General features: G+C 75.0%; 205 protein-coding genes, 4 pseudogenes and 3 riboswitches (1 of these 212 cut by a window edge). Of the genes and pseudogenes, 101 read left to right on the forward strand and 108 right to left on the reverse strand.

Annotation, left to right across the window (positions count from 1 at the left end; translation table 11 throughout):
- Window positions 1-137 precede the first annotated feature (137 nt).
- The 8 genes from M1O15_RS09385 to M1O15_RS09420 form a co-directional block, all read right to left on the reverse strand.
- Complete coding sequence (locus M1O15_RS09385) at window positions 138-458, reverse strand: hypothetical protein (protein WP_248632836.1); 321 nt, start codon at window positions 456-458, stop codon at window positions 138-140.
- A 162-nt stretch (window positions 459-620) separates the two neighbouring features.
- Window positions 621-1,718, reverse strand: a complete 1,098-nt coding sequence (locus M1O15_RS09390; RefSeq protein WP_248632837.1) for an LLM class flavin-dependent oxidoreductase — start codon at window positions 1,716-1,718, stop codon at window positions 621-623.
- A gap of 18 nt (window positions 1,719-1,736) precedes the next feature.
- The gene (locus tag M1O15_RS09395; protein WP_248632838.1) at window positions 1,737-2,765 is read right to left on the reverse strand and encodes an LLM class F420-dependent oxidoreductase; all 1,029 of its coding nucleotides are present in this window, start codon (window positions 2,763-2,765) and stop codon (window positions 1,737-1,739) included.
- A 37-nt stretch (window positions 2,766-2,802) separates the two neighbouring features.
- A complete protein-coding gene (locus M1O15_RS09400) occupies window positions 2,803-4,407 on the reverse strand; it encodes an ABC transporter substrate-binding protein (RefSeq protein ID WP_248632839.1) in 1,605 nt (534 codons plus the stop codon).
- A 28-nt stretch (window positions 4,408-4,435) separates the two neighbouring features.
- A complete protein-coding gene (locus tag M1O15_RS09405; RefSeq protein ID WP_248632840.1) occupies window positions 4,436-5,515 on the reverse strand; it encodes an ABC transporter ATP-binding protein in 1,080 nt (359 codons plus the stop codon).
- Window positions 5,512-6,471, reverse strand: a complete 960-nt coding sequence (locus M1O15_RS09410; protein ID WP_248632841.1) for an ABC transporter ATP-binding protein — start codon at window positions 6,469-6,471, stop codon at window positions 5,512-5,514. The genes M1O15_RS09405 and M1O15_RS09410 overlap by 4 nt, the downstream gene beginning before the upstream one ends.
- Window positions 6,468-7,355, reverse strand: coding sequence for an ABC transporter permease (locus M1O15_RS09415; RefSeq protein WP_248632842.1), 888 nt, complete (start codon window positions 7,353-7,355; stop codon window positions 6,468-6,470). The genes M1O15_RS09410 and M1O15_RS09415 overlap by 4 nt, the downstream gene beginning before the upstream one ends.
- 1 nt (window position 7,356) lies before the next feature.
- Complete coding sequence (locus M1O15_RS09420; protein WP_248632843.1) at window positions 7,357-8,379, reverse strand: ABC transporter permease; 1,023 nt, start codon at window positions 8,377-8,379, stop codon at window positions 7,357-7,359.
- A gap of 674 nt (window positions 8,380-9,053) precedes the next feature.
- Between M1O15_RS09420 and M1O15_RS09425 the strand changes: the two genes are divergently transcribed.
- The 7 genes from M1O15_RS09425 (at window position 9,054) to M1O15_RS09455 (ending at window position 16,767) form a co-directional block, all read left to right on the forward strand.
- Window positions 9,054-9,962, forward strand: coding sequence for a response regulator transcription factor (locus M1O15_RS09425; RefSeq protein WP_248632844.1), 909 nt, complete (start codon window positions 9,054-9,056; stop codon window positions 9,960-9,962).
- 339 nt (window positions 9,963-10,301) lie between these two features.
- A complete protein-coding gene (locus tag M1O15_RS09430) occupies window positions 10,302-11,066 on the forward strand; it encodes a hypothetical protein (RefSeq protein WP_248632845.1) in 765 nt (254 codons plus the stop codon).
- A 1-nt stretch (window position 11,067) separates the two neighbouring features.
- Complete coding sequence (gene asnB / locus M1O15_RS09435; RefSeq protein WP_248632846.1) at window positions 11,068-12,924, forward strand: asparagine synthase (glutamine-hydrolyzing); 1,857 nt, start codon at window positions 11,068-11,070, stop codon at window positions 12,922-12,924.
- On the forward strand, window positions 12,921-13,496 hold the full coding sequence (locus M1O15_RS09440) for a flavin reductase family protein (RefSeq protein ID WP_248632847.1): 576 nt from the start codon (window positions 12,921-12,923) through the stop codon (window positions 13,494-13,496). The genes asnB and M1O15_RS09440 overlap by 4 nt, the downstream gene beginning before the upstream one ends.
- On the forward strand, window positions 13,493-14,941 hold the full coding sequence (locus M1O15_RS09445) for a 4-hydroxyphenylacetate 3-hydroxylase family protein (protein WP_248632848.1): 1,449 nt from the start codon (window positions 13,493-13,495) through the stop codon (window positions 14,939-14,941). Before M1O15_RS09440 ends, M1O15_RS09445 begins: the two co-directional genes overlap by 4 nt.
- Window positions 14,938-15,786 (forward strand): class I SAM-dependent methyltransferase, encoded by an 849-nt coding sequence (locus M1O15_RS09450; protein ID WP_248632849.1) that lies wholly within the window; start codon window positions 14,938-14,940, stop codon window positions 15,784-15,786. Before M1O15_RS09445 ends, M1O15_RS09450 begins: the two co-directional genes overlap by 4 nt.
- A gap of 126 nt (window positions 15,787-15,912) precedes the next feature.
- On the forward strand, window positions 15,913-16,767 hold the full coding sequence (locus M1O15_RS09455) for a helix-turn-helix domain-containing protein (protein ID WP_248632850.1): 855 nt from the start codon (window positions 15,913-15,915) through the stop codon (window positions 16,765-16,767).
- Window positions 16,768-16,779: 12 nt separating this feature from the next.
- Here M1O15_RS09455 and M1O15_RS09460 read toward each other — a convergent pair whose 3' ends face one another.
- Entirely contained in the window at window positions 16,780-18,081 is a 1,302-nt protein-coding gene (locus tag M1O15_RS09460) for an MFS transporter (protein ID WP_248632851.1), read from the reverse strand.
- A 593-nt stretch (window positions 18,082-18,674) separates the two neighbouring features.
- Between M1O15_RS09460 and M1O15_RS09465 the strand changes: the two genes are divergently transcribed.
- From M1O15_RS09465 to M1O15_RS09485, 5 genes are read left to right on the forward strand one after another with little or no spacing between them, the layout of a single operon-like run.
- Window positions 18,675-19,784: an LLM class flavin-dependent oxidoreductase gene (locus M1O15_RS09465; protein WP_248632852.1), complete on the forward strand. Its 1,110-nt coding sequence runs from the start codon at window positions 18,675-18,677 to the stop codon at window positions 19,782-19,784.
- Window positions 19,781-20,650, forward strand: coding sequence for an ABC transporter permease (locus tag M1O15_RS09470; RefSeq protein ID WP_372499416.1), 870 nt, complete (start codon window positions 19,781-19,783; stop codon window positions 20,648-20,650). Before M1O15_RS09465 ends, M1O15_RS09470 begins: the two co-directional genes overlap by 4 nt.
- A gap of 50 nt (window positions 20,651-20,700) precedes the next feature.
- Entirely contained in the window at window positions 20,701-21,735 is a 1,035-nt protein-coding gene (locus tag M1O15_RS09475; protein ID WP_248632853.1) for a taurine ABC transporter substrate-binding protein, read from the forward strand.
- Complete coding sequence (locus M1O15_RS09480) at window positions 21,722-22,498, forward strand: ABC transporter ATP-binding protein (protein WP_372499417.1); 777 nt, start codon at window positions 21,722-21,724, stop codon at window positions 22,496-22,498. The genes M1O15_RS09475 and M1O15_RS09480 overlap by 14 nt, the downstream gene beginning before the upstream one ends.
- A 21-nt stretch (window positions 22,499-22,519) precedes the next feature.
- Complete coding sequence (locus M1O15_RS09485; RefSeq protein ID WP_248632854.1) at window positions 22,520-24,730, forward strand: sulfatase family protein; 2,211 nt, start codon at window positions 22,520-22,522, stop codon at window positions 24,728-24,730.
- Here the strand turns inward: M1O15_RS09485 and M1O15_RS09490 are convergent.
- From M1O15_RS09490 to M1O15_RS09510, 5 genes are read right to left on the reverse strand one after another with little or no spacing between them, the layout of a single operon-like run.
- Window positions 24,717-25,556, reverse strand: coding sequence for an ECF transporter S component (locus tag M1O15_RS09490; RefSeq protein WP_248632855.1), 840 nt, complete (start codon window positions 25,554-25,556; stop codon window positions 24,717-24,719). The two genes, M1O15_RS09485 and M1O15_RS09490, sit on opposite strands and share 14 nt — an antisense overlap.
- Window positions 25,553-27,208, reverse strand: coding sequence for an ABC transporter ATP-binding protein (locus tag M1O15_RS09495; protein WP_248632856.1), 1,656 nt, complete (start codon window positions 27,206-27,208; stop codon window positions 25,553-25,555). The genes M1O15_RS09490 and M1O15_RS09495 overlap by 4 nt, the downstream gene beginning before the upstream one ends.
- Window positions 27,205-28,386, reverse strand: a complete 1,182-nt coding sequence (locus M1O15_RS09500; protein WP_248632857.1) for an energy-coupling factor transporter transmembrane component T — start codon at window positions 28,384-28,386, stop codon at window positions 27,205-27,207. Before M1O15_RS09500 ends, M1O15_RS09495 begins: the two co-directional genes overlap by 4 nt.
- 8 nt (window positions 28,387-28,394) lie before the next feature.
- Complete coding sequence (locus M1O15_RS09505) at window positions 28,395-29,339, reverse strand: hypothetical protein (protein WP_248632858.1); 945 nt, start codon at window positions 29,337-29,339, stop codon at window positions 28,395-28,397.
- The gene (locus M1O15_RS09510; RefSeq protein ID WP_248632859.1) at window positions 29,339-32,149 is read right to left on the reverse strand and encodes a prenyltransferase/squalene oxidase repeat-containing protein; all 2,811 of its coding nucleotides are present in this window, start codon (window positions 32,147-32,149) and stop codon (window positions 29,339-29,341) included. The genes M1O15_RS09505 and M1O15_RS09510 overlap by 1 nt, the downstream gene beginning before the upstream one ends.
- A gap of 406 nt (window positions 32,150-32,555) precedes the next feature.
- Window positions 32,556-32,632: riboswitch (cobalamin riboswitch) on the forward strand.
- A 117-nt stretch (window positions 32,633-32,749) separates the two neighbouring features.
- Here M1O15_RS09510 and M1O15_RS09515 point away from each other — a divergent pair.
- Entirely contained in the window at window positions 32,750-34,180 is a 1,431-nt protein-coding gene (locus M1O15_RS09515; protein WP_248632860.1) for a prenyltransferase/squalene oxidase repeat-containing protein, read from the forward strand.
- A gap of 64 nt (window positions 34,181-34,244) precedes the next feature.
- On the opposite strand, the gene M1O15_RS09520 is transcribed toward M1O15_RS09515, so the two are convergent.
- From M1O15_RS09520 to aceA, 3 genes are all read right to left on the reverse strand, one after another.
- Complete coding sequence (locus M1O15_RS09520) at window positions 34,245-34,733, reverse strand: DUF4430 domain-containing protein (RefSeq protein WP_248632861.1); 489 nt, start codon at window positions 34,731-34,733, stop codon at window positions 34,245-34,247.
- Between the two features lie 263 nt (window positions 34,734-34,996).
- Entirely contained in the window at window positions 34,997-36,553 is a 1,557-nt protein-coding gene (gene aceB / locus M1O15_RS09525) for a malate synthase A (protein ID WP_248632862.1), read from the reverse strand.
- A gap of 31 nt (window positions 36,554-36,584) precedes the next feature.
- Window positions 36,585-37,868, reverse strand: a complete 1,284-nt coding sequence (aceA, locus tag M1O15_RS09530; RefSeq protein ID WP_248632863.1) for an isocitrate lyase — start codon at window positions 37,866-37,868, stop codon at window positions 36,585-36,587.
- A 395-nt stretch (window positions 37,869-38,263) separates the two neighbouring features.
- Here aceA and M1O15_RS09535 point away from each other — a divergent pair, with 395 nt between their 5' ends.
- From M1O15_RS09535 to M1O15_RS09550, 5 genes and pseudogenes are all read left to right on the forward strand, one after another.
- Window positions 38,264-39,691, forward strand: a complete 1,428-nt coding sequence (locus M1O15_RS09535) for a short-chain fatty acyl-CoA regulator family protein (RefSeq protein ID WP_248632864.1) — start codon at window positions 38,264-38,266, stop codon at window positions 39,689-39,691.
- Window positions 39,692-39,746: 55 nt separating this feature from the next.
- On the forward strand, window positions 39,747-40,013 hold the full coding sequence (locus M1O15_RS09540) for a sigma-70 family RNA polymerase sigma factor (RefSeq protein ID WP_248632865.1): 267 nt from the start codon (window positions 39,747-39,749) through the stop codon (window positions 40,011-40,013).
- Between the two features lie 88 nt (window positions 40,014-40,101).
- A pseudogene (locus M1O15_RS31830) lies at window positions 40,102-40,311 on the forward strand (winged helix-turn-helix domain-containing protein); the annotation flags it as partial.
- A gap of 104 nt (window positions 40,312-40,415) precedes the next feature.
- Entirely contained in the window at window positions 40,416-40,847 is a 432-nt protein-coding gene (locus M1O15_RS09545) for an FCD domain-containing protein (RefSeq protein ID WP_248632866.1), read from the forward strand.
- 11 nt (window positions 40,848-40,858) lie between these two features.
- The gene (locus M1O15_RS09550) at window positions 40,859-41,521 is read left to right on the forward strand and encodes a sterol desaturase family protein (RefSeq protein ID WP_248632867.1); all 663 of its coding nucleotides are present in this window, start codon (window positions 40,859-40,861) and stop codon (window positions 41,519-41,521) included.
- Between the two features lie 24 nt (window positions 41,522-41,545).
- Here M1O15_RS09550 and M1O15_RS09555 read toward each other — a convergent pair whose 3' ends face one another.
- Both M1O15_RS09555 and M1O15_RS09560 read right to left on the reverse strand, forming a co-directional pair.
- Window positions 41,546-41,977 (reverse strand): response regulator, encoded by a 432-nt coding sequence (locus M1O15_RS09555; RefSeq protein WP_248632868.1) that lies wholly within the window; start codon window positions 41,975-41,977, stop codon window positions 41,546-41,548.
- Complete coding sequence (locus M1O15_RS09560) at window positions 41,949-42,338, reverse strand: hypothetical protein (protein ID WP_248632869.1); 390 nt, start codon at window positions 42,336-42,338, stop codon at window positions 41,949-41,951. Before M1O15_RS09560 ends, M1O15_RS09555 begins: the two co-directional genes overlap by 29 nt.
- Before the next feature lie 123 nt (window positions 42,339-42,461).
- Here M1O15_RS09560 and M1O15_RS09565 point away from each other — a divergent pair, with 123 nt between their 5' ends.
- On the forward strand, window positions 42,462-44,081 hold the full coding sequence (locus tag M1O15_RS09565) for a sensor histidine kinase (RefSeq protein WP_248632870.1): 1,620 nt from the start codon (window positions 42,462-42,464) through the stop codon (window positions 44,079-44,081).
- Window positions 44,078-45,283, forward strand: a complete 1,206-nt coding sequence (locus tag M1O15_RS09570; protein ID WP_248632871.1) for a PP2C family protein-serine/threonine phosphatase — start codon at window positions 44,078-44,080, stop codon at window positions 45,281-45,283. Before M1O15_RS09565 ends, M1O15_RS09570 begins: the two co-directional genes overlap by 4 nt.
- A gap of 98 nt (window positions 45,284-45,381) precedes the next feature.
- On the opposite strand, the gene rpmF is transcribed toward M1O15_RS09570, so the two are convergent.
- The 9 genes from rpmF to M1O15_RS09615 form a co-directional block, all read right to left on the reverse strand.
- Window positions 45,382-45,552, reverse strand: coding sequence for a 50S ribosomal protein L32 (gene rpmF, locus M1O15_RS09575; RefSeq protein ID WP_248632872.1), 171 nt, complete (start codon window positions 45,550-45,552; stop codon window positions 45,382-45,384).
- Between the two features lie 125 nt (window positions 45,553-45,677).
- Window positions 45,678-47,207 carry a cryptochrome/photolyase family protein gene (locus tag M1O15_RS09580; RefSeq protein WP_248632873.1) on the reverse strand — a complete coding sequence of 510 codons (1,530 nt, stop codon included), beginning with the start codon at window positions 47,205-47,207 and terminating at the stop codon, window positions 45,678-45,680.
- A 2-nt stretch (window positions 47,208-47,209) separates the two neighbouring features.
- Entirely contained in the window at window positions 47,210-48,586 is a 1,377-nt protein-coding gene (locus tag M1O15_RS09585; RefSeq protein ID WP_248632874.1) for a cryptochrome/photolyase family protein, read from the reverse strand.
- A 122-nt stretch (window positions 48,587-48,708) separates the two neighbouring features.
- Window positions 48,709-50,262, reverse strand: coding sequence for an SDR family oxidoreductase (locus tag M1O15_RS09590; protein WP_248633097.1), 1,554 nt, complete (start codon window positions 50,260-50,262; stop codon window positions 48,709-48,711).
- A gap of 193 nt (window positions 50,263-50,455) precedes the next feature.
- Window positions 50,456-51,343 (reverse strand): SDR family oxidoreductase, encoded by an 888-nt coding sequence (locus M1O15_RS09595; RefSeq protein WP_248632875.1) that lies wholly within the window; start codon window positions 51,341-51,343, stop codon window positions 50,456-50,458.
- Window positions 51,344-51,434: 91 nt separating this feature from the next.
- Complete coding sequence (locus M1O15_RS09600; protein WP_248632876.1) at window positions 51,435-52,013, reverse strand: Dps family protein; 579 nt, start codon at window positions 52,011-52,013, stop codon at window positions 51,435-51,437.
- 112 nt (window positions 52,014-52,125) lie between these two features.
- Window positions 52,126-52,686 (reverse strand): hypothetical protein, encoded by a 561-nt coding sequence (locus M1O15_RS09605; RefSeq protein ID WP_248632877.1) that lies wholly within the window; start codon window positions 52,684-52,686, stop codon window positions 52,126-52,128.
- A 155-nt stretch (window positions 52,687-52,841) separates the two neighbouring features.
- Entirely contained in the window at window positions 52,842-54,179 is a 1,338-nt protein-coding gene (locus M1O15_RS09610; RefSeq protein ID WP_248632878.1) for an ion channel protein, read from the reverse strand.
- Between the two features lie 161 nt (window positions 54,180-54,340).
- Entirely contained in the window at window positions 54,341-54,934 is a 594-nt protein-coding gene (locus M1O15_RS09615) for a TetR/AcrR family transcriptional regulator (RefSeq protein WP_248632879.1), read from the reverse strand.
- Between the two features lie 99 nt (window positions 54,935-55,033).
- On the opposite strand from M1O15_RS09615, the gene M1O15_RS09620 reads away from it, so the two are divergent.
- On the forward strand, window positions 55,034-55,822 hold the full coding sequence (locus tag M1O15_RS09620) for an SDR family NAD(P)-dependent oxidoreductase (RefSeq protein WP_248632880.1): 789 nt from the start codon (window positions 55,034-55,036) through the stop codon (window positions 55,820-55,822).
- Window positions 55,823-55,844: 22 nt separating this feature from the next.
- On the opposite strand, the gene M1O15_RS09625 is transcribed toward M1O15_RS09620, so the two are convergent.
- A complete protein-coding gene (locus M1O15_RS09625; protein WP_248632881.1) occupies window positions 55,845-56,669 on the reverse strand; it encodes an ATP-grasp domain-containing protein in 825 nt (274 codons plus the stop codon).
- A gap of 121 nt (window positions 56,670-56,790) precedes the next feature.
- On the opposite strand from M1O15_RS09625, the gene M1O15_RS09630 reads away from it, so the two are divergent.
- Both M1O15_RS09630 and M1O15_RS09635 read left to right on the forward strand, forming a co-directional pair.
- Window positions 56,791-57,288 carry an FBP domain-containing protein gene (locus tag M1O15_RS09630; RefSeq protein ID WP_248632882.1) on the forward strand — a complete coding sequence of 166 codons (498 nt, stop codon included), beginning with the start codon at window positions 56,791-56,793 and terminating at the stop codon, window positions 57,286-57,288.
- Between the two features lie 108 nt (window positions 57,289-57,396).
- Window positions 57,397-57,861 carry an SRPBCC family protein gene (locus tag M1O15_RS09635; RefSeq protein WP_248632883.1) on the forward strand — a complete coding sequence of 155 codons (465 nt, stop codon included), beginning with the start codon at window positions 57,397-57,399 and terminating at the stop codon, window positions 57,859-57,861.
- 93 nt (window positions 57,862-57,954) lie between these two features.
- Here M1O15_RS09635 and M1O15_RS09640 read toward each other — a convergent pair whose 3' ends face one another.
- Window positions 57,955-60,222 (reverse strand): MMPL family transporter, encoded by a 2,268-nt coding sequence (locus M1O15_RS09640; protein WP_248632884.1) that lies wholly within the window; start codon window positions 60,220-60,222, stop codon window positions 57,955-57,957.
- A 229-nt stretch (window positions 60,223-60,451) separates the two neighbouring features.
- The gene (locus M1O15_RS09645) at window positions 60,452-61,870 is read right to left on the reverse strand and encodes an aminotransferase-like domain-containing protein (protein ID WP_248632885.1); all 1,419 of its coding nucleotides are present in this window, start codon (window positions 61,868-61,870) and stop codon (window positions 60,452-60,454) included.
- Between M1O15_RS09645 and M1O15_RS09650 the strand changes: the two genes are divergently transcribed.
- Window positions 61,869-62,933: a DMT family transporter gene (locus M1O15_RS09650; RefSeq protein ID WP_248632886.1), complete on the forward strand. Its 1,065-nt coding sequence runs from the start codon at window positions 61,869-61,871 to the stop codon at window positions 62,931-62,933. The two genes, M1O15_RS09645 and M1O15_RS09650, sit on opposite strands and share 2 nt — an antisense overlap.
- On the opposite strand, the gene M1O15_RS09655 is transcribed toward M1O15_RS09650, so the two are convergent.
- The 8 genes from M1O15_RS09655 to M1O15_RS09685 form a co-directional block, all read right to left on the reverse strand.
- Entirely contained in the window at window positions 62,852-65,185 is a 2,334-nt protein-coding gene (locus tag M1O15_RS09655) for an arylsulfatase (protein ID WP_248632887.1), read from the reverse strand. The genes M1O15_RS09650 and M1O15_RS09655 overlap by 82 nt on opposite strands.
- Complete coding sequence (locus M1O15_RS09660) at window positions 65,182-66,012, reverse strand: formylglycine-generating enzyme family protein (protein WP_248633098.1); 831 nt, start codon at window positions 66,010-66,012, stop codon at window positions 65,182-65,184. Before M1O15_RS09660 ends, M1O15_RS09655 begins: the two co-directional genes overlap by 4 nt.
- A 119-nt stretch (window positions 66,013-66,131) precedes the next feature.
- Window positions 66,132-68,018 carry an ABC transporter ATP-binding protein gene (locus tag M1O15_RS09665; protein ID WP_248632888.1) on the reverse strand — a complete coding sequence of 629 codons (1,887 nt, stop codon included), beginning with the start codon at window positions 68,016-68,018 and terminating at the stop codon, window positions 66,132-66,134.
- The gene (locus tag M1O15_RS09670; protein WP_248632889.1) at window positions 68,015-68,866 is read right to left on the reverse strand and encodes an ABC transporter permease; all 852 of its coding nucleotides are present in this window, start codon (window positions 68,864-68,866) and stop codon (window positions 68,015-68,017) included. The genes M1O15_RS09665 and M1O15_RS09670 overlap by 4 nt, the downstream gene beginning before the upstream one ends.
- Window positions 68,867-68,872: 6 nt before the next feature.
- Window positions 68,873-69,817: an ABC transporter permease gene (locus M1O15_RS09675; protein ID WP_248632890.1), complete on the reverse strand. Its 945-nt coding sequence runs from the start codon at window positions 69,815-69,817 to the stop codon at window positions 68,873-68,875.
- Window positions 69,818-69,828: 11 nt separating this feature from the next.
- Window positions 69,829-71,418, reverse strand: a complete 1,590-nt coding sequence (locus tag M1O15_RS09680; RefSeq protein WP_248632891.1) for an ABC transporter substrate-binding protein — start codon at window positions 71,416-71,418, stop codon at window positions 69,829-69,831.
- Between the two features lie 321 nt (window positions 71,419-71,739).
- Complete coding sequence (locus M1O15_RS31835; RefSeq protein WP_361272012.1) at window positions 71,740-71,814, reverse strand: putative leader peptide; 75 nt, start codon at window positions 71,812-71,814, stop codon at window positions 71,740-71,742.
- A 58-nt stretch (window positions 71,815-71,872) separates the two neighbouring features.
- A complete protein-coding gene (locus tag M1O15_RS09685) occupies window positions 71,873-73,117 on the reverse strand; it encodes an ROK family transcriptional regulator (protein WP_248632892.1) in 1,245 nt (414 codons plus the stop codon).
- Window positions 73,118-73,644: 527 nt separating this feature from the next.
- On the opposite strand from M1O15_RS09685, the gene M1O15_RS09690 reads away from it, so the two are divergent.
- Both M1O15_RS09690 and M1O15_RS09695 read left to right on the forward strand, forming a co-directional pair.
- Window positions 73,645-74,616, forward strand: a complete 972-nt coding sequence (locus M1O15_RS09690) for a TauD/TfdA dioxygenase family protein (RefSeq protein ID WP_248632893.1) — start codon at window positions 73,645-73,647, stop codon at window positions 74,614-74,616.
- A 220-nt stretch (window positions 74,617-74,836) separates the two neighbouring features.
- Window positions 74,837-76,801 carry a hypothetical protein gene (locus M1O15_RS09695; protein WP_248632894.1) on the forward strand — a complete coding sequence of 655 codons (1,965 nt, stop codon included), beginning with the start codon at window positions 74,837-74,839 and terminating at the stop codon, window positions 76,799-76,801.
- Window positions 76,802-76,882: 81 nt separating this feature from the next.
- Here the strand turns inward: M1O15_RS09695 and M1O15_RS09700 are convergent, their stop codons facing one another.
- Both M1O15_RS09700 and M1O15_RS09705 read right to left on the reverse strand, forming a co-directional pair.
- Window positions 76,883-77,305 carry a PPOX class F420-dependent oxidoreductase gene (locus M1O15_RS09700; protein ID WP_248632895.1) on the reverse strand — a complete coding sequence of 141 codons (423 nt, stop codon included), beginning with the start codon at window positions 77,303-77,305 and terminating at the stop codon, window positions 76,883-76,885.
- A gap of 151 nt (window positions 77,306-77,456) precedes the next feature.
- A complete protein-coding gene (locus tag M1O15_RS09705) occupies window positions 77,457-78,134 on the reverse strand; it encodes a DUF4230 domain-containing protein (RefSeq protein WP_248632896.1) in 678 nt (225 codons plus the stop codon).
- Between the two features lie 144 nt (window positions 78,135-78,278).
- Between M1O15_RS09705 and M1O15_RS09710 the strand changes: the two genes are divergently transcribed.
- Both M1O15_RS09710 and M1O15_RS09715 read left to right on the forward strand, forming a co-directional pair.
- Window positions 78,279-79,670, forward strand: a complete 1,392-nt coding sequence (locus M1O15_RS09710) for a S1 family peptidase (protein WP_248632897.1) — start codon at window positions 78,279-78,281, stop codon at window positions 79,668-79,670.
- 133 nt (window positions 79,671-79,803) lie between these two features.
- Window positions 79,804-80,208 (forward strand): hypothetical protein, encoded by a 405-nt coding sequence (locus M1O15_RS09715; RefSeq protein ID WP_248632898.1) that lies wholly within the window; start codon window positions 79,804-79,806, stop codon window positions 80,206-80,208.
- Window positions 80,209-80,374: 166 nt separating this feature from the next.
- Here the strand turns inward: M1O15_RS09715 and M1O15_RS09720 are convergent, their stop codons facing one another.
- Window positions 80,375-80,746, reverse strand: a complete 372-nt coding sequence (locus M1O15_RS09720; protein ID WP_248632899.1) for a phage holin family protein — start codon at window positions 80,744-80,746, stop codon at window positions 80,375-80,377.
- Window positions 80,747-80,963: 217 nt separating this feature from the next.
- On the opposite strand from M1O15_RS09720, the gene M1O15_RS09725 reads away from it, so the two are divergent.
- The 6 genes from M1O15_RS09725 (at window position 80,964) to M1O15_RS09750 (ending at window position 90,296) form a co-directional block, all read left to right on the forward strand.
- Window positions 80,964-81,332, forward strand: a complete 369-nt coding sequence (locus M1O15_RS09725; RefSeq protein WP_248632900.1) for a hypothetical protein — start codon at window positions 80,964-80,966, stop codon at window positions 81,330-81,332.
- Between the two features lie 348 nt (window positions 81,333-81,680).
- Window positions 81,681-85,454, forward strand: a complete 3,774-nt coding sequence (locus tag M1O15_RS09730) for a WD40 repeat domain-containing protein (RefSeq protein ID WP_248632901.1) — start codon at window positions 81,681-81,683, stop codon at window positions 85,452-85,454.
- A 112-nt stretch (window positions 85,455-85,566) separates the two neighbouring features.
- Window positions 85,567-86,445 (forward strand): NlpC/P60 family protein, encoded by an 879-nt coding sequence (locus M1O15_RS09735; protein ID WP_248632902.1) that lies wholly within the window; start codon window positions 85,567-85,569, stop codon window positions 86,443-86,445.
- Between the two features lie 396 nt (window positions 86,446-86,841).
- On the forward strand, window positions 86,842-88,671 hold the full coding sequence (locus M1O15_RS09740) for a thiamine pyrophosphate-requiring protein (protein WP_248633099.1): 1,830 nt from the start codon (window positions 86,842-86,844) through the stop codon (window positions 88,669-88,671).
- Window positions 88,672-88,762: 91 nt separating this feature from the next.
- Window positions 88,763-89,353 carry a TetR/AcrR family transcriptional regulator gene (locus M1O15_RS09745; protein WP_248632903.1) on the forward strand — a complete coding sequence of 197 codons (591 nt, stop codon included), beginning with the start codon at window positions 88,763-88,765 and terminating at the stop codon, window positions 89,351-89,353.
- A 55-nt stretch (window positions 89,354-89,408) separates the two neighbouring features.
- Window positions 89,409-90,296 (forward strand): SDR family NAD(P)-dependent oxidoreductase, encoded by an 888-nt coding sequence (locus tag M1O15_RS09750; protein ID WP_248632904.1) that lies wholly within the window; start codon window positions 89,409-89,411, stop codon window positions 90,294-90,296.
- A gap of 260 nt (window positions 90,297-90,556) precedes the next feature.
- On the opposite strand, the gene M1O15_RS09755 is transcribed toward M1O15_RS09750, so the two are convergent.
- A complete protein-coding gene (locus tag M1O15_RS09755) occupies window positions 90,557-90,712 on the reverse strand; it encodes a DUF6131 family protein (protein WP_248632905.1) in 156 nt (51 codons plus the stop codon).
- Window positions 90,713-90,859: 147 nt separating this feature from the next.
- Between M1O15_RS09755 and M1O15_RS09760 the strand changes: the two genes are divergently transcribed.
- Window positions 90,860-92,080 (forward strand): FAD-dependent monooxygenase, encoded by a 1,221-nt coding sequence (locus M1O15_RS09760; RefSeq protein WP_248633100.1) that lies wholly within the window; start codon window positions 90,860-90,862, stop codon window positions 92,078-92,080.
- A 33-nt stretch (window positions 92,081-92,113) separates the two neighbouring features.
- Here the strand turns inward: M1O15_RS09760 and M1O15_RS09765 are convergent, their stop codons facing one another.
- The gene (locus M1O15_RS09765) at window positions 92,114-92,542 is read right to left on the reverse strand and encodes an ATP-binding protein (protein ID WP_248632906.1); all 429 of its coding nucleotides are present in this window, start codon (window positions 92,540-92,542) and stop codon (window positions 92,114-92,116) included.
- A gap of 184 nt (window positions 92,543-92,726) precedes the next feature.
- Here M1O15_RS09765 and M1O15_RS09770 point away from each other — a divergent pair, with 184 nt between their 5' ends.
- Together M1O15_RS09770 and M1O15_RS09775 are read left to right on the forward strand one after the other, a co-directional pair.
- A complete protein-coding gene (locus M1O15_RS09770) occupies window positions 92,727-93,278 on the forward strand; it encodes a hypothetical protein (protein ID WP_248632907.1) in 552 nt (183 codons plus the stop codon).
- Window positions 93,279-93,416: 138 nt separating this feature from the next.
- Window positions 93,417-93,614, forward strand: a complete 198-nt coding sequence (locus M1O15_RS09775; RefSeq protein WP_248632908.1) for a hypothetical protein — start codon at window positions 93,417-93,419, stop codon at window positions 93,612-93,614.
- Window positions 93,615-93,953: 339 nt separating this feature from the next.
- Here M1O15_RS09775 and pgm read toward each other — a convergent pair whose 3' ends face one another.
- Entirely contained in the window at window positions 93,954-95,594 is a 1,641-nt protein-coding gene (gene pgm / locus M1O15_RS09780) for a phosphoglucomutase (alpha-D-glucose-1,6-bisphosphate-dependent) (RefSeq protein ID WP_248632909.1), read from the reverse strand.
- A 271-nt stretch (window positions 95,595-95,865) separates the two neighbouring features.
- Between pgm and M1O15_RS09785 the strand changes: the two genes are divergently transcribed.
- Together M1O15_RS09785 and M1O15_RS09790 are read left to right on the forward strand one after the other, a co-directional pair.
- Window positions 95,866-96,846, forward strand: coding sequence for a DUF72 domain-containing protein (locus tag M1O15_RS09785; RefSeq protein WP_248632910.1), 981 nt, complete (start codon window positions 95,866-95,868; stop codon window positions 96,844-96,846).
- A 31-nt stretch (window positions 96,847-96,877) separates the two neighbouring features.
- Window positions 96,878-97,021, forward strand: coding sequence for a hypothetical protein (locus M1O15_RS09790; protein WP_181160457.1), 144 nt, complete (start codon window positions 96,878-96,880; stop codon window positions 97,019-97,021).
- Window positions 97,022-97,149: 128 nt separating this feature from the next.
- Here M1O15_RS09790 and M1O15_RS09795 read toward each other — a convergent pair whose 3' ends face one another.
- Entirely contained in the window at window positions 97,150-97,758 is a 609-nt protein-coding gene (locus M1O15_RS09795) for a Type-2Aa cytolytic delta-endotoxin (protein WP_248632911.1), read from the reverse strand.
- Between the two features lie 175 nt (window positions 97,759-97,933).
- Between M1O15_RS09795 and M1O15_RS09800 the strand changes: the two genes are divergently transcribed.
- Genes M1O15_RS09800 through M1O15_RS09810 form a run of 3 tightly spaced genes read left to right on the forward strand, consistent with a single transcriptional unit; the run spans window position 97,934 to window position 100,315 of the window.
- On the forward strand, window positions 97,934-98,611 hold the full coding sequence (locus M1O15_RS09800; protein ID WP_248632912.1) for an ABC transporter permease: 678 nt from the start codon (window positions 97,934-97,936) through the stop codon (window positions 98,609-98,611).
- A 25-nt stretch (window positions 98,612-98,636) separates the two neighbouring features.
- On the forward strand, window positions 98,637-99,314 hold the full coding sequence (locus tag M1O15_RS09805; protein ID WP_248632913.1) for an ABC transporter permease: 678 nt from the start codon (window positions 98,637-98,639) through the stop codon (window positions 99,312-99,314).
- Window positions 99,315-99,322: 8 nt separating this feature from the next.
- A complete protein-coding gene (locus M1O15_RS09810) occupies window positions 99,323-100,315 on the forward strand; it encodes an ABC transporter substrate-binding protein (protein ID WP_248632914.1) in 993 nt (330 codons plus the stop codon).
- Window positions 100,316-100,396: 81 nt separating this feature from the next.
- Here the strand turns inward: M1O15_RS09810 and M1O15_RS09815 are convergent, their stop codons facing one another.
- Entirely contained in the window at window positions 100,397-101,560 is a 1,164-nt protein-coding gene (locus M1O15_RS09815; protein ID WP_248632915.1) for an ATP-binding cassette domain-containing protein, read from the reverse strand.
- A 115-nt stretch (window positions 101,561-101,675) separates the two neighbouring features.
- On the opposite strand from M1O15_RS09815, the gene M1O15_RS09820 reads away from it, so the two are divergent.
- Window positions 101,676-102,428 (forward strand): PIG-L deacetylase family protein, encoded by a 753-nt coding sequence (locus tag M1O15_RS09820; RefSeq protein ID WP_248632916.1) that lies wholly within the window; start codon window positions 101,676-101,678, stop codon window positions 102,426-102,428.
- A gap of 34 nt (window positions 102,429-102,462) precedes the next feature.
- Here the strand turns inward: M1O15_RS09820 and M1O15_RS09825 are convergent, their stop codons facing one another.
- From M1O15_RS09825 to M1O15_RS09840, 4 genes are read right to left on the reverse strand one after another with little or no spacing between them, the layout of a single operon-like run.
- Entirely contained in the window at window positions 102,463-103,227 is a 765-nt protein-coding gene (locus M1O15_RS09825; protein ID WP_248632917.1) for a hypothetical protein, read from the reverse strand.
- Window positions 103,224-104,027 (reverse strand): ABC transporter ATP-binding protein, encoded by an 804-nt coding sequence (locus tag M1O15_RS09830; RefSeq protein WP_248632918.1) that lies wholly within the window; start codon window positions 104,025-104,027, stop codon window positions 103,224-103,226. The genes M1O15_RS09825 and M1O15_RS09830 overlap by 4 nt, the downstream gene beginning before the upstream one ends.
- The gene (locus tag M1O15_RS09835) at window positions 104,024-105,088 is read right to left on the reverse strand and encodes a FecCD family ABC transporter permease (RefSeq protein WP_372499421.1); all 1,065 of its coding nucleotides are present in this window, start codon (window positions 105,086-105,088) and stop codon (window positions 104,024-104,026) included. Before M1O15_RS09835 ends, M1O15_RS09830 begins: the two co-directional genes overlap by 4 nt.
- Window positions 105,085-106,071: an ABC transporter substrate-binding protein gene (locus M1O15_RS09840; RefSeq protein WP_248632919.1), complete on the reverse strand. Its 987-nt coding sequence runs from the start codon at window positions 106,069-106,071 to the stop codon at window positions 105,085-105,087. Before M1O15_RS09840 ends, M1O15_RS09835 begins: the two co-directional genes overlap by 4 nt.
- Window positions 106,072-106,115: 44 nt before the next feature.
- Window positions 106,116-106,236, reverse strand: a riboswitch (cobalamin riboswitch).
- A 132-nt stretch (window positions 106,237-106,368) separates the two neighbouring features.
- Here M1O15_RS09840 and M1O15_RS09845 point away from each other — a divergent pair.
- The 9 genes and pseudogenes from M1O15_RS09845 (at window position 106,369) to M1O15_RS09885 (ending at window position 115,396) form a co-directional block, all read left to right on the forward strand.
- On the forward strand, window positions 106,369-107,337 hold the full coding sequence (locus tag M1O15_RS09845) for an NADPH:quinone oxidoreductase family protein (protein ID WP_248632920.1): 969 nt from the start codon (window positions 106,369-106,371) through the stop codon (window positions 107,335-107,337).
- Window positions 107,334-108,528: pseudogene (locus tag M1O15_RS09850) on the forward strand (acyl-CoA dehydrogenase family protein). The gene M1O15_RS09845 and the pseudogene M1O15_RS09850 overlap by 4 nt, the downstream one beginning before the upstream one ends.
- Complete coding sequence (locus M1O15_RS09855) at window positions 108,525-109,661, forward strand: acyl-CoA dehydrogenase family protein (protein ID WP_248632921.1); 1,137 nt, start codon at window positions 108,525-108,527, stop codon at window positions 109,659-109,661. Before M1O15_RS09850 ends, M1O15_RS09855 begins: the two are co-directional and overlap by 4 nt.
- A gap of 202 nt (window positions 109,662-109,863) precedes the next feature.
- Window positions 109,864-111,477, forward strand: coding sequence for an ABC transporter substrate-binding protein (locus tag M1O15_RS09860; protein WP_248632922.1), 1,614 nt, complete (start codon window positions 109,864-109,866; stop codon window positions 111,475-111,477).
- 23 nt (window positions 111,478-111,500) lie between these two features.
- Complete coding sequence (locus M1O15_RS09865) at window positions 111,501-112,466, forward strand: ABC transporter permease (protein WP_248633103.1); 966 nt, start codon at window positions 111,501-111,503, stop codon at window positions 112,464-112,466.
- The gene (locus M1O15_RS09870) at window positions 112,459-113,349 is read left to right on the forward strand and encodes an ABC transporter permease (protein ID WP_248632923.1); all 891 of its coding nucleotides are present in this window, start codon (window positions 112,459-112,461) and stop codon (window positions 113,347-113,349) included. Before M1O15_RS09865 ends, M1O15_RS09870 begins: the two co-directional genes overlap by 8 nt.
- 101 nt (window positions 113,350-113,450) lie before the next feature.
- Complete coding sequence (locus M1O15_RS09875; RefSeq protein WP_248633105.1) at window positions 113,451-114,368, forward strand: ABC transporter ATP-binding protein; 918 nt, start codon at window positions 113,451-113,453, stop codon at window positions 114,366-114,368.
- The gene (locus M1O15_RS09880) at window positions 114,361-115,026 is read left to right on the forward strand and encodes an ABC transporter ATP-binding protein (RefSeq protein WP_248632924.1); all 666 of its coding nucleotides are present in this window, start codon (window positions 114,361-114,363) and stop codon (window positions 115,024-115,026) included. Before M1O15_RS09875 ends, M1O15_RS09880 begins: the two co-directional genes overlap by 8 nt.
- Window positions 115,027-115,201: 175 nt before the next feature.
- Entirely contained in the window at window positions 115,202-115,396 is a 195-nt protein-coding gene (locus M1O15_RS09885; RefSeq protein WP_248632925.1) for a hypothetical protein, read from the forward strand.
- Window positions 115,397-115,418: 22 nt separating this feature from the next.
- Here M1O15_RS09885 and M1O15_RS09890 read toward each other — a convergent pair whose 3' ends face one another.
- From M1O15_RS09890 to M1O15_RS09910, 5 genes are all read right to left on the reverse strand, one after another.
- The gene (locus M1O15_RS09890) at window positions 115,419-116,606 is read right to left on the reverse strand and encodes a phosphodiester glycosidase family protein (RefSeq protein ID WP_372499423.1); all 1,188 of its coding nucleotides are present in this window, start codon (window positions 116,604-116,606) and stop codon (window positions 115,419-115,421) included.
- Window positions 116,607-116,846: 240 nt separating this feature from the next.
- Entirely contained in the window at window positions 116,847-117,668 is an 822-nt protein-coding gene (locus M1O15_RS09895; protein ID WP_372499424.1) for an AAC(3) family N-acetyltransferase, read from the reverse strand.
- Between the two features lie 48 nt (window positions 117,669-117,716).
- The gene (locus M1O15_RS09900) at window positions 117,717-119,201 is read right to left on the reverse strand and encodes an alpha/beta hydrolase family protein (RefSeq protein WP_372499431.1); all 1,485 of its coding nucleotides are present in this window, start codon (window positions 119,199-119,201) and stop codon (window positions 117,717-117,719) included.
- Window positions 119,202-119,843: 642 nt separating this feature from the next.
- Window positions 119,844-121,166 (reverse strand): SWF or SNF family helicase, encoded by a 1,323-nt coding sequence (locus M1O15_RS09905; protein WP_248632927.1) that lies wholly within the window; start codon window positions 121,164-121,166, stop codon window positions 119,844-119,846.
- Window positions 121,163-124,042 (reverse strand): SCO1167/SCO6262 family helicase, encoded by a 2,880-nt coding sequence (locus tag M1O15_RS09910; protein WP_248632928.1) that lies wholly within the window; start codon window positions 124,040-124,042, stop codon window positions 121,163-121,165. Before M1O15_RS09910 ends, M1O15_RS09905 begins: the two co-directional genes overlap by 4 nt.
- A gap of 236 nt (window positions 124,043-124,278) precedes the next feature.
- Between M1O15_RS09910 and M1O15_RS09915 the strand changes: the two genes are divergently transcribed.
- Both M1O15_RS09915 and M1O15_RS09920 read left to right on the forward strand, forming a co-directional pair.
- The gene (locus M1O15_RS09915) at window positions 124,279-124,461 is read left to right on the forward strand and encodes a tail-anchor membrane protein (RefSeq protein ID WP_248632929.1); all 183 of its coding nucleotides are present in this window, start codon (window positions 124,279-124,281) and stop codon (window positions 124,459-124,461) included.
- Between the two features lie 167 nt (window positions 124,462-124,628).
- Window positions 124,629-124,871, forward strand: coding sequence for a hypothetical protein (locus tag M1O15_RS09920; RefSeq protein WP_248632930.1), 243 nt, complete (start codon window positions 124,629-124,631; stop codon window positions 124,869-124,871).
- Between the two features lie 86 nt (window positions 124,872-124,957).
- On the opposite strand, the gene M1O15_RS09925 is transcribed toward M1O15_RS09920, so the two are convergent.
- The 3 genes from M1O15_RS09925 to M1O15_RS09935 form a co-directional block, all read right to left on the reverse strand.
- Window positions 124,958-126,016: a hypothetical protein gene (locus tag M1O15_RS09925; protein ID WP_248632931.1), complete on the reverse strand. Its 1,059-nt coding sequence runs from the start codon at window positions 126,014-126,016 to the stop codon at window positions 124,958-124,960.
- Between the two features lie 128 nt (window positions 126,017-126,144).
- Window positions 126,145-126,444, reverse strand: coding sequence for a hypothetical protein (locus M1O15_RS09930; protein ID WP_248632932.1), 300 nt, complete (start codon window positions 126,442-126,444; stop codon window positions 126,145-126,147).
- 140 nt (window positions 126,445-126,584) lie between these two features.
- Window positions 126,585-127,241 (reverse strand): class I SAM-dependent methyltransferase, encoded by a 657-nt coding sequence (locus tag M1O15_RS09935; protein ID WP_248632933.1) that lies wholly within the window; start codon window positions 127,239-127,241, stop codon window positions 126,585-126,587.
- Between the two features lie 390 nt (window positions 127,242-127,631).
- Here M1O15_RS09935 and M1O15_RS09940 point away from each other — a divergent pair, with 390 nt between their 5' ends.
- On the forward strand, window positions 127,632-128,495 hold the full coding sequence (locus tag M1O15_RS09940; protein WP_248632934.1) for an RNA polymerase sigma factor SigF: 864 nt from the start codon (window positions 127,632-127,634) through the stop codon (window positions 128,493-128,495).
- A 160-nt stretch (window positions 128,496-128,655) separates the two neighbouring features.
- Here M1O15_RS09940 and M1O15_RS09945 read toward each other — a convergent pair whose 3' ends face one another.
- On the reverse strand, window positions 128,656-131,211 hold the full coding sequence (locus tag M1O15_RS09945) for a SpoIIE family protein phosphatase (protein WP_372499426.1): 2,556 nt from the start codon (window positions 131,209-131,211) through the stop codon (window positions 128,656-128,658).
- An 87-nt stretch (window positions 131,212-131,298) separates the two neighbouring features.
- Window positions 131,299-135,615, reverse strand: coding sequence for a HAMP domain-containing protein (locus M1O15_RS09950; RefSeq protein ID WP_248632935.1), 4,317 nt, complete (start codon window positions 135,613-135,615; stop codon window positions 131,299-131,301).
- Window positions 135,616-136,024: 409 nt separating this feature from the next.
- Between M1O15_RS09950 and M1O15_RS09955 the strand changes: the two genes are divergently transcribed.
- Complete coding sequence (locus tag M1O15_RS09955) at window positions 136,025-136,438, forward strand: roadblock/LC7 domain-containing protein (RefSeq protein ID WP_248632936.1); 414 nt, start codon at window positions 136,025-136,027, stop codon at window positions 136,436-136,438.
- 31 nt (window positions 136,439-136,469) lie between these two features.
- Here the strand turns inward: M1O15_RS09955 and M1O15_RS09960 are convergent, their stop codons facing one another.
- The gene (locus M1O15_RS09960; protein WP_248632937.1) at window positions 136,470-137,531 is read right to left on the reverse strand and encodes a phosphatidylinositol-specific phospholipase C domain-containing protein; all 1,062 of its coding nucleotides are present in this window, start codon (window positions 137,529-137,531) and stop codon (window positions 136,470-136,472) included.
- 537 nt (window positions 137,532-138,068) lie between these two features.
- On the opposite strand from M1O15_RS09960, the gene M1O15_RS09965 reads away from it, so the two are divergent.
- Window positions 138,069-139,751 (forward strand): ATP-dependent DNA ligase, encoded by a 1,683-nt coding sequence (locus M1O15_RS09965; protein WP_248632938.1) that lies wholly within the window; start codon window positions 138,069-138,071, stop codon window positions 139,749-139,751.
- A gap of 85 nt (window positions 139,752-139,836) precedes the next feature.
- Here the strand turns inward: M1O15_RS09965 and M1O15_RS09970 are convergent, their stop codons facing one another.
- Window positions 139,837-140,355 carry a DUF6328 family protein gene (locus tag M1O15_RS09970; RefSeq protein ID WP_248632939.1) on the reverse strand — a complete coding sequence of 173 codons (519 nt, stop codon included), beginning with the start codon at window positions 140,353-140,355 and terminating at the stop codon, window positions 139,837-139,839.
- Between the two features lie 293 nt (window positions 140,356-140,648).
- Here M1O15_RS09970 and M1O15_RS09975 point away from each other — a divergent pair, with 293 nt between their 5' ends.
- The gene (locus M1O15_RS09975; RefSeq protein WP_248632940.1) at window positions 140,649-141,305 is read left to right on the forward strand and encodes an HAD family hydrolase; all 657 of its coding nucleotides are present in this window, start codon (window positions 140,649-140,651) and stop codon (window positions 141,303-141,305) included.
- 49 nt (window positions 141,306-141,354) lie between these two features.
- Here the strand turns inward: M1O15_RS09975 and M1O15_RS09980 are convergent, their stop codons facing one another.
- The gene (locus M1O15_RS09980) at window positions 141,355-141,681 is read right to left on the reverse strand and encodes a plasmid stabilization protein (protein ID WP_248632941.1); all 327 of its coding nucleotides are present in this window, start codon (window positions 141,679-141,681) and stop codon (window positions 141,355-141,357) included.
- 229 nt (window positions 141,682-141,910) lie between these two features.
- Between M1O15_RS09980 and M1O15_RS09985 the strand changes: the two genes are divergently transcribed.
- Window positions 141,911-142,309 carry a hypothetical protein gene (locus M1O15_RS09985; RefSeq protein WP_248632942.1) on the forward strand — a complete coding sequence of 133 codons (399 nt, stop codon included), beginning with the start codon at window positions 141,911-141,913 and terminating at the stop codon, window positions 142,307-142,309.
- Between the two features lie 121 nt (window positions 142,310-142,430).
- Here the strand turns inward: M1O15_RS09985 and M1O15_RS09990 are convergent, their stop codons facing one another.
- Window positions 142,431-142,976 carry a cysteine hydrolase family protein gene (locus M1O15_RS09990; protein ID WP_282576558.1) on the reverse strand — a complete coding sequence of 182 codons (546 nt, stop codon included), beginning with the start codon at window positions 142,974-142,976 and terminating at the stop codon, window positions 142,431-142,433.
- A 170-nt stretch (window positions 142,977-143,146) separates the two neighbouring features.
- Complete coding sequence (locus tag M1O15_RS09995; protein ID WP_248632944.1) at window positions 143,147-144,118, reverse strand: LLM class F420-dependent oxidoreductase; 972 nt, start codon at window positions 144,116-144,118, stop codon at window positions 143,147-143,149.
- A gap of 165 nt (window positions 144,119-144,283) precedes the next feature.
- Between M1O15_RS09995 and M1O15_RS10000 the strand changes: the two genes are divergently transcribed.
- From M1O15_RS10000 to M1O15_RS10015, 4 genes are all read left to right on the forward strand, one after another.
- Complete coding sequence (locus M1O15_RS10000) at window positions 144,284-145,129, forward strand: polysaccharide deacetylase family protein (RefSeq protein WP_248632946.1); 846 nt, start codon at window positions 144,284-144,286, stop codon at window positions 145,127-145,129.
- Between the two features lie 291 nt (window positions 145,130-145,420).
- Window positions 145,421-145,810 (forward strand): nuclear transport factor 2 family protein, encoded by a 390-nt coding sequence (locus M1O15_RS10005; protein WP_248632947.1) that lies wholly within the window; start codon window positions 145,421-145,423, stop codon window positions 145,808-145,810.
- A gap of 387 nt (window positions 145,811-146,197) precedes the next feature.
- Window positions 146,198-146,638, forward strand: a complete 441-nt coding sequence (locus tag M1O15_RS10010; protein WP_248632949.1) for an SRPBCC family protein — start codon at window positions 146,198-146,200, stop codon at window positions 146,636-146,638.
- Window positions 146,635-148,302 carry a phytoene desaturase family protein gene (locus M1O15_RS10015; protein ID WP_248632951.1) on the forward strand — a complete coding sequence of 556 codons (1,668 nt, stop codon included), beginning with the start codon at window positions 146,635-146,637 and terminating at the stop codon, window positions 148,300-148,302. The genes M1O15_RS10010 and M1O15_RS10015 overlap by 4 nt, the downstream gene beginning before the upstream one ends.
- A gap of 349 nt (window positions 148,303-148,651) precedes the next feature.
- Here the strand turns inward: M1O15_RS10015 and M1O15_RS10020 are convergent, their stop codons facing one another.
- Entirely contained in the window at window positions 148,652-149,086 is a 435-nt protein-coding gene (locus M1O15_RS10020) for a subtilase-type protease inhibitor (protein ID WP_248632953.1), read from the reverse strand.
- 539 nt (window positions 149,087-149,625) lie between these two features.
- Between M1O15_RS10020 and M1O15_RS10025 the strand changes: the two genes are divergently transcribed.
- Window positions 149,626-150,210: a carbonic anhydrase gene (locus tag M1O15_RS10025; RefSeq protein ID WP_248632955.1), complete on the forward strand. Its 585-nt coding sequence runs from the start codon at window positions 149,626-149,628 to the stop codon at window positions 150,208-150,210.
- 80 nt (window positions 150,211-150,290) lie between these two features.
- Entirely contained in the window at window positions 150,291-151,841 is a 1,551-nt protein-coding gene (locus tag M1O15_RS10030; protein WP_248632957.1) for a SulP family inorganic anion transporter, read from the forward strand.
- Here the strand turns inward: M1O15_RS10030 and M1O15_RS10035 are convergent.
- Window positions 151,814-152,047: a hypothetical protein gene (locus M1O15_RS10035; protein WP_248632959.1), complete on the reverse strand. Its 234-nt coding sequence runs from the start codon at window positions 152,045-152,047 to the stop codon at window positions 151,814-151,816. The genes M1O15_RS10030 and M1O15_RS10035 overlap by 28 nt on opposite strands.
- 268 nt (window positions 152,048-152,315) lie before the next feature.
- Between M1O15_RS10035 and M1O15_RS10040 the strand changes: the two genes are divergently transcribed.
- The 3 genes from M1O15_RS10040 (at window position 152,316) to M1O15_RS10050 (ending at window position 156,112) form a co-directional block, all read left to right on the forward strand.
- Window positions 152,316-152,777 (forward strand): SPW repeat protein, encoded by a 462-nt coding sequence (locus M1O15_RS10040; protein ID WP_248632961.1) that lies wholly within the window; start codon window positions 152,316-152,318, stop codon window positions 152,775-152,777.
- A 150-nt stretch (window positions 152,778-152,927) separates the two neighbouring features.
- The gene (locus M1O15_RS10045) at window positions 152,928-154,736 is read left to right on the forward strand and encodes a serine/threonine-protein kinase (protein ID WP_248632962.1); all 1,809 of its coding nucleotides are present in this window, start codon (window positions 152,928-152,930) and stop codon (window positions 154,734-154,736) included.
- Between the two features lie 95 nt (window positions 154,737-154,831).
- Window positions 154,832-156,112, forward strand: a complete 1,281-nt coding sequence (locus M1O15_RS10050) for an MFS transporter (RefSeq protein WP_248632963.1) — start codon at window positions 154,832-154,834, stop codon at window positions 156,110-156,112.
- Between the two features lie 70 nt (window positions 156,113-156,182).
- Here M1O15_RS10050 and M1O15_RS10055 read toward each other — a convergent pair whose 3' ends face one another.
- Genes M1O15_RS10055 through M1O15_RS10065 form a run of 3 tightly spaced genes read right to left on the reverse strand, consistent with a single transcriptional unit; the run spans window position 156,183 to window position 159,128 of the window.
- On the reverse strand, window positions 156,183-156,749 hold the full coding sequence (locus M1O15_RS10055) for a cupin domain-containing protein (RefSeq protein WP_248632965.1): 567 nt from the start codon (window positions 156,747-156,749) through the stop codon (window positions 156,183-156,185).
- Window positions 156,749-157,963: a cytochrome P450 gene (locus M1O15_RS10060; protein ID WP_248633116.1), complete on the reverse strand. Its 1,215-nt coding sequence runs from the start codon at window positions 157,961-157,963 to the stop codon at window positions 156,749-156,751. The genes M1O15_RS10055 and M1O15_RS10060 overlap by 1 nt, the downstream gene beginning before the upstream one ends.
- Window positions 157,964-158,012: 49 nt before the next feature.
- Window positions 158,013-159,128 carry a type III polyketide synthase gene (locus M1O15_RS10065; RefSeq protein WP_248632967.1) on the reverse strand — a complete coding sequence of 372 codons (1,116 nt, stop codon included), beginning with the start codon at window positions 159,126-159,128 and terminating at the stop codon, window positions 158,013-158,015.
- Between the two features lie 390 nt (window positions 159,129-159,518).
- Between M1O15_RS10065 and M1O15_RS10070 the strand changes: the two genes are divergently transcribed.
- The 3 genes from M1O15_RS10070 to M1O15_RS10080 all read left to right on the forward strand — a co-directional run bounded on the left by M1O15_RS10070 (window position 159,519) and on the right by M1O15_RS10080 (window position 161,301).
- Window positions 159,519-159,746 (forward strand): acyl-CoA carboxylase epsilon subunit, encoded by a 228-nt coding sequence (locus M1O15_RS10070; protein WP_248632969.1) that lies wholly within the window; start codon window positions 159,519-159,521, stop codon window positions 159,744-159,746.
- A gap of 14 nt (window positions 159,747-159,760) precedes the next feature.
- Window positions 159,761-160,264: a metallophosphoesterase family protein gene (locus M1O15_RS10075; protein ID WP_248632971.1), complete on the forward strand. Its 504-nt coding sequence runs from the start codon at window positions 159,761-159,763 to the stop codon at window positions 160,262-160,264.
- A gap of 212 nt (window positions 160,265-160,476) precedes the next feature.
- The gene (locus M1O15_RS10080) at window positions 160,477-161,301 is read left to right on the forward strand and encodes an SAM-dependent methyltransferase (protein WP_248632973.1); all 825 of its coding nucleotides are present in this window, start codon (window positions 160,477-160,479) and stop codon (window positions 161,299-161,301) included.
- A gap of 80 nt (window positions 161,302-161,381) precedes the next feature.
- Here the strand turns inward: M1O15_RS10080 and M1O15_RS10085 are convergent, their stop codons facing one another.
- Both M1O15_RS10085 and M1O15_RS10090 read right to left on the reverse strand, forming a co-directional pair.
- Window positions 161,382-162,284, reverse strand: coding sequence for a helix-turn-helix domain-containing protein (locus M1O15_RS10085; RefSeq protein ID WP_248632975.1), 903 nt, complete (start codon window positions 162,282-162,284; stop codon window positions 161,382-161,384).
- Window positions 162,285-162,574: 290 nt separating this feature from the next.
- On the reverse strand, window positions 162,575-162,844 hold the full coding sequence (locus M1O15_RS10090) for a DUF397 domain-containing protein (protein WP_248632977.1): 270 nt from the start codon (window positions 162,842-162,844) through the stop codon (window positions 162,575-162,577).
- A gap of 171 nt (window positions 162,845-163,015) precedes the next feature.
- On the opposite strand from M1O15_RS10090, the gene M1O15_RS10095 reads away from it, so the two are divergent.
- Window positions 163,016-163,549 (forward strand): ATP-binding protein, encoded by a 534-nt coding sequence (locus M1O15_RS10095; protein WP_248632979.1) that lies wholly within the window; start codon window positions 163,016-163,018, stop codon window positions 163,547-163,549.
- 151 nt (window positions 163,550-163,700) lie between these two features.
- Here the strand turns inward: M1O15_RS10095 and M1O15_RS10100 are convergent, their stop codons facing one another.
- On the reverse strand, window positions 163,701-164,093 hold the full coding sequence (locus M1O15_RS10100; RefSeq protein ID WP_248632981.1) for a rodlin: 393 nt from the start codon (window positions 164,091-164,093) through the stop codon (window positions 163,701-163,703).
- Between the two features lie 192 nt (window positions 164,094-164,285).
- Here M1O15_RS10100 and M1O15_RS10105 point away from each other — a divergent pair, with 192 nt between their 5' ends.
- From M1O15_RS10105 to M1O15_RS10115, 3 genes are all read left to right on the forward strand, one after another.
- Window positions 164,286-164,606: a hypothetical protein gene (locus M1O15_RS10105; RefSeq protein WP_248632983.1), complete on the forward strand. Its 321-nt coding sequence runs from the start codon at window positions 164,286-164,288 to the stop codon at window positions 164,604-164,606.
- Between the two features lie 99 nt (window positions 164,607-164,705).
- Window positions 164,706-165,182: a hypothetical protein gene (locus tag M1O15_RS10110; protein ID WP_248632984.1), complete on the forward strand. Its 477-nt coding sequence runs from the start codon at window positions 164,706-164,708 to the stop codon at window positions 165,180-165,182.
- A gap of 112 nt (window positions 165,183-165,294) precedes the next feature.
- Complete coding sequence (locus M1O15_RS10115) at window positions 165,295-166,278, forward strand: DUF3048 domain-containing protein (protein ID WP_248632985.1); 984 nt, start codon at window positions 165,295-165,297, stop codon at window positions 166,276-166,278.
- Window positions 166,279-166,302: 24 nt separating this feature from the next.
- Here M1O15_RS10115 and M1O15_RS10120 read toward each other — a convergent pair whose 3' ends face one another.
- Window positions 166,303-167,163 carry an aldo/keto reductase gene (locus M1O15_RS10120; RefSeq protein WP_248633117.1) on the reverse strand — a complete coding sequence of 287 codons (861 nt, stop codon included), beginning with the start codon at window positions 167,161-167,163 and terminating at the stop codon, window positions 166,303-166,305.
- A 152-nt stretch (window positions 167,164-167,315) separates the two neighbouring features.
- Window positions 167,316-168,209, reverse strand: a complete 894-nt coding sequence (locus tag M1O15_RS10125) for a LysR family transcriptional regulator (RefSeq protein WP_308282271.1) — start codon at window positions 168,207-168,209, stop codon at window positions 167,316-167,318.
- A 320-nt stretch (window positions 168,210-168,529) separates the two neighbouring features.
- Here M1O15_RS10125 and M1O15_RS10135 point away from each other — a divergent pair, with 320 nt between their 5' ends.
- The 4 genes and pseudogenes from M1O15_RS10135 to M1O15_RS10150 all read left to right on the forward strand — a co-directional run.
- Window positions 168,530-168,907, forward strand: a complete 378-nt coding sequence (locus M1O15_RS10135; protein WP_248632987.1) for a hypothetical protein — start codon at window positions 168,530-168,532, stop codon at window positions 168,905-168,907.
- 1 nt (window position 168,908) lies between these two features.
- Window positions 168,909-169,268: a glyoxalase superfamily protein gene (locus tag M1O15_RS10140; protein ID WP_248632989.1), complete on the forward strand. Its 360-nt coding sequence runs from the start codon at window positions 168,909-168,911 to the stop codon at window positions 169,266-169,268.
- Between the two features lie 179 nt (window positions 169,269-169,447).
- Window positions 169,448-170,995: an MFS transporter gene (locus M1O15_RS10145; RefSeq protein ID WP_248632991.1), complete on the forward strand. Its 1,548-nt coding sequence runs from the start codon at window positions 169,448-169,450 to the stop codon at window positions 170,993-170,995.
- Window positions 170,996-171,154: 159 nt separating this feature from the next.
- Window positions 171,155-171,391 (forward strand): annotated as a pseudogene (locus M1O15_RS10150) (pyridoxal phosphate-dependent aminotransferase); the annotation flags it as partial.
- Between the two features lie 37 nt (window positions 171,392-171,428).
- Here M1O15_RS10150 and M1O15_RS10155 read toward each other — a convergent pair.
- Both M1O15_RS10155 and M1O15_RS10160 read right to left on the reverse strand, forming a co-directional pair.
- The gene (locus M1O15_RS10155) at window positions 171,429-171,707 is read right to left on the reverse strand and encodes a hypothetical protein (RefSeq protein WP_248632993.1); all 279 of its coding nucleotides are present in this window, start codon (window positions 171,705-171,707) and stop codon (window positions 171,429-171,431) included.
- Between the two features lie 139 nt (window positions 171,708-171,846).
- Window positions 171,847-172,140, reverse strand: a complete 294-nt coding sequence (locus M1O15_RS10160; RefSeq protein WP_248632995.1) for a hypothetical protein — start codon at window positions 172,138-172,140, stop codon at window positions 171,847-171,849.
- A gap of 199 nt (window positions 172,141-172,339) precedes the next feature.
- Here M1O15_RS10160 and M1O15_RS10165 point away from each other — a divergent pair, with 199 nt between their 5' ends.
- Complete coding sequence (locus M1O15_RS10165; RefSeq protein WP_248632997.1) at window positions 172,340-172,528, forward strand: hypothetical protein; 189 nt, start codon at window positions 172,340-172,342, stop codon at window positions 172,526-172,528.
- A 49-nt stretch (window positions 172,529-172,577) separates the two neighbouring features.
- Here the strand turns inward: M1O15_RS10165 and M1O15_RS10170 are convergent, their stop codons facing one another.
- The 4 genes from M1O15_RS10170 to M1O15_RS10185 form a co-directional block, all read right to left on the reverse strand.
- Complete coding sequence (locus M1O15_RS10170) at window positions 172,578-172,955, reverse strand: hypothetical protein (protein WP_248632998.1); 378 nt, start codon at window positions 172,953-172,955, stop codon at window positions 172,578-172,580.
- Window positions 172,956-173,133: 178 nt separating this feature from the next.
- On the reverse strand, window positions 173,134-174,897 hold the full coding sequence (locus tag M1O15_RS10175) for a ThuA domain-containing protein (RefSeq protein ID WP_248633000.1): 1,764 nt from the start codon (window positions 174,895-174,897) through the stop codon (window positions 173,134-173,136).
- A gap of 29 nt (window positions 174,898-174,926) precedes the next feature.
- Window positions 174,927-177,776, reverse strand: a complete 2,850-nt coding sequence (locus M1O15_RS10180; protein ID WP_372499429.1) for a PQQ-dependent sugar dehydrogenase — start codon at window positions 177,774-177,776, stop codon at window positions 174,927-174,929.
- Window positions 177,777-178,159: 383 nt separating this feature from the next.
- Window positions 178,160-179,077, reverse strand: a complete 918-nt coding sequence (locus M1O15_RS10185; protein ID WP_248633001.1) for a S1 family peptidase — start codon at window positions 179,075-179,077, stop codon at window positions 178,160-178,162.
- Between the two features lie 757 nt (window positions 179,078-179,834).
- Between M1O15_RS10185 and M1O15_RS10190 the strand changes: the two genes are divergently transcribed.
- The gene (locus M1O15_RS10190; RefSeq protein WP_248633002.1) at window positions 179,835-180,026 is read left to right on the forward strand and encodes a hypothetical protein; all 192 of its coding nucleotides are present in this window, start codon (window positions 179,835-179,837) and stop codon (window positions 180,024-180,026) included.
- A 39-nt stretch (window positions 180,027-180,065) separates the two neighbouring features.
- Here the strand turns inward: M1O15_RS10190 and M1O15_RS10195 are convergent, their stop codons facing one another.
- From M1O15_RS10195 to M1O15_RS10205, 3 genes are all read right to left on the reverse strand, one after another.
- Complete coding sequence (locus M1O15_RS10195) at window positions 180,066-180,935, reverse strand: class II glutamine amidotransferase (protein ID WP_248633003.1); 870 nt, start codon at window positions 180,933-180,935, stop codon at window positions 180,066-180,068.
- Between the two features lie 41 nt (window positions 180,936-180,976).
- Window positions 180,977-182,407 (reverse strand): glutamate decarboxylase, encoded by a 1,431-nt coding sequence (gad, locus tag M1O15_RS10200; protein ID WP_248633005.1) that lies wholly within the window; start codon window positions 182,405-182,407, stop codon window positions 180,977-180,979.
- 223 nt (window positions 182,408-182,630) lie between these two features.
- Entirely contained in the window at window positions 182,631-182,852 is a 222-nt protein-coding gene (locus tag M1O15_RS10205; RefSeq protein WP_248633007.1) for a hypothetical protein, read from the reverse strand.
- Between the two features lie 393 nt (window positions 182,853-183,245).
- Between M1O15_RS10205 and M1O15_RS10210 the strand changes: the two genes are divergently transcribed.
- The gene (locus tag M1O15_RS10210; protein ID WP_248633008.1) at window positions 183,246-185,342 is read left to right on the forward strand and encodes a SpoIIE family protein phosphatase; all 2,097 of its coding nucleotides are present in this window, start codon (window positions 183,246-183,248) and stop codon (window positions 185,340-185,342) included.
- Window positions 185,343-185,415: 73 nt separating this feature from the next.
- On the forward strand, window positions 185,416-185,802 hold the full coding sequence (locus M1O15_RS10215; protein ID WP_248633009.1) for a VOC family protein: 387 nt from the start codon (window positions 185,416-185,418) through the stop codon (window positions 185,800-185,802).
- On the opposite strand, the gene M1O15_RS31350 is transcribed toward M1O15_RS10215, so the two are convergent.
- Window positions 185,790-186,536, reverse strand: a complete 747-nt coding sequence (locus M1O15_RS31350; RefSeq protein WP_282576527.1) for a MerR family transcriptional regulator — start codon at window positions 186,534-186,536, stop codon at window positions 185,790-185,792. The two genes, M1O15_RS10215 and M1O15_RS31350, sit on opposite strands and share 13 nt — an antisense overlap.
- A gap of 219 nt (window positions 186,537-186,755) precedes the next feature.
- On the opposite strand from M1O15_RS31350, the gene M1O15_RS10230 reads away from it, so the two are divergent.
- From M1O15_RS10230 to M1O15_RS10255, 6 genes are all read left to right on the forward strand, one after another.
- Window positions 186,756-186,953, forward strand: coding sequence for a hypothetical protein (locus M1O15_RS10230; protein ID WP_248633010.1), 198 nt, complete (start codon window positions 186,756-186,758; stop codon window positions 186,951-186,953).
- A 355-nt stretch (window positions 186,954-187,308) separates the two neighbouring features.
- Window positions 187,309-188,964: a PP2C family protein-serine/threonine phosphatase gene (locus tag M1O15_RS10235; RefSeq protein ID WP_248633011.1), complete on the forward strand. Its 1,656-nt coding sequence runs from the start codon at window positions 187,309-187,311 to the stop codon at window positions 188,962-188,964.
- Window positions 188,961-190,115 (forward strand): cobalamin B12-binding domain-containing protein, encoded by a 1,155-nt coding sequence (locus M1O15_RS10240; protein WP_248633024.1) that lies wholly within the window; start codon window positions 188,961-188,963, stop codon window positions 190,113-190,115. Before M1O15_RS10235 ends, M1O15_RS10240 begins: the two co-directional genes overlap by 4 nt.
- A complete protein-coding gene (locus tag M1O15_RS10245; protein ID WP_248633026.1) occupies window positions 190,112-190,546 on the forward strand; it encodes an STAS domain-containing protein in 435 nt (144 codons plus the stop codon). The genes M1O15_RS10240 and M1O15_RS10245 overlap by 4 nt, the downstream gene beginning before the upstream one ends.
- Window positions 190,547-190,756: 210 nt before the next feature.
- A complete protein-coding gene (locus M1O15_RS10250; RefSeq protein ID WP_248633027.1) occupies window positions 190,757-191,134 on the forward strand; it encodes an STAS domain-containing protein in 378 nt (125 codons plus the stop codon).
- Window positions 191,135-191,216: 82 nt separating this feature from the next.
- Entirely contained in the window at window positions 191,217-191,630 is a 414-nt protein-coding gene (locus tag M1O15_RS10255) for an ATP-binding protein (protein ID WP_248633028.1), read from the forward strand.
- Window positions 191,631-191,656: 26 nt separating this feature from the next.
- Here M1O15_RS10255 and M1O15_RS10260 read toward each other — a convergent pair whose 3' ends face one another.
- The 3 genes from M1O15_RS10260 to M1O15_RS10270 form a co-directional block, all read right to left on the reverse strand.
- The gene (locus M1O15_RS10260) at window positions 191,657-192,289 is read right to left on the reverse strand and encodes a TetR/AcrR family transcriptional regulator (RefSeq protein ID WP_248633029.1); all 633 of its coding nucleotides are present in this window, start codon (window positions 192,287-192,289) and stop codon (window positions 191,657-191,659) included.
- Between the two features lie 70 nt (window positions 192,290-192,359).
- Window positions 192,360-193,433 (reverse strand): cation diffusion facilitator family transporter, encoded by a 1,074-nt coding sequence (locus M1O15_RS10265; protein WP_248633031.1) that lies wholly within the window; start codon window positions 193,431-193,433, stop codon window positions 192,360-192,362.
- A 138-nt stretch (window positions 193,434-193,571) separates the two neighbouring features.
- Window positions 193,572-194,249 (reverse strand): TetR/AcrR family transcriptional regulator, encoded by a 678-nt coding sequence (locus M1O15_RS10270; protein WP_248633033.1) that lies wholly within the window; start codon window positions 194,247-194,249, stop codon window positions 193,572-193,574.
- 84 nt (window positions 194,250-194,333) lie between these two features.
- Here M1O15_RS10270 and M1O15_RS10275 point away from each other — a divergent pair, with 84 nt between their 5' ends.
- Window positions 194,334-195,953, forward strand: coding sequence for an FAD-binding oxidoreductase (locus tag M1O15_RS10275; protein WP_248633035.1), 1,620 nt, complete (start codon window positions 194,334-194,336; stop codon window positions 195,951-195,953).
- Between the two features lie 40 nt (window positions 195,954-195,993).
- Window positions 195,994-197,250 (forward strand): MFS transporter, encoded by a 1,257-nt coding sequence (locus tag M1O15_RS10280; protein WP_248633037.1) that lies wholly within the window; start codon window positions 195,994-195,996, stop codon window positions 197,248-197,250.
- Window positions 197,251-197,267: 17 nt separating this feature from the next.
- Here the strand turns inward: M1O15_RS10280 and M1O15_RS10285 are convergent, their stop codons facing one another.
- The gene (locus M1O15_RS10285; RefSeq protein WP_248633124.1) at window positions 197,268-197,615 is read right to left on the reverse strand and encodes a DUF2238 domain-containing protein; all 348 of its coding nucleotides are present in this window, start codon (window positions 197,613-197,615) and stop codon (window positions 197,268-197,270) included.
- Window positions 197,616-197,882: 267 nt separating this feature from the next.
- Complete coding sequence (locus M1O15_RS10290) at window positions 197,883-198,506, reverse strand: LysE/ArgO family amino acid transporter (RefSeq protein WP_248633039.1); 624 nt, start codon at window positions 198,504-198,506, stop codon at window positions 197,883-197,885.
- Between the two features lie 70 nt (window positions 198,507-198,576).
- Here M1O15_RS10290 and M1O15_RS10295 point away from each other — a divergent pair, with 70 nt between their 5' ends.
- Entirely contained in the window at window positions 198,577-199,491 is a 915-nt protein-coding gene (locus M1O15_RS10295) for a LysR family transcriptional regulator ArgP (protein ID WP_248633040.1), read from the forward strand.
- A 36-nt stretch (window positions 199,492-199,527) separates the two neighbouring features.
- On the opposite strand, the gene M1O15_RS10300 is transcribed toward M1O15_RS10295, so the two are convergent.
- A complete protein-coding gene (locus tag M1O15_RS10300; RefSeq protein ID WP_248633047.1) occupies window positions 199,528-200,391 on the reverse strand; it encodes an isocitrate lyase/PEP mutase family protein in 864 nt (287 codons plus the stop codon).
- A 203-nt stretch (window positions 200,392-200,594) separates the two neighbouring features.
- On the opposite strand from M1O15_RS10300, the gene M1O15_RS10305 reads away from it, so the two are divergent.
- Window positions 200,595-200,957 (forward strand): MmcQ/YjbR family DNA-binding protein, encoded by a 363-nt coding sequence (locus M1O15_RS10305; protein WP_248633048.1) that lies wholly within the window; start codon window positions 200,595-200,597, stop codon window positions 200,955-200,957.
- Window positions 200,958-201,399: 442 nt separating this feature from the next.
- On the opposite strand, the gene M1O15_RS10310 is transcribed toward M1O15_RS10305, so the two are convergent.
- The 7 genes from M1O15_RS10310 to dhaK all read right to left on the reverse strand — a co-directional run bounded on the left by M1O15_RS10310 (window position 201,400) and on the right by dhaK (window position 206,493).
- Complete coding sequence (locus tag M1O15_RS10310) at window positions 201,400-202,257, reverse strand: energy-coupling factor ABC transporter ATP-binding protein (RefSeq protein WP_248633049.1); 858 nt, start codon at window positions 202,255-202,257, stop codon at window positions 201,400-201,402.
- Window positions 202,254-203,003: a cobalt ECF transporter T component CbiQ gene (gene cbiQ, locus M1O15_RS10315; protein WP_248633050.1), complete on the reverse strand. Its 750-nt coding sequence runs from the start codon at window positions 203,001-203,003 to the stop codon at window positions 202,254-202,256. The genes M1O15_RS10310 and cbiQ overlap by 4 nt, the downstream gene beginning before the upstream one ends.
- Window positions 203,004-203,007: 4 nt before the next feature.
- Window positions 203,008-203,397, reverse strand: a complete 390-nt coding sequence (locus M1O15_RS10320; protein WP_248633056.1) for an energy-coupling factor ABC transporter substrate-binding protein — start codon at window positions 203,395-203,397, stop codon at window positions 203,008-203,010.
- Window positions 203,394-204,125, reverse strand: coding sequence for an energy-coupling factor ABC transporter permease (locus M1O15_RS10325; protein WP_248633058.1), 732 nt, complete (start codon window positions 204,123-204,125; stop codon window positions 203,394-203,396). The genes M1O15_RS10320 and M1O15_RS10325 overlap by 4 nt, the downstream gene beginning before the upstream one ends.
- Before the next feature lie 29 nt (window positions 204,126-204,154).
- Window positions 204,155-204,375, reverse strand: a riboswitch (cobalamin riboswitch).
- A 65-nt stretch (window positions 204,376-204,440) separates the two neighbouring features.
- Window positions 204,441-204,851 carry a PTS-dependent dihydroxyacetone kinase phosphotransferase subunit DhaM gene (locus M1O15_RS10330; RefSeq protein ID WP_248633060.1) on the reverse strand — a complete coding sequence of 137 codons (411 nt, stop codon included), beginning with the start codon at window positions 204,849-204,851 and terminating at the stop codon, window positions 204,441-204,443.
- On the reverse strand, window positions 204,848-205,492 hold the full coding sequence (gene dhaL / locus M1O15_RS10335; RefSeq protein WP_248633126.1) for a dihydroxyacetone kinase subunit DhaL: 645 nt from the start codon (window positions 205,490-205,492) through the stop codon (window positions 204,848-204,850). The genes M1O15_RS10330 and dhaL overlap by 4 nt, the downstream gene beginning before the upstream one ends.
- Window positions 205,493-205,500: 8 nt before the next feature.
- Entirely contained in the window at window positions 205,501-206,493 is a 993-nt protein-coding gene (gene dhaK / locus M1O15_RS10340; RefSeq protein ID WP_248633062.1) for a dihydroxyacetone kinase subunit DhaK, read from the reverse strand.
- A gap of 246 nt (window positions 206,494-206,739) precedes the next feature.
- On the opposite strand from dhaK, the pseudogene M1O15_RS10345 reads away from it, so the two are divergent.
- The 3 genes and pseudogenes from M1O15_RS10345 to M1O15_RS10355 form a co-directional block, all read left to right on the forward strand.
- Window positions 206,740-207,529: pseudogene (locus tag M1O15_RS10345) on the forward strand (GNAT family N-acetyltransferase); the annotation flags it as partial.
- A 136-nt stretch (window positions 207,530-207,665) separates the two neighbouring features.
- Complete coding sequence (locus M1O15_RS10350) at window positions 207,666-208,715, forward strand: alpha/beta fold hydrolase (RefSeq protein WP_248633064.1); 1,050 nt, start codon at window positions 207,666-207,668, stop codon at window positions 208,713-208,715.
- Between the two features lie 94 nt (window positions 208,716-208,809).
- A complete protein-coding gene (locus M1O15_RS10355) occupies window positions 208,810-209,268 on the forward strand; it encodes an SRPBCC family protein (RefSeq protein ID WP_248633066.1) in 459 nt (152 codons plus the stop codon).
- 9 nt (window positions 209,269-209,277) lie between these two features.
- Here M1O15_RS10355 and M1O15_RS10360 read toward each other — a convergent pair whose 3' ends face one another.
- The 3 genes from M1O15_RS10360 to M1O15_RS10370 form a co-directional block, all read right to left on the reverse strand.
- Window positions 209,278-210,201 carry an RNA polymerase sigma-70 factor gene (locus tag M1O15_RS10360; RefSeq protein WP_248633069.1) on the reverse strand — a complete coding sequence of 308 codons (924 nt, stop codon included), beginning with the start codon at window positions 210,199-210,201 and terminating at the stop codon, window positions 209,278-209,280.
- A gap of 129 nt (window positions 210,202-210,330) precedes the next feature.
- The gene (locus M1O15_RS10365; RefSeq protein ID WP_248633071.1) at window positions 210,331-211,353 is read right to left on the reverse strand and encodes an NEW3 domain-containing protein; all 1,023 of its coding nucleotides are present in this window, start codon (window positions 211,351-211,353) and stop codon (window positions 210,331-210,333) included.
- A gap of 44 nt (window positions 211,354-211,397) precedes the next feature.
- The gene (locus M1O15_RS10370; RefSeq protein ID WP_248633128.1) at window positions 211,398-212,831 is read right to left on the reverse strand and encodes a Gfo/Idh/MocA family protein; all 1,434 of its coding nucleotides are present in this window, start codon (window positions 212,829-212,831) and stop codon (window positions 211,398-211,400) included.
- A gap of 289 nt (window positions 212,832-213,120) precedes the next feature.
- On the opposite strand from M1O15_RS10370, the gene M1O15_RS10375 reads away from it, so the two are divergent.
- The 3 genes from M1O15_RS10375 to M1O15_RS10385 all read left to right on the forward strand — a co-directional run bounded on the left by M1O15_RS10375 (window position 213,121) and on the right by M1O15_RS10385 (window position 215,923).
- Window positions 213,121-214,005, forward strand: a complete 885-nt coding sequence (locus tag M1O15_RS10375; RefSeq protein WP_248633073.1) for an SIS domain-containing protein — start codon at window positions 213,121-213,123, stop codon at window positions 214,003-214,005.
- Between the two features lie 42 nt (window positions 214,006-214,047).
- Complete coding sequence (locus M1O15_RS10380) at window positions 214,048-214,935, forward strand: class II fructose-bisphosphate aldolase (protein ID WP_248633075.1); 888 nt, start codon at window positions 214,048-214,050, stop codon at window positions 214,933-214,935.
- A 202-nt stretch (window positions 214,936-215,137) separates the two neighbouring features.
- Complete coding sequence (locus M1O15_RS10385; RefSeq protein ID WP_248633077.1) at window positions 215,138-215,923, forward strand: DeoR/GlpR family DNA-binding transcription regulator; 786 nt, start codon at window positions 215,138-215,140, stop codon at window positions 215,921-215,923.
- Here the strand turns inward: M1O15_RS10385 and M1O15_RS10390 are convergent.
- From M1O15_RS10390 to M1O15_RS10405, 4 genes are all read right to left on the reverse strand, one after another.
- Window positions 215,910-216,902: an N-acetylglucosamine kinase gene (locus M1O15_RS10390; RefSeq protein ID WP_248633130.1), complete on the reverse strand. Its 993-nt coding sequence runs from the start codon at window positions 216,900-216,902 to the stop codon at window positions 215,910-215,912. The genes M1O15_RS10385 and M1O15_RS10390 overlap by 14 nt on opposite strands.
- Window positions 216,903-217,105: 203 nt before the next feature.
- Window positions 217,106-218,368: a 6-phospho-beta-glucosidase gene (locus M1O15_RS10395; RefSeq protein ID WP_248633078.1), complete on the reverse strand. Its 1,263-nt coding sequence runs from the start codon at window positions 218,366-218,368 to the stop codon at window positions 217,106-217,108.
- 53 nt (window positions 218,369-218,421) lie between these two features.
- Window positions 218,422-219,639 carry an ROK family transcriptional regulator gene (locus M1O15_RS10400; RefSeq protein WP_248633079.1) on the reverse strand — a complete coding sequence of 406 codons (1,218 nt, stop codon included), beginning with the start codon at window positions 219,637-219,639 and terminating at the stop codon, window positions 218,422-218,424.
- A 149-nt stretch (window positions 219,640-219,788) separates the two neighbouring features.
- On the reverse strand, window positions 219,789-220,583 hold the full coding sequence (locus M1O15_RS10405; protein WP_248633080.1) for a carbonic anhydrase: 795 nt from the start codon (window positions 220,581-220,583) through the stop codon (window positions 219,789-219,791).
- A gap of 124 nt (window positions 220,584-220,707) precedes the next feature.
- Here M1O15_RS10405 and M1O15_RS10410 point away from each other — a divergent pair, with 124 nt between their 5' ends.
- The gene (locus M1O15_RS10410; protein WP_248633081.1) at window positions 220,708-220,857 is read left to right on the forward strand and encodes a hypothetical protein; all 150 of its coding nucleotides are present in this window, start codon (window positions 220,708-220,710) and stop codon (window positions 220,855-220,857) included.
- A gap of 12 nt (window positions 220,858-220,869) precedes the next feature.
- On the opposite strand, the gene M1O15_RS10415 is transcribed toward M1O15_RS10410, so the two are convergent.
- Window positions 220,870-222,252 carry a uracil-xanthine permease family protein gene (locus M1O15_RS10415; RefSeq protein WP_248633082.1) on the reverse strand — a complete coding sequence of 461 codons (1,383 nt, stop codon included), beginning with the start codon at window positions 222,250-222,252 and terminating at the stop codon, window positions 220,870-220,872.
- Window positions 222,249-223,370 carry an aryl-sulfate sulfotransferase gene (locus M1O15_RS10420; RefSeq protein ID WP_248633083.1) on the reverse strand — a complete coding sequence of 374 codons (1,122 nt, stop codon included), beginning with the start codon at window positions 223,368-223,370 and terminating at the stop codon, window positions 222,249-222,251. The genes M1O15_RS10415 and M1O15_RS10420 overlap by 4 nt, the downstream gene beginning before the upstream one ends.
- A gap of 261 nt (window positions 223,371-223,631) precedes the next feature.
- Here M1O15_RS10420 and M1O15_RS10425 point away from each other — a divergent pair, with 261 nt between their 5' ends.
- Window positions 223,632-224,124, forward strand: partial view of a helix-turn-helix domain-containing protein gene (locus M1O15_RS10425; RefSeq protein ID WP_248633085.1) — the 5' portion only. 89 nt of this gene lie beyond the right edge of the window; the window shows 493 of its 582 coding nt (coding positions 1-493); its start codon is at window positions 223,632-223,634; its stop codon lies off the right edge, out of view.

Below are 224,124 nucleotides of genomic sequence, written 5' to 3' on the forward strand. Positions count from 1 at the left end.
GGGCCGGTGCGGACGGCGGGCACCACAGGCTGGTCCGCCCGCCCTGCCCCGCGGCAGTCGCACACCCCCGCGCGCGGACGCACCCCCGGGGGCGCACCCGGCCGGCGCGGCGGGGGAGCCGGGATCGAGGCGGGCTCTTACGCGGCCAGGGAGCCCTCTCCGTCCGCGTACCGCTTTCCCGGGCGGCAGCGGCGCCGGTAGTAGGCGCAGGTCAGCGCGAGCACCAGCGGGCCCCACAGCATCCCGGGGAAGACGCAGAGGCGGGCCAGTATCTCCCAGCCGCCGCTGCTGAAGGCGGCGCTGCCACCCACGCCGAACCAGCTCAGCGGCACAGGGGCCCAGAACGCCGTCGCGCCCAGGCCGCCGAGGACGGCGGGGATGATCACCGCGAAGGGGGCGAGGCGCCTGCCGCCGACGAACGGCAGCCAATCGGGGGCGACTTCGCCCCACCCGCGCACCAGGCTGAGCCCCGGTCAGCCCCCGGGACGAGGCGGCGAGAGGGAGCAGCGGTCCGGACACCACCCGGGCCCTCGTTCGCATGGCACCGCCCCGGAGGCCGCCCTCGCTCGGGCGGCTGTCCCTCGGCGACCTCCACCCGCTCCCGCCGTCCCGAGCCGCCCTCACCAGGCGCCGCGCCGGCCCGCCCGGTACGGGTCGCGGAGGCGCCGTACCAGGTCGCGCCGGAGTTCGCGGTCCTGGGCGCGCTCCACCGCCATGTCCAGCTGGACCACGTCCACCCCGGCGGCCCGCAGCACCCCGATGCGGTCGGCGACCGTCGCGGGGGAGCCGACGAACGCGGCGGCCAGCGAGCGGCGGACATAGGCCTCGGTCTGGCGGCGGCCGTGTGCCGGGTCGGAGCGGCCCCGCTCCCGGTCCCGGTCCAGCTGCACCGCACCGGTGAACCGGTCACCGCCGCCGTCCGCGGCCCCGGTGAGCCGCAGCGCCTCCCGGCCCAGCACCCGGGCCCGCTCCTGCGCGGCCTCGTCGTCCTTGCCCAGCACCAGGGTCAGATGGCGCCAGATCCGCAGCGGGCGGCCGTGCCGGGCGGCGGCCGCCCGCACCTCGGCGATCCGCCGCCGGGTGGCCGGGACCGGCAGCGCCGGCACCGCGTACACCTCGGCGTACCGCGCGGCCAGCTCCAGACCCTCCGGCGAGGAGCCGCCGAAACTGATCAGCTCCCCGCGCGGCTCGGGCACCAGCCCGCAGTACGCGTCCCGGACCGTGTAGAACTCCCCGTCGTGGTCGAAGGGTTCACGGGCGGCCAGGGTCCGGGTGAAGAGCGAGAGGTACTCGTCCGCGCGCCGGTAGCGGTCGGCCTTGCCGAGCACATCGCCGTCCCGCAGTACATCGGCGTCGCTCGACCCGACGATGACATGGGCGGCCGCCCGGCCCCCGGAGAGCCGGTCCAGGGTGGCCAGCGCCCGGGCGGCGGCGGTCGGCGCGGTCGTCCCGGCCCGGTGGGCCACCGCGATCCGCAGCCGGCTGGTGGCCGCCAGCGCCCAGGCGGCCACCAGCCAGGGGTCCGGCCAGGAGCTGGACTGCGTCACCAGCGCGCTGTCCAGGCCGTCCTCCTCGTTCTCCCGGGCGGTGCGCGCCACATACCCGGGGTCGGCGGCGCGCTCCCTCGGGTCCGGGGCGAACCGCAGCGCGCTGCGCTCCTCCGGGGTGTCCCCGGCGACCGGCGCCGCCCGCACCCCGCCGCGTATGTCCAGCTCCACGGTGGCCACCACCGGGCCTCAGGCGCCCGCGGGCCCCAGCCGGGCCAGGGTGTCCAGCACCCGGGCCCGGCTGACGAACACCTCGGGCGGCAGCGAGACATACAGCTGGATGGTGGTCACCCCGGGCCGGTGGTAGCGCAGGATGCGCTCCCGGCACTCCTCCGGGGAACCGCTGACGAACAGCCCGTCGACCACCTCGTCCGGCAGCGCCTTCTGCGCCCCCTCCGGGTCGCCGTCCGCCCACCGCTCATGGCACTCGCGCAGCAACTCCCCGTGCCCCAGCCACTCGTGGAACTTCCGGTACGGCTCCCGATTGAGGATCCAGGCGAGGAACGGCCGGGTGGCCCGGTGGGCATACCCGGTGTCCTCGGTGGGGCAGACGAACACCTTCACCACCAGCTCCTTGCCGGGCGGCTGCGGACCGACCGCGTCCAGCACCTTCGGCACGTCCTCCGGGAAGAGCAGATTGCTGATCGCCCCGTCCCCCTCGGTGAACCCCAGCCGCAGCATCCCGGGCCGCAGCGCGCCGAGGATCACCTTGACCGGCTCGCTCGGCGGATGCGGCAGCCGGTAGCCGGAGATGGAGAAGGTGTCGAAGTCGCCCGCCACATGCTCCCCGCGCAGCGCCCGGGTGAGGAAGCGCAGCACGTCCCGGGTCCGCTTGAACGGCTCGTCGAACGGGATGCCGTTGATGTCGGTGACATGCGCCGGCACCGACGCCCCGATGCCCAGCAGCAGCCGCCCAGGGGCCAGTTGGGCGAGGGTGGCGGCGGTCTGGGCGAGCACCGCGGGCCCCCGGGTGTGCACCGGCACGATGCCGGTGGCGATCCGCAGCGTCGGCGACCAGGCCGCGGTGGTGGCCAGCGGGGTGAAGGCGTCGGTGCCGCCGCCCTCCGCGCTCCACACGTCGGTGTAGCCGAGGTCGGGCAGCCGGTCCACGATGAAGCGGTGCCGGTCGATGGTGAGTCCGGGCAGCGGCAGGGTGACCCCCCACTTGGGCGGGTCGGCCGGTCCGGGATGGGCGAGGTGGTGCGGGGGCGCGCTCATGGCGGCGTCCTTTCCAGGAGGGGCCAGGGGGCGGAGGTCAGGAGCCGACCGAGACGCCGGTGAGGTCCAGGAACCAGGACTGCGGCTGCACCAGCCCCTTGACCTGCGGGGCCAGCGCGCGCGGGTTGCGGTCGTTGACCACGAACAGCCAGGGCGCGTCCTCGGTCACCAGCGACAGCGCCTCGCGGTAGTCGGCCCGGCGCCGCTCCCGGTCGGGCGAGGCGGAGGCGGAGGCCAGCAGCGCGTCCACCTTCCTGTTGCTGTAGCCGCCGGTCCAGAACGGGCTGCCGGTGCCGATGAACAGCGGCAGCAGCGCCTCCGACTGGAAGAGCGTGGTGGACTGCGCGATGGCCTGCGAGCCGAGCGCCACCTTGCCCTTGGCCTCGGCGCTGATCAGCGTGGTCCAGTCGGTGGTCCGGATCTCGGCCCGGATGCCGACCGCGGCCAGGTCGCGCTGGACCGCCTCGGCGATGGGCACCGGCAGCAGATTGCCCGAGCCGCCGGTCGGCACGGTCACCGAGGTGCTGAACCCCTTGGCGTGCCCGGCCTCGGCGAGCAGCCTGCGGGCCTTGTCCGGGTCGTAGCCGTAGGTGTCGCCGGCCTTGTCGTAGGCGAAGGTCGCGCGGGGCGCGGCCTGGTGGGCCGGGTCGGCGGTGCCGTGCAGCAGGTTCTTCGCGATGGCGTCCCGGTTGATCGCGTAGTTGGCGGCCCGCCGGACCCGGGCGTCCTTCCAGGGGCCCTTGGTGGTGTCCAGGATCCAGTACCAGAGGTGGTCGTAGCTGTTGGTGGCGATGGTCGCCCCGTCCGCGCGCAGCGAGGCGATGTCGTCGGGGTTGGGGTACTCGATCCAGTTGACGTCGCCCGAGCGCAGCGCCGCGGTGCGGGCCGCGGCGTCCGGCAGCGCGGTCACCACCAGCCGCTGAAGCTTCGGCGCGCCGCGCCAGTAGGCCTTGTTGGCCTTCAGCTCGACGCGCTGGCCCTCCCGCTGGGAGACGAAGGAGAACGGCCCGGTGCCCACCGGCTTGCGGGCGAAGTCCTTGGTCCCGGTCTTCCTGATCGCGTCCGGGCTGGCGATGAGCACATGGGCCAGGTCCTCGGGGAAGTGGCCGTTCGGCTCGGCGGTGACCAGCTCGACCCGGTCGCCGCCGAGCGCCCGGTAGCTCTTGATGCCTCCCGCGTACTCGCCCGCGGCCGCCCCCAGCGCCTCGGTCCAGTAGGCGCTCTTCTCGTTCAGGTAGCGGTCCAGGTTGAACACCACCGCCGCCGCGTCGAACGGGGTCCCGTCCTGGAACTCCACCCCGTCCCGCAGCTCGAAGGTCCAGGTGCGGCGGTCCTCGGCGACCTTCCAGGAGGTGGCCAGCGCCCCGGTGATCTCCGGCGGCGCGTCGCCTCCGGAGAGGTCGTAGCGGGTCAGGCCCTCGTAAATCTGGAAGCTGACCAGGCGCTTGCCCTCGAACCCGGCACCGCCGATCACGGTGTCGGTGTTGGGGAGCTTCCCGGTGGCCCCGATGACCAGGGTGCCGCCCTTGGCCGCCCCGTCCGAGGCCGCCGTACCGGACGGGCCGCAGCCGGAGGCGGTCAGCAGAAGGGCGGCGGCGGCCGGCAGCGCGGCGAGCCGGGGGGATCGGCGGTGGTGCGTCATGGCGGTTCCTCGATCGGGGTCGTGGGTGTTACGGGGATGGGATGGTGTCGCCGGGAAGGGGCCGCCCGGAGGCGGCGGCCAGCAGGGCCCGGGTGTACGGGTGGGCGGGGGCGTCGAAGACCCGGGCCGACGGCCCCTCCTCGACCACCCGGCCGTGCCGCAGCACCACCACCCGGTCGGCGATCCTGGCCACCACGGCCAGGTCATGGGTGATGAACAGATAGCCGAGGCCGGTCCGTTCGCGCAGCTCCACCAGCAGGTCCAGCACCCGGTCCCGGGTGTCCGGGTCCAGTGCGGAGGTCGGCTCGTCGCAGACCACCAGCGCGGGGCCGGTGGCCAGGGCCCGGGCGATGGCCACCCGCTGGAGTTGCCCGCCGGACAGCCCGCTCGGCCGCCGCCGGGCCAGCCCCGGGGCGAGTCCGACCGAGTGCAGCAACTCGGCCACCCGGTCCCGTCGTTCGGCTCGCGGCACGCCGTGCGCCCGCAGGCTGAACGCGATCGCCTCGCCGGCCGGCAGCGCCGGATTGAGCGAGCCGCCGGGGTGCTGCGGCACGAACTGGAGCCGCGCCCGCACCGCCCGCCCGCCCCGGCCGCGCAGCCGGTACGGATCGGCGCTCGCGAACCGGACGGTGCCGGTGTCCGGGGCCAGCAGCCCCAGCGCCAGCCGGGCCAGCGTGGACTTGCCCGAACCGGACTCGCCGACCAGCCCCACCGTCTCCCCGGCCGCCACCCCGAGCGTCACCCCGTCCACGGCGGGCCCATGGGCGCCGAAGGACTTGGTGACCCGGTTGAGGTGGAGGAGCGCAGGGCTGTCGGACGGATGCGGTCCGGGCCCGGCGGAATGCTCCGGTACGGGGACGGGGACGGGGACGAGGGCGGGATGCGGTACGGGGGAGGAGGGCCGGTGCGGTACGCGCCCGGGGAGCCCGTCGTGTACGGGTACGGGGGCGCCGACCGGGTCGGACGCGGGGGCGCCGGGCGGGTCGGGCGCGGCGTTCCGATGCCGTACGGGCGCTGGGGCGCCGGGTACGGGGCCCCGACTCCGTACGGGCGCGGGTGCCCCGCCCTCGTACGGCAGCGGCTTGCCCCGGCTCGGGCTCGGGCTCATCGGGCCGCCTCCTTCGCGACGGGCGGGTCCTCGGCGTACGGGTCATGTGCTCCACGCCCGGCGGAGGAGGACGTGGCGGTGTACGGGCCCCCGGCGCCCGGGCCCTCGTGACGCGGGCCTCCGCCGCCCGGGCCCCCGCCTCCCGGCCCCCCGCCGCCCGGTCCCTCGACCCGTGGGCCCCCGCCGCCCTGGCCGCTCGTCGGCACATGCGGAAACTCCGGGGCCGCGCCCAGCACCTGGCTCGCCGGGCCGGTCGTGGTGAGGCGGCCGGCGGAGAGTACCGCCACCTCGCCGCCCGCCCGGCGGGCCACGTCCAGGTCGTGGGTGACCAGCAGCAGGGCGGTGCCCTGGGTGTCCCGTAGCCGGGCGAACAGCTCCAGCACCCGGGCCCGCAGCAGGACGTCCAGCGCGGTGGTCGGCTCGTCGGCGACCAGCAGCGCGGGACGGCAGGCCACCGCGAGGGCGATGGCCGCCCGTTGCCGCTGCCCGCCGGAGAGCTGGTGCGGAAGGCTCGCCGCCACCCGCTCCGGATCGGCCACCCCGGCCGCCTCCAGCAGCGCGGGCACCGCCGCCCGGGCCGCCCGCCGCCCGGCCGCCTCGCCATGGCGCCGCAGCACCTCGGCGATCTGGCGGCCCACCGTACGCAGCGGATCCAGCGAGGCGGTGGGGTCCTGGGCGACGTAGCCGATCCGGCGGCCCCGGATCCGGCCGAGCGCCCGCTCCCCGGCGCCCACCAGCTCGGCACCCTCGAAGAGGACCGAACCGGAGGTCCGGGTGGCGCGCCGGGCCAGCCCCAGCACCGCGCGGGCCACCGTGCTCTTGCCGCTGCCGGACTCCCCGAGCAGCACCAGCGTCCCGGCCGCCGGCAGCGCGAGCGAGACCCCGTCCACCGCCCGGACCGTGCCGCCGGGCCCCTGGTGCTCCACCGTCAGACCGCTGATCCTCAGCAGGCTCATCGCAGCTCCTCCCGTACCCCGACGCGCCGCCGCAGCGCCTCGCCGAGCGCGTTGAACACCACCGAGACCGCGAGGATCGCCAGCGCGGGCAGCACCGCCAGCTCCGGCCGGGTCAGCAGCGCGGGCCGCAACTCGTCGAGCATCGCGCCCCATTCGGGGGCCGGCGGGGCGACGCCCAGACCGAGGAACGACAGCCCCGCCGCGTACACCACGGCCAGCCCCACCAGCGAGGAGGCGTAGGCGAGCACCACCGGCGCCACCACCGGCAGCACCTGCCGCACCGCGACGGCGCCCCGCCCGGCGCCGCTCACCCGGGCCGCCTCCAGATACTCGGCGGCGCGGATCCGCCGCACCTCGGTGTGCGCCACCCGGGTGACCGCCGGGGTCAGCACCACCGACAGCGACAGCACGGTGGCGGTCAGCCCGGGCGTCAGCACGGTGGCCACCGCGATCGCCAGCAGGATGCCGGGGAACGCGTACAGCACGTCCAGCGAGCGCAACAGGGCCTGCTCGGTGGCCCGGCCGCCCAGCCCGGCGGCGATGCCCAGCGCCGTACCGAGGACGGTGGCCGCCAGCACCGGCAGCAGGCCGCCCACCAGCGACGGACGGGCGCCCAGCAGCAGCCGGCTGAGCAGGTCGCGCCCCTGGCCGTCGGTGCCCAGCGGGTGGCCGGGGGCGCCCGGGCCCAGCAGCCGCCCGGTCAGCGAGCCGTCCGCCGCCCCGTGGGGCGCGAGCAGCGGCGCCGCGGTGGCCACCACCAGCAGCAGCACCGCCAGCGCGGCCGGCACCGCGAGCGCCGCGCCGGGCCACCGGACCGGTCGGCGGCGGGGCGTCACGGCCGGAACGGGGCGGTCGAGCGGGGGATCGAGGACAGGGACGGCCATCTCAGCCCCGCACCCGGGGGTCGATCCAGGCGTGCGCGGTGTCCACCAGGATGTTGATGCCGACGAAGGCCACCGCCACCACCAGCACCCCGCCCTGCACCAGCGGCAGGTCCCGGGCGGCCAGCGCGTCGTACAGCAGCCGTCCCAGTCCCGGCCAGGCGAACAGGGTCTCCACGAACACGACTCCTTCGAGCAGATAGGCCAGTTGCAGCCCGGCGATGGTCAGCAGCGCGGGCGAGGCGTTGTGCGCGCAGTGCCGCCACACGGCGAGCCGGCCCAGGCCCCGGGCGCGCAGCGCGTCCGCCAGCTCCCCGGCGAGCACCGAGGCCAGCGCGGCCCGGAACACCCGGGCGGTCAGCCCCAGCGGCACCAGCGCGGCCGCCACCGCGGGCAGCACCAGATGGGAGAGCAGATCACCCGGACCGCCCGCGCCGAACGCGGAGTGGGTGCCGCCCGCCGGGAACCAGCGCAGCTTCACCGCGAACACCGCGATGAGCAGCAGCGCCACCGAATACTGCGGCGCCGAGATCGACAGCGTGGACAGCGCCCCGCACAGCCGGCCGAGCGGGCTCTCCGGCCGGGTCGCGCCCGCCGCGCCCAGCAGCACCCCGGCGACCAGCACCAGGACGAACGCGGCCCCGGTCAGCAGCAGGGTCTGCCCCAGCGCCGGGGCCAGCAGCTCGGTCACCGGCCGCTGCCCGGCCACCGACACCCCCAGGTCGCCGGTGGCCGCGTGCCCCAGCCAGGTCAGATAGCGCACCGGCAACGGCTCGTCCAGGCCCAGCCGTTCGGCCAGCGCCGCCCGTGCCTCGGCGGGCGCCCCCGGCCCCAGGAACACGCTCACCGGGTCGCCCGGCACCAGGGCCACCGTGGCGTACACCACCGCCGTGACGCCCAGCAGCGTCGGCACCGCGAGCCCGAGCCGGCGCAGCAGGAACCGGCCGATGCCGCCCTCGCCGAGGGCCCGGGCGCTGACCCGGGCGCCGGCGGGGCGGCGCACCGGCGGTGCGGTGGCGGCGGACATACACGGTCCTTCCGGAGAGGGCGAGGGGGCGAGGGGGCGTTGGGCGGCCGGGTGGCGGCGATACGCACAGGGGCCGGGACGGGCGCCCGGCGCGGCGGAGGCCGACGGCGCCTCCGGGACCGGGCGGGCGGCCACCGGGTGAGGCACCGGGCGGCGGCCGGACCGCGACGGGGCCGCGGCAGGGCACCCGCCCGGTGCGTACCGGCCACGGGCCGCCCGGCGACGAGTGCGGCGGGCCGTGGGACGAAGAGTGCGGTCCCGGGGCCCGGTCCAGCCAGTCAGGCGTTGATGCTGATACTCCGGGTCATAGGACCGGCGCCACCGGGCAGCGCCGGACCCCCTCCCCGTACGGGGAGGACCGTCTTGACCCCCTCAATGGCTCAAATTAGGCTGCTCATATGGCATATCGGCGGACCGACTTCACCCTGGTCGGGATCGGCGGCTCCTGGCACCGCAGGTGCTTCGACGAGCTGTGTCTCCGCGCGCCGGGCGCCGAGTGACCGTCCGTCACCCGATGAGGTGACCGGAACAGCCGTCACCGGGCAGCGCCCCCTCTCCTCCACCACCCTGGCCGCCCAGCCCGCCCGCGCGCGCGGCGGCGGCACGCATTCCTCCGAGGGGAAACGCACCATGCCGTACACCCGCCGTACCCTCCGCCCGGCCGGAGGCGCCCCATGGGAGCGCTGACCGGACTGCCGGGCCATGGCACCGACCGGGCGAGACCCCAGCCCGGCCCGCCCGTCATCCGCAGGACCGCGGCGCCCGCCACCGTGCGCGCCCTGCACACCGAGATCGACAACCCGCTCGACCTGGTCGCCGGCCACCATCTGCTGCGCGAGCCCTGGGGAGCCGCCGCGACCCCGGCTCCGACCGCGCCCGCCCCCTGCCCCTGCGACCACCCGGTGTGCCGGACCGCCGCCCCGCAGAGCGACCCGGTCCGGGTCTTCCTGGTGCTCCGCCAGCGGGTCGCCGGGGCCGGGCTGCGCTCCCTGCTCGCCGCCGTCCCCGACTTCGCCGTGGTGGGCAGCGCCACCGAGCCGGACGGCGCGCTCGGCGCGGTCCGCCGGGTCCGGCCGGACGTCATCCTGCTCGGCACCGGCCCCGACCTCGGCACCGATCTCTCGGCCGTGACCCGGCTGCGCGCCCCGGGGGCCGCCCCGGGCGCCCGGGTGCTGCTGCTGCGCCGCGCCGAGTCCACCGCCGAGGCGGCCCGGATGCTGCTGGCCGGCGCGGGCGGCTGCTTCCCGCTCGACCTGGACGAGGACCAGATCGCCGGAGCGGTGGCGCTCGCCGCGGCCGGCGGCACCGTCTTCCTCCCCGCGCCGCCGCCGGCCCGGCTGCCCGCCGCCGGACTCGACCGGGAGGCCACCGAGCCGCAGCCCCAGCAGGCCGGGCTCACCGACCGCGAACGGCAGGTGCTCACCCAGCTCGGCCGGGGTCTCAGCAACGCCGAGATCGGGCGCGAACTCGCCCTCGCCGAGGCCACCGTGAAGAAGCACCTCACCCAGGCCATGCGCAAGACCGGCCAGCCCGACCGCCTCCGCGCCGCCCTCTACGCCGTCCGCCACGGCCTGGCCGGCTGACCGCCGCACCCTCCGCGAATCCACAGATCCGCAGATCCTCCGCAATTCCGCAGTTCCACAGATCCGCAGTCCCGCAGGGCGGGCCCCAGCATCGGGGCCCGCCCCGTGCCGTCTCCGCGACCCGCCGCTGACCTGCGGGGGCGACCTTCGGAGCATCCGGGGGCGCTGTTCGTCGCCCCGGACGGCTCCGAACGGAGGTTCCGGGCCCGTACACCCGCTCCCTAGCGTGAACGCGAGAACCGGAAGCCGGAGCCGGAGCCGCCGCGGAGCGGCACCCCCGTACCGCGCCCCGGCCCCTCCCCACCACCACCCCGCGGAGCAGAGCCCCGAGGAGCTTCGATGAGCGATGGGCACGACCCCTCCCAGCGGCCCCTTGCCGGGCCCCCGCGCACGGCCCTGCTGATGGCCCCGCCGACCGGGTGCGGCCCGGCCGCCTCCGCCCCGCCCAGATCCCCGTACCGGGCCATGCCGCCCACCGAGCGGTCCGCCCTGTGGCGGCAGCGGCTGCACGAGGCCGAGGCGGGGCTCACCCGCTATCTGGTCTCCCGGGGCGACGAGGTCCGGCTGACCGAGTGGTTCGCCCTGCAGGCCGAGATCTTCGCCGACCTCCCCGAGGACGGCGCCGGACCGGAAGCGTGGCAGCGGATCTTCTTCCGCGGCCAGGCCCTGATGGAGCGCTTCCTGGTCCACCGCTACGGCGAGGCCGTCCTCGCCGACTGGGCCCGCTCCAACGCCGAGGTGCACCGCGAGGTGGAACCCGACCACGGCCGGGGCGCCGCCGACACCGTGCACCGGATCGCCCGCCAGGCCGAACTGTACGGATCGGAGTACGAGTTCGACGACGAGCAGCCGCCCGCCGCCGACCGGGCCGCGGTCACCATCACCCACTGCGCCATCTGGGACTACCGCGAGCAGGCCCGCCGTACCGGGGTCCGGCTCACCCTCGCCTCCCCGTGCACCTACTGCACCGAGGCGCTGTCGGCCAACATCCGCGCCAAGGGCTACACCCCGGCGCACCGGCTGATCGCCGGACCCACCGGGCACGGCTGCCGCTGGGAGGCCGCCGACCCCGGTACCGGTGCCGACACCCCCGAGGAGGCCTGAGATGTGCGGGATCACCGGCTGGATCGACTTCACCCGCGACCTGCGCCAGGAGCACGCGACGGTACGGGAGATGACCGCCACCCTGGCCTGCCGGGGCCCGGACTCCGACGGCGTCTGGCTCTCCCGGCGGGCCGCCCTCGGCCACCGGCGGCTCGCCGTGATCGACGTGGAGGGCGGCGCCCAGCCGCTCACCGGCGGGGACCCCGGCACCGACCGCGCCGCCGCCGACCGCGCCGCCGCCGTGCTCGCCTACAACGGCGAGCTCTACAACCACCAGGAGCTACGCGGCCGACTCACCGCCCTCGGGCACCGGTTCCGCACCCGCTCCGACACCGAGGTGGTGCTCCGCGCCCATCTGGAGTGGGGGAGCGAGGCGCCCCGGCGGTTCGACGGGATCTTCGCCTACGCCGTCTGGGACGAGCGTCAGGGCGAACTCACCCTGGTCCGCGACCATCTGGGCATCAAGCCGCTGTACTGGCACGCCTACCCGGGCGGTCTGCTGTTCGGCTCCGAGCCCAAGGCGCTGCTCGCCAACCCGCTGTTCCGGGCCGAGCTGGACGCCGAGGGGATCGCCGAGCTGTTCGCGCTGCCCGCCGCCCCCACCCCCGGGCACGGAGTGCTGTACGGGCTGCGCGAGGTGCGCCCCGGCCGGCTGCTGCGGGTCACGGCGGCCGGGCTCCGCGAGGAGCGCCACTGGACCCTGGAGTCCCGGCCGCACACCGACGACGAGGACACCACCCGCCGGACCGTGCGTACCCTGCTCGCCGAGGCGGTGGAACGCCAGCTGGTCAGCGACGTCCCGCTGTGCAGCCTGCTCTCCGGCGGCGTGGACTCCAGCGCCGTCACCGCGCTCGCCGCGCGGGCCCGCCAGCGCGCCGGGCAGGGCAAGGTGACCACGTACTCGGTGGACTTTCCCGGCAGTTCGGAGCGCGCGCCGGACGACTGGCGCACCGCCCATGACGCCCCGTTCGCCCGCGCCGCCGCCGACCACATCGGCACCCTGCACACCAGCGTCATCGTGCCCGACGACGATCTGCTGCCGGCCCGCGACGCCGTGCTGCGCGCCCGCGACCGGCCCGGCTGGGGCGAGATGGACGCCTCCCTGCACCTGCTCTTCCGCGAGGTGCGGCGCCGCTCCACGGTCGCCCTCTCCGGTGAGGCGGCCGACGAACTCTTCGGCGGCTACCCGTACTTCCACGACCCCGCCGCGCTCGCCGCGCCCGCCTTCCCCTGGCTGCACGGGCGCACCACCCCGGCCGCGCTGCTCCGCCCGGACGTCGCCGAGCGGGTCCGGCCCGAGGAGTACGCGGCCGACGCCTACACCACCGCGCTCGCCGAAACCCCCCGGCTGGACGGCGAGTCGGGGCACGACCGCCGCATCCGTGAGATCTTCCACCTGGCCCTGACCCGCTGGCTGCCGCCGCTGCTGGACCGGGTGGACCGGGTCAGCATGTCCGTGGGCCTGGAGGTCCGCGTACCGTTCTGCGACCCCCGGCTGGTCTCCTACCTGTGGAACGTGCCCTGGTCGCTGAAGGCGCCCGGCGGCCGGCCCAAGGGGCTGCTCCGGGACGCGGTACGCGATCTGCTGCCGCCCTCGGTGGCCGACCGGCCCAAGAGCGGCTACCCCTCCACCCCGGCGGTCCGCTACACCGAGGTGCTCACCGAGCGCGCCCACGCCCTGCTCGCCGACCCGGCCGCGCCCGTCTTCGACCTGGTCGACCGGACCGCGGTCCGCCGCGCCCTCGCCGAGGGCCGCCCGCTGCCCAGCCCGCGCACCGCCCCCAACCCGGTCGGCGGCCTGGACCACCTGGTCCAGCTCGACGAGTGGCTGCGCGCCTACCGCGTGGGCCTGCGATGAGCCCAGCCGCCGGCGCGCCCGGCCACCTCCCCGGCGCCCCCGGCCCGGACCTCTTCCGCCGCACCGCCCGGGCCTGGAGCACCGGGGTCGCGCTGCTCACCGCCGGGGAGGGCGAGGAGGTGTACGCCAAGACGGTGTCCTCGCTGGTCACGCTCTCCCTGGACCCGCCGCTGGTGAGCGTCGCCGTGGACCGGCGCAGCCCCCTGGCGGAGGCGGTGCGCCGCACCGGGCGGTACGCGGTGAGTGTGCTCGCCGCCCATCAGGAGCCGCTGGCCCGGCGGTTCGCCGCCCGGGGGGCCGGGCGGGCGCGGGGCTGCTTCCCCGGCGTACCGCTCACCCCACTGGCCACCGGCGCGCCGGTCCTCGCCGACTGCCCCGGCTGGTTCGACTGCCGGCTGGACGGCGTCCTCGGCGGCGGCGACCACCTGCTGCTGGTGGGCCGGGTCGCGGCGGCCGGCGGCGACGGGGGAGAGCCGCTGCTCTACCACGCCGGCCGCTACCGCACCCTGCGCCCGGCCGCCCCCACGCCCCTGTCCGTTCCGACCACCACCGCTACGGGAGCCCGCGCATGACCCTGCTCACCGGTGACCGCTACCGGGCCTCGCTGGACGACGGCCGAGAGCTCTACCTCGACGGCGACCGCGTCACCGACCCGGCCCGCCACCCCGCCTTCGCCCCGGCCGCCCGCGAACTGGCCCGCCAACTCGACCTCCAGCACGACCCCGAGCACCGGGAGCTGCTCACCTGGAAGGACCCGGCCACCGGCCACCGCCTCGCCCGCGCCCACCAGCCCACCCGCACCCCGGAGGAGCTGAGGGTCCAGCGGCGCAGCGCCGAGTTCTGGCACGCCCAGTCCTTCGGCCAGCACGGCCGCTCACCCGCCTTCATGGCCTCCATCGCCCTCGGCGTGTACGACTTCCGGCACCGACTGGCTGCCGGCCGCCCCGAGTTCGGGGCCAACGCCGAGGCCTGGTACCGCCATGTCGCCGAGAACGACCTGGTCCTCTCGCACGCCCTGGGCGACCCGCAGGTCGACCGCTCCGCCGACCCGGTGGACGACCCCGACCTCGCCCTGCGGGTGCTCTCCGAGGACGACCGGGGCATCGTGGTGCGCGGCGCCAAGCAGCTCACCACCCTCGCCCCGCTCGCCCACGAGGTGCTGGTCTACCTCTCGGCCTCCTTCACCCAGGGCCGCGGGGAGCAGTTCGTCGTCTGGTTCGCGCTGCCGCTCAACGCCCCCGGGCTGATCACCCTGTGCCGCGAACCGCTCGGCAGCGAACCCTGGGGCCACGGCCATCCGCTCGGCGCCCGCTTCGACGAGCAGGACGCCATGCTCTTCTTCGACGACGTCCTCGTCCCCTGGGACCGGGTCTTCCTGCTGCGCGACGCCGACCTGGCCCGCGAGGGACTGGGCCGGATCAACGCCTGGAGCGCGTACATCGGCCACATCCGCTTCCGCGAACGGCTGCGCACCCTGCTGGCCACCGCCACCCTGGTCGCCGAGTCCATCGGCGTGGACGGCTTCCGCAACGTCCAGGAGGACCTGGGCCGGCTAGCCGGCTACGCGGAGATGGCCGAGTACTTCCTGGACGCCGCCGAGGCCCGGGCCCGCCGCACCGACAGCGGGCTGCTCGCCCCCGGCGACACCGCCGCCAGCCGCGTCTGGTCCGCCGAGGTGGCCGGGGAAGCGGTGGGGATCGTCCGCCGCATCGGCGCCTCCGGACTGCTGATGCAGCCCACCGAGAAGGATCTCGCCCACCCCCGGCTCCGCCCGCACCTGGACCGCTACATGCGCGGCCGAGGGGTGGACGCCGACTACAAGTCCCGGCTGTTCCGGCTCGCCTGGGAGCTGACCGGCGACGGCTTCGGGCAGCGCCAGGACCTCTACGAGTACGTCCACCGGGGCGACCTGACCCGCAACCGCATCAACGTCTTCAAGCGCTACGACAACAGCGAGGCCCGCGCCAGGCTCACCGGCCTCCTCGGCGGCGCCCCGCACGAGGAGGCAGCACGATGACCGCCGCACCCGACGTCCAGACCCAGGCCCGGCGGCTGGCCGGATACGCCGACGCCAGCCGGCTGCGCCAGGAGCACGACCGCGACTGGGTGCTGGACCGGATACCCGGCGCACCGGCCACCCTGTTCGACCTCGGCAGCGGCATCGGCCAGCTGCTCGACACCGCCCTGGACCGCTTCCCCTCGCTCACCCGCGCCGTCGGCCTGGAACGCTCCCCGCACCGGATCGCCGAGGCCGAGGAACGGCTCGCCCGGCACGGCGCCCGGGTCGAACTGCGCCCCACCGACCTCACCCGGCCCGCCCCGCTGCCCTACCGCGCGGACGTGGTCACCATGACCTCCGTACTGCACTGGCTCTACCCGGTGGAGGAGCGGATCCTCAGCTGGGTCGCCGAACACCTCGCTCCCCGGGGCCGGTTCCTGCTGACCACCTACCACCCGGACCGCGACGAGCACGGCTTCGGCGGCGAGGACGACATCGTCCGCGCGGCGCTCGGCGAACTGGGGCTGCGCCCCGGCACCGTACCCGGTCTCTTCCGGGCCGGCGGGGTGGTCCCGATCGGCACCCGGACCCGCACCACCGACGACCTCGGGCACCTGCTGGCCCGCCACTTCACCGTCGCCGCCGTGGACGAGCGGGACGCCGTGGTCACCGCCGACTCCGCCGAGCGCTACACCCACTTCCACGCGGCGACCTTCGGCGACTACTACGGCCGGCTGGTCGAACCCGCCCGCCGCCCCGACTTCTACCGGGCCGTCGGCGAGGTGGCCGCCCGCCGCCAGGAGCAGCGCGGGCACATCAGCTCCATGCCGGTGCGGCTCTGGCAGCTGGCCCCCGCCGACTGAACCGGCCGCCTACGCTGAGGAGCCGAACGCCCGCGCCGGACCGGGGCACGGCGGCCGCATCCCACGGGGGCGGCCGCCGCCTCGCGGCCCGGGCCCCGCCCATTGCGCACCGAGGAGCCACCACCGATGCCACCTCCCACCGCCGGCGCCGAACTCGGCGCCTTTCTGCGCGCCCACCGCGAACTGCTCAAGCCCGCCGACGTGGGCCTGGTGCCCACCGCCCGCCGGCGGACCCCCGGGCTGCGCCGCGAGGAGGTGGCCTCGCTCTCCGGGGTGGGCCTCGCCTGGTACACCTGGCTGGAGCAGGGCCGGGTCACCGCCTCCCGGCAGGTCCTGGAGGCGGTCGCCCGGGCGCTGCGGCTGGACGCCGCCGGACTGCGGCACGCCCTGCGGCTGGCCGGCTACCACGAGAGCGCCGCCACCGCCGGTGACGGCCACCGCTCGGCGCTGGCCGCCGCGGTCCGCCCGGTGCTGGACTCCTGGCCGGCCAGCCCCGCCGTGCTGGTGGACCGCTACTTCGACCTGCTCGCCTGGAACGCCCCCTGGACCGCGCTGTGGGGCGACCCGGACACGGTCCCCGCCGAACGCCGCAACCTGATGTGGCTGATGGCCGCCGACCGCCGGCTGCGCCGGGTGCTGCACGACTGGGAGCCGCTGGCGATGAACGTCTTCCAGCACTTCCGCGCCCAGGCCGGGCCCGCCCTCGCCGACCCGCGCACCAGCGAGGTCTACCGCCACCTCGGCGAGGACGTGCCGGAGCTCAGCCACTGGTGGGGCTGCCACTCGGTGGCCGAGCTCACCGCCCGCGGCGTCACCGTGGAGCCGGACGAGGGCCGGCGCATCTCGCTGGCGCTCTCCTCCTTCCACCCGGTGGACGACCCCACCGCACTGGTGCTGCTGTTCACCCCCGGCACCGAGGAGGACCGCACGGCGATGGCCCGCCTCGCCCAGGGGGCGCCGCGGGCCGTGCCGGTGGGCTGACCCCGCCCCCGGTCAGCCGGCCGCCGGATCGACGCCGCTCACCGGCTCCGGGCCGGTCGGCTCCGGGCCGGCGGCCGGGGCCGACCCGCGCCGCAGCCCGGTGCTGAGCAGCAGCCCGCCCAGCGCGGCGACCACCGCCAGGGCCACCCCGATCACCAGCGTGCCGGTGGCCACCGCGGTGAACGCGCCGACCGCCCAGGCGCCGACGCCGGTCCCCGCGTACATGGTGGAGGTCAGCCAGGCGCTGGAGGTGGCCCGCAGCTCCGGTGCCGCGGTCCCGGCCAGCGTCTGCTGGTCCGTCACGAAGCCGCCGCTGGCGACGAACCAGACGACCACCCCGGCCAGTGCCAGGACCAGCCCCGGCCCGGTGGCGGCCAGCGCCACGCCCACCGCGAGCAGCACCCCCCACACCGCGAGCAGCGGCAGGTCGGTCCGGCCGGCCGCCCTGGCCCGGTCGCCGAGCCGGCCGCCCAGCAGCGAACCCGCCACACTTCCGGCGCCCACCAGCACACCGACCAGCCCCAGCGCCTCCACCGACAGCCCGAACCGGGCCACCAGCAGCGCGCCCAGGAAGGTGTACGCGCCGAGGTTGGCCGCGTGGAAGGCGGTGTTCACCAGCAGGGCGTTGCGCAGCGACGGCACGCCCCAGGCGGCCACCACCCCCTTGACGGCGCCCGCCCCGCCGAAGCCTCCGGGCGCGGCCGCGGTGGGCGCCACCTGGCGCAGCAGCAGCGGTACGGCGGCCAGGGTGCCCAGCGCCAGCGCCCAGAACGCCGAGCGCCACCCGGCCGCCCCGGCCAGCAGCGCGCCCAGCGGCACCCCGATCACCTGGCCCAGCGAGAACAGCGCCATGCCCAGGCCCAGGGCCCGGCCGCGCACCCGGTCCGGGGCGGTCTCCGCGATATGCGCCCAGATCGCCGGACCGGCCGCCGCGGCCGCCAGGCCCGCCACCGCGCGGGACACCACCAGCAGCGCCAGCCCGCCGGAGAGCGCGGCCGCCGCGTTGGACACCAGGAACAGCACGGTCCCGGCCAGCAGCGCCCGGCGCCGCCCGAACCGGTCGCTGAGCAGCCCGAGGAACGGCGCGGTCACCGCGTACGCCAGCACGTACGCGGTGACACTGGAGGCGGCGGCCGCCTCGCTCACCCCGATGTCATCGGAGATGGTCGGCAGCAGCGGGGAGACCAGGAAGGTCTCGGTACCGAAGAGGAACAGCAGCGTGAACACGCCCGCATAGCGCAGCCGGTCCCACCCCTGCCGGGCCTCGGCCGGGGGGCCGGTCTGGTCGGCGGGGGCGTCGGAGATGCCGCTCACGCGGATCACCACCTTGTCGAGCGTCGGGGAGCCGGAGACCGCCGTCCGCGCGGGAAGCCGCGGACCCGCCGGGCGGGAGCAGGTGGACGGCTCCGGCGGGAGGTCGGGGCCGCCCGGCCCGCCCAGCGTGGTCCCGGGCCGGGCGGGGCAGCCAGACAGGCGTTGATGCTGTGACCCCCGCTCATAGGGTCGGACCGGGCCCCGGTGCACGGCTCGACCACCCCGCACGGCAGGTCAGCCGGCGTACGGGGGAGCGCGGAGGACAGGCGCCGGGTCCCGTATGGCGAGACCGGGTGGTCCACCATGCGGATGACGGTTGTGGGGGAGGAGGCCTTCCGGCCAGGATGCGGCCATGGCCTCCGCCCTTGTCTCCCGTCGCCACGTGGATCTGCTGCGTGTGTCGACGATGCTGTGTCGGGCCGCCCGAGCGATCTGATCCGCTCCTGACGGGCGGGCCGCCCGCTGTCCGCGCCGCCCGGTCACCCGTCTTCTCTCCCTCCTTCCCTGATCACCGCCGTCCCCGGTCCCGCCCGGGCGCCGCCGCGCGCCCTTTGGCCGGCCCGGGGCCGGGCGCGCCGCCCTGACGAGGTGTCATGTCTGCATCCCCTCCGCTGCTCCACTGGTTCCTGCCCACCGGCGGAGACGGCCGCGACCCCGGCGGGGTCACCGCCGCCCAGGCCAGGACCTCCGCGGCCACCCGCCGCCCGGCCGGTCTGGACTACCTCGGCCAGGTGGCCCGCGCCGCCGAACTCGCCGGATTCCACTCCCTGCTGACCCCGGTGGGCCTCGGCTGCGTCGACCCCTGGGTGCTCACCTCCGCGCTGGCCGCCCGTACCGAGCGGATCGGCTTCCTGGTCGCCTTCCGCGCCGGGCTGGCCGGGGCCACCCTGCTCGCCCAGCAGGCCGACACCTTCCGCCGGCTGCACGGCGGGCGGATCGCCCTCAACGTGGTCACCGGCGGCGACCCGGTGGAGCAGCGCGCCTACGGCGACCGGCTCGACCACGACCAGCGCTACGCCCGCACCGACGAGGTGATGGCCGTACTGCGCGACCTCCTCGACGGCCGGCGGGTCGACCACCACGGCGCCCATCTCGACATCGAGGGCGCCGAACTGCACCGGCCGGCCGTGGAGTCACCCGTGCCGCTCTACTTCGGCGGCGCCTCCCCGGCCGCTGAGGAGGTGGCCGCCCGCCGGGCCGACGTCCAGCTCTTCTGGGGCGAGCCCCCGGCCGCGATCGCCGAGCGGATCGCCCGGCTGCGCTCCCGCGCCCCGCGACTGCGCTACGGCCTGCGGCTGCACATCATCAGCCGGGACACCGCCGAGGAGGCCTGGGCCGAGGCGGACCGGATCCTGGCCGGTCTCGACCCCGAGGCGGTCCGCGCCAGCCGGCGGCGGTTCGCCCGGATGGACTCCACCGGGCAGGCCAGGATGACCGCGCTGCACGGCGGCTCCACCGACGCCGCCGCGCTCACCGTCGCCCCCAACCTCTGGGCCGGGATCGGCCTGGTCCGCGAGGGCGCCGGCACCGCGCTGGTCGGCTCGCACGACGAGGTCGCCCAGCGCCTTGAGGAGTACCGGGCCCTGGGGGTCGGTGAGTTCGTGCTCTCCGGCTACCCCCATCTGGAGGAGGCCTGGCGGGTCGGCGAGGAGGTCGCGCCCCGGCTGCGCGCCCTGGCCACCCGGAAGGCGGCGGCCGCGTGAGCGCCACCGCCACCCGTACGCCCGTCAAGGAACCACCTGCCGCGTCCGCCACGTCCCCGGCGAGGAAGCGGAGCCGGTGGCCGGTCGTACTGCGCCAGGCGGCGCTCCGGGCGCTGGCCCTCGCGGTGCTGCTGCTCGCCTGGCAGTGCGCGGTCTGGGCCGAGCTGTGGCCCCGGGTGCTGGTGCCCTCGCCCGGCGAGGTCTGGGCGGCGCTGCTGCGCACCTCCACCGTGCACGACGGCGTCCGCGGCCAGAGCGGCCATCTGCTGATCGAGCACCTGGGCACCAGCCTGCGCCGGATCGGCATCGGCACCGGGTACGCGGCTCTGGCGGGCATCCCGCTGGGGCTGCTGATCGGCGTGGTCAAGCCGCTCGCCGTCGTCCTGGAACCGGCCGTCTCCTTTCTCCGCACGCTTCCTCCGCTGGCCTATCTCTCCCTGCTGGTCATCTGGTTCGGCATCGACGAGTCGCCCAAGATCTGGCTGCTGGTCATCGCCGCCTGCCCGCCGATCGCCGCGGCCACCGCCGCCGCCGTCCGCACCGTGCCCGGCCAACTCCTGGAAGCGGCCCGGGCGCTGGGCGCCTCACCGCTCAACCTGCTGCTCGCCGTACGCCTCCCGGCGGCCCTGCCGGAGATCTTCACCGGTGTCCGGATCGCCGTCGGTATCGCCTACACCTCCGTCGTCGCCGCCGAGACCGTCAACGGCGTCCCCGGCATCGGCGGCATGATCCGCGACGCCCAGCGCTACAACCAGACCGATGTCGTCATCGTCGGCATCCTCGCCATCGGGCTCTCCGGAGTGCTGCTCGACACCGCCCTGCGCGCTCTGGAGCACGCGGCCGTGCCCTGGCGCGGCCGCGCCTGAGCCCGCGCCCCCACCCTTCCCGTACCACCCCTGCTCACAGGAGTACCGCCATGTCCGCACGTCCCCGCACCCTCCGGCTCGCCGCCGCCCTGGCCGCCCTCGCCCTGGCCGCCACGGCCTGCGCCGGCGGGTCCGCCGACGGCGACGGCTCCGGCAAGACCCGGGTCCGGATCGCCTACCAGGCGATCCCCAACGCCGACCTGGTGGTCAAGAACCAGCGGCTGCTGGAGAAGGCCCTGCCGGACGCCGAGATCACCTGGACGAAGTTCGACTCCGGTGCCGACGTCAACACCGCCGTCATCGGCGGCGCCGTCGATCTGGGCCTGGCCGGCTCCAGCCCCGTCACCAAGGGGCTGTCCGCGCCGCTGGACATCCCCTACCAGGTGCTCTGGATCCACGATGTGATCGGCGACAACGAGGCCCTGGCCGCCCGCAAGGAGATCACCTCCCTCGCCCAGCTCAAGGGGCGCAAGGTCGCCGCCCCGTTCGGCTCCACCGCCCACTACTCACTGCTCGCCGCCCTGGACAAGGCCGGGGTCGACCCCTCCTCGCTCACCCTGCTCGACCTCCAGCCGCCGGACGCGCTGGCCGCCTGGCAGCGCGGCGACATCGACGCCGCCTATGTCTGGACGCCCTCGCTCACCGAACTCCTCAAGGACGGCCACCCGCTGACCACCAGCCGCCAGGTGGCCGCCGACGGCAAGCCCACCGCCGACCTCGGGGTGGTCACCGACGCCTTCGCCGCCAAGCACCCCGAGATCGTGGACGCCTGGGTGAAGGCGCAGGACACCGCCGTACGGCAGGCCAAGAGCGACCCGGAGAAGGCGGCGAAGTCCATCGGCGCCGAACTGAACCTCCCGCCCGCCGAGGCCCAGCGGCAGCTCGGCCAGCTGGTGCTGCTCACCGCCGAACAGCAGTCCGGCCCGGAGTACCTGGGCACCCCCGGCAAGCCCGGCGCCCTTGCCGGGAACCTGCGCGACGCCGCCGTCTTCCTCAAGACCCAGCAGGCCGTGGACGCCGTCCCCGAACTCTCCGCCTTCCAGCAGGCCCTGGCCGTCGAGGAGCTGGCCCGTGCCGCGAAGTGAGGACCAGCCGGCCGACATCGAACTGCATGGTGTACGAGTGGAGTACGGGCCGGTGGCCGCCGTGGACGGGGTCGATCTCACCGTCCCCGCCGGGGAGTTCACCGTGCTGACCGGCCCCTCCGGCTGCGGCAAGACCACCCTGCTGCGCACCGTCGCCGGCTTCGAGACCGCCACCGCCGGCACCGTTCGGGTGCGCCGCTCCACCGGAGTGGTCTTCCAGCAGCCCCGGCTCTTCCCCTGGCGCACCGCCCGTGGCAACGTCTCCTACGCACTGGCCCGCCACGGCGTCCCGCGCGCCGAACGGGCCGTCCGGGCCGACGCCCTGCTGGCCCGGGTGGGCCTGGCGGGGCTCGGCGACCGCCGCAGCTGGGAGCTGTCCGGCGGCCAGCAGCAGCGGGTGGCCATCGCCCGGGCACTGGCCACCGAACCGGAGATCCTGCTGATGGACGAGCCCTTCTCCGCGCTGGACGCCCTCACCCGGGAACGGCTCCAGGAGGAGGTACGCGAGCTGGCCGCCACCACCCGCACCACCGTCCTGTTCGTCACCCACTCCGCCGAGGAGGCCGTCCTGCTCGGCCACCGGGTCCTGGTGATGGCCCCGGCGCCGGGCCGGGTGGTGGCCGAGGTCACCGTGCCGTTCCGGGACCTCGCCACCGAACAGCTGCGCACCGCACCGGAGTTCACCGCGCTGCGGGCCCGGGTCACCGAGCTGGTCCGCGCGGCCGGAGACCCGGCGCCCGCCGCCCGTACCCGTACCGCGTAGCGCCCCACAGAGGAGCCCGCCATGCCCAGACGACGCACCGTCCTCGCCGGTTCGGCCGCCGCGCTCGGCCTCACCGCCCTGCCCGACCAGCCCCCGGCCACCGCCACCACCCCGGCCTCCGCCGTCCGCCCGCCCAATGTGGTCCTCGTCCTCGCCGACGACCTCGGCTACGGCGAACTCGGCGCCTACGGGCAGAAGCTGATCGCCACCCCGCGCCTGGACCGGCTGGCCGCCGAGGGGCTGCGCTTCACCGACGCCTACTCCACCGCCGCGGTCTGCGCCCCCTCCCGCTGCTCCCTGCTGACCGGGCTGCACACCGGGCACGCCACCGTCCGGGCCAACCCCTCCGGCGCCCAGGGCGCGCTGACCGCCGAGGACACCACCTTCGCCCAGGTGCTGAAGGCCCGCGGCTACCGCACCGCCGTCATCGGCAAATGGGGCTTCGGCCCCGAGGCCCCCGGCCAGGCCAGCCACCCCACCGACCGGGGGTTCGAGGAGTTCTACGGCTACCTCACCCACGGCCACGCCCACCAGTACTACCCCGAGTACCTCTGGCACAACGGCACCAGGGAGACCATCCCCGCCAACGCGGGCGGCAAGCAGGGCGCCTACGCCCCCGAGCTGTTCGCCCGCCGCGCCCTGGACTTCATCGACGCCCACCGCGCGGAGCCCTTCCTGCTGCTGCTCACCCCCAACACCCCGCACGCGCCCAGCGACAAGGTGCCCGGCTCCGAGGCCTACGCCGGACGGGGCTGGTCCGCCGCCAACCAGGGCCACGCCGCCCAGGTCACCTTCCTGGACACCCTCGTCGGCCGGGTCGTGGACCGGCTGCGCGCCCACGGCCTGGAGCGGGACACCGTGCTGCTGGTCACCAGCGACAACGGCCCGCACGAGGAGGGCGGCGCCGACCCGGAACTCTGCGACTCCAACGGCCCGTTGCGCGGCTACAAGCGCAACCTCTACGAGGGCGGCATCCGGGTCCCGCTGCTCGCCTGGGGCCCCGGCCGGGTCGCCGCGGGCACCACCGCCCGCCCCACCCCGCTCACCGATCTGCTGCCCACCCTCGCCGAACTCGGCGGCGCCCCCGCACCCGCCGACACCGACGGGCTCTCCGCCGCCCCGCTGCTGGCCGGCGGCGCGGACGCGGCCCGCCACGGCCACCTCTACTGGTTCCGCGACGAGAAGGGCGTGACCAGCCGGGCCGACAAGGAGGACCAGGGGCGGGCCACCTGGCTCGCCGAGGCGGTCCGCCGGGACAACTTCAAAGCCGTGCGCTTCGCCCCCGTACGCGACCACAACCTCCCCGACGAGCAGTGGCAGGTGGAGCTGTACGACCTCGCCACCGACCCCGGCGAGCGCAGCGACGTGGCGGGGCGGCACCCCTCCACCGCGGCCGCCCTGGTGGCGCTGATGCGCTCCTCCTGGCAGGACCAGTACCCCCGCGCCCCCTTCGGCACCCGGCTCACCGCCCCCGCCCTCGCCGTCCCCGGGCGGCCCGCCACCGTCACCGCCACCCTCGCCAACGGCTCCACCCGGCCCTGGACCGGCGCCCGGCTCACCCTCGCCGCCCCGGCCGGCTGGACCGTCACCGCCACCGGACCGACCACCGCCGACCGGCTCGCCCCCGGCGGACGGCTCACCGCGAGCTGGCAGGTCACCCCGCCGGCCGGCGCCGCCCCGGGCACCCGCTGGCCGCTCACCGCCACCGGCACCGCGACCGCCCCCGGCGGCCCCCTCACGTACACCGACCGCGCCACCGTCACCACCCCGCCGCCCGCCCCGACCCGGGACTCCTACCTCTCCGACCTTCTCTGGATCTCCGCCGCCAACGGCTGGGGCCCGGTCGAGAAGGACGCCTCCAACGGCAAGAACGCGGCCGGTGACGGCACCCCCATCGCCTTCGGCTCCACGGTGTACGCCAAGGGACTCGGCGTCCACGCGCCCAGCGACATCGCCTACCACCTGGGCGGCAAGGGCGGCCGGTTCACCGCCCTGGTCGGCATCGACGACTTCTCCGCCCGGCAGTCCGCCACCGGTGCCACCCGCGCCCTGGTATACGGCGACGACCGGCCGCTCCACACCAGCCCGGTGCTCACCGCCGCCGGCGGCCCGGCCACCGTGGACCTGGACGTCCGCGGGGTGCGGGTGCTGCGCCTGGTGGTCTTGGACGCCAACGGCAACTCCGGCTTCGACCACACCTCCTGGGCACTGGCCCGGGTCACCGTGGTCTGATCTCCCCGTTCTCCGGAAGCTCCGGTGCGGGCGGCGGGGAGGGGCTGAACCGCACCGGGGCCTGGAAGCGGGCCTTGCGGGCCGCCCGCCGGAACACCGCCAGTACGGCCGGGCCGGCCAGCAGTACGCAGACGAAGTTGGTCACCGCCCGCCCGGTGTCCCAGCCCAGCGAGGTCGCCACATCGAAGGCGAGGTACCGCTGCCACTGCTCGGTGAACGGCAGCCCCGGCAGATAGGCGAGCGAACTGCCGGGGTCCACCGAGAACGGCCAGAACGACAGATTGAGCAGAAAGCCGAAGAGGTACCCGGACAGCGAGCCGTACACCGCGAGCATCAGCACCTCGCCCCGCCCGGTCGCCCGGGGCAGCAGCCCGGCGAGCATCCCCACGAAGGCGCAGCCGAACATCTGGTACGGCATCCAGGGCCCGACCCCGCCGGTGATCAGCGCCGAGGCGAACAGCGAGGTGCAGCCCAGGGTGAAGCCGAACCCCGGCCCGTACACCCTCCCCGCCAGCACCAGCAGGAAGAACACCGTCTCGATGCCCGCGGTGCCCGCGCCCAGCGGCCGCAGCGCCGCGTTCACCGCCGACAGCACCCCCAGCATGGCCAGCGCCTTGGAGTCCACCCCGCCCTCGGCGATCTCCGACACCACCACGCAGAGCACCAGCACCAGCAGCACCCCGAAGATCAGCGGCGGCGCGTAGTTCGAGCCGAACGTGCCCGGGGCGACCACGAACGGCCAGAAGAAGGCGACCAGCCCGAGGAAGGAGGCCAGCACGATCACCACCCCCGCGCGCGGGCCGATCCGCACCGCCACGGTCCTCACGCCGACCCACCGCCGTCCAGCACGGCCGACACCTGGCCGGTGGTGAGATACGGCAGCGGGGCGAGCACCTTCGCCACCTGCGGGGCGAACACCGGCGAGGCGGTGATCACCTCGCTGGTCGGCCCGTCCGCCACGATGTCCCCCTCCGCCATCACCACCACCCGGTCCGCCGCCCGGGCCGCGAACTCCACATCATGGGTGGAGACCACCACCGCCCGGCCCTCCGCCGCCAGCGCGTCCACGATCCCGATGAGCTGGGCCTTGGCCGTGTAGTCCAGGCCCCGGGTGGGCTCGTCCAGCAGCAGCACCCCGGGCGCCGCCGAGAGCTGCACCGCCAGTACCAGCGCCAGCTTCTGCCCCTCGGAGAGGTCCCGTGGATGGATCGCGTCCGGGATGCCGGGCGCCAGCCGGTCCAGGATCTCCCGGGCCGACGGACCGCCCGACTCGGCGCCCGGGACCGCGGCGTCCGCGTCCGCCTGCTCCAGCTCCTCCTTGACCGACTCCCGATAGAGCAGGTCCGTCGGGGTCTGCGGCACCAGCCCGACCAGCCGGCGCGCCCCGGCCGCCGGCAGCTCGCGCGGATCGGCCGTACCGCCCTCGGCGCCGGCCACCACCCGGACCCGCCCGGCCCGGCGCGGCCCCGAGCCCTGGAGCGCCCAGAGCAGCGAGGACTTGCCCGAGCCGTTGCGCCCCATCAGCGCGGTCACCTCACCGCCGCGCAGCTCCAGCCCCACTTCCCGTACCGCGGGCACCCCCTGGTAGGCGACCGACACCCCGCGGGCGGTCAGCAGCACCGGACGCGGCCGCTCGGCGGGCGGCCGTACGGCGGGCACCTCCGCCCCCCGCAGCCTCTCCCGCAACGGGGCCGCCGAGCGGCGGGCGTCCCGGATGGACAGCGGCAGCGGCTCCCAGCCGGCCGCCCGGCCCAGCTCCACCACCGGCGGGGCGATGGCGGAGGTACGGAACACCTCGGCGGGCACCCCGGACTCGACCCGGCCGCCGCCGGGCAGATGGATCACCCGGTCCGCGTACTGCACCACCCGCTCCAGCCGGTGCTCGGCCAGCAGCACCGTCACCCCCAGGTCGTGCACCAGCCGGGTCACCGCCGACAGCACCTCCTCGGCCGCCGTCGGATCCAGCGCGGAGGTGGGCTCGTCCAGCACCAGTACCCGGGGGTGGGCGGTCAGCACCGAGCCGATCGCCACCCGCTGCTGCTGGCCGCCGGACAGCTCGTACAGGGCCCGATGGCGCAGATCGGCCAGCCCCAGCAGATCGAGGGTCTCCTCCACCCGCTTGCGCATCACCGCCGGGGCCACCGCCAACTGCTCCATGGCGTAGGCCAGTTCCTCCTCGACGGTGTCGGTGACGAAACCGTCCAGCGGGTCCTGCCCCACCACCCCCACCACATCGGCGAGTTCGCGCGGCGGATGTGCGGCGGTGTCCCGGCCGTCCACGGTCACCCGCCCGTACAGGGTGCCGCCGGTGAAGTGCGGCACCAGTCCGTTCACCGCGCCGAGGAGGGTGGACTTGCCGACGCCCGTGTGCCCGACGACCAGGGCGAGTTCGCCCTCCTCGACGGTAAGGTCCACACCCTGAAGCACCGGCTCGGTGGCCCCGTCGTAGACGACACTCACCTGCTCGAAGACGATCATCCGCGGTCCCTGGTGGTTCGGTGGTGGTCCGGTACGGGGGCGGGGCGGTGCGCCCGGGGCGGCGGCGCGGCCAGTCCGGCGGCCCCCGCCAGCAGGATCGCGGCCGCCGGGACCGGTGGCAGCGCCGGCCAACCCAGCGGGTAGATCGACGGATTGAGGTCGGCCGCGTCGAAGCCGGTGCCGGCGAACAGCACCACCGCCGACACCACCCCGCATCCGGCCACCGCCCACTCCGCCGCCCGCCAGGGGTCCGGCCGGTAGGAGGTACGGGTCACCCGGCGGCCGCCCAGCCGCAGCCCGGCCACACAGAGCAGCGCCCCCGCGCCCAGCGCCGGGAAACCCAGCGGCGCGGGCGCCGTGGCGTCCAGCAGCCCGTACGCCCCGGCGCACAGCCCGCACATTCCGGACAGCATCAGCACCCCGGTCACCCGCCGGGAGCGTGCGGTCACCGTACCGGCCCGCCCGTACCCCCGCGAGTCCATCGCCGCCGCCAGCCGCAGCGACCGCTCCAGCGCGTCCTCCAGCACCGGGACCACGATCCCGCGCAGAGCGCGAAGTCCCTTGCTGCGACCGGCCCGCAGCCGCCGGGCCCGGTGCACCCGCTGCACGCTCTGCACCAGCTGCGGGGCCACGCTCAGCGAGACGGTGACCGCCACCCCCAGCTCGTACAGCGCCCCGGGCAGCACCCGCAGCGCCCGCTTGGGATTGGCCAGGGTGTTGGCCGCGCCGATGCAGCAGAGCATGCAGGCCAGCCGCAGCCCGTCGGTGGCGGCCGACAGCAGTGCCTCCAGCGACACCGGCCCGCCGAGCCGGATCCCGGCGTACCAGTCGGGGGTGGGGATACGCGGCAGGGCGAAGAGGAAGTGGTCGGTGGGGGTGGTCCCGGTGGCGAACACCGCCCGGAACACCACCCGGACCGCCACCACCGCCAGCGCCAGCCACAGGTAGTAGCGGAACCCCCGGGCCCAGGGCGCCTCGGTGCGGCGGGCGGTGACCACGAAGCCGAGCACCGCCAGCACCAGGAAGAGCAGCAGCGGGTTGTTGGTGCGGCTGACCGCGGTGGCCAGCGCCAGCGCCCAGATCCACCAGGCCACCGGGTGCAGTTGGCGGGGCAGCCGGCGCCCCCGGGCGTCCGGGGCCGCAGTGGTACTTGGCGTGGCCGGGGTGGTACGGGACACCGGGCCGCCTACTCGGTACGGCGCCGGCGCCTGGCCGCGTACCCGGCACCGCCGCCGAGCACCAGCACCAGCGCGGCGGTCGCCACCACCGGCCACACCGACCCCGGATCGTGGGCCGCCTCGGCGGCCGGGGCCGCGTCCACCACCTTCGCTCCGTCGGTCGGGGTCTTCTTCGGCGCGGTGGCGACCGAGGCGGACGGCGAGGGCGAGGCGGATGCCGAAGGCGACGCAGACGGGGTGGCCGTCGGCGCCGGCGTCTTCTCCGGCTGCTTCGGCTTCTCCGGCTTCTTCGGAGGTGTGGCGGCGGGGGTACGGGTGGCCGGGGGCCGGGCGGCCTGGTCCTGGCCGCCGCCGTCGGCAGGCCGGGGCGCGGGCGGCCGGGGCTGACTCCCGCCGGTGGGGCGCGTGTTGCGGGCGCGCAGCTGGTCCGGGGTGACGCTGGGGCGGCCCTCGGTGCCCTCGATGTCCGTCCCACCGAAGATCCACAGGTCCACGCTGCCCGGCTTGGGCCGGTAGGCCATGGCGCCGAGCCGGCTGTACTCCCACCTGTTCTCGCCCGGGTCGGCGTGCCAGTACGACCAGTAGGCGGTGGCCGGGGGAGTGAGGACGCAGTCCTCGTCGGCGGAGGTCGGGTACTGCCGCCCGCCCTGGTGCCCGCTGTAGCCGATCCGGCAGATGAACGCCGGACCGTCGTGCCCGGTGCCGGTGGTGCGCCAGCCGCCCTGGTTGAGCAGCTCGAAGCCGGTGGTGGGGGTGGTGCCGCAGGAGCGGTAGACCGGGCCGCCCCAGTGGCTGAAGTCCACCGCCAGCACCACCCCGGCGGAGGTGGTGCACGTCCCGATGGGCTGCGGGGCCGCCGAGGCGGGGGCCGCCGTCGCGGTGAGCGCCCCGGCGGTGACCGCCAGCGCGGCCGCGCCCCGGGCCAGCGCCCGGACGGTACGGGGGGAGCCCATCACCGCTCCCCGTGCGCCGTGCGCTGCCGGCGGGCGTACGCCACGGTCCACCAGCCGGCCAGCGACAGCAGCGCGGCCAGGGCGGCGAGCGCCCCGACCCGGACGCCGGTGGCGGCCAGGGAGCCGCTGCCGCCCTGGGCGGTGGCCCCGGTGCCGCCGCCCGTGGCCGCCGTACCCCCGGTGTCACCCGGGGTGACGATCACCGGGGCCGAGGCGGCGGTGGAGGGCGCCGGGCCGGGTGGCTGCTCGACGGTGCCGGTCAGGTCCCCGGTCAGGGTGGCGAAGGAGATCCCCTCGGCGCCGCTGACCGCCTGGGCGGAGGCCCGGATGTCCGAACCGGGCTCCCCGGCGGCCACGGTGAACCCGCCGTCCTTGTTCTGCTGGCCGGCCAGGAACTTCCGCGCCTTGATGATCTGGTCCCGGTACTTCCCGGCGTCCAGGGCGAATCCCTGGATGGCGAGGGCGGTGGAGTTCACCGAGGAGCCGGTGTCCGAGGCGCCCAGGAAGCCGCCGTCCGACTGCTGCTTGCCCGCCAGGAAGGCGAGCGCCTTGTCCACCGCCCGCTCGGCCCGCTCGCCCCCGGCCAGGTCCACGGCCATCGCGGCCATCGCGGTGGAGTCCACGTCGGAGTTGCCGGTGCTGGGGATGATGCTGGGCCAGGCGCCGGTCTTCCGGTCCTGGATGCCGAGCAGATACGCCACCGGCGCCTCGGCTGCCTTCGTCTCACCCGCACGCAGCTGGGCCATGATCCCCAGCGACTGGCCGAAGACCGAGTCGACATAGGTGTAGGCGCCCGGGCCCGCGCACTTGCGGGGGTCGGACTCGATACGGGCCTCGCACACCAGCTTGCCGAGCCCGGCGATCAGGTCCTGCCCGCCGAAGTTCCGCGGGTCGCGGCCCACCACCTCGGCCAGCAGCGCCGTCTTTCCGGTCTTGCCGCTCATCGGGTACTCGGTGCCCAGACCGGTGTAGTTCCGGATGGTCTTCCCGTTGGGGTCCTTGCCGAGCCCGTCCAGGAAGTCCACGATGCGCCGCAGCGTCTGCGGGTCCTCGCCGGTGGCGGCGAGGGCGAAGGCGCCGTCGATGGTCAGGCCGTGGTCCGCCACGGTGCGCGAGATGTCGAAGTAGTAAACGCCCCGCTGGAGGTTGGCCGGCCTGGTCAGATAGGCCACGCCCCGGGCGAGGTCCGGCCCCTGCCCCGGGAGCGGGGCCGGCTTGGTGGGCTTGGGCCCGGGCGTGGTCGGCTTCGGGCCGGGCTTGGTGGGCTCGGGGCCCGGCTCGGTGGGCTTCGGTCCCGGGCCCGGCTTCCTCGCGGTCAGCTCGACCAGGCTGGTGCCGGCGTCCGCCAGCAGTACCGGAGCGGTGGCGTTGACCGTGGTGTCGGCCCCGTCCTCGAAGCCGAAGCCGCCCTCGGGGCGCTGCTGCCGGGAGAGCCAGGCCACCGCGGCCTCGGCCCTGGCCCTCTCACCGAGGGCGCGCAGCGCCTGCGCGGCCGCCGCGGTGACCGGCGAGCTGCCGCTCGGCGCCCCGGTCCAGCCCAGGTAGGAGCCGTCCGGCCGCTGCTCCTTCTTCAGATAGGCCAGTGCCTTGGCCACGGTGGCGTCCTGTCCGCCGGCCCGCTTCAGCACCAGGGCGGCCAGAGCGCTGGTGCCCGGGTCCGGGTCGCAGTTCTCGCCCTCCCGGATGAGGACATAGGAGAAGCCGCCGTTGGGGCACTGCTGGGCCACCAGCCGCCGGACCGCCGGGGCGGGCGGCCGGACACCGGCCCGCTCCAGGGCGAGCAGGGCGTGGGCCTGGCCCTCGGCGGAGGAGGCGTTGACGAAGTCACCGGGGGCGGTGCAGCCCGCCCCGGGTCCGGTGGCGCACACCTGGGCGGACAGGGTGGCGATCAGGTCCTTGCCGCCGAAGGCCCGGGGGTCGCCGCCGGAGGTCTGGGCCACCAGGGCGAGCCGGGCCAGCGCGGCCGCGTTCGGCGGCTGGTCGGCGCCGTCCGGCCAGCCGTAGCCGGTGGTGGTGGCGGGCGAGGAGAGGAAGGCAGTGACCTTGCTCAGCTCGGGCGACTGGCTCTTGGCGGACGCCAGGGCGAAGGCCGCCTCGGTGGTGGCGTGCAGATTGGGGTCCTCGGCGTCCGGGTCGACGACCCGCTCGCCGTCGGTCAGCCGGCCGAGCAGCCAGCGGGCCGCCTTGGGCACATCCACCCGGCCCGGCGGCACCTGCGGGTCGCCGCCGCCCGGGTCCGGCTCCTCGCCGCCCTTGGCCCGTACGTCGTCCGGGGTGAAGGTCGGCTTGCCGGTGGTGCCGGCGACATCGGTGCCGCCGAACACCCAGGCGTCCACCTCGCCCGGCTTCAACTCACGCGCCATGGCGCCCTTGTTGCTGTACGACCAGTGGTCCTGGCCGCGGGGCGCCACCCAGTAGGACCAGTAGGCGGTGGCCTGCGGGGTGAGGACGCACTTCTCCTTGTCCGGGGTCGGGTACCGCTTGCCGCCGTGGAAGCCCTGGTACCCGATCCGGCAGAGGAACCCGGGCCCGTCGTGCTGGGTGCCCTCGGTGCCGAACCCGGCCTCGCGCAGCAGCTCGTAGCCGGTGGTCGGGGTGGGGTCGCAGCCCCGCTCGACCTTGCCGCCGAAGGGCCCGAAGTCCACCGCGACGACCGCGCCCTTGACCGCGCTGCACTCCTCCACGGGTGCGGCGACCGCCTGCCCCGCCCCCGTCGCGTACGCCAGGCAGGCGCCGAAGGCGAGCAGCGCCGCCGACACCAGCGACAGCGGTCTCCGGGCGCGCCGCCCCGATCCGATTCCCGTCCCCACCCCGGCCCCTCAAGGTCGGCCGTGCGGTGTGGCGAACGTGGCAGGAGGCCCCGGGCGGCCGAAACGGGCACCGGGGCTGGTCGAACCACGCCGTAGTCCGCGACGGCGCTTCTCGCAACAGTGCTCTTCACGACACTGCTCCCAGCCCAGGCATTCCGGCTCGCCCGCGAAAGGACGCGGGCCTACGGTTGCGGGTCAGCGCCGGATTCCGACCGGCTTCCCCTGGTACTGGCTGTTACTGGCTTACTGTCTGACTCTGTGACAGTCAGTCCAACTCCTCTGGCTGTCAGCCGGATTACACACGGCGGCGCGACGGCCGTCAAGGTGGCATGGCTCTCACCGCTCGCCCACCGGTCCCCGTGGCCAGGGCCGCGCTCCGGCGGTACCGTCCCAGAGCTGCCACATGGGGGAACCCGGTGCGAATCCGGGGCTGACGCGCAGCGGTGTGGGGCGGCCGGAAGGCCGCACCGAGCCCGAATGCCCATGGGCGGTGCACCACCAGGAAGCCGTACCTCGCGCTCGGACGGCGGCCCACCCGTGCCCGGCCGCCCACGGCGGCGACGGCACGCCCGGCCGGCGTCCCCCACCAAGGAGCAGGCCATGTCCCGTCCGCACCCCGCGTCCCGTCCCCGCGCCGCCAGACGCCTGGCGTTCGCACTGCCCGCCGCCCTCGGCGCCTTCGCGCTGACCGTGCTGCCGGCCGCCGCGACCTCCACCCCGGCGCAGATCGCCACCTCCAAGGCCAACGGGGTCGCCTACCTCAAGACCCTCCAGGCCGCCGACGGCTCCTACGCCGGCTCCGGACTGTCCAACGAGTGGGCGTTCAGCGCCTTCGCCGCCGCGGGCACCGCCGCGGTGGACGTCACCCCGGGCGGTGACACCAGCAAGAACGCCCGCACCGTCTACCGCAACCTGCTCTCCACCGCCGGCTGGCCGTCCGGCTCCCCGGTGGTCACCGACTACGAGCGGGCCGCCCTCAACGCGTACGCGGCCGGGATCGACCCGGCCCGGGTCAGCGCCTCGCGCAATCTGATCGCCCATATCTACGGCTACTGGCAGACCGCCGAGGCCGGCTACTTCGGCCCGTCCGCCACCTACAACGGCACCGTCTTCGCCGCCCTGGCGCTGCGCGGCGCCAAGACCCAGTCCGGGACCGTCCGCGTCCCGCAGGCGCTCACCGACAAGATGGTCACCCGCATCCGGGCCAACCAGCACAACGACGGCGGCTGGAACCACAGCAAGGCCGAGGGCGACCCCACCGCCCTGAACCAGCCCGGCGACATCGACATGACCGGCGCCTCGATGGCCGCGCTCTGCGTCTCCGGGGTGCCGAACACCGACACCGACATCGTCCAGGCGAAGAACTTCCTCAAGTCCAAGCTGGTCAACAACACCGGTGCGTTCAACGCCATGTTCGGAGTCAACACCAGCTCCAACGCCTGGGCCGTCTCCGGGCTGAACGCCTGCGGCATCAACCCGCAGACCGGGGACTTCCTCACCCCGGCCGGCAAGACCCCGATCGACTTCCTGCGCGCCCAGCAGCTCACCCCCGGCGGCGGCTTCAAGTACCTGCCCACCGACACCTCGCCGTCCGCCTACTCGTCCATCGACGCGTTGCGCGCGGTGGCCGCCGGCGGCTTCACCGCGGCCCCGCCGGTGCCGGTCACCTCCGGCGCCCCGCAGTGGGCCGCCACCAGCGCCTTCACCGCCGGGACTGCCACCAAGCTGGGGCTCACCGTGGACGACGGCACCGGCAACCTCAGGGTCTGCTCGGTGTCGATCACCCCGACCGGGACCACCACCACCCTCGGGGACGTGCTGAACGCGGCCACCACCGCGGCCACCCCCGCCGGCTGCGTCACCAGCGTGATCCCGTCCTCCGGCACCGGCACCGTCACCGCCGTCAACGGGACCGCGAACAGCGGCTCCTCCACCTGGAAGGTCAGCGTGGACGGCTCCGCCTTCGCCGCCGCCGCCCGCAACAAGGTGATCAACGCCGGAGACACCATCGCCCTGCGCTACGGCTCCTGAACCGGCGGCCGTCCGGGGGCCGGGCACCCGCGCCCGGCCCCCCAAGCCCTACGGCTGGATACGGCTAGAAGGAGGTCCAGGTGAAGGCCACCTGGTCACCGGCCTTCAGCTGGAACTGGCAGCCGCCGACCGGGGTGGACACCCCGTTGACCGAGATGTTCCAGTACGCCGAGGCCCCGCCGCTCACGTTCTTGATGGTGTCCACCGAGAAGTCGTCAAAGGACGGATACCAGGTCCCGTCCCAGGTGAAGTGGCGCTTGCGGGCCGCGTCGTCCAGCGCCGCCGTGGGTGTGGGCACCGCCGACGGGTGGGCGCCGCCGTTGGTGCCGTCGCACTTGTGGGTGCCGCCGGTGGCGGTGGTGACCTCATGGCCCTTGGTTCTGATCCGGCCCGTGAACAGGGTGCCGTCCGGCCCCTGCACGGTGAGGCTCACCTTGATCGGGGCGTTGGTCCTCGGGGCGGGCTTGGCGTGCGCAGTGGCGGGCGCGCCGGTGAGGGCGAGACCGAGCACGGCGGACGGTATGACGGCGCGGCGGACGAGAGCGGTGCGCATGGCGGAACCTCCGGAAGCTGATGACGGTGGCCCCTCCGGCGGACCGGAGGGTTCGGGTCGGGCGCCCGAGCGGCTGCATCCTAAGCAGAACGCCCTTACGCACAAGCGAAGTTCGGGCAAGCGGGTACGGATACGGGGCGGGCCGCGGTCTCTCCGGCCGCGCACCGCCCCGTACCGTCCTCGTGTCCGGCGGCCCCTCAGCCACCGGGCAGCAGCGGCCGGTCCCTCGACCGGCGCCCACCGGGCCCCTCAGCCCGGTCGTCTCAGTCCACGTCAGGGTGGAGCACCAGGTGCTCGCGGTACGCCCCCGGTGTGAAGAACAGCGGCAACTCCTGCGCGAGAGCCGTCCGTGCGAACAGCTGTCGGGCCTCGGCCACCGGGGCCGACGGGTCCTCGGCGAGCAGTGCCGCCGCCTCCGCGTCCAGCAGCCGGACCACCTCGGCCCGCTCCACCACCCGGTGGCGCAGCCACTGCCAGACCTGGGTGCGGGCGATCTCCGCGGTCGCCGCGTCCTCCATCAGGCCGTCCAGCACCACCGCGCCCCGCCCGCCGATCCAGGCGGCGTAGTAGCGCAGCGCCACCGCGATGTCGGAGCGCACCCCCTCCGGGGTGGGCCGTCCACTGATCCGGCGCACCGACAGCAGGTCCCGGGCACTGACCTCCACATCCTCCCGGGTGCGGCCCAGCTGGTGCGGGTCGCCGCCGAGGACGGTGCCGAACGCCTCCCGGCAGACTGGTACCAGCTCCGGGGAGGCGACCCAGGAGCCGTCGAAGCCGTCCTCCGCCTCGCGCTCCTTGTCGCGCCGCACGGCGGCCGACGCGGCCTCCCGGGCGGCCGGATCGGAGCCCGGCACCTCGGCCGACATCGCCCCGATGGCGTGCGCCCCGCGCCGGTGGCAGGTGCGCACCAGCAGCTCGGTGTAGGCGCGCATGAACGGGGCGGTCATGGTGACCCGGTCCCGGTCCGGCAGCAGGAAGTCGGTGCGGTGCCCGAAGGTCTTGATCAGGCTGAACAGGTAGTCCCAGCGGCCCGCGTTGAGCCCGGCGGCGTGCTCGCGCAGCTCATACAGGATTTCCTCCATCTCGAAGGCGGCGGTGACGGTCTCGATCAGCACGGTGGCGCGCACGGTGCCGCGCGGGATGTCCAGCAGCCGCTGGGCCAGGAGGAAGACGTCGTTCCAGAGCCGGGCCTCGTAGCGGTTCTCCAGCTTGGGGAGGTAGAAGTACGGTCCCTGCCCGGCCCCGATCTGCCGCCGGGCGCAGTGGAAGAAGTACAGCCCGAAGTCGGCCAGCGCGGCCGGCACCGGACGGCCGTCGAACTCCAGGTGCTCCTCGTCCAGATGCCAGCCGCGCGGCCGGACCATCAGGGTGGGCCGGCCGCCCGGGGCCGCTGCCCGGCCGGTCACATCGCGCAGGCAGAGCTGCCCGGCGACGATGTTCTCCCAGGTCGGCGCGGTGGCGTCCTCGAAGTCCGCCATCCAGACATCGGCCCCGGAGGCCGCCGCCCGCTCGGCCGTGCCGGGCGTCGGCGGGCCGGTGATCTCCACCCGCCGGTCCACCAGTCCCGGCGCGGGCGGCGCCACCCGCCAGGAGGCGTCCGCGCGCACTGCCCGGGTGGCGAGCGGGAAGTCCAGCGGGGAGCCCGCCGCCAGCCGGATCGCCTGCCGCCGGCGCTCCTTGAGCAGTTCGCGGCGGCGCTCGGCGAAGGCGGCGGCCAGCCGGCCGACGAAGTCCAGGGCGGCCGGGGTGAGGATCTCGTCATGGCGGTCGCCCGGAGCCGCGAGGACGCGGACGCGGCTGTCCAGTGCGCTGAGGGTCATCGGTCTCTCCTACGGGGTGGGGGCGGCCGGCCTAGTGGAACTGCTCCTCCTCGGTGGAGCCGGTCAGCGCCGTGGTGGAGGAGTTCGGGTTGACGGCGGTGGAGACCAGGTCGAAGTACCCGGTGCCGACCTCCCGTTGGTGCCTCACGGCGGTGAAGCCGTCCTTCTGGGCGGCGAACTCCCGCTCCTGGAGCTCGACATAGGCGGTCATCCCGTGCTCGGCGTAGCCCTTGGCCAGGTCGAACATGCCGTGGTTGAGCGAGTGGAAGCCGGCCAGGGTGATGAACTGGAAGCGGTAGCCCATCGCGCCCAGCTCCCGCTGGAATGTGGCGATCTGGTCGTCGTCCAGCGCGGCCTTCCAGTTGAAGGACGGCGAGCAGTTGTAGGCCAGCATCTGGTCCGGGTACCGCGCGTGGATCGCCTCGGCGAACTCACGGGCCTGCGCCAGGTCCGGGGTGCCGGTCTCGACCCAGATGAGGTCCGCGTACGGGGCGTAGGCCAGGCCGCGGGCGATGACCGGGCCCATCCCGTTGCGCACCCGGTAGAAGCCCTCCGCGGTGCGTTCGCCGGTGACGAACTCGGCGTCCCGCTCGTCCACGTCGCTGGTCAGCAGGGTGGCGGCGAGCGCGTCGGTGCGGGCGATGACCACCGTGGGCACATCGGCGATGTCGGCCGCCAGCCGGGCCGCGTTGAGGGTGCGGATGTGCTGGGAGGTGGGCACCAGCACCTTGCCGCCGAGGTGGCCGCACTTCTTCTCGGAGGCCAGCTGGTCCTCGTAGTGGATCCCGGCCGCGCCCGCCGCGATCATGGCCTTGGTCAGCTCGAAGGCGTTGAGCGGGCCGCCGAACCCGGCCTCGGCGTCGGCGACGATCGGCGCCAGCCAGTCGGTGGTGTCGCCATCGCCCTCGGAGGTGGCGATCTGGTCGGCGCGCAGCAGCGCGTTGTTGATCCGGCGTACTACCTGCGGCACCGAGTTGGCCGGGTAGAGGCTCTGGTCGGGGTAGGTGTGCCCGGCCTGGTTGGCGTCGGCGGCCACCTGCCAGCCGGACAGGTAGATCGCCTGGAGCCCGGCCTTCACCTGCTGGACGGCCTGTCCGCCGGTGAGCGCGCCCAGCGCGTGGACGTAGTCGCGCTCGTGCAGCAGGCGCCAGAGCCGTTCCGCTCCGCGCCGGGCGAGGGTGTGCTCCTCGCGGACGCTGCCGGACAGCCGCAGCACCTCCTCCGGGCCGTAGGTGCGCTCGATGCCCTGCCACCGGGGGTCGGTGGCCCAGCGCCGCGCCAGTTCCCCGGCCGCCGTCGTCTTCGCCTCTGCCATGGCCTTCACCGTCTCCTCGGGTATCCCTGATGCCAACCTCGCGGCTGCTGTCCGCGAAGGTGGCACTCCGTGTCGCAATCTCCCTGCGCGGCCCGCCGCACCCCCACCGGATGAGCTGAGCAATGCTGCCCGGACCGGCACCTCGCAGGACCCCGGATCCCCGACGTCAGGGCATGAATCGCGCCCGGTGTCCCGCCCTTGCCGCCGGAGGTCCGGCGGGCCGTGAGACGACTGTGGCACTGGCACTGAGTGCCATCAACTATGGACACCTGCCAACTTCTGTGAATCTTTCCGTCCCGATCTGCCAACTTTGCCAAGGCTCCGACGCCCCTTACGGCCCGTACGCTGACAGCCGACGGCGAGGGACGGACGCACGGCCACGGAGGAGCGCGACAGTGGGCAGGACATACGCGGGGGCGCGGCTGCGCCGGCTGCGCGAGGAGCGCCGGATGAGCCAGGCCGAGCTGGCCCGCGCCCTGGCCATCTCGCCCAGCTACCTGAACCAGATGGAGCACGACTCCCGCCCGCTCACCGTGCCGGTGCTGCTCCGGCTCACCGAGACCTTCGGCGTGGACCCGGGCTTCTTCTCCGAGCGGGACACCACCCGGCTGGTCGCCGATCTGCGCGAGGCCCTGGCCGGGGAGCTCGCCGAGGCCCGGGTGGCCCCCTCCGACCTCGCCGAGCTCGCCTCGAAGATGCCCGCCGTGGCCCGGGTGCTGGTCGACCTCGGCCGCCGCAACCAGGCGCTGGCCGAGCGGGTGTCCGGCACCGCCGACGGCCGGGAGCGGGGGCCCGGCCGGAGCGCCGGGCCGCCCCGCTCCCCGCACGAGGAGATCCGCGACTTCTTCTACCGCCGCCAGAACTACCTGGACGCCACCGACCTGGCCGCCGAGGAGCTGGCCGCGACCATCGGCATCCGGCCCGGCGAGGTCGTCGGCGCGCTCAGCGCCCGGCTCGCCGACGCCCACGGCGTGCGGCTCTCCACGGACACCGGCGAGCACCTCCACCACTACGACGGTTCCACCCGCACCCTGCACCTCTCCAGCCGGCTCCGCCCCGGCCAGCGGGCCTTCCGGATGGCCACCCAGCTCGCCCTGCTGGAGTACGGCGACGGGCTCGACCAGGAGGCGGGCGGCGACTTCGCCCCCGGCACCGCCGCGCACGCCCTGGCTCGCATCGGCGTCGCCAACTACTTCGCCGCGGCGCTGATCCTCCCGTACCGGGCCTTCCACACCGCCGCCGAGGAGGTCCGCTACGACATCGAGCGGCTCACCGACCGCTACGGCGTCGGCTACGAGACGGTCTGCCACCGCCTCAGCACCCTCCAGCGCCCCCGGCTGCGCGGGGTGCCGTTCTCCTTCGTCCGGGTCGACCGGGCCGGCAACATGTCCAAGCGGCAGTCCGCCACCGGCTTCCACTTCTCCCGGGGCGGCGGCACCTGCCCGCTGTGGAACGTCTACGAGGCCTTCGCCTCACCCGGCCGGATCGACGTCCAGGTCGCCGAGATGCCGGACCGGCAGCGCTACCTCTGGATCGCCCGGACCATCACCCGCCACCGCGGCGGCTGGGGCGAGCCGGGCAAGACCTACGCCGTCGGCCTCGGCTGCGAGCTGCGCCACGCCGGACGGCTGGTCTACTCCGACGGCCTGGACCTGGGCAGCGGATCCGCCGCCACCCCGATCGGCATGGGCTGCCGGGTCTGCGAGCGGCTGGACTGCCCCCAGCGCGCCGCACCCGCCCTCGGCCACCGCCTCGACGTCGACGAGAACCGCAGCACCTTCGTCCCCTACCCGGTGGCGCCCGACCCGGCCGACCGCCCCTGACCACCCGCGGGCCCCGCCGGGGCATGGGACCGGCCCGGCGGGGCAGTCGGCCGCTGTGACGAACGAGGACAGCGCCCGCACCGCTCCGGGCCGACTGGACGAGCTGCTGGTACGGGTGGGCCGCGGCGACCGCACCGCCTTCGGCCACCTCTACGACCGCCTCACCCCGCTGCTGCTCAGCCGCCGCCGCGCCCGCGGCGCCACCCCCGAGGAGGCCGAGGCCCAGGTCACCGCCGGGCTGGTCCGGCTCTGGCGGGACGCCCCCGGCTACCGCCCCGGCTCCGGCGCGATGGCCTTCATCTGGCACCACAGCCACCCCTGAGCACCCCGCGCCCCGCAGCGTTCATCGGCCTGAGCGAATCTGGTCCAACCAGTTGACCAGTGGCACCCCGGGCCCCAGTCTGTCCGCCGTGACCGGACCACCCCTCCGTCGTGAGACGGTCTCCGACCAGCTGTACGCGCGGCTGCGCGACCGCATCCTCGGCGGGGTGCTGCCCGCGGGCTCCGCCCTGACCGCCGAACGCGAGAGGCCCGCCGCGTACGGCGTCAACCGGCACGCCGTCCGGGAGGCCGTCAAACGCCTCCAGCAGGCCCGGCTGGTGGAGGTCAGCCACGGCGGCCGCACCCTCGTCCTGGACTGGCGGCACACCGCGGGGCTGGATCTGGCGGTGGGCCTCGCCGAGTCCGGGCAGGGCTTCGGCCTGCCGCAACTGGCCCGGACGCCATGGAGATGCGCGCCTGCGTCGGCGCCGACGCGGCCCGGCTGTGCGCTGCCCGCGGCTCGGACGCCGCCGCCCGGGCCGTGCTGGCGGCCGCCGAGCGGTACGCCGCCGCCGGCCCCGACCTCACCGCCCTGGGCGCCGCCGACGTGGCCTGGTGGCGGCTGATCGTGGAGGGCTCCGGCAACCTCGCCTATCTGCTGGCCTTCAACACCCTGGTGGGCGGCACCCCCGCCACCGCCGAGGTGCCGATGAGCCTGCGCACCGCCGAACTCCTCGACGTACCGGCCCATCTGCGGCTGGCCGCGCACATCGCGGACCGCGAGCCGGAGGCGGCCGAGCGGCTGGCCCGCGAACTGCTCTCCCGCAGCATCCCCCCGTCCGCCGAGGGCACCCCGGCGGCCGAACGCCCCGAGAGGCCGGTGAACCGACCGTGATCCCCGCCGTGATGTACGCCATACCCGCGTTCGTGCTGCTCGTCGCCGTCGAGGCGCTGTCCTACCGCTTCGCCCCCGACGACGAGGAGCGGGGCTACGAACTGCGGGACACCGCCACCAGCATGACCATGGGCGCCGGCAGCCAGGTCGTCGGACTGCCCTGGAGGGCCATCGCCCTGCTCGCCTACGCCGGCCTGTACACCCTCGCCCCCGTGCGGCTGTCAGCGGCCTCGGTGGGGACCTGGGTGCTGCTGTTCCTCGCCGACGACCTGGCGTACTACGCCTTCCACCGCGCCCACCACCGGGTGCGGGTGCTCTGGGCGAGCCATGTGGTGCACCACTCCAGCGTCCGGTTCAACCTCTCCACCGCGCTGCGGCAGAGCTGGACCCCGATGACCACCCTGCCGTTCTGGCTGCCGCTGGCGCTGCTCGGCATCCCGCCCTGGATGATCCTGCTCCAGCAGTCGGTCAGCCTGGTCTACCAGTTCTTCCTGCACACCGAACGGGTCGGAACCCTGTGGAAGCCGGTCGAGTGGGTCTTCAACACCCCGTCCCACCACCGCGTCCACCACGGCTCCAACCAGGTCTACCTGGACCGCAACTACGGCTTCGGCCCGCCCGGATGGGCCCCCGCGGCGGACCGGGCAGGCCTGACCGCCCGGGCGGAGGCGTAGGGCGCCTCCCCGCCCGGCGGGCGGCTACTGCCGGGGCAGCTTGGTGGTGGTGTCCAGGTAGAACGCGTCGATGCTCTGCACCGCCCGCTCGAAGTCCTCCAGGTTCACCGGCTTGGTGACATAGGCGTTGGCGTGCTGCCGGTAGGCGCCGGTCACGTCGTCGGGAGCCGAGGAGGTGGTGAGCACCACCACCGGGATGGTGCGCAGCTTCTCGTCGGCCTTGAGCACCGCCAGCAGCTCCCGGCCGTTCATCCGGGGCATGTTGAGGTCCAGCACGATCAGGTCGGGCCGGGTGCTCTCCGGGTCGCGCAGGTACTCCAGGGCCGCGACCCCGTCGTCGACCTGGGTGAGGTTGCGGGTTCCGCGCTCGGTCAGGGCGTCCTGGATGAGCATGGCGTCCGCGACGTCGTCCTCGACCAGCAGGACGTCATAGGGCCGAGCGGGGGCGGTCATCATCACTGGCTCCGGTGGTGTGGTCGGCTTGGTTCGGTGAAGGGTTGCTGATCAGTCCCGGCCAGCGGTTCCGGGCACCCTGCCTGGTCATGCTGGAGGCCCGGCCGATCTGCGGGTAGCCGGCGCCCGCGTCCGCCGCGTCCTGGGCGGCCTGCTCCTCCAGGCGCTCGATCGCGCCCTTCAGATGGAAGAGCATATGCAGCGTGGCCAGTGCCTCGGTCTGGGCCTCGGCCCGTTCACCGTTCGACGGCAGGGGCTGGAAGGCGCGCAGCACGAGGCGGCGGACGAGGTCGTCGACCGCGCCGGTCGCCAGCGCGGCGATCTCCTCCTCACTCATACGCAGCGAGAAGTGAATGCCAGGCATGCGCACCACTGTAGGCAATCCCACTGCCGATCGACAACACGGCTTGTCGAAAGGCGGCTACAGTATCTTCGCCGCGCGCCCGGAGCGGGCGGCTGGGACGCACACCCGAGGAGCACACCACCCATGGCAACCGACCGTACGCCGACGCCGTCCAGGAGCCCGCTGGCGAACTGGACCACCCGGCGCTGGCTGCGCGTGGGGGTGACCGTGTCCCTGGCCGTGCTGGCCGTGCTCGGCGGTGTCGGCGTCTGGACCCTGAGCCGGGCCGCCACCATCACCGACGAGCTGGTGAACCGGCGCAGCCCCGCGCTCAACAGCGCCGTCCGCCTGGAGACCGCCCTGGTCAACCAGGAGACCGGGATCCGCGGCTACGGCCTCTCCGGCGAGGAGGTGTTCCTCCAGCCGTACCGGGAGGGGCTGACCCAGGAGAAGGCGGCCGTCGGCGAGCTGCGCCGGCTGCTTCCGGACACCGGCCGGGAGCGCGGCGACCTCGGCACCGTCCTCGCCAAGGCGGAGGCCTGGCAGGGCGACATCGCCAAGCCCGTCGCGGCCGCACCGCCCGGTGACGCCGTGCCGCAGGCCGCCCAGCGGGCCGCCGACGGCAAGGCCGCCTTCGACGCCCTGCGCGCGGCGATGGACGCCCAGCAGGACCACCTGCTTCAGGCCCGGGTCGCCGCGGTGGACGACCTGGACGGCGCCACCCGGCTGCGGGACGGGGTGCTCGCGACGATCGCCGTACTGATCGTGCTGCTCGCCGCGCTGGTCTTCGAAGGGCTGCGCCGGGGCATCACCGTCCCGCTGGCCCGGCTCGGCGCCGACGCCCGCCAGGTGGCCGGCGGCACCTTCACCCACGAGGTCGCCGCCACCGGCCCCGCCGACCTGCGCCGGCTCGGCGACGACGTGGACGCCATGCGCCGGCGGCTGCTGGACGAGCTCGCCTTCACCGAGCGGGCCCGCCGGCAGCTGGACGAGCAGGCGGCCGAGCTGCGCCGCTCCAACTCCGAGCTGGAGCAGTTCGCCTATGTCGCCTCGCACGACCTCCAGGAGCCGCTGCGCAAGGTCTCCAGCTTCACCCAGCTGCTCCAGCGCCGCTACGCCGGCCAGCTGGACGCCCGCGCCGACCAGTACATCGGCTTCGCGGTGGACGGCGCCAACCGGATGCAGGTCCTCATCAACGACCTGCTCAACTTCTCCCGGGTCGGCCGCGTCCACAACGAACACCGCGCCGTGGACCTCGGCACGGTGGTCGACCAGACCGTGGACGCGCTGAGCGTCGCCATCGAGGAGTCCGGGACGACCGTCGTCCACGACCCGCTGCCCACGATCGTCGGCGACACCACCCAGCTCGGCATCCTCTGGCAGAACCTCATCTCCAACGCGGTGAAGTTCCGCCACCCCGACCGGACGCCCGAGATCCGGATCGAGGCGGCCCGCGAGGGCGAGCGGTGGCGGTTCGCGGTCAGCGACAACGGCATCGGCATCGCCCCGGAGTTCGCCGAGAAGGTCTTCGTCATCTTCCAGCGCCTGCACACCAAGGAGGCCTACCCGGGCAGCGGTATCGGGCTGGCCATGTGCAAGAAGATCGTGGAGTTCCACGGCGGCACCATCACCATCGACCCGGACCACTCCCCGGGCACCCGCTTCGTCTTCACCCTCGCGGCCGGCAAGCCCGCCGAGCCGGAGGCGGAGGCGGTCGCGGAGACGAGCGCGGCCGGCGCCGGCCGGGCCGGGGCCAGATCATGACCACCGCCGCCGAACCGCAGTACCGGATCGTCCTGGTCGAGGACGACGACGGTGACGCGCTGCTCGTCGACGAGCTGCTGATCGACACCGGGCTGCGCTACGAGCTGACCCGCTGCACCACCCTGGCCGAGGCCCGCGCCGAGCTGACCGTCCACCCGGCCGACTGCGTCCTGCTGGACCTGCACCTGCCCGACGCCATGGGCATCGGAGCGGTGGACGCCATCCAGGAGGCGGCCCCGCACGCGGCGATCATCGTGCTCACCGGTCTCGCGGAGTCCCAGGCGGGGATCGACGCGGTGGCCGCGGGCGCCCAGGACTACCTGGTCAAGGGCCGGGTCGAGCCGGACCTGCTGCACCGCGCCGTGCGCTACGCCGCCCAGCGGAAGCAGGCCGAGCGGGTCAGCGCGGCCATCCAGGCTGGCCAGCTGCGCGCCGAGGAGAACGCCCGGCTGGAGCGCGGTCTGCTGCCGCAGCCGATGCTCGGCGCCTCCCGGATCTCGGCCGCCAGCCGCTACTTCCCGGGCCGGGAACGCGCCCTGCTCGGCGGCGACTTCCTCGATGTGGTGCACACCCCCGACGGGCTGCTGCACGCCATCGTCGGCGACGTCAGCGGCCACGGCCCGGACGCGGCGGCCCTCGGGGTCTGCCTGCGCATCGCCTGGCGCGCCCTCACCCTGGGCGGCCACCGCGGCCGAGAACTGCTCGGGCTGCTGGAGCGGATGCTGGTGGCCGAGCGCACCCACGCCGACCTGTTCGCCACCGTCACTTTGGTCTGCCTGGACCAGGCCGGGCGGCGGGCCACCGTCTACCTCGCCGGGCACCACGCCCCGCTGCTCACCGGCGGCGGCTCCGCCCGCGAGGTGCGGGCCTCGCACGGCATCGCGCTCGGTATCGCGCCCGGGCTGGCCAACTGGCACCCCAGCGAGGTCGAACTGCCCGCCAACGGGGCGCTGATGATCTACACGGACGGCCTGATCGAGGGCCACCAGGGCGACGAGGACGAACGGCTCGGGGTGGAGGGGCTGATCCAGCTGGTGGACCGCATCCCGGCCGCCGACGCCGACAGCCATCTGGACGAGCTGATCACCGAGGTGCGCAAGCTCAACGCCGACCGGCACACCGACGACCTGGCCATCCTCCGGCTGGAGTGGAGCGGACTGGGGGCGGAGCCGCACCCGGCCGGCCGCGTCGGCCACCGCTGACCCGCCCGCCCCGCCGCCCCGCCGCCACGGCGGTGCTCCGCCGGGCAGGCGGTGCGGCAGCGGCCTCGGCCCGTCGGCCCCCTTCCGTACGGCGGCGCTCAGTCCTCCGGGCGCAGCAGGCCCCGCTCGTACGCCCGCCGCAGGTGCTGCGGTACGAGGAGGGTCCGGCCGTCCACGGTGACCGGGACCAGCGCCGGGGTGCTCGCCTTCCACTGGGCGCGGCGGTGGCGGGTGTTGCTGCGGGACATCTTCCGCTTGGGGACGGCCATGACGGACTCCAGGGGTCGCGGGATCGGAACGCCCGCCACCCTACATGAAAACGATTCCCGTTAAGCGGGCCGTCCCCTTCCGGCCGCCGGCCGGCCCGTTCCGACGGGGAGCCGGTGGCGGTGCCTCAGGGCGGGCCGTCGTCCACCTCCTCGTACCGCCGGCGCACCTCGTCCAGGTCGCCCAGCCGGTCCAGGCCCCGCACCGGCCGCGCGGTGCGCTGGTTGCGCTCCAGCCGGGCCCGGTGCCGGTCCATGAAGACCCAGTAGCCGACCGTGTACGGGCAGGCCCGGTCGCCGGTGCGGTCGCCCGGGCGGTAGGCGCACGGCCTGCACAGGTCGCTCATCCGGTTCACATACGCCCCGCCGGAGGTGTACGGCTTGGTGGTCATCCGGCCGCCGTCCGCGTACTGCGACATGCCCACCACATTGGGCAGCATCACCCAGTCGTAGCCGTCCACGAAGCTGCGGTGGAACCAGTCGGTCAGCGCCGCCGGGTCCCAGCCGCGCTGGAGCGCGTACCCGCCCAGCACCATCAGCCGGGGGATGTGGTGGGTCCAGCCGGTGTCCCGCACCTGCGCCAGCACCGTGGACAGGCAGCGGGCGCGGACGTCGACGGCGTCCAGCTCGTCCCACCACTCCGGCACCGGGGCGGTGTGCCCGAGCGCGTTGGAGCCCCGGTACTCCTCGCCGAAGTACCAGTACAGCTGCCAGACGTACTCCCGCCAGCCGGCGATCTGCCGGACGAACCCCTCCACGCTGTTCAGCGGCGCGGCCCCGGCCCGCCAGGCGGCCTCGGCCCGCTCCACGCACTCCGCCGGGTCCAGCAGGCCCAGGTTGAGCGAGGAGGACAGCAGGCTGTGGCTCATCACCGGGTCCCCGGCGAGCATGGCGTCCTCGTACGGCCCGAAGGACGCCAGCCGGTGCTCGGTGAACCGCTTCAGCGCGGCCAGCGCCTCCTTGCGGGTGGCCGGGAAGAGCCGGGGGCCGTCCCGGCCCACGAAGGAGACGTCCCCGTCCTTCTCCCAGCGGTCCAGGTCCCGGCGGACCTCCTCGTCGACGGAGTCCTCGCGCGGCCGGTAGGGCCGGTCCACCTCCAGGGCGTCCGCCCCGCGCGGCGGCGGCTCCCGGTTGTCGTGGTCCAGGTTCCACTTCCCGCCGGCCGGCCGGTCGCCGTCCATCAGCAGCTCATGGGTGCGCCGCACCCAGCGGTAGAAGTCCTCCTGGCGCAGCCTCGCCCCGCCGCCGTGGCCGTCCGCCCAGGCGGTGAAGTCGGCCGGGTCTACCAGGAAGCCGCGCGGCGGGCCCACCTCCACCCGCTCCAGCGACGTGACCAGTCCCAGCGCCGCCCGCGAGGTCGGGTGGTGCACGGTGACCCGGTCCCGCTTGCCGACCGCCTTCGCCAGCCCCTCCCGGTAGGTGTCGGCCTTGATGTACCGCACCCGGTCGCCCAGTTCGGCGGCCCGGTGCCGCATGGCGGAGAGCACCAAGTGGGCCTTGGCCCGGTGGAAGCGCCGCCGGCGGAACACCGAGCGGGCCTCGATCATCACCAGCGGGGTGTCCCGGCCGGGCCCGCGTCCGCCGTCCGGGTCGAGGAAGTGCGGGCCGAGCTGGTCCCCGAACAGCCAGTGGTACGCGGTGCCCTGTCCGGTCGCCATGGTCACTCCCTGCCCCGGGCCTGCTTGAACCGCCGCAGCCCCTCGTCCAGATCCACGATCGGCTCCGGGTAGTCCAGCTCCGCGCGCCGCTCGGCCGGCAGCCGCCAGGGCTCGTGCACCTTCCGTCCGGCGACCTCCCGCAGCTCCGGGACGTACCGGCGGACGTACGCGCCCTCCGGGTCGAACCGCCGGGCCTGCACCAGCGGGTTGAGCACCCGGTGCGGACGGGTGTCGGTGCCGGTGCCGGCCACCCACTGCCAGTTCATCTGGTTGTTCACCAGGTCCCCGTCGACCAGCAGGTCCAGGAAGTGCCGGGCCCCCACCCGCCAGTCCACGTACAGCGTCTTGGCCAGGAAGCTCGCCACCAGCAGCCGGGCCCGGTTGTGCATCCAGCCCTCGGCGCGCAGCTGGCGCATCGCCGCGTCCACGATCGGATAGCCGGTGCGGCCCTCCTTCCAGGCGGCCACGTCCTCCTCCGCCTCCTTCGACCGCCGCCAGGAGTCGTGCCGGGTGCGGTAGTCCTTCTCCGCCGACTCCGGCCGGGCGGCCAGCACCTGGTGGTGGAAGTCCCGCCAGGCCAGCTGCCGGACGAAGGCCTCCGCCCCGGGGCCGCCCCGCTCGCGTGCCAGATGCACCAGCTCGCCGGAGGACAGCGCGCCGAAGTGGAGGTACGGCGAGAGCCGCGAGGTGGCGTCGCCCGCCAGATCGTCGTGCCGCTCCTCGTAGGCGTCCAGACCGTCCCGCCGCCAGCGCCCGAACAGCCGCCGCCCGGCCTCCTCGCCGCCCCGGGGGACATCGGAGGAGACGCCCTCCACCTCGGAGCGGGCCGGCAGTGGCTCGGACTCCACCGCCTCCGGCACCCGCACCTTCCGCGGCGGGCCGAGCGGTTCGCGCAGGCGCAGATCGGACCAGCGGCGGAAGTACGGGGTGAACACCGCGAAGTGGTGCCCGCCGCCGGACGGCGCCACCGCCCCGGGCGCCACCGCCGTCACCACCGCGTCATGCACCCGCAGCTCCACCCCATGGTGCTCCAGCTCCTCGCGCAGCCGCTCCTCGCGGTGGTGGGCGTACCGGCTCACCCCGGCCGAGAGGTGCACCTCGGACGCCCCGCACTGCCGGGCGACGGCCACCACCTCCCGTACCACCGGCCCGGAGCGCACCACCAGCCGCCCGCCCCGCTTGCGCAGCCCGGCGTCCAGCGAGGCCAGGCAGTCGAAGAGGAAGGCCGAGCGGTTGGGCGCGTCGAACCCGGCCGCGTGCACCCCGCTGTCCCGGACGAACAGCGGCACCACCTCGTCCGCCGCGTCCAGGGCCGCCCGCAGCGGTGGATGGTCGTGCAGACGCAGGTCCGCGGTGAACAGGACGACCGCTGCGGTCATGGTGGTGCTCCCGGGCTGTGCTGGTGGTGCTGGTGGTCGGTGCGGGGCGGGCCCCGGCAGGAGTTCGGCCCCGGTGGGCCGCCGGATGGGTGTCGTACGGGTGAGGCGGCCCGGTGGAAGGGTCAGCCGGGGGTGCTCCTCTCGTACCGAGGCTCCCGCGGCTCCCGCGGCCCGCCGGCTCCGGGCGCGGGCGGGTCGCCGGGCCGGGCGGCCATGCCCTTCGCGGCGGCCTGGGTGATGTTGCGGGCCATCCCGCCGAACACCACCGCGTGGAACGGCGAGACCGACCACCAGTAGGCGTGCCCGAACAGCCCGCGCGGATGGAACAGCGCCCGCTGCCGGTAGCGCACCGGCCCGCCGTCGTCCTGCTCGGCGTGCATCTCCAGCCAGGCCAGCCCCGGCAGCCGCATCTCGGCCCGCAGCCGCAGCAGCCGGCCCGGCTCGATCTCCTCCACCCGCCAGAAGTCCAGCGAGTCGCCCACCCGCAGCCGCTCGGCGTCCCGGCGGCCCCGGCGCAGCCCCACCCCGCCGACGAACCGGTCCAGCCAGCCCCGTACCGCCCAGGCCAGCGGGAAGGAGTACCAGCCGTTGTCGCCGCCGATGCCCTCGATCACCCGCCACAGCGCATCCCGGGTGGCCGGCACCTCCAGCTCCCGCTCGTCCTCGTAGAGGCTGCCGCCCGCCCAGTCCGGGTCGGTGGGCAGCGGATCGCTCGGCGCGCCGGGCAGCGCGGCCGAGGACCAGCGGGTGGCGACCTCCGCGTCCCGCACCTTGCGCAGGGCGAGCCGCACCGCCTCGGCGTAGGGCAGCGGCTGCCCGGGCCCGTCCGGGATGTAGCGGGTGATGTCGTGCTCCCGGCAGATCACCTCATGGCGCAGCGACTCGGTGAGCGGGCGGGCGATGGAGGCCGGGACGGGTGTCACCAGCCCCACCCAGTGGCTGGACAGCGTGGGCGTGAGCACCGGCACCGGCAGGATCAGCCGCTTGCGCAGCCCGGCCACCCGGGCGTAGCCCAGCATCATGTCCTGGTAGGTCAGCACATCGGGGCCGCCGACGTCGAAGGTCCGGTTCACGTCCTCGGGCATCGCGGCCGAGCCCACCAGGTAGCGCAGCACATCGCGGACCCCGATCGGCTGGATCCGGGTGTGCACCCAGCTCGGGGTCACCATCACCGGCAGCCGCTCGGTCAGATAGCGCAGCATCTCGAAGGAGGCCGAGCCCGAACCGATGATCACCGCCGCCCGGAGCACGGTGGCGGGCACCGGGCCGTTGACGAAGATCCGGCCCACCTCGGCGCGCGAGCGCAGATGCGGCGACAGCTCCCGCTCGGGCACCGCCGAGGGGGTGAGCCCGCCGAGGTAGACGATTCGTTTCACCCCGGCCGCGTGCGCCTGCTGGGCGAAGATCCGGGCCGCCCGGCGGTCCGTCTCCTCGAAGCCGCTGCCGGTGCCCAGGGCGTGCACCAGGTAGTACGCCACCTCCACGCCCCGCATCGCCTCGGCCACCGAGGCCTCGTCGGTGGCGTCGCCCCGGACCGTCTCGACGTCCCCCGCCCAGGGCTGGTCCCGGAGCTTGCTCGGGGTGCGGGCCAGGCAGCGCACCCGGTGGCCCGCCTTCAGCAGCTCGGGCACCAGCCGGCCGCCGATGTACCCGGTCGCCCCGGTCACCAGGCACAGCGGCCCCTCCCCGGCCCGTTCCCTCCGGTCGTCCGGCTTCCGCCCGTCCGCGTTCCGCTCGCTCACCAGGGCCTCCCATCGCTGCGGCGCGTACGCCGTCCGTCCATGCCGCGTCCCGACCGGGTTCCACCGTCCGGGGGCCGCAATCCGCCGGCCACCCGGACGGCCCGTGCCCCTCTCGCCCCGTGCCCGGTCACCGCGGGGCCGCGTCGCTCACCGCGGCGGCCCGGCCGCCCGCGCCCAGCAGCCCGGTCGCCCGGAACGGCTCCGCGGCGGCCAGCCGGGGCAGCTCCCGCCGGCACACCGCGGTCACCACCGGCGGCATCGCCGCCCGCACCAGCTGGGTCGCCCGCAGCCAGGACGGCAGATAGACCGCCGGCCGGCGCCGCTCCACCGCCCGGACCATCCGCTCCGCCACCACCCCGACCGGATAGACCTTCCGCGCCGGCCGCGGCATATGGCCGCGCAGCTCCCGCAGCACCGCGTACCGGTCGGCGTCCCGGATCATGTCGGTGTCCGTCCAGTTGATGTACGCGATGCCCACGCCGACGCCCTCGTGGGCGTACTCGGCCCGCAGCGCGTGCGCGAAGGACTCCACCCCGGCCTTGGAGGCGCAGTAGGCGCTCATCATCGGCGAGGCGCCGATCGCGGCCAGCGAGGCGATCTGGAGGAAGTAGCCGCGCCTGGCCAGCAGCGCGGGCAGGAAGGACCGCGCGGTGATCGCGCTGCCCACCAGGTTGACCTCGACCACCCGGCGCCACACCGCCGGGTCCGAGGTGCCGAACGGACCGCCCTCGGCGATCCCGGCGTTGGCCACCACCACCGACGGCGGTCCCATCGACTCACCCACCTCGGCCGCCACCCGCGCCATCCCGGCGTCGTCGGTGATGTCCACCTCCCAGCAGCGGGCCTCGCCGGGCAGGACGTCCCGCACCCGGGCGAGCGTCGCCTCCTCGCGGCCGAGCAGCGCGAGGCGGGCGCCGCGCTCGGAGAGCGTCCGGGCCATCGCCGCGCCCAGGCCGCGGGCGGCGCCGGTCACCACCGCGGTACGGCCGTACAGGGGACTGGGCTCGGTCGCCATGTCGGGCTCCTCTCGGGGAAGGCGTCAGCACCGGCGTGCGGTACGGGCACGGCCGGTGCTGACGCCCGGGGACAGCCGGGGGCGGGACGGCTCAGGGCTGCTTCCTGGCCTGGTCGGCGGCGGCGCTCGCGGCGGCCTTCTCCGAGGAGGCGCCGGCCGTGCTCAACCGCCCGCCGCTGGACTCCAGATGGGCCCGGACGAACCACTGGAACAGCTCCAGGCTGCGCAGCTGCTCGATCAGCATGTCCTGGGTGACCGGGTCCAGCTCCTCGGTGGCCTGCATCGCGGCCCGGTGGTCCTCGATCAGCGAGGTGTACACCAGGTCCAGCGCGCCGAGGTGCTCGATCGCCTCCGCCCGCCCGATGGAGTAGTCGTTCCAGGCGCGGTCGGCCACCAGCGACCCCGGGGTGCCCTTGGGCTCCCCGCCCAGGGTGGAGATCCGCTCGGCCAGGTCGTCGGTCATCGCCCGGACCTGGTCCACCTGCGGGTCGATCATCTCGTGCACCGCGATGAAGTGCGGCCCGACCACGTTCCAGTGGATGTGCTTCAGCGTCAGATGCAGGTCGTTGAGCGAGTGCAGACGCATCTGCAGCAGGCCGATGATCTCGGCGCCCGTCTCGGTGGACAGACCGGGGATGGTGTACGAGAGGGAGGGTTTCTGCGATGCCACGTGGTGCTCCTAGCGTGAGGCTGCGCGGGTTTCAGGTAATCACCGGGTCGGTCCGCCCGCCCCTCGGGCGACACCCGTACGGGCCGGGGGGCCCGGATCGCCCCGCGCGGGATCAGCGGGTGCCGTGGGCCATCCGGCGGCGCAGCAGCAGCACGCCCCCGGCGGCGCCGGCCGCGGCGAGTGAGCCGCCGGCCACCATCTCGACCGTGGTGGGGCCCTGGCTGCCGCCGAGGCCGCCGGTGGTGCCGCCGCTGGGCGTACGGGGATCGACGGTCACCGTGCCGCGGAAGCGGCTGCCGTTCCCGCAGTCGCCGTCCACGCTGTACGGGGTGCGCTGCCCGGTGCCGCTCCCGGTGACGAAGGTGGACCGCGGGGCGATCCGGGCGGTGCCGGTGTAGCGGGTGCCGCCGGGGGCGGCGCCCGAGGAGCTGGTGAGGGTGGTCCGCCCGCCCTCGAAGGCCCGCGAGGAGGCCGTGATGCCGCGGCTGCCGCCCGAGTTCCGGGTGAACGGGCAGGTCACATTGACGGTGACGGTGGCCCCGGGGGCGACGCTGGACGGGGAGACGGTCACCGTCGCGGTCTGCGTGGTGCTGCCGCCCGCCCACGCCAGGGGCGCGGCGGCCAGGCACAGCGCGCCGGCGAGGGCGCCGGCCGGCAGGGATATGGAACGCATGGGGTCCTTCTCTCGCGTCGGGGTGCGGCCGCCCGCTTCGGCGGCACCGGAGACCGGCGAGCACGGCTCGGCCCGTGGCACTCCGTCAGCGTGAAGCTATGCGCGCCCCGCGCCCCCCACCAGCCGGGACGGTCTGAACGGACCACCCGCGGCCCTCAGCCGGCTCCGGCCGGCGCCCTCCCGGGGACGACCTGCATCAGGGGCCGGCCGGTGACCAGCAGCCAGGCGGGCAGCGCCGCCACGCACAGCAGCGGCAGCAGGGCGATGTCGGAGCCGACCACGGCGGCCATGAACAGGCTCAGCCAGCCCTGCCGGGTGGTGGCCAGCAGCACCCCGAGCACCGCGGCGGGGACCGCCAGCGCCAACGGCACCGACCCCGCCACCGCGTGCGCCAGCATGCCCAGCGCCACCCCGATGAACACCGCCGGGAAGATCCGGCCGCCCTGGAACCCGCAGGACGCCGCCACCACCAGGGCCACCAGCTTCACCGCCACGATCAGCGCCAGCCCGGCGGCCGTGTACGCCGCCGGGTCGCCGGTCAGCTCCCGCATCTGCTCCGAGCCCTTGAACAGGGTGATCCGCCCGCCCAGCACCCCGAGCAGTCCCAGCACCAGCCCCCCGCAGGCCGGCACCGCCACCGGGTGCCGCAGCCGGTGGAAGAGCCGGTGGCTGTACGGGAGGAGGGCGACCGCCACCAGTCCCACCAGCGCGCACACCGAGGCGACGGCCATCGCGGTGAGCCCGTCCACCGGGCGGAGGTCCGGCCGCGGCCCCAGGTCCAGCGCGAAGGTGGGCGCGGCGGCCAGCACCGTGGTCAGGGCGCCCGCCCCGGCCGCCACCAGCGGGGCGAACAGCCGGTCCCACAGCGGGCGCGGATCGGGTGGGCCGGCGACCTCCGAGAGCAGCAGCGCGGCGGCGACCGGGGTGCCGAACATGGCCCCCACCGTCCCGGCCGCGGCGAGCGCGGCCCAGGCCGTGCCGGGCACCTTGGGCAGCGCCCGCATCCCCAGCGCCACCGCCAGGGCCACGTTCACGCTGGTGATCGGGTTCTCCGGGCCGAGGCTCACCCCGCTCGCGAGCCCGATCACCGCGGCGACGAGCACCCCGGGGAGCACGGAGGGCGGCAGCGGCGGGTCCACCAGGCCCCGGGTGGCCGGATCGGGGCCGGTGCCGCCCGGGAAGCGCCACACCGCCAGCCCCACCGCCAGCCCGGCGGCGGTGAGCACCGCCACCGTCCAGCCGCCGGAGGTGCCGGAGAGGCCGAGGGCGCGGGGGACGGTGGACCAGAGCACCCCCTCCAGCCGGTCGGCGACCCAGGTGACCGCCAGCAGCACCAGGCTGCCGGCGGCCCCGATGAGCAGCGCCGGCAGCACCAGCGGCAGCAGCAGCCGGGCCGGTCGCGGCAGCCATCCGTGCCAGGGGCCGGGCGGCGGCCCCCCGGGGCCCTCGGGCCTCGGGGGGACTCCGTCGTCGGGGGGAGGGGGCGGCGTCATGGCGGCTCCGGCGGTGGGGGAGGGGTGGCCGCCGGGGAGCCGGGGCCGTCCGGGTACGGCCGTCAAAGACCGCACGGCCCACCGATCATCCCTGACCGGAGGCCGCCGTTCCGGAACCCCGCGCGCCGGTGTCGCGGCCGTCGGCACACCCCCCGTCCGGCTCAGGACGCGGGGGCGATCCCGGCGAGCAGCACCTCCAGGGCCAGGTCCAGCGCCTCGTCCAGCGGGGTGTCGTCCAGCAGGCCGCCCAGGGAGAGGGTGGCCAGCCCGTGCAGGGTGGAGAAGGCCACCTGGGCGAGGCGGGCCGGGTCGCCGGGGCGGGCGGTGCCCGCCGCCTGGGCCTCGGCGATCAGCCCGGCGGCGACCCCCAGACCCGCGTGCCCCAGCTCGCGCAGCTCCGCGCTGGAGTCCTCGGCGTGCTTGGCCGTGAACATCAGCGCCAGCAGCGGGGGATGGGTCACCGCGAACTCCACATAGGCCCGGCCCAGCGCGGTCAGCCGGGCGGACGGCGGGCCGGGTGCCGCGGCCGCGCCGCGCAGAGCGGCGTTGAGCCGGGTGAAGCCGCTGACCGCCAGGGCGTCCAGCAGGGCCTGGCGGTCGCGGAAGTGGCGGGCCGGAGCGGCATGGCTGACCCCCAGGTCGCGGGCGAGGGCGCGCAGCGAGAGCCCGTCGGCCCCGGACTGGGCCAGCACGCTCTCCGCGCGCTCCAGCAGGGCGGTCCGGAGATGGCCGTGGTGGTATGGGCTGTCGGTCACGGTGTCCGTACTCCTAAGTGATGTTGGCATTGACTACAAAGGTGGCAGTGTCTACATTCGAGGGTGCCAGTCCGTGTACGGAGAGGAAAGCAGGCGGCCATGACGATGACCTACCGGGGCACCACGGCCCTGATCACCGGGGCCAGCTCCGGCCTCGGCACCGAGTTCGCCCGCCAGTGGGCCCAGCGCGGCGCCGACCTGGTGCTGGTGGCCCGGCGCAAGGACCGGCTGGAGGAGCTCGCGGAGAAGCTGGAGCAGCGGTACGGGGTCAGCGCCCGGGTGATCGCCAAGGACCTCGGCAAGCCCGGCGCGGCGGCGGCACTCCGCGCCGAACTGGACGGCCTGGGCACCACCGTGCAGACGCTGGTCAACAACGCCGGCTTCGGCAGCCACGGCCCGCTCGCCGAGGCGGACCCGGCGCGGGTCAGCGAGATGGTCCAGCTCAACGTCATGGCCGTCACCGAGCTCACCCGGGCGTTCCTGCCCGACCTGGTCGCCGACGGCCGGGGCGCCCTGGTCAACATCGCCAGCGCCGCCGCCTACCAGCCCACCCCCGCCATGGCGGTCTACGGCGCCACCAAGGCGTTCGTCCTCAACTTCACCGAGGCCGTCGGCTACGAGGTGCGCGGCTCGGCCCTCACGGTGCTGGCCGTCTCGCCGGGTCCGGTGCGCACCGAGTTCTTCGACGTCGTCGGCACCCGGGACGCGGCCGTCGGCTCCATGGCCACCGCCGAGCAGGTGGTCACCGCCGCCCGGCGCGCACTGGAGCGCCGCACCACCCCGCCCAGCATCGTCATCGGCCTGGGCAACCGGATCTCCTCCATTGCCTCCACCCTCTCCCCGCGCCGCGTCACCCTCGCCATCTCGGGCCGCGTCCTCAAGGCCTGACCCGCCGCCGGTACCCCGCCCGCTACCGGCCGAGGTACCGGTGCAGCGACCCTTTCAGCGCCGCGGTGAACCGCTCCCGCACCGCCGGGTCCACCCGGTCCAGCGAGAGATAGGGGTTGAGGTCCTCCAGCTCCACCAGCAGCAGCCGGCCGTCCCGGGTGCGGCAGGCGTCCACCCGCTGCACCCCGTGCTCCAGGGTGTTCCACGCGACGAACCGGCGGGCGAACTCCACATCGGCCGCCGACGCCCGGTACGGCTCCAGCTCCCAGCGGCGCTCCGGGTCCGGCGCGTACACCGCGTACTGGAAGGCGTCGTCCACGAACACGAACGACACCTCGTAGCGGAAGTCGATCCTCGGCTGGACCAGCACCCCGTCCCACGCCACCTCGCCGAGCCGCTCGGCGGGCCGGAACTCCAGACCGATCGAGTCCGCCCCGGCCACCGGCTTCACCGCGTACCACGCGCTGTCCGGCAGCGCACCGAGGTCCTCGGGCCCGGCCGCGGTGGGGATCACCGGCAGCCCGGCCGCGGTCAGCTCGGTCAGATACCCCTTGCCCGCCATGTCCCCGCGCCCGGTCAGCGGGTTGTACACCGGTACGCCCAGCTCCACCGCGCGGGACCGGTAGGCGTCGTACGCGTCGCGGTGGTGCAGCACCGGGCCGCTGTTGCGGACCACCACCGCGTCGAAACCGTCCAGCAGCGCGGCCGCGTCGCCCGGCGGGCAGAGCGCCACCGCGAACTCGTCGCGCAGGGCGGCGGTGAGCGCCATGTCCTCGTCGCCGTACCGCCGGCCGCGGGCCGGGTAGAGGAGATCGGAGACATACAGCAGACGGGGGCGGGCGGACACCGGGACTCCTCGCGGTCGGGGCGTCCAACCTACCCCCACCTGCGAAAACGACGGCAGTGGGGACCGATCCGCCCCGGAAAACCGGGCGACGCGGGACCGGGCCACCGGTTACCGTGCGGTCATGAACCCGCTCGACGAGAAGGCGATCCGCGCCTCCTTCGTGAACTGCTCCAAGGGCGAGGCCGGCCGCCTCCACCTCCCGCGCGACCTGGCCGAACGGCCCTGGCCGGACCTGGACTTCCTCGGCTGGCGCGACCCCGGCGCCCCCGACCGGGCCTATCTCGTCGCCGAGCGCGCCGGACGCCCCACCGGGGTGGTGCTGCGCGCCCCGCAGCACCGCAACCGCAGCTTCACCAAGACCACCCTGTGCAACCTCTGCCTGACCGGCCACCCCAGCTCCGGCGCGGCCCTGCTGGCCGCGCCCAAGGCGGGCCCGGCCGGCCGGCAGGGCAACACCGTCGGCGCCTATATGTGCGCCGATCTGGCCTGCTCGCTCTATGTGCGCGGCAAGCGCGACCCGGGCCGCTCCCGCTACGAGGAGAGCCTCACCGAGGAGCAGCGGATAGCCCGGCTGCTGGCCAACCTGGAGTCCTTCCTCACCCAGGTGACCGCGGGCTGACGCCCGGGGGCCGCCGTGCGGCGGGTGAGCGCGGCGCGTGCGGGGGTACCCGGGGCGCGGCCCGGCCCCCTCGGGGGCACCGACGCGCGAGCGACGAGGAGGCAGAGCGTGAGCACCGTCAAGGAGACGATCGAGGTGGACGTCCCTGTCCACACGGCCTACAACCAGTGGACGATGTTCGAGGAGTTCCCCCGGTTCATGGAGGGCGTCGACGAGATCCGCCAGATCGACGACCGCCACAACCACTGGAAGACCAGCATCGGCGGGGTGCACCGCGAGTTCGACACCGAGATCGTGGACCAGCTGCCCGACGAGCGGGTCGCCTGGCGCACCGTCGCCGGCGACACCCGGCAGAAGGGCGTGGTCACCTTCCGGAAGGTGGACGAGCGCCACACCCGGGTGGAGCTGGTGATGGACGTCGAGCCGAGCGGCATGGCCGAGAAGGCCGCCGACGCCGTCGGCATCCTCGACCGGCGGGTCAAGGGCGACATGCGGCGGTTCAAGGACTACATCGAGACCCAGAGCGGCGAGTCCGGCGGCTGGCGTGGCCGCATCCGCCCCGGCGCCAGCTGAGCCGCACGGCCGACCCGGCCCCCGGCCGGCTGGACCGCCCCGGCCTGGAGCTCTTCGAGTTCCAGGCCCGGGCTTCGTAACCGACCCACCGTCTCACTCCGCCCGAGAGGCTGGCGTCCGGCCGTGACCGCCCTCGGCGCCGCCGCCCTCCGCGTCCACGCGGGGCAGCAGCCGCTCCAGCCAGTGCGGCGTCCACCAGGCCGCCCTGCCCAGCAGGGTCATCGCGGCCGGCACCAGCAGCAGCCGCACCACCGTGGCGTCGATCAGCACGCTCGCCGCCAGCCCCAGGCCCAGCATCTTGACCACGATCTGGTCGCTCAGCACGAAGGCCGCGAAGACGCTGACCATGATGAGCGCCGCACAGGCGATCACCCGCGCGGTGATCTCCAGCGCGTGCGCCACGCTCGCCTTGGGGTCGCCGGTGCGCAGCCAGGCCTCGTGCACCCGCGACAGCAGGAAGATCTCGTAGTCCATGCTCAGCCCGAAGACGATGGCGAACATCATCATCGGCACATAGCTCTCGATCGGCACCTCGCCCGAGACACCGAGCGCCGGACCGCCCCAGCCCCACTGGAAGACCGCCACCACCACCCCGTACGAGGCGGCGATCGACAGCACGTTGAGCACCGCCGCTTTCACCGCCACCAGCACCCCGTGGAACACCACCAGGATCACCAGGAACGCCAGCCCCACCACCACCGCGATGATCAGCAGCAGCCGGCTGGAGACGATGTCCAGGAAGTCCACCTGGGCGGCGGTCGTCCCGGTCACATAGGTGCGTGCCCCGGTCCCGGCCACCGCCTCCGGCAGCACATCGTCCACCAACCGGTTCACCAGGTCGGTGGTCCCCTGGTCCTGCGGGGCGCTCGCGGAGTACGCGGTCGCCAGCAGCACCTCCCCGTCCTGGGTCGGCGTCAGCGGGGTGACCTTCACCGCCCCCGGGACCTTCGCCAGCGCCCCGTTCACCGAGGAGGCCAGCGCCGAGCGGTCCGCCTGCGGGACCGCCGACTGGTCCACCACCAGGGTCAGCGGCCCGTTGGAACCGGGGCCGAACGCCTCGGTCATCAGATCGTAGGCGCGCCGGTCGGTGAACGACTCCGGATCGGCCCCGTCCCCGATGTGCCCCAGCCGGATGAACAGCAGCGGGACCGCGAGCACCGCCAGCAGCACCACCCCGGGCACCAGGAACCACCACGGCCGCCGCTCCACCCGCAGCGCGTACCGGTGCCACATCCCGTGCGCCTCCGCGCCCGGCTCGGCGGCCGTCTCGGCCACCGGGCGGCGCACCCTCAGCCGGTCGATGTGCCGCCCGATCAGCCCCAGCAGCGCCGGCACCAGGGTCACCGCGCCCAGCACGGCCGTCACCACGGTGACCGCGGCCGCCAGACCCAGTTTGCCGATGAAGGAGATGCCCGAGGCCCACAGCCCGGACAGCGCGATGATCACCGTGCAGCCGGAGACCAGCACCGCCTTGCCGCTGGTCGCCGTCGCCCGCCCGGCCGCCACCGCCGGCTCCACCCCGTCCAACAGCAGCTGGCGGTGGCGGGTGACCAGGAAGAGCGCGTAGTCGATGCCCACCCCCAGGCCGATCATCGTGGCGAGGGTGGGGGAGACGGTGGCGAAGGTGGCGGCCGCCGCCAGCAGCCCCAGCAGCGCCAGCCCGCAGACCACCGCGATCAGCGCGGTGACCAGCGGCAGCACCGCCGCGACCACACTGCCGAAACCGATCAGCAGCACCACGATCGCCACCGCGAAGCCGATCGCCTCGCTGGTGCGGTCGCCGGTGTGGGGCCGGTCCAGCTCACCGAGCGGACCGCCGTACTCCACCTGCACCCCGGCCGCCCGCAGCGGCTCCACCGCCTGGTCCACCCCGTCCAGATAGGACTCACCGAGGGTGGAGGGCTGCACGTCGAACCGCACGGTGATGTAGCCGGTGCGGCCGTCGGAGGAGAGCGGGCCGGTGTTCGGCCCGGAGCCGGCCGGCGGCGGGGTCGTACCGGGCGGCGGCAGCGGACTCTGCGCGCTGAGCACATGCGGCAGCTTCCCCAGGTCGCTCACGGCGGTGTTCAGCTGCCCGCCGACTGAATTGAGCGGCGCCTTGCCGTCTCTGAGCACGATCTGTGCGCCATAACCCCCGGCCGCCGGATCGTGCGACCGCAGGACCGCGAGACCGTCGTCCGACTGCGAGCCGGGCAGCGTGAAGTCGTCCGAGTAGTCGCCCCCGTAGGCCCGATCCAGCACCTGCACCCCGACCAGCGCGGCCAGCCAGAGCACGATCACCAGGACGCTGTGCCGGGCGCACCACTCGCCGGTGCGTCGCAGCGCGGTCCGGCGGGGAGCGGGCGGCGGGGTCGCGGTCATGGAGCCTCCGGGCAACCACGGGCACGAGTGCCGTCGGCCCCGAGCCGCACCGAACCGGCCCCGGGCAGGACGGCACCGGACTTCCGCCATTGAAGGCCGGACCCGGATGTACGGCACCCCGGACGGCGAGAACGGGTGACCTGCCCGCCCGAGGCGACCACGTACCTCCGGCGGCGAGTGACCCCGCCCGAGCGTGCCCCCGGTCCCGGCCCCGGCAGCCCCGCCGCCGCTAGGCCGTCCGCTGCAGCGCCAGGGCCTGGCCGATGAGCCGGGCGCCCTCCGGGAAGGCGCCCGGGTCGGGACCGGCGTAGTTGAGGCGGAGGTGGACCCCGGCGGGCTCGGCCGGAAACCAGGCGTCTCCCGAGGCGACGGCCACCCCGGCGGCCTCGCAGTCCCGGACCAGCCGCTCCGGGTCGGTGCCGTCCGGCAGCCGGGCCCACAGGTTGAGCCCGCCCCGGGGCACCGCCTCCAGCCGCGCCTCCGGTACGTGCTCGGCGAGTGCCCCGGCCAGCAGGTTGCGGCGGGCGGCCAGTCGGCGGCCCAGGCCCCGCAGATGGGTGCGCCAGCCGGGCTGGGTGACCACGTCCAGCGCCACCGCCTGCAGCAGACCGCTGACGTACATCGACTCCGCCTGCGCACCGGCCAGGATCCTCGCGCGGGCCGGGCCGCGGGCCACCACCCCGGCGATCCGGACCGCCGGGGAGACGCTCTTGGTGAGCGACCGCAGATAGACGACATGGCCGCCCTCGTCCCGCGCGGCCAGCGGCACCGAGGCCGCCTCGATCCCGAAGTCATGCGCCCAGTCGTCCTCCACCAGGAACGCCCCGTGCGCGCGTACGGTGTCCAGCACCCGGTCGGCCCGCTCGGGCGCCCAGTGGGCGCCGGTGGGGTTGGCGAAGCTCGGCTGCGCGTAGAACACCCGCGCCCCGCTCTGCCGGAAGGCCCGCTCCAGCGCCTCCGGGTCCGGTCCGTCCGCGCCGCTGGGCACCGGCACCAGCCGCACCCCCGCCTGCGCGGCGGCCAGCAGCGCGCCCCAGTACGTGGGCGACTCCACCAGCACGGCCCGGCCCGCTCCCACCAGGGTGCGGAAGATCGTGCCCAGCGCGCTCTGACTGCCCGGCAGCACCAGCACATCGCTCGGGGCCGGAGGCTGCGCGCCCAGCGGGGTCACCGCGCCGAGCTCGGTCGCGAACCACGCCTGGAGCTCCGGCAGTCCCGCCACCGGCGGCCGGGCCACCGCGGCCTCCGCGCGGGCCGCCCGGGCGAAGGCGGCCCGCACCAGCCGCTCGGGCAGCAACTCCCGGTCCGGGTAGCCCGAGTGGAGGGCGATCACCTCGTTCGGCACGGTCCGCAGCGCCGCGGACACCGCCGGGCCCCGCTCCCGGGGCGAGCCGAGCGCCGCCGTCTGCCAGCCGTAGTCATGCGGCCGGGGCGCCGACCGGGCCGCGCGGACGAAGGTCCCCACCCCCGGGCGGCTCTCCACCAGGCCCTGCGCCGCCAGGGTCCGCAGCGCCTTCTGCACGGTGACCGGACTCGCCGCGTACTCGGCCACCAGCGCCCGGGTGGCCGGCAGCCGGGCCCCGGGCGCGGCCCGCGCGATCCACTCCCGCAACCCTCCGACGATCCGACCACTGCTATCGTTGTCCATGACGATACATAGTAGCGCTACTCACTCCGTCGCCCCGGTGCTACCGGAGGCGTCCGCCCCGGTGGCCGCCCGCTCCGGGATCGGCTGGGGACTGCTGGGGGTCACGGCCTTCTCCTTCACCGTCCCCTGCACCCGGATCGCCGTGGAGGGCGGCGCGATGTCGCCCCTCTTCGTCGGCGCCGGCCGCGCCGTGGTCGCCGCGCTGCTCGCCGCCGTCGCCCTGGCCGCCACCCGGCAGCGGCTGCCGCGCGGGACCCAGTGGGCCCGGCTCGCGGTGGTGGCCGCCGGGGTGGTCGCCGGTTTCCCGCTGCTGACCTCCTACGCGCTCACCACCGCCTCGGCCGGGCACGCCGCCGTGGTGATCGCCCTGCTGCCGGCCGTGACCGCGGTCCTGGCGGTGCTGCGCACCCGGGAGCGGCCACCGAGGGCCTTCTGGTTCACCGCGGCCGCCGGAGCCGTCGCCGCCGTCGGCTTCGCCTCGTTCCAGGGCGGCGGGGCGAGCGGCCCGGCCTGGTCGGACCTGCTGCTGCTCGGCGCGGTGCTGGCGGCCGGCGTCGGCTACGCCGAGGGCGGGCTGCTCGCCCGGGAACTGGGCGCCTGGCAGACCATCTCCTGGGCCCTGGTGCTCTCCGCGCCGCCGATGGCCGCGCTCACCGCCGTGGCGGCCGCCCGGCACACCCCGACCGGGACACCGGCCGAGTGGGCGGCCTTCGGCTACCTCGGCGTGGTCAGCATGTTCCTCGGCTTCTTCGCCTGGTACCGCGGACTGGCGATCGGCCCGATGGCGCGGGTCAGCCAGATCCAGCTGGTGCAGCCGGTGCTCGGCATCGGCTGGGCCGCCCTGCTGCTGCGTGAGCCGATCACCTGGGCCACCGTGCTCGGCGGCCTCGCCGTGGTCGGCTGCGCCGGCACCGCGGTGCGCAGCCGGTCCCGGACCGGTCCTAAGGCGGTAGCGGAGCCCCGCCCCGGGACGCGGCCGCGCTACTCGAAGGCCGCCGCAGCCTCCCGTAGCGCCGCCGCCACCACCTCCGGCGCGTCGGGACCCGGCTCACCCGGCCGGTAGGTGACCGAGGCCAGCTCCCCGGAGTAGCGGAAGACCCCGTGCCGCAGGTGCACCGGCCAGGACACCGGCGACTTGCGGTCCAGGCCCACGCTGATCCCCTGGAACGGGGCCATCCCGATCAGCTGGTGCACACTCCCCGGCAGCGCGGGCCGCTCCTCGCCGTCCACCCGTACCGCGAACCGCCAGCGCAGCCCCGGCTCGGCGGCCGCCGACAGCTCCACCGTCCGGGCCCCGGCCGGCAGCGGCCCGGCGTCCGCCTCGTGCAGGGCGCCGTACTCGTTGTAGGCCAGGCGCAGCCGGCCCTCCTCCACGTACAGGCTGTAGCCGCCGCCCTGGTCGCCGTGCGAGACCAGCACCCCCTGATCGCCGGCCCCGTGCCGGGCCAGCTCCACGGTGACGGTGAACGAGCGGAAGGCGGTCAGCCGCGAGGAGCGGTAGCGCTCCAGCTCCGGGGTGCCCGGCAGCAGGGTCACCGGCCGTTCCAGCCGGTCCTCGCCGGGGCCCCGGCGCACCATCGCGCCGCCCGGACCGGGCAGCGGGAAGACGCCGTTGCGCCAGGCCGCCTCCTCCCAGGCCGCCGCCAGCTCCTTGACCACCTCCGGCCGCGCCGCCGCCAGGTCGCGCACCTCGGTGGGGTCGGTGCGGATGTCGTACAGCGCCCACTCGGAGTCGTCGTACGGCGCACCGGGCCGGTGCACGGTGACGATCTTGTGCCCGTCTCGGTAGTAGCTGCGGTTCCCGGTCATCTCGCAGTACTGCTCGGGATGGGTGCTCGCCGCCGCCGGGTCGCGCAGCACCGATACGAAGGCGGTGCCGTCCTCCTCCTGCACGGCCCGCCCGTGGAGCTCGGCCGGCCGCGCCACCCCGGCCAGCTCAAGGAGGGTGGGCGCCAGGTCGGTCACGTACTGGTAGGCGTGCCGCAGTCCGCCGTCGCCCTCCGTCCGGGGCAGCCCGCGCGGCCAGGACAGCAGGAACGGCACCCGCACCCCGCCCGCGTAGGTGTGCCGCTTGTACAGCCGGAAGGGCGTGTTGGAGGCCATCGCCCAGCCGCGCGGATAGTGGACCATGCTGCGCGGCCCGCCGATCAGCTCCGGGTCGCGCTCCACATCCGGCCGCCAGTCCTCCGGCAGCCGCGGATGGTGGGCGAACCGGCTGAAGTAGCTGCGGGTGCCCTCCGCCCCGCCCTCGCCGCTGCCGCCGTTGTCCGAGGTGAACACCACGATGGTGTTGTCCAGTTCGCCGTACGCCTCGATCACCGCCAGCAGCCGGCCCAGGTTCTCGTCGATGTTGGCCACCATCGCCGCGTACACCTCCATATAGCGGGCGGCCAGCTCCCGCTGCTCCGGGGGCAGTTGCTCGAAGGCGTCCACCTCCTCCCCGGCCTCCCGGTTGCGCGGCGGCAGCGCGGTGCCCTCGGGGAACAGCCCGTCGGCCAGCTGCCGGGCGAACCGGCGCCGCCGCACCTCGTCCCAGCCGTCCGCGTACCGCCCGCGCTGCCGGTCGATGTCCGCCGGCTTCGCCTGGAGCGGGGCGTGCACCGCGTTGTGCGCCAGATAGAGGAAGAACGGCTTGTCCGCGTCGTGCGCCCGCAGCCCCTTGACCATGCCGATCGCCTGGTCGGTGATGTCGTCCGTGTAGTAGTAGCCCTCCGGGAAGGCGTCGATGTCCAGCGGGCTGTTGTCCCGCACCAGTTGGTGCGGGTGGAAGAGGTTGGTCAGCCCCTCCAGCACCCCGTAGTACTGGTCGAAGCCCTTCTGCAGCGGCCAGTTGCGGCGGTCGTCGGCCGCGTTGGACGAGGAGTCCCGGGCCAGGTGCCACTTGCCGACCGCGTAGGTGGCGTACCCGGCGCCGTGCAGGGTCTCGGCCAGGGTGGGGATGTCCTCGGCGATCTCCATCCCGTAGCCGGGGAAGCCGGGATCGGCGTTGGCGACCATGGCGTAACCCACCCGGTGCGGGTTGAGCCCGGTCAGCAGGGCGGCCCGGGCCGGTGAACAGAGCGGCATGGTGTGGTAGTTGGTCAGCCGCACCCCGCTCTCGGCGACCGAGTCCAGCACCGGGGTGGCGATCTCCGCGCCGAACGGCCCGATGTCGCTGTAGCCCATGTCGTCCACCAGCACGACGACGATGTTGGGCGCGCCGTCGGCGGCCCGCCGCTCGGCCGGCCAGGCCGGACGGGAGTCGGCGAAGGTCCGCCCGACGCTCCCCTGGAAGCCGTCGTAGGGGTCGCGGCGGGCGGCGGGTGTCTGGGTCATCCGGGTTCGCTTTCCTGGAAGGTGCGGGGCAGGTCGCGGGCGCAGCGGAAGCCGCCGTGACCGGTGGAGGAGTCGGGGGTGTTGTGCGACCGGGCGGCGACCCGGTAGCGGTTGCAGTACGAGGAGTGGCAGAGGTACGAGCCTCCGCGGATGACCCGCTCGCCCGACCCCGGCTGCCAGGGGTCGGCGCACCACTCCCAGACGTTGCCGCAGGTGTTGAGCAGCCCGAAGCCGTTCGGCCGGTACGCGGTGACCGGCACCGTCCCGGTCCGGCCGCCGGGCCGCTCCGAGCGCACCGGGAAGTCACCGGTGAAGGTGTTGCACATCTCCCGTCCGCCGGGCGCGAGTTCGTCACCCCAGGGGTAGCGCGCGCCCTCACGACCGCCCCGGGCCGCGTACTCCCACTCGGCCTCGGTGGGCAGCCGCAGCCCCGCCCAGGCGCAGTACGCCTCCGCGTCCCGGTGCGAGACATGGGTGACCGGGTGGTCCGCGCGGTCCCCGACGTCCGAGCCGGGCCCCTCGGGGCGGTGCCAGGCCGCCCCGGTGACCGCCAACCACCAGGGCGCCCCGGCCACCCGGCCGAGCACCCGGAACCGCGCCCCGGGGTGCAGCAGGAGCTGGAAGACATAGGAGCTGCCGAACCGCTCGGCGTCGGTGACATAGCCGGTGGCGGAGGCGAACGCGGCGAACTGCCCGTTGCTGACGGCGGTGGTGTCGATGGCGAACGGCGCCACCACCACCTCCCGCACCGGCCCCTCGCGGTCCTCGGGCACGCCCTCCCCGAAGGGGTCGCCCATTAGGAAGGCCCCGCCGGGCAGTTCGGCCATCCGGTGGCCCGGCGCCCCGGTGGGCCGGGCGACCGGGGAGGGGACGACGGCGGTACCCGTCCCCGTACGCCCCGGGGCGCAGCACGATCGCCCGGAGGCCCGCGGCAGTCCGTTCCCCGTCACACGCCCACCCCGCTCGCCAAGGTCTCCCGCGCCGGCGGCGCTCCCGTCGGCACCGGCGAGGGTACGGCGGCCAGCAGCGCCCGGGTATAGGCGTGTCGGGGCCGCTCGCACACCTCGTCGGCGGGGCCGCTCTCCACGATCCGCCCCTGGTGCATGACCGCGATCCGGTGGCTGACCTGGCGTACCACCGCCAGATCGTGCGCGATGAAGACCAGCGCCAGGCCCAGCTCCCGCTGGAGGTCGGTGAGCAGCGTGGTGATCTGGGCCTGCACCGACACATCCAGGGCGGACACCGGCTCGTCGCAGATCAGCACCGACGGCTCGGGCGCCAGCGCCCGGGCGATGCCGATCCGCTGCCGCTGGCCCCCGGAGAAGGAGCGGGGCAGCCGGCCGGCCGCCGCCGGGTCGAGCCCGACCTGCCGCAGCAGCCCGGCGACCCGCCGCTCCCGGGCCGTACGGTCGCCCAGACCGAAGGCGAGCAGCGGCTCGGCCACGATCTCGCCCACCGTCATCCGGGGGTTGAGCGAGGCGTAGGGATCCTGGAACACCATCTGCACCTGCCGCCGCACCCCGTTCAGGGCCGCGCGGGAGGGCCGGGTGACATCCTCGCCGCGCAGCCGCAGGGTGCCGGAGTCCGCCGGGTGGGCGTGCGCCAGCACCCGGGCCAGGGTGGACTTCCCCGAGCCCGACTCGCCCACCAGGCCCAGGGTCTCCCCGGCCGCCAGGGTCAGCGACACCCCGTCCAGCGCGGGCCGCGCCGGGCCGCGACGCCGGGACCGGTAGCCCTTCACCAGGTCCACCGCCTCCAGCACCACCGGCCCGGGCGTCGGCCGGTCCAGCGGAACGGGCGGCGCCGGATCGTACAGCGGCCCTTCCAGCGCGGTCGCCGGGGCGCAAGCCGTACGCACCCCGTGCCCGGCCGGCAGCAGCACCGGCACGCTCTCCCGGCAGACCTCCAGCGCCCGGGAGCAGCGGTCGGCGAAGGCGCAGCCGTCACCGAGCAGCGCCAGGTCCGGCGGGGCGCCGGGGATACCGGTCAGCCGGGTGCCGGACGGCGAGGACAGCCGCGGCACCGCGGCCAGCAGCCCGGCGGTGTAGGGATGGGAGGGCCGGGTGAGCACCCGGGCGGTCGGGCCGTCCTCCACCACCGATCCGCCGTACATCACCAGCACCCGCTCGCAGGAGCGGGCCACCACCCCCATGTTGTGGGTGATCACCACCACCGCGGTGCCGGTCTCCCGGCCGACGTCGGCGAGGAGGGTGAGGATCCGGTCCTGCACGGTGGCGTCCAGCGCGGTGGTCGGCTCGTCGGCGAGCAGCAGGTCCGGCCCGCCCGCCAGCGCCATCGCGATCAGCACCCGCTGGCGCTGCCCGCCGGAGAACTGGTGCGGATGGTCGGCCAGCCGGCGCCGCGGGTCCGGGACGCCGACCAGGTCGAGCAGTTTCGCGGCCCGCTCGGTACGGGCCCGCCGGCCGCCGGCGCCGTGCGCCCGCAGCACCTCGTCCAACTGGCGGCCCACCGTGAGCACCGGGTTGAGCGCGGTCATCGGGTCCTGGAACACCATCCCGATCCGGCCGCCGCGCACCGCGCGCAGCGCCGCCGGACCGGCGGTGACCAGGTCCTCGCCGTCCAGCAGCACCTGACCGGAGGCGATCCGCCCGGTGCCGGGCAGCATCCCCAGCACCGCCAGCGCGGTGGTGGACTTCCCCGAGCCGGACTCGCCGACCACGGCCAGTGTCTCGCCCCGGCGCAGGGTGAACGACACCTCCCGTACGGCCCGCAGCGCCCCGCCGCCGGGCGCGGCGAACTCCACGGACAGGTCGCGGACCTCCAGCAGCGGCGGCCCGGTGGGCTGCCCGTCGGTCGTCTGCGTCGTCGTCATCGGCGTATCTCCCGGTTGAGGGCGTCGGCGAGCAGGGACAGCCCGGCCACCAGCGCGGTGATGACCACCAGCGGTCCGGCCGCCACATGCGGGGACTGGGCCAGATACGGCATCGCCTGGGCCAGCACGTTGCCGAGGGTCGGCTCCGGGGGCCGCACGCCCACCCCGAGGAAGCTCATCGCCCCTTCCAGGAACACCGCGACCGTCAGCGACACCGCGAACTGCACGATCAGCGGCTCGGCGGCGTTGGGCAGGATGTGGCGGACCAGCAGCCGGGTGCGGGAGGTCCCGCCGACGCGGGCGGCGGTCACATACTCCCGGCCGCGCTGCACCAAAATCCCGGCCCGCAACTGCCGTCCGAACACCGGGATCTCGGCCAGCGCGATCACCAGCACCACCGGCAGCCACCCCGGCCCGGCCACCGCGATCACCAGCAGCGCCAGGATCAGCCCCGGGAAGGCGAGCACCAGGTCGAAGACCCGCTGCACCACCGTGTCGGCGGCCGGATGGGCGGCCGCGGCCAGCGCCGCGAGGCAGCCGAGCACCGCGCCGAGCGGCACCGCAAGACCGATCAGGCCCAGATCGGTGCGGATGCCGTACAGCAGCCGGCTGAGCAGGTCGCGTCCCAGCTCGTCGGTGCCCAGCGGATGGCCGGGCGCCCCGGGGCCCAGCAGCCCCTGCCCGCTCTGCGCGGTCGGATCATGGCCGGTCAGCAGCGGCGCCAGCAGCCCGGCGGCCGCCACCAGCCCGACCAGGGCCAGTCCGATCCGGCCGCGCCAGGTGGCGAGAAGGGCGAGATACGGCGGCCGGGGCCGGGCCGCCCGCTTCTCCGGGGTGTACGTGGTCATCTCGGGTCACTCCCACCGGATGCGCGGGTCGAGCCAGGCGTAGGCGAGGTCGGTGAGCAGCTGCACCACCACGAACACCGCCACCAGAAGCAGCAGCAGGTCCTGCACCACCGGGTAGTCGCGGCGGTTCAGCGCCTGCTCGGCGAGCTGCCCCAGGCCCGGCCAGGCGAAGATCGCCTCCACCAGCACCGCCCCGCCGAGCAGATGCCCGGTCTGGATGCCGACCAGGGTCACCACCGGGGGCAGCGCGTTGGGCAGGGCGTGCCGCCACAGCAGCCGGCGCGGCGCGATCCCGGCGGCGGTGGCGGTAAGGACGTAGTCCTCCGCGAGGGCCTGCCGCAGCCCCTCCTGGAGGTACCGCCCCAGCACCGCGGCGCTGGGCAGCGCCAGGCAGAGCGCCGGCAGCAGGAGGTACTGCACCCCCAGGTCCGGGGCGGTCAGCAGCGGCACCCGACCGCCGGGCGGCAGCACCCCGAGGGTCACCGAGAACAGCAGCACCAGCAGCACCCCGGTGACGAACGGCGGTACGGCGAGCGCCCCGGCCGTCACCGCGCGGACCGCCGCCCGGGTCCAGCCGCGCCGCGCGGTGGCGCCCAGGATCCCCAGCACACCGCCGAGCAGCAGCGCGAACAGCAGGGCGCCCAGGGTCAGTTCCACGGTGGCGCCGAGCCCGTCGCCGATCAGGTCGGCGACCTCGCCGCCGATCACATAGGACGGGCCGAGGTCACCGGTGACCAGGGCGCCGATCCAGGCGGCGTACTGCACGGGCAGCGGCTCGTCCAGACCGAGGCGGTCCCGGATGGCGGCGACGGTCGCCTCACTCGCGTCCGGCCCGGCCAGGGTGGTGGCCGGATCGCCGGGCACCAGCCGCAGCACGGCGAAGACGAGGAAGGAGGCGAGCAGCAGCACCAGCGCCGCCGACGGCAGCCTTCTCAGCAGATGGCTCCGCATCCGAGCCCCCGTCACACCAGATAGGCGTCGTCGAGGCGGGCCTGCGAGAACTTGTTGAGGCTCACCCCGCGCAGCCGCTCGGAGGCCACCTGCACCTGGCCGCGCACCACCAGGTCGATGATGAACGCCTCGTCCAGCAGGATCTCGGTGATCCGGGCGTAGCGGGCGCGCCCGGCCGGGCCGTCGTCGGGCGTGGTCCAGGCCTCCTTCACGATCCGGGTGTACGTCCCGGAGCGGAAGCGGCTGGTGTTCTTGGCCTCGTTGAACGGATACGCGCTGACCGCCAGGGTCGAGGGGTGCACCTGGGCGAAGCCGTGGCTCAGCGTCCACAGCGCCGGCATGGACTGCGAGATCAGCTTCTTCTGCGCGGTCGCCGGGTCGGTGGGCTCCAGGGTGACGTCGATGCCGACCTGCGCCAGGTCGTACTGCACGGCCTCGGCGATGGAGGTGTCCCCGGGGGTGGCCGAGTGCAGCAGCGGCAGCTTCAGCGAGCGGTGGCCCGCCGAGCGCAGCAGCTCCCGGGCCTTCGCCGGATCGTGGCGGTAGTGGGTGCGCCTGGCCTCGGTGAACGCCGGGGACGACCGCGGCCAGGGAGCGGCCGAGGCCAGCCCGTAGCCGCCGAGCGACTGGGCGAGCAGCCGGTCCCGGTCCACCGCCCAGGCGATGGCCTGCCGCACGGCCTTGTCGTCCAGCGGCTTCACCGTGGTGTTGACGCCCACGTAGTAGGCGCCCGCGCCGGTGGAGTAGTCGGTGATCTTCAGGCTGGGGGTGCTCTTGACCAGCGCCATGCTCTTGCCCGGCACATCGAAGGAGAGCTGGGACTGGCCGGTGCGCAGCGAGGAGACCAGCGCGTCCGCCTGCCCGGCCACCCGCAGCTCCACCGCGTCCAGATAGGGCCGCCCCGCGCGCCAGTAGCGGTCGTTGCGCACCAGGTCCAGGCCGGTGCCGGGGCTCCACTTGACGAACCGGAACGGCCCGGTGCCGTTGAGCTTCCGCCCGGCGACCGCGTCCGCCACGGTGTGCCGATCGGTGATGATCATGAACTCGAAGAGGTCGAAGAGGTTGGCCACCGGATGGGTGAGCCTGAGCGTCAGCTCATGGTCGCCGTGCTTCTCGAAGCCGGTGACCGCCGAGGCGGTCGCCCGCAACTGGGCGGCCCGCACCGGGTTCTGGAGGTTCTGCACGGCGAAGATCACATCGTCCGCGGTGAACGGCCGCCCGTCGTGGAAGGCCACACCCTCGCGCAGCTTCAGCGTGATGCTGCGCCCGTCCTTCGGATACGTCCAGGAGACGGCCAGCTCGGGCTGCGGGCGGAGCCGGTCGTCGTAGCGGGTCAGCGTGTTGAAGAGCAGGCCCTGCTGGAGGGACTGGGCGCTCTGGGCGAACAGCAGCGCCGGGGTGAAGTCGTTGCCGATCGCGATCCGCAGGGTGCCGCCGCGCCGGGGCTTGGCGTCACCGGCGGGGACCGGGTCGCCCTCCGAGGAGACCGCCGAACGGCAGCCGGCCAGGCCGAGTCCCAGCAGCGCGGTACCGGCGCCCGCCGCCCGCAGGGTGGCTCTGCGGGTGACGGCGGAGAAGGGGGACGGGTGGGACGCGGTCATCTGAGCCTGCCTGTGGGAAGGGGGCGCGCGGGCGCGCGGCGGGGGCGGAGGTACGGGACGGGCAGCCGTCGGCCGAGCGGAACGGCTTCCGATGGATTTATCTCGCTGCGGGAAAAAGAAGCCCGAGGGTGGGCGAGGGCGCACGCGGGAGTCTCCCGGGACACCGTCGCCCGGAAAGGCGTCGCCCGGGAAACGGGGGAGGGGCGTGGAAGATCAGGCGATGACCGCGCGCCGCCCCGCCGAGCAGGCGGCGGCGTACCGGGTCATCGGGATGTGATCACAGGGAACGGGGCCGCGGCCGAGGGCGCGCGGCCGGCGGCGTCAACAGCCGCGGACCGCACAGACCGCGCTGGCCTGCCGACAGAGGTCGACGTGCCTGCGAGAGGTGAGGCGCATGTCCGGATTCACGTCGAGCAGAATGTCAGCGCTCCGGCGGAACGGTCAACGCTCTGTCTCAGAACTGACGCACTGTCAGTGTCCGGCGGCCGGTCGGAAGCAGCCCTGCCAGACCGCTGAAAGGCGCGCTGAACAGGGGGTTCACCAGGACGGTACCGCCTGCCACCGGAAGCACCGCCGGTCCGGCATATGGACTGACGATGCGTTCCGGGTCCTGGCAGACATGGGACACGTCGACCGCGGCGCCCCGGATCTCCTCCAGATAGGACGGCTCCAGCAGACTCGACTGCTCGGTCACCAGCAGCACTTCGGGGTTGAGCACGTCCAGCAGCAGCGCCACCGCGCGGCCCACCGCCCTGGCCCGCTCCCGCAGCAGCCGGTCCGCCCGCCCGTCCCCGGCCGCCGCCGCGTCCACCAGCAGGCTGGTGGACGGCTCCGGAACGATGCCGCGCCGCACCGCCGTCCGCGCCAGCGCGGTGTCCGAGGCGGCCGCCTGGAGGCAGCCGAGCCGCCCGCACTCGCAGGGAACCGTGGAGTCCGGCACAGGCAGATGGGCCACATCCCCGGCGGCGGACCCCGGACCCTGGTGGACGACCCCGGCGATGCCCAGGGCCGCGTCCACCACGTTCCCCACGAAGAGATGGACCAGGCTGCGCCGGGCCGCCGGAGCGCCGAACAGGATCTCCGACTGGGCCACCGCCCGCGCGTGGTTGTCCAGCCGTACGGGCAGACCGGTGCGCCGGGACAACTCGGCGGCCAATGGCCGGCCGTGCCAGCCCAGCGCCTCGTGCCGCACCACCGTGCCGTCGTCCGGCCGCACCCATCCGCCGACCGCGCAGCCCACCCCCAGCAGCGGCCGGCCCCGGCCCGCCTCGGCGAGGAAACGGCCCAGCCCGTCGGCCACCCGGGCGGGCAGTTCGTCCGGGCCGACCCCGTCGTGCCGCAGCGACCGCCGATGGACCACCCGGCCCCGCAGGTCCATCAGGCCGAAGGTGGACAGGGGCACCCCGATGTGCACCCCGGCCGCCAGCGGCCCGCCCGACTCACCGGTGTTCAGGTCCAGCGGGGTCTGCGGCCGCCCCACCCCACCGGCGGCCGCCGTCGCCGGCAGCTCCCGCACCAGTCCCAGGGCGATCAGGTCGGCGCACTGCCGGGAGACGGCGGCCGGACTGAGCCCCGACGCCGCCGCCACGGCACCCCGGGACACCGGGCCCCGGTCCAGTACCGCCCGCAGCACCGCGGCGGCGTTGGCGTCCCGCCGCCCGTCGCCCGTCATCCGTGAACCGACCGGCTCCCACACCATCCCTCTGACCCCTCTTCCGGGCGCCCTCCAGGGGTGCCGACTCCGGACGGACGGCCGGCCCGTCCCCGTACGGCCGCGTTGCCCGCGGCAACCGCCGTGTTGCGGCGCCGTGAAATGCGCGAAGCGGCGGGCGCGCAGCCGTCACCCGGGCCGCCGGTCATCCCTGGATCTCCACCATCGCCGCGAAACCGCAGGTCAGCGCGGCGACAGAGGAGCTCCGGGGGAGGCCGGGGCCGGACGCGTCCGGCCCCGATTCAAGCAGGCCCTGCGGCCTCGCGGGTGCCCGGTACGGCCTTGACGCTCCCCGGCCGCACTGCCACGCTCCTGGCCATGGCCCGCGGCACCGGCCCTCCGCCGCCGCCCTTTCTTCCGCTCCGGAAGTAATGCGTTCCCACCCCTGGCGCCCGGCCGGACACCCGAAGCGGCCACCAGGCTCCTCGCAGCCACCCACCGGCACCCGGCACTCAACGCACCTACCGCACCTACCGCACTCACCGCACCCGTCACACTCACCGAAAGGCCCCACCATGGCTTCTCCGGTCACCACCGACGCCCCCGCCACCGCCCCGGCGCCCGCCGCGCCGCTGCCCGAGGTCCGCAAGCTCGGCGGGCGGATCGGGGCCGTCCTCACCGGCGTACGGCTCGGCGGCGACCTGGCCCCCGAGACCGTGGCCGCCGTCCGCGCCGCGATCCTGGAGCACAAGGTCGTCTTCTTCCGCGACCAGGGCCATCTGGACGAGGACAGCCACGAGGCCTTCGCCCAAGTGCTCGGCACCCCCGTCGCCCACCCGACCGTGCCCTCCGCCGACGGGCGCTACGCCCTGGGCATCGACTCCGACCACGGCGCCCGCGCCAACCAGTGGCACACCGACGTCACCTTCGTCCCCGCCTACCCGGCCTTCTCCATCCTGCGGGCCGTCACCATCCCGCCGTACGGCGGCAACACCCTGTGGGCCAACACCGCCACCGCGTACACCGGGCTGCCCGAGCCGCTGCGCGTGCTCGCCGACAGCCTGCGGGCGGTGCACTCCAACGACTACGACTACGCGGCCCTGCGCCCCGACGCCCTGCCCGAGGCGCTGGCCCAGTACCGCGAGGTGTTCACCGCGGTGAAGTTCCGCACCGAGCACCCGGTGGTCCGGGTGCACCCCGAGACCGGCGAACGCAACCTGCTGCTCGGCAACTTCGTCCAGAAGATCGCCGGACTCACCGGCCAGGACTCCCGGGTCCTGTTCGACCTGTTCCAGTCGCACATCGAGCGGCCCGAGAACACCGTGCGCTGGCAGTGGCAGGTGGGCGACGTCGCCATCTGGGACAACCGCGCCACCCAGCACTACGGCACCGACGACTCCGACGACCATGTCCGCACCCTGCGCCGGGTCACCGTCGACGGTGATGTGCCGGTCGGCCCCGACGGCCGCGCCTCGGTGCTGCTGGAGCCCTCGGAGGTGCCCGAGCCCGCCTTCGGCCCCGCCTCCGGAGCCGGTGGCGCCGCCTGACTCCCGGCGCCCTCGGTGTCGGGTCGACGGTGCCCCGCTGACCCGACACCGAGAGCCTGGGGTTTCCCCCGTGTCTCCCGGGTTTCCCCCCGTGTTTCCCTGCTTCCCACCCCGTTTCCCGGCGGTGGGACTCCCGTCGGAGCACCCGTCGATGTGACGGCGACGACGGACGCTCGTTGTGCACACCAGTCGAGTCGCACGTGCAACGAGCCGAGGTCCCATGCCCACACCGCGGGAACCGTCGCCGAAGGTCCCCACCGCCCCCGCCGGTCAGCGCCCGGGCATCGAGGAGGCGGAAGCCGTCCTCGTCGAGCACTACGGGCGGCTGGTCCGCCTCGCCCACCTGGTCCTGCCCCCGGCCCTCGGCCGCCACCGCCGGGTGGTGGCCGCGCACGCCGTCGTCCAGGACGCGCTGCCGCACACCCCGGGCCCGGCCCGTGCGCAGGGAGAGGGGGAGCGGAGCGACGGATACGTCTGGGTACGGGAACGGGTGCTGCGCGCCGCCCTCCGCCATGAGCGCCGCACCCGGCGCGCCCGCCCGTACCCCCCGCGGCTGCCGCTCGTCCTCGGACTGCGCCTCTCCCCGCACACCGGTGGCGCCGGAGAGCTCGCCCTCGGCCGGGCGCTGGCCCAGGTGCCCGCCGCCGCGCGGGCCGCGCTGGCCCTGCGGCTGCTGGAAGGGCTGGCCGAGCCGGAGACCGCCGCGGTGCTGTCGGCGGCCGGCGTGGCGGACCCGGACGCCGCGATCACCGCGGCCGGCCGGCTGCCCGGGCTGTCCGACGGCTCCGCCCGCGCCCTGCTGGACGCCGAGGAGTTCGACCCCAACCGGGTGCGGCTGCACCCCACCGATCTGCTGCGCCGCCGCTACCGCGCCCGTACCGCCGCCACCGCGTTCGTCGCGGCCCTGCTCGCCGTCTCCGCCCTCACCGCGGTCCTGGCCTCGGCCGACCGGGACGGCCTGCCGGACGACGCCAAGCCCGCGGCCCCGGCACGGACGGCCGCAGCCACCTTCCTCACCGATCCCGGCACCCTGCGCACCACCCCGGCCGGCCGCTGGGCCGACACCACCCGGCTCGACTTCACCGCCTGGCCCGCCCGCGGCGGCCGGCGCGGCGACCAGGCACTGCTCGGCCGCGCTCTGAGCACCTGGGCCGACGGCCGCCGGGCCCGCACCCTCACCACCACCCCCGGCACCGCGGCCGCCCCGCCCACCGGCCCGGCCCAACTGCTGTTCGCCGCCGACGTGGACGGCACCGCCGTGGTCCTGCTGCACGACGCCGCCACCGACCGGGTCGCCCGCTACACGGAGGCGGCCGGAGCGGCCCGGCCCACCCTGGACATCGCCCGTGCCGACGACGCCTCGGTGACCACCGCCGCCGCCCTCGTCCTCACCCGGACCCCGACCGCCGTCCGCTACCTCCTCGCCCCCTGGATCGCCCAGTCCGGCACCCGCGACCTGCTGCGCCCCGCCGAGGCGACCCGCCCGTTCACCGCCGCCGACGGTGTCACCCCGCCGCTGCCCGTGCCCGCCGCGCAAGGACCGTGCACCTCCTGGCCGGTGCTCAGCCTGCGCTCCTCCGCGCAGATCGTGGAGCGGCACGCCTTCCTGGTCACCGACCTCGGCGAGCCGTCCCCGGCCCATCTGACCCACACCCCGCCACCCGGCGGCGGTGCTCCCTCCCGCCAGCCGCGCGAGGCGGTCGGCCGCTCGGCCCTGGACAGCTGGGCGCGCAGCGCATGCCTCCTCGCCGACCTGCGCGGGGACGGGGTGCGCGCCGTCAACGACTGGGTGTACGCGCGCCAGACGCTGCCCGACCGGGCGGGCGCCGCCGCCTGGGTGTGCACCCGGGCCGACACCTGGAGCGGGCCGGGCAGTGTCCGGGTGCAGTTCCAGCCGCCCGCCGCCGGCCGCCCGCGCCCCGGCACCGTGGTGGCCGAGCGGCGGTCCACCGCCGCCTGCAGCCGGTTCGGCCAGCATGTGGTGGCCGGGACCCGCTGGCGTTCGCCGCGCGGCCCCTGGTACGCGCTGGCCGCGGGCAGCCGCCATATCGCCCGGATCCGCCTCTCCGGCGGTGTCTCCGCCGAGGCGCGCGGCCCGGTCGCGGCGGTCCGGGCGGCCCCGGGCGCACCGGTCCGGGTCACCGGCTACCAGTCGGACGGCACCCCCCTGGCCCCGCTCGGCTGACCTCGGTCGCGGACGGGCCCGGAAACGCGGACCGGGGCGGACGGGAGCCGTCTCCCGTCCGCCCCGACGTCCCGAGGGCTCTCAGCCCACCTGGTCGCTGTCCTTCATCGAGCCCCAGCCGTGCCAGCGCTCCACCTCGATCCACGCGCTGACCCGGCCGCGGTCCCGCCGCGGGTACTCCTTGCCGCTGTACTGCCGGGCCAGCCGGTCGATGTCCACCAGCCCCTCGTCCTCACGCAGCTCCACGACCCGGCCGATCAGGCTCACATGGGTGTACCAGGAGTCCTCGTTCAGCACGGTGAGCGTCACCCGCGGGTCCCTGCGGACATGGTCCAGCCGCTTGCGCCCCTCGTCCATGTTGACCAGCACCCGGCCGTCGTCCTCCCACAGGTACCAGGTGGCCGTGGAGACCGGCTGGCCGTCCGACCGCAGCGTGGAGAGCACGGCCGGGTTCGGCTTGCGCAGCAGGGCGACGGCCTCCTCGGGCAGCGGGGGCTTGGACATGCTGTTCCTCCTCGGTCGATCCGGTCCGGCCGTCCTGCCGGAACCGTTCGCAGCCTACGCCCGGAGCCCCGCCGGCCGGCGGCGGCCGCGCGCGTGCCACCGGGCCGTTTCCCTCGCCGTTTCCCGTGATTCCTGACAGGGTTTCCCGGGCTCAGGCGTACACCACCGTCACCTGCTCGAAGCCGAGCGAACCCAGCAGCCCCTTGAGCATCGTGGTGGTGTTCCGTTCGGCGCGTGCGGTCAGCCCGCTCTCCGCCGCCGCCTCCCCGATGTGCTTGGCCGCCAGCCGCTGCACCGCGCGCTCGTCGTTCGGGTTGTCGGAGAAGATGTCGCCGAGCCGGTCCAGCAGCCCGCGCTGCTTGGACACCGCGTAGGACCGCTCCGGGTCCAGGGCGGGCGAGCCCAGCACGGCGCGCGGCAACCGGATCGAGGCGGAGGTCCGCTCCTCGTTCACCGTCACGTCCTTGGGCCCGGTCTTGCCCAGGTCCACATAGGCGCCCACGGTGCCGGCCCCCACGTACAGGGTGCGGGTGCCCCGGACGGCGTCCGGGAGGAACTTCGCGTCCTTCTCCAGGTCCACCACGATCTGGTAGGAGCCGGCGGCCCCCTCGTAGCGGCTGAGGTCCTGGATCGACTGGAGCAGCGCGGGCCCGGACCGGTCCCGGGTCTCCTCGCCCAGCAGATCGTCCCAGCCGGGGATGAGATCGAACCGCGCGGCGACGGTGAACAGCACCACCAGCACCAGCAGGCCCGCGGGAACGGTGAACCACCACGGGGTTCTGCGGCGCGCGGGCTCGGCGCGCGGGAGCTTTTCGTCGGAGGTCTCCACGCGTACCTGATGCCCCCGCCGGACGGGAAAACTCCCGTGCCCCGCACGCCCGTTCACCACCGCACCACGGCTGAACCACTCCGCCCGCCCGTACGTATGGAGATGGGACCCGCCCTGGACCAACGGACCGCTTGGGAGCTCACCATGAGGCACGCACGGCGCACACTCCGACGGGCCATCCGGTCGGCGGCCGTCGGAGGGCTGCTCTGCGGGGCGCTGATGGTGTCGGACGCCATGGCCGGCGAACCCGGCGGATCGGACGCGGCGGTGCCCCGCGCGCCCGGTGAGGTGGTGGCCGACACGATGCGGCGGCTCGGCCCGGCCCGGACGGCGGGTGGCTGGACCGGGCGGGACGGCAGACCGGTGGTCGCGGTGACGGACCAGGAGGCCGCCGCCGAGGTCCGCCGCGCCGGAGCCAGGGCCGAGGTCAAGCGGCACAGCCTGCGGGAGCTGCGCGCCGCCGCCGAGGCGCTCGGACGGGCGCCTCGGATCACCGGCACCGCCTGGTCGCTGGACTACGCGGCCAACCAGGTGACCGTGTACGCCGATCGCACCGTCTCGGCCGCCGACTGGGACCGGATGTCGGACACCGCCCGGCGGGCCGGCGAGGCCGTGCGGATGCGGCGGACCGCGGGGGAGTTCACCCTCCGGCTGGACGGCGGAGCCCCGATGCTGGGCCGCACCGGGCGCTGCTCGGCCGGGTTCAACGTCACCGACGGACGGGACAACTTCGTGCTGACCGCGGGGCACTGCGGCGCGGTCGGCACCCCCTGGTTCCGCGCGGTCCGCGGCACCGGCCGCCCGCTGGGCACCACCGTCGCCGGAACCTTCCCCGGGGCGGACTTCGCCCTGGTCCGGTACGAGGACCCGGCCGCCTTCGACGGCACCAACGCCGTGGAGGTCGGTCAGGGCCGCACCGTCGCCGTGGTGGGCGCCGCCGATCCGGTCGTCGGGCAGCGGGTGTTCCGCAGCGGCAGCACCACCGGGCTGCGCAACGGCCGGGTGACCGCGCTCGGTGCCACGGTCAACTACCGGGAGGGCACGGTGACCGGTCTGATCCAGACCACCGTCTGCGCCGAGTCCGGGGACAGCGGCGGTCCGCTGCTCGCCCAGGGCGTCGCGCTCGGGATCACCTCGGGAGGCAACGGGGACTGCGCCCAGGGCGGTGTGACGTTCTTTCAGCCGGTGACCAGCGCCCTGTCCCGGCTGGGGGTGCGGATCATCGACGGCCGGCTGCCGCCCGGCACGCCCCCGTCCACCTCACCGGCTCCCACCTCGTCCCCGACCGCCGTCCCGTCCCGGGACCCCTCCGCGCCCGCCGGGGGCGGCACCGGTGGCGGTGCGGCGGCCGGCGCTCCGCCGGAGGCCGGCCCGGCCCGTCCGGCGGTCACCTCGATCGTGCAAACCCCCCTGCTGCTCACCGGCTTGGTGGTGATCGGGGTCAGTCTGATCGGGCTGGGAGCGGTCCGCTGGCTGCTCACCGAGCGCGCCGACCGCGACGAACTGCGCACCTCCTACGCCCAGAGCTGGGGCTGAGGGGCGAGGGGGAGACCGCACGGCTGGACGGGGTACACCGAAACAACCGCGCCGTGTCGCATAATCCGGTTATCGCCCCATGTGCTTACGTTTCCGGTGTAGCCCTTCCCCTTCCTCACCTGGGAGACAGCGCATGCGTCAGTTCGTACGTACCTGGGGTGCCGGAATCGCCGCCGCCGCCGTGGTGGCGGGCTCGGTCGGCACGGCGGTCGCCGTCGCCTCGCCGGCCCCCGCGCAGCACCGTCCGGCCGCCGCGGCCCCCGCCTACTCGGCCAAGTCCTCCGCGAAGAGCGTGCGGGCCTGGCAGCAGTTCCGGGTCCGCGGCATCGCCAAGAACGTGCGCCCCGGCAGCCGGGTCACCCTCCAGCAGAAGCTGGGCGAGCGCCGCTGGGTCACCCTGCCGGCGTCGATGAACACCAACTCCCGCTCGGCCTACAGCATGCGCGTGGTGCTCGGCATGAAGGGCCACAACAAGCTGCGCCTGGTCGACAGCCGCCGCCGGGTCGTCTCCCCGGTGATCGACGTCTGGGTGCGCTGACCCCGGACACCGGCCCGGCGCACACCCCGCCCGGCACACACGACGGACGCCTCCACCGGCTCGACCGGGGGAGGCGTCCGTCGTGTTCCCGTTCCTGTTTCCGTCTCCGCGGCCGTCTCCGGCCGGATCCGCCGTGCACCCGTGCGCCCGTGCACAGGGGCGCGGATCAGCTGTTGGCGATCTCCTCCACGGTCCGCGCCACCGTGTCCCGTGTCACCTCCAGGGTGTCGCGGGACGCCTCGCGGGCCCGGCGCAGCCGGACCTGGCCGTAACGGAACAGCGCGGTGGCGCCGGTGGCGTACGCCAGGGTCAGCGCCCCCGCCGCCAGCTCCGGCGACCACGCCTTGGCCAGCCGCTGCTGGACGGCCGAGTGCGCGGTCAGCGCCGCCAGCAGCCCGCAGGCGCCTCCGGCCGCGATGGCCGACAGCCCCCCGCGGGTCTCCTCGACGGCCTCCGCCACCGTCTCACCCAACTCCTCACGTGCGCTCATCGCTTCCTCGACCACCACGGCCACCACATCCTGGGCTGAATCCGGCATGCTGCCCGCCTACCCGCCGTACCGCCGCTCATACGGGGCCGCGCATGCGGGACCGCACACCCGCGCGGGGGTTGCCCATGGTCGGGGGAAACCGCAGCTCACAGGGTGTTTCCCAAGCCAGTCGCGGAAGGGCGACGGGCAACCCGTCGATCCTGCCCCGGGGTCTGGGCACGCTGAAGCCGTCAACTCCGGCACCACTGCCCACAAGGGGAGAACCATGCGTTCCCAGCTCCTGCGCGGCCTCGCCGCCTTCGCCACCGCCACCGCCGCCGTCCTCACCCTCAACGCACCCGCCGAGGCGCGGCCGGCCGCCGACTGGGCGGGCTGCCCCTCCGGCGCGGTGTGCGTCTACCCCGAGAACCAGAACCCCGCGGTCCGGCCGACCCACGTCTTCTACCGGTACGGCGCCCACAACCTCAGCAACCAGTTCGGCAACCACTGGGTGCTGAACAACCAGACCGGTGGGGCGACCGCCAACCTGTGCACCCAGCTCAACGGCGGTGGCTGCGGCAATCCGATCGCCGCCCAGGCCGGCGTCTACGCCAATCTGACGCCGATCAACTCCCTCCGGCTCAACCGTCCCTGATCTCCCGTCAAGCCACCGGGGTCGCCGATCGGCGACCCCGATGGCGTGTTCTCGCCACAGTGGGTGAGAGGTGGCCCCCATGTCCGTCACTCAGGGTAACGTCTGCCGTGTCGCTTCTGTTACCGAGCGCTCACGGAGCGCACGCGAAGCCCTGGGGGACGCCATGGGGGAGCACCAGCAGTACCGAGCACGGCGGGTCCCGGCCGCACCGGCCGGCGCCTCGCCGGGGGACTTTCCGGCCGAGCTGCGCCGGCTGCGGATGCGGCGCGGGCTGTCACTGTCCGACCTCGCCCGCCGCACGACTACAGCAAGGGCTATCTCAGCAAGATCGAGACCGGCGCCAAACCGGTGACCGACGAGGTGGCCCGGAGCTGCGACGACGCACTGCGCGCCCACGGCAGACTGCTGCGGCTCGTCCCGGCGGCACGCGTCCCGTCCGACGGGCCATCGCCGGCGCCCGGGTCCGGCGCCCCCGAGGACACCGGCTGCCCCTACCGCGGGCTGCGGCCCTTCACCGCGGGGGAGTCCGGCTGGTTCTTCGGCCGCGAGCAGGCCACCAGCGCACTGGTCGAGCGGGTCTTCGAGCGGATCGGCGGCGGACCGCTGCTGCTGGTCGCCCCGTCCGGCGCGGGCAAGTCCTCACTGCTCAGCGCCGGTCTGCTGCCGACCCTGCGGCGGCCCGGCGGCTTCCCCATGCCGGGCGCGGACCGCTGGCCGGTGGTGGTGTGCACCCCCACCGCCCGGCCCCTGGAAGAACTGCTGGAGCGCACGGCCCAGGCGCTGGGCACCGACATCGGGGTCACCGCCGCCCGGTTGAGGGACCACCCCGCCGCCCTGTCCCAGGCCCTCCGCCGGCTCACCGACTCGTATCTCACCGACTCCGGTCCCACCGATTCCGGTGTCCCCGGCGCACCGGACCGGGGCCAAGGCCCGCACCGGGCGACGACCTCCCGGGGGCGCCGCCGCCCACCCGTCCACCCGGTGCTGATCGTGGACCAGTTCGAGGAGCTCTTCACCCTCTGTCCCGACGAGGCCGAGCGGCGCACCTACGCCCGGGTGCTGAGCGCCTTGGCCACCACCGCCACAGAGGGATCGGTCGGGGCGGACGCGGCCGAGGAGAGCGCTGCCGAGGGCGGGCCCCGGCCCGCCATCGTGGTGCTCGGCGTCCGGGCGGACTTCATCGGCCGGTGCCTGGGTCTGCCGGAGCTCGCCCCGGCCCTCACCGACGGGTTGTTCGCGCTGGCCCCGATGACCGGCACCGAGCTGCGGGAGGCCATCACCCGCCCCGCCCGGCTGGCCGGCCTCCGGCTCGAAGCCGGCCTGGAGCAACTCCTGCTGCGCGACGCGGGGCTGGGCACCACCACCCCGCACCGGACCGCCGCCCCCGCCCCCGCCGGGGCGCTCCCCCTGCTGTCCCACGCCCTGATGGCCACCTGGCGGCAGCGGGAGGGGACCATGCTGACCGTCATCGGATACGAGCGGACCGGGGGCATCCAGGGCGCGGTCGCCCGCACCGCCGAGGAGGCCTTCGCCACCCTCTACCCCGACGAGCAGCGCACCGCCCGGCGCCTGCTGCCCCGGTTGGCGCATCTCACCGACGGCGAGGGCGCCAGCCGCCGGAGGGTGGAGCGCGCCGCGCTGGAGGACCGGCCCGCGGCGGCCGCCGTCCTCGACCGCTTCGCCCGCGCCCGTCTCGTCACCGTCGACCGGGACACCGTCGAGCTCACCCATGAGGCGCTGCTGCACGCATGGCCCCGGCTGCGCGGCTGGCTCGCCGCCGACCGCGCGGGACTCCTGATCCACCAGCAGCTGGCCCAGGCCGCCGCCGAATGGGAGCACGAGGACCGCGACCCCTCGCTGCTCTACCGCGGCAGCCGGCTGGAGACCGCCCGCACCTGGGCCGCCGACCCCGGCGCCACCGGCCGGCTGGGTCCGGTGGAGGCCGACTTCCTCACCGCCGGGCAGCTGGAAGAGGACCGCCGTCTGCGGCAGGCCCGGCGCCACACCTGGCTGCGGCGCGGGCTGCTGGCCACCTTGGTCGTCCTGCTGGCCGTCGCCCTGGCCGCCGGCACGGCCGCCCAGCGGCAGCGCTCCGACGCCCTGCACCAAGAGCGGACCGCCCGCTCCCGCGCCCTCGCCCTGGAGTCGGCCGCGCTGGCCGCCGGCCGCCCCGAGGCGTCCATGCTGCTCGCCGCGGCCGCCTATCGCGCCGCCGGCACCCCGGAGGCACTGGGCGCGCTGCTCAGCACCCAGTCGCAGCCCTTCTCCGCCCGCCTCGCCGGCCATCGCGGCCCGGTCAACGCGGTCGCCCTGAGCCCCGACGGCAGCCTGCTGGCCACCGCCTCCTCGGACGGCACGGTGCGGCTGTGGCGCACCACCGAACACCGGCCCGCCGCGGTGCTGCCGGTGCCGGGCCGGGTCCGGGCCGTCGCCTTCAGCGCCGACGGCCGCCTGCTCGCCACCACCTCCACCCGGGGACCGGTCCGGCTGTGGGATACGGCCCGCCGCCGCACGGCGGGCGTCCTGCCGGCCACCACCGCCACCCGCGCCCTCGCCTTCGACCCGCTCGGCCGCACCCTGGCCACCGCGGGCGCGGACGGCCGCATCCGGATCTGGCCCGCGCGCGGCGGTCCCCGCCCCCAGGCCGTGCTCACCGGCCACACCGGTGAGGTCAACGCCCTCGCCTACGGGCCCGACGGCCTCCACCTCGCCTCCGCCGGGGCCGATCACACCGTCCGCCTCTGGGACACGGCCCTGGGCCGCCCGCGCGCGGTGCTGCACGGCCACACCGACACCGTGCTGGGACTGGCCCTCGCCCCGGACGGCCGTGCCCTCGCCAGTGGCGGCGCCGACCGCACCGTCCGCCTCTGGGACACCACCGACGGGCGGACGACCGCGGTGCTGACCGGCCACAGCGACGACGTCAACGCCCTGGCGTACACCCCGGACGGCACCACCGTGGTCAGCGCCGGCGGCGACGGCACCACCCGGCTGTGGGACGTCCGCACCGGCCGGACCACCGCCAGTCTGGCCGGGCACACCGACTATGTGCTGGGGGTCGCGGTCGACCCGCGCGGCGGCTTCCTGGTGACGGCCGGCTTCGACCAGTCCGCCGTGGTCTGGGACCTCAGCGGCCCCACGCTCGCCTCCCGCCCCTTCACCGAGATCCGCCAGCTCGCCTACAGCCCGGACGGCACCCTGCTCGCCACCGCCGACACCGACCGCACGGTCCGCCTCTGGGACGTCGCCCGCCGCCGCGGCGCCGCCACCCTCACCGGCCACCGGGGCGCCGTGAACGCGGTCGCCTTCGCCCCGGACGGCCGGACCCTGGCCTCGGCCGGCACCGACGGCGCCGTCCATCTGTGGGACGTCCCCGCCCGCCGCCCCCTGGGCGCCCTCCCCGCCTCCCGCCAAGCCCTGTTCGCCGTGGCCTTCGCCCCCGACGGCCGCACCCTGGCCTCGGCGGGCGTCGACCGCGTGGTCCGCCTCTGGGACGTGCCGGGGCGCCGGCCGCTCGGAGAGCTGCCCGGGCACACCGACTTCGCCAACGCCGCGGCGTTCAGCCCGGACGGGCGGCTGCTCGCCACCGCCGGCGACGATCTGACGGTGCGGCTGTGGGACGTGCCGAGCCGCCGGGCGCTCGCCGTGCTGACCGGCCATCGGGGCGCCGTCCGCTCGGTGGCCTTCTCACCCGACGGGCGGACCCTGGCCAGCAGCGGCAACGACGGCGCCGTACGCCTGTGGGACCCGGCAGAGCGGCGCGCCCTCGCCGTGCTGGCCGGCCACACCGGTTCGGCTGGCGGGGTCGCCTTCTCCCCGGACGGACGGCTGCTGGTGAGCGGCGGCAGCGACCGCGCGGTGCGGCTCTGGGACCTCGCCGGGCGCACCCCGCGCGCCGCGCTCACCGGCCACACCGGCGCGGTCTGGGCGGTCGCCTTCGCCCCCGGCGGCCGCACGGCGGCCAGCAGCGGCAGCGACGGCAGCGTCCGGCTGTGGACCCTCGACCCGGCGACCCGGCTCACCGCGGTCTGCCGCTCCCTGGACGCCCTGCCACCCGCCGAACGCCGGGCGCTCACCACGCTCCTCACCGTGCCCGCCCCCGCCCCCTGCCCCACCCCCTGACCGACCCCACCCCGCCCGCCCGCACCACCCGACCCCCTCCACCGCCCCCGACCACCCACCTCCCCACCCCCGCCCCCGTCTCCGTCTCCGTCTCCGAAGGAGCGTCCCGACCGTGACCCCGCCCCGCCGCACCGGCCCGCTCGGCGTACTCGCCGCACTGCTGGCCTGCCTCCTCACCACCCTCTCCACCGCACCGGCCTCCGCCACCCCGCCCGGGACCGGCACCACCGCCGCCCGTGCGGAGTGCGGCCCCCTGGCCCCGGGCGGCTCCGCCCTCGCGGAGAGCGCCATCGCCGCCGCCTGCGAGCATGTCGCCGCAGGCACCTGGTACACCTGGGGCGGTGGCCATGGCACGCAGCCCGGCCCGACCTACGGCCAGGTCGATCCCAGCGACCCGGCCAGCGAACACGACCCCGAGCGGCTCGGCTTCGACTGCTCCGGCCTGGTCCGGCACGCCTACGCCCGGGCCGCCGGCGCCGACATCCTGAACGGCACCGCAGCCGTCCAGCACTACACCCATCGCACCGCCGCCCGGTTCACCGCCGCCGACGGGCTCGCCCCGCTGCTCCCCGGCGACCTCCTGGCCTGGGGGACCTCCCAGCACCCGCACCACATCGCGATCTACCTGGGCGAGGGACGGATGGTGGAGGCCCGCCAGTCCGGGACGAAGGTGATGGTCTCGGACGTCCGCCTGGACGGTGGCTACCTCGGCGCGGTGCGGGTCACCACCGACCCGGTGGACGGCCACCTCTTCCGCACCTGGGGCAGCGGGGTGTGGACCAAGGCCCGGCCCGCGCTCACCGCCGCGCGGGTCTACGCCTTCCCCGGCCCGACCACGGTGCGGGTGGGATGCCAGGCACACGCCGAACAGGTCACCGCCGAGGGGTACACCAACGACGCCTGGTCCTATCTGCCGGACTACCGGGCCTGGGTGACCAACATCTACCTCCAGGGCCCGGCCTGGCTCCCCGGAGTGCCCACCTGCCCGTGAGAACAGCCCCGGCGCGGCACACGCCCGCGTCCCGGCGCGGCGTTCCAGGCAGGACGCGGGTGGGTTGGTCCGGGGTGCCTTCCGCGTTCCAGCGTCCCGGATCGCCGGACCGCCGTAGCGGCTGCGCCGTAGCGGCTGGGACAGGCCGTCCCGCAGGCTCCCGCCGCCGGGGCGCCCGGGAAGCACGCGCCCCGCCTCCTGATACGCGACAACCGCCGGGGCGGCGGCTTCACGGCCGACGAGGTCATCTCCGCCCCAGGCCACGCCCTGCCGGCCGTCCGCGTTTTCGCCGCCGCCCACGGGTCACCCGGCAGTGCGTCCGCCTCCGCCGGTCCGGCGGGGGCCTGCCGGGGCCGGCCGGCCCCGACCAGCGGAAACGGAGTGGCGATGGCCAGCATGAAGGTGTCCGACTACATCCTCCACCGGCTGCGCGAGTGGGAGGTCGAGCAGGTCTTCGCCTACGCGGGCGACGGCATCAACGGCCTGCTCGCCGCCTGGGGGCGCGCCGGGAACCAGCCGAAGTTCGTCCAGGCACGCCATGAGGAGATGGCCGCCTTCCAGGCCGTCGGCTACGCCAAGTTCTCCGGGAGGGTCGGGGTGTGCGCCGCCACCTCCGGCCCGGGCGCCATCCATCTGCTCAACGGCCTGTACGACGCCAAGCTCGACCATGTGCCGGTGGTCGCCCTGGTCGGCCAGACCAACCGCAGCGCCATGGGCGGCTCCTACCAGCAGGAGGTCGACCTGCACAGCCTGTTCAAGGACGTGGCCTCGGACTTCTGCGAGACGGCGACCGTTCCCGAACAGCTGCCCAACCTCATCGACCGGGCCATCCGCACCGCTTACGCCCGGCACTCGGTGACCGCCGTCATCATCCCGGCGGATGTGCAGGAGCTGGACTACACCCCGCCGAAGCACGCCTTCAAGATGGTCCCCTCCAGCATCGGCACCGGCCGCTACGCGCCGGTCCCCGCAGACGCGGACGTCGAGCGGGCCGCCGAGGTGCTCAACGCCGGCGAGAGGGTCGCCGTCCTGGTGGGGCAGGGAGCCAGGGGAGCGCGGGCCGAGGTGGAGCGGCTCGCCGACGTCCTCGGCGCGGGCGTGGCCAAGGCGCTGCTCGGCAAGGACGTCCTCCCCGACGACCTGCCCTATGTGACCGGCGCCATCGGCCTGCTGGGCACCCGCCCCTCGTACGAGCTGATGCGGGAGTGCGACACCCTGCTGATGATCGGTTCCAGCTTCCCGTACACCCAGTTCATGCCCGAGCTGGACCAGGCCCGGGCCGTGCAGATCGACATCGACCCGCACATGATCGGGCTGCGCTATCCCTTCGAGGTCAACCTGGTGGGAGACGCCCGCGAGACGCTCCAGCGGCTGCTGCCGCGGCTGCACCGCAAGGAGAGCCGCACCTGGCGGGAGAAGGTGGAGAAGGACGTCGTCCGCTGGTGGGAGGTGATGCAGCGGCGGGCCGCCGTGGACGCCGACCCGGTCAACCCGGAGTACGTGGTGCACGCCCTGGACGGCAGGTTGCCCGAGGACGCGATCATCACCGCCGACTCGGGCTCCGCCGCCAACTGGTACGCCCGCCATCTGCGGCTGCGCGGACGGATGCGGGGCTCGCTGTCCGGCACGCTGGCGACGATGGGACCGGGCGTCCCGTACGCCATCGGCGCCAAGTTCGCCCACCCCGACCGCCCGGTGATCGCCCTGGTCGGGGACGGCGCGATGCAGATGAACGGGATGATGGAGCTGGTCACCGCCGCCAAGTACCAGCATGAGTGGTCCGACCGGCGGCTGGTGGTCGCCGTCCTCAACAACGGGGACCTCAACCAGGTCACCTGGGAGATGCGCGCCATGTCGGGCGCCCCGCAGTTCGAGGAGTCGCAGGCCCTTCCGGACCTGCCCTACGCCGATATCGCCCGGAGCATCGGGCTGGACGGAACGCGGGTGGAGAAGCCCAAGCAGGTGGAGCAGGCCTGGGACCGGGCGCTGGCCGCCGACGGCCCGTTCGTGATCGACTTCCGCACCGACCCGGCGGTGCCGCCGATCCCGCCGCACGCCGAGCTGGACCAGATCGAGGCCGCCGCGGCCGCCGTCCTCCAGGGGGACAGCGACACCGCCTCCGTACTGAAGCAGGGCATCAAGGCCAAGGTGCAGGAGTTCCTGCCCGGCACCCGCCACCGTCAGGGCCGCCCCGGAGCCGGCCCGGACGACAGCGCCGGGCGCTGACCCCGGAGGACGGCGGAAAGGAAAGGACAACGGCCGCCGGTCGGTACATCGATGGTTGACAAGTTTGTCGCTGAGTGTCAACTATGTATATATGACGGACGGACACAAGGCTGCCGCGGTCCCGCCCCCCGGAGTCGGGCGGGGCCGCCGGACGGCGATCCTGGACGCGGCCGCGGCGGTCCTGCTCAGGCACGGGTTCCGCAAAGCCTCGGTGGACGAGGTGGCGCGGCGGGCGGAGATCTCCCGCCAAGGGCTCTACCAGCACTTCCCCACCAAGGACGCGCTCTTCACCGCCACGATCGACCATCTGCTGGAGACGAGCACCGCCTCCACTCGCACCGCGCTGGCGGAGCCGGGCGTCGCGCTGGAGGACCGGATCCTGAAGGCGTTCGCCGCCATGGCCGGCGAGACCCTGGCCTCCCGGCTGGACGAGGTGCTGGAGACCGCGGAACGGCTCACCGGCCGTACCGCCGCGGATCTGGAGCGGCAGATCATCGCCGAGTTCGCCGGGGCGCTGGAGCGCACCGAGGCGTCCAGCCCCTGGCGGCGCAACGGCGACTCCGCCGAATCCGCCGCCACGGTGCTCTACGCGACCTCCGCCGGGCTCAAGCGGATCGCCTCCTCGGTGCCCGACTATCTCGACAGGATGCGCCAGGCCATCCGGTTCGTCTGCACCCCCTGACCCGGGACCCGGCGAGAGGCACGGGATCCGACAAGAGACAGAACGGCCACAGGTCATGGAGAAGACAGGCAGATCGATCCTCATCACGGGTGCCACCTCCGGCATCGGACGCGCCGCGGCAGCCGAGTTCGCCGCCCGGGGCTACCGGGTGTTCGCCACCCACCGGACCGGTGCCCAGCGGCGGGAGCTCGCCGCCGTCACCGGCGTCCATCCGGTCCGGATGGACGTCACCGACGCCGCCGACCTGCGACGGGCGTACGCGCGCATCGCGGCGGAAGTCGGCGAGAGCGGTCTCTACGCCGTCCTCAACAACGCCGGCATCACCTACTCCGCGCCCTTCGAGTACACCGAGGAGTCGAGGTTCAGAGAGGTCATGGAGGTCAATGTCATGGCCCCCTACCGCATCGCCCGGACCTTCATCCCGCTGCTTCTCGTGCACAACCGAGGCCATGAGGTGAAGGCCCGGGTCGTCAACGTGGCCTCATGGGCGGGGCTGGTGGCATCGCCGTACATTTCGGCGTACAACGCCTCGAAGTTCGCCCTCATCGGACTGACCGAGTCCATGTACTACGACCTGCGTCTCCTGGACATCCACGCGGTGCTCGCCATACCGGGCATCACCAGGACGCCGCTGCTCGGCAAGACCACCCGGGGCGGGACGGCGGCCCTGGAGGCGATGCCGGCGGACGGACGGGCGCGGTACGAGGGCCTGCTCGGCCACTACGCGACCATGAGCGCCGAGGCCGAGAGCGCGTCCGTCTTCGCCACCGCCGAGAAGACCGCCCACCGGCTGTACCGGATCGTCGACCGGCCCAGGCCTCGCTTCAGACACAGCCTCGGCCTCGACGCGGGCCTCGTCGGCCATGTCGTCACCCGCCTGCCCTGGGCGCTCCGGGCGGCGCTGAACACCCGGATGTACCGGCTGGACATGGCCCGCCCCTGACGCCGGCCCCGGCAGCCGGAGAGAACCGAGGACGGGACAACGCGCGGCGGGAACGGCGGCGGAGCGGGGGACGGAACCGAGAAAGCCCCGTGCCACCCCCGCGCCGTCGGAACGGCGGTCGGGATGCCACGGGGCTGTCGGCCCGATACGGATCGAACGGATCGATCGGATTAAGGGGTGTTCGGCACATGGCGTGTACCGGGCACCGGCGCCGGGGGCCACCGCCGGAGGCGGTGGGGTGTCCCCAGGGCGTCATCGGGTCAGAAGTAGTGCTTCCGACCACCCACCGCGTGACCCACGGCCCCCAGGATCCACAGGACCGCCCCGATCACCAGAAGGATGACACCGATGGTCCACAGAATGCTGATGCCAGTGATGGCACCGATGATGAGCAGGATGAGCCCGAGAATGATCATTTTTCCTCCGTTCGCGCACCGTGACTGACCTTCGAGTGTCCGCCGAACGGCGTCGCAAACCGGTGGAGTCGAGGATTGTTGATCTCGTCTTTATCCCCTGCTACGGTGCGTCACCCCTTGACCGCGCAACGCATCGGAGGTGTGTCCGTGCAGATCGCCTGTGTCGGCGGTGGACCCGCCGGCCTCTACCTCTCCATCCTGATGAAACGGCGCGACCCGGCCCATGAGGTCACCGTCTACGAACGCGCTCCGGCAGGCTCCACCTACGGCTGGGGCGTCACCTACTGGGGCGGGCTGCTCGACCGGCTCCAACAGGGCGACCCCGAGTCCGCCCGCGCCGTCCGCGAGCGCTCGGTGCGCTGGAACGAGGGCGTCGCCCACATCCACGGCCGCACCACCTCCCACCACGGCGACGAGGGCTTCGGCATCGGCCGCCACACCCTGCTGACCGTCCTCGCCGAGCGGGCCGCTGCCCTCGGCGTGCGCCTGGAGCACCGCCGCACCGTCACCGACCGGGCCGAGCTCGACGGCGCGGACCTCGTGGTCGCCTGCGACGGCGTGCACAGCGCCCTGCGCACCCCGCACGCCGAGCACTTCGGCACCGCCGTCACCGGCGGCCGCAACCGCTACGTCTGGCTCGGCACCAGCAAGGTCTTCGACGCCTTCACCTTCGCCTTCGTGCCCACCAAGCACGGCTGGATCTGGTGCTACGCCTACCGCTACGACACCGACCGCAGCACCTGCGTGGTCGAGTGCTCCCCGGACACCTGGACCGGACTCGGCCTGGACCGGGCCGCCCCCGCCGAGGGCCTGGCCCTGCTGGAACGGCTCTTCGCCCACGTCCTGGACGGCCACCCCCTCTCCTGCCGCGCCGACGGCGGCCGCGGCGGCGCCCGCTGGCTCACCTTCGGCACGGTCACCAACCGCCGCTGGCACCACGGCAACCTGGTCCTGGCGGGGGACGCCGCGCACACCACCCACTACTCGATCGGCGCGGGCACCACGCTGGCCCTGGAGGACGCCATCGCCCTCGCCGATGCCCTGGACGCACCCGGCCCCCTGGAGGCGGCTCTGAGCCGCTACGGGCGCCAGCGCCGCTCGGTCCTGCTGCCGGTGCAGAGCGCGGCCCGCTACAGCGCACGCTGGTACGAGGAACTGCCCCGCTACACCGCGCTGCCGCCGGAGGAGATGTTCGCCCTGCTCGGGCAGCGCCACTCGCCGCTGCTGCCGTATCTGCCGCCCCGGCTGTACCACCGGCTGGACCGGGCCGCCGAGCGGCTGGAGGCGCTGCGGAGGCTCAAGCGCCGGGTCGGGCCGCTGCTGGCCCGCTCGCTGCACCCCCGTACACCCCCGCCACCCAGCGCTTGACGGACCGCGGGCCCGGGCGGGGACGGTCGCGGACTACCAGGGCAGGAAGAGGTGGATCTCCTTGCCGTCGTCCCCCGGCACCACGCTCACCTCGTCGGCGAGTGCCTGGATCAGATGCCAGCCGATGCCGCCGCCCTTGGACGGGTGGTAGCGGCGCGGCTCCGGAGGGTTCGGGTTGGTGTCCGCGACCACCACATGGATGCCGTCGAAGGTCCTGCGCAGCGAGAGCACGAAGGGGCCTGGCGCGTATTGGATGGCGTTGGCGGCCAGCTCGCTCACCGCCAGCAGGATGTCGTCGCGGTGCTCTGCGGAGGCGGGCGGCTGACCGAGCGCGAGCGTGCCCAGGTAACCCGCCGCGGCCAGCCGTGCCGCGGTCACATCGCCCAACTCCCCGGGGAAGGGCACGGTGACGCTGTCGGCCGCCTCGGAGAGGGGGTCGCCCCACAGGGGGTCGCTGGACATGTCGCCTTCCTGTCCGTCGGCTCTCTTCTTGCGCTGTTCCTGCCGACTTCCCCCGGTTCGGTGAGCGATGCATCGCTTATGCGCGGACACGGAGGGTGACGGCAGATGCGGCGTCATGGCCGGGCGTCCAGCGGGCAACCGACGAGAAGTCAACCTAGCTTCTCACGAGGGGAGTTGCCCGCCGATGAGTGCTCTCAACCGGTGGCTGATCAGACACTTCTGGGTGCAGCTGGCACTGTCGGTGGCCGCCGCCACCGCCGTCCTGCTGCTCCTGCACGCCACCCATCCGGGCAGTGGCTGGGGGCTCTACGGCATCCCCGGGGCCATCGGGACCGGCGTCGTCCTCTACTCCCAGCGGCGCCGGCAGAAGGAACTGGTCGGCGGTACGACGGAGGGCCTGGTGCGGGTGGAGGAGGCGCTGGTCCGTGAGGAGGTGCCCGACGAGCCCCGGGAGCGGGCGGCGCTGTCCCGTGTGGTCGAGCAGCGTCTGGAGGCCACCCGCCGGCGCCCTGTGGCGCTCGTCCTGCTCTATGCGATGTTCGGCGTCATCTTCGCCGTGATCGCGCTGGACGGCGGCGGACCCTCGCTGATCGTCTACGGGCTCATCTTCGCCGGGGCGCTCTTCTGGATCACCTGGGCGGGGGGTCGGCAGCGCCGACGGCTGGAGCGGATGGGCAGCGCCCTCGGCCTGCGCGAGGGCGCTCGGGAAGACGCCCGGGAGGGCCGTACCGCCTGACCACCCCAGGCGGCCACCGGTCACCCCCACTCGGACGGTCCGGGCCCAGGGCGTGCGGGCCGGGGGCGGCCGTGTGACGCTGGCGCCGGTGCCGCCCCGGCGCCACGAGCAGCCACGCCGACCCGAAGGGGAGCAGCCGTGAACCAGCTGGGAGACAAGCCGGAAGAGATCCGCAAGCACCTCACTGAGGAGAAGCACCCCACCGACCAGAACAAGGCCCCGCACCCCGATCCGGGGGAGGAGGGCGACGTGGAGAGCCCCACCGACGGCCGCCCGGACCCCTCCGAGGACCCCGCCCCGGCCGACCGCCCCCCGGCCCCCGGCACCCACGACTGAGCCCCGCCCACCGTCCCTCAGCCCCCGCACCGACGCCCGAGCCCGCGACCGCCCCGGACCCCGGCGGGGTCGGCCGCCCCCGGGCCTCCGCACCCGCGACTGAGCCCGCGCCCCCCGCCCCCCGGCCGCGCAGACCGCCCCCGGCCCCAGCTCCCGGCACCCGCGACTGAGCCCGGCTGCCCGGGGTCGGCCGGTCGGCGGGCGCCGTACGCACCCGCTGCCCGCACCGGACTCCCCGGCCCCGGCATCATCGACCGAGGAGCACTGAGCACCCGGGGCGGCGACCGAAGACGGGGCGTCCACCGACCCCCCGGCACCCCCGGGCCCCCGCCCGGCCGCTCACCCCCGAAGGGCCGCCGCGACCACTGTCTGGGCCTCCTCCTGGACCTGGGCCAGGTGGTCCGGGCCGCGGAAGGACTCCGCGTACACCTTGTAGACGTCCTCGGTGCCGGAGGGGCGGGCCGCGAACCAGGCGTTCTCGGTGGTGACCTTGATGCCGCCGATCGGCGCACCGTTGCCCGGGGCCTCGCTCAGCACGGCGGTGACCGGCTCCCCGGCCAGCGTGCCGGCGGTCACCTGGGCGGGGGAGAGGCGGCCGAGCGCCGCCTTCTCCTCGCGGGTGGCCGGTGCGTCCACCCGGGCGTACGCCGGCTCCCCGAACCGCCCGGCCAGCTCCCCGTAGTGCTCGCTCGGCGTCCGCCCGGTGACCGCCAGGATCTCCGAGGCCAGCAGCGCCAGCAGGATCCCGTCCTTGTCGGTGGTCCACACTGAGCCGTCGCGCCGCAGGAACGACGCCCCGGCCGACTCCTCGCCGCCGAAGCCGATCGTCCCGTCCGCCAGCCCGTCCACGAACCACTTGAAGCCGACCGGCACCTCCACCAGCTCCCGGCCCAGGTCCGCCGCCACCCGGTCGATCATCCCCGAGGACACCAGCGTCTTGCCGACGCCCGCGCCCGCCGGCCACCGCTCGCGGTGCCGGAACAGATAGCCGATGGCGACCGCCAGATAGTGGTTGGGGTTCATCAGGCCCCCGTCCGGGGTGACGATGCCGTGCCGGTCGGCGTCGGCGTCGTTCCCCGTCGAGATCCGGAACCGGTCCCGGCCCTCGATCAGCGAGGCCATCGCATACGGCGAGGAGCAGTCCATCCGGATCTTCGCGTCCCAGTCCAGCGTCATGAACCGCCAGGTCGGGTCGGTGTACGGGTTGACCACCGTGAGGTCCAGCCGGTGCTGCTCGGCGATCCGGCCCCAGTACGCCACCGAGGCCCCGCCCAGCGGGTCCGCGCCGATGTGCAGCCCCGCCTCCCGCACCGCGTCCAGGTCCAGCACGGACGGCAGGTCGGCGACATACGCGCCGAGGAAGTCGTACCGCCCGGTGGTCTCCGCGGCCAGCGCCCGGGCCAGCGGGATCCGGCGCACCTCCGTCAGCCCGCCCGCGATGATCTCGTTGGCCCGCTCCTGGATCCAGCCGGTGGCGTCCGAGCCGGCCGGACCGCCGCTGGGCGGGTTGTACTTGAAGCCGCCGTCGGCCGGCGGGTTGTGGGAGGGGGTGACCACCACCCCGTCCGCCAGGCCGGTGGAACGGCCGCGGTTGTACGTCAGGATCGCGTGCGACACGGCCGGGGTGGGGACGTAGCCGTCGGCCTCGTCGACGAGCACCCGCACCCCGTTGCCCGCGAAGACCTCCACGGCGGTCGCCCGGGCCGGCTCGGACAGCGCATGGGTGTCCGCGCCGAGGAACAGCGGCCCGTCGGTGCCCTGCCGGGCCCGGTACTCGCAGATCGCCTGGCTGGTCGCGGCGATGTGGTCCTCGTTGAACGCCGCCGCCAGGGAGGAGCCGCGGTGCCCCGAGGTGCCGAAGGCGACCCGCTGCGCCGGGTCGGCCGGGTCGGGATGCACGGTGTAGTACGCGGTCACCAGCCGGGCCACGTCCACCAGGTCCTCGGGCCGGGTCGGCCCGCCCGCGCGCTCGTTGGGCATCTGTTCCACTCCTCGCTGTCGCTTCCTCGGGTCGCCCGATGGCTCGGTCGCCCGGTGCCGTCCGGACGGCCGCCGGCCGCCGGCCGTGCTCGGCCCCCCGGCCATGATCGCCCGTGACGGCCGTCCCGTCCCGCCGTGCGCTCGTACGGGACCATCCCGACCATGCCCCGCCCGGGCGCCCCCACCCCCGCCCGGACCTGGTTTTCCGTCACACCGCCGCCGCGCAAACGCCGGTGGCCTCAGCTCCTCGGTCGGGGGTAGACGCGGCCGCATGGCAGAAGCGGCAGCACCGACGGCGGCGCAGGCGGGGATCGCGGTCGGCACGTGTTCCTGGACGGACCCCGCACTGGTGCGTTCCGGCTGGTACCCGCCCGGGCGCCGGGACGCCGAGGGGCGGCTGCGCCACTACGCCGAGCAGTTCCCGGTGGTGGAGGTGGACTCCTCGTACTACGCGCTGCCGCAGCTCCGCAACAGCGAGCGGTGGACCGAACGCACCCCGCCCGGCTTCCGGTTCGATGTGAAGGCGTTCTCGCTGCTCACCGGGCACCCGACCCCGGCCGCCGCGCTCCCGGCCGATCTGCGCTCCGCCTACGCCCGGGCGCGCGGCCGGGGTGGGGGACGCGGTGGCGCTCCCATGGACCCCGCACTGCTGGACGAGGTGTGGCGCCGGTTCGCCGCCGCGCTGCGGCCCCTGCGCGAGACCGGCCGGATCGGCTCCGTGCTCCTGCAGTTCCCGCCCCGGTTCGCGCCGGGCGCGGCCGCCCGCACCGCCCTGGAGGACGCCCGCAAGCGGGCCGCGGAGTGGCCGGTCTCGGTGGAGTTCCGGCACCCCGACTGGTGGTCGGCCGACCACCACCGCGAGACCGAGGCGCTGCTGCGGGACCTGGACGCGGCGGCCGTCGCGGTGGACACCGCCCAGGGCCTGCCCACCTCGATGCCGCCCGCCGCCCCGGTCACCGCCCGCCACGCGGTGGTCCGCTTCCACGGCCGCAGCCCGAGCTGGGGGACCGGAGGGAAGGAGGACGCCTACCGCCACACCTACACCGACGCCGAACTCGCCGAGTGGCTGCCGCGGCTGCGCGCGATGGCCGACCGCGCCGAACGGGTGCATGTGCTCTTCAACAACTGCTGCGCCGACGCCGCCGTCCGGGCGGCCGAGGCCATGCGGCGCCTGCTGGATGAGGGAGAGGACGGGGGAGAAGGCGAGGGAGAAGACGGCGGGCGGGGGCATCCCGGGCGGGTCCCGGGGTAGACGGACCGCAGACGGAATCCAGGAGGTTGCCATGGCCGGCGTGATCAACAGGATCAAGCAGTTCGCCCGCAGTCCGCAGGGGCAGCGGGCCATCGCGTCCGCGCGCCGCGCCGCGGCGGACCCCCGCAAGCGGGCCCAGGCCCGCACCCTGCTGGGCCGGCTGCGCCGCCGCTGAGCGGCGTACCCGACCGCGAACCCCGATCCTCCGGAGAGGCCGGGCCCCCCTCCCGCCCGCCTCCCCGGACAGCCGGGGCCACCCGTCCGACGACGGGTGGCCCCGGCTTCTCTCGTTCCGGAGCGCCGTCAGGACAGGACTGCCGCCTGCTCCCGGCGTACCGTGAGGGCGTTCAGCCGGAGGGTGAACCGCGCGGTGTCACCGGTCGTCAGGGCCCGTACCCCGGCCGGGCCGAGCGCCACCGAGACATGGACGCAGAACGCGACGGCCAGCAGCGCGTCCGGACGCTCGGCGTCCGGCAGGGCGAAGAGCAGATCGTCGTAGTAGCTCGTCCGGTCGGGTTCCTCCTGGGAGAACGACGGCAGGGTGCCCCGCTGCCCGGCCGGACCGGTGAACACCTCCGTGAGCGCGGCCTCGGCCCGCTCCCAGAACACCGGGTCGCCCGCGCCCTCGGGCAGCGACTGCCGGAGGGCCTCCCGCAGTGACAGCACCATCACGCTCACCGGAGCGGTCTCCTGGAGCCCCCAGCCGCGCACGATCTTCACCGTGGTGGCGTCCGGGACGGCGGCCGCGGCCCGGCTGATCTCGCCGAAGTTGAAGTCCACCGTCGCCGGGGCGATCGCGTGCTGGAAACGCGCCTCGACCTCGCGCGCCGACTCCGCCGCCGCGCCCTCCACCGCGAAGACCGTCCGGAAGGTGGCCTTCCCGGTCGCTCCGGTCGCGCTCACATCGGCCATGACTGCTCCTCAATCGTGCGAGTGATCGCGCCCGCGGTCAGTATGCCGTCCCGCCGAAACGGTTCCGCAGGCACTCCCCGGCAACGGCCGCCACCCGGCGTCCCGGGCGACGGCCCATCCCACGGACGGCCGCCCATCCCGCGCGCCTCCCCGTCCGCCGCGCTCCAATGGAGCCGTGACCGCGCCCCCCGACGACTGCCTCGCGCGCAACGACTGGCTGTGCGGCGCCTATCTGTCCACCCGCCAGGAGATCCTGCTGGACGCCTCCCTCCAGCATCTGCGGCTGACCTTCGTCTCGGTGCTGATCGCCCTCGTCCTCGCCCTGCCGCTGGCGCTCGCCGCCCGCCGCCGGCACTGGGCCGGCGGCACCGTCCTCGGCGTCACCACCATCCTGTACACCATCCCCTCGCTGGCGATGTTCTCGCTGCTGCTGCCGCTGTACGGGCTGTCCGCCTCGCTGGTCGTCGCCGGACTGGTGCTCTACTCGCTCACCCTGCTGGTCCGCAACATCCTGGCCGGGCTGCGGGATGTGCCCGAGGACGCCCGGCAGGCCGCCCGGGGCCTGGGCTACGGGCCGCTGCGGACCCTGCTCACCGTCGAACTCCCACTCTCCCTGCCGGCCACCGTCGCCGGGGTGCGGATCGCCACCGTCTCCGCCGTCTCCCTGGTCACCATCGGCGCGATCGTGGGCTACGGCGGGCTGGGAAACCTCATCTACGCCGGGATGAACACCTACTTCAAGGCCCAGGTGCTCACCGCCTCGGCGCTGTGCGTGGTGATCGCCGTCGCGGCCGACCTGGTGCTGCTGCTGGTGCAGCGGCTGCTCACGCCCTGGACCAGGGCGGGCGGATGAGCACCCGACGGACGAGGGCGGGCGGATGAACACGCTCACCGCCTCCTGGGACTGGCTCACCGACGCGGCCCACTGGTCCGGCCCGGACGGGGTGGCCCACCGTCTCCTCGAACACCTCTACCTCACCGGCGTCTGCCTGGCCATCGCCTGCGCCCTCGCGCTGCCCGTCGCCCTGGTCCTCGGCCACGTGGGACGCGGCGGGGCGCTCGCGGTCAACCTCTCCAACGCCGGACGGGCCGTCCCCACCTTCGCCGTCCTGGTGCTCCTGCTGCTCAGCCCGATCGGCACCTGGGGCAGCTGGCCCACCGTCATCGCGCTGGTGCTGTTCGCCGTCCCTCCGGTGCTCACCAACGCCTACACCGCCATGCGCGGGGTGGACCGCGACGTGGTCCGGGCCGGCCGGGGCATGGGCATGACGGGATGGCAGCTGCTCAGCCGGGTGGAACTCCCGCTGGCCCTGCCGCTGATCCTCACCGGGGTACGGATCGCCGCCGTGCAACTGGTGGCCACCGCGACCGTCGCCGCGCTGGCCGGCGGCGGCGGGCTCGGCCGGATCATCACCGCCGGCTTCAATCTGGCCTCCACCCCGCAGGTGGTCGCCGGGGCGGTGCTGGTCGCGGTCCTCGCCCTGCTGGTGGAGGCGGTCTTCGTGCTGGCCCTGCGGCCGGCCCTCCGAGCAGTAGGCCCCGGGCGCGCCGGATGACCCGCCGTATGCCGAAGGCCCCCCGGCCCCGGGCGCGCCGGATGACCGGCCGCCGCGTGCGACGGGCGCTGCGTTCCGCCGCCGTCCTGCCCGTACTGCTGCTGACCGGCTGCGCCCTCGGACCGTCCCTGGAGAACCAGGGCGAGGTCACCGGGCCACCGGGGGACAGCCGGGAGCTCACCATCGGCTCGGCCGGTTTCACCGAGAGCGACCTGCTGGCCCGGATGTACGCGCTCCTGCTCGACCAGGCCGGCTACCGCACCAGGATCCTCTCCGTCACCAACCGGGAGATCTACGAACCGGCGCTGGAGTCCGGCCGGATCGACCTCGTCCCCGAGTACGCCGCCACCTTCGCCGACTGGCTCAACGCCAAGGCCAACGGCCCCGACGCCCCACCGGTCGGCTCACCCGACCTGGCCGCCACCATGAAGGAGCTGCGCGCCCTCGCCGCGCCCCGGGGCCTCACCGTCCTCGCGCCCGGCCTCGCCGTCGACCAGAACGCCTTCGCGGTCACCGCCGGATACGCCCGCGCGCACCGGCTGCGCACCCTCAGCGACCTGGGCCGTGCCAAGCTGCCGGTGCGGCTGGCGGCCGGCGACGAGTGCGTCTCCCGGCCCTACTGCGCCCCCGGGCTGCGCAAGGTGTACGGCATCGACATCACCGGCATCGACCCCAAGGGCGTCGGCACCACCCAGGCCAAACAGGCCGTGCAGCGCGGCCAGGACCAGCTGGTGCTGACCACCACCACCGACGCCACCCTGGACGACTTCGGGCTGGTCCTGCTCGCCGACGACAAGCGGCTGCAGAACGCCGACTACATCGTGCCGGTGGCCAACCGGGCCCGGGCCGGCTCCCCGCGCGTGGCCCGGGCACTGGCCCCGCTCGGCCCGGTGCTCACCACCGCCGACCTGGCGGACCTCAACGAGCGGGTGGACAGCTGGCGCCGGCTGCCCGAGGACGTGGCGGAGGACTTCCTCCGCTCCAAGGGGCTGCTGCGCTGACGCGCGGGCCCCTCGGACGCCCCCTCTGACGTCCGGCCACCTCGGACGCTCCCTCGGGCGTCCGCCCCCTCGGACGCTCCCTCAGGCGTCGGCCACCGAGTCGAAGGACACCTCCCCGCGTCCCACTCCCCGGGCGTCCGCGTCCACCGAACGGCGCAGCGCCTCATGGAGCTTCGAGGGGGTCAGCACCCCGAGGAAACGCGATCCGTCCAGCACCGCTACCCACCCCGCGTCATGCTGGAGCATCTCCCCGAACGCCTGCTTCAGCGGCGCCCCCACCGGCACCCACGCCTCCATCCGCCGCGCCAGGTCCCCGACCGCGCCCCCGTCACCGGCCCGGGCCAGGTCGTCGGCGGACACCCACCCGTGCAGGTCCCCGGCCTCGCCCAGCACCACCGCCCAGCGGGCGCCCTCCGCGCGCAGCCGCGCCGAGGCACCCGCCGCCGGCTCGCCCAGCCGGGCCACCGGCGGCTCCTCCAGGTCGTCCGGTTCGATCGCGGTCACCGACAGCCGCTTCAGCCCCCGGTCCGCCCCCACGAACCGAGCCACCGCGGGGGTGGCCGGGGCGCCCAGCACGGCGGCCGGGGTGTCGAACTGCTCGATCCGCCCCTGCCCGTACACCGCCATCCGGTCGCCCATCCGCACCGCCTCCTCGATGTCATGGGTGACCAGCAGCACCGTCTTGCGCACGGTCGCCTGGAGCCGCAGGAACTCGCTCTGCAACCGCTCCCGCACCACCGGGTCCACCGCGCCGAACGGCTCGTCCATCAGCAGCACCGGCGGGTCGGCCGCCAGCGCCCGGGCCACCCCCACCCGCTGCCGCTGGCCGCCGGAGAGCTGCGCCGGATACCGCGATCCGTAGACCGCCGGGTCCAGCCCCACCAGCTCCAGCAGCTCGGCCGCCCGCTTCCGGGCCCTGGCCTTCCGCCAGCCGAGCAGCACCGGCACGGTGGCGGTGTTCTCCAGCACGGTGCGGTGCGGGAACAGCCCGGTCTGCTGGATGACATAGCCGATCCGCCGCCGCAGCCTCACCGGGTCGGTGGCCGCCACATCCGAGCCGTCCACCAGGATCCGCCCCGAGGTGGGCTCGATCAGCCGGTTCACCATCATCATGGTGGTGGTCTTGCCGCACCCCGAGGGGCCGACCAGGGTCACCAGCTCACCCTCCGCCACCTCGAAGGAGAGGTCGTCCACGGCCGTGGTGCCGTCCGGATAGACCTTGCCGACCTGCTCGAACCGGATCATGGCACCACGCTAGGAGCCCCCGTCCCGCCCCGCACACGCTCCGCGACCGACCGGGGAGCCCCTACCGGAAACCGAGGCCGGGACGGGGCACCGGACCGGGTCGTATCCTGCGGCCATGGATGATCAGGAGAAGAGCGGGGCGGCGCCGCTGGAGCCGATGCCGGAGGACTGGACCAGGGCGCTGGCCGTGGTGGCCCACCCCGACGACCTGGAGTACGGCTGCGCCGCCGCGGTCGCCGGCTGGACCGACGGGGGCCGCGAGGTCACCTATGTCCTGGCCACCCGCGGCGAGGCCGGCATCGACGGCCTCGGACCGGACGAGTGCGGTCCGCTGCGCGAGCGCGAGCAGCGGGCCGGTGCCGCCGCCGTGGGCGTCTCGACCGTCGACTTCCTGGACCACCGGGACGGGGTGATCGAGTACGGGATCGGGCTGCGCCGGGACATCGCCGCCGCCATCCGCCGCCACCGCCCCGAGCTGGTCGTCACCCTCAACCACCGGGACACCTGGGGAGGCACCGTCTGGAACACCCCCGACCATGTCGCCGTCGGCCGGGCCACCCTGGACGCCGCCGGGGACGCGGGCAACCGCTGGATCTTCACCGAACTCGCCGCCCAGGGACTGGAGCCGTGGGACGGGGTCCGCTGGGTCGCGGTGGCCGGCTCGGACCGGCCCACCCACGCCGTGGACGCCGGACCGGGACTCGACCGGGCGGTGGCCTCCCTGCTCGCACACCGCGCCTATATCGAGGGCCTGACCGACCAGGACCCCGAGGAGTACGCCCGCTCCTTCCTCACCTCCGCCGCCCAGGCCCTCGCCCCCCGCTTCGGCGGCCGGCCCGCGGTCGCCTTCGAGCTCTTTCCCCGATGACCGCGGCGGCGGCGCGGCGGGGTCGGGCCCGGTCTCAGCGCGCCGCCGCGTAGGCCCGCAGCCGCTCCGCCCGATCGGTCAGACAGCAGCTGGCACAGCGCACCGCCTCGGTGCTGGTGTGGAACAGGCAGCAGGTCCGGCGCAGATACACCAGCCGCTCCCGCCCGTCCCGCACCCCGCGCACCCGGGCCGTCTCCCCGAGCGCCGCCAGTCCGCCCGGCGCGTCCCGCACCAGCAGCCGCCAGCGCTCCTCCAGCAGGTCCACCGGCCCGTCGACGGCGCAGAGCGCGGTGGCGCAGCCGTGCGCCACCCCGCCCCGCAGCTGACGCCGCCCGGCCCGGGTGCGCCGGTGCAGCGCCTCGGCGACCGGCAGCAGATGCCCCTCCAGCACCACCCGGTGCAGCAGCGCCACCGACGGCTCACCGCGCTCGGCCACCGCCAGCCGGGCCCGGCGCACCCGCACCCCGGCGATCCCGTGCGTCCCGGGCCGGACGAGCACATTGCCGGCCCGCAGGTCCGGGACCTCGTCGGTGAGCGCCCAGTGCAGCACCGCGGCGGCGGTGACCCAGCCCGCGTACACCGCCATCAGGGTCAGCGCGGCGGCGTGCTCGGTGCGGTGGCCGCTGCTGTCGCGCTCCGCCGCCAGCAGTACGCCCAGCCCGGGGCCGTCCGGGTCCGCGAGCCGGTCGGCGGCCAGCCACTGGTCCGCCTCGGCGGCCGGCGGGACCCCGACCGCCACCCGCCAGCGCGGCCCCCGCTCCACCGGCGTCCACTCCCCGGGCGTCAGGTCGCCCGTCACGGCAACGGCAGGTAGAGCACATGCGGGGCGCCGGTCACCGGATGCGGCTCCACCCGGGCCGGCACCCCGTACACCTCGGCCAGCAGCCCGGCCGTCACCACCTCCGCCGGGGTGCCGCTCGCCACCACCCGGCCGCCGTCCAGCACATGGAGCCGGTCGCAGTAGGCCGCGGCCAGATTGAGGTCGTGCAGCACCAGGACGTTGGTGGTGCCCAGCCGGCGTACCAGCGACAGGATCTCCAGCTGGTGGCGTACGTCCAGATGGTTGGTCGGCTCGTCCAGCGCCAGCAGCCCCGGGTCCTGCACCAGCGCGCGGGCGATCAGCACCCGCTGCCGCTCCCCGCCGGACAGCTCGGTGAACGCCCGGTCGGCCAGGTGCCCGGCGTCCACCTCGGTGAGCGCCCGCTCCACCCGGCGCAGGTCGTCCGGCCCGTCCTGCTCCCAGAAGCGCTTGTGCGGGCCGCGGCCCATCGCCGTCACCTCCCGCACCGTCAGCCCGGCCGCGACCCCCGCGTCCTGGGCGACCACCGCGATCCGGCGGGCCCGCTGCCGTACCGTCAGCCCGGCCGCGTCCACCCCGTCCAGCTCCACCCGGCCCGCGGACGGCCGGACCGTGCCGTACACACAGCGCAGAAAGGTGGTCTTGCCGCTGCCGTTGGGCCCGACCAGGCCGACCGTCTCGCCCGGCGCGGCGGACACGTCCACCCCGTCCAGGACGGTGCGCCCGCCGATCGCGTACCGCACCCCGGTGGCGGTCAGCGCGGCCGCCCCGGTCCGCTCCCCGGCGTCCACCGCCGTCATGCGATCTCCTCCGTCCGGCGGGACCGGCGCAGCAGCCAGAGGAAGAACGGCCCGCCGACCAGCGCGGTCACCACCCCCACCGGGATCTCCTCGGGTGCCGCGGCGGTCCGCGCCACCAGATCGGCCAGCAGCAGGAACACCGCCCCGCCCAGCGCCGCCACCGGCAGCAGCCGCCGGTGCGCCGCGCCGACCACCATCCGGGCCGCGTGCGGCACCATCAATCCCACGAAGCCGATCGCCCCGCTGTACGCCACCAGCACCCCGACCACCAGCGACACCAGCACGAACGCCCAGGCGCGGAAGCGCCCCGGGTCCAGCCCGAGGGTGTGCGCCCCCTCCTCACCGGCCAGCAGCAGGTCCAGCGGCCGGGCGAGCGCCAGCAGCACCGCCGTCCCGGCCACCAGCACCAGCGCAGGCACCGCCAGTTCGTCCCAGCGCGCCCCGCCCAGACCGCCCAGGGTCCAGAACATCACCTGGCGGACATGCTCGGCCTCGGCGGCCACCACCAGCACCAGACTGGTGAACGCCTGGAGGATGTACTGCACCGCCACCCCGGCCAGCACCAGCCGCCCGGTGGTCATCGACCCGCCGCGGCGGGCCAGCGCGTACACCGTGACCAGCGCCGCCATCGAACCGGCGAACGCGGCCGCGGGCAGCGCCACCGCGCCCAGCGCCCCCGTCCCGATGCCGAGCACGATGACCAGCACCGCACCGGAGGAGGCCCCCGAGGAGGCCCCCATCAGGAAGGGGTCGGCCAGCGGATTGCGCACCAGCGCCTGGAGCACCGTGCCGGTGAGCGCCAGCCCCGCGCCCACCAGCACCGCGAGCAGCACCCGGGGCATCCGCACGTCCCAGACGATCGAGGCGTACGCGCCCAGCCGCTCCCCGCGCACCACGATGTCCAGCACCTCGCCGGGCGGAATGCGCACCGGGCCCAGGGCCAGCCCGGCGACGGCCGCGGCGAGCAGGGCGAGTGTCAGCACCGCCAGGGTCAGCGGCAGCCGGGCGGCCGAACGGGCGGGCGCCCGGCGGGCCTCGGCCGCCGTCGCCGGGGCGGTCACCGGGCGTCGGGGTGGAGCTGGCCGGCGAGCGCGTCCGCCGCCTCGCCGACCCGCACACCGAGCACCGCGGAGGAGAGCGGCAGCACGGCGAACCGCTTGTTCCTCACCGCCGGTACGTCCTTGAGCGCCGGGTCCTTCAGCAGCCGCTGCTTCTTCTGCTCCACGGTGGTGCCGCCGTAGTCGTAGATGACGACCACCTCGGGCTTGCGCTCGACCACCTGCTCCCAGGACACATCGGCGAAGGACTTCTTCACATCGGCGAACACGTTCCGACCGCCCGCCAGCGAGATCAGCTCGTTGCCGATGCCCTGGCCGCCCGCGGTGAAGGCGCTGGCCTCGCCGGAGTCGTAGACGAACACCTTCAGCGGCTCGGTCTTCGCCAGCCGGGCGCGCACCGCCCCGACCTGCTTCTCCTCGTCCGCGATCAGCTGCGCGCCGCGTTCGGGGACGCCGAAGGTACGGGCCAGTTCGGTGATCTCGGTGCGCAACTGGGCCATCCCCACCGGGCGGTCGGCGCAGGACTCGGTGTTCAGCCGGGTCCTGATGCCGGACTTCTCCAGTCCGGCCCGGTCGCGGCCCTGGGCCTTGTCGAAGGCGCTGTCGTAGCCGCCGTAGACGAAGTCCGGGTTCGCGCCGAGCAGCACCTCCTTGGAGGGGTACTCCTCGGCCAGCACCTTCACCTGGTCGTAGTCCTTCTGGTACGCGGGCAGCACCGCGTCGTCCAGATAGGCCGAGCCGGCCATCTTCTCCTTCAGCCCGAGGGCGAGGAGCAGTTCGGTGGCGTGCTGGTTGAGGGCCACGGCCCGCTCGGGCGGCGCGTCGAAGGTGGTCTTCACCCCGCAGTTGGTGACGGTGTACGGGAAGCCGGCGGCCTTCTTCGCGGGGGCGGCGCCGTCGTCGGCGTCCTTCCCGCCGCAGGCGGCCAGCGGAAGCAGCAGGGCTGCGGCGGTGAGTGCGCGCAGCGCGGCGCGGGATCGGGCCATGGCCGTATGTCGCCTCTCCGGGGATGTCCTCGTCCCCTGAGTCGAAGCTGGGCAGGCGGCGCGGCAGTGTCTGACTCACGGCCCCCGGGAGCGGGGGCCGTTCACAGTGGCGGGACCGTACCGGGTTCGCACCGGTTTCCTGGCCCGCGCGGCCTGGATGATCGGCCACAGTGTCTCAAACCCGCCACGGCGTGCCGCCACGGGCCCCGGCACCCGGCGCCGAGGTCGCTTCCGCTTCACCAAGCGACCGCTTAGTATGCGACCGAGAACGGTTGACCCGTCCCACGGAGGCCCCGGATGCAGGCATGGCGAGTACACCGCAACGGCGAACCGGCCGAGGTGATGCGTCGGGAGGAGGTGGCGCGTCCCGAACCGGGGCCGGGCCAGGTGCTGCTGAAGGTGCGGGCCGCGAACGTCAACTTCCCCGACGCGCTGCTGTGCCGCGGGCAGTACCAGATCCGCCCGCCGCTGCCGTTCACCCCCGGCGTGGAGGTGTGCGCCGAGACCGCCGACGGCCGCCGGGTCATCGCCACCCCCGTCCTGCCGCACGGCGGACTCGCCGCGTACGTACTCGCCGAGGAGGCCGCCCTGCTGCCCGCGCCCGAGACGCTGGACGACGCCGAGGCGGCGGCCCTGCACATCGGCTACCAGACCGGCTGGTTCGCCCTGCACCGGCGGGCCGCCCTGAAGGAGGGCGAGACCCTGCTGGTGCACGCCGCCGCCGGGGGTGTCGGCAGCGCTGCCGTCCAGCTGGGCAAGGCAGCCGGGGCGAGGGTCATCGGCGTGGCCGGCGGCCCGGAGAAGGCCGAGGCCGCCCGCCGCAACGGCTGCGACCTGGTCGTCGACCGGCGCTCCGAGGACGTGGTCGCCGCGGTGAAGGAGGCCACCGGGGGACGCGGCGCCGATGTGGTGTACGACCCGGTGGGCGGCGCCGCCTACACCCAGTCCGCCAAGTGCGTGGCCTTCGAGGGCCGGATCGTGGTCGTCGGCTTCGCCAGCGGCGACATCCCCGCGCCCGCGCTCAACCACGCCCTGGTGAAGAACTACGCGATCCTCGGGCTGCACTGGGGCCTGTACAACCAGCACGACCCGGCCGCCGTCCGGCACTGCCACGACACCCTCACCGGGTACGCCGCCAAGGGGCTGATCAAGCCGCTGATCAGCGAACGCGTCCCGTTCGCCCAGGCCGCCGACGCCGTGCGCCGGGTCGCCGAGGGCACCACCACCGGCCGGCTGGTCGTCCTGCCCGAGGGGGCCGCCGCATGAGCCCCCGGCCTCTCGGCGCCGACGAACTGCGCACCCGTACGCGGGAGCTGCTGGCCGCCCACCCGCCGGCCACCACCCCCCCCGGCCGACTTCCTGCGGGCCCGCTTCGACGCCGGCCTCGCCTGGGTGCACTACCCGGCCGGGCTCGGCGGACTGGACGCGCCCCGCGCCCTCCAGCCCGCGGTGGACGCCGAACTGGCCGCCGCCGGCGCCCCCGACAACGACCCGCGCCGGATCGGCATCGGCCTCGGCATGGCCGCGCCCACCATCCTCGCCTACGGCACCGAGGAGCAGAAGCACCGCTTCCTGCGGCCGCTGTGGACCGGGGAGGAGGTGTGGTGCCAGCTGTTCAGCGAGCCCGGCGCCGGCTCCGACCTGGCCGCCCTCGCCACCCGGGCGGTAGCCGACGGAGACTCCTGGGCGGTCACCGGCCAGAAGGTGTGGACCTCCAGCGCCCATCTCGCCCGCTGGGCCATCCTGGTCGCCCGCACCGACCCCGACGCCCCCAAGCACCGGGGCCTCACCTACTTCCTGTGCGATATGACCGACCCGGGCGTGGAGGTCCGGCCGCTGCGCCAGATCACCGGCGAGGCCGAGTTCAACGAGGTCTTCCTGGACGGCGTCCGCATCCCCGACGCCCACCGGCTCGGCGCGGTCGGCGAGGGCTGGCGGGTCGCCCAGGCCACCCTGATGAACGAACGCGTCTCCATCGGCGGCGGCCGGCAGCCGCGCGAGGGCGGCATGATCGCCAAGGCGGCCGCCACCTGGCGGGAGCGCCCCGAGCTGCGCACCGCCGAACTCCACCAGCGGCTGCTGGACCTCTGGGTGGACGCCGAGGTGGCCCGGCTCACCGGCGAACGGCTCCGCCAGCAGCTCGCCGCCGGAGCGCCCGGCCCCGAGGGCAGCGGCGCCAAACTGGTCTTCGCCCGCCTCAACCAGCAGATCAGCGCCCTGGAGACGGAACTCCTCGGCGACGAGGGCCTGCTGTACGAGGACTGGACCCTGCGCCGCCCCGAGTACGTCGACTTCACCGGCCGCGACGCCGGCTACCGCTACCTGCGCGCCAAGGGCAACTCCATCGAGGGCGGCACCAGCGAGGTGCTGCTCAACATCGTCGCCGAACGCGTCCTCGGCCTGCCCGCCGAGCCCCGCACCGACAAGGACGTCCCGTGGAAGGACCTCGCGCGATGACCGACCCGAAGCCGGCAACCGACCCGAAGCCGGCAACCGACCCGAAGCCGGTGGCTGACCCCGACCTCCTCTACAGCCGTGACGAGGAGGACCTGCGCTCCGCCGTGCGGTCCCTGCTCGCCGACCGCGCCGACCCGGCCGCGCTGCCCGCCCGCGTCGAGCAGGCCGGCGGCCACGACCCGGAGCTGTGGCGCGCCCTGGCCGCCTCCATCGGCGCCGCCGGACTGCTCGTCCCCGAAAAGCTCGGCGGCCAGGGCGCGAGCCACCGGGAGGCCGCCGTGGTCTGCGAGGAGCTGGGCCGCGCCGTCGCCCCGCTGCCGTACCTCACCAGCTCCGTCATCGCCACCGAGACCCTGCTCGCCGCCGGACCCGCCGCCGAGGGACTGCTCGCCGAACTCGCGGCGGGGGAGCGGACCGCCGTACTCCTCACCCCGCTCTCCACCGCCCCCGGCGACCCGCCGCCCCCGCCCGGCCCGGTCACCGCGGTCGCCGACGCGGCCCTGGCCGACGTGCTGCTGGTGCTGCGCCCCGACGGGCTGTACGCGGCCGAGGCCGCCGACGCCGTCCGCACCCCGCTCACCGCCCTGGACCTCACCCGGCCGCCGGCCACCGTGGACCTGCCCGAGGGCACGGGCGCCAAGGTCGCCGACGCCGAGACCGGGCGCGCCGCCTGGGAGCGCGGACTGCTCGCCGGTGCCGCCCTGCTCGCCTCCGAGCAACTCGGCCTCGCCGAATGGTGCCTGGAGCAGACCGTCCGGCACACCGCCACCCGCCACCAGTTCAACCGGCCCATCGGCTCCTTCCAGGCCCTCAAGCACCGGATGGCCGAGCTCTGGCTGGAGATCGCCGGAGCCCGGGCCGCCGCCCGCGCCGCCGCCGACGCGCTCGCCACCGGCAGCCCGGACGCCCCGCTGCTCACCGCCGTCGCCCAGGTCCACTGCTCCCGGACGGCCGTGCACGCCGCCGAGGAGTGCGTCCAGCTGCACGGCGGTCTCGGCATGACCTGGGAGCACCCCGCGCACCTGTACCTCAAACGCGCCAAGGCCGACCAGACCGCCCTGGGCTCACCCGGCCGGCACAAGGACACGATCGCCCGCCTGGCCGACCTGCCCGCGCCGGTCAGCCCCGGGTGACCTGGCGGGCGCCGTCGTACGGAAGGCCGCGGACGGCGCCCGCGGCCCTTAGATACGACCTGCCCTCCACCCCAGCGGCCAGGTAAGGACCGCAAAGGGAATCCACTCCTCTACATGCTGTTTAATTGCCAAGCGTTCGCAACAGCGCATCGCCTGTGCCCACGACGACAGCCGAGTCCCGACAGTAGGGGTGTGGAGATCCATGACCGCCGCCCGATCCATACGCGGCACCGCCGCGGCCGCACTCGCCGGGGCCCTGGCCCTCACGGCGGCGGCCTGCTCCAACCCCGGCTCCGGGGCGGACGGCAAGGGCGGTGCCGCCGAGGACAGCGCGGTCGTCGGCATCGCCTACGAGCCCGACTCCCTCAGCCCGCTCCTCGGCTACGGTAAGGACGGCAACTCCAAGATCTTCGACGGGCTGCTCGCCTTCGACGGCGGGATGAAGCTCAAGCCCGCGCTCGCCGCCGAGCTGCCGAAGGTGAGCGCCGACGGCCTCACCTACACGTACACGCTCCGCAAGGGCGTCACCTTCAGCGACGGGAAGCCGTTCACCGCGAAGGACGTCGTCTACACCTACCGCACCATCCTGGACCCGAAGACCAACAGCGCCTCCAAGGGCGACCTGGACGCCCTCAAGGACGTCCAGGCCACCGGCGACGACACCGTGGTCTTCACCCTGAAGTACCCCTACGCGGCCTTCGCCGAGCGCACCGTCCTCGGTATCGCCCCCGAGCACATCGCCGCGAAGCAGGACGTCAACACCGGCCCGTTCACCACCAGGCCCGTCGGCACCGGCCCCTACGTCCTCACCCAGTGGTCCAAGGGCGAGAAGCTGAGCTTCGCCGCCAACGAGAAGTACTGGGGCGGCGCGCCCGAGGTCAAGAAGTTCACCATGGCGATCATCAAGGACGACGACGTGCGCGCCACCCGGCTGCGCTCCGGCGACCTCGACGGCGCCATCCTGCCGCCCAACCTCGCCAAGGGCTTCCAGGGTGACAAGGGCCGCAAGACCTACCAGGCCACCAGCTACGACTACCGCTTGGTCACTCTGCCCACCCACAACAAGGTCACCGGGGACACCGGCATCCGCCGCGCCCTGGACACCGCCGTGGACCGGCAGACCATGGTCGACAAGATCCTCGAAGGCGCCGGCAAGCCCGCCTACGGCCCTGTCCCCACCGACAGCGAGTGGTTCACCAAGGGCACCGAGCGCCGCCACGACCTGGCCGCCGCCCAGAAGACCCTGGACCAGGCCGGCTGGAAGCCCGGCCCCGACGGCATCCGCGTCAGGAACGGCGTCCGCGCCTCCTTCCCGCTGTGGTACCTCTCCGGCGACAAGCTCCGCCAGGACCACGCCCTCGCCTACGCCTCCGACGCCAAGAAGGCCGGCATCGACGTCAAGACCCAGGCCGGCACCTGGGAGGTCATCCAGCCCCGGATGAAGACCGACGCCGTCCTGGCCGGCGGCGGCTCGCCCGGCGACCCCGACTTCGACCAGTACCTGCTGCTGAAGTCCAGCCTCGGCGGCGACGGCTTCAACAACATGGCCTGGTACGACAACCCGGCCGTCGACAAGGCCCTGGAGCAGGGCCGCACCACCGACGACAAGGCCGAGCGCAAGGCCGCCTACGACACTGTCCAGCGCGAACTGGTGAAGAACCCCGGCTACACCTTCCTCACCCACATCGACCACGTGTACGTGGTGGACGACCGCTGGAAGGGCCTGTCCACCCAGGTGGAGCCGCACGACCACGGCCTCGCCTCCGGCCCCTGGTGGAACGTGGAGGACTGGGCCCCCAAGGACGCCGGGAAGTGAGCCGCCGCGTCCCGCTCGGGGCGATGGCCAGGATGGCGGGACGGCGGGCCCTGTTCGCCGTCCCCGTCCTGCTGCTCGTCACCTTCGGCGTCTTCGCCGTCGCCGCCGCCTCCCCGTTCGACCCCGTCAAGGCCTACGCCGGCACCGCCGGACTCACCGCCACCCAGGAGAACCTGGACCAGCTGCGCGCCAACCTCGGCGTCGACCAGCCGCTCGTCCCCCGCTGGTGGCACTGGGTCACCTCCGCGGCCACCGGCGACCTCGGCGACTCCAGCGTGATGCGCCAGCCCGTCGCCGACGTCATCGCCGAACGCCTCGGCTGGTCCACCCTGCTCGCCGCGACCGCCTTCACCGTCGCCGTGCTGCTCGGCACCGCCCTCGGCGTCCTCGCCGCCCGCCGCCCCGGCGGCTGGCTGGACCGGATCACCAGCTCCGCCGCGTACACCCTGGAAGCAGCCCCCGCCTTCTGGCTCGGGCTGCTCGCCATCTGGTTCTTCGCCCTCAAGCTCGGCGCCCTGCCGGCCGGCGGCCTCACCGACACCGGAAGCGACACCGTTTCCCCCGACCAGGTCGCCAGGCACCTGGTGTTGCCCGCCCTGGTCCTGGGCGTTTCCCAGTTGCCCTGGTTCTTCCTCTACGTACGCCAGGGGGTCGCCGACGCGCTGGAGGAGGACGCCGTACGCGGCGCCCGCGCCCGCGGCCTGGCCGAACCCACCGTGCTGCTCGGCCACGCCCTGCGCTCCGGCATGCTGCCGATGCTCACCCTGATCGGCTCCCGCGTCCCCGAACTGATCACCGGAGCCCTGCTGGTGGAGACCGTCTTCAGTTGGCCCGGCATCGCCGCCGCCACCGTGCAGGCCGCCGTCTCCGTCGACTTCCCGCTGCTCGCCGCGCTCACCGTGCTCGCCACCGCCGCGGTGCTGCTCGGCAACCTCCTCTCCGACCTGCTGTACGGACTCGCCGACCCGAGGGTGGGCTTCGATGGCTGACCTCACCACGAAGACCGATATCTCCCGGCAGTGGCGCTCGCACGGCCGCACCCGGCGCTCCACCCGCACCGTACGGGTCACCGCCTCCGCCCTCATCACGGCCGCCACCGTGCTCGCGGTGCTCGTCGTGCCGCCGATCGTCCAGCTCGACGAGCAGGCCATCGACCTCGCCCTCAAACTCCGGCCGCCGTCCCCCGCCCACCCCTTCGGCACCGACGACGTCGGCCGCGACCTGCTGCTGCGCTGCGTCTACGGGCTGCGCGTCTCCCTCCTCGTCGGCCTGGTCGCCGCCCTGGTCGCCACCGTCATCGGCACGGCCGTGGGCGCCGCCGCCGCGGCCTTCGGCGGCTGGACCGACCGGATCGTGATGCGGCTGGTCGACACCTTCTCGTCGGTGCCGCACCTGCTCCTCGGCATCTTCATCGTGGCGATGTTCCGCCCCGGGGTCTGGCCCGTGATCGTCTCCGTGGCCCTCACCCACTGGCTCTCCACCGCCCGGATCGTCCGCTCCGAGGTGCTCTCGCTGCGCTCCCGGCCCTTCGTGGACGCGGCCATCTCCGGCGGGGCCTCACGGTGGCGGGTCACCGCCCGCCATCTGCTGCCCGCCGTACTGCCGCAGGCCGGGCTCGCCGCCGTGCTGATGGTGCCGCACGCCATGTGGCACGAGTCCGCGCTCTCCTTCCTCGGCCTCGGCCTGCCCACCCACCAGGCCAGCCTGGGCACCCTGGTGCAGACCGCCCGCGGTTCGCTGCTGGCCGGCGACTGGTGGCCCACCCTCTTCCCCGGCCTCTTCCTGATCGTCCCCACCCTCGCCATCGCGGGACTGGCCGGCGCCTGGCGGGAGCGGATCAACCCGCGCCGCCGATCGGAGCTGATGCTGTGAAACCGGACACCGTGAAGCCGGACGCTGCCACGTCCGACGCCGTGCGGCCCGGTGCCGTGGCCCCCGTCCTCAGCGTGCGCGAACTGTCCGTCCGCTTCCGGATGCGCGGCGGCCGGCACATCGCCGCCGTCACCGGAGCGAGCTTCGACCTGGCGGCGGGGGAGTGCCTGGCCCTGGTCGGCGAGAGCGGCTGCGGCAAGTCCGTCCTCGCCTCCGCCCTGCTCGGGCTGCTCCCCGGCAACGCCCAGACCGCCGGCAGCGCCGTCATCGAGGGCACGGGCGGTACGGACGCCGTCGACCTGCTCACCGCCTCCGAGCGCACCCTCGCCCGCACCGTACGCGGCCGGCGCATCGGCCTCATCCCGCAGTCCCCGGCCGCCCACCTCACCCCCGTCCGCACCATCCGCGCCCAGCTCGCCGAGACCCTGCGGGCACTGGACCGCACCCCCAGGAGCGCCCTGCCCGCCGCCGTGACCGCCGCCGCCGACCGCGCCGCCTTCCCCACCGGGCTGCTCGACCGCTACCCGCACGAACTCTCCGGCGGCCTAGCCCAGCGCGCCGCCACCGCCCTCGCCCTGGTCGGCGACGCCCCGCTGCTGCTCGCCGACGAACCCACCACCGGACTCGACCGGGACCTGGTCCACCGCACCGCCGACGAGCTGCGCCGCCACACCGACGACGGCCGCGCCCTGCTGACGATCACCCACGACCTGGCCGCGGCCGAGCGGATCGCCGACCGGGTGGCCGTGATGTACGCCGGCCGGATCGTCGAACTCACCGACGCCGCCGCCTTCTTCGGCGCACCCGGCCCCCGCCACCCCTACGCCCGGGGGCTGCTCGCCGCCCTGCCCGAACGGGATTTCCGCCCCATCCCCGGGCTGCCCCCGGAGCTCGGCGACCTCCCGACCGGCTGCGCCTTCGCCCCCCGCTGCCCCCGTGCCACCGACCGCTGCGCCACCGCACCCGACTTCGCCGACGGCGTCGCCTGCCACCACGCCGAGGAGCCGGCCCGTGCTTGAACTCGACGCCGTCACCGCCGGCTACGACCGCCGCGCCCCCGTCTTCCGGGCCGCCTCCCTCACCCTCGCCCCCGGCGAGTCCGTCGGCCTGCTCGGCCCCAGCGGCTGCGGCAAGTCCACCCTCGCCCGGGTCGCCGCCCTGCTGCACCGCCCCGACGCCGGCCGGGTCACCGTGGACGGCGAGCCGGTACGCGGCTGGCGCCACCGCGCCCCGCGCCGGCTGCGCACCGCCATCGGCGTGGTCTTCCAGCAGCCCCGGCTCTCCGCCGACCCCCGCCTCACCCTGCACGACCTGATCGCCGAACCACTGCGCGCCACCGGCCGCCGCACCGAGGCACCCGAGCGGGTCGCCGCACTCGCCGCCGCCACCGGCCTCACCGGCGACCTGCTCACCCGCCGCCCGCACGAGGTCAGCGACGGCCAGCTGCAACGCGCCTGCCTGGCCCGCGCCCTGGTGCTGCGGCCCCGCTGGCTGGTCTGCGACGAGATGACCGCCATGCTCGACGCCTCCACCACCGCCGCCCTGGTCGCCGCCGTCGAGGAGTACCGCGCCGAGCACGGCGCCGGGCTGCTCGCCGTCGGCCACGACCGGGTCCTGCTGGAGCGCTGGTGCGACCGCACCGTGGAGTGGGCCGGCTGCGCCGAGCCGGGCACCTGATCCGGCGCCTGACCCGCGTACCGCCCACCGGGTGCCCGCCCGGGCGTAACGGTCCGCGGCCCGGTAATACCCGTTCGGCCGACATGCCGTACCCCCGGGCGGCGAACGGCCTCCGCCAGACTGGCCGCCGAATGCCGCAACGCACACTCCGTGCGGCGGGCCGAGGAGGCGACACATGGCCGTATCCATTTCCGTGGTGGTGCTGCTGCTGATCCTGGCGGTGGTCTATCTGCGCAGCGGCGGGCTGAAGCTCTCCCACGCGCTGGTCTGCGGACTGCTCGGGTTCTTCCTGGCGAGCACCAGCCTCGCCCCCACCATCTACAACGGCGTGGCCGCCACCGCCGACGTGGTCAGCGGCTTCAAGCCCTGAGCGTCGCTTGCGCCGCCCGGGCTCATCCGGCAGCGAAGACACCGACCCCGTTCGGCACCGGACGCTGGGTTCCGCCGCTCGGGTGGTTCAGCACCCGCACCCCCGCCGCGCCGGACTGACGGGCCACCAGCGTCGAGGAACCCCCGCCGTCCAGGTTCACCGCCTCGGCGGCGCCCAGCTCCGCCGTCACCCGGGCCAGCTCCGCGAGCGTCAGCCCCTGGCGGAACTCCGGGGAGCCGTCCAGCGCCAGCAGCCACACCCGGCGCCCCGACTCCCCGATCCCCGCCGCGGTGCGCACCGCCGCCACCGCCCCGTCCAGCCCGGCCACCGGCACCCCGCTGCGCAGCACCGGGAAGCCGCCCACCGCGAACCGGAACGGCGCCCCGCCGTCGGCGGCCACCAGCCCGTACCGCAGCCTCACCCGGTCCCCGACCGCCAGCCGCCGCAGCCGGGCCGCCCCCGCCTCCCGCCCGACCAGCACCGAGGTGCCCTCGGCGATCGGCCCGCTCCCCGGAGCCCCGGCCACCGACACCACCCGCCCGGCGCGCACCGTCACCTCGTACGCCTCCTCCACACAGGGCGCGTCCCGCCGGGTGTCGGAGCCGCAGACCGCCCGCGCCCGGGACGCCGCCCCCCAGTCGGCGGTGAACAGCCCCACCGAACCCTGCGGCAGCGCGTACTGGTTCAGCCCGCCGAGCGGCCACTCGCCCGCCGCCGAGGACACCGCGCCGTCCAGCACCAGTTCCCCGAGCCGCGCCGTACCGTCCGCGCCCACCCCCCACACCTGGCGGGCGTCGGCCCCGCGCGGCAGCGCCGGACCGTACCGCTGCGCCGTGGGCACCGCCGCCTTCAGCGCCCGCCCCTCGGCCACCGCCGGCCCGACCGGCGCTCCGGTCGCCGGCACGCCGGGGTGCTGGCTCTCCGTCAGATGGAAGAAGTCACCGTTCACCCCGCCCACCGCCGCCGCCCCGTCGGCCAGCGAGGACAGCGCCGAGCGGGCCGCCACCTTTCCCGGGTACAGCAGCCCCAGCGACACCCCGGCCCGGTCCAGCTCCACCGACAGCAGATGCGCCCGCGCGGTCCCGCGCGGCGACGCCAGATCCAGCCACCGGTACTCCACCCCCTCCGCGACCCTCGCCCAGGCGGCCGCCGGCCGCGCGGGCGGCGCCCCGGCCACCCCGGCGAGCAGCAGCGACAGCACGACCAGCACAAGGTTCAGGGGACGGACGGGAGTCGCGCGGTGCCACGGCCGTCGGCCGGGAAGCGCGGTCGCTGAGGGTACGGTCATGGGGACCCCCGAGGTCGGGCGGCGGGCCCGGTCCGGCGGCAGGCCGCCCGGGCGGGTTCGGGCAAGAGCTGCCCGGCCCGGACCCCCGGGAACCGAAGACCGGCGAACCAGCGGACGAACTTCAGCCGTCCGGCGGCCCCTCATCCCCCTTCTGACAGCCCCTCAGCGATGGCGGACCAGCCACTCCCGGGCGAAGTCCACCGCCGTGGTGAGCTCCACCAACCGGGCCGGCGCCGACCCCACCCGCCCGCTCCGCACACCCGCCGCCGCCCCGGCCGACCGCTCCAGATCGGCCCCCAGCGCGCCGAAGTCCCCGTCCCGCAGGGCCACATCCTCGTACTCCCACCAGCGCCGCCGCCCCCGCTCGTCCCGCACCACGCAGCGGTAGCTCCGACGGGGCGGCTCCGGCACCCGGTACTCGGCCAGATGGAAGGCGCTGCACGCCTCCCAGTCGGTGCCCAGCATCAGCACCCGGGCGCCCAGTTCGTACAGCCGCGCGAGGGGTGAGTCCTCACCGAGGTGGTTGTCCCGATGGTGGCCGGAGACCACCTTCTCGGCGTACGGGCCGAGCGCGGCGAACGAGGTCTGCGGATGCGCGCTGCGCAGCGCCCCCGGGGCGCCCCTCACCAGCTCCGGGAAGACCCCGACCCCGTCCGAGGGCATCCGCTCCGCGTCGTACGGCGGCATCGCCTCCCGCACCTGATCCACCTGCTCCGGCGTCAGACCGCCCACCCGGTCCCGGTAGGCGGGCGAGGTGTCCGAGTTCCGCGCGGTGAACGTGGGCACCACCAGGGTCCCGGACGGGCCGAGGGCCCCGAGCACCGCGCGCAGCACCGCCGCACCGCCACCCGCCACCGGTCCGACGGCCCGCAGCGAGGAGTGCACCAGCAGCACGTCCCCCCGCTCCACCCCCAGTGCGCGCAGCCGCGCCCGGAGCAGGCGTTCGGTATGGATCGGGGCCCCTGTGACCGTCACCCGCGCCATGGTAGGGGCCCACCGCCCGCCACCGAGCCGCCCGAACCGGCCGGTTGCCTATTCCGGGCGGTGGACCGTGAGATCGCCGTGCGCCGACAGAGCCCCGGCCAGGTCACCGGCCTTCTGCCGCAGGGTGGAGTCCAGGAAGGCGAGCGTGGTCGCGGCGACCATCCGCGGGCTCTCGGTGCGGCCGACGGAGCCGACGATCGAGGGCACCGGCGGCAGATACAGCGGGCCGTCCATGAAGGTGAGGTGCGCGGCGCCGGGGACGGTGAGCCGGTAACTCGGCGCGGTGCTGCGCTCCAAGGCCTCGGTGAGACGCGGCGGATACTGCGGGTCGGTCGCGGGGGTGAGGGCCTGGGTGAGCGCCAGCACGGGCTGGTGGAGGGAGGGCGAGGCGGGGCCGTGGGGGAAGCCGTCCAGGTCGATGACCGCGTCGAACCGGCGGTCCTGCCGGGCCGCCTGCAAGGCGGCGGCGCCTCCCATGGAGTGGCCGGTGACCGCGACCCGGCCGGTGTCCAGCCGCCCGGTCAGCGGACCGGTCGTCTCCCGCCCGGGACGCTCCAGCCGGGTCAGGACGAAGCGGAGGTCGGCGGCGCGTACGGCGGTCCAGCCGACCGCCAGCTTCGCGTCCTTCTCCCGGCTGCCGCTGGAGGTGGTCCTGGCCCGAATGGTCCGCCCGTCGGCGAGGACCACGGCGGCGGAGTCGTACGGGTGGTCCAGGGCGACCACCACATAGCCGTGGCTGGCCAGTTCCTCCGCCCAGGCGGTGTTCTGGGTCCGCACCCCGTTCGATCCGGGCGAGAACAGCACCACCGGGAACCGTCCACCCCCCTCGGCCACCGGGGCGTCGACCACGGCATGGGTACGGGCCTCCGTGACGCCGTCCACCAGGAAGCCCGGCAGCCCGACCCCGCCGGCGAGGGCGTCGGACACGGTGCGCGCCTCCTGCTCCGTCCGCCCGAGGTACGGGGCCCGCCCGGTGCCCGCCGGGCTCTGCCGCGCGGGGTACCAGAGCTGCACCACCACGGTGCGCCGGTCGTCCGGATCGGCCGTAAAGCTCTCGGCGCGGCCCGGGTCGGTCCACTGCACCACCCGCGTACCCACCGCGAAACGGCCCGAGGGCTCCGGGAACTCGGGCACCGGAAACGCCCAGGCGGCCACCGGGCCCGACGCGATCAGCCCGACGCAGAGCACCGACCCCGGCAGGGCCAGCCACCACCGGGCCCGCCACGCCGGCCGCCCGGTACGGTGCCGCCGCAGCAGGGGAGCGAGGGCGAACGGCGACGCGAGGGCGGCGCCCACCAGGACCGGCAGCAGCTGCCACCTGATCCCCACCGCCACCATCAGCGCGATCACGGACACCACGAGAACCGCCCCCGCCGCGAGCGCGACCCGCGGGCGGACGGCGGGCGGAAGCCAGCGCGCCACCACCAGCGCGACGGCACCCAGTACGGCTACGACTTCCAGAGGGGACATGTACAGCCCCGCGATGATCTCGGTCACCCGGTCATCCTCACGGCGGCGCACACCCGGCCACATCGCCCCCGGGTCGCCCTCGCATCCGACCACAGTCGCATCCCGGCACCCCGCCCGTGCGACCGAAGTCGCAGGTGGGCAGGGTCTCCAACTGTGCGCCCGCGGGGTGGGCTTGAGTCCGCAGCGCGCGGCCGGACTCCCAGGGGCCGCCCCGTCAGGCCTCGGCCACCTGCCCCGCACCTGCCCAGCCCGGGGCCGGGCCCGGTGTCAGGTCCCACCCCCGCGTCGCGACCGGTGCCACTCCCGCGAGCCGGCCCGGCCCGAGCCTTGTCGGGCCGCCGACGCCTGCCTCACACCAGCCCGGGCCCCGGGCCTGCGGCCAAGCCGTCCGGGCGCCACGCCGCCTGGCCGTGGCAGCACCGGTTCGGTGGTACGGAAGGCCGAGTTCCCGAGGCCGGGTCGTCGAGCCCTGCGCACGCCGGGCGCGGCCTTCGGCCGCTCCGGGCCGGGAGCGGCCCAGGGCCGAGTCCGGTCCCCGTCCGGGTCTCGGGGCCGCACGCGGCGCCCGGACCCCCTTCGGCACCGCGCCCGGCTCCGCTTCCGCGAGCCGGGCCCGGCCCGAGCCTCGTCGGGCCGCCGACGCCTGGCCAGTACCCGCCCGGGCCCGGGCCCCGCCCCGGTCCACCCCGGCCCAGCCCGGGCCCCTCAGCCGTCGGTCTCCGCCAGGAGGGCCGACGCCGCGGCCGGGTCGGGGTCCGGGGGGCCGGCCGGGATCCAGTGGCCGTCCACCTCCCGTAGCGCCCACCAGCGGCCGGCCCGGTCCACCCGCAGCCGCCCGCCGGGCACCGACCACCGGCCGGGCCCGGCAGGCCGCGGTAGGGGGCGGTCGGCGTCCTGCATGGCCGAGGCCAGCCGCTCCTGTGCCGCGGCCGACTCGACCGGAGTCGGGGCCCACTCCTCCTCCAGCAGCCGCAGCGCGTCCACCCCGCCGCCGGAGCGCCAGGCCGCCACGGCCGCCGCCAGCTCCTCCCGCCGACGGCCGGAACCCGCCGCCAGCCGGGCCGCCATCTCCTCGGGCAGCGGCTGCCGCGCCTCGGCCACCAGCCGTACCGCGTCCTGAGCGGGCGTCAGCACCTCGGCCGGCGGGCGCTCCCCATGGCCCGGGGCCAGCGCCTCCGCCAGCATCCGGTACGCCCGACCGGCCGCGTCCGCCGCCAGGGCCTCCAGCGCCGCCGGGTCGACGCCGTCCCCCGGCGAGGACTCCACCGCCAGCGACAGGGCCCCGCCGGGGGCTTCGGGGAGCACCGGCTCCGGCGGCAGCGCGGGCAGGATGTCCCGGGCGGCGAAGGCCTCGTCGGCCCGTACTCCCGGGACGCCCTCCCGGTCCTCCGGCGCCTCGGGGCCGACCGGGACCCGCGCCTGCACCTCCGCCAGCAACCGGCGCTCACCACGGCCGCGCAGCAGAAGCAGCACGAAGGGGTCCTCGTCCAGCAGCCGGGCCAGGGCCTGGCAGAGCGCCACGGTGTGCGGGCAGTGGTCCCACGCACCGCAGGCGCACTCCGCCTCCAGGTCCCCGATCCCGGGCAGCAGCTCCACCCCGACCGTGGCCGCGTCCTCCACCAGGTGCGGCGGCATCTCCCGCTCCAGCAGCGCGGCCACATGCCCGGCCCGCTCGGCGGCCACCGCGAGGAACCGGTCCCACTCCTCCCCGTCCAGCTCCCTCAGCAGCACATCGCTGCGCAGCGCCGTACCGTCCCGGTCCCGGACCACCGCCGTGATCCGGCCGGGCCGTACCGACACCGCGCCCACCGCCCCGGCCCGCGCCAGCCGGCGGCCCCGCTTCACCTGCTGCAGGTCGAGCGCCGAGTCCTCCAGTGCCTTGAGCCACGCCTGCCCCCACCAGCTGCGGGCGAAGGCCCCGCCGGGCGCCGGTGGCAGCGGAGCGAAGGTCCGCTCCTCCGAGGCCCCGGCCCCGCCCGTGCCGTACTCCTCGGTCATGGAGGGGTCCGCCTCGTATCCGTCGCTCATCGCGCGCCTCCTCGCAGGGACACCAGCTCCGCCAGCTCCGCGTCGGTCAGTTCGGTCACCGCGTCCTCGGCCGGCCCCAGCACCGCGTCGGCCAGCCGCTGCTTGCGCGCCAGCATCGCCGCGATCCGGTCCTCCACCGTGCCCTCGGCGACCAGCCGGTGCACCTGCACCGGACGGGTCTGCCCGATCCGGTAGGCCCGGTCGGTGGCCTGGGCCTCCACGGCCGGGTTCCACCAGCGGTCGAAGTGCACCACATGCTCGGCCCGGGTCAGGTTCAGCCCGGTGCCCGCCGCCTTCAGCGACAGCAGGAAGACCGGCACCGCGCCCTGCTGGAAGCGGTCCACCATCGCCTCGCGCTCCGGCACCGGAGTGCCGCCGTGCAGGAACTGCGTGTCCACCCCCCGCCCGGCCAGATGGCGCCGCAGCAGCCGGGCCATCGCCGTGTACTGGGTGAACACCAGCACGCTCGCACCCTCCGCGAGGACCGTGTCCAGCAGTTCGTCCAGCAGCTCCAGCTTTCCCGAGCGCCCGGCCAGCACCGGGTCGTCCTCCTTCAGATACTGGGCCGGGTGGTTGCAGATCTGCTTCAGCCCGGTGAGCAGCTTCACCACCAGACCGCGCCGGGCGATGCCGTCCGCCGCCGCGATCCCGGCCAGTGCCTCGCGGACCACCCCCTCGTACAGCCCGGTCTGCTCGGCGGTGAGCGGCACCGGGTGGTCGGTCTCCGTCTTCGGCGGGAGCTCGGGCGCGATCCCCGGATCGGACTTGCGCCGCCGCAGCAGGAACGGCCGCACCAGCGCCGCCAGCCGCTCCGCCGCCACCGGGTCGCCGCCCTCGACCGCCCGGGCGTACCGGCGGCGGAACGTACCGAGGCGGCCCAGCAGTCCCGGGGTGGCCCAGTCCAGCACCGCCCACAGCTCGGAGAGGTTGTTCTCCACCGGGGTGCCGGTGAGCGCCACCCGGGCCCTGGCGCCGATGCTCCGCAGCTGACGGGCCGTCGCCGAGGAGGCGTTCTTGACGTGCTGCGCCTCGTCGGCCACCACCAGCCCCCAGGGGACCCCGGCCAGCCGCGCCGCGTCCCGCCGCATGGTCCCGTATGTGGTGAGCACGAAGCCCCCGGCCCCGCCCTCGCCATCGGCGAATCCGGCCGGCCCCCGCCCGGCGCCGTGGAAGCGGTGCACCGGCGTGCCGGGGGCGAAACGCTCCACCTCCCGCTGCCAGTTGCCCATCAGCGACGCCGGGCAGACCACCAGCGTCGGCCCGGCCGTCGCCGGATCGCCCTGACGGTGCAGATGGAGCGCGATCAGGGTGATGGTCTTGCCCAGGCCCATGTCGTCGGCGAGGCAGGCGCCCAGACCGAGCGAGGTCATCCGGTCCAGCCAGCCCAGACCGCGCAACTGGTAGTCGCGCAGGGTGGCGGCGAGCGCGGCGGGTTGCGCGAGCTCCGCATGCCCGCCCTCCGGCTCGGCCAGCCGGTCCCGCAGGGTACGCAGCCAGCCCGACGGCTCCACCGCCACCTGCCGGCCGTCCACCTCGGTGCTCCCGGTCAGCGCGGCGCCCAGCGCGTCCAGCGGGGTGACCTTGCGCGGCTGCCGCTCCCGGGCCCGCCGCACCTCCTCCGGGTCGACCAGCACCCACCGGTCACGCAGCCGCACCACCGGGCGGGCGGACTCGGCCAGCCGGTCCAGCTCCGCCCGGGTCAGCTCCATCCCGTCCACGGTGAACCGCCAGTCGAAGCCGAGCAGGGCGTGCGCCGACAGCAGCGGAGGCGGTGCCGAACCCCCGCCGCCTCCGGACGCCGCCTCCTCGACGGGCGCCCCGCCCGTCTCCGCCGGAGGCCCGATCACCACGCGTGCGGTCAGCGACCGCGCCAGATCGCGCGGCCAGTGCACCGCGACCCCCGCTCCGGCCAGCGCCCGGCCCGCCTCGCCCAGCAGCTCCAGCAGCTCCTCGTCGGCCGGCTCCACCGCGTCCGGCACGGCCGCCGACAGCAGCGGGGACAGCGCGGGCCAGGCCCGGGCGGCGCGGTGGAGCGCCGGCAGCGCGTCCAGCCGGGCCCGCAGTCCGAAGCCCTCCGCACGCCCCGCCCACACCTCGGCGGCGTCGGCCACCCGGGTGGGGTCCCCGGCCGGGTGCAGCTGGAGCACGGCACGGAACGCCGGTGCGGTCACGGCCTCCGCTCCGGCGGCGGGCCCCTCCGAGCCGACGGCCTCGATCCGCAGCGAGAGCCGCACCCCGGCGTCATGGCCGGCCGCCACATCCGCCGCCCACGCGCGCAGCCCGGGCGCCTGCCGGGGCTCCGGCGCGGTGAGGACCGGGCCCCCGGCGGCCAGTGCGGCGGCGGGGGCCCGGGGCAGGGTGTCGGCGACCGCGTCCAGGAAGCCGCGCAGCAGCCGCTCCGGCTCCGGCAGCAGCGCCCCGCCGTCCGGTGCGGTGCCGGTGGGGAACGCGTGGGCCTCCGGCGGCATCGACGCGGCGAGCCGGCGCAGGCCCTCCACGTCCTCGGCGGTCAGCGGACCCGCCCGCCAGGCGTCATGGCCGGCCGGGGAGAGGCCGGGGAGCAGCAGTCCGCGGGCCGTCAGCCCGAGTGCGGTCAGTGCCGCCGCGCCCCAGAAGGCGACCGAGGGCGAGGCGTCCGGATGCCGGCGGCCCCGGGTCAGCAGGGGCAGCGCGGCGCCGACGTCCAGCACCGCGGCGGCTACGCGGTGCGGGCAGGCGTCCGGACCGACGAGCGTCAACTGCTCGGCGCGGACGTCCCCACCGGGCGGGACGGCGGGGACCGGTTCGCCGTCCATGGGCGGGTGGAAGGCGAACCGTCCGGTACGGGCGGGGTCACCGGGCAGGAACACGGCGGAGCAGCGGGCGAGGTTCGGCAAGGGCTGGCGCACTCCTCAAACTTGACTAGATGGATGGGAGTCGCCGACAGTACCGCATGGAGTCGCGCGGAAGCTCCCGATCCGGTGTGAGCTGGGACACGTCGATCGCGGCACGGAGGGAGCGGAGGGGAACCGGAGGCACGGGCTGCGCGTTCTCGGAGCAGACAACCGCCGGGCCGCCGGGCCCGGCGGCGCGGGCCAGGCCCTGCCGGCCCGGCCGTGAAGGAGGTTCCGCCATGTCGGTCAGAACGAAGGTCGTCATCGGGGGAGTGGCCGTCGGCCTGCTCCTCTGGCCGCTCATCGGCTTCTGGTTCGCGCTGCTGGTCGTCCTCGGCGTGCCCGTCATCGCCTATCTGGCGCTCGACCCCGGCCAGCGGCGCCGGCTGCGCCGGGTGAACCGGAGGGAGCTGGGCCGCTGACGGCGCCGGGCCGCTGACCGCGCCGGGCCGTTTCGGCGGTACCGACCGTGCGCCGGCCGACCGGGCGCGCCGACGGCCGGCCCGTACGTCTGAGTCCGACCACCCCGGGGTACCCGCCGCTGCGAAACGATCAGCGGGCGACCGCCACCGGACTGAAGGGGACGGACATGGACGACAAGCGGCTCGAAGGAGCCGGCGAGACCAGTGAGGACCCGATCCCGAGGGACATGCCCGACGAGCAGGCGGGCTCCGGGTCGGACCACTGGGACGCCGACCTGGTGGAAGCTTCCGAGGGCTCGGAGGCCTCCGACAGCGACGGCGGCTCCGGCGAGACCGCCAAGCCCTCGGCCGAGGACGCGCCCGCCGGAGACGACGCCACGGAGGGCGCCGCCGACGAGCCGAGCGGCTGACCCCACCCCGGTACGCCCTGCCCCGCCGTCCGCGGCCGGGCGGGGCGTACCGCCGTGTCAGGCGTCAAGTGTCAGGCGTCGGGCCGTCAGGCGGGGCGGACCGCCATCTGGTCCAGGGCGGCCAGCAGCCCGGGCAGGTTCGGTCCCCGGCCCACCGGGAGCACCTCCCCGGGCATGTCGTCCAGCAGGACGAAGGCGATGTCGTCCGTCCGGGCCACCAGCGACCAGCCCGGGCCGTCCGCCCGGAGCGTACGGGCCCCGCCGGGGGCGAACGCCGAGCGCACCCGCCCGGGCGGCGGCGGCTCCACCAGATACCCCCGCAGGTCGTCCAGGACCCGCCGCAACCGTGCGTGCCCGTCCGGGGCTTCGCTGCCCGAGGGCGGTACGGGGGGATGGGCGCTGGTTGCCCCGGCCGTTTCCCGGGCGGGCGCCGCTGTTTCCCGTGCGGCGGGCACCTCCTGCGCGGGGGTCGTTTCCCGTACGGGAGCACCTGCCCTCTCCCGGGAGGGCGCCGTCGTTTCCCGTACGGGCACTCCGGCCGTTTCCCGGGCGGCGGCCGTTTCCTCCGCGACGGCTGTCCCCGGTACGGGGGTGCCGGCCGTTTCCCGGGCGGTTTCCCTCGGCGTCTCCCCGTCGCCCCCGGCGTCGTCCGCGTCGAACTGCTCACGCCAGACGGCCCACTGGAGGGCCACCGCGTCGGCGCCCAGCCGGCGCTGCGCCGGGCCCCAGGCACCGGTGTCCGGCGGGGCGAGCGGAGCGGGGTCGTCCGGCCCGGCCGGCGGATCATGGGGCTCCGGCACTCCGGGCGCGGTCACCGTCAGCTCCAGCGGCCAGCCCGGCAGCGCGGCCACCACCGTGTGCTCGTCGGGGGAGAGGTCGTATTCCATCCCACAGTCCCAGGTGGCGATGGCGACGGCCACCAGGGACACGTCGTCCACCACCACGGTCCACCGCGCCCCGTCCCCGTCCTGGCCGAACACCAGCCCGTAGCCGACCGGATGCGGGCCCAGACCCAGGGCCGCGCAGGCCTCCGGGTAGTCGTCACCCAGCACCGCCGGGAACTGCGCCGGCGTCAGCAGCGCGGCGGTGAGGATGAACAGGGTGTCATCCGCCTCGGCCGCCTCCACCTGCTCCATCTCGGCCATGGCGCCCTCCGCGTTCCGCTCGGCCCGTGGTTCGTCGGCGCACCTTAACCAGCGGGTAACCTCCGCGTCGAGAGCCGGGCGGCCTCCGATCGGCTCCGATGGGCGGCGGGGCCCGACCCTGGACGCCGTCAGGCCGAGGGCAGGCCGAGCAGTTCCCGGGCCACCGACCGCGGGGACCGGCCGCGCTCACGCGCCAGCGCGAGCACCGCGCGGCAGGCCAGCTCGCGGACCCCGAAGGCCAGCGCCTCGGGGGAGACCCACTCCTCGGCCTCGGCCGCCGCCACCGGATCGTTCTCCGCTCCGGCCGCCACACTGGCGGCGGCCGCCTCGAAGAGGTTGTACGGCCGCGGGGCCGCCGGGCGGGACGGGCGTCCGCCGCCACGGCTGGGCGTCCGGGGCCCGAGGAAACCGCGGAGCTGGTGCCACATGGGGCCTCCTCTCGGCCGGGCGCCGCCGAACGGGCCTGGCCGCGTCGGGTCTGCCGCTCCCTCCACCGTAGGCCGCGCGCCGACCGGGCAGAAGGGCGCCGGTGCGCTCCCGGCCACCAGGGGGCGCCGACCGGTCTCCGTCACCCCGGCGGCGGGGGAGGGCCCTCCGACCGTACGGCGACGGCGAGGAAACGGGCGTCCTCGTCCGCGTACGAGCGCAGCCGCCAGCCGGAAGCCGCCAGCAGCGGGCGCAGGTGGGGCTCGGCCCGCAGGTCGTCGCCGGTGAGCGGGCGGCCCTGCCGGGCGGCCAGCGCGGCCCGGCCGACCGGATGGAACAGCGCGAGCAGGCCCCCGGGCCGTACCACCCGGGCCAACTCCCGCAGGTCCTCCACCGGACGTGCCAGATGCGAGATCAGCCCGGCACCGAAGACGGCGTCCAGCACCCCGTCCCGCAGCGGCAGCCGGGCCACGTCGGCGAGCAGCAGCCGCGCCTCGGTGTCCCGCCCGGCGCGGACGGCCGCCGCCAGCATGTCCGGCGTCAGATCCGCACCGAGCACGGTGCCCGCCGGGCTGACCGCCGCCCGCAGCGGGGCCAGCGCCCGCCCGGTGCCGCAGCCCGCGTCGAGCACCGCGTCCCCCGCCCGCAGGCCCAGTTCCGCGACGGCCGCCGCGAACGCGGGCCCGTCGTCGGGGAAGCGGCTGTCCCAGCGCGCGGCCCGGGCCGCGAAGAACTCCCGCACCCGGTCCCGCTCGCGCCCCCGTGGGCCGTCGCCCGGCGGGCGGTGGTCGTCACTCATACCGCCATGCTGCCGCACCGTTCCGGCCCTCCACCCCCCCGGACCGGCCGACGCCCTGTCACCCGCCCGGACCAGCATGGCCCGACGGCCGCCGGGCAGACGGACCCCCGCCGGGCGGTGATCCTCCAGGCACCGCCCGGTGGGAGAGGGAAAGGGAACGCACGGCCGCGGTAGGGCCCCGAGTCGACCGCGGCCGTCGTGCCCGGCCCCGCACCACCCGCGAATCCTCCCCGGCCAGCCCGGCGGACGGGCCGGTCACCGGGCCGGTTGCCCCGCGCGGGGCAACCGGCCGGAAATCGCCGTGCATGAAGCGGCGATGCCGGGGTAACCGCGCCTCATCGGCTTCCACGGGGGACAGTGGAGCCGTACCGGCAAGGGAGGGATGAAGCAATGACGACGGCGGCGACGGCCTTGCGGCACACGACGGCGATCACCGACAGCGGCATCGCCGACCTGCCTCAGGTGGCCGATCCCAAGCGGATCGCCCCGAGGGACGCCCGCGCCCTGTCGAAGCTGTTCTTCGAACAGCTGGCGGTGCTCGAAGAGGGCACCCACGCATACCAGTACGCGCGCAACACCCTGATCGAGATGAACATGTCCCTCGTCCGCTACGCGGCCGGCCGCTTCCGCAGCCGCGGCGACGAGATGGAGGACATCGTCCAGGTCGGCATGATCGGCCTGATCAAGGCGATCGACCGGTTCGAGCTCACCCGCGAGGTGGAGTTCACCAGCTTCGCCGTCCCCTACATCGTGGGCGAGATCAAGCGCTTCTTCCGCGACACCTCCTGGGCCGTGCACGTCCCCCGCCGCCTCCAGGAGGCCCGGGTCGAACTCGCCCGCGCCACCGAGGAGCTGCGCACCCGGCTCGGCCGCACCCCCACCGTCGCCGAGCTCTCCGCGCTGATGAGCCTGTCCGAGGACGAGGTCATCGAGGCCCGGCTCGCCTCCAACGGCTACAACTCCACCTCCCTCGACGCGGCCGTCGGCAACGACTCCGACGAGGGCGAGGCCGCCCTCGCCGACTTCATCGGCGCCGAGGACCCGGCGATGGAACTGGTCGAGGACTTCCACGCCCTCGCCCCGCTCATCGCCGAACTGGGCGAGCGCGACCGGCGCATCGTGCACATGCGGTTCGTCGAGGAGCTGACCCAGGCGCAGATCGGCGAGCGCCTCGGCTGCTCCCAGATGCACGTCTCCCGGCTGCTGTCCCGCACCCTGAAGCGGCTCCGCGAGGGCATGCTCACCACCGGGTGACAACGCCTGGTGACCGGCACCGGGTGACCGGCGCTCCACCACCGGCGGCCTGAGAGCCGCCCCGACCGGCACTCATCCCCCCCACCGGGTCCGGCCCCCGCCCGCACGAGCGAGGGCCGGACCCGGCCGCCGTCTCCCGGGGCTCGGGCGCCCGGCCCCGCTACTCGACCTGGATGCCGACCACACAGGTGTCGTCGTCGGTGTCCGCCGCACTGTGCGTCAGCAGCCGGTCCAGCCGCTGCTCCAGCGACGGCGCCGACTGCCGGGCGGTGCCCATCAGCAGCTCCAGCGACTCCTGGAGCGAGGCGTCCTTCCGCTCCACCAGCCCGTCGGTGTACATCAGCAGCGTGTCCCCCGGATCCAGCCGGACCACGCCCTCCTCGTACTCCGTGTGCGCCACCGCGCCCAGCAGCATCCCCTGGATCACCGGCAGCGTGGTGGTCTCCTCACCGGTCACCAGCACCGGCGGCAGATGGCCGGCCCGGGCCCAGCGCAGCACCCGGGTGCCCGGATCGAACAGCCCGCACACCGCGGTCGCCGTCACCTGGTCCGTCAGATGGTGCGCCACGATGTTCAACCAGGTCAGCAGCTGCGCCGGTCCCGCACCGGTGACCGCGAGCCCGCGCAGCGCGTTCCGCAGCACGATCATGCTGGTGGCCGCCTTGATGCCGTGTCCGGCCACATCGCCGACGCACACCAGCACCTGCTTCGACGGCAGCACGAACGCGTCGTACCAGTCGCCGCCCACCAGATGCTCGGTCTCGGCCGGCCGGTAGCGCACCCCCACCCGCAGCCCCGGCGCGTCCAGCGGCCCGCGCGCCGGCGGCATGATGGCGTGCTGGAGCTGGAGCGCCAGCCGGTTGCGCTCCGCCGACTCCTGCTCGGTGTGTGCCAACTGGTCCCGGGTCGCCGCCAGCGCCACCTCCGTCCAGTGCTGCGCCGAGATGTCCTGGTAGGCGCCGCGGATCATCAGCAGCCGGGCGTCCGCGTCCAGCACCGGCTCGGCGATCACCCGCACATGCCGGGTCACCCCGTCCGGCCGCTGCAGGCGGAACGCCGTCGACGCCGGACGCCGATGGCGCAGCAGCGCCCGCAGGAACCGGCCGATGGCCACCGCGTCATCCGGATGCGCGTACGCCGGCAGCTGCTCCAACGGGATCGGCGGCGCCGTCAGCGGCAGCCCGTGCAGATGGTGCATCTGCTGGTTCCAGGTGATGTCCCCGGTCAGCACGTTCTCCTCGAACCCGCCGATCCGGCCCAGCCGCTGGGCGTGCTGCAGCAGGCTCGCCAGCCGCGCCGCCTCGTCCTCGGTACGCCAGATGAACAGCAGCGCCCCGCCGTACCGGCTCACACTGAGATCGGCCACCGCCTCCAGCGGCACCTGGTCCACCAGCGCCGTCAGCGTCATCCGCTCGGCACGGAACGGCTCACCGGTCGCGTACACCCGGGCGATGGTGTCGAACAGCTCGCTGCGGCCCGCCGACACCGGGTACGCCTCCAGGAACAGCGCCCCGCTCACCGCGGAGCGCGGCCGCCCCGCCGGATCCAGGAACCGCCGGTTGGCGTGGTGGATGCGGAAGTCCGCCAGCCGCCCCTCCGCGTCCAGATGCGGAAGCAGCAGCAGCGCCGGGTCGTACAGGCTGTCCACCACATCGACCAGCTCGGCCACGTCCTGATCCAGCGCGCTCGACGTGCCCGAGGGCCCCGCCGTGTACCGCGGCCGGTTCTCCAGGGTGTGCGCGCACAGCTCCGCCAGCGCCTCCACCTGCCGCTGGATCGCCGGCGGCTGCGGATCGAGCCGGTGCGGCCAGCAGATCTCCAGCACCCCCACGATCCGGCCGCCGGTCCCGGCCGGCACCGCCGCCCGCCCGCCGCGCGAGCTCTCGTCCCGGCCGCCGATCGACGGCAGCGAACCGGCGCTCAGCGTCTCGAACCACACCGTGCGCCGCTCGGTCATCGCCGCCTGCGCCACCGTCGCCACCCCCGGCGGGACATACCGCCACCGGCGGGCCTCCTCCACCGGGAAACCGGCGTGCCCGGCCAGCGTGAACGAGGCGTCGTGCCCGGCCGCCCAGATGGCCACCCCGGTCGCGCCCAGCGGCGCCAGCGCGTGCTCCAGCAGCGACTCGGCCGCCGCCTGGGTGTCGTCCGCCGCCAGCGTGCCGCTCTCCGCGGTCCGCAGCCGCACCCCGACCGACACCTCGCCGCGCGCCGGCTCCGGCCGGTCCTCCGCGGCGGCCAGCGACAGGAACGAACCCGCCGCCTCCGACAGCCGGTCCGCCGCCGTCCGGTTGAGGATGTCCGCGGCCAGCTCCAGCGCCGGCACCCCCGCCTGCTCGGCCAGCGCCGTCAGCTGCCGGGCCGCCTCACCCGGGCCGCACTGCAACCGCTCCACCAGGATGCCCTTGGCCAGCTCGATCAGCGCCCGGCCGTCGGCGGCGGCGTGCGCGCTCGCCACCTCCCGCCGCAGCCGCTCCACGGTGGCCGCCAGTCGGCCCACCGAGGACACCGTCCCGGCCGCCTCCCCACCGGCCACCGGCAGCGCCGGCTCCGCCCCGGGCACGAGGGCGGCCGCCTCCCCGCCCACCGGCTCGGCGGCCTCCCGCGGCTCGGGCACCTCGACCGGCCGGGCGGCGCTCTCCCCGGCCGCGGACCGCACCGGGTCCGGCGGCCCGTCGTCCGGGACGGAAGCCCCAAAGGGCTGGGGGCTGTTCACCGTGACTGCTCCTCGACGGTCGTGCGCGGGCGAGCTCGAAGGGGCGGGCGGCGGGCGGCCGTCGGGAGGTACGGCCGCCCGGCGCACCTAGGGGGCCGCCACCCAGCGGCGGACACAGGCGATCAGATCGTCCGCGTCCAACGGCTTGGTGACATAGTCGCTGGCCCCCGCCGCCAGGCACTTCTCCCGGTCACCCGGCATCGCCTTGGCGGTCACCGCGATGATCGGCAGAGCGCTGTGCTCCGGCATCCGGCGGATCTCCGCCGTCGCCGTGTAGCCGTCCATCTCCGGCATCATCACGTCCATCAGGATCAGATCCACATCCGGGTGCTCGTCCAGCGCCTCGATGCCCTGCCGGCCGTTCTCCGCGTGCAGCACCCGGATCCCGTGCAGCTCCAGGATGCCGCTCAGCGCGTACAGGTTGCGCGCGTCATCGTCCACCACCAGGACCGTACGGCCCGCCAGTGCCGCGTCCGCGTCCTGCGGCGGCCCGGCCGGCGCCTCCTCCGAGCGGATCAGCGGCAGCACGTCACCCGGCTCCTCCGCCGACAGGTGCAGCGTGATCCGCTCCCGCAGCTCGTCCAGGCTGGACAGCAGCTCCAACGGCCGCATCCGGGACCGCATCTGCAGCTCCCGCTCGTAGCCGATGCCCATCCGGCGGCTGTTGTGCGCCAGCACCGGCACGTTCTGCGCCCCCGCGTCCCCGTCCATCGCGTCCAGGAAACGCAGCGTCTCCGCCTCCGACATGTCCAGGTCCAGCACCACGCAGTGGCAGGCCTCCGCCGCCAGCGCGGTCGCCGCCTCCTGCGCCCCCAGCGCCCCGATCACATCCACCACCACGGCGCCGTCCGCGAACAGCCCGCCGGGACTGTCCGCCACCTCCGCCACCGCCTTCTCCGCCACCAGCGACATCAGACCCCGCGGCCGGTCCTCGATCACCAGCAGCCGCCGCCGGTGCGGCACCGTCGGCTCCGGCACCAACGGCACCGCCGCCGACACCGGCCGCGCCGCGATCTCCCGGCGCACCCCGCCGCCACCGACCGACACCAGCGGAGCCGAGGCCGCCACCGACTCGAAATCGGTCCGCCGCACCGGCAGGAACAGCGTGAACGTACTGCCCAGACCCGGAGTGGACTCCGCGATCACCTCACCGCCCAGCAGATACGCGATCTCCCGGCTGATCGACAGCCCCAGACCCGTCCCCCCGTACCGGCGGCTCGTCGTGCCGTCCGCCTGCTGGAACGCGCCGAAGATCACCTCAAGCTGCTGCTCCGGGATACCGATGCCGGAATCCTTCACCCGGAACGCCACCGACGGGCCCACCCCGCGCATCGACGCCGGCAGCTCCGCGTCGGCGGCCGGCTCGATCCGCAGCTCCACACTGCCCCGCTCGGTGAACTTCACCGCGTTCGACAGCAGATTGCGCAGCACCTGCTGCAACCGGGCGTCGTCGGTCAGCAGATCCGTCGGCGCGCCCGGCGCCGTGGTGATCGAGAAGTCCAGGCTCTTCTGCGTGGTCAACGGCCGGAACGTGGCCTCCACGTACTCCAGCAGACCCCGGACCGACACCCGCTCCGGATTGATGTCCATCTTGCCCGCCTCGACCTTCGACAGATCGAGGATGTCGTTGATCAACTGGAGCAGGTCCGAACCCGCCGAGTGGATGATCCCCGCGTACTCCACCTGCTTCGGCGTGAGGTTGCGGGTCGGGTTCTGCGCCAGCAACTGCGCCAGGATCAGCAGGCTGTTCAGCGGAGTACGCAGCTCATGGCTCATGTTCGCCAGGAACTCCGACTTGTACTTCGACGCCAGCGACAGCTGCTGCGCCCGCGCCTCCAGCTCGCCCCGGGCCTGCTCGATCTCCAGGTTCTTCGCCTCGATGTCGCTGTTCTGCGCCGCCAGCAGCGCCGCCTTCTCCTCCAGCTCCGCGTTGGACTTCTGCAGCTCCTCCTGCTGTACGTACAGCTCCTCCGAGCGCGCCTGGAGCTCCGCGGTCAGCCGCTGCGACTCCACCAGCAGCTCGTCGGTACGGGAGTTGGCCATGATGGTGGAGACATTGACGCCGACCGAGTCCATCAGCCGCTCCAGGAAGTCCCGGTGCACCGGCGGGAACGGCCGGAACGAGGCCAGCTCGATCACCCCGAGGACCTGCTCCTCCACCAGGATCGGCAGCACCAGCAGACTGGACGGCGCGGCCTGCCCCAGACCGGACGACAGGGTGACGTACCCGTCCGGCACACCGTCCACCGCGATCATCCGCCGGCTGCGGGCCGCCTGCCCCACCATCGACTCGCCCAGCCGGAACCGCACCTCCGCCGGGGAGCCGGCCGGCCGCCCGTAGGAGCCGACCAGCCGCAGCTCCACCATCCCGTCGCCGTCCCCGGCCAGGTAGAACGCCCCGTACTGGGCGTTCACCAGCGGGGTCAGCTCGTCCATGATGGTCTCCGCCACCACCGCCAGGTCCCGGTGGCCCTGCATCAGCGCCGAGATCCGGGCCAGGTTGGTCTTCAGCCAATCCTGCTCCTGGTTGGCCCGGGTCGTCTCGCGCAGCGACCCCACCATCGCGTTGATGTTGTCCTTCAGCTCGGACACCTCACCGGAGGCGTCCACCGTGATCGAGCGGGTCAGATCGCCCTCGGCGACCGCGCTGGTCACCTCGGCGATGGCCCGCACCTGCCGGGTCAGGTTCCCGGCCAGCTCGTTGACGTTCTCGGTGAGCCGCTTCCACATGCCCGAGACGCCCTCGACCTCGGCCTGCCCGCCCAGCCGGCCCTCACTGCCCACCTCGCGGGCCACCCGGGTGACCTCGGCGGCGAACGCGGAGAGCTGGTCGACCATCGTGTTGATGGTGGTCTTCAGCTCCAGGATCTCCCCGCGGGCGTCCACGTCGATCTTCTTCGACAGGTCGCCGTTGGCCACCGCGGTCGTCACCAGCGCGATGTTGCGCACCTGGTTGGTCAGGTTGTTCGCCATCGAGTTGACGTTGTCGGTGAGGTCCTTCCAGGTGCCCGCCACGTTCGGCACATGCGCCTGACCGCCCAGCCGCCCCTCGGTACCCACCTCGCGGGCCACCCGCGTCACCTCGTCGGCGAACGCGGAGAGGGTGTCCACCATGGTGTTGATCACCTCGGCCAGCGCGGCCACCTCACCGCGCGCCTCGATGGTGATCTTCTGCGACAGGTCACCGCGCGCCACCGCGGTCGCCACCTGGGCGATGGAGCGCACCTGACCCGTCAGGTTGGACGCCATCACATTGACGTTGTCCGTCAGGTCCTTCCAGGTACCGGAGACCCCGCGCACCACGGCCTGACCGCCCAGGTTGCCCTCGGTGCCCACCTCGCGGGCGACGCGCGTCACCTCGTCCGCGAAGGCCGACAGCTGGTCGACCATCGTGTTGATGGTGTTCTTCAACTCCAGGATCTCGCCCCGGGCCTGCACGGTGATCTTCTGCGACAGATCGCCCCCGGCCACCGCGGTGGCCACCTGGGCGATGGAGCGCACCTGGTTGGTGAGGTTGCCCGCCATCGAGTTCACCGAGTCGGTCAGATCCCGCCAGGTGCCCGAGACCCCGCGCACGTCCGCCTGCCCGCCGAGCACCCCCTCCGTACCCACCTCGCGGGCCATCCGGGTCACCTCGTCCGCGAACGCCGAGAGCTGGTCGACCATCGTGTTGACGGTGTTCTTCAGCTCCAGGATCTCCCCGCGCGCGTCCACGGTGATCTTCTGCGACAGGTCGCCCTTGGCCACCGCCGTAGTCACCTGGGCGATGTTGCGGACCTGGTTGGTGAGGTTGCCCGCCATGAAGTTCACCGAGTCGGTCAGCTCACGCCACACCCCGCCGACCCCCGGCACCTCCGCCTGCCCGCCGAGCCGCCCCTCACTGCCCACCTCGCGGGCCATTCGGGTCACCTCGTCGGCGAACGCCGAGAGCTGGTCGACCATCGTGTTGACGGTGTTCTTCAGCTCCAGGATCTCGCCCCGGGCGTCCACGTCGATCTTCTGCGACAGGTCGCCCTTGGCCACCGCCGTCGCCACCTGGGCGATGTCACGCACCTGGGTGGTCAGATTGCCGGCCATGGCGTTCACCGAGTCGGTCAGGTCCGCCCAGGTGCCCGACACCCCCGGCACCTCCGCCTGCCCGCCGAGCGTCCCCTCCGTACCCACCTCGCGGGCCACCCGGGTCACCTCGGAGGTGAACAGCGACAACTGGTCCACCATGCCGTTGAAGACGGTGGCGATCTCACCCATCAGCCCGTCGCCCTCGCCGGGCAGCCGGGTACCGAAATCGCCGTCACGCACCGCGGTCAGACCGGCCAGCAGCTGACGCAGCTCCGGCTCGCTCACCCGGCCGCCCGTGCGTACCGCCGTGCCGGCCACCGGGCGCGAGTCGGTGGTGTCAGTCATCGTCAACCTCACTGGAGTCCGGGGAACCACAAGGCCGGCGCGGGCGGCCGGGCGAGGAAACCGCGACGGCCCCGCGGACGGGGCCTTGGCAGCTTCTTCACCCGTCACTCACTTGGGCGGCAAATCTGCAAAAGGCTAGCTCAGGTAGACCAAGGTCGACAAAGACCGGGACCACACCGTGACCGGCGGCGACACCCCTTGGGCCCCCGCCCTCCCCGGCGCGGGAAACCCGCCCCGCCCAAGCGCCCCGCGCCAACCGTGCGAACCCCCTGAGCGCTTCACGCCGGGCGGCGCCCCACCCGCCCCGCGACCGGCCCGCCGACACTGGCCAGGAGGCGTTCTTGCCCTGCTCACATCCGTACGGAAGTCTTACCGGAAGGGGAATGGACCGCTACGGGGAGGACCGGACATGGCTCTCGACAAGGGACTCGACTGGCTGCTGGACGACCTGATCAAGCGTGTCGAGCAGATACGCCACGCCCTGGTGCTCTCCAGCGACGGCCTCGTCACCGGCGCGAGCACGGACCTGGCCAGGGCGGACGCCGAGCACCTGGCGGCCGTCTCCTCCGGACTGCACAGCCTGGCCCGCGGCGCCGGACGGCACTTCCAGGCCGGGCGGGCGCGCCAGACGATGGTGGAGTTCGACGACGCCATGCTCTTCGTCACCGCCGCCGGCGAGGGCAGCTGCCTCTGCGTGCTCAGCGACGCCGACGCCGACGTGGGACAGGTCGCCTACGAGATGACCCTGCTGGTCAACCGGGTCGGCGAGCACCTGGCCGTGGGCACCCGCCGCCCCGCCGACCTCGCCGCCACCGAACACTGACCCGCGGCCGGGCCGGCCCCTCTTGCCGGCGTTACCGGCCGGCGCCGCCCCGCGGCACGACCGACGACAGCACCGACGTCAGCGAACGCCAGTCGGAGGACACCACGCTGGCGTGCCGCGCCGCCAGCAGCGCCACCCGCTCACGCGCCTGCGCCTCGGTGGGGCTGACGCCGTCGATCGCCGGCGCCACCTTGTGCGCCTCGGTCATCACCACCAGATAGCCGTTACGGGCGTACCAGGCCGTGTCCACCGAGCCGCCGCCCGCGTAGAACGACGCGTCACCGTCGAAGACGACGAACCAGGGCCGCAGCCCGGCGTCGGCGTACCGGGTACGCGGATCACCCGCGGCCGCGCCCAGCACCGCCGGGAAGGCCGCGGCCTCCCGCAGCCGCCCGGCCGCCGCGAGGGCCCGCAGATGCTGGGCGTACTCCCGGTCCGTCCACAGGGTGTCCAGCGGGTTGTCCTTCTCCACCGTCCCCGGGATGATCTCCACCACGAACTTCCCCGCCATCGCGTCACGCGCCGGCCACCCGCCCGCCCTTACCGCGGCGTCCAGGTCCGGATGTCCCCCCACCAGATCCGCCGGACGGAACAACGCGTCACCCAACCGGGCGGTCAGCAGCGCGTCCAGAGCCGCCGGCCCCCGCCCCGCCTTCCCCTGGAACCCGTCCTTCAGCTCGATCTTCAGGACCACCGGACGATGCCCCGGGTTGGCGTCGTGCCAGGCCCGGACCGACGCCAGGCACCCGCCGAGGTCCTGGTCCCGGGGCCCCGTCCGCAGCCCGTCCGCGTTCGCCGCGTTCACGCAGTTGTTGTCGTTCCCCAGCGGATTGGAGTGCGACACCCGCCACGACCGCCCGAACGCGTTCGTCCACACATCCAGCTCCAGCATGGCCGCCCCGGAGTCCAGCGCGTCCGCGAAGTACGGATAGGCCGACTTCTCGTACGCGTTGTGCACCCCCACCCCGGTCGTGGCCGAGTACGCCGCCTCCGCCCCGGCCCTCGCGACCCCCGCCCCCGCACCCGGGGCACCGCCCAGTATCAGCGCCGCCGCCAGCGCGGCCGTGGTCGCGGTACGCGACACCATCCCCATCGGACCCCTGCCCTTCCGTCACCCTGCCTCGAATGCGAACCGCTGGGCAGACTAGGCCAGTTGGATGACGCCCGGGAGAGCTCCCGCTGACCACGCCCCCAACTCACCCCCCGCCCCGCCACCCACCCGGCACGCCCCCTCCACCCGCGCCCACTGACCCCGGGTTGGCGACATCTCGCCAACCGGGCACTTCGGCACCCCTTCGACTCGTTGCCCATAAGAAGGAAGTGGAAGGGGCGCACAGCGGGCGGCGGCACCAAGGCGAGCCGGGGGGAGCAAGGCGAGCTAGTAGGCGGAACCAGGCGAGCAAGGCGGAGCAAGACGAGCCAGGCCGAATCAGGCGAGCCAAGCGGACCAGGTGAGCCAGGCGGACCAGGCGAGCCAGGCGGAGCGAGGCGGAAGGGGGATGGCCCGGCAGCCGCGCGGTTCCGCGCTTCGGAGCGTTCCGGGCTCGGGGCGTTCCGGGTCCCGGGGCATTCCGGGCCTCGGGTGGCGTACCCAGGTGCGGGAGGGCCGGGGGCCGGGCACGATGGCGGCATGCTGCTGGCCCGTCTCGCGGAGGTCTCCGACCAGGTCGCCGCCACCTCCGCCCGCTCCCGCAAGACCGCCGTCCTGGCGGAACTGTTCTCGGCCGCCTCCCCCGAGGAGGCGCCGCTCGTCATCGCCTACCTGTCGGGGCGGCTGCCCCAGGGCCGGATCGGCATCGGCTGGAGCACGCTCAAGGAGCGGGTCCCGCCCGCCGAGGAGGCCGGGCTGACCGTGACCGGCACCGACGCGGCGCTCACCGAGCTGGCCGCGGTGGCCGGGCCAGGCTCGCAGGCCGAGCGGCAGCGGCTGGTCCACGCGCTGATGGCGGCGGCGACCGCGCCCGAACAGCAGCTGCTGCTGCGGCTGCTGACCGGCGAGATCCGGCAGGGCGCCCTGGACGCGGTCGCCCTGGAGGCGGTCGCCAAGGCCGCCGGGGCCGCCCCGGCGGATGTGCGGCGGGCGGTGATGCTGGAGGGTTCGCTGCCCCGGGTGGCCCGGGCGCTGCTGGCCGAAGGGCCGGACGTGCTGGAGCGGTTCACCCTGCGGGTGGGCAGCCCCGTGCAGCCGATGCTCGCCCACACGGCGAAGAGCGTGGCGGAGGCGGTCGCCGCCGTCGGGCCGTGCGCCGTGGAGGAGAAGCTCGACGGGGTGCGCGTACAGGTGCACCGCTCCGGCGACGAGGTGCGGGTCTACACCCGCTCGCTGGACGACATCACGGACCGGCTGCCGGAGGTCACCGCCGCGGCGCGCGGGCTGGCGGGCGACCTGTTCGTGCTGGACGGGGAGGTGATCGCGCTGGACGCGGACGGCCGCCCCCGGCCCTTCCAGGACATCGCCTCCCGGGTCGGCTCCCGGACCGACGTGGCCACCGCCGCGGCCGCGCTGCCGGTCTCGCCGGTCTTCTTCGACGTGCTGGCCGCCGACGGGGCCGAATTGCTCGATCTGCCCGGGCACGAGCGGCACGCCGCGCTGACCCGGCTGGTGCCCGAACCCATGCGGGTGCGCCGCACCGTGGTGGAGGACCCCGCCGACTCCGCCGCGCTCGGCGCGGCCGAGGCGTTCTCCGCCGACACCCTGGCGCGCGGCCATGAAGGGGTGATGGTCAAGGCGCTGGACGCGCCCTACAGCGCCGGGCGCCGCGGCCGCTCCTGGCTCAAGGTCAAGCCGGTGCACACCCTGGACCTGGTCGTGCTGGCGGCCGAGTGGGGCCACGGCCGCCGCACCGGGCTGCTGTCCAACCTGCACCTCGGCGCCCGGGCGGCGGAGGGCAAGGCGCCCGCTGCCGAGGACCCGGCCGACGCCGTCGGGCCGGTGGGGGTGGGCGCCGCCGCGGCTCGGGTCCCCGGCGTCGAGGGGCCGGTGGGGGCGGGCGGCGCCGGGCGGGCGGATTCCGGCGGGGGCGGCTTCGTGATGCTGGGCAAGACGTTCAAGGGGCTCACCGACGCCATGCTGCGCTGGCAGACCGAGCGGCTGCGGGAGCTCGCCGTCGAGGACGACGGGTTCACCGTGCGGGTCCGGCCGGAGCTCGTGGTCGAGATCGCCTACGACGGCCTCCAGCGCTCACCGCGCTACCCGGCCGGAGTCGCTCTCCGCTTCGCCCGGGTGCTGCGCCACCGCACCGACAAGACCGCGGCCGAGGCGGACACCATCGACCAGGTGCTGCGCCTCGGCCCGGCTCCCCGGGAGGAATGACGGTTCCGGGACGGCTGACGGACGCGTGCGGAAGCCCCGGGGGACTCGGAGTCCCCCGGGGCTTCGACATGGATCCAGCGGACCGTCAGTCGTCCGTGGTGTAGCGGATCCGCGCCCACATCGGCAGCAGGAACCAGCAGACCAGGTACCAGCCGACGATGCCGGCGACCAGCCAGGGCACGAAGCCGTCGTGGGTGGCCACCCGGAGCACCAGGAACAGCGCGGACACCAGGGTGAACAGCAGCAGTACCAGCCCGGCGAAGGTCAGCCGGGAGGCCCAGACCACCGCGTGCTCCTTGATCCGGCGCCCGGAGACGACCCGGTGGAACGCCACCGGGCCGATCAACGCCCCCTGGGTGGCCGCGCCGAGCACCACGGTGACGATGTAGATGGCCTTGTCGGCGTCGGCCAGGTCCTCGAACGTGGGTGTGAACACCACGGTGAGAAGAAAGCCGAAGAGGATCTGCACCCCCGTCTGGGCGACCCTGATCTCCTGGATCAGCTCGGTCCAGCGCCGGTCGGCCCGCTCGTCCTGGGTCTCGTTGCGCCCGCCTCTGCCGACGGCCCCGCCCTCCGGCACACCCGTACTGCTCTGTGCAGTCATGCGATCCTCCCACGATCCGCTCGCACTGGTCTTCTAACCCGCGGCGGCCCCTCCAACCAGCGCTTCCGCCCGGCATCCACCCCGGCCCGCCGATTGCCCGGTCCGCCGTTTGCCCGGGCCGCACGCGGTCACCGGTACTCCTGCCCGTACGCCCGGTGCGGGTGAACCGACTGGGCCGGGTGGACGGCACCGGCCGTACCCGTCCGGTCGGCGGGGGACCCGCAACAGCAGCGACTGAACGGCCGCGAGAAGCCGGCCTGACGGACGACCAAGGACACGGAGAGAAGGAAACGATGACCCGAGCCGCGGTGTTCGACGTCGACGGAACCCTCGTCGACACCAACCACCTGCATGTGACGTCCTGGTGGGAGGCGTTCCGCCAGGCGGGGCACGATGCGCCGATGCACGCGATCCACCGGTCCGTCGGGCTCGGTTCCACCGATCTGATCGCCCATCTGCTCGGCGAGGACCGGGACCAGGACCAGGACGCCGGGATCAGCGCCGCGCACAAGACGCTCTACGGCACCTACTACGAGCGGCTGCCCGCCTTCCGGGACGCCGGCCGGCTGCTGAGGACGCTCGCGGCGAACGGCTGGACCGTGGTCCTGGCCACCTCCGCCGGGGGTTCGGAACTGTCCGCGCTGCGGCGGGCCATCGACGCGGACGACGCGATCACCGCCACGGCGAGCGCCGATGACGTGGAGCGGGGCAAGCCGGCACCGGAACCGGTCGAGCGGGCGCTCGAACTGGCCGGCGCGGAGGCCGGGCGCTCGGTCTTCGTCGGCGACACGGTGTGGGACATGGCGGCTGGGTCCAAGGCGGGCACCACCTGTGTGGGACTGCTGTGCGGCGGTATCCCGCGAGCCGCCCTGACGGAGGCGGGGGCCGCCGTGATCCACGACGACCCCGCCGACCTCCTCGCGCACCTCGCGGAGGGCCCGTTCGGCTGACCGATCCGGCCCGGCCCTCCGCCCCGTGGACGGGGGGCCGGCCCGTTCGTCACTTGCCGAGCTTGCGCCGCAGCTCCTCCTTGTTCATCGAGGACCGGCCTTCGACGCCCTTCTTCTTCGCCTCCTGGTACAGCTGGTCGTAGGTCGGGCCCTTGGGACCGGCGCTGCCGGAGCGCTGCCCGCCCCGCTTGCCGGACGACATGTCCTGCGTGGAGGTCTTGCTCGCCGTCTTCGACTCCCCGGCGCGGGCCCGCTCCTTGTTGACGGTCCGGGCGGCGATCTCCTTGGCCCGCTCCTCGCCGGCGCCGCGGTCCTTGGCGCTGTCCTTGATGTGCTCGTACTGCCGCTCACGCTTGGCGCTCGATCCAGCGGGCATAGGGGGTCCTCCTGGCGCTGCGGTCCGTTTCCTGCCGGTTTCCTCACACCCTCGTACCTGCCCCCCACCGCCGCAAACGCGCGTGTGCCGATCCTGATTGGCGAGCGGGCGGTGAGGTATTCGTGGCTGTACGGGCATCGGCCGGGCATGCCGCCCGGCCGGGCCGCCACCGGAACGACCGGACCCGGCGGGACCCGCCCGGACCCACCGGACCTGAGGAGTGGAGTACGTGGAGAGCAACGAGACCAGCAACCACGCGGCCGACTGCGATGTCACCGTGCAGCTGAGCGACTGCGGCCGGCAGGACGCCCACGCCGTGTTCGCGTCCCTGGACCGGGTCTTCGCCGCCTGCGACCCGGTCGATCCGGGCGCCGGGACCTCCGGCGGTGCCGAGCCGACCGTCTGGATGGCCACCTTCGACAGCGGGTCCGCCCGGCAGTCCGGGTCGGGGGAGGCCTCCGGCGAGCCGCCCGCCCTCAGCACCCGGGTGACGGCCCTGCTGACCGGGGACGCGCACGCGGTCGACGAGGTGGAGAAGGCGCTCGCCGGGATCTTCGAGGTCCACTCGACCGAGTCGGTCAGCGGTGAGCACGAGCGCGAGGCGCGCCTCCAGCTCGGCCCACGCTGACCGCCGTCGTCCTACGGCAGCACGGCAGCACGGCCGCCGGCCCCCCCCGGGAAGCGGGGGACCGGCGGCCGCCGCCTTCTCGCCGGCAGGTACGTGCCGGCAGGCGGGCGTACGCTCCGGGTCACCCGGGGCGTACGCCTGCCTGCTCGAAGTCCACTTCCTTGGCGAGCACGGTCCGCGCCCCCATGTTCCGCCGCATCATCTCCAGCGCGGCGTCGGCCAGCGGGGCGTGGATATGGGCGACCGCGTCCACCGGCACCGTCACCTCGAAGTGGCGGATGTGCGCGTCCAGCGCCGAGTAGAGCACGCACTGCTCGGTCACCTGGCCGCACAGCACCACATGGCGCACGCCCAGCTGGCCCAGCAGATACGACAGCGGGGTCTCGAAGAAGATCGAGTGCCGGGCCTTGACGACGAAGAGGGAGGAGTCGTCCGGCCGGATCGGCTCCACCAGTTCGGCGTGCGGTCCGGACAGCGCGGTCTCGACGATCTCGCCGTGGTGCGAGCGCCACTCGCCGAAGTTGTCGTTCACATAGATCACCGGCACGTCCCGTTCCCGTGCCCGCCCCAGCAGGTCCACCAGGACCGGCAGCGTCTCGCGGGCGGACGGCAGCAGCAGGTCGGCGTCCGGGTGCTCATACGAGTTGATCATGTCGACCACGATCAGGGCGGTGCGCCCGCCGTCACCGTCGCCGCCGCTCGCCGGGGCCGGCTGCTGGGCGCGGTCCCTGCTCCCGGACGGCACCCGTCCGTCACCGTCCTGATGGGTCGCCCGGTGCGGCGTGCCCGTGGCCCCGCCACCGCCGGTGCCGCCGTGGGATGCGCTGGTCACCGGACTCAGCCCAGCGCGTCCCGCAACGCCGGCAGCAGGGTCTTCTCCGACCAGTCCAGATAGGCGGGTTGCGAGTCGCCGCCGATCTGCACCAGGGCGATCTCGGTGAACCCGGCCTCCGCGTACGGCCGGACGGCGGCCACGAAGTCGTCCGGGTCGTCGCCGCACGGGATGGACGCGGCCACGTCCTCGGGGGTGACGAACTGGGTCGCCGCGTCGAAGGAGTCGGGGTGCGGCAACTCAGCGTTGACCTTCCAGCCGCTGCCGAACCAGCGGAACTGGTCGTGCGCCCGCCGTACCGCGGCCTCCCGGTCCCGGTCGAAGCAGATGGGCAGCTGGCCCACCCGGGGCTTCCCGGTGCCCCCGTGCCGGTCGAAGGACTCCAGCAGCCCGGCCTTGGGTTCGGTCGCGATCACCAGGTCGGCGAGGCGGCCGGCCAGCTCGCAGGACTGCTCGCCGGAGACCGCGATCCCGATCGGCGGGGGAGCGTCCGGCAGGTCCCACAGCTTCGCCGACTCCACGTCGAAGTGGGTGCCCCGGTGGTTCACATGGCGGCCGCCGAACAGCGCCCGGATGATCTCCACCGCCTCCTCCAGCATCTCGTGGCGTACATCGGCCGCCGGCCATCCGCCGCCCACCACGTGCTCGTTGAGGTTCTCCCCGGAGCCGAGACCGAGCCGGAACCGCCCCTCGGAGAGCAGCTGGATCGTGGCCGCCTTCTGGGCGATCACGGCCGGGTGGTAGCGGAAGGTCGGGCAGGTGACGTACGTCATCAGCGGGATGCTCGACGTCGCCTGCGCCGCCGCTCCCAGCACCGCCCAGGCGTAGGGGGAGTGGCCCTGCGAGCGCAGCCAGGGGAAGTAGTGGTCGGAGGTCACCGAGAAGTCGAACCCGGCCGCCTCGGCCTGGACCACATGGTCCACCAGGGCTCGGGGGCCGGCCTGCTCGGTCATCATCGTGTATCCGATTTGCACCATGGGTCCGGGGGTTCCCCTGGCGGTTCGACGGAAACATCGCCGGACGCCGACCCGGTATGAATCGCGTGTATACACCGTGTGTACCGTCCTCCCTGGACGCGGCGGTGCCTGCCGCGGCCCGGGGCGGTCGCGTCCGCCCGCCCTCCACCGGAAAGCGAGACGCCCATGCCGCCGCTCGGCACGCAGCCCCCCGCCCCCCGTAGGCCTGTCGCTGCGCTGGACGCCACCTCCTGTGCGGCGGTCCCCGGCACCCGTCCTCGGCCCACCGGGCGCGCCGGTCGGCGACGCGCCGCGGCGCTGCTTGCCACCGGGACGCTGCTGCTGGCGTTGACCGGCTGCGGCGCCGACCGGGTGGCCCCGGCCGATGCCCGGGACGACGCCAAGGGCCAGGCGGGGCCGGTGGACTGCCGGCAGGCCAAGTGCATCGCGCTGACCTTCGACGCGGGCCCGGGCAAGGACACCCCCCACCTGCTTGATGTGCTGAAGCGGGAGAAGGTTCCGGCGACCTTCTTCCTGCTCGGCCGCAAGCACGTGGACCGCTATCCCGACGTGGTTCGCCGCATCGCGGACGAGGGGCACGAGGTCGCCAACCACACCTGGACCCACCGGATACTCACTGACCTGGAGCCCGACGAGATACGCGAGGAGCTGTCCCGCACCCAGGACGCCGTGGCGCGGATCACCGGCCGCAAGCCCACCCTGATGCGCCCGCCGCAGGGCCGCACCGACGACGCGGTGGCCTCCGTCAGCCGCGAGCTGGGGCTCGCCCAGGTGCTGTGGAGCGTCACCGCCAAGGACTACGAGACCACCGACTCCGAGCTGATCACCCGGCGGACGCTCGACGGGGCCGAGCGCGACGGCATCATCCTGCTGCACGACATCTACGACGGCACGGTGCCCGCCGTCCCCGGGATCATCGAGGAGCTCAAGGCCCGGGGCTTCACCTTCGTCACCGTCCCCCAGCTGATGGCCCCGGCCGAGCCGGAGCCCGGTGTGGTCTACCGGCCCTGACCAGGCCGCGAGCGGTGGGACAGCTCACACCCCTGGCGGTGCCGCCCCGGGAACAGGGCGAGGCCGCGCACCGTTGGACCGGGTGTGGACGTGGAGGGGACAGTGTCCCCGGGCCTCACCCACCGCCCATGGGGAAGATCGTTCGGCTGAAGCCCCATGGAGCCCCCCGCCGAGAGGCGACCGCCCTCCGCGCCCACCCCTTGACGGCCCCGGCTGGATCCCCCCTCCGGTCGGGGCCTCCCTTGTCTCCGCCGGGCCCCGCTGTCAGACCCCTCTGGCAAGGTCGCACGCATGGAACCGTCGAGAGTGATCGCGCTGCTGTGGGACCGGATGCAGGCACGCGACTGGGCGGGCGTCGCCGCGCTGGTCGCCGAGGACGCCGTCGTCGAGTGGCCGCTCACCGGGGAGCGCATCGTGGGTCGGGACGCCTACCTCGCGGTGAACCGCGAGTACCCGGAGGGCTGGTCGATACGGGTGCTGCGGGTCGTCGCCGACGGCGAGGAGGTCGCCTCCGAGGTCGAGGTCCCGCACGAGGGCGTGGGGGTGTTCCGCGCGGCCTCCTTCTGGACCGTACGGGCCGGGCTGGTCACCCACGGCCGGGAGTACTGGACAAGCCCCGGCTCCGACCGGCGCCCCGAATGGCGTGCCGCCCTCACCGAACCCCTGAAGCCCACCGACTGACCCGACCGCAGCCCCGCCCGGGCCGCGCCCGGACAGTGCGGCGCCGCGACCGTGCCCGGGGCCGGGTCGCGTCCCAGCAGCTCGGTCTATGTGGCGGCCCGCGACCCGGCTCCCGATGGGTAGGCCGAACGCCCCCGCCCCCCGGACCTGCCCGGAAGCCGGCGGCCCGCCGCCCACCCCCGCCCGGCCGGGGGCCCGGCGGGGGGCCCGGAGGTCGAAAGCGGCTCAGGCGTTTCCCCCGTCGGCCGGGAGCCCGGCACGGGCCCGGGGTCGAGGCGGGGTGGCGCAGGCGGCGCCGCCGAGTTCTGCCCGGAACCGGGGCCCGGTGTCGGGGTGGCTTGGGTGGGTACCCGGGGCGCTCACTCGCTTGAGCCACGGAGGAGCCCCATGGCCGTACGCCACCATCTCGTCGAGCGGCCGCCGGAGGCGGTCTGGGCGGTACTCGCGGACGGATCGCGCTACGACCGGTGGGTGGTCGGCACCTCCGAGACGCGGGAGAAGACCCCCGGCTGGCCCGCGACCGGCTCGGCGATCGAGTACCAGGTCCGCCTCGGCCCGTACCGGGCATCGGGGCGCACCGTCGTCCGGGTCAGTGAACCGAGGCGCCGGCTGGAGCTGGAGGCGCATGCCGGAGCCCTCGGCACCGCCCGGATCGCCATCGAGCTGCGCCCCTGGGGCGAGGACGAGACCCTGGTCGTCCTGGACGAGCACCCGCTGCGCGGCGCCGGCGGCCTGCTGCACAACACCCTGGACGACGCCCTGCTGCAGCTGCGGCACCGCTCGATGCTGGCCCGGCTGGCCCGGCTCGTGGAACGGTCCCCGCGGTGACCACGCCCTTCGGGGCGGTACGCGGACCGGTGCCCGCCCCGGACGGCGGCGGCCCGGACGCGGTGGTCGTCGGCGCGGGGCCCAACGGACTGGTGGCGGCCAATCTGCTGCTGGACGCCGGCTGGTCGGTGGAGGTGCTGGAGGCGCAGGACGAACCCGGCGGCGCGGTCCGCAGCGACCGGGCCGTCCACCCCGACTACATCAGCGACACCTTCAGCGCCTTCTATCCGCTGGCCGCCGCCTCCCCGGTGCTGGCCCGGCTCCGGCTGGAGGACGAGGGCCTGCGCTGGAGCCACGCCCCGAAGGTCCTCGCCCATCCGCTCGGCGACGGCCGGTGCGCCGTACTGGACCGCGACCGGGCGGCGACCGCGGCCGCACTGGCTCAGTTCGCCGCCGCCGACGCCCTCGGCTGGCAGCGGCTGTGCGGGATCTGGGACCGGCTGGGCGACTCCGTCCTGGACGCCCTCTTCACCCCCTTCCCACCGCTGCGCCCCGCGCTCAGGATGGCCGCCCAGGCCCGCGCGGCCGGGGGACTGCGGACGGCCCGCGCGCTGCTGCTGCCGGTGCGGCGGCTCGGCGAGGAGGAGTTCCGCGGGGAGGGCGGGCGGCTGCTGCTCGCCGGCAACGCCCTGCACGCCGACCTCGCGCCGGAGGCCGCGGGCAGCGGGGGCTTCGGCTGGCTGATGTCGATGCTCGGCCAGTTCCACGGCTTCCCGGTGCCGGTCGGCGGGGCGGGGGAGTTGACCGCGGCCCTGGTACGGCGCCTGGTGCGCCGCGGCGGCGTACTGCGCTGCGGGGAGCCGGTCACCGAGGTGGTGGTCCGATCCGGCAGGGCCGTCGCGGTCCGCACAGCTCGCGGGGAGACCGTGCCCGCCCGCCGGGCCGTGCTCGCCGATGTGACCGCCCCGGCGCTCTACGGCGGACTGGTCGACCCTCGCCATCTGCCCGCCCGGCTCCTGGACGACCTGCGGCGCTTCGCGTGGGACTGGGGCACCTTCAAGGTCGACTGGGCGTTGTCGGCCCCGGTGCCCTGGACGGCCGGGGAGGCCGCGGCCGGTGCGGGCACCGTGCACCTCGCCGACGGTGTGGACGAGCTGACCCGGTACTCCGCGCAGCTCGCCATGGGCCGCGTCCCGGACCGGCCGTTCCTGCTGTTCGGGCAGATGACCACGGCCGACCCCACCCGTTCCCCGGCCGGCACCGAGTCCGCCTGGGCCTACACCCATGTGCCCCGCCGTATCCGCGGAGACGCCGGGGACGCGGGCCTGACCGGCCGCTGGGACGCCCATGAGGCGGAGGTGTTCGCCGACCGGGTGGAGGAGCAGGTCGAGCGGTTCGCCCCCGGCTTCCGGTCCCTGGTGCGCGCCCGCCGGGTGCTCGCCCCACCCACCATGGAGGCGATGGACGCCAATCTGCGCGACGGGGCGATCAACGGCGGCACCACCGCGATGCACCAGCAGCTGTTCCTGCGCCCGGTGCCGGGTACCGGACGTCCCGAGACCCCGGTGGCGGGGCTCTTCCTGGCCTCCGCCTCCGCCCACCCCGGCGGCGGGGTGCACGGCGCCCCCGGCGCCAACGCCGCCCGGGCCGCGCTGCGTTCCACCCGCCCGGCCCGCCGCGCCCTGGCCCGGTTGCGCGAGGCGGGCGACCGGGCCAGGCACTGACCGCCCTGCCGGCCGGAGTGCCGGAGGGTGGGAGGACGGGAGGGTGTGCGGGGCGGCGAACGTCAGGCCGCCACCCGGGCCGAGCAACCCCGTACCCGCGCCCGGCCGTCACCGAGCCGCCCCACGGGTGCCACCCGGCCCTCACCGAGCCGCCGGGCATCGCCTGACCCTCCCTTTGCCGCCCCTTTGCCATGCTTTTCGGCCTGGGCGTCCGAAAGGTGCGCGGGGTGGTCGGCGGGTGTCGGAGCCCGGCGGCCGTGGCGGGGCTCGGGAAGCGCCCGCGCACCACCCGGGTCGTCCGGGTGGTGCGCGGGCGGCTGCGTGGGCGGAAACGCGCCAGTGTGTCCGGTCAGAAGGAGAAGACCGCGCCCTCGGCCTGGAGCTCGCAGGAATTGCCGTATGTGTGCGAGAAGTTCACCCGCTCGCCCTGCCAGATCCCCTGCGCGGTGACGGTCACCGGAGACCAGATCTTGACGCAGGGACGGCCTTGGGCGTCGTCCCCGAGCCGCGTGAAATCACCCTGGACCGCGTTCAGTTCCGCGCAGGCCGCACGCGGCGCCGGATGCGTTCCGCTCGCGGTCGGCGTACAGCTCAGGGTCACCGCCCGGGCGGGGTTCGCCGTGCCGGCGTCCTCGCCGGGGGCGACCGTCAGGACCAGCGCGGTCGGTGCGTAGAGCCCCGGTTCGGGCGCGGCGGGGGCCGCCGCGGCGCTCGTGGCGGCCAGCGGGATCATCAGCCCCGCCGCCATTCCGCTCACGACAACGCGCTTTACCAGAGTCCGCATGGGAATACCCTCTCCATCTCGTGCCGGCACTTTGCCGGTCGGTCGGTGCGGAACTCACCCTGCACGGCTCTGCCTGTTGACGCACATTCACCCTTCTCTTTCGGAATGGTCACGTATTCAAGCGGTGGCGTGAAACCGGCCGCCACGGCGCCCGGAACGGTACGGGCGGAGGGGCCGTCACCAGTCCTGTGGATCCTGGGCTGAATCGTTCAAGAGTTCACCATGCGTGGAAACGAACGAATGGACGGTCGCCAAGGCGACCGAAACGCGGCGGTAACACGGGAGGGAAGCAAACCGGCCGTCACGGCGGCCAGGGCGGCGGGAAACGACCTTCACGAGAAGGTAATGTTCAGGCAAAGTTGGGGGCACCGGGATGGTGCACCATCGGGAGGCGCCGGACCACTGCGTCCTGCCCGGCGAACCGCGGCGACCCCGCGGACCGCGCCCCGAACCCGTCCCGTTCCTCCCCCACGCGAACCGAACTGACCCGACCACACCGCGCCCCGCCCCCACGGCCCGGGCGCAGGAGGCAGGCCGCCATGAAGTCACTGATCGACAACGCCCGCTCGTTCCCCGACCGGCTCGCCGGGCGGGTGGAGGAGTTCCGAGAACTCGCCGCCGGCCAGTCGCCCGAGGCACTGTTCATCACCTGCTCGGACTCCCGGGTGATCCCCTCCCTGATCACCGATGCCCGGCCGGGGGAGCTGTTCGAGCTCCGCACCGCCGGCAACGTCGTCCCCCGCTACGACGAGTCCCGCCCCAGCGGCGAGATGGCCACCGTCGAGTTCGCGCTGCGCGTCCTCGGCGTCCGGGACATCGTGGTCTGCGGGCACTCCCACTGCGGCGCCGTCGGCGCCCTGGTGCGGGGCGAGGACCTGTCCGCGGTCCCGGCCGTACGGGGCTGGCTCGACACTTCCGTCCCCGAACCGCCCGGCACCACCGACCTGGCCGACGCGGTGCGGCGCCACGCCGTACGCCAACTGACCACCCTCGGCGGCTACCCGGCCGTACAGGAGAGGCTGGCCTCCGGCCGGTTGACCCTGCACGCCTGGTACTACGAGATCGACACCGGTGCGGTGAGCGTCCACCGGCCGGAGGGGAACGGCGAGTTCGCCGCGCTGTGAGCACATCCCCCGCCCACGCGCGTACTCCCGACCACCCCCTCCGCCCCGTCGGCGGACCGCACCGCTAGGAAGCCACCCTCATGCTCAACCTCAACGCGCTGAAGAGTCCCTCCGCGCTCCGCCGCGAGGTCCTGGCCTCGCTCGTCGTCTTCCTCGTCGCCGTGCCGCTGTGCGTCGGCGTCGCCGTCGCCTCCGGGGTCCCGGCCGAGCTGGGCCTGGTCACCGGCATCGTCGGCGGACTGGTCGTCGGCATGCTGCCGGGCAGCTCACTCCAGGTCAGCGGCCCGGCCGCCGGGCTGACCGTACTGGTCTACGAGGCCGTCCAGGAGTTCGGCCTGGCCGCCCTCGGCGCCATCGTGCTGATCTCCGGACTGCTCCAGCTCGCCCTCGGAGCCCTCGGCTTCGGCCGCTGGTTCCGGGCCATCTCGGTCGCCGTGGTGCAGGGCATGCTCGCCGGGATCGGACTGGTGCTCATCCTCGGCCAGGTCTACGCCATGGCCGACACCGCCCAGCCGTCCGGCGGCCTCGGCAAGATCGCCGGACTGCCCGAGCTCGCGGGCACGGTCCTGTCCGGCGGCACCCCGCTGACCGCCTTCCTGGTGGGCGCCGGCACCGTCACCGTCCTGGTGGTGTGGCCCCGGCTGCCGGCCCGGGTGCGGATCGTGCCCGGCCCGCTGGTGGCGGTCGCCCTCGCCACCGCCGCCACCGCCGCCCTCGGCCTGCCGCTGGCCAAGGTGGAGGTGCAGGGGCTGCTGGAGTCCGTCCAGCCGCCCGGACTGGACGACTTCACCGGGCTCGGCACCGCCGCCGCGATCGGCACCGTGCTCGCCTTCACCCTGATCGCCTCCGCCGAGAGCCTGTTCAGCGCGGCCGCGGTGGACCGGATGCACGACGGACCGCGCACCGACTACGACAAGGAGCTGATGGCCCAGGGCGTCGGCAACACCCTGTGCGGGGCGCTCGGCGCGCTGCCCATGACCGCCGTCATCGTGCGCAGCGCCGCCAACGTCCAGGCCGGCGCCCGCACCTCGCTCTCCCGGGTCCTGCACGGCGTCTGGCTGCTGCTCTTCGCCGCCCTGCTGCCCGCCGCCATCGGCGTCATCCCGCTCGCCGCGCTGGCCGGCGTCCTGGTGCACGCCGGCTGCAAGCTGATCCCGGTCCGGGAGCTGGCCGGGCTCTGGCACCGGCACCGCGGTGAGGCCGTGATCCTCGCCGTCACCGCGGTGGCCGTGGTCACCACCAACCTCTTCGAGGGCGTGGTGCTCGGTCTGCTCCTCGCGGTCTGCAAGACCGCCTGGGAGACCTCCCACGTCCATCTGGAGGTCACCGAACTCACCGGCGGCCGGCTCATCGTGGCCATCGGCGGCAACGCCACCTTCCTGCGGCTGCCGAAGATCCTGGAGGAACTGGAGGCCCTGCCCAAGGACCGGCCCATCGAGCTGGACCTCACCGGGCTGCGCCACCTGGACCACGCCTGCCGGACCGCCCTGGAGAACTGGGCGCTGCGCCACCACGGCGCGGGGGCCGGGCCGGTCCCGATGACGCAGCCCGGGCCGGTGGACGTGGACCTCCCGGCCCAGCCGGGCGAGGCCCGCTCGCCCTCTCAGCCGCCGTCGGTGCCGAGCACGTAGTCGACCACGGACGACGGCGTCAGCGCGTCATGCCGGACCAGCGCCACGCCGTCGCCCCGGTGGGCGTCCCCCGCCCCCGCGACCCGACCGGTCGCGGGGGCGGTGCCGTGCTCCGGGACTGCGGCGGCCGCGACCCCCGCGCCCATCCCCAGCAGTACGCCGGCGGCCGCGGCCAGTGCCGCGGTGGTGGTGGTACGAAGCCTCATGGATCGCCCTTCCGTTCGGTGCGAAGCGCCTCGCGCGCGCCCCTCGGCGCCGCGCGCCCGCGCCGCCGTCGGTCGACGGCACGCCGTTGACCAACGACCGCGGTGCGCTCAGGTGTCGGTCACCGGCGGGGGAAACCATCGGACCTCCGGGGAAACGCCCCCGTTGACCCGGGAAACCCCGGATCCCGAGCGGTTGACCGCCACGCCCAGGAGAGGTTTTATGGGCATAAAGGGCAGATAAGGGTCTTCCGACAGGAGGCGGCCCGTCATGACCACCCATCCGAGCATCGAGCAGCACCCCGATCTTGCCGAGATGCGTTCCCGGTTCGAACGGGCCACCAGTACCCCCCGCAGCCAGGCGGTCGAGACCCTCGGCCTGCTGACCGGCGTCTACCTGGCCGCCTCGCCATGGATCGCCGGGTTCAGCGGCCTCACCACGCTCGCCGTCTGCAACCTCATCACCGGCGTCGCCTACGCCCTCTGCATGGGCGGGTTCGGCTCCGCGTACGAGCGCACCCACGCCATGGCCTGGGCGGCCTGCGCCATCGGCGCGTGGACCATCGTCTCCCCGTGGGTGGTCGCCGGGAACGTCGACACCACCCGCACCGTGGTCAACAACATCATCGTCGGCGCCGTGGCCCTGGTGCTGGGCCTTGCCATGGCCGCGGCCGCGGGGCGCGGGAGCGGCTCCCGGACGCGCGGCGCACCCGGCCCGGTCAGGGACCGCTGACCCGTACCGCGCAGCCGTTTCGCACCTCCCCGCCGGGCCCCGGCGCACCCCGAGCGCGCCGGGGCTCCGCGCGCCCGGGACGGGCCGCGCCGCCCTTTCGGTGGCGGCCGGGGTCCGCGCTGTCCGACGGGCCTCCTACTATGTCCGGCCATGAGCATGAGTGAGGCCGGCAGACCCCTGGTCGACGGGCGCTTCCGACTGGTGTCCCCCCTCGGCAGCGGCGGCATGGGCACCGTCTGGCGGGCCCGCGACACCGCCCTCGACCGCGAGGTCGCCCTCAAGGAGGTCCGCCCGCCGGACCCCGCGGCGGAGGCGGCCCGGCCCGGACTCACCGCCCAGTTCCGCGCCCGCGCGATCCGCGAGGCCAGGGCGCTGGCCCGGCTCTCCAACCCGCATGTGGTCACCATCCACCACATCGTGGAACCACCGGACGGCTCGCCGCCGTGGATCGTGATGGAACTGGTCGCCGGCCACTCGGTGTACGACCGGCTGGCCACCGGCCCGATGCCGGTGCCCGAGGTGATCCGGCTCGGCCGCGAGGTGCTCTCCGCACTCGCCGCCGCGCACTCCGCCGGCATCCAGCACCGGGACGTCAAGCCCGCCAACGTACTGCTCCGGCCGGACGGGCGCGCGGTGCTCACCGACTTCGGCATCGCGGTCCTGGACGAGTCGACCTCCCGGCTCACCTCCACCGGCGACCTGATCGGCTCACCCGAGTTCATCGCCCCGGAACGGGTGCGCGGCGAGGAGGGCAACCCCGCCTCCGACCTGTGGTCGCTCGGCATGCTGCTGTACGTGGCGGCCGAGGGCCACCACCCGCTGCGCCGGGCCACCAGCCTCGCCACCGTGGTCGCCGTCCTGGACGACCCGATCCCCCCGCCGGTCCGCTCCGGCGCCCTCGCCCCGGTGCTGACCCGGCTGCTGGTCCGCGACCCGGCCGCCCGCCCGGACGCCGCCGCACTGGACCGGCTGCTGGCCGAGGCGGCGCTCCGGGAAACGGGCGGCGACCCCGGCACCGTACCGCTCACCTCCGGCACCCCACCCCGCCCTCAGGACGGCATGCCGGGCCACGGCGCTCCACCCCGCCCCCAGGACACCCCGGGCCACACCACCTCGCCCGCCTACACCCACCCCGCGTACACCCCGCCGCCCGGTGGCGGCTGGACGCCGGGCGGGGACCCGGCCGCCGCCACACCCCCGCACGGGGTGTTCGGCCCGCCTCCGGCCGACCGGACCGCCCGCCCGCGCCGCCGGGCCCCGCTCTGGGCCGGGCTCGGCCTCCTCGCCGGGGCCGCCGTCCTGGCGGGCGTCTACCTGCTCCCGCCGGACGGAACCGGCGACCGCCCCACCGGGGGCGGGAAGACCACGGCCACCGGCTCGGCGGACCGGGGAGCACGCGACGGCGGCGGCCAGGCGGACCCCACCGGCACCGGTCGAACGCGCCCGGCGGGCGAACCGAGCACCGCCGGGAGCCCGGCCGGGCGCGGCACCGCCGACACCGAGGGCAGCCTGCTCACCCCGGCCGGCATCCGGGCGGTGCTGAAGGCGTTCGGCCAGGCCAGCGGCAGCGACCAGCTCATCGGCGTGACCGTCTACCCGGAGTACGCCCTCGCCAGGATCCCCACCAAGGCCGGGGCCCGCACCTACGACAACTACGAGTTCCGCGACGGCACCGCCCGGCGGATCGGCCCGGGCGGAACGGCCACCGCGAGCGGCGCGTCCGGGCCGTCCTTCGACCCCGGGGAGCTCGCCTGGGACCGCCTCCCGGCCCTGCTGGAGCGCGCGGAGCGCGACCTGGCCGTCGACGACCCGAACACGCGCTATGTGATCGTCGATCGCTGGACCTTCAACGACGACCAGCCGAGCCTGCGGGTGTATCTGTCCAACGCCTACGGGTCCGCCGGCTACCTCCTCGCGGACAGCGCCGGAAAGGTGCTGAAGACCTTCCCGGCGACCTGACCGCCCGCCCCCGCGGCACCGCCGCACGGGAGGCGACACGAAGACGTCACACGGCGGGGGTGTGCCGCCTCCGGCCGCGGGGGAGGGGCGTGATCATGACCCAGGAGACGCAGGCACCCGCCCCGCCCCGCCGCCCGGTCCGGCAGCTGCTCGCCGCCTCGGTCGGCAACGCCGTCGAGTGGTACGACTGGTACGCGTACACCTTCCTCGCCACCTACATCGCCGCCCAGGTCTTCCCCGAGAGCGCGGACGACTCCCTGGTGCCGCTGCTCTCCACGTTCGCGGTCTTCGCCGTGGGCTTCTTCATGCGGCCGGTCGGCGGGCTGCTGATGGGGGCCGTCGCCGACCGGCACGGCCGGCGCGCGGCGCTGACCACCACCATCCTGCTCATGGGCGGCAGCAGCCTACTGGTCGGCCTCACCCCGTCCTACGCCTCGGCCGGACTGGCCGCGCCGGTGGTGCTGGTGACCGCCCGCCTCCTCCAGGGGCTCTCCGTGGGCGGTGAGTTCGCCGCCTCCACCACCTTCCTGGTCGAGTCGGCCGGGCCCGGCAGGCGCGGGCTGTTCTCCAGCTTCCAGTACGTCTCCACCACCCTCGGCCAGCTCGCCGCCTCCGGGCTCGCCGCCGTCCTGGTCAGCACCCTCGGCGACGGGCCGATGGGGGAGTGGGGCTGGCGGGTCCCCTTCCTCCTCGGTGCCGTCCTCAGCCTCGTCGGCTTCTGGATCCGGCGGGGCGCGGAGGAGACCCTGCGCATGCCCGAGCACCCCGCCGCACCCCGCCCCGGGCTGTTCGACGCGCTGCGCCACCACCCCCGCGCCTCCCTGCTGATCTGCGGCATCACCGCCGGCGGCACCCTCGCGTACTACACCTGGACCTCCTACCTCCCCACCTACGCCGAGCTGTCCGGCGTCGACAAGGGCGACACCCTGTTCGCCTCCACCCTGGCGCTCGCCTTCTTCGCGGCGCTGCAACCGCTCGGCGGGCTGCTCTCCGACCGCTTCGGGCGCAAGCCGCCGCTGCTCTTCTTCGGCCTGGGCTTCACCCTGCTCGCGGTGGCGCTGCTGCGGGCGGTGGACTCCCTCACCTCCCTGCTGCTGGTCGCCTGCGCCGGGATGGTGCTGCTCACCGGCTTCACCTCGGTCTCGGCCGCCGTGAACGCGGAGATCTTCCCGGCCAGGGTGCGGGCGGCCGGGATCGGCTTCCCGTACTCCCTCACCGTCGCCCTCTTCGGCGGCACCGCCCCCTACCTCGGCACGCTCTTCCGGGAGCTCGACCGCCCCGGGCTGTTCGCCTGGTACGTCTCGGCGCTCTGCCTGCTGTCCTCGCTGGTCTACCTGCGGCTGCCGGAGACCGCGCACCGGGACCTGGACCGCTGAGCGGCGGGTACGCGCGTACGCGAGGAGGCCCCGCCGTCACGGACGGCGGGGCCCCGAGTGGTCCTCCGGATCAGCCCCGGCCGGCGTCGTGGCGCAGCGGGGTCAGCTGCTCGATGTCGTAGCGGGCCCGCAGCGCGGCGATCGCGGCGTGGTCGGGCTCCCCGCCGCCGTCCAGGATCTCCAGCAGCTCCTCGAAGTACCGCTCGTGGTCCGGCGGCGGGGAGGCCTGGAAGAACATCCGGGCCGGCTCGCCCGAGCGGTTGGCGAAGGCGTGCGGGCAGCCCGGCGGCACCACGATCACCGTGCCCGGCGTGGCCCGCACGGTGCGCCGGCCCGAGGAGGACTCCCAGTCCCGCCAGTCCTCCCGGGTGCGCACCCGGGGCTCGAAGGCGAGCACATCGAGCTCGCCCTCCAGCACGTAGAACAACTCCTCGCTGCGGGTGTGCACATGGGCGCCCACATCGAACCCGGGCGGCACCACCACCTCGAAGCTGGACGCCGCCCGCGAGTGCTCCCCGGTCACCTTGAAGGTCACCTCGTGCGCCGGGGCCCGCAGCGTACGGCCCTGCCCCCGCGGCACCAGCAGCCCGTCGGGGGTCTCGGCCAGCAGCGCGGCGGGCGCCTGCTGGTGCGCCATCACCAGGTCACCGGAAGGGCCTCGGGGCCGCGGATCAGCGCACCGCGCCGGAACGGGACCTCCTCGGGCGGCACCGCGAGCCGCAGCCCGGGGAAGCGGTCGCAGAACGCGTCCACCAGCAGCTCCGACTCCAGCCGGGCCAGCATCGCGCCCACGCAGTAGTGCGGCCCGTAGCCGAAGGCCACATGCGGGTTGGGGGAGCGGTCCAGGATCAGCGACTCCGGGTCGGCGAAGACCTCCGGGTCCCGGTTGGCCGACAGGTAGGAGACGTACACCGCCTCACCCTCGGCGATCACCGTGCCCGCCACCTCCACGTCCTGAAGCGCGATCCGGGACAGGCCCACCGCGCTGCGGTGCGGGATGTAGCGCAGCAGCTCGTCCACCGCCCGGGGCCGGGCCGCCGGCTCCGCCCGCAGCCGCTCCATCAGCTCCGGCCGGGTCAGCAGCAGGTAGAGCATGTTGCCGGCGTTGTTGGTGACCGCCTCACCGCCGATCTGGATCAGCAGCGACAGGCCCACCGCCTCCGAGGCGGTGATCTCGCCGTGGGCGATCGCCGTGCCGAGCAGCCCCAGCACGCTGTCCTCGTCGGCGTTGTCCTTCGGCTGAGCCAGCAGGTCGGCGAAGGAGGAGCACATGTCCTCCTTGGCCCGCTGGCTGCGCTCCACGCCCTGCGCGGAGGAGAGGATCAGATTGGTCCACTCGTGCATCTTGGGCCGGTCGGACGCGGGCACGCCCATCAGCTCGCAGACCACCGCCAGCGGGAACGGGCCGAGCAGCCGCTCGGTGAGGTCGGCCGGCGGGCCGTCCGCGAGGATCCCCGCGACCAGCTCGTCCAGCATCTCCCGGGCGCTGTCCCGCAGCCGCTCCACGCCCCGGGTGGTGAACGCCGGCGCCACCGAGCGGCGCAGCCGGGTGTGGTCCGGCGGGTCCTCGAAGCCGACCGCCCCGTCCACCGGGATGAAGTGCGGCGCCAGCCGGGTCACATCGTGGTCCGCCACCAGCTTGCGGCTGAACCGCGGGTCGTTGGTGACCGCCCGGACGTCGTCGTACCGGGTGACCAGCCAGGCCCAGCCGCCACCGTTGGGCAGCTTGATCCGGGTGAGCGGACCCTCCCGCATCAGCTCGGCCAGCACCGGGTCGAAGTCCGTCCCGTGCAGGTCGAGGGCCGGCCAGTTGCGCACCGGCGGCAGGCTCCGCCCGGTGACCGGGCACACCTCCGCCGGGGCCCGCTCCGGAGCGTCGGCCGTCGCGGTCGTCGTCGTCTCATCCCACACGGCTGGGTTCCTCCACCAGATCGGAGACGAGCTCGGAGGCGGTGTCCGGGACGCGCTCGGCGACCGTCCACCGGCCGAGCGACATCTCGGCGGTGATACCGGGGCCGAAGCCGGCCAGCAGGCCGCGCGCGGTGTCCTCGGCGCCGCCCTCGTCGAACATCCGCCGCAGCGCGTCCAGCACCACCGCGCTCGCGATGTTGCCGTACTCGGTCAGCGTCGCCCGGCTGAAGCGGAACGCCTCCGCCGGGACCTTCAGGTACTTGCTGAGGTCGTCCAGGATGCGCGGGCCGCCGGCGTGGATGATGTAGAAGTCCAGGTCGGTGGCGTCCCAGTCGTGCTGCCCGGCCAGCTCCATCAGCGCCGGCGCCAGCGGCTCCATGGTGCCCGGCACCCGCTTGTCCAGCTTGAAGTGGAAGCCGGTGGAGCGGACGTCGTAGGCGATCCAGTCCACCGTCTCGGGGACCAGGTAGGAGCCGTTGCGCTCCAGCGCCACCCCGGTGCCGCCCCGGCCGCGCATCACCGCGGCCGCGATCCCGTCGCCGAACAGGCCGTTCGACAGCAGGTTGCCGACACCGAGGTCGGTCGGCTGGTAGCACAGCGAGCAGAACTCGCAGGCGACGATCAGGGCGTTCGCCTCCGGGTAGGCGGTGCAGAAGTCGTGCGCCCGGTTGATCGCCGCTCCGCCGGCCGCGCAGCCCAGCTGGGCGATGGGGATCTGCCGCGTGTCGGAGCGGAAGTCCATGGTGTTGATCAGCCAGGCGGTGAGCGAGGGCATCATGAAGCCCGTGCAGGAGACATAGACGATCACGTCGATGTCCTGGGCGCGCAGCTCCGCGTCCTCCAGCGCCCGGTTGATCACCGCGGGCACCCGGGCCTTCGCCTCCTCCTCGTATATCCGGTTGCGGACCTCGAAGCCGTCGTGGCGCAGCGTCTCCTCGATGGGGCGCAGCAGATGGCGCTTCTGGACGCCGGTGTTCTCCATCAGCCGCAGGGCCAGCGGCAGCTGGGGATGGTCCGCGTGGATGGAGCGCGCCAGGTCGAGAGTCTCCTGCATGGTGATCACGTGCTCGGGGACGGACACCGCCGGTCTGCACAACGTGGCCATGAGTCAAGCCCTTTCGTCGCTTTCGTCCCCACAGCATCGCCAGCGGCCCGACAGCGGCGCGCGGCGAAGAAATCCGGCCGCGGTTGCGCCGCCAGGGTGAGCGGCCCGCGGACCGCCCCGGACCGGGGACGGCCGGGGCCCCCTCCCGGGCCCCGGCCGCCGCCCCTTCTCGCACGGGGGCCGCCCGCGCGAGACCGGCCGCCCCCATGTGCGGCCCGGCGCGCCGCGCAACAAAGCGCCACGCCGTGCGGGCGCCCATCTCACCCGTACGGAGGCGGCCACCCGCGCCCTACCGGCCGCACCCGCCGGCCCGCCGGGCCCGGGCCCCCGCTCACCCGGACGGCCGTACAGCGGATGCCCGCCTCCCGGGCACCGGCCGAGCATGAGCGAATGCCCCACCATCTGCGCATCCTCCGCGGCGCCCCCACCCCCACCGAGCTGGCCGCCCTCACCGCCGTCCTCACCGCGCTGGCCGCCGCCCCGGCCGGCGAGCCCCCCGCCGCCCCGCCCCCCGGCCGCCGGCGGGCACACTGGGACCGGGGCTGGCGCGCCCACGCGCCCTCCGGCTCCTGGCGGTCCCACCTCACCGGGCACCGCCCCCACGACCACCACCGCTGACAGGGACACCGCACGTGCGACTGCTGCTCACCTCCGACACCCATCTGCCCCGGCGCGCGCGGGAGCTCCCCGCGCCCCTGCTGGCGGCCGTCGAGGAGGCCGACGCGGTGGTGCACGCGGGCGACTGGACCGACACCGCCACCCTCGACCTGCTGACCGCCCGCTCCCGGCGGCTGATCGCCGTGTACGGCAACAACGACGGGCCCGAACTGCGCGCCCGGCTGCCCGAGGTGGCCCGCGCCGAGCTGGAGGGACTGCGCGTCGGCGTCGTCCACGAGACCGGCGGCGCCCAGGGGCGCGAGCGCCGCTGCGAGGACCGGTTTCCCGACCTGGACCTACTCATCTTCGGCCACAGCCACATCCCCTGGGACACCACCGCGCCCGGCGGGCTGCGCCTGCTCAACCCGGGCTCCCCCACGGACCGCCGCCGCCAGCCGCACTGCACGTACATGACCGCCGAACTCCACGGCGGCCGCCTCGCCGAGGTCACCCTGCACCGGCTCCCGCCCCGCCGCTGATCCACCCGGCCGCCCGGCGCACACCCGGCGGGAAATGGCCGAAAAGCGCGCGGGGTTGTGCGAGATATCGCCAACTCCTGTACCGGCGCGATCTGTTCTTCCTAGCATGAGCCTCTCGTACGACCGTCAGGACCGCCGGTCGCAGCCGCCGGGTGCGGCCCGGGCGGGCGGCGGCCTGCGGCGAACCGGCACCCGACGCGGATGAGGCGAGGATGGCAGCACGCGAGTTGTGGAGTCCTGAGGCCATCGACACCGATGTCCCCAGCGTGGCACGTATGTACGACTTCTTCCTGGGGGGCAGCGACAACTACGAGTCCGACCGCGCCGCCTGCGCGCAGCTGCTGGAGCAGGTGCCCAGCACCATGACGCTGGCGGTCAACAACCGCCACTTCCTGCGCCGGGTGGTGCGGGTGCTGGCCCAGGAGTACGGCATCCGCCAGTTCATCGACCACGGATCCGGGCTGCCCACCCAGGACAACGTCCACCAGGTCGCCCAGGCCGTGGACCCCGAGGCCGCCGTCGTCTACGTCGACAACGACCCGATCGTGCTCGCCCACGGCCGGGCCCTGCTGGACGAGAACGAGCGGACCACCGTCATCCAGGCCGACATGCGGGACACCGACGGCATCTTCAGCCATGAGGAGACCCGCCGGCTGATCGACTTCGACCAGCCGGTCGCCGCGCTGTTCGTCTCGGTGCTGCACTGCATCCCGGACGAGGACGACCCGGCCGCGCTGGTCCGCGACGTGGCCCGCCGACTGGTGCCCGGCAGCTTCCTGGTGGTGTGCCAACTGGTCAGCGACCGGCCGGAGATCAGGAAGTTCGTCACCGACTTCATGGCGGAGGCGACCGGCGGCCACTGGGGCCGGGTCCGCGAGGAGCACGAGCTCGCCGGCTTCCTGGAGGGCGTGGACGGCCTGAGCATCCTGGACCCCGGGCTGGTCGAGGTGTCCACCTGGCGCGCCGACAACGATCTGGCGCCCGTCCAGCAGACCGACGAGTGGGTGGAGTGGGGCGGGGTCGCCCGGCTCGGCTGACACCCGGTCTCAGGCAACAGCAACGGCAAGGGCCGGGCCGCCCCTCGCGGGGGTGGCCCGGCCCGTGCCGTGCGAGTGGCTCAGTACGCCGCGATCCGCTCGCGCACCAGGGCCAGCGTCTCCTTCGGGGTCAGCGCGCAGGCGCCCAGCCGGTCCATCATGTCCCGGTACTGCTCGACCATGTGCGGCTTCTGGCTGAAGGTGCTGTCCGTCAGATGCTCGATGTAGACGGCGTCCTTCAGATCGGTGAGCGCGAACCGCAGATAGGTCACGCCCGTGCCCACCCCGACCGCCGCCGTCACATCCAGCGGGGCGATCTGCACCGTCACATGGGAACGCGCCATCATGGCGGCCAGGAACTCCAGCTGCTCCCGCATCACCAGCGGCCCGCCCACCCTGCGCAGCAGCACCGACTCGTCGAGCACCGCCCACAGCCGGGGCGCGTCCGGCTGGTCGAGCTGGCGCTGCCGCTCATGGCGCAGATCCATCCGGCGGCGCACCTCGTGCGGCATCAGCCGTGCCGGCCCGGACTCGATCACCGCGCGGGCGTACGCCGGCGTCTGCAGCAACCCCGGCATGTAGAACGGCTCGTACGCCCGGATGATGGCGGCCGCGCCCTCCAGCGCCACCAGCGGGGCGAGGAACTCCGGCAGGACGTCGTGGTAGGTGCTCCACCAGTCCTGCCGCCGGGACTGCGCCGCCAGCCGCAGGAACTCCTCGACCGCCTGCTCGTCATGGACCCCGTACAGCCGCAGCAGCGCCTGGGCGTCCACGGCCTTGCAGCCGTGCCGTCCCAGCTCCATCCGGCTGGTCTTGGAGCGGGAGAAGCCGAGCCGGGAGTCCACGGCCGCCGGGTCGAGCCCGGCCCGCAGCCGCAGCTCGCGGAGTTTGGCGCCCAGGATCAGCTTGAGGGCCGTCGGATTGTGCTCGACGGACCCCAAAGGTCTCACGAACAGCGGTGGATGCGGTTCCGTCGACGTCATCGGGGGCGCTCCTGCTCACGGGGAAGGACGTACGACGGTACCCAGAGTGCGCCCGCGCGGCCAGACGGTGCCGCTCCCGCCCGGCGCGATCCGGTCGGAATGCGCCTGCGGGCAGGGCCCGTTGGGCACGCGGGCGGTGGGGCGGCGCCGGGCCCCGGCCCGCGGGGATTCCTCCCCGCGGGCCGGGGCCCGACCGGGTACCGGCCGGAAGGCCGATCGGCTTCCGGCCGGATCCCCGCCGGGAACCCGGCCGGCTGGCCACCGGCCTGCGACCGGATCCCGACCTGGTCTCAGCCGAGCACCGAGTCGAAGTCGCCATCCCGGGCGCCCGCCAGGAAGGCGGCGATCTCGGCCCGGGTGTAGACCAGCGCGGGACCCTGCGGATCCCGGGAGTTGCGGACGGCCACACTGCCGTCGGCCAGCGGGGACAGCTCGACGCAGTTCCCGGTGGGGTTGCTGTGACTGCTCTTGATCCAGTGCGCCGAGGTCAGTTCCCCGGCCGGAATGCCGTTGGCCGGTGCCGCAACGGCCGGTGTCCCGTGAAGCCCGTGCTCGCCCATGGTCCCTCCAATGGTGTCCGCCGCGCCTGTCCGGACGGACCGACGACGGCCTGAATGCAATCCCGGACGCAATTGCGTTTTACCGGTGGACCCGACGATACTCGTTCCCGGTCGGATGTCGCAGCACCCAACTCCCAAGCCCTCAGGGGGACATGTCCAGTGACGGTTCACATGACGGCCTTACGGACCAGCGTCGGCGGTGGAGGGCGGACGACCGTCCCGGCCCTCGCGGACCCGGCGGGCGAACCCTCCGGCGGACTGCCGGACGACGCGGACCTCGGCTCCTTCGCCGCCTGCGCGCTGGAGGGCTGCCCGCGCAGCCCCGCCCGGGCGCGCCGGTTCACCGAGGCGACCCTGCGCGGCTGGTCGCTGCCCTCGGTCGGCCCGGACATGGCGCTGATCGTCAGCGAACTGGTCACCAACGCCGTACGGCACGGACTGGGCCACCCGGCGGGCGAACCGGCCGAGTACCCGGTCTGGCTGGGCCTGTTCCGTTATCCGGAGGCGGTGGTGTGCGCCGTCACCGACCCGAGCCCCGAGGCACCCCGCCCGCGCCGGGCCGGTGTCTCGGAGACCGGCGGCCGGGGCCTCGCCCTGGTCGGCGCGGTCAGCGACGACTGGTCCTGGGAGATCTCCCCGGTGCGGGGCAAGACCGTCTGGGCCAGCCTGTCGGTGCCCGGTCGGGCCGTACGCGCGGTCTTCTGACCCGAACGCGTCCCGCCTCCTCGGGGGAGGCGGGACGCGGCCCGGCCGGCAGGAGCGGGGTCGGGGAAAGCGGCCGGCCGGCCCGCGGAGGCGCGTACGCCCCACGGACCGGCCGGATCGCGACGGCGGTCGTCTCCGCGACCGCCCCCGCTCAGTCCTCGACCGACGCGGCGAGGTTCTCGGAGATGACGTTCTCCAGCAGGTGCGACAGCGCGCTGTCGCCCTTGACGGCGGTGGAGTTCTCGGTGCAGGTCTGGTTCTGGGTGTCGTTGACCAGGTCCTGAATGCCGACGTTCACCAGACCCACGACGTTCTGGATGTCGGCCTGGGCCGGCACACCGAGGCAGAGCTTGTTCAGCGAGCCCTGGACCAGACCGATCTGCGGGCTCATGTATCCACCGGTGACGGTGTTGCCGTAGCTCTGCGTGGAGAAGTTGCCGTTCTGGGTGCTGATCTCGCCATCACCCACGGCCGCGGCCATCGGGGCACCGGCGGCCAGGGCGGCGGCGGCGACACCGGCGGTGGCCAGAACCTTCTTGATCATGCTGCTTCCTTATCGTCGGTAGACCCGGAGCGTTCGGGTTCGCTTGCGTAACCGCGCTGCCCCGATCACGTAACGGTCCGGCGCCCGGCTGCCCGGGACTTCACCCGTTTGCCGCAACGGGCGGGGCCCGCCGGCCACCGGAAGCGCCCCGGCCAGGCATACGGGGCGGGGGAGGCGGTCACACATGGGGGCATGGACTCATCCGCAGACGCCGCCCCGGACGACCCCACCCCGGAGGAGGACCGGCAGACCGTCGAACGGCTCGTGCCGCTCTGGCTCGACGAGGCCGCCCGGCACGATCCGGCGGCCGCCGCCGACGCGCGCCGCCAGTGGGAGCGGCGCTCGCTCTCCGCCGAGGCCGCCCGAGAACTGGCCGACTGGGCGACCGCCCGGGTCACCGACACCGCCTTCAACGAGGACGAGGGGCCCTGGCGCGAGGGGCCCGCGCGGATCGGCGTGTCCGACAAGGCCGCCGTGCACCGGTGGCTGGCCGCCCGCGGGCGCGACGTCTGAGGCGCCGCCCCCGCAGCCGCGGCCCGGTGCCGGACGCCGGTGACCCATCGTCTAGAGTGCGGTGCCGGTCGACGGCGCACCGGCGAGGGGGAGCGGGATATGAGCGCGCAACTGCGTGATGTGGCGGAGGACTTGGCGAAGGTCCTGTGGCGGGAGCACACCGTGTACCGGGAGCGCTCCGGGGGTGTGGTGATACGCGGCGAGCATGTGCGGCGCTGGATCAGCCTGGCGCCCACCGGAGGACGGGACGAGCTCCGGCTGCGCGCCGGGCGCATCCTGGCCGGCGGCACCACCGCCCCGGCCCGCTCCGAGGTGCTGATGCCCCGGTCCGCCTCTTCCGCCGAACTGGCCGCCGCCTGCCGCCGGTTGCTCGCCGAGACGGCCTCCGACCCCGGCCCGGCCACCCGCGCCGGACGGCCGGCGGCAGCGTCCGCCGGATCCCGCCGCCGCACCCGGCGGGAGCGTCGCCCCACCGCCCGCAGGTCCCGGCACACCGGCCTGAGCGCCGCGGTGGTGGTGCTCTGCGTCGCCGGGGTGGTGGCCTACGCGGTGTGGGGCGCCGCCGCCCCGTACTGAGCCGCCCGCAGCGGAGCCCGGCCGGCGAGCCATGGCGGCGGCCCGGCCGGCCGTGCTCCACTGGACGCAGGACGTGCCCGCCCCGGGGCGGGCACGGGCGAGGAGCGGGCCGATGGGTGCCATACGCGGACGCGGACGGGCCGGCACGGCGGCGGCCGGGGTGCTGTGCGCCGTACTCGCCGCGGGACTGACCGGATGCCCGGCCCCCGCCCCGGACCGCACCGCTCCCAGCGCCCCGGCCCGCGGGGTGTCACCGCTCACCGGGCTGCCCGCGCGCGAGGCCGCGCCGGTCCTGGCCGTCAAGATCGACAACGTCGGGCCGGCCCGGCCGCACACCGGGCTGGGCGCGGCCGACCTGGTCTACGCCGAGCAGGTCGAGGCCGGGCAGAGCCGGCTGCTCGCGGTGTTCTCCTCCCGGCTCCCGCCGCGGGTCGGCCCGGTGCGCAGCGCCCGGGAGGCCGACCTGGAGCTGCTGCGCCAGTTCGGCCGGCCGGCGCTCGCCTACTCCGGGGCGCAGAGCGCGCTGATCCCGCTGATCAAGGCCGCGCCGCTGTACCCGCTGCCGCCGGAGGCCGCCCCGGCCGCCTATCGGCGCGAACCGTCCCGGCCCGCGCCGCACAACCTCTATCTGCGGCCCCGGGCGGCCCTGGACGCCGCCCCGCGCGCCGAGCGGGCGCGGGACATCGGCTTCCGCTTCGGTGCGGCGCCGCCCGGCGGGAAGCGGGTCACCGAGCACACCGTCCGCTTCCCGGCCGCCCGGTTCACCTTCACCTGGTCGCCCGGCGAGCGCCGCTGGCGGGTGGCGATGGACGGCCGCCCCGCCCGTACCACCGACGGCGGGCCGCTGACCGCGGCGACCGTCGTGGTGCAGGACACCGAGGTACGCCCCTCCCGCTTCCACGACCGCTGGGGCAGCGTCTCCCCGTACACCGAGACCACCGGCTCCGGTACGGCGCTGGTGCTGCGCGACGGCCGGAGCCACGAGGCCCGGTGGAGCCGCCCCGGGGCGGGCGGCGGCACCACCTTCACCACCCCGGAGGGGCGGCCGCTGTCCTTCGCCCCCGGGCCGGTGTGGATCGTGCTCGCCGCGCGATGAGCCGGGGGCCGGGGGCGCTCGCGGTCAGGCCGCGGTGCTCAGCCGGGCGAGCTGCTCCTCGCTCAGGGTGAGGAAAGGCGCCTGCGCGGAGTCGCGTACGCTCTCGGCCCGGCGCGCCCCGGGAATCGGGATCACACACGGCGACAGCGCCAGCATCCAGGCCAGGCAGACCCGCTGCGGGCTCGCCCCGACCTCCTCGGCCACCTCGTGGAACGCCCGGTGCTCCGAACCCAGCGCGGACGCCCCGCCGATGCCGCCCAGCGGGCTCCACGGCAGGAAGGCCAGGCCCAGCTCCTCGCACAGCTCCAGCTCGGGCAGGCTGGAGCGGAACGCGGGGGAGAACTGGTTCTGCACCGCCACCAGCCGCTCGCCCAGGATGTCCCGGGCCAGCCGGATCTGCTCCGGGTCGGCGTTGGAGATCCCGGCGCCGCGGATCTTCCCCGCGTCGTACAGCTCCTTCAGCGCGCCGAGGGTCTCCTCGTACGGCACCTCGGGGTCCGGCCGGTGGTGCTGGTACAGCCCGATCGCCTCCACGCCCAGCCGGCGCAGCGACCCCTCCACCGCCTCGCGGAGATAGCCGGCCGAGCCGTCCAGGGCCCAGGTGCCGTCCGGGCGGGTGTGGCCGCCCTTGGTGGCGACCAGCACCGAGGAGGTGTCCCCGCCGTACTCCCGCAGCGCCCGGGCGATCAGGAGCTCGTTGTGGCCGGGGTCGGAGGTGTCGAGGTGGTAGGCGTCGGCGGTGTCGATCAGGGTGACGCCCGCGTCGAGCGCCGCGTGCACCGTGGCGACGGCCTGCCGCTCGTCGGGCCGGCCCTCCACGGAGAGCGGCATGGCGCCCAGTCCGACGGCGCCGATCCGGTCCTCTCCGATGCGGCGGGTGGGCAGGGCGGAGTGTGGGGATGTCTGAGTCACCGCTCCAGCCTCGGTGCCGGGCGCGGTCCTGTCCAACACGGAACGCTGATGGCGGCCATCGCCCGTGGCGATCGCCGCCCGCGGTGATCAGCGGCGGTGACCACTTCGCCGCCGGGCCGGGCGGTTCAGGCCGGGCCGTCGTCGCGGGCCGCGTCCAGCCGGGCGAGCAGCGCCCGGACCGCCGCGGACGCCCGCACCCCGTCCGGGCGGGCCACCGAGACCTCCCAGCAGGTGTCCCGGTCCAGCTCCCGCCGGACCAGCCCGCGCGCCTGGTCCTTGGCCGCCACGGACCGCGGCACCAGCGCCACCGCGTGCCCGCCGGCCACCACCTCCAGCAGCTTGTGCACATCGTCCAGCTGCATCGCGACGGTCCGCACCACCCCGGCCGCGGCGAACACCGCGTCCGCCGCCGCGCGCGCACCCCACTGCGGATGCAGGTCCACGAACGGCTCGCCCGCCAGCAGCGCCGGCGGCAGCGGCCGCGTACCGTCCGCCAGCCGGTGGCCCGGCGCGCACAGCAGCACCATCCGCTCCCGGGCCAGCGGCCGCAGCCGCACCCCCGCCGCGTCCCCGGGCCCGGCGGTGAACGCCACATCGAGCCGGCCCCGCCGCAGCCGCTCCAGCAGCACCGCCGAACCGGCCTGCTCCACCCGCACCTCCACCGAGGGGTGGCGCGCCCCGAAGGCGACCAGCAGGCCGAACGGGTCCGCCGCGCCCATGCACTGCTCGGTGCCCACCCGCAGGGTGCCGACCACCGCGTCCCGCACCGCCGCGACCGCCTCCCGGGCCGCCGCCGCGCCGGCCAGGGTGCGCCGCGCCTCCACCAGCAGCGCCCCGCCCGCGTCGGTCAGCCGCACCCCGCGCGCGGTGCGGCGGAAGAGCTCGGCGCCCAGGTCGCGTTCCAGCGCCCGCAGCGATGCCGAGAGCCCGGACTGCGCCAGACGCAGCCGGGCGGCGGCCCGGGTGACGTTTCCCTCCTCGGCGACCGCCACGAAATGTTCCAGATGCCGCAGCTCCACGCCCCCGAGTCTAAGGAAACGCCCGCCGGGCCCGGGAAACGCCCAACGCCCCGAGGAGACGACGCCCGCCGGGCCCGGGAAACGCCCACCGGGCCTGGGAAACCCCCACCGGGTCCTGGGAAACCCTTACCGGGCCTGGGAAACACCCCGCCCGGCCCGGGCAACGCACGCGAGATCATGGGCAACGGCCCACCGGACCCGGAGCCCGGGGACCACCTCCCGGTCCCGCGATCCACCTCGCGGGCACGATCCGGCCGTCCCGCCCCGGGGAAACCGCCGAACCCCGCCCCCCGGTCCGCGCGCGGCGCTACCGTGCGGGCATGGACGACGGCATGGACGACGGTGTGCTCCCCGGGGACGGGCAGGACTGGCCCCTCCCGCCCGCCTGGATGTGGGGGTGCGAGGACTGCTTCCGGCTCTACCGCGAGATGAAGCACCCGGCCGCGCGGGACCCGCTGCCCGGGGCCGCCGTACCGGCCGAGGGCGAGGCGCAGCTCCGCCTCGCCCGGCACATCGCCGCCGAGCACCGCGCCGAGCTCCCGGGGTACGCCGCCACCTGCCGGGTGTGCGTGGACCACCAGGCCCGTACCGCCCGCGACCGCGCCATGGGCCGCTCCACGCTCACCACCGAGCAGCTGGCCCGCGAGCACCGGGCGCGCCACGCCTTCGTCCCGGACAGCACCGTCCACCTCCCCTGACATGACCGGACCGCAGCCCTCCCCGCGCGAGGAGGCCATCCCGGTGCTGCACGTCCGCGACGCCGCCACCGCCGCCGCCTGGTACGCCCGGCTCGGCTTCGTACGGCAGTGGCAGCACCGTTTCGAGCCGGGTTTCCCGGTCTTCGCCGAAGTCGCCCGCGGGCCCGTCCGGTTGTTCCTCTCCGAGCACCTGGGCGACGCCCGCCCCGACACCCTGGTCTATCTGCGGGTACGCGATGTGGACGCCGTCGCCGCGGAGTTCGGTGCCGAGCCGGTGGACGCGCCCTGGGCGCGGGAGGTCGAGCTGCGCGATCCGGACGGCAACCGGCTGCGCGTCGGCACCCCGCACCCGGAGGCGTGACCCCGCGGCCCGGGGCTGGTGAGCGCGGCCGGCTCCCGAGTGGTCCGCCGCCCACCCCGGGCGTACCGTCGAACGGTGGCCTCCGCCACCGACACCACGGCGCCACCGACGCCGCGGAGGCCGGTCCGCCGCCCGGTGCGACGGGCCACCGCCGTCCCCCAGGCCTCGGGATCCCCGCCATGACCACACCCGCGCCGGCCCCCGCCCCGCACACCAAGGCCTCGCGGCGGCCGGCCGGCAGCGGCATCGCGCTGCTGGTCATCGCCGCCTGCCAGCTGATGGTGGTCCTCGACATCACCATCGTGAACATCGCCCTGCCGCACATCCAGCGGTCGCTGGACTTCTCCACCGCTAACCTGTCCTGGGTGGTCAACGCCTACACCCTCACCTTCGGCGGGCTGCTGCTGCTCGGCGGCCGGGCCGGAGACATCCTGGGCCGCCGGCGGGTGTTCACGGCCGGTGTGCTGCTCTTCGTCCTCGCCTCCCTGCTCGGCGGCCTGGCGCAGGACTCGGCACAACTGCTGGCCGCCCGCGCCCTCCAGGGCGTCGGCGGCGCCATCGCCTCACCCACCGCGCTGGCCCTGGTCAGCACCACCTTTCCGGAGGGGCCCGAACGCAACCGCGCCTTCGGGGTGTTCGCCGCGGTGTCGGCCGGCGGCGGCGCGATCGGGCTGCTGGCCGGCGGGATGCTCGTCGAATGGCTCGACTGGCGCTGGGTGTTCTTCGTCAACGTGCCCATCGGGCTGCTCGTCGTCTTCCTCACCCCGCGCTACATCCGGGAGTCCGAGCGCCATCCGGGCAACTTCGACCTGGCCGGCGCGCTGACCGCCACCGGCGGCATGGTGCTGCTGGTCTACGGCTTCATCCGCGCCTCCCAGCACGGGTGGGGCGACTGGCTCACCGTGCTGTCCTTCGTGGCCGCGGTGGTGCTGCTCGGCGTCTTCGTGCTGATCGAACGCCGGTCCCGGCAGCCGATCACCCCGCTGCACATGTTCGCCGACCGCAACCGGGCGGGCACCTACGGCATGATGCTCAGCCTGGCCGCCGCCATGTTCGGCATGTTCTTCTTCCTCACCCTCTTCGTCCAGGACGTCATGGGCTTCACCCCGCTCGCCGCCGGGCTGGCGTTCCTGCCGGTCAGCGCTGTCATCGCGGTCGGCGCCGGCCTGGCGTCCCGGCTGCTGCCGCGCTTCGGGCCCAAACCGTTCATGATCACCGGCGCTCTGCTCGCGGCCGCGGGCCTCGCCTGGCTGACCCTGGTCGACGTGGACTCCACCTATGCCGGCAGCATCCTCGGCCCGATGCTGGTCTTCGGCTTCGGGATGGGCCTGCAGTTCGTCTCGCTGACCCTGATGGCGCTGTCCGACGTCGCCGTCCGGGAGTCCGGCGCCGCCTCCGGGCTGCTCAACGCCACCCAGCAGGTCGGCGGCTCGCTGGGGCTGTCCATCCTGGTCACCGTCTTCGGCACCGCCTCCGCCGACGAGGCCGCCCGGCAGATCCGGCAGTTCCTCACCGAGGCCACCCCCGCCGAACAGCTCCGCTTCCGGCTCACCGGGGCGCTGCCCAAACCGTACGCGGACGCCGTCCTCACCTCCGGCGTCTCCGCCGGGTTCATCGTGGCCGCCGCGCTGGCCGCGGTCGCCGCGGTGATCGCGCTCTTCGTCATCCAGGTCCGCCCCTCCGACATCGAGCGCCTCCAGGGCGGCGCCGGCCCCGCCGGACTGTGACCACCCGCCGCCGTCCGACAGCGGCCTTACCGGACTCGGCGGCTTCCTGGACTCGGCTGCCATGGACGACGCGACCTCCGACGACCTAGCGGAACCCGACCCGCTCAGCCGGCTCACCCTCGGCCGGTTGCGCCGCCGTACCAGCGTCACATGGCGCCGGAGCGGCTGCCCCGGGTCCGCTACCGCCCCACCCAGGGCACCTGTCCGGCTTGGCTGGACTGCCGGGCCCTCGGCCTGGGCGACGACCCGGCCGCGGTCTTCCTGGACCGCGGCCGGGTGGCGCTCAGCTCCGGCCCGGAGTTCGGCACCGGCGGCGCCGGGTACGCCCGGCTGAATCCGGCCACCTCCCCGGAGCTGCTCACCGAGGCGGTCCGGCGGATGGCCGCCGCGCTCTGACCCCGGCCCGGCGGGCCCCGCCGAGCGGCCCGCGCCCTCAGCCGGCCGACAGGGGCAGCGCGGGCAGCCCGCCCAGCAGAGCGCTGCCCAGCAGCGCCCCGCCCACCGGCAGCGGAGAGGCCTGGCCGGGCTTCTGCCCCTGCGAGGACTGCCCGCCCAGCAGCCCGGTGCTGTTGAGGTCGGTGGACACCGGGGCGCCCACGGTGGTCGGCGGGGCACCGTCGCCGGCGGCCACGGCGGGGGAGGCGGCCACCAGACCGGCGCCGACGGCCCCGGCGCACACCGCGGCCATCCGCAGACGGGAAGACGCAGTCATCTCATAACTCCTTGTCGGGCCCTGCGGCCCGGTCGACGCGACTGGGGCCGGGAGCGGTGACGCCCCCGGCGCGAAGTGCAACGACTCGGCCCGCTCCCCGACACGGGCGTCCGGCCCGGGGCGGTCCGTCGGGACGTTCTCAGGGGCCGCTCTCGCGCCGCCGCGGGCGGCGCAGGGCACGGGAGACCCGGTCGACCGCCCAGAGCGCGGTCAGCGCGCAGAGCACGAAGGCGCCGAAGAGCAGCAGGCAGAGCAACGCGAGCGCCAGCGGGCCGCCGACCGCCGACATCAGCCGCGCCATCGGGCGGGCCCACACCCCGGCCGTCCCCACCATCGGGACGGCCACCGCCACCGCCAGCACCACCCCCGGCCGGGACCGCCGCTCGTCCTCGTCCCCTTCCGGCCCGCCGTGTCCGGTATCCGCTGCCTGCACGGGGCCAGTCTGCCTTGTCAGGTCCGCGCACGTGAGCCGGTACGGGCCATCGAGGGGGCGGGGGCCGACCGGGCTGCCGGTGGCGCCCCGCGCCCGGCCCCGTACACTCGTCCACCGCTGCCGGGAGTGCCGGCGGGGTCAAGCGAACGACGTGTGCGATCCGCGTGCGATCAACCGAGCCCCGGAAGGGTGATGGGACATGGAATCCGCTGTGCGAGGCGACGCGCCGATCTATGACCGACTGATCGCGGAGCGCGGTGATGTGCCCGGCGATGTGCGGCGCACCGCCGAGGAGACGCTGCGCAGGCTGACCCGGGCGATGGAGTTCGGGCCGGTGGGACGAACACCGGGCTTCCCGGGCGGCGGTTACCCCGGCCCGGGGATATGACCGGCGGCCGGGTGTGGGCCGCGCCCCCGTCCCACCCGGGGGAGGCGGTTCACGGCCGGTCGTCCACCAGGCCGCAGACCCAGGCCAGCGCGTCGTGCACACCGCGGACATGGGCGGCGCGCTCGGCCTCCTCGGTGGGGTCGCCCAGCTGCACCACGGCCGCGTCCAGCTCCGCCGTGAGCACGTAACTGGACGGGACCCCGCCGAGAGCGGCGACGGCCGCACCGGTCACCGGTGCCCGCTCCGCCTGGCCCAGCGCCCAGCCGTAGGCGTCCAGGGCGCCGACGGAGAACGCCGTACGCAGCCCCGGCGTGGCCACCTCGTGCTCCAGCCGCCGGTACGCGCCCTCGACCTGGGCCCGGGGCCGGGTGCCGATCAGCAGGTCCGCGCTCCGGGTGTCCTCGTTGCGTTCGAAGTCGACTCCCATACCCGTACGTCTCACCAGCCTTCGCCGCGGGATGCTTCCTGGTGGGCAAATTCTTCCCCGCCGCGGCCCGGGCCGCCGCCGCACGCGGGCGGACGCTGCTCCGTTCGGCCCCGTGAGCGCCGTGGCGGCGCGCCCCCCCCGATCGGGGAGCGCGCCGCCGTGGGCCGGACCTCACCGGCTAGGGCAGGGTCCATTTCTGGTTGGGTCCGGTGTGGCAGGTCCAGAGGTGGGTGCGGGTGCCGTTGTTCCAGGTGCCGCCTTCGGCGTCGAGGCATTTGCCGGACGGGGGGTTGCGCAGGGTGCCGTCGGGTTGGGGGGTCCAGGTCTGGGCGCCGGTGCCGTTGCAGGTCCAGAGCTGGACCTTGGTGCCGTCGGCGGTGTTGCCGCCGGAGACGTCCAGGCACTTGCCCAGGGCGCGCAGTGTGCCGTCGCCGGGGGTGGTCCAGCTCTGTGCGGGGACGCCGGCGCAGTTCCAGATCTGGACCTGGGTGCCGTCGGCGGTGGCGCCGCCCGCGACGTCCAGGCACATCCCGTTCACGCCCTTGACCGGGCCGGTACGCGGACCGGGACCCGGACCCGTACCGGTCTTGATCCGGATGTCCCGGAAGGACACCTCGTCGCCCGCGCCGTGGTTCTGCAACCCGATATGGCCCTGGCGCAGACTGCGGGCCGGATCGGTGTTGGTGAAGTCGTTGATCTTCCGCCCGTTGAGGAAGAGCTCCAGCCGCTCACCGGTCACCCTGATCTCATAGGTGTTCCACTCGCCGGGCGGGTTGAGCGCCGCGTCCCGGGCCGCGAGGTCGGCCGACCGGAAGCCGTACACCGCGCCGGTGGTCCGGTCGGTGGCGTCGGTGGCGTCGATCTGGATCTCGTAGCCGTTGTCCACCGCCGACCACGGGTCGTCGGAGGCCGGGAAGCCGATGAACACCCCCGAGTTGTCGTCGCCGGCCATCCGCCAGTCCAGCTTGAGCGAGTAGTCGCCGGTGAACTCCCGGCCCGCGTACCAGAGCAGGCCCATCCCGCCCTGCGAGGTGAGGGTGCCGTCGGCCAGGGAGAACGAGCCCGGCCCGGCCTGCCGCCAGCCGATGGTGCCCGAGCCGTCGAACAGCGGGGTGTAGCCCGTCTCCGGCCGGCAGTCGGCGTCCGTCATCCCCGCCGCCCAGCGCACCCCGCCCAGCAGATGCCGGCGGAACGCGGGCTCGGTGTACGACTCGTCGGTGTGGCCGCCGCCGGTGTAGAAGGCCCGGCCCCCCTCGTAGTCCTTGCACCAGGCGATCGGATGGTCGCCCGACATGGTGCCCCCGGTGTAGCTGGACTCGTCCAGCGAGGCCAGCACCCGGGCGGTGGTACGGGGGTTGGTGCGGTAGTTGTACCACTCGTCGAACCGCTGCCAGGAGGTGCCCAGATGGGCGGTGGCGTCGTGCGCGCGGTTCTCCACCCGCACGGTGGCGTCCTGGTTGTGTGGGTGGGAGTGGAACAGCGCCCCCGCCAGCCCCGCGTAGAACGGCCAGTCGTACTCGGTGTCGGCGGCGGCGTGCACGCCCACATAACCGCCGCCGCCCCGGATGTACTGCTCGAACGCCGTCTGCTGGCCGCCGTTCAGCACGTCCCCGGTGGTGGAGACGAAGACCACGGCCCTGTACCGGGCCAGGTTGGCGGTGCTGAAGGCGGCCGCGTCCTCGGTGGCGTCCACGGTGAAGTTGTGGGCCGCGCCCAGTTCGCGCAGCGCGGTCAGCCCGTCGTCGATGGACGAGTGCCGGAAGCCCGCCGTCTTGGAGAAGGCGAGGACGCGGTACGCGGGGTCGGCGGCGGCCACGGCGGCCCGCTCGGCGCCCGCCGGGGGTCCGGCCGGCGCCGGTGCGGCGAGCGCGGGCGCGGCGGTGGCGCAGAGCAGCGCCCCGGCCAGCGCGCAGCCCGCCTTTCTCAGGATGCCGTACGTCATGGTGGTTCCTCCTCTCATGTTCCGGCCCACTAGGGCAGGGTCCATTTCTGGTTGGGTCCGGTGTGGCAGGTCCACAGGTGGGTGCGGGTGCCGTTGTTCCAGGTGCCGCCTTCGGCGTCGAGGCATTTGCCGGACGGGGGGTTGCGCAGGGTGCCGTCGGGTTGGGGGGTCCAGGTCTGGGCGCCGGTGCCGTTGCAGGTCCAGAGCTGGACCTTGGTGCCGTCGGCGGTGTTGCCGCCGGAGACGTCCAGGCACTTGCCCAGGGCGCGGAGGGTGGAGTCGCCGGGGGTGGTCCAGCTCTGTGCGGGGACGCCGGCGCAGTTCCAGATCTGGACCTGGGTGCCGTCGGCGGTGGCGCCGCCCGCGACGTCCAGGCACATGCCGTTCACGCCCTTGACCGGGCCGGTACGCGGACCGGGACCCGGGCCCGTACCGGTGGTGAAGTGGAAGTCGTCCACGTCGAACAGCGCCCCGGTGCCGCCCTTGAAGACCAGGTAGAGCGTGGTCGTCCCGGCCGGGCGGTTGGCCAGCGCGGTGCTCACGTCCTGGAAGTTCTCCCAGCCGCCGGTCACCGGCACGGTGGCGGTGCCCAGCAGGGTGCCGGTCGCCGAGCCCGCCCGGACCTCCAGGGTGCCGCCGGCGCCGCCGGAGGAGACCCGCGCGGTGAACCGGGTGGCGTCGTCCAGCGCGTACGGGGTGAAGGACACCCAGTCGCCGCTGTGGATGTCGCCGACCGTCTTGCCGCCGTGCGCCGCCGCCTTGCTGATCACCGAGACGCCGGAGGCGTTGCCGTAGTGCTCGCCCTGGCGGTGGCTGGGCTGGGAGATGTTCTGGTCGTGGGTGGTCAGCGCGGGCTGCCCGTTCGCGCCCTTGTCGGTGTACTCCGCGTCCCAGACGCCGAAGATGTTGGCGTTCGGGTCGTGCTCGCCGTCCGCGATGGTCTGCACGGTGCCGGAGCAGCCGTTGGCGGAGGTCTGCGGGTGGCCGTGGCTGTCATGGCCCAGGATGAAGGTCACCTTCACCTTGGAGCAGTCGATCGCCCCGTCCTCCGGGTCGCTCACCGTCACCCTGAACGGCACTGCCGCGCCCGGGTCGATGATCCGCCCCTCGACCGGCAGTTCCAGGGTCACCGTCGGGGCGGTGTTGCCGACGGTGATCCGCACCGAGGCGGTGGCCGTCTTGTTCGTCGGGTCGGTGACCGTCAGCTCCGCGGTGTACTGGCCGTTGGCGGTGTAGGTGTGGGAGGGGTTGGCGGCGGTGGAGGTCGCCCCGTCGCCGAACTTCCAGGCGTGGCGCAGCGCCCCGCCGTCCGGGTCGGTGCTGCCGGCCGAGGAGAAGGCGACCGTCAGCGGCGCCTTGCCGGAGGTGCGGTCCGCCGCGGCCTGGGCGACCGGGGAGCGGCCGTCCACCAGGTGCTCGATCCGGTAGAGCGCCGAGTTCTCGTCACCGTTGAAGTAGCCGGTGCCGTAGTCCAGCACGTACAGCGCCCCGTCCGGGCCGAAGTCCATGTCCATCACCTGGGTGCCGGTCCAGGGGAAGGCGTTGATGGACTGCACGGTGCCGTCCGCGCCCTGGGCGATCCGCTTGATCCAGCGGCGGCCGAACTCGCCCGCGAAGAAGTTGCCGTCGTAGGACTGCGGGAACTTCACGGTGGACGGGTTGTTCGGGTCGTAGCGGTAGACCGGTCCGCCCATCGGGGACTCCGAGCCGCCGCCGAACTCCGGTACGGAGGTGCCGTCGTAGGGGATCCAGGCCGGCCGCGCCGGGGGCAGGTCGGTCAGCCCGGTGTTGCGCGGCGAGGTGTTCCTCGGCGCGTCGCAGTCGAATCTCGCGCCCGCCGTGCCGTTCGCGAAGTCCCAGTCCGTGTAGGCGTCGTTCCGCCCGGTGCAGTACGGCCAGCCGTAGTTGCCGGCCTGGGTGATCCGGTTGAACTCCACCTGCCCGGCCGGGCCGCGGCTGGGGCTCGCGGTGCCGGCGTCCGGCCCGTAGTCGCCGAGGTAGACGGTGCCGGTGGCCCGGTCCACGCTCATCCGGAACGGGTTGCGGAAGCCCATGGCGTAGATCTCGGGCCGGGTCCTCGCGGTGCCGGGGGCGAACAGGTTCCCGGCCGGGACGGTGTACGAGCCGTCGGCGCCGACCTTGATCCGCAGCACCTTGCCGCGCAGGTCGTTGGTGTTGCCCGAGGAGCGCTGGGCGTCGTACGCCGGGTTGCGCGAGGGGCGTTCGTCGATCGGGGTGTAGCCGTCGGAGGCGAACGGGTTGGAGTCGTCGCCGGTGGAGAGGTACAGGTTTCCCTGGGCGTCGAAGTCGATGTCGCCGCCGACATGGCAGCAGATGCCCCGGGAGGCGGGGACGTCCAGGACCTTCTTCTCGCTGGCCGGGTCCAGGGTGCCGTCGGTCCTCAGGGTGAAGCGCGAGAGCCGGTTCACCCCGTCGTACGGGGCGAAGTCGGCGGCCGTTCCGTCGCCGGGGGCGTCGCCCGCCGGGGTGGTCAGCTTGGGCGCGTAGTAGAGGAACACCTGCCGGTTGGCGGCGAATCCGGGGTCCACCCCGACGCCTTGGAGGCCTTCCTCGTCATGGCTGTAGACGTCCAGCTTCCCGGACACCTTGGTGCTGCCGGCCGCGTCGGTCAGCCGCAGGGTGCCGTCCCGCGAGGTGTGCAGCACGGAGCGGTCGGGGAGTACCGCCATGGTCATCGGCTCGCCGGTCTCGGCCACCCCCTTGGCGAGGGTGACCTGCTGGAACTCCTCGGCCGCGGCGGGTGCGGGGGATGCGGTGGGGGTGGTGGCGTGGGCGGGGGCGGCCATCAGCCCGGTGGCGAGTGCCGCGGTGATCAGCAGGGCTCGGGCCCGTGAAGGCCGGAACGGTCTTGTGCGCACGTGGGTTCTCCCGGAGCGGTGGGGAAGCCGAACGGGCCCGGGAACCGGGTCCGCCGGGGGAGCACAAGGCGCGCGCCGTCGCGCCGTGGCGCACCGGTCACGGGCTCATGACCGGTGTGTTGCAAGGAAGTTAGCGGGCTTGGTCCGGCCGCGTAACCCCTTTCGCGCCGCCATTCGCAACTTCTTCCCGTGCCAGGACAAAGCCGTCCGTCCAGCGGACACGCCGGGCGCGGTGCCCGGGAAACGCGGGGAAACCCCTGGGAAACGCCGGACCGGCGGCCCGCTGCGCGCGGACCGCCGGTCGGCGGACGGGTGGTGCGGTGGAGCTCAGCCGATCGTCCGGCCGGTCATCCGGTCGGCCGTGGCCGTCGCCCCTCGGCCGGTCAGAAGACGCTCACCCCGTAGGCGCTCAGCGCCTCGGTGACCGGCTGGAAGAACGTGGTGCCGCCGGAGCTGCAGTTGCCGCTGCCGCCCGAGGTCAGCCCGAGCGCGGTGCTGCCCGAGAACAGCGCACCGCCGCTGTCGCCGGGCTCGGCGCAGACGTTGGTCTGGATCATGCCGTAGACGACCTGCCCGCTGCCGTAGTTGACGGTGGCGTTGAGGCCGGTCACCGTGCCGCCGCGCAGCCCGGTGGTGCTGCCGCTGCGCTGCACCGACTGGCCGACCGTGGCGTTGCCGGCCGAGGTGATGTCGCGGTAGCTGCCGTTGTACAGGTACACCCGGCCGTCCGCCGCCGAGGCGTTGGAGTGCCGGATGATCCCGTAGTCGTTGGTCGGGAAGCTGGTGCCGGTGCGGGTGCCGAGCACCGTCGTACGGCCGGAGTTGGTGTACCAGGTGGAGGCGCTGTTGGTGCAGTGGCCGGCCGTCAGGGCGTAGTAGGTGCTGCCGCTGCGCACGTTGAAGCCCAGCGAACAGCGGCTGCCGCTGGAGTAGATGGCCTCGCCGCCGGCGATGAGCTTGCTGAACCTGCCCGGCGTGCGGTTGATCCGCACGGCGCCGGACCGGTCGCCCGCGGCCGCCCTGATCTCGGCCAGCTCGGCCGCCGAGACCGTGGAGTCGGCGGTGACGACCAGCTTGCCGCTCTTGGCGTCGGTGTACCACGCGGTGCCGGCCACGTCGGCGGCCAGGACCGCCTCGCTCGCCTGGGCCAGCTGGGCGCCGGTCATCCGGACGTCCGGAGTCGGCTGGGCGCCGGCCTGGGGGACGGCCAGCGCGGACGCGGCCACGAGGGCGGCGGCCACGGCGGTCGTCCGGATGCTTCTGGTGGAGCCGTCGAAGGGGGTGAAGCGCGTGAAGTTCACTGCGTCCTCCGTGGGGGTTTCCATGGCCCGCTGGGTGGGCGGGCCGTGCGGAGCGCCGGCGGACGGGCCCCATGCCGGGTGCGGTCGCCATGTGCCTGTCAACCGTCGCAAGGGGAATCCTGGAGTCCGCTCGCGGGTGCGGCAAGCGCCTCTTTCGGTCGCGCTACGCGCGTACGCCGCCCGGGCCGCCCGCCCGCGCCCCGGCGGCCCGGGCGGCGGAGCCCGGGCGCCCGGTGCCGTCGGCCCGTACGGCGGGCCGGTCCCGGCCCGTGTCCGGAGCCCCGGGAGCCGCCGGACCGGACGGCGGGGCCCGCCCGGCGCGCCGCCGGAAGCGGAAGCCGTCATGCCGGTCACGCGGTGGCTGAGCAGTGGACGCGCGCTCCCGGGCCGCGGGCCGCCGCCCGCCGGGGCCGCCCGTACCCGCGCCGCCCCGCTCCCTCCGGTTCCGGTGCCCACCGGCCCGCCCCGGCGCCCGCCCGCGGCACGGTCCGGGCCCGCCGCGCCGCGGCGGCGGCCCCTGGGCCCGTACCGCTTCCGGAGGAGCGCACCGGCGCCGGCGGCCGCGAATTGCGGGGAATCCCTCCGTTCGCCCTCCGGCCGGAGCTGTCCGAATACCGCTCCCCGCTCCCGCCGGAGGGCTGCCGCCGGGGCGGGTGGTGTGGAACGGGACGGACGAGGAATCCGGTAGGCACGGGCCGAAAGGACCCGGGGTGGACCCGGGCCCGGGCGCCACCGGCACCGACGAACGAGGAGAGCGATGAACCACCGCGACCGGCATCCGGACACCGCCGCCGACGAGGTCCTGCACGAGTTCGAGGAGGCGGAGCTGGACGTGGACGACGACCGCGAGCCCTCGCACGACAAGGAGGCCGCGGACGCCATGCGCCCCGGCCCGCACAGCCAGGAGTCGGTGCAGAACGACGCCCACCGGGAGCCGGGGGACCGCTGAGCCCTCACCGGGCCCGCCCGCGCTGCCGGGCCCCGGCCGCTAGGCCGCGGTCTGCGAGGCGGCGGCGCCGGGGTCGAGGTCGGCCAGGGTGAGCGGGCGGGCCGGAGGGTCCGGGAGGGCGATACGGCTGCTGACCGCCAGGTCCGGGCCCGCGTGCAGCAGCTCCCCGGGCTCCAGCAGCCGCCAGTCCGGGTTGTCGTCCATCCGCTCGCTCGCCACCACCACCGCGGGCGCCCCGGCCAGTTCGCCGGAGTGGACCCGCATCCGGCCCCGCTCCCCGCTGTGGTCCAGATGGCGGTCGCCGTGGTGGCCGCCGGGCCCGCGCTCCAGCACGTACAGCCGATGCGTCCGGGGATAGCGCAGCGCCCACAGCTCGTGCGGGGTGGTCAGCACCAGGTTCAGCGCGAACACCGGCAGCCGCTCGGCGATCCAGCGGGCCGCCGACTCGATGCCCCGGCCGACGTCCCCGCCGTTCGCCCGGACCTCCTTGGTGATCAGGGCGAAGAAGCGCTCCGAGTCGGTGTCCCCGGCCACCAGCGCGCGCTCCGGCCCGAGGCGGGCGTCGATCTCCCGCTCCTCCCCGATGACGCCGTTGTGCGCGAAGAGCCGTCCGTCCTGGAGGAACGGGTGCGTGTTGCGGGCCTCCAGCCGCCCGGTGGAGGCGTACCGGACATGCGCGAGGAACGTCGCCGAGCGGACCCGGCGCGCCTCCTCGGCGAACGCCCGGTCCCGGTACGCGGCGAGCGGCGCCCGGTCCACCGACGGCGTACCGTCGCCGCCGAACCAGCCGAGGCCCGTCCCGTCCGGGTCCCGGTGGCTCTGGTCGCGCAGGCTGTCGGGCGCGTCCAGCAGCCAGAAGGTGGCATGGGTGCGGTGCGGGGCGCTGCTCAGGCCGAACAACCGGCACATGGGGTCTCCTCGGGGCGGGCGGGGGGTGTGTCAGGGGGCGTTCAGTGGCGGCCGGCTCGCCGGGGGTTCCTGGTCTCGGCGCCGTGCGCGAACCCGCCGGCGTCCTCGGCGCTGCGCTGGGGCGCGTGCTGCCGCTCCAGCCGCCCCAGCACCCGCCGCAGGTCCTCCAGGAGCAGGTCGGCCAGGTCGTGACCGAAGCCGTTGCGGACCACGATCCGCAGCACCGCCAGGTCCTCGCGGTCCTTGGGGAAGGTGTACGCCGGGACCAGCCAGCCGCGCTCCCGCAGCGCGGCGGAGACGTCGAACACGCTGTAGGCGTCCACGCCCTCCTTCACCCGGAAGGCGAACACCGGGGCCTCGCTCCCGTCGGTCAGCAGCTCGAACGCGCCCAGCTCGGCGATCCGGGCCGCCAGCCGGGTCGCCACGTCCCGGCAGGTCTGCTGGACCCGGCGGTAGCCCTCCACCCCGAGGCGCAGGAAGGTGTAGTACTGCGCCACCACCTGGGCGCCCGGGCGGGAGAAGTTCAGCGCGAAGGTGGGCATGTCCCCGCCCAGGTAGTTGACGTGGAAGACCAGGTCGTCGGGGAGCGCCTCGGCGTCCCGCCACAGCGCCCAGCCCACGCCCGGCATCACCAGCCCGTACTTGTGCCCGGAGGTGTTGATCGAGGCCACCCGGCGCACCCGGAAGTCCCACTCAAGGTCCGGGTCCAGGAAGGGCGCGATCATGGCGCCCGAGGCGCCGTCCACATGGACCGGCACGTCGACGCCGGTCCGCTCTTGGAGCTCGTCCAGCGCGGCCGCGATCGCGGCCACCGGCTCGTAGCTGCCGTCGAAGGTGGAGCCGAGCACCGCGACCACCCCGATGGTGTTCTCGTCGCAGTGCGGCAGGGCCGTCTCGGCGGTCAGGTGGTAGCGGTCGCCCTCCAGCGGTACGTAGCGCGGCTCCACCTCGAAGTACTCGGCGAACTTCTCCCAGCAGATCTGCACATTGGCGCCCATCACCAGGTTGGGCCGGTCCGCCGGCTTCCCCTCGGCTCGGCGCCGCTGCTGCCAGCGCCGCTTTAGCGCCAGCCCGGCGAGCATCGCCGCCTCACTGGAACCGGTGGTCGAGCAGCCGATCACATGGCGCGGGTCCTCCGCGTGCCAGAGCCGGGCCAGCATGTGCACACAGCGCAGCTCCAGCTCGGCGGTCTGCGGGTACTCGTCCTTGTCGATCATGTTCTTGTCCGCGCACTCCGCCATCAGCCGCAGCGCGTGCGGATCGGCCCAGGTGGTCACGAACGTGGCGAGGTTCAGCCGGGCGTTGCCGTCCAGCATCAGCTCGTCGTGGACCAGCTGGTACGCCGTGTCCGGCTCCATCGGCCCCTCGGGCAGGGCGTAGCGCGGGACCGAGACGGGCTCCCGGCTGAAGATCGGGTTCAGCTCCACGTCGCGGCTCGTGCGCGCGTCCCTGCGGCCATGGTTGAGGGCCATCACTCGACGTCCTTCCACGCGTACGGCGGCCCGGCGGATGCCCGGCGCCCCCCAGCGGCCTTCCCCCCGGCGCCCCGCCTTCCGCGGCCGCCGCCCATTCCCCCCGCCAATGGCCCACACCCGGGCCGCCCGGCGGCCTCCGGCCGGCGCAGCGCACGCACCCGGCGGCGGGCGGAACGGGGGCAAGGGCACCCCCGGCCCCCGTCCGCCCGCCGGGGGCGGCTCAGCGGGTGCGCATCCCGTCCAGCGCCCGCAGGTCGCCCTCGCCCAGCGCCCGCCCGGCGGTGTGCCCGTTCCCGGCGGCGCCGGTGTTCCCGTACGACTGGGTGGAGAAGTTGCCGTTCTGGGTCCGCACCTCCCCGTCCCCGACCGCCGCCGCCACCGGGGCCGCGGCGCCCACCACCGCCGCGGCCAGTCCCGCCGCCGCGAGAACCCTCTTCAGCATGTGTCCGTCCTTCCGTCTCGGGCCGTCCGGGCCTGCCCCGGCCGGCCGCTGTCCGTGCACCCGGCGGGACGGCGCCCACCGGATCTGCCGGTTTCCCCAACGGCGCCGCGCCGCGGGACGTACGCCGGATTCACCCGTTCGCACCCCTTTTCCGGCTCCCCGGCCCCGGCGCCCCGCCCGCTCGCTCGGCGGGGCAGGCATGAACGGCACGCCGTCGGGCACCCGCTCCCCAGGCCCCGCCGCGTTCCCCCGTCGCGGCGGGGCCCCATCCGTCCCCTTCACCGGGCCCGGGCGCACCCGCCGGGCCGGCCTCCGGTGTCCGCCGTGCCCCCGGCCGCCGGGGTGGCGCGGGTGGCGGGCAGGGGGCACGGTGACCGTAGGAGAGGAGCGGTCATGGGCGGCACGCAGGACGGTCCCGCCGACCGCGGCGGGGCGGGCGGAGTCGGGGCGGTGAATTCCGGCCCGGCGGGCGGGCTGCTCGATGTGCTCGGCCTCGGTGCCGTCGTCGTCGACGCCGAGGGCCTGATCGTGCTGTGGAGCCCGCAGGCGGAGGGGCTCTTCGGCTACCGCGCCGAGGAGGCGCTGGGCCGCTCGGCGGTCGGACTGATGGTGGCCGAGGAGCACCGCGACGAGGTGCTCGCCCTGTTCGCCCAGGTGATGGGCAGCGGCGACCTGTGGGCCGGGGAGTTCCCGGTACGGGTCAAGGACGGCTCCAGCCGGCTGCTGGAGTTCCGCAACGTCCGGCTGACGGACGCACGGGGGGACCACTTCGCGCTCGGCCTGTTCACCGAGCAGACCGCGCTGCGCCGGGTCGAGCGGGACCTCGCCCTCTCCGTACGGCTGGTGGAACAGTCGCCCATCGGCCTGGCCGTCCTCGACACCGGCCTGCGCTACGTGGGGGTCAACGCGGCCCTCGAACGGCTGCACGGGGTCCCCGCCGACCGGCTGGTGGGCCGCCGGCTCGGCGAGGTCTGGCCGTCCTCGGTGATCGACGAGACCGTGGAGCGGAACATGCGCGGGGTGCTGGCCACCGGCGCCCCGCTGCTGGACCGCAGGATCGTGGTCCGCCCGCCCGGGGCGCCCCCCGGGGCCGAGGACCGCGCCTGGTCGGTGTCGCTGTACCGGCTGGACGACGTCGGCGGGCGCGTCCTCGGTGTCGCCATCTCCGTGATCGACGTCACCGACCGCTACCGCGCCACCCGGGAGGCCGACCGGGCCCGCGACCGGCTGACCCTGGTCGCCGACGCCTCCGTGCGCATCGGCACCACCCTGGACCTGGAGCAGACCGCCCGCGAACTGGCCGGGGTCGCGGTGCCGGAGCTCGCCGACGTGGCCGCCGTCGACGTCCTGGACGCCGTGCTGGAGGGGCGCCCGGCCCGGCTGGAGGACGACGGGCCGGCCGTCATCCGGGCGCTCGCCGTAGCCGCCGCCTACCCCACGGTGGCCGTGGAGGCCGCCGACCGGCCGGGGGAGCCCGCCCACTACGGCGCCGACCGGCTGGTCACCCGCTGTGTGCGCAGCGCCCGCCCGGTGCTGGTCGCCGAGGTGGACGCCGACGCCCTCACCCGGATCGCCCGCGACGACAAGGCCGTGGCGCTGCTCGCCGAGGCCGGCGTCCACTCCTACCTGGCCGTACCGCTGATCGCCCGCGGCGAGGTGCTGGGCGCCCTGGACCTCAAACGCGCCCGCAACGAACTGCCGTTCACCGAGGACGACGTGGTGCTGGCGAGCGAGCTGGCCGCCCGGGCCGCCGTCTGCATCGACAACGCCCGCCTCTACCGCCAGATGCGCGAGACCGCCCTCACCCTCCAGCGCAGCCTGCTGCCCGAACCGCCCCGCGGCCTCGCCGAACTCCAGGTGGCCTCCCGCTACCAGCCGGCCGGCGCGGGCAGCGAGGTCGGCGGCGACTGGTTCGACGTCATCCCGCTGGAGGGCCGCCGCACCGCGCTGGTGGTCGGGGACGTGATGGGCAGCGGCATCAACGCGGCCACCACCATGGGCCGGCTGCGCACCGCCACCCAGACCCTGGCGCGGCTCGCGCTGGAGCCGGCCGAGCTGCTGCGCCACCTCGACGAGATCACCAGCGGCCTCGACCCCTCCCTCGCCACCTGCGTGTACGCGGTCTACGACCCGGCCGCCGGCCGGGCCTGCGTCGCCACCGCCGGGCACCCGCCGCCGGTGCTGATCCGCGCGGGCGAACGCCCCCGGCTGCTGGACCTGCCCGTCGGCCCCCCGCTGGGCGTGGGCGGCGTCCCGTTCGACTCGGCCTGCGTCCCCCTCGGCCCCGGCGACCGGCTCGTCCTCTACACCGACGGGCTGGTGGAGACCCGCGACCAGGACATCGACACCCGCCTTGAGGCCCTGCTCACCCTGCTCGCCGACGAGGGCGACGCCTCCCTGGAGACCACCTGCGACCGCCTGCTGCGCGAACTGCGCCACCCGGCCAACCACGACGACGTCGCCCTGCTGCTGGCCCGGGTCGAGCCGTAGCACCCGGAAACCGGCCCCGGCCTGGCCGGTTCCCGGTTTCCTCCGGGGGCGGGCGCGCCTAACCTCGGGAGGCATGGTGCATGTACTGGGCAGCAGGATCCTGTTGAGCCCCCGCGACCCGGAGCGGTCGCGGGACTTCTACGGCCGGGTACTCGGCCTCGCCGTCTACCGGGAGTTCGGTACCGGACCGGAGCGCGGCACCGTCTACTTCCTGGGCGGGGGCTTCCTGGAGGTCTCCGGCCGCGCCCAGGAACCGCCCTCGCCGAACCTGCGGCTCTGGGTCCAGGTGGACGACGCCCAGGCCGCCCACGAGGAGCTGCGCGAGCGCGGTGCGGAGGTGCTGCGGCCGCCGAAGAAGGAGCCCTGGGGGCTCGTCGAGATGTGGCTCAGCGACCCGGACGGTGTGCAGATCGCCGTGGTGGAGGTCCCCGAGGACCACCCTCTGCGCTACCGGCCCTGAGCCGGGGAGGGGGCGGCCGCCCCCGGCGCCCCCGGGTGCTCCAGGAAGGCGTGCAGGGCGGCCGACGCGGCCAGGCAGCGCAGGCTCCGCCGGGTCACCTCGCGGTCCCGGCGGCCCAGTTCGGCCAGCACCCGGTCCGGGCTGCCGGTCTCCCGCAGCTCGGCCAGGACCGCCTCGATGGTGGCCAGCGGGTGGTGCGCCCGCCGCAGCAGCGCCACCACCCGGGCCGCGTGCAGCTCGGTCCGGCCGTAGCGCCGGTAGCCGGTGCCCGCCTCGCGCTCCGGCCGCAGCAGCCCCCGCGCCTCCCACAGCCGCAGCACCGGCGGACGCACCCCGACCATCCGGGCCGCCTCGCCGATCCGCAGCGCACGACGCCCGGCCACCGGCTCCACCGGGCCGTCCGCCAGCACCACGCTCAGCGCGGTGTGCAGCGCGGCCAGCTCCGCGCGCTCCCGGTCCAGCGCGGCGTGGCCCGCGTCCAGTGCGGCCAGCGCCGTCTCCAGCTCGCCCGAGCACACCGCCCGCATCACCGTGCGGGCGGTCGGCCAGCCGTACCCGGCCGCCACCTCCCGCAGCGCCGCCAGCGCCACCCGGTGCGCCTCGGTGAAGACCCGGTACCCGCCCGCGCTGCGCCCCGCGGGCGGCAGCAGCCCGTCGTCGGCGTAGCCGCGGATCCGCTGCGCCGACACCCCCGCCGAGCGCGCCAGGTCGCCGACCCGCAGCCCGTCCGCCATGACCGCCTCCGTCCCCTCCGGGCCGCCGCCCGATCCGGCGCCCGTCTCTTCCGGCAGGGTTGAGACATAACGGACACCTATCGCCGGTATTCCGCGGCCTGCCTCGGCCAACCCTCCCACAGCGCTTCAATGAAACAATGAATACCGAGGCCGTCGGCCCGAGTTGGGGTCATGATCGAGGACGGCCGAGACATCTGCTCGACCCAGGAGGCGGCAAGAGTGAAGTTCGTACTGGAAGTCAGCATCGACAAGGGGAAGACCGCCGAGGACACCGTGGGGGAGCTGGGCCGCATCCTGCGCTACTGGGGCGGCAACCTCGGCCACTACGAGCTGAAGCCCGGCGACGGGTCCGCGGTCTACGACTCGGACTACCAGGAGGTCGGCCAGTGGCGCATCGACGACGGGGACGCCTCCTGACCCGCGGGAACGGGCCCGGCTCCTGACCCGGGGCCCCGGCCCCGGGAGGTGCGGGGAGGCGCCGGGGCCGGCCGGGGGGCCGGCTCCGGCGGGCGCCCGGCCGAGGGCGCCACCGGCGGTCGAACGCCATGCGAACGACCGGACGCCAATGACCGGTTTTCGCCGCTCCGGTAGGAAAGTGATCGGCTCGGTGGTGAACTGTGCAGAAATGGTGGCGTCTTGTGGTCGACGGGGTGGACGCGCCCCGGCGAAGCGGGAAGGCGGGTTGTCGGTGGCGCGGTAAGTGCGGGATGGTGGTCCGGAACCTGACTTCCAACGGAAGGTGAAGAGGCCCGCTCCAGGCGGCCTCGGGACCATGACGACTTTCGAAGGCGCCTCGCGCCAGCCGCGGGGCCTGGTGCGACACGTGGGTGCCTCGTGGATGCAGGCGCCCTACCCCGCCCTGGTCGCCGACTCCTCCGGCGGTGTCGTGGAGGCGAACGCGGCGGCCACCCACCTCTTCCCCGGCGCGGTCAGCGGCGCCTGGCTGGACCATGTGGTGCCCGGCTGGCTCGCCGACGCGCACCGCAGGGCCGGCGAGGAGGGCCAGCCGCCCCGCCCCGTCCGCGGCCGCCACGAGGACCTCACCCTGGAGGCCCACCCCACCGTGGGCACCGACGGCGACATCGTGTGGTGGCTGGTCGACGACACCGACCGGCTGCTCGCCGAGACCGCGCTGCGCAGCGAACGCGAGCGCACCGCCTTCCTCGCCGACGCCTCCAGCCGGCTGCTCGCCTCGCTGAACGTGCCGCGCTGCATGGAGGTGGCGGTGCAGCTCGCCGCCTCCCACCTGGCCGACGCCGCCCTGCTCGTCATGCCCGCGGCCGGGCGGCGCCACCCGATCGCCGCCAGCGTGGGCGGCGCCCCCGCCGAGCACAGCAGCGCCCGGATCGACCCGTCCGCCGTGACCGGCCTCAGCGAGGCCCTCCAGGGCTTCCCGCCCGTCCCCTCCCGCTGGATCGACCCGGCGACGCTCCCGGACTGGGCCGTCCCGGAGGGCTTCGACGGACCGGCCGGCTCGGTCGTCGTCACCCCGCTGCCCGGGCACGGCATCCCCGCCGGGGCGCTGATCCTGCTCCGGCGCGGCGACCACGCCGCCTTCGACGCCTCCGAGGAGGTCTTCGCCCGGGTCTTCGCCGCCCGCGCCGGCGCCGCGCTGTCCGCCGCCCGGATGTACGCCGAGCAGGCCGGCATCACCGCCACCCTGATGGTCGAGCTGCTGCCGCCCAAGCTCCACCCGGTGCGGGGCGTGGAGTACGCCGGCGGATACCGCGCCTCCCGCGACACCGAGCGGATCGGCGGCGACTTCTACGACGTCCACCCCGGCGCCGGATCCGACCAGGAGACCCTGGCCGTCCTCGGCGACGTCTGCGGCAAGGGGCTGGACGCCGCCGTCCTCACCGGCAAGATCCGCACCACCCTCCAGGCCCTGCTGCCCCTGGCCGAGGACCACGAGAAGCTGCTGCGCCTGCTCAACGGGACACTGCTCACCGGCCGGCACACCCGCTACGCCACCCTGGTCCTGGCCTCCGTACGGCGCGAGGGCCGCGTCACCCGCCTCCGCCTCACCAGCGCCGGCCACCCCCGTCCGCTGATCGTCCGGCGCAGCGGCGAGGTCGAGGAGGCCGACACCGCCGGCACCCTGATCGGGGCCCTGCCGGACGTCCACGCCCGCACCGCCGAGGTCCTGCTCCAGCCGGGCGAGGCGTGCCTGCTCTACACCGACGGCATCACCGAGGCCAAGGGCGGCCCGCTGGGCGACGTCCGGTTCGGCACCCGCCGGCTGCGCGAGGCGGTCGCCGACTGCGCGGGCATGCCGGCCGAAGCCGTCGTCGAACGGGTCCAGATGCTCGCCGCCGAGTGGGTCGGCGGCCGGCCGCACGACGACATGGCCGTGCTCGCGATCTCCGTACCGCACTCCACCCATCTGACAGCGGTGGACGGCCGCACTCCGGGCAGGTACACCACATGACCCAAGCTCTCGACCCCCCGGAGGACGCCGCGGCCCCGGCGTCCGCCGCCGCCCGCCCGCCGGGCCCGGACAGCCTGGTGGCGGCCCGCCGCGCGCTGTGGCACGCCGTGCGCGACCGCGACGAGTCGCGCGCCGCACGATCCGTCTTCGACCTCCTCGACGCGGGCGCCGACGCCGAGGACGTCCTGCTCGGCGTCATCGCCCGGGTGCAGTTCACCGTGGGCGAGGAGTGGGCCGCCGGCCGGCTCAGCGTCGCCGCCGAGCACGCGGCGACCGCCATCCACGACCGCATCATCGCCGCCATGTCGCACCGGGAGGCCGAAGCCCGCCCGGCCGATGCCACCCCCGCGGCCGCGGTGACCGTCGCCTGCGTGGACGGCGAGTGGCACTCGCTGCCGGCCCGCATCCTGGCCGAGGTGCTGCGGCTGCGCGGCCACCGGGTGGACTTCCTGGGCGCCCAGGTGCCCACCCCGCACCTGGTGGCTCATCTGCACCACACGGCGCCCGCCGCCGTCGCGCTCTCCTCCTCCATCCCGACCCGGCTCCCGGCCGCGCACGCGGCCATCACCGCCGTGCAGGCCGTGGGCATCCCCGTCCTCGCCGGCGGAGCGGCCTTCGGACCGGACGGCCGCTACGCCCGGCTGCTCGGCGCGGACGCCTGGGCGCCGGACGCCCGGGGCGCCGCCGACGCGCTGGCCCGCGGCGTGCCCCGCCCGGCCGCCGGCGCCGTCCGGCAGACCATCGACGACCTGCCGCATCTGGCCGACCAGGAGTTCACCATGGTCAGCCGCAGCAGGGGGCAGCTGGTGAAGAACACGATGGCCGCCCTGGAGGACCGGCTGCCCGCCATGCGGGCCTACACCGAGGCGCAGCGCGAGCGCACCGCCGAGGACGTCGCCCATATCGTCGAGTTCCTGGCGGCGGCCCTCTACACGGACGACTCCGGCCTCCTCACCCGCTTCCTCGACTGGACCGGTGACATCCTGGAGGCGCGCGGGGTCCCCGCCCGCGTCCTCGGCCCCGCGCTGGAGATCCTCCAGGACGAGCTGAAGGACTTCCCCCGCGCCCTGCGGTTCCTCGCCGAGGGGCACGCCGCCCTGGACGGACGGGGCACCCGACCCACGATCCCCGGCACCGGAAGCGAAGCATGACCACCGTCCCCGACGACACCGCCCCCGACGAGACCTTCGGCCTGGAGGTCACCACCGGCGAGGAGCGGGACGTGCGTGTCCAGGTCCGCGGCGACCTCGACCACGAGACCGCCGAGGAGCTGCTGGAGGCTGCCCGCGCCCACCTCCGGTCCGACCGGCCGCCGCGCCACCTCCACCTGGACTGCGCACGGCTCACCCTGTGCGACTCCATGGGACTGGCCGCGCTGCTGCTGATCCACCGCCACGCGCTGGCCGCCGGGACCCGGCTGCACCTGGACAACCGTCCCGGCATGCTGGAGCACCTGCTGGAACTGACCGGCACCCTCGACCACTTCGCCCAGGCCGAGAAGGGCGGGGACGACCGCCCGGCGCACGAGGATCCGCCCCCGCACAGCGCCGCCGGGTCCCCGCCGCCGGCCCACCCCGGATGACCGGCCGACCCCGGGCACCCCTGGCCCGCAGCCGTCCCGCCGCCGAGGCGAATCGCTTCTGCGGCCCGCCGGAGGCTCGGGGCCCCGACGGGCGTCGAAGGCCGCCGGGCGCACCCCCGGACCGGCCCGGACCCGGTCCGCGCACCCCGGCGACCGCCCCCGTCGGCGACCGCCCTTCGCACCGCCGGGGCGAGCTGCGACAATGCCACGATGAGCGATGAACCCGAAGTGACCACGACACTGGTCGAGGACGTCCGGGTGGTGCGGGTCAGCGGCGAGTTCGACCCCGACGAGGCCGCCACCCTGACGGAGGCGCTGGCCGTGCCCTCCGGTGGGGCGGCCCTCGGCCTGGTGGTGGACCTGGCTCATGTCGCGTTCGCCGACTCCTCCTTCCTGCACGCCCTGATCGACGCCCGGCTGCGCCACCGCGACGCCCGGGTGCCGCTGGTCCTGGCCGCCCCCGGCCCGCTGGTGGTGCGCCTGCTGGAGCTGACCGACACCGCACGCGTCTTCACCATCACGCCCACCGTCGAGGCCGCCGTGGAGGCGGTCCGCGGGGCCCGCGCCGACGGCCGTTCGCTCCGGTGACGGCGGACACGGCGTACCCGGCGCCCGCGCGGGCAGCCGCAGAGAGAGCACCACGGGCGCGCCGACCGCGCAGGAGGGACGCATGACGACGCAACGGACGGTCACCGACCGCGACCACCGACCCGCCACCGCGGGCGCCGCCCGGGACCAGGTACGCCGGCTGCTCGGCGGCGCGGCGTCGCCGCTGCCGGCCGCCGTGGTCAACGACGTCCTGCTGGTCACCTCCGAACTGGTCACCAACGCCCTGCGGCACGGCGGAGGGCTCACCGCCTTCGGTGCCGTCCTCGGCGACGGCACCATCACCCTCAGTGTCAGCGACCGCACCTCCACCCCTCCGCGCACGGACACCGCGGGGACGGTCACCACCCCGGGCGGCTTCGGCTGGCCCCTGGTGCGGCGGCTGAGCCGGACGGTCGCCGTCCGGACCACGCCCACCGGCAAGACCATCGAGGCGGTCGTCTCCCTGTCCCCCCTGGGGCAGGCGCCGGGGGCCTGACGCCTTCCCCCGGCCCCCCGCCGGTGTCAGCCGGCGGCGGGCGGGTCGAGGGCGCCGTGCGGCAGGCCGAGGGCCTGCTCGGCGGTGGTCACGGCCATCCGGGCGACCACCGCCGGGAGTTCGGGCATACCGGCGTTGGCGCTCAGGCCGTCGAGCACCACCAGGATCTGCGTGGCCGCGATGACCGGGTCGCCGGCGCGGAAGTCGCCGCTCCCGGTGCCCGTGCGGACCAGGTCGGCCAGCCGGCCGCGCCAGGCCGCCTCCTGGGCGGCCACCCGCTCGCCCAGGACCGGGCGGTAGCGGCCGAGATGGCGGGCGTTGATCCAGAGCAGGCTCACGGCGTCGTACGCGGGGCCGGAGGTCCGCGCCAGGAAGGCGGCCAGGTGCTCCGGCGGCGAGGCCCCGGAGCGGTCGGCCGGCAGCAGGGTGTCCAGCTCGCCGCCGGCCGCGCTGCCGAACGCCTCCGCCACCAGGTTCTCGGCGGACGGGAAGTAGTGGCTGATCAGCCCGGGGCGGACGCCGAGCTCCTCGGCGATCCTGCGCAGGGTGACGCACTCCAGGCCCTCGGCCAGGGCCACGGCGGCGGAGGCGGCGACGATCTCGGCCCGCCGGTCCTCCGGCGACTTGCGGATCCGCTTCCTCGGGGCGCTTGACGGCATCCCCGTATGCTATTGGGCGCGTGACCAACAGGCAAGGCGCCCGGTCGGCGGCCCATCCGGCCCGGGCCGCTCAGCCCCGGCCCTGGTGGTGGGCCAACGCCCCGTGCGGGTCCTCGTCCCCGTCCTCCGGTGCGTGATCGGTGTGCACGGTGACGGCCGCCAGCCGCGGTACGGAGTGCAGCAGCGCGTGCTCGGCCCGTACCGCCAGCCGGTGCGCCGCCACCACGGTCAGCCGGCCGTCCACCACGATCTCCGCCTCGGCCCGCAGGGTGTGCCCGGTCCACCGCATCCGCAGCCGCCCCACGCCCCGGACCCCGTCCACCGCCGCCAGGGTCCGCCGGGCGGTGGCGACCAGTTCCGGGTCGACGCCGTCCATCAGCCGCCGCAGCACCTCCCGGGCCGCGTCCCGCAGCACCAGCGCGATCGCGGCCGTGATCAGCAGCCCGACCAGCGGGTCGGCCTGCCGCCAGCCCAGCGCCGAGCCGCCCGCGCCCAGCAGCACCGCCAGCGAGGTGAAGCCGTCGGTGCGGGCGTGCAGCCCGTCGGCGACCAGCGCGGCCGAGCCGATCCGCCGGCCGGTGCGGATGCGGTAGCGCGCCACCCACTCGTTGCCCGCGAAGCCGACCAGCGCGGCGGCCGCCACCGCGCCGAGGTGGTCCACCTCCCGGGGGTCCAGCAGCCGGGCGACCGCCTCGTACCCGGCCAGCGCCGCCGAGGCCGCGATCACCGCCACGATCACCACACCCGCCAGGTCCTCGGCCCGCCCGTAGCCGTAGGTGTAGCGCTGGTTGGCCGCCCGCCTGCCCAGCAGGAAGGCGATCGCCAGCGGTACGGCGGTCAGCGCGTCGGCCGCGTTGTGCACCGTGTCGCCGAGCAGCGCCACCGAACCCGACACGGCGACCACCGCCGCCTGCGCCACGGCCGTCGCCCCCAGCACGGCCACCGACAGCCAGAGCGTCCGCAGACCCTCCCGGGAGCCCTCCAGGGCGCCGTCCACCTTGTCGGCCGGCTCATGGCCGTGCGGTACGGCGAGATGCGCCAACCGGTGGCGCAGCCGCGCCCACCGCCCGTGCCGGGACCGGTGGTGCGCCGCATGCGGGGACGGGCCGTGGGAGTGCGCCTCGGGTGCCTGATGCTCCGCCATGGGAGTCACCATGGCACGCCGAACCCGCTGCGGCCACCGCCGAGTTACCGCTGGTCACCAGCTGCGACGCGCTCGCAGTCGAGGGCTGTGCGCCGGGCGCGGTGGCCGTGGTCGCCGGACGGTCCGTGCGGCGCCGGTTCAGCGCGCGGATGTCCCGGTCGGCGGCTCGGCGGCGAAGGCGGCACCGGCCACGGCGAACAGCCGGGCACAGCGCCGCGCCATCTGCTCCGGCGACTGGCCGGGGTGCTTGACCCACCAGCGGACCAGCGCGGTGACCAGCCCCCGCCAGGCGTACATCAGCGCGTCGGCGTCCAGCGGGTCGACGGCTCCGTCCTCGTCCAGCAGGTCCGCGGTGCCCAGGGCGGCGAGCCGGTCGATCTCCGCGCGGTACCGCCCGGCGCGGCGGGCCGGCTCCCCGTCGGCCGGCAGCGAGGGGTCGTAGAGCACGAACCAGCCCTCGCGCCGCCCCTCCAGGGCGGTGAACAGCGCGTGCAGCACCCGCAGCGGGGTGCCCGGGTCGCGGCCCCCGCCGTCCGCCATGGCGGCGCGCACGGCGTCCAGCACCCGGTCGCCGACCGGAGTGAGGCAGGCCAGGTAGAGGTCCTGCTTGGCGCCGAAATACTGGTGCAGCAGCGTCTTGGTGACGCCCACCCGGTCCGCCACCGCGGTGAGCGAGGCGGCGTGGTAGCCGCGCCGGCCGAACTCTTCGGTGGCGGCGTCCAGGATCTGCCGCTCCCGCACGGCTCGGGGAACGCCCTTGGTACCGACCCGGGGAGCGCTTCCGGTGCCGGCCGTCCGTGCGGAGGGTCTGGTCATGGATGCGAATTTACCATACGGTAATTTGCCATCCAGTAACTTACCGTCGGGTAAGTTCAGCTTTCCCCATCGAGAGCAGGCACCATGAGCGACACGCACAGCCCGGGTCTCCACCCCTCCCGCCCCCGCTCCTGGTGGGGGTGGGGCTGGGCCGACGACCACCCCGACGACGCCGAGTGCGCCGCGCTCGGCGCCCTGCTGCCCGGCACTCTGGCCAAGCCGCTGCCGGTGCCCCGGGTGGCCGACCTGCGGATCGGTCCGCCCGCCGTCCGGCCCCCGGCGAGCCTCGCCCGGCTGGTGACCGAGGACCCGGCGGAGCGCGCCGCCCACGCCATGGGCAAGGCCTACCGGGACGTCATCCGCGCGCTGCGGGGCCGCCCCGGGCGCCTGCCGGACCTGGTCGCCCGCCCGGCCCGGGACCAGGACGTGGCCGATCTGCTCGACTGGGCCGGCGGCCGGGGCGTGGCCGTGGTCCCGTACGGCGGCGGCTCCTCGGTCACCGGGGGAGTGGAGTACCGGGGCGACGCCCACCGCGCCGTACTGAGCCTGGACCTGACCGGGCTGGACCGCGTGCTGGAGGTGGACACCGCGGGCCGCGCGGCCAGGATCCAGGCCGGGATCCTCGGCCCGGCCCTGGAGGCCGGACTGCGGCCGCACGGCCTGACGCTGCGCCACTTCCCGCAGAGCTTCGCGTTCTCCACCCTGGGCGGCTGGCTCGCCACCCGCGCGGGCGGCCACTACGCCACCGGCCGTACGCGTATCGACGACTTCGTCCAGTCCCTGCGGGTGGTCACCCCGGCCGGGACCGCCGAGTCCTGGCGGCTGCCCGCCTCCGGCGCCGGGCCGTCGCCGGACCGCCTCTTCCTGGGCTCGGAGGGGGCGCTCGGGGTCATCACCGAGGCGTGGATGCGGCTGGCGGAGCGGCCCCGCCACAGGGCGTCCGCCGCCGTGTCCTTCCGCCGGTTCGCCGACGGCCTTGAGGCGGTGCGGGCCGTTGCCCAGTCCGACCTCGCCCCCGCCAACTGCCGCCTGCTGGACGCCGGGGAGGCCGCGCTCTCCGGTGCGGCCCGCGACGGTGCGGCCGTCCTGGTGCTGGGCTTCGAGTCGGCCACCGGCCCGGTCGAGGCCCGGCTGGCCGCGGCGGTGGAGCTGGCCCGGGAGCACCACGGCGTCCCCGCCGAGGACTCCCGGGGTCCCGGCGGCCCCGGCGGTGACGGCCCGGACGCGGTCGGCGCCTGGCGGTCCGCCTTCCTGCGGATGCCCTACCTCCGTGACGGCCTGGCCCGGATGGGCGCGGTGGTGGAGACGTTCGAGACCGCCGCCACCTGGGACCGGCTGCCCGGCCTCGTGGAGGACGTGCGCGCCGCCACCGCCGCGGCCGCGCGGGAGGCGACCGGGCACCCCGCCACCGTCAACTGCCGCCTCACCCACGTCTACCCGGACGGCGCCGCGCCCTACTTCACCGTGCTGGCGGCCGGTCGGCCCGGCGAGGAGGTCGCCGTCTGGGACCACATCAAGTCCGCCGCGACCGAGACCCTGCACCGCCACCGCGCCACCGTCACCCACCACCACGCGGTCGGCCGCGACCACCGGCCGGGCTACGACCGCCAGCGCCCCGAACCCTTCGCCCTGGCCCTGCGCGCCGCCAAGGACGCCCTCGACCCGCACGGCATCCTCAACCCAGGCGTCCTGGTCGGCCCCTGAGCCCGCCACCGGATCGGCGGGCGCTGTTAGCCTGCCGTCCATGATCAAGGGGGGTCTGGCGGGCAGCGGAATACGCCGCGTGGCGGGGGACAGCGGGCCGGAACGCGTGCTGATCGCCGCCAGTTTCACCAACCGCGTGGGCAACGGCCTGTTCAACGCGGCCTCGGCGCTCTACTTCACCCTGATCGTGGGCCTGCCCGCCGCGCAGGTCGGCGCCGCGCTCACCATCGCCGGAGTGATCGGCCTGGGCGCGGGGATACCGGGCGGGCATCTCGCCGACCGGCGGGGCGCGCGCCCGGTCATGATGGCGGCCCTCGCGGTCCAGGCGGTGTCGATGGCGGCCCTCGTCCTCGTCGAGAGCTGGGCCGCGCTCACGGTCGTCGCGACGGCCGGCCAGCTCGCCGCGGCGGTCGCCGGGGCGGCCTGGGGCGCGCTGGTCGTCCGGGTCGGGGGTGAACGCCCGGCCCGGTTCCGGGCGAAGCTGCGGACGTTCGTCAACCTGGGCGTCATCCTGGGCACGGTGGGCGCGGGGCTCGCGCTGGCCGCGGGCACCCGCGGCGCCTATGTCACGCTGATCCTCGGCAACGCGGCGAGCTTCGGCCTGTGCGCGGTGCTGCTGCTCCTGCTGCCCCGCTATCCGGTCCTGGCGGCGCCGCCGCGGCAGCAGCGCAGGCTCGCCTTCACGGACCGCCCGTTCCTGGTGTTCACCGCCCTGTACGGGGCCATGGGACTGCAGTACCCGGTGGTCTCGCTGCTCCTGCCGATCTGGATCTCCGAGCACACCGAAGCGCCGCGCTGGACGGTGGCCGCGCTGTTCGCCGTCAACTCCCTCTTCTGTGTGCTGACGCAGACCAGGATCGGCTCGCGTATCGAGACCCCGCACGACGGCGGCCGGGCGTTCCGCACGGCGGGGCTGCTGTTCCTGGTCAGCTGCCCGACGATGGCGCTGGCGGCGTACGCCCCGGTCTGGGCCGCGGCCGGACTGGTCCTGGCGGCGGTCTTCGTCCACAGTCTGGGAGAGGTCTGGGAGTCCTCGGCGGGATTCGCCCTGGGCTTCGGTTTCGCCCCGGACCACGCCCAGGGCCAGTACCAGGGCCTTCTCGGGCTCGGCTTCAACGCGGGCCAGGCTCTCGCCCCCGCGATCCTCACCACGGTGGTGCTGGGGCTCGGCACGGCGGGCTGGCTGCTGCTGGCGTCGTTCTTCGCGGCACTGGGCGCCGCCGGTCCCGCTCTCGCCCGCTGGGGCGCGCGCACCCGGCCGGGGCCGAACGTCGTCGCGGACGACGTGGCGGGATGACCGGCGATCGTATCGGGTCATCCGGTGCCCGCCTCGGGCCGGGCCGGCGGGGCCAGCAGGGCCAGCCGGCGGTCGTGCACCCGGCTGAGCAGTAGCAGCGCGAGCGAGGCGCCCACCAGCGCGCAGCACCTGTCCCCCTGGGTGTCCCACTCGTCCCCCCGGGCGGCGAGGAAGGCGTCGGCGGCGTGCCCGCCGGTCACCGCGGCCGCCCACTCCAGCATCGGGAACCGCCGGCGCAGCACCACCAGCAGCGGCAGCCCGGCCGGCACCCACACCGTCTCCGGCAGCCAGGTCATCGGGTCCGCGGGGTGCCAGGCCGAGAGGACCACCGCGGCCACCGCCAGGGCGGCCGGCACGGCGGGCAGCCTCCGCCGGGGTAGCGGGCCGGGGGCGGCCGCCGGGGACGGCGCGGCGGGGCGGAGGCGCGGGACGGCGAAGCCGGGCCTGGGGCACTCCTCGTCGGAGGGGCGCGGAAGCGGAGGCGACGGACCGGCATGGCATGTCCTGGCCCCTCATGGTGGTTCCACTCCGGCGCGGCGGCATGAGCACGCGCACTCATCCGGAGCGCCCTCGGCTCAACGGCCCCGTTGACGGCCCTGCCCCGCGACTGATCTACTCCCGCACTCGGGCGCTCAGGCCCCGGCCAGCAGCATCCCGCCCATGGCCAGCATGGTCGCGGCGACCACACCGTCCAGGACCCGCCAGGCCTTCGGCCGGGAGAGCAGGCCGGTCAGCAGGCGGGAGCCGTAGCCGAGCCCGGTGAACCAGAGCAGACTGGCGAGCGCGGCGCCCACCCCGAACACCCAGCGCCCGGTGCCGTGGTCGGACGCCACCGAGCCGAGCAGCAGCACGGTGTCCAGGTAGACATGCGGGTTGAGCCAGGTCAGCGCGAGCGCGGTGAGTACGGCGGCGCGCGCCGAACCGGTCGCGGCACCCCGCGCGTCCAGGCCCTCGCCGGTGGCCGGGCGCAGGGCGCGCTGCGCGGCCAGCACCCCGTACCCGAGCAGGAACAGCCCGCCCGCCACGCCGACCGCCGTCAGCGCCGCGGGCCAGGCGGTGACCACGGCGCCGACCCCGGCCACGCCGAGGGCGATGAGCACCGCGTCCGAGACGGCGCAGATCCCGACCACCCGGAGCACCGCCTGCCGGTGCACGCCCTGGCGCAGCACGAAGGCGTTCTGGGCGCCGATGGCGACGATGAGGGAGAGGCCGGTGCCGAAGCCGGCCAGGGCGGTGGTGAAGGTGCCGTAGGTCATGGAGACGACCGTAGGAAGGATCCTTCCCGTCAGTACAGCTAAAGATTCTTACGTACCCTTAGCCGATGTGATGGACGAGCTTCCCCTGGACCAGGTCAGGACCCTGCTCGCGGTGGTCGACGAGGGCACCTTCGACGCGGCCGCCGCGGCCCTGCATGTAACCCCCTCGGCGGTGAGCCAGCGGGTCAAGGCGCTGGAGCAGCGCACCGGACGGGTGCTGCTGATGCGGACCAAGCCAGTGCGGCCCACCGCCTCCGGGGCGGTCGTGGTCCGCTACGCGCGCCAGCTGGCCCGGCTGGAACGGGACGCCCGCGAGGAGCTGGGCATCGACGACGGGCAGGGCCCGGCCCGGTTGCCCATCGCGGTGAACGCCGACTCGCTGGCCACCTGGTTCCTGCCGGTGCTGACCAGGGTGGGCCAGGACCCGCCGGTCTGCTTCGAGCTGCACCGCGAGGACGAGGCACACACCACGGCGCTGCTGCGGGAGGGGCAGGTGATGGCCGCGGTGACCTCCTCGCCCGAGCCGGTCGCCGGCTGCACGGTGCGCCGGCTGGGACTGTTCCGCTACCTCCCGGTGGCCGGCCCCGCGCTGAAGGCCCGCCACCCGGACGGCGCCGCCGTGGAGACCCTGGTGCGGGAGGCCCCGGTGATCGTCTTCGACCGCCGGGACGACCTCCAGGACGCCTTTGTGCGCTCGCTGGCCGGGGGAGCGGCCCAGGCGAGCCGGGTACGCCACCAGGTGCCCACCTCGGAAGGGTTCCTGTACGCGGTGGCGGCCGGCCTCGGCTGGGGGCTGGTCCCGGAGGTGCAGGCGCGGCCGCTGCTGGAGCGGGGCGAGCTGGTGCCGCTGGCGGGCGGGCGGCCGCTGGACGTCCCGCTCTTCTGGCAGCAGTGGAAGCTGGACTCACCGGCGCTGGCCGCGGTCGCCGGGGAGGTCGCCCGGGCCGCGGCGGAGGCGCTGCGGCCCCCGGCGGACGTCCCCTGACCCCGCGGCCTCCCGAGGGCCGCCGCCCCGGGCGGGTCAGGCCCCCGCCGCCGTACGGCGGCCTCCGCCGAGGTTGGCCTCCAGCAGCGCCGTGGCCTCCCGCACCCCGACCGCCCCGCCGCCCTCGTCGCCCGGCGCCGGCAGCCGGCCGTCCGAGGCCTTCAGCTCCCTGAGCGCCCCCTCGATCGCCTGGTGCGCGGCGAAGAGGCACGGCGTGCTGTAGATGGCGACGTCCACCCCCAGCTCCGTCAGCTCGGTCAGGGACAGCCGAGGCGACTTGCCGCCGCCGATCTGGTTGAACAGCAGCGGGGTGTCCGCCACCACCTCCCGCACCCGCCGGATCGCCGCCACGCTGCGCACCCCGTCCACCAGGACGACATCCGCCCCGCTCTTGGCCAGCGCCGCGGCGCGCCGCAGGATCTCCTCCTCCTCGACGGCGTCGGTGCGGGCCACCACGACCAGCTCGTCCCGGCTGTCCAGGACCCGGTGCAGCTTGTCCAGGTACGCGTCCAGCGGCAGGATCCGCTTGCCGTCCGCGTGGCCGCACCGGCGCGGCCGCTCCTGGTCCTCCAGGATCACCCCGGAGGCACCCGCCCGCTCCAGCCGCCGCACCACATGGCAGGCCACCTCCGGATCCGCGTAGCCGTCGTCGATGTCGACCAGCAGGTGCTGCGCCGGGAAGGCCGACCGCAGCCGCTCGGCGAAGGCCACGACGTCGGGCCAGGCGATGAAGCCGATGTCCGGAAGCCCGTAGTACGAGGCGGCGAACCCGAACCCGGAGAGGAAGAAGCCGTCGTAGTGCCGGGCCGCGAGCGACGCGGAGTACATGTCGTGGATACCGATCAGCGGTGTGGTGCCGGGGTCCGCGATCGCGTCGCGCAGCCTGTGCCCAGGGCCCATCGTCCCTCCAGGGGAAACGAGGCGGCCACCGCGAGCGAGCGGGCGGCCGCCGAGCAGGTCGTCGGTGACCCAGCGTGTCAGGACGGGCTTTTCCGCCCAAACCCCGTACACCCATTGGCATCAGCGAAAACCGGACAGCCGGGGTCGGGGCCCGGGACCGGGGCCGCCCCTCGTTGTCAGTGGCGCTGGCTACGGTGGTGGCCATGATCGATGCCGAGGACGTCCGCCGTACCGCCCTGTCCTTCCCCGAGACGGTGGAGAAGGAGGCCTGGCGCATGCCCACCTTCCGGGTGGCCGGGAAGATGTACCTCACCATCCCCGACGACCAGACCTCGTTCGCGGTCCGCTGTCCCCGGCACGAGCGGAGGGAACTCATCGCCGCCGAACCGGAGAAGTTCTGGGTGCCGCCGCACGAGGCGAGCTCCGCCTGGGTCCGGGTCCGGCTGGCCGCCCTGGAGGACCCGGCCGAACTGTGGGACATCCTGGTGGACTCCTGGCGCCAGGCCGCGCCCGACCGCCTGGCCGAGCAGCATCCCGAGCTGCGCCCGGGCGCGGCCGCCGGCTGACCGGGGGAGAGGCGCCGCGGTCCGAGCAGTCGCGCCGGTCGGCCCGGTCCCGCGCGCCCGCGGTGAGCCGCCGCCGCTGCTCCTCCTCGTGGGGTCCGGCACACCCGGCGAGGAGGAGGCGTCCCGTGCGACGTGGGCGGCCCCACCGTCGCAGCGTGCGGTGGCGGTCATGCCCGTGCGCCGCCCGCGCCCGTGCAGCAGCCGGTCGCAGCGACGCACCGTGCCCCCGTCCGCTGTACCCGCCCGTCCGGCCGAGCCCCCGGCACCAGCTGCGGCCGTCGCGGTCCGCCCGGCCGCCGCCCGCCGACTCTACCGACCACCGCCCCTGGCCCCCGGCCTCCGACCACCGCCCCTAGCCCCCGGCCTCCGACCACCGCCCCCGGCCCCCGGCCTCCGACCACCGCCCCCGGCCTCCGGCCCGCCCGTGCCCCCGGGGGCGGGCTCAGGCGCCTCGTACGGTCGCCGCCCACTCCTCCAGCTCCTCCGGGGTACGCGGCCCGGGGGCGTCTTCGGGCAGCAGTCCCCGCTCGCGCAGCACCGCCGCGACCGCCATGCCCCAGGGGCGCCGCAGCCCCGCGGCGGCCAGCAGGTCCCGGTCGCCGAGCAGCTCCGCCACCGGTCCGGTGCGCGGGCCCGCCGGGGTGAGCACCGCCGCGTCGTCCGCCCAGCGCAGCGCCAGGTCCACATCGTGGGTGGCCATCAGCACCGTGGTGCCCGAGGCGCGCAGTTGGTCCAGGGTGCGCAGCAACCGCTCCTGGCCGTGCGGGTCGAGCCCGGCCGTCGGCTCGTCCAGGATCAGCACCCGGGGCCGCATGGCCACCGCGCCGGCGATCGCCGCGCGCTTGCGCTGCCCGTAGGAGAGCAGATGGGTGGGCCGGTCCGCGAGCGCCGTGATGTCCAGCGCCTCCAGCGCCTCGTCCACCCGGCCGCGTACCTCGGAGGCGGCCAGCCCCAGGTTCATCGGCCCGAAGGAGACGTCCTGGGCGACCGAGGCGGCGAACAGCTGGTCGTCCGGGTCCTGCACCACCAGCTGGACCGTGGTGCGCAGCCGCACCAGCCCGGCCCGGTCGTACGCCACCTCCTCGCCGGCCAGCCGCAGCAGCCCCCGGTCCGGGCGCAGCCCGCCGCTGAGCAGCCGCAGCATGGTGGTCTTGCCGCTGCCGTTGCGGCCCAGCAGCGCCACCGCCCGGCCCTCGGCGACCGCGAAGTCCACCCCGCTGAGCACCGCGGGCCCCTCGTCGTAGGCGTATCCGGCGCCCACCAGCTCCACGACGGGCAGCCCGCCTGTGACGGACGTCATGACAGAAGGCCTTTCAGTACGAGGGTGGCGGCGACCAGGGCGGCGAGCAGCGCCCCCGTGGCGGCCAGGAAGCGCCGGGAGAGGGCCGCCTCGGGCACCAGGACCCGCAGGGTGCCGTCGTAGCCCCGGCCGGCCAGGCCCTCCTGGAGCCGCGCCGCCCGGTCGAAGGAGCGGACGAAGGCGATGGCGCCCAGCCCGGCCAGCGACCGCCAGGCCGCCGCCCGGCTCGCCTGCCCCAGCCGGGCCGCCTGCGCCTGGCGCACCTTGGCCACCGTGTCCAGCAGCAGGAACCCGATTCGGTACATCACCAGGGCCACGTCCACCACCGGCGCCGGCACCCCGGCCCGTACCAGCCGCGGCAGCACGTCCGACACGGGCGTGGTGAACGCGAACAGCAGCACCCCGAGGGACGCCGCCGAGGTGCGCAGCAGCAACTGCCCGGCGTGCACCGGGCCGTCCGGGGCGAGCGACACCGCTCCGGCGGCGCCGCCCACCTGGAACAGCAGCGGGATCGCCCCCGTCACACAGAAGCCCAGCGGGAGGCGGAACGCCCGCCACAGCAGCCGGGGCGCCACCCCGGCCGGGCCGAGCAGCACCGCCAGGGTCGCGGCGCCGACCAGCGGGGCCCCCGGCCAGGCCGGCAGGCACACCGCGCTGAGCGTCAGACCGAATCCGAGGACCGCCTTCTCCACCGGGTGGCGGTGGCGCCAGCGGCCGGCGTGCGCCGCCGCGTCGATCGGCAGCACCCGCTTACCCGGCAGCCCCGGTGCCCCGGGCCGCGGCCGGGCCCACGTCGGCGGCGTCCGCCGCACCCCCGGTGCCCTCGGCGGCGGCCAGCGCCCGCGCCTCGCCCTGGCGGCGGCCCCGGCGCAGCCCGAAGTAGTACGCCAGGACACCCGCGCCCAGCGCCGCCTGAAGGGCGAACAGCGCCGACTCGACCTCGCCCGAGGGCGGCTCGTACAGCGGGCTGAACCAGGGCTCGTAGTCCGGCTTCAGCTCGGTGATCGCCGTCTCGGCCTGCGCGTCGGCGCCGGTGAACGGCTCCTCCTTGTGGTCCCCGAGGCCCAGTGCCAGCGGCAGCACGGCGAGCGCCGCCACCACGAGCAGCAGCAGGGTGTTGATCTTCGCGTTGCGGCTCATCGCGCGGCCGCCTCCTTCTCCTCACCCGAGGCGCCGGCCCGGCCCGCGCCCTTGTCCTTGCCGGTCACCTTCGACAGCACACCGAGCCGCAGCAGCTCGCCCTTGCTGGACTGCGTCAGCAGCCGCATCACCAGCACGGTGAGCAGGCCCTCGCTGACCGCCAGCGGGATCTGGGTGAGCGCGAAGATGGAGCCGAACTTGGCCAGCGCCCCGGCGAAACCGGTGCCCGGGTCGGGGAAGGCGAGCGCCAGCTGCACGCTGGTGACGCAGTAGGTCGACAGGTCGGCGGCGAACGCGCCGAAGAAGACCGCCACCATCAGCGGCGCCCCGAAGCGGCGCAGCAGCCAGTAGGTGCCGAACCCGGCCCACGGCCCGACGATCGCCATCGAGAAGACGTTGGCGCCGAGCGTGGTCAGCCCGCCGTGCGCCAGCAGCAGCGCCTGGAACAGCAGGGTGATGGTGCCGAGCACCGCCATGATCGGCGGCCGGAACAGGATGGCGCCCAGCCCCGTACCGGTCGGGTGCGAGCAACTGCCCGTCACCGACGGGATCTTGAGGGCGGACAGGACGAAGGTGAACGCCCCGGAGGCACCCAGCAGGAGTGTCGACTCCGGGTTGCTCCGGACCTCGCGGGTCAGGGCGCGCACTCCGTGCACGACAAACGGAGCAGACGCGACGGCCCAGGCGGCCGCGTGCGCGGGGGGCAGATACCCCTCGGCTATATGCATGGTCGGGAGACCCTCTCCAGCACCTCGTGGATGGACAACGCGCCCTGGCCGGTCTCCTGGCTGACGGGTCATGCCGCCTCGGCTCCGCCTTCCCGGACGTGGCGGTCTCCCGCGGCGGTCCAGTGGCTTCCCGGAGGGGTCCCCCCGGGGGTGGAGCCGGACTTCCCGATCACAGTGGCGAGGGCCGCACCGGTACCGCACCGGATTTCCCGTACACCAAGGCGCTGCGACCCTAGTGCGTTGACCAGGTACATCACAACCCGCGTACCGGCGCTCACCCCGGCGCTTCCGTCCCCCGGGCCGCCACCCGCCGGGTCACTTCTTCCGGTAGCCGTACGCCTCCGAGGCCGCCGCCTCCACCGCGTCCAGGTCCCCGCCGGCCGCCGCCGTGACCACCGCCGCCACCGCCCCCTCGACGAACGGCGCGTCCACCAGCCGCGTGCCGTCGGGGAGTTCGTCGTCGGCCAGCAGGGCCTTGACCGTGAGCACCGCGCTGCCGAGGTCGGCCAGCACGGCCACCCCCGCCCCGCCGTCCACCGAGGCGGCCGCCGCCGCGATCAGCTCCGTACTGGTGCCCAACCCGCCGCCGGGCAGCCCGCCCGCGGGCGCCAGCGGGGTGCCCGCCCCGCCCGCCAGCCCGCGCGCCAGATCCGCGACCGACCCCGCCACCTCGGCGCTGTGCGACACCAGCACGATGCCGACCCGCCCCTCGACCCCGCCGCTCATCCCCGTCGCCCCTCTCCCTGGTCCGCCTCACCGGCCGCCTCCGCCAGCGCGGCCAGCAGCAGCGCCGCCGAGGTCGCCCCCGGGTCCTGATGGCCCTCGCTGCGCTCACCGAGATAGCTGGCCCGGCCCTTGCGCGCCCGCATCGGCACGGTCTCCGCCGCGCCCCGCGCCGCCGCCTCGGCAGCCGCCGCGTACGCCCCCGGCCCGTCCGCCGCCCGGGCCAGCGCGGCGACCGCCGGCTCCAGCGCGTCCAGCATCGTCTTGTCCCCGACCTTCGCCCCGCCGAGCTGCCCGACCGCCGCGACCCCCGCGCCCAGCGCCTCCGCCAGCTGCCCGGGACCGACCTCCCCGGCGTCCCCGAGCGCCTTGCCGGTGCGGCGCAGCAGGGTGCCGTACAGCGGACCCGAGGCCCCGCCCACCGTGGAGATCAGCTGCCGCCCGGCCAGCGTCAGCACCGCACCCGGCGAGTCCGCGGCGCCCTTCTCCAGCTCCGCCGCCACCGCGGTGAACCCCCGCCGGAGGTTGGCCCCGTGGTCGGCGTCCCCGATCGCCGCGTCCAGCTCCGTGAGATGCCCGGCCTCCCGCTCCACCGCCGCCGCGGCGGCCGCCATCCACCGCCGGAAGGCGTCCGTGTCCAGCACCACCGCGCTCACCGCCCCCACCGCAGCGCCGGGGTGGACACCGGCGCGTCCCACAGCCGCAGCAGCTCCTCGTCGGCCCGGCACAGCGTCACCGAGCAGCCCGCCATGTCCAGCGAGGTGACGTAGTTGCCGGTCAGCGTGCGGGCCACCGGCACCCCGCGCTCGCCCAGCACCCGGTGCACCTCCGCGGTGAACCCGTACAGCTCCAGCAGCGGGGTCGCGCCCATCCCGTTGACCAGCACCAGCACCGGCCCGCCCGGTGGCAGGTCCTCCAGCACCGCGTCCACCGCGAGGTCCGCGAGCTCCCCGGAGGTCATCATCGGGCGGCGCTCCCGGCCCGGTTCGCCGTGGATGCCGATGCCCAGCTCCAGCTCCCCGGCCGGCAGGTCGAACGAGGGGCCGCCCTTGGCCGGGGTGGTCACCGAGCTCAGCGCCACCCCGAAGCTGCGCGAGCTCGCGTTGACCTGCCGCCCGATCGCCTCCACCCGCTCCAGCGGCGCCCCCTCCTCGGCCGCCGCCCCGGCGATCTTCTCCACGAACAGCGTCGCCCCGGTGCCGCGCCGCCCCGCGGTGTAGAGGCTGTCGCGGACGGCCACATCGTCGTCCACCAGCACCTTGGCGACCTGGATGCCCTCGTCCTCGGCCAGCTCGGCCGCCATGTCGAAGTTGAGCACGTCGCCCGTGTAGTTCTTCACCACGAACAGCACGCCCCGCCCGCTGTCCACGGCCGCCGCGGCCCGGACCATCTGGTCCGGCACCGGGCTGGTGAAGACCTCGCCCGGGCAGGCCGCCGCCAGCATCCCCGGCCCGACGAACCCGGAGTGCAGCGGTTCGTGTCCGCTGCCCCCGCCCGACACCAGCGCGACCCGCCCCTCCACCGGCGCGTCCCGCCGGACCACCAGCCGGTTCTCCACATCCACGGTCAGCTCGGGATGGGCGGCCGCGATCCCCCGCAGGGCGTCGGCGACCACGGTCTCCGGAACGTTGATCAGCATCTTCAACGGTGTCTCCTCGCCACGTCAGCCGCGCGGAATTCCCCAGTCCTGCGAAGGCGGGCCGGACCGCGGCGGACCCTCGCCCGTGCCGCCGCCCCTCATCATCCGCCATGGGCCCCCCGACCGCACGTGCCCACCGCGCAGTCCTGCCGGTCCATGTCCCCGGTGGCCTCCCCGCCCCGTGCCGCCGCGTCCGTCCCGGCCCGGGGAAACCGGGTGCGGACCGGCGGCGCGGTGGTGTGGCCTCGGGGCGTGGCGGTGACATGGGGCGCACCGGGGGACGACGGGCCGGGCGCGGCCGTGCGCGTACTCGGGGAGTGGCAGGACGATGAGGCGCCGACGCAGCTGCACCCGGGGGACCCGGGCTGGTTCCGGCGAGCGGGCCCGGAGGAGGCCGCCGCGGCGGTCCGGACCTGAAGCCAGGACGGACGGATCCTGGCCGTCGGGCTGCTGAACGGCCCCCGGCTGCTGCGGCCGACGGTCGCCCCCGACGCCCGGCGGGACGAGGACATCGGAGACTTGGGGCGCGGAGTGCTGCCCGAGGGCCGGGCGGATGTCGAGGCACCGGCGGACGCCCCCTGGTGCGGGAGGTGCCGGGCCGGGCAGGCTTAGGCACCGGCGGGCCCTGGACACCGCTGCGCCGCGACCTCGCCGGGCCGGTCGAGGAACCGGCGCCGCGGATCGAGGTGGTGGGCCCGGAGCAGGCGCACCGGTACGCGGCCGCCCACCGGGCGGCGTTCGACGGATCGGCCTTCACCGGCGAGCGTTGGCAGGCGATGGCCGCCGGGGCGCCGTTCGCCGACGCCCGGTCCCTGCTCGGATACGAGGAGCGGGGCGAGCGGTGGCGGCGGTGACGGTGTGGTCGGCCGGACCGGGCAGAGTCGGGCTGCTCGAACCGATGGGCGTGCACCGGGACCACCGCTGTCGCGGCCATGGCAAGGCGATCACCCTCGCCGCGGCGGCCGCCCTCGGGGGACTGGGCTCGTCCGGCGCGCTGGTCCGCACCCCGAGCGCCGGCACCGGCGCCGTCGCCACCTACCGCCCGCGAGACCCGGGACCGGTAGGGCGCGCCGGGCGGGCGGTGCAACGGCCTGGGCCGCTTTGCCGGTTCGGCAAGGTGCCGTGCCAGCGGATGGCGGAGGCGGCAAGGCTGGGCGCGTCCGAGACAAGGAGCCCCGATGAGTCCACCGACGCACCCGCCCACCCCGCCCCGGCCGTTGGCCCACCGCCTGCCGCGCTCCGCGCACCCGGCGGCGGCCGTGTTGCTCGCCCTGCTGCTGATGCTCGCCGGCGCGGCCTGCTCCCCACCGGCAGCGGGCGACGAGGTGCCCGCCCATGCCGCCGCCACCCACGAAGACTCCCGGTTCACCCGGACCTTCCGGCACGAGTTCGCCGAGGTCGACGGTGTCCGGATGCACTATGTGACCGGCGGCAGCGGCCCGCCCGTGGTGCTGATCCACGGCTGGCCGCAGACCTGGTACGGCTGGTGGCCGATCATGCCGGAACTCGCCGAGCACCACACGGTCTACGCCGTCGACCTCCCCGGACTGGGGGACAGCACCGGCACACCGACCGGCTACGACAAGGCCACGCTGGCGCGGTACGTCCACACGCTGATCGCCGACCGGCTCGGGGTGGACGACGCCGCCGTCGTCGGGCACGACTTCGGCGCCGCGGTGGCCTTCCAGTACGCCAGCCGCTTCCCCGGCGACACCGCCCGCCTCGGCTACCTCGACCTGCCGCTGCCCGGGCCCGCGATCGACGCGCCCAGCTACCGCGCACTGAGCTGGCATATCGCCTTCCACTCCCAGCGGCGGATCCCCGAGGCGGTCGTCGGCGACGACGTCCGCGCGTATCTGGCGCTGTTCTACCCCCAGGTCGCCTTCGGCGGCGCGGCGTTCGGCGGCACCTCCGACCGCTCCCCGTTCACCGGCGCCGAGATCGACGAGTACGCCCGGACCTACCGCCGGCCCGCGGCCCTGTCGGGCGGCTTCGGGCTCTACCGCGCCCTCGACCAGGACGTCCGGGACACCGTGGCGGCGGCACCGGTCCGGGACCCGGTCCTGCTGATGACCGCTCAGGGGCAACTCGACGCCATCCGGTCCACCGTGGCCCCGCGGATGCCCCGCATCGAGCGGGCGGTGGACGTGCCGGGCGCCGGGCACTGGCTCGTCGAGGAGAACCCCCGGTTCGTCACCGCCGAACTGCTGCGTTTCCTCGGAGGCTGACCGCGCCACCGGGGCGGTGTGTGACCGCTGCCGCCAAGAGCACGTCTCCCTGGCCGAGGACGCCGCCCGCCCACCCGAACAGGAGCCCGCCGCCATGCACACGTACGACATCACCGTGACCACCACCGCCTCGCCGGAGACCGTCTGGAAGCTGCTGGTCGACGCCCGCAGCTGGCCGCTGTGGTCCCGGGTGGACAGCCTGGACCCGGCACGGTCGGTCGGCCTGGACCCGGGCGGCGACGACGGCGTCGGCGCCGTCCGGGCCTTCCGGACGGGACGCACCGTGACCGGGGAGCGGCTGACGGAGAAGGCCGAGGGGCCCCTCCTGGCCTACGAGGGCGCCTTCAACCCGTCGATGCGCGACTACCGGGCGCGCGTCGAGCTGACGCCGACCCCGGGCTCCGGCACGGTCATCCACTGGTACGGCACCTACCGGACCGGCCGGCTGACGGGCCTCTTCCTGCCGCGCTACCTGCGGAGGTTCATGCGGGGCATGGCGGAGGGGCTGGCCCGCCACGCCGAGGAGGAGCAGCAGGGCGGGCCGGCCCGGTGACCCCGGTCGTCAGCGGCCCACGGGTGTCTCCCGCGCCACCCGTGACAGCTTGTCGGGGTTGCGCACCGCGTAGACCCCGGTGACCCGGCCGTCCTCGATCCGGACCGCCACCACACTGTCGAGCTCCCCGTCGAGGCGGACGAGCAGCGCCGGGCAGCCGTTGATCTGCGCCGGCTCCAGCGACACCTCCTCGTCCGTCCTGCGCAGCACCCCGGCCAGCCAGCGGACCACCTTGTCCGGCCCCACCAGCGGGCGCAGCGCGGCCTGGCGGAGCCCGCCGCCGTCTGTCAGCGCCACCACGTCCGGCGCCAGGATGTCGAACAGCCCTTGCAGGTCGCCGGTCTCGACCGCCTGCCGGAACGCTCCCAGCACGGCCCGGGTCTCGGCCGGGGAGACGGCCGCGCGCGGCCGGCGCGCGGCGACATGGGCGCGCGCCCGGTGGGCGATCTGGCGGACGGCCACCGGGCTCTTGCCGACGGCCTCGGCGATCTCCTCATGGCCGAGGGCGAACACCTCGCGCAGCACGAACACCGCCCGCTCGGTCGGCGGCAGGGTCTCCAGGACCAGCAGCATCGCCATCGACAGGCTCTCGGCGAGCTCGGCGTCCTCGGCCACGTCCGGCGCCGTCAGCAGCGGCTCGGGCAGCCACGGCCCCACATACGACTCCTTGCGCCGGGCGAGCGTACGCAGCCGGGTGAGGGCCTGGCGGGTGGTGATCCGGATCAGATAGGCGCGCGGCTCGCGCACCTCCGCGAAGTCGACCCCGGCCCAGCGCAGCCAGGTCTCCTGGAGGACGTCCTCCGCGTCGGCCGCCGAGCCCAGGATCTCGTAGGCCACCGTGAACAGCAGACTGCGGTGGGCGACGAACGCCTCGGTGGCGGGATCCGCACGACCGCCCCCGTCCGCCGTGCCACCCGCTGCTTCCTGGTCCATGACCGCCGCCTCCCGACTCCTCGACCCGGACGTCCCACCCACAGGACGCCCCGCCCCGCCGGGCTGTGACACCCGGGCGATGTGAGCTGGATCATGCCACCCAGCGGGGCGGGGGCCTGCGGCGCGCCGTTACGGGGCGATCGCCAGGTCGAAGAGGCGGACGGACCCGTTGGCGGGCAGCACGACCAGCTCGACCCGCTTGGCCGGGTCCAGCTCCACGGAGTGGGCGAAGACCCGGTACGCGGTCCCGGCGTTGCCGTAGCCGTCGGGGCGGTTGCGGCCGTCGGTGGACGCCACCAGGGTCGCCCCGTGCGCGGTGGCCTCCTGGAAGGACCAGTTGGGGAAGCCGATGGCGCCGCTGGTGCTGGTGCCGTCGGTGTAGATCACCGTGGCCGTCCCGGTGGCGCCCAGACCGGCGCCGGAGCCCAGGAACACCAGCCGCTTACCCTGGCCGGACAGCTGGACGGCCTGCCCCTTGGCGGAGGCGTTGTTCTTCGTCCCGGGTGCGGCGGCCGGCCAGCTGAGCGAGGCGCCCAGCGCGGTGACCGGCGCGCCGGGTGCCAGCCCCGCCGCGGCCAGCTTCTGCGTGGAGAAGCTGTTGCCCTCGCCGTCGAAGTCGCCGGGGGCGGTGTTCCCCTCGTCGGTGGCGCCCACGTTGTCGTACGCGTCGGAGAGCCGGGCCAGCACCGGCCCGGAGCGCTCCACCCGGCTGCCGGTCGCGCTGCCGCGGCCGTCGCCGCCCTGGTAGGTGGCGGTGGCGGTGAAGGTCCGCAGGGTGAACCCGGGCCGGCGCTCCGGGACCTGGATCCGGAAGGCCGCGGTGGCGGAGGCGCCCGGCCGTACCGCCTCCGGCACCGCCGCCACCGAGGGCTGGACGGCCCAGCCGGCCGGGCCCCGGAAGGAGACCTTCAGCCCGCGCATCCGGTCCGGGCCGGTGTTGGTGACGGTGACCTTCACCTCGGAGACGGCCGGGCCGTCCAGGTCGACGGCCGAGACCGCCACCCGGGTGGGCTCGGCGGCCCGCGCGGGCGCGGGCGCCGCACCGGCCGCCGACGGGGCCGCGGTCGCGGCGCCGACCGGTGCGGTCAGCGCCACCACTGCCAGGGCCAGCGCGGCCAGGGCTCTTCGGGGGGCACTCGGGAACAGCGGCATCAGCGACTCACTCCTCGGTACGGGGAAGGCAGGGGGGGACGGGATCAGACCGGCGGCATCTCGGTGGCCCGCGAGTCCAGCCCGGGCCGCAGGTTCACCCAGGAGCCCCGGGTGAAGTCGGGCACCGCGACCGGCCGGCCGTTCCGCTCCAGGGACTCCACGCTCAGCGGCACCGGCGCGCACCAGGCGGCGGAGTCGTACACGTCGATGTCCGGCACCAGTCCCGCGCGCATCAGCTGGACGGTGCGCCACTGGAGGACGTAGTCCATCCCGCCGTGGCCGCCGCCCTCCGCCTGCTCGGCGAGCTTCCGCCACAGCCAGTGGTCGAACTCCTTGCGGTACGGGGCGAAGTCCCGCCAGGAGTGGCCCGAGTGGTCCGGCTCGAAGTACACCCGGGCACCGGTCGGGGAGGTCCCCGCGTAGTCCTCGAAGATGCCCCGGCTGCCGGCCAGGGTGTTGATCCGGCTGTACGGGCGGGGCGAGCTGACGTCGTGCTCGGCGCGGATCACCCGGCCGTTCGCCGTCTCGATCATGCAGGTGACCAGGTCGCCGTTGACATAGGTCTCGTTCCAGGAGGGGTGCCCCCTGGGCACGAACCGCTCGCGGTAGTCGGCGAGCCCCTTGGGCGCGGTGGCGGTCGCGCTGAGCGTCGTCAGCCGGTCGCCCCGGTTGATGTCCATCGCCGCGGCGATCGGCGCCAGCCCGTGCATGGCATAGAACGAGGCGGTGGAGCGGGTGTGCCAGCGGCGGCGCCAGGCGTCCGTGTAGTAGGTGTCGGAGAACAGCAGCTCGCGCAGGTCGTGCAGATAGCCGCCGTGCCCGTTGGTGACATCGCCGAACACGCCCTCGTGCGCCATCTTCAGCATCGCCAGCTCGTTGCGCCCGTAGTTGCAGTTCTCGGCGAGCATCAGATGGCGGCGGGTGCGCTCGGAGGTGTCCACCAGGTCCCACAGCTCGTCCAGCTCGGTGGCGATGGGCAGTTCGACGATGACGTGCTTGCCCGCGAGCAGCGACGCGCGGCCCTGGGCGTGGTGGAACTCCCAGGGCGTGGCGATGTAGACGAGGTCGATGTCGTCCCGGCGCAGCATCCGGGCGTACGCGTCGGCGGAGCCGCCGTACTCGGCGGGGCGGGGCCTGCCGGCCTTGACCAGGGCGTCGGCCACCCGCTTGGCCCGGTCGGCGCGGATGTCGCAGACAGCGGTGACCTGGCAGCCCGGGACGGCGGCCCAGCCGGGGGCCATGCCGGCGCCCCGGTTGCCCAGCCCGATCACCGCGACCCGGACCGTCCGGTGCGGGGCGTACGCCACATTGATCATGGACTTCTGGCCGGGGCGGCGCCGCGGGGCCGCGGCCGCGGTGACGGCGGCGGGTGAGGCGGCGGACGCCGGTGCGGCGGCCCCCATGCCGAGGGCGAGCGCACCTCCGGCGAGCGCACCCCCCAGGACCGAACGCCGCTGGACGGCCGGGAGTTCAGGTATCACGAATCGCTCCAGACGTGGTGGGGAGGACCGTTGGCGCGCACGACTGTGTCGGAGCTGACAAGTTCGTGTCAATAGTTGATTCACAAGGCGCTGAAACGAGCAGAAACGCTCAGGAGGGTGAAGGGTGCGAAACCGTCCGCGTGCCGGAGAATCCGGAACGGCGGATGGGTAGATACCCGGGAGGGGCGGTCCGGGCCGGACTGTGGCCGCCGCCATGGTGAGCGATTACGCTTCGTCCAGCCCGCCATGGAGCATCGGGAAGCAATCGATCACAGAGGAGACAGGCGTGCCGCACATCGACGCCGAGATCGCCAGTCAGCCGCACTGCTGGAACGAGGCCGCCGCCCTCGCCGCCACCCGGCCCGCCGGCCTGCCCCGGCCGGGCGAGCGCGTCGCCGTAGCCGGCTGCGGCACCTCGCTCTACATGGCCCAGGCGTACGCCGCGCTGCGCGAGGGCGCGGGCCTCGGCGAGACCGACGCCTTCCCCGCCTCCGAGTTCCCCACCGGACGCCGCTACGACCGGGTCGTCGCCCTCACCCGCTCCGGCACCACCACCGAGGTGCTCACCCTGCTGGCCAGGCTCGGCGGCACCGTACCCACCCTCGCCCTCACCGCCGACCCGCACACCCCCGTCGCCACCGCCGCCGACCACCTCGTGGTGCTGGACTTCGCCGACGAACGCTCGGTGGTGCAGACCCGGTTCGCCACCACCGCGCTCACCTTCCTCCGCGCCACCCTGGGCCTGCACACCACCGGGATCGAGGCCGACGCCCGCCGGGCGCTGGCCGAGGACCTCGACCCCGCCCTGCTGAAGTGCGCCCAGTTCACCTTCCTCGGCCAGGGCTGGACCGTCGGCCTCGCCCATGAGGCCGCCCTGAAGATGCGGGAGGCCGCCCGCGCCTGGACCGAGTCCTACCCCGCCATGGAGTACCGCCACGGGCCGATCAGCATCGCCGCGCCCACCACCGCCACCTGGTCCCTCGGCCCCGCCCCGCAGGGGCTGGACGAGGACGTGGCCGCCACCGGCGCGCTCTGGATCGGCGGCGCCCTCGACCCGCTCGCCGAACTCGTCCGCGTCCAGCGCCTCGCCGCCGCCCTCGCCACCAGCCTGGGCCTCGACCCGGACGAGCCGCGCAACCTCACCCGCTCGGTCGTGCTCGCCGAGGACTGACCGCACCCGCCCCCCCGGCCCCAGGAGACCAAGGACCGCACCGTGCCGCTGACCACCACCCGCGCACTCGTCGACCGTGCCGCCGCCCGCGGCGAGGCCGTTGTCGCGTTCAACGTCATCACCCTCGAACACGTCGAGGCCGTACTCGACGGCGTACGGGGCACCGGCCGACCGGTGATCCTCCAGATCAGCGAGAACGCCGTCGCCTACCACGGCGGCCGCCCCGAGCCGCTCGCCGCGGCCGCCGCGCGCTGCGCCGAGCAGTCCGAGGTGGAGGCCGCCCTGCACCTCGACCATGTCACGGACGAGGGGCTGCTGCACCGGGCCGCGGACGCCGGGTTCTCCTCTGCGATGTTCGACGCGGCCCGGCTGCCGTACGCGGCCAATGTCCAGGCCACGCGCCGGGCCGCCGACTGGGCGCACCGCAACGGCCTGTGGCTGGAGGCGGAGCTGGGCGAGGTCGGTGGCAAGGACGGGCGGCCGCCGCTGGACGCGCACGCCCCGGGCGCCCGTACCGACCCGGCCGAGGCCGTCCGGTATGTGGCCGAGACCGGGGTGGACGCCCTGGCCGTCGCCGTCGGCAGCTCCCACGCCATGACCTCCCGGGACGCGGTGCTGGACCACGGCTTGCTGGCCGGGCTGCGTGCCGCGCTGGAGGTGCCGCTGGTGCTGCACGGTTCCTCCGGGGTGCCCGACGGCGAACTGGGCCGCGCCATCCGCGCGGGCATCGCCAAGGTCAACATCGGCACCGCGCTCAACGTGGCGCTCACCGCCGCCGTACGCGAGCACCTCGACCGGCACCCCGACGGGGTCGACCCCCGCCGCTACCTGGACGCCGGGCGCACCGCGATGGCGGCCGCCGCGGCCCGGCTGGCCCAGGCCGTGGCCCAGGCGACCCAGGTCCCCCCGGCGCCGGCCGCCACCGCCTGACCGCGACCGCCCGCGCGCGCCCGGGGACGTCCGCCCGCCGCGTGGACCGCCGGCCGGCGTGCGGCCGGCGTACGCGAAGATGGTGCGGGAGGGGGCCCATCGCGGGCCTTCCCGCGGCTCCGGCCGGCCGCCGGACCGTGGGGGGACACACCGGCACACGTCCGGCACGTCGGCGACAAGGGCACGGCAGGAAAGAGACGGCATGAAGGCGCACGAGAGGTGGACCCGGCTGCTGGAGGTGCTCGCCGAGGAAGGGCAGCTGTCCGTCACCGACGCCTCGGCCCGTCTCGACGCCTCCCCGGCCACGGTGCGCCGGGACATGGACGAGCTGGCCCGCCAGCAGCTGCTGACCCGTACCCGGGGCGGCGCGGTGGCCGGAGCCGTCTCCTACGACCTGCCACTGCGCTACAAGACCTCCCGCCGTGCCGACGAGAAGCAGCGGATCGCCCGGGCGGCGGCCGAGGCGATCCCGCCGGGCGCCATCGTCGGCCTCAACGGCGGCACCACCACCAGCGAGGTGGCCCGGGAACTGGCCGTACGCGCCGACCTGAGCGAGCACGGCCCCGGCGAGGCGCTGACCATCGTCACCAACGCCATCAACATCGCCAACGAGCTCGCCGTGCGGCCGCACATCAAGACAGTGGTCATCGGGGGAGTGGCCCGCTCCAACTCCTACGAACTCACTGGGCCGTTCGCCGACGCCGTCCTCCGGCACCTGGCCCTGGACTATGTGATCCTCGGGGTGAACGCCGTGCACCCCGACTTCGGGGCGGCCTGCCATGACGAGGGCGAGGCCATGGTGAACCGGGCCATCGCCGAACGCGCCGAGCACGTCGTGGTGGTGGCGGACTCCACCAAGCTCGGCCGCCGCGCCTTCGCCCAGGTCTGCCCCACCGCCGACATCTCCCGGATCGTCACCGACCGGGAGGTCCCCGAGGAACTGGTGACCCGGTTCACCGACCGGAACGTCGAGGTCACCCAGGTCTGACACCCGCGGTCGCCGCCCGGTAGGCGGTACGCAGCCGGGCCCGGGCCGCCTCCGGGGCGCCCACCCCGTCCAGGGCGAGCAGCGCCGCGCCCAGCACCGGGGGCGCCGTCACCAGCCGGGGCACCGCCCTCGGGGCGCGGGCGGCGAGCAGAGCGGCCACCCGCTCGTCCAGCGCGGTGTGCCCGGCCGCCAGCACACTGCCGCCCAGCACCACCGGGACCTCCTCGGCCAGCAGGCCCAGCCGCTCCAGGGCGACCAGCGCCATCGCCGCCACCTCCCCGGCCAGCCGTTCCACCAGGGCGGCCGCCACCGCGTCCCCGGCGGCCGCGACCGCGAACAGCACCGGGGCCAGCTCATGCCGCCAGCCGGAGCGCACCCGCCGCAGATGGACGTCCTCGATCAGCCCGTACATCGAGTCCAGACCGAAGTGCGCGGGCAGCGCCCGGGCCAGCTCCGTGGGCTCCCCGCGGCCGTCCTCGGCCCGCGCCGCCCACCACATCGCCTCCTCGGCCAGTCCCACTCCGCCGCCCCAGTCACCGGAGATGCGGCCGATCGCGGGGAAGCGGGCGGTACGGCCGTCCGGCAGCATCCCGACGCAGTTGATGCCCGCCCCGCACACCACCGCCACCCCCCGCGGCTCCTCGGCGCCGGCCCGCAGCAGCGCGAAGGTGTCATTGCGCACCACCGCCGTACGCCCCCAGCCGCGCTCCGCGATCGCCGCGCCGAGCGCCTCCTCCTCGGCCGGGAAGTCGGCGTTGGCCAGACACGCCGACACCAGCTCCACCCGGCCCGACCCCATCCCCGCGGCCCGGGCCCGCTCCAGCGCCTCCGCGACCGGCGCCGCCAGCACGTCCAGCGCCGCCCCGACCCCCACCACCGGCGGCTGGAACCCGCCGCCCCGGGCCCGCCCGAGCACCGTGCCGTCCACGCCCACCACGGCCACATCCGACTTGCTGTTGCCCGCGTCGACCGCCAGCACCACGGCCCCGCCGCCCGGCCCCGTGCCGGACGACCCCGTTTCCCTGGCCCCGTTGCCTGTTTCCCCGGCCTCGTTGCCCGGCCCGCCTGGTTTCCCGGCCTCGTTGCCCGTTTCCCTCCCCTCGTTTCCCGGCCCCGCGACCGCCCCGTCCGTTTCCCCCGTCCCGTTGCCCGTTTCCCGGGCCCCGTTTCCCGGCCCCGCGCTCACGCCCATGCCAGATGCTCCCGGTTGTGCGCCAGCAGCCGGTCGGTGAGCCCGTCGGCGAGCGCGTACTGCCCGACCAGCGGATGCGCCAGCAGCGCACGGAACACCCGCTCCCGGCCGCCGTGCAGCGCCGCCTCCAGGGCCAGGTCCTCATACGCCGTCACCTGGGCGACGAGCCCGGCGTACAGCGGGTCGAGGACCGGCGCGGGCAGCGGGGCGGCGCCGGCCGCGTCCACCCGGGCCTGCACCTCCACCACCGCGTCGTCCGGGAGGAACGGCAGGGTGCCTTCGTTGTACGTGTTCACCACCTGCGTCCCGGGGTGCGGCCCGAGCAGCGCGGCGGCCAGGTCCACGGCCGCCTCGGAGTAGAAGGCCCCGCCGCGCCGGGCCAGCAGCTCCGGCTTCTCGTCCAGCGCGGGATCGCCGTACAGCTCCAGCAGCCGCCGCTCCATCTCGGCCACCTCCGCGGCCCGGGACGGCTTGGTGGCCAGCTCGCGGACGACCTCGTCATGCGCGTAGAAGTAGCGCAGGTAGTAGGAGGGCACGGTGCCCAGCCGGTCCAGCAGCGAGCGCGGCATCCGCAGATCCGCCGCGACGGCCTCGCCGTGCTCGGCGAGCAGCCGGGGCAGCACGTCCTCGCCGTCCGGGCCGCCGAGCCGCACCCCCAGCTCCCAGCTGAGATGGTTGAGCCCCACATGGTCCAGATGGACCCGCTCGGGCGAGGTGCCCAGCAGCGCGGCGAACTTCCGCTGGAAGCCGATCGCCACATTGCACAGCCCGACCGCCCGGTGACCGGCCTTCAGCAGGGCCCGGGTGACGATGCCGACCGGGTTGGTGAAGTCGATGATCCAGGCGTCCGGGCTGGTCCTCCTGACCCGTTCGGCGATGTCCAGCACCACCGGCACGGTGCGCAGCGCCTTGGCCAGTCCGCCGGCCCCGGTGGTCTCCTGCCCCACACAGCCGCACTCCAGCGGCCAGGTCTCGTCCTGCTGCCTGGCCGCCTGCCCGCCCACCCGCAGTTGCAGCAGCACCGCGTCCGCGCCCTCGACGCCCGCGTCCAGGTCGGAGGTGGTGACCACCCGGCCCGGATGGCCCTGCCGGGCGAAGATCCGCCGGGCCAGCCCGCCGACCAGCTCCAGCCGCTCGGCCGCCGGATCGACCAGCACCAGCTCGCTGACCGTCAGGGTGTCACGCAACCGCGCGAAACCGTCGACCAGTTCGGGCGTGTAGGTCGAACCGCCCCCCACTACCGCCAGTTTCATCAGCTCAGCCCTTCCCAGGAGTGCACGAACAGAGGGACGAACGCGCGCGGTACCTACCGCGAGGTGTCGAAGACCTCGTCACGGGTGGCGGCCAGCGCGCACTCCAGTGCCCCGCGCAGCACCGGATCGTCTGTGACGGAGCCCATGACCAGCCGGGGCCGCGCGGCCGCGAGTTCGGCCAGCTCGGCGGCCACTCGTGCGCGCAGCGGCTCGCCGCCCGCGGTGACCGCCCCGCCCGCGAGGACCACCAGCGCCGGGTCGAGGATGGCGACCAGCGAGGCGAGACCGGTGGCCAGCCGGGTGGCGTACACCCCCCGCAGCTCGCGGTACGGGCCGCTGTCCGCCTCGGCCGACCGGGCCAGCAGCGCCGCGGCCACCTCCGGATACGGGCCCTCGGGCACCTCCCGCACTCCCAGCTGCCGGGCCAGCGCGGGCAGCGTCTGCGCGCCGGCCAGCCGCTGGAAGCCACCGCCGTTCTCCTGCGCCACCCCCCGTACCAGCTCCGTCCCCGGCACCGGCAGGAAGCCGACCTCCCCGGCGCCGCCGGTGAAACCGCGGTGCAGCCGCCCGCCCAGCACCAGCGCGGCGCCCAGCCCCTCGGCGCTCCACAGCAGCACGAAGTCCCCTTGGCCGCGCGCGATCCCGGCCCGCTGCTCGGCGACCGCCACCAGGTTGACGTCGTTGTCGTACTCCACCGGCATCGGCAGCGCCTCCGCCACCTCCCGGAGCAGGGTGGGGGAGTGCCAGCCGGGGAGGTGGGAGGCGTAGCGCAGCCGCCCGGTGGACGGGTCGAACGCCCCGGGGGTGCCGATCACCAGCCGGCGGACGTCCGCCCGGCCGAGCCCGGCCGCCGCCACCGCCTCGTCCAGGGCCCGGGTCACCCGCGCGACGGCCCCCTCCGCCGCTCCCTCGGAAGTGGCGGGCAGCTCGTACGCGCCGACCACCGCCCCGGTCACATCGGCCACCGCGGCGCGGACACGGGACGCGGTGACATCGAGCCCGGCGGCGTACCCGGCGCCGGGCTCCAGCGCGTACAACCGGGCGCCGGGCCCGGGCCGCCCGGTGCTGGTGCCGGTGGCGCGGACCAGCCCCGCCTCCTCCAGCCGGGCGAGCACCTGGGAGGCGGTCGGCTTGGAGAGCCCGGTGAGCGCCCCGATTCGGGTACGGGACAGGGGTCCGTGCTCCAGCAGCAGGTCGAGCGCGGCCCGGTCGTTCATCGCCCGCAGCACCCGCGGCGTACCGGGGACCCCGCCACCCACGCCCTGGACCATGCCCCCCGCCTCCCGCCGCCGCTCAATGGTCAGGAAAGTTTCCTGTCATCATCGGACGGGGAGAAGCTACGGGCGCCGCGCGGAGCACGTCAAGGGCCCGGTCCCGGTGGGGGACGGGGCCCTGAGCGGCGCGGGGGAGGGGCGGCGGATCAGTCCAGGCGGTGGACGAGCTGGGTGCCCAGCTCATAGCGGGCACCGGTGACGGCGAGCCTCCCCTCGCGGATCCTGGCGGCGAGGTCGGGCTCGGCGGCCAGCCTGGCGCGGACCCGCCGGACGTTGGCGGTGATGGCGGCGTCCACCCGCTGCTCCACCGGGAGCGCGTGGTCGATCGCGGGGCGGAGCTGGTCGGCCAGGTACTGGATGTGCGCGGGCAGCCGCTCCCCGGTCTCATCCGCCTCGACGGCCGCGGCGACGGCGCCGCAGGAGGCATGCCCGAGGACCACGATCAGCGGGATGCCGAGCTCCAGGGCGCCGTACGCGATGCTGCCGAGCACCGCCTCGTCCAGCACCTCGCCCGCCGAACGCACGGTGAGCAGATCGCCGAGGCCCTGGTCGAACACCAGCTCAGGTGGCACCCGCGAGTCGACGCAGCCCAGCACGATGGCGAACGGATGCTGCCCGGCGACCAGTTCCCTCCGCAGCGCGCGGGCCTCATGCGGATGGTGCTGCCGAAGGGCCCGCCACCGCCGGTTTCCGGCCGTCAGCTCGGCGAGCGCCTGCCGTGGGGTGGTGGGCCGCGGCTTCCCGGACGGCTCCCCGGGGGACGGCGAGGGCCGAGGTGCTTCGCCCGGCGGCGCCTCGGGTGCGGCGGAGGCGGTGGAGCGGCCCAGCGCCAGGGCGCCGCCCGCCGTGGCGCCCGCGGCCAGCGCGGACCTGAGCAGGGCGCGGCGCGAGCCGCCGGACCCGGTCGCGGCACCGCTGTCGTGTTCCCTTGTCCCGGTCACGGAGAGGAAGTTAGCGCCGTGGACGGCCAACAGGCGTCCTCTTGCCCGTTCTTGGGCCGGACTTGGGGCCCTCTTGGCCGCCGGGACCGTCGCGCGGGCCGGGCCGGGGTCGGATCAGGAGCTGGTGCTCGACGACCGGCAGTGGGCCGCCAAGCGGGCCGCCGTGCTCTGCCACGGCTCCCAGCTCGCCCCGCTGGCCGCGGACCACGGCAGCCTGCCGGCCCGCGGCGGACCGCTGAGGGCGGAACGGGTGTGGCGCCTCGCCGCCCGCTGAACCGCCGGGCGCTCAGGGCCGTTCGCCCTCCCGGGCGCGGGTGAGGAGCCGGTACAGCCCGTGCAGCACCACCGCGGTGAGCGCGCCCGCCACCACCCCGCTGCCCAGCACACTCCGCACCCAGCCGGGGAAACCGTCGTACAGCCCGGGGGAGACCACCGGCAGCAGCCCCGCCGCGAGCGCCACGGCCGCCACCATCGCGTTGCCCCGGTCGTCCAGGTCGACCCGGCGCAGCATGCCCACCCCCAGCACGGCGATCACCGCGTACACCACCAGGGCGCTGCCGCCCACCACGGCCGGCGGGATGCCCGCGAGCCACCGCGACACCGGGGCGAGCAGCCCGCAGCCCAGCAGCAGCACCCCGGCGCCCGCCGTGACGAACCGGCTGCGCACCCCGGTGAGCCGGCTGATGCCGATGTTCTCCGAGCTGGTCACCAGCGGCGCGCTGCCGAACACCCCGGCCAGCAGCGAGGCCACCGCGTCCGCCCGGGCCACCCGGGGCACGTCCCGCCCCGGGTCGGGGGTGCGGCCCACCGTCTCGCTGTTCAGCACGGTCTGGCCGGTCGCCTCCGCCAGCGAGGTGAGGCTGAAGATCAGCAGCGGCAGCGCGGCCAGCAGGTCGAAGTGCGGTGCGCCGTACGGCAGGAGCCGCGGCAGCGCCGCGTCGGTGGCCCCCGGCGGGGCGAACGCGCCGAGCCCGGTGGCGACCGCGACCAGGGTGCCCGCGGCCATCCCCAGCAGGATCGAGGTCTGCCGCCACACCCCGCGCAGCAGCAGATACGCGGCGAGGGTGCAGCCCACCGTGACGGCGGCGAGCGCCAGCGCGGACGGCGCGGCGGGGCGGCCGGGCGCCCCGGTGACCAGCCCGGCGGCCACCCGCACCATGGAGACGCCGATCAGCAGCACGGTCACCCCCATCACCAGCGGCGGGAAGAGCCGCACCGCCCGCGCGTACAGCGGCAGTACGGCCAGCAGGAGCAGCGCCGCCAGGATCACCGCGCCGCTCGCCGTGGCCGGGCCGTGCTCGGCGGCCACCTGGAGGAAGAGGGCGGTGGCCGCGCCGCCCGGCAGCATCACGAAGGGCAGCCGGGCCCCGATCCGCCAGGGTCCCAGCGACTGGAGCAGGGTCCCGGCGCCGCAGAGCAGCAGGGTGACGCTGAGCAGCGAGGCGGTCTGACCGGGGGTCAGCCGCAGCGCGTCGGCGGTGAGGAAGGCGGTGGACACCGGGGCGGCGACCATCGCCAGCACATGCTGCCCGGCCAGCGGCACCAGCCGCGCCACCGGCAGCCGCTCGTCCACCGGATCCGGCGCCGCCGGCTCGGCCGCGGTGGCGGGCGCCTCCCTCCCCGGCGTCTTCCCCGCGGGGGTCTTCCCGGCGGGAGCGGCCCCGGTCACCGCTCGCCGCCGGCGGTCAGCCAGGGCAGTTCCTCGACCCCGTAGCGGTAGGCGCGGAACACCGCGTTCGGCTCGGCCGGGAAGAGCGAGCGGACCTCCGACTCGCGGTAGGCCCCGAACTGCGGGACCACGAACTCCCAGCACAGATAGCCCTCGGCGGTCACCTCGAACAGCCGGCCCGACGGCGAGTCGGTGACCAGGGTGTTGCCGTTGGGCAGCCGCTGGGCGCTGCCCATGAAGGGGGCGAAGAAGGACTCGCGCGCCGGGTCGTGGTACTCCCACACCACCCGCCCGCCGGGCCGCTCGATCTCCACCACCCGCGAGTAGGGCACATCGCAGCCGGGCCGGAAGACGCCGTTGTCGAAGACCAGCAGCCGGCCGCCGGGCAGTTCGGTCGGGGCGTGCTGCTGGGACACGGTGCCGGGCTCGGTGCGCCAGACCACCTCGCCGCTCGCCCGGTCGATCACCACGACCGCGGACACACTGCGCAGGCTGGCCAGGATGTTCCCGTCGGCGAGCGGGGTGACGCTGTTGACCAGCGGCCAGTGCTCGCGCGCGTAGTCCGGGTGCAGCGGGTAGGCGTCCCGGTCCAGGTGGTCGGCGGCCCGCCAGGACCAGGTGGTGCGGCCCTCCGCGTCCACCTCGGTGATGGTGTCCGCCCACACCGTGCCGTCCGCCGCCTCCGAGCCGGCCACCCCGCCCCGTACGGCGTCCGCGTCCGCACCGCGCAGCGGCTCCAGCGCGGTGTAGAGGATGCGGCCGTCGTCCAGGTGGTGGGCGTCATGATGCTGGAGCGGGTCGCGGTGCTCCCGCAGCACGGTGCCGTCCGGGGCGGCCTGGAGCATCACCCCGCCCCGGTACTTGTGCCACATCGGGAAGAGCGCGGGCTGGTCCGGCAGCACACCGTTGTACGCCAGCCGGCCGTCGGCCAGCAGCCGGGCGTGCCGGCCCGGGCGGTACGGGAAGCGCCACTGGTGCGCCACCGCGCCGTACAGGTCGATCAGATACACCTCCCCGCCGCCGGTGAGCGGGGCGTAGAGGGTGTAGCCGTCGAACGCCGCCGCGGGGTCCAGCGCGATGAGCCCGGTGCCGCGGCGCCGCCGGCTGTTCTGGTCCACCGGGGTGGCGGTCCGCGACGCAGGCGGGGGTGCTGAAGCCACCGGATGCACCGGCGTCGCCGGAGTCGTCGAAGTCATCGAAGTCATCGAAGTCCCTTACCTCTGTCAAAGTTTCTTTGATGGAGTGGAGCGGGAACGACGCTAGCGGCGCTGTGTTGCGGGCGTATGGCGGCCGTATGACACCGTTCGGCCGCAGGTCCGGGCGGGTTAGGGTGCGGGAACGGGCCCTCGGGCGGGTCGAGCGGCGGGAGGCGGCGGCGTATGGGTGCGGCGGAGGACGGGCCGGCGGGACCGCGGGTGGGGGCCGGTGTGCGCCGGCGGCGCCGCGCGCTGGATCTGACCCTGGCCGAGGTGGCGGAGCGCTCCGGGCTGTCGGTGCCCTTCCTCAGCCAGATAGAGAACGACCGGGCCCGGCCGAGCATGCGCTCGCTCCAGCGGGTCGCCGACGCGCTGTCCACCACGGCGGTGCAGCTGCTCGCCGCCGCCGAGACCCCGCGCCGGATGGACGTGGTCCGGGCGGCCGACGACACCGGGCTGGCCGCGGACGGCGGCGGCCGGGCGCGTCCGCTGGTCCGCGGCCACCACCAGCTGCACGCTCTGGAGTTCACCGGCGAGCACGACGGGGAGCGGGAGTTCCGGCACCGCAACGACGAGCTGATGTACGTCGCCGACGGAGCCGCCGAGGTGGAGGCCGACGGGCGGACCGTCCGGCTCGGCCCCGGTGACACCCTCTACCTCACCGGCGGCATCAGCC

The sequence above is a fragment of the Streptomyces lichenis genome (assembly GCF_023218175.1).
Classification (GTDB): domain Bacteria; phylum Actinomycetota; class Actinomycetes; order Streptomycetales; family Streptomycetaceae; genus Streptomyces; species Streptomyces lichenis.

Bases quoted from the DNA above. Each gene is read 5' to 3' on its own strand.
- M1O15_RS09960 (WP_248632937.1), bottom strand. From the start codon at position 137,531: ATGGGGATGGTGTCGCGTACCGCGACCACGGCCGCGCTGGCGGCGGCG.
- M1O15_RS09505 (WP_248632858.1), bottom strand. From the start codon at position 29,339: ATGGGCTCCCCCCGTACCGTCCGGGCGCTGGCCCGGGGCGCGGCCGCG.
- M1O15_RS10265 (WP_248633031.1), bottom strand. From the start codon at position 193,433: ATGGCGGAGCATCAGGCACCCGAGGCGCACTCCCACGGCCCGTCCCCG.
- M1O15_RS10250 (WP_248633027.1), top strand. From the start codon at position 190,757: ATGAGCGATGAACCCGAAGTGACCACGACACTGGTCGAGGACGTCCGG.
- M1O15_RS10310 (WP_248633049.1), bottom strand. From the start codon at position 202,257: ATGACGTCCGTCACAGGCGGGCTGCCCGTCGTGGAGCTGGTGGGCGCC.
- M1O15_RS09680 (WP_248632891.1), bottom strand. From the start codon at position 71,418: ATGACCGCGTCCCACCCGTCCCCCTTCTCCGCCGTCACCCGCAGAGCC.
- M1O15_RS10295 (WP_248633040.1), top strand. From the start codon at position 198,577: ATGGACGAGCTTCCCCTGGACCAGGTCAGGACCCTGCTCGCGGTGGTC.
- M1O15_RS09565 (WP_248632870.1), top strand. From the start codon at position 42,462: ATGGCAACCGACCGTACGCCGACGCCGTCCAGGAGCCCGCTGGCGAAC.
- M1O15_RS10095 (WP_248632979.1), top strand. From the start codon at position 163,016: ATGACGGCCTTACGGACCAGCGTCGGCGGTGGAGGGCGGACGACCGTC.
- M1O15_RS09765 (WP_248632906.1), bottom strand. From the start codon at position 92,542: ATGTCCAGCGACCCCCTGTGGGGCGACCCCCTCTCCGAGGCGGCCGAC.
- M1O15_RS09710 (WP_248632897.1), top strand. From the start codon at position 78,279: ATGAGGCACGCACGGCGCACACTCCGACGGGCCATCCGGTCGGCGGCC.
- M1O15_RS10100 (WP_248632981.1), bottom strand. From the start codon at position 164,093: ATGATCAAGAAGGTTCTGGCCACCGCCGGTGTCGCCGCCGCCGCCCTG.
- M1O15_RS09665 (WP_248632888.1), bottom strand. From the start codon at position 68,018: ATGACGACGACGCAGACGACCGACGGGCAGCCCACCGGGCCGCCGCTG.
- M1O15_RS09650 (WP_248632886.1), top strand. From the start codon at position 61,869: ATGACGATACATAGTAGCGCTACTCACTCCGTCGCCCCGGTGCTACCG.
- M1O15_RS09715 (WP_248632898.1), top strand. From the start codon at position 79,804: ATGCGTCAGTTCGTACGTACCTGGGGTGCCGGAATCGCCGCCGCCGCC.
- M1O15_RS10080 (WP_248632973.1), top strand. From the start codon at position 160,477: ATGGCAGCACGCGAGTTGTGGAGTCCTGAGGCCATCGACACCGATGTC.
- M1O15_RS09440 (WP_248632847.1), top strand. From the start codon at position 12,921: ATGAGCCCAGCCGCCGGCGCGCCCGGCCACCTCCCCGGCGCCCCCGGC.
- M1O15_RS09610 (WP_248632878.1), bottom strand. From the start codon at position 54,179: ATGACGCCGCCCCCTCCCCCCGACGACGGAGTCCCCCCGAGGCCCGAG.
- M1O15_RS09815 (WP_248632915.1), bottom strand. From the start codon at position 101,560: ATGATCCGGTTCGAGCAGGTCGGCAAGGTCTATCCGGACGGCACCACG.
- M1O15_RS09515 (WP_248632860.1), top strand. From the start codon at position 32,750: ATGTCCCGTCCGCACCCCGCGTCCCGTCCCCGCGCCGCCAGACGCCTG.
- M1O15_RS09605 (WP_248632877.1), bottom strand. From the start codon at position 52,686: ATGCGTTCCATATCCCTGCCGGCCGGCGCCCTCGCCGGCGCGCTGTGC.
- M1O15_RS09660 (WP_248633098.1), bottom strand. From the start codon at position 66,012: ATGGCCGAACTGCCCGGCGGGGCCTTCCTAATGGGCGACCCCTTCGGG.
- M1O15_RS09485 (WP_248632854.1), top strand. From the start codon at position 22,520: ATGCCCAGACGACGCACCGTCCTCGCCGGTTCGGCCGCCGCGCTCGGC.
- M1O15_RS09820 (WP_248632916.1), top strand. From the start codon at position 101,676: ATGGATGATCAGGAGAAGAGCGGGGCGGCGCCGCTGGAGCCGATGCCG.
- M1O15_RS10385 (WP_248633077.1), top strand. From the start codon at position 215,138: ATGAAGGCGCACGAGAGGTGGACCCGGCTGCTGGAGGTGCTCGCCGAG.
- M1O15_RS10055 (WP_248632965.1), bottom strand. From the start codon at position 156,749: ATGGCGCACCAGCAGGCGCCCGCCGCGCTGCTGGCCGAGACCCCCGAC.
- M1O15_RS09420 (WP_248632843.1), bottom strand. From the start codon at position 8,379: ATGTCCGCCGCCACCGCACCGCCGGTGCGCCGCCCCGCCGGCGCCCGG.
- M1O15_RS09940 (WP_248632934.1), top strand. From the start codon at position 127,632: ATGACGACGGCGGCGACGGCCTTGCGGCACACGACGGCGATCACCGAC.
- M1O15_RS10350 (WP_248633064.1), top strand. From the start codon at position 207,666: ATGAGTCCACCGACGCACCCGCCCACCCCGCCCCGGCCGTTGGCCCAC.
- M1O15_RS09405 (WP_248632840.1), bottom strand. From the start codon at position 5,515: ATGAGCCCGAGCCCGAGCCGGGGCAAGCCGCTGCCGTACGAGGGCGGG.
- M1O15_RS09560 (WP_248632869.1), bottom strand. From the start codon at position 42,338: ATGCCTGGCATTCACTTCTCGCTGCGTATGAGTGAGGAGGAGATCGCC.
- M1O15_RS09975 (WP_248632940.1), top strand. From the start codon at position 140,649: ATGACCCGAGCCGCGGTGTTCGACGTCGACGGAACCCTCGTCGACACC.
- M1O15_RS09830 (WP_248632918.1), bottom strand. From the start codon at position 104,027: ATGACGGCGGTGGACGCCGGGGAGCGGACCGGGGCGGCCGCGCTGACC.
- M1O15_RS10145 (WP_248632991.1), top strand. From the start codon at position 169,448: ATGACCACACCCGCGCCGGCCCCCGCCCCGCACACCAAGGCCTCGCGG.
- M1O15_RS10240 (WP_248633024.1), top strand. From the start codon at position 188,961: ATGACCCAAGCTCTCGACCCCCCGGAGGACGCCGCGGCCCCGGCGTCC.
- asnB (WP_248632846.1), top strand. From the start codon at position 11,068: ATGTGCGGGATCACCGGCTGGATCGACTTCACCCGCGACCTGCGCCAG.
- M1O15_RS09545 (WP_248632866.1), top strand. From the start codon at position 40,416: ATGGAGATGCGCGCCTGCGTCGGCGCCGACGCGGCCCGGCTGTGCGCT.
- M1O15_RS10030 (WP_248632957.1), top strand. From the start codon at position 150,291: ATGCTCAACCTCAACGCGCTGAAGAGTCCCTCCGCGCTCCGCCGCGAG.
- M1O15_RS09770 (WP_248632907.1), top strand. From the start codon at position 92,727: ATGAGTGCTCTCAACCGGTGGCTGATCAGACACTTCTGGGTGCAGCTG.
- M1O15_RS10165 (WP_248632997.1), top strand. From the start codon at position 172,340: ATGGAATCCGCTGTGCGAGGCGACGCGCCGATCTATGACCGACTGATC.
- M1O15_RS09930 (WP_248632932.1), bottom strand. From the start codon at position 126,444: ATGTGGCACCAGCTCCGCGGTTTCCTCGGGCCCCGGACGCCCAGCCGT.
- M1O15_RS10205 (WP_248633007.1), bottom strand. From the start codon at position 182,852: ATGCTGAAGAGGGTTCTCGCGGCGGCGGGACTGGCCGCGGCGGTGGTG.
- M1O15_RS10320 (WP_248633056.1), bottom strand. From the start codon at position 203,397: ATGAGCCGCAACGCGAAGATCAACACCCTGCTGCTGCTCGTGGTGGCG.
- M1O15_RS10255 (WP_248633028.1), top strand. From the start codon at position 191,217: ATGACGACGCAACGGACGGTCACCGACCGCGACCACCGACCCGCCACC.
- M1O15_RS09790 (WP_181160457.1), top strand. From the start codon at position 96,878: ATGGCCGGCGTGATCAACAGGATCAAGCAGTTCGCCCGCAGTCCGCAG.
- M1O15_RS09580 (WP_248632873.1), bottom strand. From the start codon at position 47,207: ATGGCGACCGGACAGGGCACCGCGTACCACTGGCTGTTCGGGGACCAG.
- rpmF (WP_248632872.1), bottom strand. From the start codon at position 45,552: ATGGCCGTCCCCAAGCGGAAGATGTCCCGCAGCAACACCCGCCACCGC.
- M1O15_RS09860 (WP_248632922.1), top strand. From the start codon at position 109,864: ATGACCGCCGCCCGATCCATACGCGGCACCGCCGCGGCCGCACTCGCC.
- M1O15_RS10215 (WP_248633009.1), top strand. From the start codon at position 185,416: ATGGTGCATGTACTGGGCAGCAGGATCCTGTTGAGCCCCCGCGACCCG.
- M1O15_RS09795 (WP_248632911.1), bottom strand. From the start codon at position 97,758: ATGGCCGATGTGAGCGCGACCGGAGCGACCGGGAAGGCCACCTTCCGG.
- M1O15_RS09395 (WP_248632838.1), bottom strand. From the start codon at position 2,765: ATGAGCGCGCCCCCGCACCACCTCGCCCATCCCGGACCGGCCGACCCG.
- M1O15_RS10245 (WP_248633026.1), top strand. From the start codon at position 190,112: ATGACCACCGTCCCCGACGACACCGCCCCCGACGAGACCTTCGGCCTG.
- M1O15_RS10300 (WP_248633047.1), bottom strand. From the start codon at position 200,391: ATGGGCCCTGGGCACAGGCTGCGCGACGCGATCGCGGACCCCGGCACC.
- M1O15_RS09585 (WP_248632874.1), bottom strand. From the start codon at position 48,586: ATGACCGCAGCGGTCGTCCTGTTCACCGCGGACCTGCGTCTGCACGAC.
- M1O15_RS10065 (WP_248632967.1), bottom strand. From the start codon at position 159,128: ATGGCCACGTTGTGCAGACCGGCGGTGTCCGTCCCCGAGCACGTGATC.
- M1O15_RS10305 (WP_248633048.1), top strand. From the start codon at position 200,595: ATGATCGATGCCGAGGACGTCCGCCGTACCGCCCTGTCCTTCCCCGAG.
- M1O15_RS09555 (WP_248632868.1), bottom strand. From the start codon at position 41,977: ATGATGACCGCCCCCGCTCGGCCCTATGACGTCCTGCTGGTCGAGGAC.
- M1O15_RS09550 (WP_248632867.1), top strand. From the start codon at position 40,859: ATGTACGCCATACCCGCGTTCGTGCTGCTCGTCGCCGTCGAGGCGCTG.
- M1O15_RS09745 (WP_248632903.1), top strand. From the start codon at position 88,763: ATGACGGACGGACACAAGGCTGCCGCGGTCCCGCCCCCCGGAGTCGGG.
- M1O15_RS10000 (WP_248632946.1), top strand. From the start codon at position 144,284: ATGCCGCCGCTCGGCACGCAGCCCCCCGCCCCCCGTAGGCCTGTCGCT.
- M1O15_RS10270 (WP_248633033.1), bottom strand. From the start codon at position 194,249: ATGACCAGACCCTCCGCACGGACGGCCGGCACCGGAAGCGCTCCCCGG.
- M1O15_RS09670 (WP_248632889.1), bottom strand. From the start codon at position 68,866: ATGACCACGTACACCCCGGAGAAGCGGGCGGCCCGGCCCCGGCCGCCG.
- aceB (WP_248632862.1), bottom strand. From the start codon at position 36,553: ATGACCCTCAGCGCACTGGACAGCCGCGTCCGCGTCCTCGCGGCTCCG.
- M1O15_RS09655 (WP_248632887.1), bottom strand. From the start codon at position 65,185: ATGACCCAGACACCCGCCGCCCGCCGCGACCCCTACGACGGCTTCCAG.
- M1O15_RS09895 (WP_372499424.1), bottom strand. From the start codon at position 117,668: ATGGCGCGGGTGACGGTCACAGGGGCCCCGATCCATACCGAACGCCTG.
- M1O15_RS10325 (WP_248633058.1), bottom strand. From the start codon at position 204,125: ATGCATATAGCCGAGGGGTATCTGCCCCCCGCGCACGCGGCCGCCTGG.
- M1O15_RS10115 (WP_248632985.1), top strand. From the start codon at position 165,295: ATGGGTGCCATACGCGGACGCGGACGGGCCGGCACGGCGGCGGCCGGG.
- M1O15_RS09935 (WP_248632933.1), bottom strand. From the start codon at position 127,241: ATGAGTGACGACCACCGCCCGCCGGGCGACGGCCCACGGGGGCGCGAG.
- M1O15_RS09810 (WP_248632914.1), top strand. From the start codon at position 99,323: ATGCCGAAGGCCCCCCGGCCCCGGGCGCGCCGGATGACCGGCCGCCGC.
- M1O15_RS09755 (WP_248632905.1), bottom strand. From the start codon at position 90,712: ATGATCATTCTCGGGCTCATCCTGCTCATCATCGGTGCCATCACTGGC.
- M1O15_RS09400 (WP_248632839.1), bottom strand. From the start codon at position 4,407: ATGACGCACCACCGCCGATCCCCCCGGCTCGCCGCGCTGCCGGCCGCC.
- M1O15_RS10260 (WP_248633029.1), bottom strand. From the start codon at position 192,289: ATGCCGTCAAGCGCCCCGAGGAAGCGGATCCGCAAGTCGCCGGAGGAC.
- M1O15_RS10105 (WP_248632983.1), top strand. From the start codon at position 164,286: ATGGACTCATCCGCAGACGCCGCCCCGGACGACCCCACCCCGGAGGAG.
- M1O15_RS09645 (WP_248632885.1), bottom strand. From the start codon at position 61,870: ATGGACAACGATAGCAGTGGTCGGATCGTCGGAGGGTTGCGGGAGTGG.
- M1O15_RS09700 (WP_248632895.1), bottom strand. From the start codon at position 77,305: ATGTCCAAGCCCCCGCTGCCCGAGGAGGCCGTCGCCCTGCTGCGCAAG.
- M1O15_RS09475 (WP_248632853.1), top strand. From the start codon at position 20,701: ATGTCCGCACGTCCCCGCACCCTCCGGCTCGCCGCCGCCCTGGCCGCC.
- M1O15_RS09870 (WP_248632923.1), top strand. From the start codon at position 112,459: ATGGCTGACCTCACCACGAAGACCGATATCTCCCGGCAGTGGCGCTCG.
- M1O15_RS10010 (WP_248632949.1), top strand. From the start codon at position 146,198: ATGGCCGTACGCCACCATCTCGTCGAGCGGCCGCCGGAGGCGGTCTGG.
- M1O15_RS10395 (WP_248633078.1), bottom strand. From the start codon at position 218,368: ATGAAACTGGCGGTAGTGGGGGGCGGTTCGACCTACACGCCCGAACTG.
- pgm (WP_248632909.1), bottom strand. From the start codon at position 95,594: ATGCCCAACGAGCGCGCGGGCGGGCCGACCCGGCCCGAGGACCTGGTG.
- M1O15_RS09425 (WP_248632844.1), top strand. From the start codon at position 9,054: ATGGGAGCGCTGACCGGACTGCCGGGCCATGGCACCGACCGGGCGAGA.
- M1O15_RS09520 (WP_248632861.1), bottom strand. From the start codon at position 34,733: ATGCGCACCGCTCTCGTCCGCCGCGCCGTCATACCGTCCGCCGTGCTC.
- M1O15_RS10195 (WP_248633003.1), bottom strand. From the start codon at position 180,935: ATGTGCCGGTTGTTCGGCCTGAGCAGCGCCCCGCACCGCACCCATGCC.
- M1O15_RS10005 (WP_248632947.1), top strand. From the start codon at position 145,421: ATGGAACCGTCGAGAGTGATCGCGCTGCTGTGGGACCGGATGCAGGCA.
- M1O15_RS10400 (WP_248633079.1), bottom strand. From the start codon at position 219,639: ATGGTCCAGGGCGTGGGTGGCGGGGTCCCCGGTACGCCGCGGGTGCTG.
- M1O15_RS09430 (WP_248632845.1), top strand. From the start codon at position 10,302: ATGAGCGATGGGCACGACCCCTCCCAGCGGCCCCTTGCCGGGCCCCCG.
- M1O15_RS09855 (WP_248632921.1), top strand. From the start codon at position 108,525: ATGACCGACCCGAAGCCGGCAACCGACCCGAAGCCGGCAACCGACCCG.
- M1O15_RS09925 (WP_248632931.1), bottom strand. From the start codon at position 126,016: ATGGCCGAGATGGAGCAGGTGGAGGCGGCCGAGGCGGATGACACCCTG.
- M1O15_RS09980 (WP_248632941.1), bottom strand. From the start codon at position 141,681: ATGCCCGCTGGATCGAGCGCCAAGCGTGAGCGGCAGTACGAGCACATC.
- M1O15_RS09900 (WP_372499431.1), bottom strand. From the start codon at position 119,201: ATGTGGCCGGGTGTGCGCCGCCGTGAGGATGACCGGGTGACCGAGATC.
- M1O15_RS09995 (WP_248632944.1), bottom strand. From the start codon at position 144,118: ATGGTGCAAATCGGATACACGATGATGACCGAGCAGGCCGGCCCCCGA.
- M1O15_RS10275 (WP_248633035.1), top strand. From the start codon at position 194,334: ATGAGCGACACGCACAGCCCGGGTCTCCACCCCTCCCGCCCCCGCTCC.
- M1O15_RS09865 (WP_248633103.1), top strand. From the start codon at position 111,501: ATGGCCAGGATGGCGGGACGGCGGGCCCTGTTCGCCGTCCCCGTCCTG.
- M1O15_RS31350 (WP_282576527.1), bottom strand. From the start codon at position 186,536: ATGGCGGACGGGCTGCGGGTCGGCGACCTGGCGCGCTCGGCGGGGGTG.
- M1O15_RS09595 (WP_248632875.1), bottom strand. From the start codon at position 51,343: ATGGCGACCGAGCCCAGTCCCCTGTACGGCCGTACCGCGGTGGTGACC.
- M1O15_RS10210 (WP_248633008.1), top strand. From the start codon at position 183,246: ATGGGCGGCACGCAGGACGGTCCCGCCGACCGCGGCGGGGCGGGCGGA.
- M1O15_RS09885 (WP_248632925.1), top strand. From the start codon at position 115,202: ATGGCCGTATCCATTTCCGTGGTGGTGCTGCTGCTGATCCTGGCGGTG.
- M1O15_RS09845 (WP_248632920.1), top strand. From the start codon at position 106,369: ATGCAGGCATGGCGAGTACACCGCAACGGCGAACCGGCCGAGGTGATG.
- M1O15_RS09725 (WP_248632900.1), top strand. From the start codon at position 80,964: ATGCGTTCCCAGCTCCTGCGCGGCCTCGCCGCCTTCGCCACCGCCACC.
- aceA (WP_248632863.1), bottom strand. From the start codon at position 37,868: ATGGCAGAGGCGAAGACGACGGCGGCCGGGGAACTGGCGCGGCGCTGG.
- M1O15_RS10050 (WP_248632963.1), top strand. From the start codon at position 154,832: ATGACCCAGGAGACGCAGGCACCCGCCCCGCCCCGCCGCCCGGTCCGG.
- M1O15_RS10175 (WP_248633000.1), bottom strand. From the start codon at position 174,897: ATGACGTACGGCATCCTGAGAAAGGCGGGCTGCGCGCTGGCCGGGGCG.
- M1O15_RS10035 (WP_248632959.1), bottom strand. From the start codon at position 152,047: ATGAGGCTTCGTACCACCACCACCGCGGCACTGGCCGCGGCCGCCGGC.
- M1O15_RS09905 (WP_248632927.1), bottom strand. From the start codon at position 121,166: ATGAGCGACGGATACGAGGCGGACCCCTCCATGACCGAGGAGTACGGC.
- M1O15_RS10170 (WP_248632998.1), bottom strand. From the start codon at position 172,955: ATGGGAGTCGACTTCGAACGCAACGAGGACACCCGGAGCGCGGACCTG.
- M1O15_RS09455 (WP_248632850.1), top strand. From the start codon at position 15,913: ATGCCACCTCCCACCGCCGGCGCCGAACTCGGCGCCTTTCTGCGCGCC.
- M1O15_RS09620 (WP_248632880.1), top strand. From the start codon at position 55,034: ATGACGATGACCTACCGGGGCACCACGGCCCTGATCACCGGGGCCAGC.
- M1O15_RS10025 (WP_248632955.1), top strand. From the start codon at position 149,626: ATGAAGTCACTGATCGACAACGCCCGCTCGTTCCCCGACCGGCTCGCC.
- M1O15_RS09465 (WP_248632852.1), top strand. From the start codon at position 18,675: ATGTCTGCATCCCCTCCGCTGCTCCACTGGTTCCTGCCCACCGGCGGA.
- M1O15_RS09630 (WP_248632882.1), top strand. From the start codon at position 56,791: ATGAACCCGCTCGACGAGAAGGCGATCCGCGCCTCCTTCGTGAACTGC.
- M1O15_RS10090 (WP_248632977.1), bottom strand. From the start codon at position 162,844: ATGGGCGAGCACGGGCTTCACGGGACACCGGCCGTTGCGGCACCGGCC.
- M1O15_RS09415 (WP_248632842.1), bottom strand. From the start codon at position 7,355: ATGGCCGTCCCTGTCCTCGATCCCCCGCTCGACCGCCCCGTTCCGGCC.
- M1O15_RS10155 (WP_248632993.1), bottom strand. From the start codon at position 171,707: ATGACTGCGTCTTCCCGTCTGCGGATGGCCGCGGTGTGCGCCGGGGCC.
- M1O15_RS09970 (WP_248632939.1), bottom strand. From the start codon at position 140,355: ATGACTGCACAGAGCAGTACGGGTGTGCCGGAGGGCGGGGCCGTCGGC.
- M1O15_RS09920 (WP_248632930.1), top strand. From the start codon at position 124,629: ATGGACGACAAGCGGCTCGAAGGAGCCGGCGAGACCAGTGAGGACCCG.
- M1O15_RS09690 (WP_248632893.1), top strand. From the start codon at position 73,645: ATGGCTTCTCCGGTCACCACCGACGCCCCCGCCACCGCCCCGGCGCCC.
- M1O15_RS09750 (WP_248632904.1), top strand. From the start codon at position 89,409: ATGGAGAAGACAGGCAGATCGATCCTCATCACGGGTGCCACCTCCGGC.
- M1O15_RS10135 (WP_248632987.1), top strand. From the start codon at position 168,530: ATGGACGACGGCATGGACGACGGTGTGCTCCCCGGGGACGGGCAGGAC.
- gad (WP_248633005.1), bottom strand. From the start codon at position 182,407: ATGGCCCTCAACCATGGCCGCAGGGACGCGCGCACGAGCCGCGACGTG.
- M1O15_RS10040 (WP_248632961.1), top strand. From the start codon at position 152,316: ATGACCACCCATCCGAGCATCGAGCAGCACCCCGATCTTGCCGAGATG.
- M1O15_RS09640 (WP_248632884.1), bottom strand. From the start codon at position 60,222: ATGACCGCGACCCCGCCGCCCGCTCCCCGCCGGACCGCGCTGCGACGC.
- M1O15_RS09450 (WP_248632849.1), top strand. From the start codon at position 14,938: ATGACCGCCGCACCCGACGTCCAGACCCAGGCCCGGCGGCTGGCCGGA.
- M1O15_RS09570 (WP_248632871.1), top strand. From the start codon at position 44,078: ATGACCACCGCCGCCGAACCGCAGTACCGGATCGTCCTGGTCGAGGAC.
- M1O15_RS09805 (WP_248632913.1), top strand. From the start codon at position 98,637: ATGAACACGCTCACCGCCTCCTGGGACTGGCTCACCGACGCGGCCCAC.
- M1O15_RS10290 (WP_248633039.1), bottom strand. From the start codon at position 198,506: ATGACCTACGGCACCTTCACCACCGCCCTGGCCGGCTTCGGCACCGGC.
- M1O15_RS10190 (WP_248633002.1), top strand. From the start codon at position 179,835: ATGAACCACCGCGACCGGCATCCGGACACCGCCGCCGACGAGGTCCTG.
- M1O15_RS09840 (WP_248632919.1), bottom strand. From the start codon at position 106,071: ATGGCCCGATCCCGCGCCGCGCTGCGCGCACTCACCGCCGCAGCCCTG.
- M1O15_RS09410 (WP_248632841.1), bottom strand. From the start codon at position 6,471: ATGAGCCTGCTGAGGATCAGCGGTCTGACGGTGGAGCACCAGGGGCCC.
- M1O15_RS09965 (WP_248632938.1), top strand. From the start codon at position 138,069: ATGCTGCTGGCCCGTCTCGCGGAGGTCTCCGACCAGGTCGCCGCCACC.
- M1O15_RS10280 (WP_248633037.1), top strand. From the start codon at position 195,994: ATGATCAAGGGGGGTCTGGCGGGCAGCGGAATACGCCGCGTGGCGGGG.
- M1O15_RS10140 (WP_248632989.1), top strand. From the start codon at position 168,909: ATGACCGGACCGCAGCCCTCCCCGCGCGAGGAGGCCATCCCGGTGCTG.
- M1O15_RS09915 (WP_248632929.1), top strand. From the start codon at position 124,279: ATGTCGGTCAGAACGAAGGTCGTCATCGGGGGAGTGGCCGTCGGCCTG.
- M1O15_RS09695 (WP_248632894.1), top strand. From the start codon at position 74,837: ATGCCCACACCGCGGGAACCGTCGCCGAAGGTCCCCACCGCCCCCGCC.
- M1O15_RS09955 (WP_248632936.1), top strand. From the start codon at position 136,025: ATGGCTCTCGACAAGGGACTCGACTGGCTGCTGGACGACCTGATCAAG.
- M1O15_RS10355 (WP_248633066.1), top strand. From the start codon at position 208,810: ATGCACACGTACGACATCACCGTGACCACCACCGCCTCGCCGGAGACC.
- M1O15_RS09785 (WP_248632910.1), top strand. From the start codon at position 95,866: ATGGCAGAAGCGGCAGCACCGACGGCGGCGCAGGCGGGGATCGCGGTC.
- M1O15_RS09445 (WP_248632848.1), top strand. From the start codon at position 13,493: ATGACCCTGCTCACCGGTGACCGCTACCGGGCCTCGCTGGACGACGGC.
- M1O15_RS10045 (WP_248632962.1), top strand. From the start codon at position 152,928: ATGAGCATGAGTGAGGCCGGCAGACCCCTGGTCGACGGGCGCTTCCGA.
- M1O15_RS09495 (WP_248632856.1), bottom strand. From the start codon at position 27,208: ATGATCGTCTTCGAGCAGGTGAGTGTCGTCTACGACGGGGCCACCGAG.
- M1O15_RS09720 (WP_248632899.1), bottom strand. From the start codon at position 80,746: ATGCCGGATTCAGCCCAGGATGTGGTGGCCGTGGTGGTCGAGGAAGCG.
- M1O15_RS09740 (WP_248633099.1), top strand. From the start codon at position 86,842: ATGAAGGTGTCCGACTACATCCTCCACCGGCTGCGCGAGTGGGAGGTC.
- M1O15_RS10110 (WP_248632984.1), top strand. From the start codon at position 164,706: ATGAGCGCGCAACTGCGTGATGTGGCGGAGGACTTGGCGAAGGTCCTG.
- M1O15_RS09875 (WP_248633105.1), top strand. From the start codon at position 113,451: ATGCGCGGCGGCCGGCACATCGCCGCCGTCACCGGAGCGAGCTTCGAC.
- M1O15_RS10085 (WP_248632975.1), bottom strand. From the start codon at position 162,284: ATGACGTCGACGGAACCGCATCCACCGCTGTTCGTGAGACCTTTGGGG.
- M1O15_RS09675 (WP_248632890.1), bottom strand. From the start codon at position 69,817: ATGCGGAGCCATCTGCTGAGAAGGCTGCCGTCGGCGGCGCTGGTGCTG.
- M1O15_RS10360 (WP_248633069.1), bottom strand. From the start codon at position 210,201: ATGGACCAGGAAGCAGCGGGTGGCACGGCGGACGGGGGCGGTCGTGCG.
- M1O15_RS09685 (WP_248632892.1), bottom strand. From the start codon at position 73,117: ATGGTGTGGGAGCCGGTCGGTTCACGGATGACGGGCGACGGGCGGCGG.
- M1O15_RS10330 (WP_248633060.1), bottom strand. From the start codon at position 204,851: ATGAGCGGCGGGGTCGAGGGGCGGGTCGGCATCGTGCTGGTGTCGCAC.
- M1O15_RS10020 (WP_248632953.1), bottom strand. From the start codon at position 149,086: ATGCGGACTCTGGTAAAGCGCGTTGTCGTGAGCGGAATGGCGGCGGGG.
- M1O15_RS09950 (WP_248632935.1), bottom strand. From the start codon at position 135,615: ATGACTGACACCACCGACTCGCGCCCGGTGGCCGGCACGGCGGTACGC.
- M1O15_RS10365 (WP_248633071.1), bottom strand. From the start codon at position 211,353: ATGCCGCTGTTCCCGAGTGCCCCCCGAAGAGCCCTGGCCGCGCTGGCC.
- M1O15_RS10070 (WP_248632969.1), top strand. From the start codon at position 159,519: ATGCCCCACCATCTGCGCATCCTCCGCGGCGCCCCCACCCCCACCGAG.
- M1O15_RS10235 (WP_248633011.1), top strand. From the start codon at position 187,309: ATGACGACTTTCGAAGGCGCCTCGCGCCAGCCGCGGGGCCTGGTGCGA.